The following is a 225749-nucleotide window of genomic DNA, read 5'->3' as shown; positions in this document are numbered from 1 at the left end:
TCAAAGCTGAGCCCCTTCTTCAGAAGATCACTCGTGGGCGCGAGTCGTCCCCACGCGACGCGCATGGTCGGCCCAAGCGGTGGCGCGACGGATCCAGCAACAGCCGCGAGAACGAGAAGCGTCGTGCCGTTTAGTTGATAAAGAGCTCACAGAGCGGTGGCGGCGAGCGTGGCACTGAAAAGCACGACCAACATCGCAAGGATGCGCCGGGCCCCGAAATGGTCGATGAACCACGCACGTACGGGGGCAAGGAAGCTCGCTCCCGCGCCGTACAAGCCGACGGCGATACCGGCCAGTCCCACTGAGCCGGTGGCGTCGGTGACCGCGTAGAGCAGTGGGAGGAAGACAAGAGCGTAGGCTCCTCTACCGATGAGGGCGGCCCCGAAGGTTCCGAGAACTCGAGGCAATCTGAGCACGTCGATATAACGTGCCGTCCGGGTGGACTGCATGATGGGTGACTCCAAGCCAAATAGCGCGCTGTCAGCGCGCTGAAGAGAAATGATCGGTTGGGAGAGCGACGTCAGAGGTCGCCATCACCGATCAGTCACGGGAAAGAAGCACGCGCTCACTCTATCGGTGGGCCATCGGCGCTCCAGAGTTCCGATGAAAAAACGATCGTTCTCGGTGCTCCAACAGCCGACCTGAAGGCGGCGTGACGCGCTGCTAGCGTCGATAGAGACCATCGGAGGGGCAATGGATCGCTTCACGCAGTTCAGCTTGCAGATCAACGACTTTGCACGGGAACGGGGTTGGGACGCGCTACACGACTCCAAGAGTCTCGCTCTGGCGCTCGTCGGTGAGGTCGGAGAGGTCGCTGAGGTCTTGCAATGGCTCACACCCGAGGAGCAGACCCACTTGCGGGACGATTCATCGAGCCACCGGCAACAACTCCGTGAGGAACTGGCTGACGTGCTGATCTATCTGATCGAGCTTGCCGCTCACGTCGAGATAGATCTGCTCGACGCCGCTGAGGCAAAGTTGCAGCTCAATGCAAGGAAGCATCCCCTGACTGCCGCCACGTCTAATGATCCGCGCGATGAATAGCCAGCACGGCGCCCAGACGATCACTTTCGTCCGTCACGCGCTCCCTGAGGTCGACCCGCAAGCACAACCCTCCGAGTGGGCGCTCACCCAGGCTGGTGTTGAGGCTGCCACGGCATTGAAGCTTGCTCGCAGCGCGCAGTTCGTCTCTAGTCCCGAACTCAAAGCCCTGCAAACGGTCGCATTGGCAACAGGTCTGTCAGAGGACGCCGTTCTCATCGATCCGGCTTTCCGTGAAGTGGATCGCATCGAGAACGTTCACGATGGGTATCGTGCGGCACGCCGTGCATGGGTTTCCGGAGAGCTTGACCGCCGACATGACGGCTGGGAATCGCTGGAATCTGCGGCGCACCGGCTCTCAGACGGGCTGCGACGCTACGACGCACCGCACGTGATCGTCGGCACCCACGGCATGGTCTTGACCGCATGGTTGGTGTCGGCCGGAGTTGTCATGCCCGGCGGCTCTGCCGTGGCATTCTGGGAGCAGTTGCCCTTCCCCGCAGTCGTCACCGTTGGGGTGCGAGTCTCGGGTCGGGTGTCATTGACCTCCTGACCTACAGGTCCACGGTTTCGGTTCAGGTTTGCGGCGGCATCCATACGCGCAGGGCTCCGGCCATCTGGCAACGATCGTTTGCGGCAGGCGCCGTGTGACTCGTCTACCTGATCGACGGCAGCGCCGTCAGACGGTCGAAAAAGTTGCCGACGTCAAGATCCCGCGCGCGAGGGTGACTGGCGTGGCGGGCCTTGATCTTTACGGAACCCACTCGGCGGACCGGTAGTCGACGACGAGGTTCAAGACACTGCCCGCTGGTCGCGCTGACACCCAAACGGTGCGAGGATCCCAGAAGGTGCCTGATACCGACATCTGCGGGGTTGCGCCCATCTCTTCCGCGAGGGCTTCCGGGGACTGCCCCGAGGGAGGACGCACGGTGAAGGTGACCGAGCAGCCTCCGCTTCCACAGCCGATGCTGTCACCCAGAATCTCCGCCCCCTCCGGTAGCGGGACCGAGGACGCCGGTGGGACGTCGCCCCCCGTTGCCATCATGGTCAGCCACGCGACGCGTCCACCGTAGAACAATGCCAGCAGCAAGGCCGTGATGATGAGCGCGGTCCATATTGCGCGTCGACGCTTGGCTGATCTCTGGTTCGCCACCCACGCGGCCTGGTCGAAGGGCGGAGCCGATTTCATTCCGTGAGCCTACTGGCTGAGCCGCTGGGCCGATCTCGGGAACGCCCCATTCTCCGACCGGTATGAGGGCTGGTTCACGTGTGATTCTCCCACCGCGACCAACGCCCCCGGACGTTTGAAACCAAGACGACACGAGCAGCGACTCTGAGGGGGCAGGCCGCCTCATGCAACACTCATCGGATGGCATCCGACGATCGCGTGGTTCTGGTCGACGGTGGGCACGCGGAGTGGGCAAGACGAGCAGCCCGGATGTCGCTGGAGATCCTCTCAGTTCTGCCTTCTGCCTCAGTCGAGCACATTGGATCGACGGCTGTTCCTGGGCTACCGGCGAAGCCCGTCGTTGATCTCGCGGTCGGCGTAAGTGCTCGCGAGGTATCGCGTTCCGCTCACCAACTGGCGCAGCACGGTTTTGATCTTGAAGGTGAGCGCAGCCACCACGCGTGGCTGAGTTTCCCGGTTCGCTCCGCTCGTGCCTACGTAGTCCACGTGCTCGAGTTTCGGGGCGAGGAATGGACCAAGCGGGTACGGTTCCGCGATATCTTGCTCGCAGACGAGATGAGCCGAGAGAGGTATCTCGCCGTCAAGCAGGAAGCCTCAGCGCGGGCGAAGGACTGGGGTGAGTACACCAGAGCGAAGGCTTCTGTCGTGTCCGAGATTCTGCAGCGTATCTAGATCGCCTGGGAAACAACGGTCTTCAGTTGACGGCGCCTGCAGTAGTTTCTACCGCCCTCGTAGACATCGCTGGCTCACCGGAGGAGAACCGGCATGGCTAGGCCACGCGTCAAGAATCGAGTGCGTCTGTCTTCGATCGATGGCCCGTTGCTGCTGTCGCAACGGCTCTTCACTATCACGCCGCCTGCGGGATCGACACTATGCGCGCTCATCGCGCGTGGCGGCTCATACGTTGGTCTTCAGCGCCACATTGACGACGAGTATCGTCGGGGCATGGTGCGTATCAAGCGGTTGGGCAACGAAGCCGCAACAACTGGACGTTCAGCGCTGCTACTCCCGGGAGCTGACTACCCTGCACAGGCACCGCTACTGTACTGGTCCGCGGCCGCACTCGCTTCCCACGGATGGTGCGTGTGCGTGGCGGAGTGGGAAGACGGTGATGGAGACTTCGCAAATCCGTATCAGTTGATCGATCGCGCTTTCGAGGTTCACGCGGCGGAGTCTTCCACCGGGATTGATCTGGTGGTCGCCAAGTCTCTTGGCACTCTCGCATTGCCGCGCTGCGTTGACGAGGGCATCGCTGGCGTGTGGTTGACGCCTCTGCTCAACAAGCCGGAGGTCGCCTCGGCGCTGCGTGCGGCGGACCACAGGCACCTCGCGATCGGCGGGACGAAGGATCGCCACTGGATACCGGAGGCTGCGCAAGGTACGAACGCCAAGATAATCGCACTCGACGACGTCGATCATGCGCTGCTCCATGACGATTGGCGGACGTCGATGAAGCTCGATTCCGATATCGCTGCGGAAGTTGACGCGCACGTTCAAGGGGTCTAACGGAAGGCCCCGAAGTCGACGGCGGTCGAGGCGATCTGGCGCTACCGGAAACGTAGCTCTTCACATTCTGAGGGTGTAGCAGAGGGGCGGCGGCTGGTTCGCGGATAGACGTCGAGGTCTTCCAGGATGGAAGTTCATGCACCACCCATCCGCCGGAAGACCCGGCGGGCGCTCGACGGTGCGAGTCTGCTCTGGCCCAGACGGCAGCCCGGTGACGCAACCCAAGAGCAGCGATGCCGCCACAACATTCGAAGACCACGGACGGAGCTCCTCTCTATGATCATCGCCATCAGCACCGCAATCCCTCTGCTCATCGCGGGGGTCATCATGGTGTGGACTGCCTATCGGGCTTACCGTCGCGCCCTCCCTATGAACTTCTGGACAGGCATCAGGACCACAACGACACTTCGCTCCGAGGACGCTTGGAGTCACGGACACGCCGCCGCCGCGGTTCCCATTGCGATAGGTGGGTTCGGCCTCATCGCCGCGGCCGCAACCGCTGTCTTCGTCGGTGAGGACTACGCCATCGGTGCGGCCGCCGTCGGCTGTGCCTGGATCGCGATCTGGCTCGTCATCGGATCAGTGGTGGCAGGAAAGGCCGCCCGTCAGGCAGAGAACTCTCCGAGCGATTGATCGACGCTCGGACTGTCCGAACAATGTCGGGCACGCTCGGTGGACGGCCTCGGCCGCGAACAGGAGACGGGTTGCGCGCGAGAAGCGCGCCGAAGCCGTCCCCATCGAGATCACCGACGCGACCTTGCTCACAGGTCGACAATCCCCACCTCGGAAGCTCCTGCAACGTTTGCACGAATCCCGGGCATGTATTGGTAGATGCTCTAGGAGGGGTCATGACTCGTACGAATCTGGACGAAGCGCTTGATGGCATGGCAACGAGCCTGTCTGGCTCGGTGGTGTCCGAGGCCGAACGTATCGCTGACGAGACGATGCCGAAGCGACTCAGCGCCGGCAGAAATGTGCGTGGCAGATGGCTACTTCCGGCGTGTCTCGCGGGCGGGGTTTTGCTAACCGCTGGTGCGAGTACCGGGGTGATTGCAATGTCGCACTGGGCAGGAGTGAGCATGCCGCTCGGAAACGTGCGCAACACGGCACCGATTCCGGTGACGTGGGTCACTGAAGACGGTCACACGGAGAACTGTCGGGTATGGATCGAGGTGCGCAATCCCCATCGAGGCGATGACGCGACTCTGGACGACGCGATCGTCTCGCACAACTGGACAGGACTGGGGCAGCACTTATACGACACAGAACCTCCTAGGGAGGGTGACAGCGATGGCGAAAGCCGCGTCGCCCTTGGCCTGGAGCCGATCCTCCGCGCATTCGTACAACAGGCTTTTGACGACATTCACTGGCTGAGCGAGGGCCACCGTGCAGGCCCCCTTCCAGATTCGGACGCCCGAACCGTGGACGCTATGGGCATGATCTGTGGTGCTGCGGGATGAGCACGAGCAAGTCTCGCGCCACGGCCGCGGTCCGCGCGCACGCGGCCGATGTGCTGGCCTACCTGACTCGGCGCGTCGACTCACCGGAGGATGCTGCAGATTTATTGTCCGAGGTGCTCCTGATCGTATGGAAGCGGATCACAGCGCTCCCCTCCGATGACTCCGAAGTTCGTCCATGGATGTTCGGGATCGCGCGGAAGGTTCTGCTTCGTCATCATCGAACCATGCAGCGCAAGCATGCTGTGGCTGATCGACTACGAAGCATATTGACCGTCGCAGAAAGTCCCGGCTTTTCGGATCGTGATGATCATGCAGACCTTCGAGACGCCCTAATACGTCTCGAACAGGTTGATCGCGACATCATCGGCCTCGTGCACTGGGAGGGCTTCTCGCTCAAGGATGTAGGGCGGATCATGCGCATGAAGGAGGGAACGGTCCGGAGTCGCTATCACCGCGCACGCGCATCGTTGAGAACCTACCTGGCGGAACGCCCCGAGGGCACCACCTCTCCAAACGACGAACCCACAGCCGCTGCCGCTGTCGTAGAGGACCGTTCACGACAGGACCTCGTCGACAGCTGAGGGCGCAATAGTTCAGGTGCCACGCGCTGTAGAGCAATCCTCGACAGCAGTTGCTCCATGAGCGGTAGCCACGTAATGAGATCCGAGTTCTCCGGGCTGCCGAGTAGCGTCATCCCATGCGGAAACCGTTCATGAATACACCGAGGCAGCTCGAGTCTCTCGATGGGCAGCAGTACCTCGTGCTCCGTCCTACCTCAAGGCTGGCGGATCGGTACGCAACGGAACAGGGCAAGGCGTTGGGGCTAGCGGGGCTTCCGCACCCGCACAGCGGCCATGTGACGCTACGAGGCTTCTACGAGCCATCGCGCCTCAAGGAACTCAGCGCGCTCGTGCACGCCTGGGCATGTGAGCAACAGCCAATCGAGATCATCGGCCAGGCAGTCGATGCGTTCCCGGCCCCTTGGCAGATCCTCATCCTTCGGCTCGCTCGTAGCAGTTCCCTCGTCTCCGCCTACGCGACATTGACCGACATGCTGGACGCCACTAGCTTTCGTCGACTTGGTGACCTGCCCCTGGCCGACTGGACCTTCCATATGTCCATCGTTTATGGCGAAACGCAGTCGCGTGAACGCTGGAAGGCAATCGAGTCCGCACGAGTTCACGAGTTCGAACAGCCGCTGCACGAGACGGTCACCGAGGTAGAGCTTGTCTCGTACGCTCGCGGTGAGGAACACAGCGAAGTCATCCAACTCGGCCGTTTAAGCGCTCGTCGCCAACGCGCGGTGCTCGGCGAACACCGACGTTATCTTGCCCAGAACGACGGTTTTGGCGGATGCCACCAGTCGGTCAGGCCGGAGGCTCTATATGGCCGAGATCGCATGGGCAGTCTTCCACGACGAGAACTCGAACCCGTTGGCGGTCGACTATTTCGATCGGCTCCGGCCCCGCGCTTCGTATTCGTCCTTCGCGGACTACCGCTCCGCTCGCCTCCGGCAGACACAGAACGGGTCGAGACGTTCGTATGGCGTGTGATCGGGCTGATTCTCGCTGGTCCGCCGTGTAGTGCGGTAGGACGTCTGCGCCGCCGAGTAAATCGAGCCCACTGGTGTCGGACAGGCCAACTTCATTCGGGTCGACAGCAAGCGCGATTCCGATATCAGCGCCGGACAAGTGAGCTTCCGGTCGCCGGTCGAGAGACGCAGGTCTGAGCCGGTCAGAGACCGGAAACGCACTCCGGCTTCATGCCGACGTGATCGGTGTGATGCGCTGCTGCGTACTCGTTCAGTGATTCTTCGAGGCGCCGGAGCGCCCGGGCGTAACGTGTTCGCGCTGTGGACTCGTTCAAAGCGAGAAGACGCGCGGCCTCCGCCAAGCTGAACCCGTCCCAGTGAACGAGCATCACCAGTTCTCGGTATCTCTCATCGAGTGCCAGAACTGCGGTTCTGACGGCGTGGGCGCGCATCTGAGCTTCCGCAGCAGTGTCCGCTGCGTTGTCCGGAATCGCGAGGTCGCGCAGATGATCTCTAAGATCGTCAGCCAGTGCGAGGCGCTTTTGGCTGTGCCGGTAGTGCTCGCGGAGGATGTTGCGGGCGATACCGAAACACCACATCCGCGCGTCCGGGTCGACGGTGGGCACTCTCGCGCCGCCTTCCCAGAGCGCAAGGAGCACACGACCGAGCAGATCGGCGGCGTCCTCCGGCGCGTCGACGCGACGGAGGAGATAGCGCAAGAGATCATCGGCGTTCTCTGCGACGACCAACTCGACCCATTCTCTGATCTCCGGGGCAAGCGAGCGATGCATCAGCGCAGCACCCCCGTGCAGTCGGAACTGCCTCCACCGTCCAGCCCGTCCTGGCGCATCTCGGCCGGTATCTCCTCCCAGATCAAGTCCATCGCCCGGGAGAACGAGAAGTCGTCACGAACCTCTTGGCTGTCGCCCTGAATGTCATCATCTGGGCCAGGGACGAACGGGTTCGACATCGCTTCGCGATAGATGCGTTGCCCGATCCCCGACCAGTCGTGGCCCTTCACAAACTCAGCGAGCTCTTCGTCGGCTGGTGTCCGCGCAAGCGGGTCTCCGAAGTAAAGGGCGAGCCGGCAGCTGACGTCGACGCCGGTGTCTGTCGTATAGATGATCGGGATCTCCATGTCGAAGCTCACCTGGGTGCCATTGACTGCCAAGTTGAGAGGGGCGAGAGCCGCTGCACCTGTAAGTGCCAGAGCGCTGGTGATGCCCAGGGGGATGATCGTGCGGCGGCGCTTCCACCACGGCGCTCGCTCAACCGCCACCGATGCTCGTTGGGCTTGCACGCTCAGTCGCCGCACCAACTCTCGTCGGGTGGGGTCCTCGTCCTCGCGCACGGGGTCGGCTTCCTCGATCGCTGACATCAACATCTTGCTCATGGTCGCTCCGTTCCTCATCCGCCTTCACAACAGACATGGCAGGAACACTCCGAACCGTCCCAAGCGACTCTCAACCACTCTCGCAAGTTTCCAATGGACGATTTCGCATCAGCTGGCCATGAACAAGGTAGACGACGAGAACAGCGGCGACGACGGAGAAATGGGCCGCGCCGGTAATGATCGTTATCAGCTCGAGCTGCGCTCGCTTCGTGGGGCGCACCGGAAACTATCGCCGCAGGTCGGCTTCGGCAGGGAATCCGGAAGCCAGCACTACCCTGGGCGGATGCGAGTGTATGTTCATGGCGCGGGTCGTCAAGGCCGCGACGCTTGGCCTTCGACCTCTGACCAGGGGTCGCGTTTTGCGAGTCTTGACTTCACCGGGCCGATGGACGCGAACGTTGCATCCCTCGCGGCGCTCACTCCGCGCAACTCGGTCGTGTTCGCACACTCGGCTGGCGCCGTGCCCGTGTTTCTGGCCGTACAGGCGCGTCAGATAGCCGCACGTGCCCTCGTTCTCGTAGAGCCTGCGCTGTACGACGTTGCGAGGGGCGTACCTGTGATCGAAGATCACATCGATGCGATCACGCGCGCCCGAGCTCTTTCTCGGGGTGGTGACCTGTTCGGCTACTGGTCGATCGTCCGCCCGCTCATGTTCGGAGGTCCCGCTGAGCGTTCTCGGTGGGACGAAGAGCGGGAGACCGCTGAAAGATTTGAGGCGAAGCAGCCGCCATGGGGATTCGGCGTGGCAAGCTCCGCGATTGTCGGGGTGCCAACGCTTGTCATCACGGGAGGGTGGAATGCGGAGTACGAGACGATAGCGGGTGTCTTGATAGAGGAAGGCGCGACTCACGTTCAGCTACGCGGCGCCAACCACAGACCACAGGATCATTCAGGCTTCGCTGACACGGTCGAGCGGTTCCTCGCCGGCGTCTGAGCGGCAGTCCTAGCCCGCTGTCAAGTCAGCCACATCGCTCAGCACGGCGTCACGCGAGCGCCCGTACCTGGCGAGCACGTCTTCGGGGGAACTGATGAGAGCCTTCCACAGCGCCCAGGCTGCACCTCGCAGCCAGGCACCCTCAGGCAGTGTCAGCCTGTCGCGCAGTTGATCACGTTCACCGGCACTGCAACTCAACCATGCGAAGGCCAGGTCGCAAGCAGGGTCTCCAATGCACGTCTGTCCGAAGTCGATGAGCGCCGCCAACTGACCTTTGCTGTCGAACAACATGTTGCCTGGCGCGACATCGCCGTGCACCCACACTGGCGTACCTGTCCACGCCGTGGCCACTGACGCATCCCAGAGTTTCCGGCATCCGTCTGCTTCACGTCCGTTCAGAAGCGGGAGCCAACCCTGCACGTCCTCACCGACGCTACTGACGTGACAGCCGCGGTAGGCAGATGCCCTTCCCGCCCACGGGCCTCCGCCCGTGTCACAGGCCTGCAACTTCGCCAAGGCGTCGCCCAAGCTATCGATGGCGCGCTCTCGGTCGGACGCGTCAACCGCAGCCAGAGTGTGTCCGTCAATCCACTCACGCACTGACCACGGCCGGTTGAACGCCGCCGAGGGAGCCCCGGTCGCTACGACGCGGGGGATCGCCACGCTGATCCGCGAGCCGAGGGTCGCGAGGGTTTGCTCCTCCCGAACCAGGCCGGCGACGTAGCCATCAGCGCTCGGGAGACGCACGGCCATGCGGTCGCCAAGCCGGAAAGTGCGGTTGTCCCACCCCTGAGCTTCGACCGGTCGGATCGGCAGCTGCGCCCACTGAGGGAACTGCTCCGACACGAGGGACTGGACCAACGCAGAAGTGATCTCTCCGGAAGCGGCGGTCATCGCGCCAGCCTAGTCGGCGACACTCCACTGACGAGGTAGCGTCTAGTCTCAGCGCTAGGGGGTGACAAGATGCTTCGATCACGAGACCTGTATGCCGAAAAGGACGTAGCGAAGTGACCTCCTGGCGCACGTCTGTCGCCGATCGCTGGCGACGATTCCGAACACGATTCCCGACAGCCGCGGGGTTCTCGGCCGCGCTGGGCCTTGTACCTCCGGCACTGTTCTTCCTCGCTTCGCAGGCCCCGACCGATCCGCTAAGCGCACTTCAACTCACCGCTGTCTGGGCTCTGACGGCAGGAACCGTGGGAGGCACGGCGATCGCCGTGCAGCACGCATTCCGCCAGCCACGCATCGTCGCCCCGCTCTTCGCCGCAGCGATCGTGCTACTCGGCGGTGCCTCACTCTGGACAGTGCTCGGTGTGGTCGCACCCGGGTCGCACGCGCTGTATGCCATTGCAGTGATGGGGCCGTTCGTGCTCGCATTCAGCTTCATCGTGACGTTGGCGGCTGTGCTGATTCCCGCACGTCACCGACGACGGGTAGGGGTCGGGGCCATCATCATCAGTGCCGCTCTCGCGGCGCTGAGCGTTCTCCTGTAGTTACGGCACCGCCGAACCCTCATCGCCGAAGGTGCGCGAACACGCGTCCGGCATCCGCCCACACCTCGACGCACTGTAGGCCGGCACGCCGGGCGTAGCCGGGCAGTGGACGACGCCCGACCTCGTGCCAGCGGAACGGCGCGCTGGTTCTGCCGTCGGTGTCGACCAGCCGCGCCGCGAACCCACGGTCGCGGCGGCTATCGGCGTGCAGTTCAGCCAGCACCGAGCCACCAGGAGCGAGCAGTTCGGCGCAGCGGGCGAGCAATGCCACGGGATCGCCGCCGATGCCGAGGTTGCCGTCGATCAGCAGCACGGTGTCCCACTCGCCCTCGCGGGGAACGGAGTCGAACACCGAGCGCCGCAGTGCGGGCAACCCCTGCGCTGTCGCGTGTTCGACGGCCGCCGCCGACACATCGAGCCCCAGACTCAGGTGTCCCGCGACGATCGACGCGCGCATCATCCGTCCCGGCCCGCACCCGACATCGAGCACCGTGCCGTGCGCCCGCGCGATCACCGCGGCATCCGCATGGTCGGCCGCCGAGAGAAACCGCCCGAGCTCGACCGGGCGCCCACCGTCCGCGGCACCGTGCTCGATGATCTGTAGCATCCCTCCCCCACCTCGCAACGCGAGCTCGTACGGGGCGTCACCCCCGGCGCCATAGTGGGCGTCGACCACCGTCTGCTCATCGACCGGAGCGACCACGCGGCGCATCACGCGACCTCCGCCCCACGTCGCGCGACGAGACCCCCGCGCGGCGCCACGACACCATCGAGCGCGCCCTCCCGACGCAACTCCCGCAGCACCGAAGCGACGCGGCCCGCCGGATCGACCTCGCGCGCGACCACCCGCAGCGACGCGATGTCATCAATGTCGCTCAGCTCGGGCGCATCACGCACCCGCAGTCCCGCCCGCACCAGCCGATCACGCGTGTTGCGCCCCGTATCGCTGCGCGACATCGGCACGCCGCGCACCAGATCCCCCCGGCTCCTGCCGGGCAGTTCCGACAGCCCCAGCAACCAGAAGCCCCCATCCGCGGCGGGCCCGAACCAGGCATCCACGTCGCGCGGCCACTCGTTGGCCAGGCGCTGCAGCAGCACCGGATCGACCTGCGGGGTGTCCATGCCGATCAACAGCACCGGCCCACGCACCTGGTCGAGCACAGCTCCGATCCGCTCGTCGAGATCGCCCGGCACCTGCGGCACCTGCGCGAATCCCGCGATCGGGGGCAGACTGCCCTGCAGGCACAGCACCCGGCGCTCACCCACCACACGGGTGCGGGCGACCGTATCGTCCAGACACGCCTGCGCGAGCCGCGCAGCATCCGCCAGACTCAACGGAGGGTGCAGACGCGTCTTCACCCGCCCGGGCATGCACTCCTTCGCCATCACGATCAGAGTGGTCATGCGTACCTCCGCAGCATCGTCGTCATATCGCGCACGGCCTGAACCGTGCCGCGCACCGTGCCCGTCACCTTCGAACGCCCCACCCTCGGCAGGTACGGCACCGGCACCTCATCGATGCGCCAGCCCGCACGGTGCGCCCGCAACAGCAGCTCGAGCGGATACCCGCTGCGCCGATCACGCAGATCGAGTCCGATCAGGTCGGTCCGGCGCCCGGCCCGCATCGGCCCCAGGTCATGCACGTCGACGCCCATCCGTCGACGCACCCACCACAGCAGCGCCGCATTCGCGACCCGCGCGTGGGGCGGCCACGCCCCCGGCCGCGCCGGAACCCGCCGCGCGAACACCAGATCGGCATCCCCCGACCGCACGGGTCCGACCACAGCCGCCAGCTGTGCCAGGTCGAACGAGCCGTCGGCATCGCTGAACGCGACGATCGGCGCGTTGGCCGCCATCAGTCCGGCATGCACGGCCGCGCCGTACCCCCGTTGCGCCGCATGCACGACCGTCGCACCGTGCTGCTCAGCCACCGCGGCCGACCCGTCGGTCGAACCGTTGTCGACGACGATGGCGCGCCACCCGGCGGGAAGCCCCGCCAGCACACCCGGCAGCGCCTCGGCCTCATCGAGACACGGGAGCACGACATCGACGGCGATTTCCATGTTCTGACCGTAGAAAGTTGCACCCCGGCGTGGTTGCTCCATTCCTTACGAAGTGAAGAAGGGTCGCTGCGCGGGGCGCGGATGCCCTCACCCGGCGCCCTCGGCGGCCTACTCTGAGGGCATGTCCCTCCTGTCCAATGGTGAACAGGGCGTCGATCTCACCGACCGGCGCGTTCTCGTCGTGGAGGACGACGCCACCGTCGCCGAAGTGGCCGTGACCTACCTGCGCACCGCCGGACTGCTCGCCGATGTGGCATCCGACAGCTTCTCGGCACTCGCGGCCGTCGAGCGCACCCCACCCGACCTGATCGTGCTCGATCGGATGCTACCGGGCATCGACGGCGCCGAGGTGTGCCGGCGCATCCGCGCCACCTCTGCGGTGCCGATCATCATGCTCACCGCACTGGGGTCGACCGAAGACCGCATCGCCGGACTCGAAGCCGGCGCCGACGACTACCTCACCAAACCGTTCTCACCCCGTGAACTGGTGTTGCGCGTGCAATCGGTGCTGCGGCGCAGTCTCGCCCCGCACACCCCTGAGGCACCCTTCGACATCGGCCCCTTCCACCTCGACGCCTCGGCCCGGCGCGTCAGCCGCGACGGCGCCGAACTGGTGCTGTCGGCGCGCGAGTTCGATCTGCTCGCCTTTCTGCTCAAGCATCCCCGCCAGACGTTCGACCGGCAGACGCTGCTGCGCAGCGTGTGGGGGTGGGAGTTCGGTGACCTCTCGACTGTGACCGTCACCACCCGCCGGCTGCGCGAGAAGATCGAGGCCGACCCGGCGCATCCGACGCTGCTGGTCACGGTCTGGGGCGTCGGCTACCGTCTGGACATCGAGGAGACCTGATGCCACTACCCGACCTGCTCGCCATCATCGGCCTCGCTCTCGGCGCCGCCCTGCTCGTCGGAGCGCTCGGCCTGGGAGCCCTCCACCTCGCGCGTCGACGCGGGCTGATCGTACAGCTGTGCGTCGTGGTTCTCGCCGAGGCGCTCACGCTCGCGGCGGGCGTGCTGGCCGTCGCCCAGGCCATGTACATCTCGGCCCACGACTTTCTCGTCGTCGTCGTGGTGACGGTGGTCTCGACACTGATGGCGGTCGCCATCGCCCTGGTACTCGGCCTGCGCCTCTCGCGCGCCGCACACACCCTGCAGACCCTGACGCACTCGGTCGGCGACGGCGAACTGGTCACCAGCGGGGCGGCGCTGGCCGCAGGCGGCGAGCTGCAGCAGGTAGCCGACGAACTGGCCGCCACCAGCGCCCGACTCGCCGAGGCCCGCGCTCAAGTGCAGGCGATCGACGAGTCGCGCCGCGAACTGATGACCTGGATCTCGCACGACCTGCGCTCTCCGCTCAGCGGCCTGCGCGCCATGACCGAGGCGCTCGAAGACGGCCTCGCCGACGACCCCGCGCGCTTCCACCGCCAGATGCGCCTGCAGGTCGACCACCTGACCTCGCTGGTCGACAACCTCTTCGAGCTGTCGAAGATCTCGTCGGGCACGCTCGTGCTGACGCTGGAACCGCTGTCGTTGCGCGACATCGTCAGCGATATCGCCGCCGAGCTCGGACCGGTCGCGCATGCCAAGCGCATCGAGCTGGTCGAGAGCACCAGCTCTGATCATGTCGTCGTCGGCGACCCCGCCGAACTGTCTCGGGTGGTCTCGAACCTGTTGATGAACGCGATCGAGCACACCCCGCAGGGCGGGGTGATCCGCATCAGCACGGCCCGCGAGTCTGATGCAGTCACCCTCTCGGTGCACGATTCGGGCGCCGGCATCGCCGACGAAGACCTGCATCGCGTCTTCGATCCGGGCTGGCGCGGCACGCATGCGCGCACCCCGCGGCCGCCCGGCAGCGGACACACCGGGGCGGGTCTGGGCCTGGCGATCGCCCAGGGCATCGTCGAAGCGCACAACGGGCGCATCACGGCCCGCAACGAAGACATCGGATGCCGGTTCGACGTGCACCTGCCCGCATAGGCCGGCGCTGTCGGCCCGTAGGATCGTGGGCATGCCCTCTGCCGACGAGGCCACGCGCCTGCTCCGTCTCGCCCACGATGCCCGCACCCGCGGCGACGCCCTACTGCACCTGCAGATCGACATCGCCCATCTGACCGGTCAGGCCTCGTCGTGGGGTTCGGCCGACAACCGCATGCAGCGCGACGACCACGTCGGCTACTTCCTCAGCGAGGTCGAGCGCGTCGGGTGGCGGCTGGAGCACACCGGCTACGCGTTCGTCGAGAGCGGCGCCACCACCTCATCACGCATATGGGGAACCGGCGAAGGCGTGGTCAACCACGGCGGCATCGAGGCGTTCTTCACCTTCCGCGCCGTCTGAGCGGCCCAACGAGCAGCACACCGATACCGGCGACGAACAGCACGACCGCCGCGATCCGCAGCGGCAGCAGGTCGGCCGTGTACCGCGAGGTGAACGAGATCAGCCCCAGAAAGAAGCCCGCGACGACCAGCACCGCTCCGGCGAGCGGCAGCAACAGCACGGGCATCCGCTGAGCCAGCGTTCCGGCCTTCGCCGGCGGGGCGGCCGCGGCCGGCTTCGACGGCCGCACGCGCCGGAACGCCCGCGCCGCGATCACCCCGATCAGGGCGATCACGATCACGATCACCACGGCCTTCAGCGCGAATCCGGACATCCCCCGACGGTACCAAGTGCGGATGCCCGCCGCGCACGCCCTACGGTTGAAGGATGACGATCACCGCCGCGGCAGACGGCTCCGCACTCGGCAACCCCGGCCCGAACGGCTGGGCCTGGTACATCGACGACGCACGATGGGCGGCGGGCGGATCGGCGCACGGCACGAACAACCAGGGCGAACTGCGCGCCGTGCTCGAACTGCTGCGCGCAACCGCCGGCACCGATGAAGCCCTCGTGATCGAGTGCGACAGCCGGTACGTGATCGACTCGGTCACCAAGTGGATGCCCGGGTGGAAGCGCCGCGGCTGGCGCAAGTCCGATGGCGGCGCGGTGCTGAACCGCGATCTGCTCGAGGGCATCGATGAGGCCATGCGCGGGCGCGACGTGACGTTCACCTGGGTGAAGGGGCATGCCGGGCATCCGCTCAACGAGGCCGCCGACGAGCGCGCCAACGCGGCGGCGCGCGCCTATCAGAAGGGCGAGGAACCGCGCACGGGGCCCGGCTTCGCCGGCGCCGTCCCCGAACCACCCGCACCGCAGCCGGTCGCGCCGCTGCCGCCCGCATCGCAGTTCTCGGCGCCGGTGTGGGCTGAGACGACCGACCTGTTCTCGGGTTTCGACGACCCCGAGGCATCCGCTCCCGCGCAGCTCACCGTCTCACTGACCGCCGCCGAGCACGCCCGGCTGCGCGACCGCGCCGACGCACAGGGCATCTCGCTCGAAGAGGCCCTGCGACGCCTGATCTGACGCCGCGGATCAGCTCTCGACCGACACGCGTGTGCGCGGCAGCGCCTCGGGGTGCTCCTGCTGAAGCCAGGTCACCATCTGCTCGCGCACCTGGCAGCGCAGCACCCACTGGTCGTCGGAGTCCTTCGCCGACATCACCAGTCGAACAGTCACGTGGCCGCCCTGCGAGTCGGTGACCCAGCAGCTCGACGAACGACGATCCCATTCCGGCAGCGACTCGATGATCTGCTCGAACTTCGCGCGCACGTCATCGATCGGCACGCGCCAGTCGAGATCGAGGAACACCGTGCCGAGGATGGCATCCGACTTGCGGGTCCACGTCTCGATCGGCTTGGTCGTGAAGTAGCTGCACGGCACGACCAGGCGCCGCTCGTCCCAGATGTAGACGACGACGTACGACAGGTTGATCTCGCCGATCGTGCCCCACTCGCCCTCGACGACCACGACGTCGCCGACGCGGATCGTGTCGGTGAAGGCGATCTGGATGCCCGCGATGAGGTTGCCGAAGATCGACTGCGCCGCGAGGCCCGCGATGACGCTGACGATACCCGCGGATGCCAGCAGGCTGGTGCCGACCACACGCAGCGCCGGGAAGGAGAAGAGCACCGCGCCGACGGCGATCACGCCGATGACGACGAGGGTCAGCCGGTGCAGAACAATCAGCTGAGTGCGGCGGCGGCGCAGGTCGGCGCCCGAGAAGCTGACCTGCTCGCGGGCGATCAGGCCTTCGAAGCCGAACGAGACCAGCGCGGCCAGTAGCCATCCGGCCGTGACCATCGCGGCGATGAACATCACATGCGAGGCCGACCCCCACCATTCCTGACGGCCCGGTGCGGTCACGGCGCCGGCGATCCAGATGGCCAGGACGATGCAGAATGTCACCCAGGCACGGCGCACGCGGTGATCGAGGTCGCGCATCCACGGCACCCGGCGACTCAGCAGCCGTGCCACGAGCCGCAGACCCAGCACGATGGCGAAGGCGACGACGAGGGCGATACCGATGGCGACGCCGGTTCCGGTCCAGGAGGTCCAATCGATCATCCGTCCACCCTAGGTGCCCCGTTCGCAACTCCGGAAATCTCGGGGATGCACACAAGAAACCGGCCAGTTCCGGGTGGAACCGGCCGGTTTCTCCGGAGTTGTGAACGTCAGCCCGCGAGCACCTCGCGCTCAAGACGCGCGAACGACTCCTCCATGCCGTCGGCCATGCCGGTGCCGAGGATCATGTCGCGGGTGTCCTTGTCGGGATACTCGATGAGCACCGTGATCAGCGTCGCGCCGTCCTCTTCGTAGAGGTTCAGATCGTTGAGCGTCTCGGGGGCGGGCATGCCCTGCATGCGCTCGGTGGTGACCGACCGGCGCGGCGCCTCGACCAGCAGCGTCTCGCCCTCGAAGCCGAAGGGCTCGCCCTCGGTGTCGCCGACGGGGGCCCACGAGTTGCGGTAGCTCTCGCCGGGGGCGTTGCCGACGATGCACTCGGTCATCTCCCACCCGTCGGGTCCGAGCATCCACTTGCGGATCAGTTCAGGCTCGGTGTGGGCACGCCAGACCAGTTCGCGCGGCCCGTCGACCAGGCGGGTGATGCGCACGTGGGTGTCGTCGAGCAGCTCGACGCGCGTGCCCTTGCCCTGGGCGTACTCGCGCAGGTCGTGCAGCACGGCGTCGATCTGCGACATCGCCATACGCGTGCCCTCGATGGCGCCCATCTCGACGATCTGCTCGAGTGCTTCCAGCGACGGGAAGTAACTGGTGTTGTGCATGCGGGTGCCCTCGGGGGTGGAAGTGAAGGAGAACTCCATGCGCATGGCCGGCAGATCAGCATTGGGCGTGCCGTGCTCGTCACTGAAGCCGTCGAGCACCTCGAAGCGGTGGGGCTGCTCGATGGCCAGGAACTCCCAGTACCCCGAAGATGCCTCTCCGCGCGGACCGCGCATGGTGTACGTCGCGCGCCCGCCGACGTGGTGTTCCCACGAGGTGAAGGTGGCGGGCCAGCCTGGAGGGCCCCAGAAACGCTCGAGTTGAACCGGGTCGCTGTAGACGCTCCAGACACGCTCGATGGGGGCGGCGAGGTCGGCGATGACGGTCATCGTCAGGTTCTCGCGGTCGGTGAGAATCTCGGTTACAGGCATTTCACTCTCCCTGGTGCTGCTCTGGTGGATTCGTCTCTGGCGCGGGCTGCGCCAGCAGGTCGTCGAGTCTGGCGATGCGCGCCCGCCAGAGTTCTTCATAGCGGGCCAGCAGAGCCCGCGCTTTCGCGATCATCTCGGGGTTGGCGCGCACGAGGCGCTCGCGTCCCTCGGCGCGTTTGACGATGAGGCCGGCGGCTTCGAGCACCGAGACGTGCTTCTGTACGGCAGCGAACGACATGTCATAGTCGCCGGCGAGTGCTGAGACCGACTGCTCGTGTTCGATGGTGCGGCGCAGGATGTCGCGCCGTGTCGACGCCGCCAGTGCGTGAAAGACACGGTCGACCTCCGTCTCGTCGAGCTCTCGTTGTGCAACCATTTGGTTGTACGTTATGCCTCGAGAAGGAGTCTGTCAAGAGGTGGGAGCCCACTTGACGGCAAGAACGCTGACGTGTTTTCATCGTTTCGAAGGGGAGTAATCCTCGCTTCGCATCGTCAGTACGCTCCCGAGTGGGATCCGGTGCGAAGAGCCCCCGGGCCGATGAGACCTTCACGATTCTCGTGGAGGTCTTTGTCATGTCTGTTCCCCTGTGGGCCTGGTTCGCCGTCTTCGGCGTGATCCTCGCCATGCTCGCGACCGATCTGGTCGCGCACCGCAAGGCGCACGTCATCGGCGTGCGCGAAGCCGCAGCCTGGTCGATCGTCTGGGTGACTCTGGGAGTGGGCTTCGGCGTCGTCGTATGGTCGCTGTGGGGTGCCGAGTTCGGTCAGCAGTACTTCGCCGGGTATCTGATCGAGAAGTCGCTCGCCGTCGACAACGTCTTCGTCTGGGCGATCATCTTCGCCGCCTTCGCTGTTCCTCGTGAGTATCAGCACCGGGTGCTGTTCTTGGGAGTACTGGGGGCCCTGGTCTTTCGCGGCATCTTCATCGCCGCGGGTGCCGCACTGATCGACAACTTCTCGTGGGTGCTGTACCTGTTCGCCGCGTTCTTGATCTACACCGGTTGGCACATGTTCCGCTCGCGCAACGAGCACATTCAGCCCGAGAAGTCGCGGATTCTGCGGGTGTTCCGCCGACTGGTTCCGATGACCGATGCGTACCACGGGCAGACATTCCTCATCCGCAGGGCGGGGGCCATCGTCGCCACTCCCCTCCTCGCCGTTCTGGTGCTCGTCGAGGTCACCGACATCATCTTCGCCGTCGACTCGATCCCCGCCATCTTCGGCGTCACCAACGAGCCCTTCCTCGTGTTCACCGCCAACGCCTTCGCGATCCTCGGCCTGCGGGCGATGTACTTTCTGCTGGCCGACCTCGTGCACCGTTTCGTCTACCTCAAGGCGGGGCTCTCGTTCGTGCTGGTCTGGGTCGGCATCAAGATGCTGCTGCTCGATGTCATCTACATCCCGACGACAGTCAGCCTCGTCGTGGTCGCCACGATCATCGCCGTCTCGATCATCGCCAGCCTGCGCGCGACGCGCGGGCAGGGCCGACACGAGGTGCAGACACAGGCGGCCGGTGTCTTCCGGGTCGCCACCGAAGATGAACTCGCGGCGACCGAACCACTGTTTCGGGCGCGCAGACGCCGCAACCGGCCCGCCTCAGTCGACCGAGCGGCGGCGGTAGAGCACAGCACCCGTGGTGATCAGCCCTCCGGCGAGCACGATCCCCAGCGGTAGCAGCCAGGCGGCCTGGCCCGTCGTGGCCAGGTCGCCCTCGGCGCCGGCATCCGATCCGTCGCCGCCGGCATCCGACCCGTCAGCGTCGCCGTCGGAACCGTTGCCCTCACCGTCGCCACCCGAGCCGTCGCCACCCGAGCCATCGCCCTCACCGCCCGAGCCGTCACCGTCGCCGCCCGAGCCGTCACCGTCGCCGCCGGAGCCGTCGCCCCCATCGCCACCACCGGCGCTGCCGTCGAGCATGGCGACATAGCGCTCCCCCTCTGCCGGGGTGCTGGCCAGCCAGTAGTTGAGCCCGGCGGGCAGCGCCGCACGGAAGGCCGCGGTACCCTCGGCGTCGGCGACCACCTCGGCGACGTAGGCGATGTCGCCCTGCGCCGGCGCGTGCGGATCGGCATCCGCGTCGAGTACGAGCACCGTCGTGGTGGCCCCGGCGAACTCCGTCCCGAAAGCGATCCGCACCTCGGCGACGCCCTCGCTGGTCGTCGCCTCGTGCTCGGTGGCGCCTGCCGCCTGTGCTCCGGCGAGCGCCAGCACGGCACCGAGAGCGAGTGCACCACCAGCGCGCATCATGGTGTTCTTGATGTTCATGAGTGTGTTCTCCTCGCCTCTGCGACGACTATCGGACGTTGACCAGTGCGGGGCGCTGCGTGTCGGCATCCCACCGCCAGGTGCCCTCGAAGTCCCAGCCGATTCCTTCGTAGGTGGCCTGCAACTGAGCTGCCTCGGCCGTTACCGTCTCACCGTTGCGGGTCTCGCGCCCCTCATCGGTGACGGTCTGCCCCGTGAGGGCGATCGTGTCGACGGCGAGGTTGTCGATGAACGTGGCCTTCTCGGTGCCGAGCTCGCGCGCAGCGATGCGTCCGGCGTGCGACGACGCCGTGATCGACGCGTTGAGGGCCACCGACTGAGCCACGGTGGTGGTGGCGTACGAGTACCCCACCAGACCACCGGCGTTCTGGTTCGCGACGACCTCGACGGCGCCGGTCGCATACACGCGCTGCGTCAGGCTGCCACGGCCCGCGATTCCTGCGATCCCGCCGGCCTGTCGCCCGGCATTCGCCGTCACGTCGGCCTGCGAGTACGTGTCGCGCACCGTTCCGAAGAGGTACCCGACGACACCGCCGACCGTGGATGCGCCCGTGATCGATCCGCTCGTGAGCGCCTCGGAGACGACGCCGCTCTCGGCTAGGCGATCGACCAGCAGGCCCACCTCGGCCGACGACGCTGAGACGGCGGCATCCGCCAGCGCCACCTTCTGCACCGTGCCGGTGACCTCGGCGAAGAGCCCACCCGCCGACGATGTGTAGCCGCTGAGCGTGTGACCGCCGCCATCGAATGTTCCCGAGAACGTCGCTGCGACGCGCACGTCGCTGCCGCTCAGGTCGATGTCGGCGACCAGCCGGTAGTGCTGTCCTGGATATGCGGCCATCTCGGCGAAGTCGGCCGCCGCGTCGATCAGGTACTCGCCCTGCTCGCCGGTCGGCAGGTTCGGCCCGGCCTCCCCTGGCTCTTGCTGGTCGCTGTCGTCGCGCCCACGGGCGTCACCGACCCCGATCAGCAGCGGTCGTTCGCGCTCGTTGCTCCACTGCCACACGTCGGCGCTGAAGCCCAGGGTCTCGCGATAGAAGCCGAAGCTCTCCAGCTGAGCGGTCGTGGCGGTTCCGCCGTGCAGGTTCGTCGTCGACGGCGCAGCCGTGTCGGTCTGAGTTGCCGCGGTGGTGGCATCCGATGCCCAGTTGTTCTCGAGTGTCGCGGTGTTGCCCGCCAACACCCGCCCCAGGACCCGGTGGGCCCACGACGGGGCCGTCACCGTCTGACCGAGAGAGAGGCTGTCGCGAATCGCCGTGCCAGTGTATGCGTATCCGAAGACGCCGCCGGTGTTGCGGCTTTCGGCAGCAACCGAACCGCTGGCGTACACCCGCTCGCTGAGCGAACCGGCCAGGGCGACGCCGATCGCACCGCCGACCTCAGTGGTCGTACCATGCACCGTCGCGGTCGTATAGGCGTCGCGCAGCTCTCCGCTGGAGTCACCCAGGATGCCACCGACGCGGCTGGGCGCGGTGATCTCTCCCGTGGTATACACCCGTTCGACGACGCCGGTGCTGACGTTGGCGAGGATGCCCGCCCGCGCCACCGAACCGCTCACCTGGGCGTCCTCGATGCCGAGGTCGTGGATGTAGCCGCCGTTCTTGTCGAACAGGCCGCCCGCCTGGGACCGCAGACCGGTGATGATGTGGCCTGCACCGTCGAGCTCGCCGGTGAACGGCACTCGTGCGGCAAGCGGCGCAAAGGACTCGTCGGTGAACGTGATGTCGTCGGTGAGCACGAAGCGCTCTTCCGGGAACTCCTCCATCATGCGCAGTTGCTCGCCATCGGCGACCTCAAAGAAGCCGTCTTCGTTGGTCGGCAGATCGGGTGCGGGCTTGACGTACTCTTCCGGGTTCGAGCGCAGCACCGGGCGCTCGGCGTCGGCGTTCCAGATCCAGACGTCATCCAGGTTCCACCCCAGGGTGGTGCCGAAGTGCTCGGGCGTGCCGGCAACGGCTGCGGAAACACGGGCACCCTTGAGGTTGTCGGCGGCCGGGGCGTCAGACAGCGATTCGGCCGAGACAAACGTCTCGTCAGAGGCGTGGTTGTTCTCCAGTGTCGCCTGGTGACCCGAGAGCACCCTGCCGAGCACGGCATGCGCGTAGCTGGGCGCGGTCACCGCGACGTTCAGCGACATCGCATTGCGGATGCTGGTCTCGTTGTAGCCGTATCCGACGACACCACCGGTGTTGCGGGTATCGGCCGAGACCGCGCCCGACGAGTAGACGTTCTCGGTGGTCGAGCCGGCCAGCGCCACTCCAATCAGTCCGCCCGATTCGGTGCGCGTGACGTGCACGTCGGCGGTGGAGTAGCTGTCGCGGATCTGCCCCGACGAGTCACCGACGAGACCACCGGCGCGCGACGGCGCCGTGATGGAACCGCTCGTCCACGACCTTTCGATGGTGCCGTTGTTGACATCGGCGAGAATGCCGACGGGGCCGATCGCCGACGAGGCATCCGCGCCGACGACTGCGAGATCACGGATCGTGCCGTCGTTGGTCTGGAACAGCCCGGCGCCGTTGAGTCCGGACGACACATAGCCGCTGACGGTGTGGCCGCGACCGTCGAAGACACCGTTGAAGGGTGTGGCACCCGAGCCGATCTGGGTGCGCTCCTCACCGTCGAGCTGCAGATCGTTCATCAGGGCGTAGTGGGCGTCGGGGGCGTGCACGATCTTCTCGACGTCGGTCCAGGTGCGCAGCTCGTACGGGCTCTCGGCGGTTCCCTCGCCGGGCATTCCCTCGCGTACGAGGATGCCCTCGGCGAGCTGCCGTCCGGTGTCGAGGCCGTCCCAGGCGAACAGGCGCACCGTGTTGTCGGAGCGCACGGGCAGCGGCGAGTCGAACGCGACGAGCTGCTCGGTGCCGCGGTGATCGAGCTCTACGGTGGCGGTGCGCACATCGAGCAGCGTCTCGCCGGTGAGGTCGTAGGCCGCAGCGATCAGGGTAGCGTCGTCGCGGGCGCCCTCAGTGCTGAGCACACCGATCTCTGCGAGCGAGCCATCGACGACGTCGTGCGAGGTGACGCGGAACTCCGCCTCGGGCTTGCTCACCGCGAACTCGTCGACCAGTTCGCCGTCGATCGTGTAGACCCGGGCCTGAAGTTCACCCTCAACGGCTTCGAGCACGAGGCCCGTCTGCGTGTCGACGTCGTACACGGTGTCGTCCCACCACTGCGCCTGGTTGTCGTAGAACTTGGGGCCGCTCGACCCCATCGTGACGAAGGTGGTGCCGCGGTCCTTGAGTGCGTCGTCGGTCACGAGCTCACCGTCAAGCATGGTGCTGCGCTTGTAAACGTGGTCATGACCGCCGATGTGCAGTCCGACGCCAAGCTGGTGCAGCGTCTGGGTGATCTTGGCGCGGGCCACCGACATGCCGGCATCGCCGCTGTGCCGGCCTCCGTAGTAGGGGAAGTGCCCCATCACGACGTTCCATTCGGCGTCGCTGGCGCGCACATCCTGTTCCAGCCAGGCGAGCTGGGTGTCGAGGTCGTAGTTCGAGTTCAGCACCGAGAAGTGGATGCTGCCCCGGTCGAACGAGTAGTTGCTCTCACCGATCTCGCTGCCGTTCTTGGGCAGGTCGAACATCGAGCTGAAGATGCGGCTGCGTTCGACCGACAGCGCTGCGCTGGTCTCGCGGTCGCCGTACGTCTCGTGGTTGCCGACCATGGGGGCGAACTGCAGGTCGAGGTCTTTCAGCGAATGGTCGAACGTACCCTGCCACTGTGCGGCGTTGCCGCCGTTGTCGACAAGGTCGCCGACCTGGATCACGGTGTCGCCGCCGGCGCGCTGCGCGCGCAGCTGGTCAAGCATCTGCGCCGGCAGTTCGAAGTCGGCCTGCGCGCCGCTGTTGACTTGAACATCACCGAGCACGTACACGGGTGCGTCTTCGGCACCACCGGCGACGAACTCTCCTCGCACGTCGGTCCACGGGCCATTCTCGGTGACGCCGAAGCGGTACTCGTAGCGGGCGCCGTCGTCGAGGCCGCTCAGGTCGAACTCGTGACTGCGCAGGGCATGGGCAGTGATGCTATCCAGGTAGGTGTCGGCCTCGGTGGCGATGGAGTTGACCTCGAAGACGCGGTCGTTGGACGATGCGACTGTCTCAGCCCCCAGGCCGAACAGTGCACCGACGGGCGCGATCTTGGCCCAGGCCTTCTCGACGGCGATGTCGGTGGCCACGCTCAGGCCGGCCTCGCCGGCCTCGGCGCCTACAGTGGCAACGGTGCCCAGGTGGCGGAAAACGGCCTCGGGATCGAGGTCGGTGGCCGCGACCTGGATGCGGTGCACCGTCGCCGCGGTGTTGCCCTTGTTGTCGGTGGCTTTGATCACGACGAAGTGGTCGTCGTAGCCCTCCACGGTGAACGAACCGTCGGTCACCGTGAGCCGGTGCTCGGAGTTGTAGACCTCGACCGTCGTGGCCGGGTCGGTGCCACTGTCGTCGGTGGCAGTGAAGGACGGAAGAGTGATGCGCTCGCCTTCTTCGGCATGCTCGGGTGCGGCGGCATCGACAATGATCTGCGGTGCGTAGTCGGCACCGCGCACCGTCTCGCCGACCCAGATCGGGGCCGAGACCAGCTGGGCGCCGTCGGCCTGTGTGGCCTTGACGAAGTAGTAGTCGCCGTCTGCGACGTCGAGGGTCACGTCGAGGTTCTGCACGGCACCGCTGAGGGCTCCGAAGTCGTGCGCCACGCGGCCGGCGTTGCTGATGATCTGCACCCGGGTGAACGAGTCATCGGCATCCGGATCGGCGACCTGCACGACCGCATCGATCCGGGCGGTGTCGGCGGGAAGGATCGACCCCATCATCTGGTCGTTCGCGCTGAACGCGAGAATCGCGTTCTCGTCGAGCGTCGAGTACATGCTGCGCTCGTTCATCGCCCGGTGCACGCCGTCGAGCGACTTCTCGTCTGCCCAGACACCCGTCAGTGCCGGGTTGGCGCTGACCCAGTTGGCGCTGTGCTCGTCGCCGTTGAAGACGGGTGCGATGTGCCATCCGTTGTCGAGGGCGAGCTGCCACTGGGCGTCATAGGCGGGACCCTTGTGCTCAAACAACGACATGCGCGCGTCAGCCTCTGGGGTGAGGTGCGCGAAGTGGTCGAAGTTGCCCTTGCCGGTGGGTGAGGGATGGTTGAACTGGCCGATGACCTCACCGTCGGCCGCGAGGCGCGCATAGAACGTGGGCAGGTCGTACATGAAGTCGCCGACCGGGAACGCGCCTCCCAGGTTGTCGCCCGACCCGCGCACGTAGCCGGGTGCGGTGACGAACCACTCGGCGTTGAACAGGTTGATGTGTCCGGTCGAGTCGTACCAGGTGACTTCTTCGCCGGGCACGGCCACCAGGTCGCTATTGCCCGAGGCGTTGTGGCGTTCCGCGCCGCTCTTGAGGTATTTCCACTCGTTCGAGTGCGCGTGCTCGTGATCGTCGACCCAGTCGTCTGCCGAGCGCACGTCCATCGTCACGTCGTGCTCGCTGGCCGAGAAGAAGTCGACGTCGGTGTTCTCGGCGACGTAGGTGTAGGCGTCCTCAGGCAGCTTCACCCCGTCGCTGATCGACGTGTGCGAGTGGAACTCTCCCGTGTAGTGGGTCTTGCCCAGGAACGTCGGATGCGCACTGGTGCCATCGATCGCGGCGTCGGCCGCGTGCGCCGTCGGGGCGGTCAGCAGCGTGGCCACCAGTCCGAGCGCGACCGAGCCGGCGACCATCGCCCCCGCGCGTCGCCCCGCGCGGACCCCGCGCGGCCGGTCGCGCTGAAAGGCACGACCACGAGTGACAGGAGCAGAGGCAGGGGTCAGTACGCGCACTCGCTCGACCGTAGGGTGAGCACACGAACCGGTTGCATCCGCCGCGCGAACGGCAGGTGAACCTCTGCCTCAGCCGAGCACCTCGACACCGAACCCCGCGACGACCGCTCGCACTTCGGCGAGGTAGCGCTGCGCCTGCTCGGTGAGCGGGATCGCGGCATGGTCGATCCAACCGATCTCGATGCTTTCGTCGACGTCGAGCGGGATGGCGACGATCGCGGGGTCGAGCTCGTCGCTGATGATGCCCGTCGAGATGGTGTACCCGCCGAGACCGATCATCAGGTTGAAGATCGTCGCCCGGTCGGACACGCGGATCTCCTGCTTGCTCGACAGCGTCGAGAGGATCTCTTCGGCGAAGTAGAACGAGTTGTTCACGCCCTGATCGAACGTGAGTCGGGGGAGCTCGGCGAGGTCGTCGAGCGTGACCCGCTCTTGCGCGGCCAGGGGGTTGCCCCGCGAGATGAAGATGTGCGGCTCGGCGAGGAAGAGCGGGTGGAACACGAGCCCCGAATCGCGCAGGAGCTTGTCGATGACCCGGCGGTTGAACTCGTTTCGGTACAGGATGCCGATCTCGCTGCGTAATGTGCGGACATCTTCGATGATGTCCCACGTGCGTGTTTCGCGCAGTGAGAACTCGTATTCGGCCGCGCCGCTGGCCTTCACCATCCGCACGAACGCGTCGACGGCGAACGAGTAGTGCTGGGTCGAGACGCCGAGCAGTCGCCGGGACGGCGCCCGACCGAGATAGCGCTGCTCCAGGAGCGCCACCTGCTCGACGACCTGCCGTGCGTAGCCCAGAAACTCAGCACCATCAGGCGTTAAGGTGACGCCGCGCGCAGAGCGGACGAGGAGTGCCCGGCCCACACGAGCCTCGAGTTCCTTCATCGCCGCCGACATCGTGGGCTGCGCGACGAAGAGAAGATCAGCCGCGGCAGAGATCGACCCCTCCGCTGCGACGTCGATGAAATAGCGCAGTTGCTGCAGCGTGAGACCACTCGATCCTTGTGCCATAGGCAAACTCTATGGCAACCCATACCCAAGTCGAGTTACCCGATATCCGAGTGCCTCACGCACGATGGATCAATCTTCTCCCGGAGGCCGCACCAGGCCCCCTCGACACCGGATTGGCCCCTCATGGCGGACGACTTCGCTTTCAGCATCACCACCACTCGCTTCGACGAGGACTACTCCCCCTCGCAGAGCTCGCGCGCGACGACGAACTTCGCCAACCTGGCCCGGGGCGAGCACCGTCAGGAGAACCTGCGCAATGCGCTGACCATGATCGACCGTCGCTTCAACGACCTCGCCGGCTGGGACAACCCGGACGGCGACCGCTACACACTAGAGCTCGACATCGTCTCGGCGCAGCTGGAGTTCACCGCAGCAGACGAAGACCGGGAGTTCCCGCTGCTCGAGGTGCTCGACATCTGGATCGTCGACCAGCACACCGGCGCCCGCCACCACGGCATCGTCGGCAACAACTTCTCGTCCTACGTGCGCGACTTCGACTTCAGCGTGCTGCTGCCCGCAATCAAGTCCGCCGACGCCGGCATCCCCGACGACTTCGGAGACCTTCACGGCAAGCTGTTCGCGCACTTCCTGGCATCCGACGCCTACCGGGAGCGCTTCGAGAAGCTGCCCGTGATCTGCATCAGCGTCTCGACGAGCCGCACGTACCGCCGCACCGGCAACCACCACCCCGTTCTCGGCGTCGAGTACGAGCAGGACGACTCGTCGCTCACCGATGACTACTTCGGCAAGATGGGGCTGCGGGTGCGGTACTTCATGCCCCGTGGCAGCGTCGCACCGCTCGCCTTCTACTTCCGTGGCGACCTGCTGGGCGACTACTCCGACCTGGAGCTCATCGGCACGATCAGCACCATGGAGACGTTCCAGAAGATCTACCGTCCCGAGATCTACAACGCCAACGCGGCTGCTCCGGCTGTGTACCGCCCGAGCCTGCAGCAGCAGGACTACTCGCAGACGCGGATCGCGTACGACCGGGTCGAGCGCAGCCAGCTCGCTGTCACCCAGGGCAAGTACACCGAAGAGCACTTCATCACCCCGCACAAGGATGTCCTTGAGCGGTGGGCCGCCGACTACCTCACCCCCGCCGCATGACCGGCCACGAGGCGTCGAGCGCGCACACGCTCCTGCCGACCTCCACCGTCGGCAGCCTGCCGAAACCGTCGTGGCTCGCGCAGCCCGAAACCCTCTGGTCGCCGTGGAAGCTGCAGGGCACCGAGCTGGCCGAGGGCAAGCAGGATGCTCTGCGCTCGGCCGTGCAGGAGCAGACGGCGCGCGGTATCGACATCGTCAGCGACGGCGAGCAGACCCGCCAACACTTCGTCACGACGTTCATCGAGCACCTCAGCGGCGTCGATTTCGAGCAGCGTGAGACCGTGCGCATCCGCGACCGCTACGACGCGAGCGTGCCCACCGTCGTCGGGGCGGTCACGCGCGAGCGGCCCGTGTTCGTCGACGACGCGAAGTTCTTGCGCGCCGCGACCGTCCGCCCCATCAAGTGGGCTCTGCCCGGCCCGATGACGATGGTCGACACCCTGCACGACGCGCACTACCGGAGCCGCGAGAAGCTGGCGTGGGAGTTCGCGACGATCCTCAACCAAGAGGCCAGAGAACTCGAAGCCGCCGGCGTCGACGTCATCCAGTTCGACGAGCCCGCCTTCAATGTCTTCTTCGATGACGTCAAGGACTGGGGTGTCGCGGCGCTGGAGCGCGCGGTAGAAGGGCTGCGCGCCGAAACGGTCGTGCATATCTGCTACGGCTACGGGATCACGGCCAACAACGAGTGGAAGACGACGCTCGGGTCGGAGTGGCGGCAGTACGAGGAGTCGTTCCCGTTGCTGCAGCGGTCGAGCATCGACACCATCTCGCTGGAGTCGCATCACTCTCGTGTGCCGACCGATCTGATCGAACTGCTGCGTGGCAAGAAGGTCATGCTCGGCGCCATCGACGTCGCGACCGAGCAGGTCGAGACCCCCGAAGAGGTCGCCGACACACTGCGAAAGGCGCTCGCGTTCGTCGATGCCGACAAGCTCGTCGCGAGCACGAACTGCGGCATGGCTCCGTTGCGTCGCGATGTCGCACTGGCGAAGCTCAGCGCGCTCAGCGCGGGCGCGAGCATCGTTCGCGAAGAACTCGCGGGTCGAGGAGTCTGACCGTGTTCCACGCGTATCCCGCCGCGGCGTGGGCCGAGGAGTCGGCGCACGGCTTCTCGGCCTCGCTCTCGGCTGACGAGTTCAAGGCACTGTTCCGCGGACACCCTGGTGGCGTCGCCGTCATCACCGCGGATGCCGGCGACGGGCCGGTCGCGCTGACCGCCACGTCGGTCGTGTCAGTCAGCGCCGAACCGCCGCTGCTGATCTTCTCGGTCTCGGCCCTGTCGTCAGCATCCGACGTTCTCTCACGCGCGGAGAGCGTGGTCGTTCACCTGCTCGACGCGCAGGATCTCGACCTCGCCAAGCTCGGCGCGACCGGTGGCATCGATCGCTTCGCTCAGACGCACCGCTGGTCGCGCCTGAGCACCGGCGAACCCGTGTACGCCGGAGTGCGCGCGTGGGTGCGGTGCGCCGTCATCAATCGCATGGATGCCGGAACCTCGACCGTCATCGCCGCTCATGCGCTCGAGTCGCACATCGAACGCGACGTCGATCCCGGTGCTCCGGGCGACGCACTGGTCTACCACAACCGCGGGTGGCACCGGCTGAGCGCGCAGTCGCGCATCGAGCGCTGACGCGCCCCGCCCTGACGCGCCCCGGGCTGCCCCATCCCGACCCGCAGAACCTACCGCCGCCCGAACACCGCGTGCAGGAGCGGCAGCACCGAAACGCTCATGAGCGTGACCCCGAGCCAGGTGACCGGCCCGAGCAGAAGCGCGCCCCCGATCAGCAGTCCGCCGAACAACACTGCCGACACGGCCCGCACCGCCACGCGGATGATCCGGTCGAGTCGGTGTTCCAGGCTGGAGATGTCGAAGGTGAGGGTGCCGGCGTCGAAGCGGTCGATGAGTCCGTCCACGCGTGCGGGCATGCGCCACAGCGCACCCATGTTCGCGGTCGACTGCGCGACGAGATCCTGCACCAGGTTTCCGCTCTCGTCGCGCAGCAGCTTGGTGGCATACGGCTCGACGGGCTCCCAGATGTTGAACGACGCATCCAGCGCGCTGCACATGCCCGAGGTCAGCGAGACGGCGCGCATGAGCAGCAGCAGCTTCTCGGGCAGTTGCACGGGCAGGCTGCGCACGGTGTCGCCGAACTCCATGCCGAACTGGCGCAGCTCGTCGGGGTCGACGTCGCGCAGCTCGCTGAAGCCCATCCCTCCGAAGCGGGCGAACAGCACGGTGAGAGCACGTTCGAGCTGAACCGTGTCGGCCGACGGCAGCAGCACGCCGATCTGCTGCGCGGCGCGCACGAGCCCCTGACTGTCGCGCGCGGCGACGGCGATCACGAGCGTGCGCAGCCCGGCGCGCAGGTCGTCGGGTACCTCGGCCATCATGCCGAAGTCGATGAACGTCAGCCGCCAGCCCCGCGCACTGGCGTCGAGCGGGGTGACGAAGATGTTTCCGGGGTGCGGGTCGGCATGCACGAACGAGTGGGTGAAGACCTGATCGAGCATGACGCCGGCGAACACTTGGGCGATGTCGGCCGGGTCGATGCCGGCGGCACGCAGCGCCACCGTGTCGTTGATCTTGATGGCCGTGACGTCTTCGAGGGTGAGCACCCGGCGCGTACTGCGCTCCCAGACGATCGCGGGCGCACCGACGCGGTCATCATCGATGAAGTCCTGCGCGAAGCGCTCAGCACTCACGGCCTCGTGCAGGTAGTCGATCTCTTCGTGGCAGGTCTGCGCGAACTCCTCGACGAGCGCGGGCGCATCGACGCGGTCCGAGACCATGCGCACCCGCTGGGCCCAGCGGGCGACCCGCCGCAGCGCCGCGAGGTCGACCTCGACGATCCGGTCGATGCCGGGACGCTGCACCTTGACGATCACCGCGTCCAGACCGGTCTCGGCCGCATCCGCGGGCAGCAGGGTGGCGCGGTGCGCCTGACCGAGGGATGCCGCGGCCACGGGCATCCGATCGAACGAGGCGAACGCCCGCTCGAGCGGCATGCCGAGTTCAGTGTCGGCCACCACGCGGATCTGATCGAACGGCACCGCGGGCACCTCGTCCTGCAATGCGGCAAGTTCGGCCGTGATCTCGGGCGGCAGCACGTCGAGCCTCGACGACATGAACTGGCCGATCTTGATCATCAGCCCGCCCAGCGCCACCGCGAGCGTGCGGAAGCGACGGGCGAGCGCCAGCATCCGATCGTCGCGCGTGCGTTCGGCGACATGCGCCATCCCCACCCGGGGCAGCACGAGTTCGAACCACCAGATCTGCACGAACGCGCGCGCCGCGAAGCGCAGGATGCGCCGGTAGCGGGCGCGTCCCGCGGCATCCCTGCCGGCGCGCGGTTCGGCGACGCGCGAGTCTCGGGCATCCGCCATCGACGCCCCCTCGTCGATCGTCACCCTTCGGCGAGAATCGCGTACAGCTTGCGGCGCGCGTCTTCGAGCACGGCGACGCCCTCGTCGACCTGTTCGGGGGTTCCGGTGCGGGCGAGCTGCGCGGTGGCGCTGGCGAGCTCCATGCCGGCCTTGGGAAGCAGGGCGAGGTGCCCGGGCGCGCGGTTGCCGGCGTTCTCCCACGGGGCGGGCTTGGCGGCGGCCTCTTCCGACTCGGCGATACCCGCTTCGGTGAGCGAGTAGGTCTTGCGGCCACCCTGCTCTTCGGCGGTGATCAGGCCCTCATCGGCGAGCAGCTGCAGCGTCGGGTAGACCGATCCGGCGCTCGGCTTCCAGGCGCCGCCCGAACGCTCGCCGATCTCGCTGATGATCTGGTAGCCGTGCATCGGCTTCTCGGCGAGCAGCGAGATGACGGCCGCACGTACGTCGCCGCGGGCCATGCGCGAGGTGCCGGGACGCTGCTCGAAGGTGCTGCGCAGCTGGTCCATCGCCTCCCACACACCCGCGAGCGGGTTTCCTGCGCCGTTGCTGGCTCCGAAGCCGAAGCCGCCACTGGGGAATGCGTTGCTCATGATGTCCTCCTCGAATTGGACGATGGTTAACGATATGTCGCTATGAATCGTTCGGCAAGGGCGGGTCGGCCTTTCGCCGTGCGGCTCACTCGACCTACCCTGTGTGCATGAGCGACCTGACCGCACCGACCGGCCGCGAACGCGAACTGCGCGCGGCGCCCCGCGATGACGGCACCGCACCGCGCGCGCTCGTCCTCGGCGCGACCGGGTACATCGGCGGGCGCCTCACACCCCGCCTTCTGAGCGCCGGCTACCGCGTGCGCGTGCTTGCGCGCGACGCGGCCCGCGCACGCTCGTTCGCGTGGGGCGACGACGTCGAGATCGTCGAGGGAGAGGCGCAGAACGCGGATGCCGTCACCCGGGCCATGCACGATGTGGACGTCGTCTACTACCTGGTGCACTCCATGGGCGGCGGCAAGGACTTCGACGCCCGCGATGCCGAGGCCGCGCACGCCGTAGCGGATGCCGCCGCGGCATCCGGGGTGCGTCGGATCGTCTATCTGGGCGGCCTGCACCCGGACGGCGCCGAGCTGTCGCCGCATTTGCGCTCGCGCGTGCAGGTGGGTGAGATCCTGCTCGCCTCGGGAGTGCCCACGCTGGTGCTGCAGGCCGGCGTGGTGATCGGCTCGGGATCGGCGTCGTTCGAGATGATCCGCCACCTCACCGAGGTGCTGCCGTACATGCCCGCCCCCAAGTGGGTGCGCAACCGCATTCAGCCGATCGCGATCCGCGACGTGCTGCACTACCTGCTGGGCGCGGCGCGGGTGGATGCCACGGTGAACGCCGCGGTCGACATCGGCGGCCCCGATGTGCTGCGCTACGGGCAGATGATGAACGGGTACGCGCTCGAAGCGGGACTGCCGCAGCGGGCGATCGCGGCTCTGCCGGTGCTGACCCCTCGCCTGGCGTCGCTGTGGGTCAACCTGGTGACGCCGGTGCCGCGGGCGATCGCGCGCCCGCTCGTGGAGTCGCTGCAGAACGAGTGCGTGATGAAGAACCGGGCGATCGACGACCTGATCCCCGGCCCCGAAGGCGGGCTGATGCCCTACCGGCGGGCGGTGTCGCTGGCGCTCGGCCGGGTCGACGCGGATGGCGTCGAGACGAGTTGGCAGGATGCCGAGGTGTCGGGCGCCCCGAGCGACCCGTTGCCGAGCGACCCGGACTGGGCGGGGCGGACCGTGTTCACCGATGAGCGCACCGTGCACACGAGCGCGCCCGTGGCAGAAGTCTGGCGGGTGATCGTGGGCATCGGCGGGCAGAACGGCTGGTACTCATCACGGTTCCTGTGGGCGCTGCGCGGCATCATGGATCGCGTGATCGGCGGTGTCGGTCTGCGACGCGGGCGGCGCAGCCGCACCCGCGTGCGCCCCGGAGACGCCGTGGACTTCTGGCGGGTCGAGGCGGTTCACGAACCGACCGCTGATGCAGAAGCGGGCGGCCTGCTGCGGTTGCGGGCCGAGATGAGAGTGCCCGGCGCCGCGTGGCTCGAGCTGAGAGCGGTGCCGGATGCCACGGGCACGCGCTACGAGCAGCGGGCCGTGTTCTTTCCTCGCGGGCTCACCGGACGGCTGTACTGGCTGGCCGTGCTGCCGTTCCACGGGTTCATCTTCGCCGGCATGGCGGCGCGCATCACGGCCGCGGCCGAGTCGGGTGCCGCCGGTTCGGCTGGGTGACACCCGCACCGAGTTGGAGTCACGTACGTTTGGCGGGGAATTGTACGGATGCCAGCGGCATACTCGGCGTGTCGCCCGCCAGACGTTCACACTCCCGCCAAACGTACGGCGGACCGCCGTCAGCGCCGATCGAGCAGTTCGCGCAGGCGCTGCTCTTCAGCATCCGCCATCGTGTACCCGTGCTCGGGCGCGGGGTAGGCACCCGACCGCACCTCGCGCGCGTAGGCAGCGACGCCGTCGATCGCGGCGTCGCGCAAGTGGGCGTAGCGCTTGACGAACCGGGCGGCGGGGCCGTCGTAGATGCCGAGCAGGTCGTGGAACACCAGCACCTGCCCGTCGGCGCTGGCACCGGCGCCGATGCCGATCACCGGGAAGTCGACGCGGTCGACGATCGCCGCCGTGACGGGCGAGGGAACGGCTTCGACGACCAGTAGCGAGCATCCGGCGTTCTGCAGTGCGATGGCGTCGTCGATCACGGCGATCGCCGCCTCGGCGGTGCGTCCCTGCGCGCGGTAGCCGCCGAGGGCGGCGACGCTCTGCGGGGTGAGTCCGACGTGGCCGACGACGGGGATGCCCGCGTCGACGAGGGCGCGGGCCCGGGCGACACTCGTGCCGCCGCGTTCGATCTTGACCAGGTCGACACCGGCCTCTTTCACGAAGCGCTGGGCGGTGGCGAGCGCGAGGGCGTCGGATGCCTCATACGAGCCGAACGGCAGATCCCCGACCAGCAGGGGCGCGTCGAGTCCGCGGCGCACAGCCCTGGTGAGCACGAGCATCTCGTCGACGGTGATCGGCACGGTGCTGTCGTAGCCGAGCACGGTCATCGCGGCCGAGTCGCCGACGAGGACGAGGTCGACGCCCGCTGCCTCGGCGATCTGCGCGCCGGGGTGGTCGTACGCGGTGACCATCACGAGTGGTTCGCCGGCGCGTTTCTTGGCGGCGAGGTCTGCGAGGGTGACGCGTCGGCGCGGGGCGGCGTGGGTGCTCATGACGGCTTCTTCGGCGAGGCGGTGAGGAGGTGGTTGTCGATCAGGCGGGCGTCGCCGACGCGCGCGGCGACCGCGAGCAGGGCGTCGTCGTCGACACGGGTGAGCGCGCGCAGGTCGGTCGCGTCGCGCAGTTCGAGGTACTCGGGGGTGATCCCTGCGGCGTCGAGCACCCATCGAGCGGCGGCCACGAGGGTGGCCGCGTCGCGTTCGCCCGAGCGGTGCAGGTCGGATGCCACCGTGAGCGCCCTGTTCAGTGCAGTCGCCCGGCGGCGGGCATCCGCATCGAGGTAGATGTTGCGCGAGCTCATGGCGAGCCCGTCGGGTTCGCGCACGGTGGGCAGCGCCTCGATGCGCACGTCGAGGTCGAGGTCGCGCGCGACGCGGCGGACGACGAGCACCTGCTGGGCGTCCTTCTGCCCGAAGTAGGCGGTGTCGGGCCGCACGATGCCGAGCAGTTTGGTGACGACCGTGGCGACCCCGTCGAAGTGGTGCGCACCGCGGGCGGCGCCGTCGAGCACGTCGGTGAGCCCCGAGACGTGGATGCTGGTCGCGAAGCCGTCGGGGTAGATCTCGGCCACATCGGGGGCGAAGAGCACGTCGGCGCCGGCCTGCTCGGCCAGGGCGGCATCGCGGTGCTCGTCGCGCGGGTAGCGGCTGAGGTCTTCGGCGGGGCCGAACTGGGTGGGGTTGACGAACAGCGAGACGACGACGAGGTCGTTGTGCTGCCGGGCGTGACGCATGAGCGAGAGGTGCCCGTCGTGGAAGGCGCCCATGGTGGGCACAAGGCCGATGCGCCCGCCACGACTGCGGGTGTCGCGCACGGCGGCGCGCACCTCGGCGATCGTGCGGACGATCTTCATGCGGCGGGTCTGTCGGTGAGTGCGCGGGTGCGATCGGCGAGTGCGTCGAAGAGCTCGTCGAGCCCGGCCGCCTCGGCGACCTGGCGCTGGCGGGCGACGGTGGCCTCATCTCCGCGGGCGATGGGGCCGGTGAGCACGGGGCCCGCCCCGGTGGCGACCCAGTTGTCGACGCTCTGCCGAATGAGTGGTGCCAGCAGCTCGCGCGCGTCGGCGGGCGGGATGTTCGCCCGCTCGGCGAGTTGCTCGGCGGCGTCGAGCACGGTGAGCACGAAGTTCGACGCGAACGAGGCCGCGGCGTGGTACTCGGCGCGGTGCACGTCATCGATCGCGATCGGGCGGGCTCCGAGGGCGCGCGCGATGCTGTCGGCTGCGGCGAGCGCGTCGGGAGTGCGTCCGGCGATGGCCGCGGTGATGCCGTGGAAGATCTCGGGCGGCTCGGTGCCGATGAAGGTCTGGAGCGGGTGGATGCTGAAGTCGACGTCGTCGAGGGGTGTCGCGCCCGAGGCGTGACCGATGAGGCGGGCGAACGGTCTGGTTGCGCGCGCGGTCTCGCTGATGGCGGCGTCGGGGACGCAGAGGAGGGCGATGTCGGCGCGGGGCGGGGTGCCCGGCCCGAGGGGGCCGAAGACGCGGAAGCGGGCGGCGCGGAGCGCACGAGCCAGTGTGGTGCCGAGGCGACCGGCGCCGATGATGGCGATGGTCGTGTCGCTCGGGGCGGGTGCGAAGGACGTCATTGTGATTCCCAAGAACAGGCTGATGGGGTGTCACGAGTATGCGCCCGCATGGGCTTGCTACCAAAATCTGGGAGCAAAAAGCGCAGCTCGCCACGCACGAGCATGCACTTACGCCACGAGAAGGGGCCCCACTCTTGCCTTTTCGCTCTGCCCGTCGCCGTTCGGGAGGGCGTTTACCCGGCGGAGACGGGCTCCCCCACGTGCGCGGCGAGGAACTGCGCCTGCGGCGCCCAGTGCACGCCGAGGCCGCCCTCGTGGTCATTGAACGGGTACTCGATGATCTCGGCGTCGGCCGCCCAAGCATTCTTGGCCGCGTACACCGTGGAGGGCGGACAGGTGGCATCCATCAGCGCGACCGAGAACAGCGCTGGCGCCGTCGCCCGGCGGGCGAAGGTGACGCCGTCGAAGTACGACAGGGTGTGGAAGACCGGCTCGACGGCGTCGCGGTGCACCGACAGGTAGCGGACGACCTCTTGGTAGGGGTCGCGGTCGGTCATGCCGATCGCGCGTTCGAAGTGGCACAGGAACGGCACCTCGGGCATCACGGCGATCAGCCCCTCGGTGAGGCCGGCGACGGCGATCGAGATGCCCCCGCCCTGGCTCGAGCCGACGACGGCGACACGGCTGGCGTCGACGCGGTCGAGCGAGCGCAGTGCGTCAACGGCGAGCACGCCGTCGGTGAACACGCGGCGGTAGTAGTAGTCGTGCGGGTCGAGGATGCCCCGGGTCATGAACCCGGGCGACGACGAACCGGTGCCGTGCGGATCGGCGGTCGAGCCGCCGTTGCCCCAGACGCTGCCCTGGCCACGGGTGTCCATGCGCAGGTACGCGTATCCGGACGATGCCCAGTGCAGTTGCTCGTGGGCGACACCGCGGCCGCCGCCGTACCCGACGTACTCGACGATGCCCGGCAACGGGCCGTCGATGTGCGCGGGCAGCACGAGCCAGGCGTGCACGGGATCACCGGCATAGCCGCTGAAGGTGACGTCGTAGACCTCGACCGTGCGCAGAGGAGAGTCGACCCGGCGCAGCACGGGCGGGGTCGCGACGGCGCGCGACTCGGCGAGGGTGCGCTGCCAGAACTCGTCGAAGTCGGCCGGTTCGGTCACGTCGGGCGAGTAGGTGCGCAGCTGCTCGGGCGGCAGGTCGAAACGCGGCATCGGGGCATCCTTCGAGTCGGGGTCGAAGGAAGTGTATCGAGCACCGCAGGTGGCGCGCGGCTCAGCGGCCGGCAGCTGCCAGATGCTCGGCCGCCTGCGTCAGCGCGTCGACAACGTCGGGCACCCGGGCATCCGTGATGCGGGCGGCGGGACCCGATACCGAGATCGCGGCGGGCTGACCCAGTCCGGGCACGGCGACGGCGATGCAGCGCACGCCGACCTCTTGTTCGCTGTCGTCGGCGGCGAACCCGCGGCTGCGCGATCGGCGCAGGTCGGCGATGAAGGCATCCGGGTCGGTGAGGGTCTGCGGGGTGAAGCACGGCAGCCCGGTACGGGCGATGAGTGCGCGAACGTGCGGTTCGGGCATGGTCGAGAGCATCGCCTTGCCGACGCCGGTCGAGTGCGGCAGCACGCGCCGTCCCACCTCGGTGAACATGCGCATGCGCTGACGCGAGGCCACCTGTCCGGCATACAGCACGAGGTCACCGTCGAGCACGGCGAGGTTGGCGGTCTCGTGAAAGGCGTCTTCGAGCTGCCGCAGTGCGGGTAGTGCGGCATCGGCCAGCGGCGGCACGGCCTGCTGCCCGAGGGCGATGAGCCCGGCGCCGAGGGCATAGCGGCGGTCTTCGAGCTGGCGCACGTAGCCGAGGCCGTGCAGTGTCTTGAGCAGGCGGTGCGCGGTCGGCACGGCGAGGCCGGTGGCGGCGGCGAGCGCGGCGAGCGCCTCTTCTCCCCCGGCGTCGGCGAGGGCTTCGAGCAGGGCGAAGGTGCGGGCGACGGACTGCACGCCGGCGGGTGCGGGAGAGCTGTCGGATGCTGTCACACGTTCCACGATATGAAATCGGCGCTCCGAAATCGAGCATCCTGCCTACCGTGGGAGTCAGCGCCGTCCGGGCGCCCGCAGGGAAGGACAAGGACTGTGACCACGTACCTCGACCGTGCCGGCCTGTCGGTCGCCGATCCGATCGCCGAGTTCGCCGAGACCGCCCTGGCCGATGCCGGGCTCGATGCGAGCGCCTTCTGGAGCGGCGTCGCCGAGATCATCCACGACCTCGCGCCGCGCAATGCCGAGCTGCTGCGCATCCGCGATGACCTGCAGCAGCGCATCGACGCGTTCCACCGGGCGTCCCCCGGGCGTCCCGACCCGGCGCAGTACCGGGCGCTGCTCACCGAGATCGGCTACCTCGTTCCCGAGCCGGCACCGTTCCGGATCACGACCGAGAACGTCGATCCCGAGATCGCGACGATGGCCGGCCCGCAGCTCGTGGTGCCGCTGCTGAACGCGCGCTTCGCGCTGAACGCCGCGAACGCCCGGTGGGGGTCGCTGTACGACGCGCTCTACGGCACCGATGCGATCGAGCAGACCGTCGAGCTCGCCCCCGGCCGCGAGTACAACGCCGCTCGCGGCGCCGAGGTGATTGCACGGGGTCGCGCGCTGCTCGACCAGGCGGCGCCGCTCACCGAGGGTTCGCACGCGGATGCCACCGGCTATCGGGTGGATGCCGAAGGCCTGGCCGTGGCGACGGCATCGGGCATCCGACGTCTGAGCGACCCGGCGACGTTCGTCGGCTTCGCGGGGCCGGCCGATGCTCCGACGTCGGTGCTGCTGCGCCATCACGGACTGCACGTCGAGATCGTCATCGATCGCGACGGCGCGATCGGGCGGACGGATGCTGCGGGCGTGCACGACGTCGTGCTGGAGTCGGCGACCACGACGATCATGGACCTGGAAGACTCGGTCGCCGCCGTCGACGCCGACGACAAGGCGCTCGGGTACCGCAACTGGCGCGGGTTGATGGATGGCACGCTGACCGAGACGGTGCGCAAGGGCGGGCAGTCGTTCACGCGCCGGCTGAACGATGACCGCCGGTACACGACGCCGTCGGGCGGTGAGTTGGTGCTGCCGGGCCGGTCGGTGCTGTTCGTGCGCAACGTCGGGCATCTGATGCGCACCGATGCCGTGCTCGATGCCGACGGCGATGAGGTGTTCGAAGGCATCCTCGATGCGATCATGACCGCGCTGGGTGCGCTGCCCGACCTGACGGGCGCGCGGCGCGGTGCGAACTCGCGCACCGGATCGATGTACATCGTCAAGCCGAAGATGCACGGTCCCGACGAGGTGGCGTTCGCCGTCGAGCTGTTCGGCCGAGTCGAAGCGCTGCTGGGGCTGCCCGAGCGCACGCTGAAGGTCGGGATCATGGATGAAGAGCGGCGCACGTCGGCGAATCTGGCGGCGTGCATCGCGGCAGCATCCGACCGGGTGGTGTTCATCAACACCGGGTTCCTCGATCGCACGGGCGATGAGATCCACACGTCGCTGCACGCCGGGCCGTTCCTGCCGAAGTCGGGCATCAAGGCGCAGCCGTTCATGCAGACCTACGAAGACCGCAATGTCGCGATCGGGCTGGCGTCGGGTCTTGGCGGGCGGGCGCAGATCGGCAAGGGCATGTGGGCGATGCCCGATCTGATGCACGACATGCTCGAGCAGAAGATCGCTCACGTGCGTTCGGGGGCGTCGACGGCGTGGGTGCCGTCGCCGACGGCGGCGACACTGCACGCTCTGCACTATCACCAGGTCGACCCGTTCGAGGTGCGTCAGACGCTGCCGGCATATGAGCCGTCATCGCTGGATGTGCTGCTGCAGCCGCCGCTCGCCGACGCGGGCGATCTGACGGCCGACGTCGTCGCGACCGAGCTCGATAACAACGTGCAGTCGATCTTGGGGTACGTGGTGCGGTGGATCGATCAGGGCGTCGGATGCTCGAAGGTGCCCGACATCCACGGCGTCGCCCTCATGGAAGACCGCGCGACGCTGCGCATCTCGAGCCAGCTGCTGGCGAACTGGCTGCAGCACGACGTGATCACCGAGGCCGACGTCGACGCTGCTCTGCAGCGCCTCGCGCCCGTCGTCGACGGGCAGAACGCATCGGATGCTACATACGAGCCCCTCTCTGGTGCTGGGCCGAGGATCGCGTACGCCGCCGCACGGCGACTGATTCTGGAAGGCGCCAGCCAGCCGAGCGGATACACCGAGCCGCTGCTGCACGGCATGCGACGGGAGAAGAAAGCGGTACTGGTGTAGGTGGGACGTGCGGATGCGCGCAAGCCATACAGGCGAATCACGCCGTGGCTTCAGCCGACCTCCGACCGGATCGCGCGACCAGGCAGTGCCTCAGGAAGAAGCGTGCCGTTCTGCACGACGAACTCGCCGTTGACGAGCACCTGTTCGACGCCTATCGACGGTTTCAGAGTCTCAAAGTCGGCGCGGTCACGGATGGTCTCGGGATCAAACACCACGATGTCCGCGTCGCAACCCACTTGGATCCGCCCCTTGGTGCGCATCGCCGGGACGAAACCCTCTAGCATCTTCGCCGGAAGATAACTGCAACGCGAGATCGCCTCGTTCAACGACATCAGCCCGAGCTCACGACTGATGTGTCCGAGTGTCCGCGAGAACGTCCCAGCAGTCCGCGGATGCGCGAAGACTCCCGGCGGCACAGGCCATCGGGTCTCGATGTCTGCGCCATTCCGGCGGCCGTTGAGTTGAAGCAGCATCGCGTCGGAGGCCACGACGGTTCCGGGGAAACTCACCATCTTGTGGAGCAATGCGATCTGTGCCGGATCATCGGGATCCAGGTAGTCCACGACAACGGTCCCTCCGGGGTCCTCGGATCTCAGCTGGGCGAGTCGCTGGAAGTCTGAAACCCGCTCGCCGGTCTTTAGGTAGCGGATACTCGTTGGCCGCTTTCCGCGGCTCGACATCTGCTCGGGCGAGAGAAAAGGTGCACCGATGACGGTAGAGGATGCGTGATATGGATATGCTTCCGTCGTCACCCGAATTCCGCTCTTCTGCGCTCCCTCAATGGCATCGAGGATGAGATCCGCCTGGAGAGAGTACGTCGAGTTGATGTGGCAGAGATGAATATGAGCGTCGGTCGCGGCGGCTAGAGCGATAAGCTCCAAGACACCCTCAATCCCGGAGAGCGGATCATCCGCTTCCTTGTATCGACCATGGACGAACAGCGGCACACCGAGAGCACTCGCGCGTCGCGCGAGTTTCAGCATTTCAACCCTTCCCGAGTCCGGTGCATAGCCAAGGAGAACTCCAACGCCAATGCCGCCCTCCGCAACCCCCGCCGCGACACGGTCGATGATCCTGTCTACGACGTCCGGCGTAGAGGGCCGGCGCCAGGCATCCCTGCCGAGCTTCGCACCCAGAACAGACGCGGAGCCGTTCTTCACGTTCCCGTTCGGCTCGAGAGCGATCCCTTCGATCTCGCTTACTCTCGCGGCAAGCCAGTTCGACGCATACCCGTAGTTGGTCGGCCGCCCTTGCGCCGCGACCTCCACGTGGGTCGCAGCGACTGGGCCAACCCCCGCTTCGAGATCGAGGCTGGTCGTCACACCGTCAAGCGCTTGAAGACGCAGGCCGTTCACCGTCTGAGCGTGGCTGTGAACATCGACGAACCCGGGAGCAATCACAGAGCCGGCGATATCCATCAATCGAGTCGCGTGCGGCGGAGGCTCACTAGCCGACTGAATGCTCACGATCTTGCTACCTCGGATGCCGACGTGTCGCAGTCCGTCGACGCCCGACTCGGGGTCAATCACCCGACCGTTCACCAGAACGACGTCCAACGAACGGTCTGCCGTGGGCGTCATTCGTGACTCTTCGTCACCGTTTGGGCCAAGCACAGTCTTTCCAGCTGGCGCGCGGTTCACGAGACAAGCTCCTCACTGATAGGGCCCGCGCCCAGGACGTGCTGATCGCAGAACGCCAGAACGACCTGAATCCAAGTCTTCGTATTCGACGGTCGAACGATTGCGTGGTTCTCGTTCGTCATTTGCAGAAAGCGGTGCGGCATTGTTTCCGGGGGCCCGTCCCAGCTCGACACAAGGTCCCACCACATGCGCAGTGACTCGCTGACGGGAACCCGATAATCTTGATCTCCGTGCGTGATCAGCATGGGAGTCACCACGCGAGACAGGTTGACGTTGGGTGAGAATGCACGATACCAATCGGCGTTGTCGGCCTCGTGCCCGTGAGCGCGCATCTTGTCAGTTGCCAGATCCGTCGTGCGGTGTTGCTGGTCCAGAGCCCAGAGCGACGCGTGGCTCACGATCGCATCGAACCGATCGGTCTGCCCAGCAATCCAGTTGGCCATGAAGCCGCCGAACGATCCTCCAAGCATCGCCGTGCGGGTGTGGTCGATCTCGTCGCGGCGAATGACCTGATCGAAGAGCGCCTCGCATTCCCGATACACCACGTCTGGCCGCCTCGGCCACCCGCGCTTCAGCCCGCTGTGCCCGTACCCCGTCGACATCGCGGGGTCCGGCATCAGTACTGCATACCCTCTAGCAACGGCCAGCCACGGGTTCCAGCGCCATCCCCACGCGTTGTACGAGCTGTGGGGCCCGCCGTGCACCCACAACATGGCTGGGGCGGGATGGGAAATTGTCGCGGAGTTCGGCGTGCACAGCCATCCGCCGACGCGGGTGCCGTCCACCTCCACCTCGACGCGCTCCAGCCGCCCGGGAAGAGCGCCGATGCGGCCGGGCGCGGGCAACGCAAAAGGCAGGTCCGGATGTCGCAGGCGAACGGGTTCAGACGGCGCGAGCAGGCTGTTGCGTAGGGCGAAGACATCTTCTCCAGCCGTGGTGGCCAACGAAGCGAAGACACCGCCAGTCACGATCGCGACAGAACGCCCATTCGCCGAGTCGATGGAGATAACCGCGCCAGACGAATGCAAGTCGCCCGTAGCCAGGAGATTCTCCTCAGCTTGCCAGGTGTACTCCTTGACCGTCATGTCTCCCACGTCGGCCACAACGGCGTCGGCGTCACCATCGAGGGTTCGGATCTCGAGGAACGCGTACTGCGGGTCGGTCGGAGTGGGGCGTGTCGTGCGGGTGACCGCGAGTCGCGCCCCGCTTGGCGAGAAGACAGGTGCGGTGAAATCGGCCCCGTCGGCACAGGACAGGTACGGCGTCTGCTCCAGAGTGTGCGTGTCGATGAGCATGAGGTTCGCACGCGTCGCAGCGCCGGTGAGTCGTTCTTTCCACGTCGTCACGACCCGCCGCCCGTCGGGCGAGATATCAGCGGTGACCCCGACCAGCGCGATCGCGTCGACGTCGGGAGTCAAGTCGACGACGCCGCCATCAGGTCGAACCAGGACGAGATGGGGGCAGGCCTCCCCCAACTCCCGGTCGTAGTGACGGATGGGCATCCCCGTGTGGAGAATAGTGCTCCTCTCGGACTCGCGACGTTCTTTGCGTCGCGTTGCGTCGTTGTCCAGATTGCTGCCCACGAGCACACTGGTGGACGCCAGAACGGTGCCGTCTTCGGCAATCCCGTGAACGGTGAGATCACCCGCAAAACCGGCAAGCCTGTGGGCCTCCCCGTGCTCAGGAAGCCGCCATAGCGACGTCTGGCGCGGTTCTCCCTCTCCCGCACCACCGTGCCGACGTGAGACGAAGATCAACGAACCGTCCGCACAGAATCGCGGCGCTCGCTCCCCCTCCTCCGAGAATGTGATGCGTCGCGCTCGCTTCTCGCCGTGAGGGTCAAGCTCCCAGAGCGACGATTTCAGCCGCGCGCCGGAGCTCACCGGCCAACGCACCTCCGCAACGACCCTTCCGGCTGCGGACGCCGCAATCGAGTCGATCCGGCATACCCGTGAGAAGGCTTCGATGTCACCGAAATCAGAGAAGACGTCGTCAGGATTCATTTTGCTCGCCTTCATAGGTACCTCGGTTCTGTGGAAGGCAGCGTGTCCCGAGGTAGACGCAACGTTCGCCGTCAACCTCGGTAAACGCAACTGGCGTGAAGCTCGAGAGCTCGTCTGCTCGCGCGAGGAACTGATACGCGATCCCCGTAGAACGCAGCATCATCTGCTGCGGTGCGGACGTTGCCATGGCTGAGCGACGTGTTCGAAGCCGGCTTCTATCGACGGTCACCGAGTATCCACCGTCAGCCGCGCGCGCCACCTTCAGCGTCGTCACCGCGTCATTGTAGGTGCCTAACCAGCTGTCCTCGATCTCGACCTTCGCGTTGGGGAGGGCGGCTGACCTGGGCGGCACCACAGCACCGACATAGGTTTCCGCGAGCGCGGCGCAGATCTCGTTTCCCGCGTCGGCCGCGAGACCACCGTTGCAGAGAACAGCGAAAACCGTTCCGTCGTCGGGGAGGACTCGGAACCATGCGTTGTTTCCCAGCTTGCTGCCCCCGTGGCCCACCACTCGATGAGAGCCCCACTGATCGTGCATCCACCCCAGCGTGCGCTGCGCCGACGTGGCGGCCGACAGGCGAGCGTCGAGATCCACCGCGGGTTTCCACATCTCCGCGACGGTTTCGGGCGACACGAGTCGTTGCCCGTTCCCTGCGTCCCCACCTCTCATGCAGGCGATCCCGAAGTCGAGCAGGCTGTCAACGTCGCTGATGACGATCCCGGCCGGGCTTCTGCCCTGATGCATGTCTGGGACCGGGACTGGCTTCCAGAGTCCTTGTCCGCCTTCGCGGACGTGCCCCACTAGGTAGCGATGAGCCATCACTTCTTCCGGCAGCGTGAAGAAGTTCTTGAGTCCGAGACGCTTTCTCACACGCTGGTCCAGTGATTCAGCCCATGGGCGCCCGTCGAGAACCTCCGTGACGCGTCCCGCGATCGTGAACCCCGCGTTGCAGTACGACCATCCTCGCCCCGGGGCGAAGATCGACCCAACCGATGCCAGTGAGCCGACGAACCTCTCGATGGCATCCTCGCCTCGTCCCGCATCGAAGAACACGTCACCGTTGATACCGGACGTGTGCGTGAGCAGGTGTCGGATAGTCACGTCTCGATAGAACTCACTGCTGAGCCGAAACTCGGGAAGGAAATCGATCACCCTGTCGTCAAGGTTGAGCTTTCCCTCTTCACGTAACTGCATGATCATCAGCGACGTGAAGAGTTTCGTCACGGACCCGATCTGGCCGACGGTGCTACGGTCGGTCGCAACTCGGGTTGTCAGCGACGTCAGGCCCGCACTAGCGACGAAGCGTTTCTGACGCCCCGTTCGGGTATCGATCTGTGCGACTCCGGCGAGAACTCCAGGCACGTGATATCTTCGCGCTACTTCCGCGAGATAGGACTCCCACGGCGTCGGGTCGAATGACGGGGACTTCAGAGTGTTTGTCATGTTCTTTCTTCCAACGAGTCGCTCTCCCTCCAACAACGGCACTACACCGACTGAACGCTCAAGGTGAGACAAGTCATCGGTAGCGCGTGGAGTGTGGGTCTACGATTGGCGCGGCGTCGAGAAGCTCGCGCGTGTAGTCGGTCTGCGGCGACGCGAAGATCTGGTTGACGGTTCCTCTCTCCACGACGCGTCCCGACTGCATCACGACAACGTCATCCGCGATGTTCTTGATGACCCCAAGGTCATGGGAGATGAAGACGTACGTGAGACCTAGGTCTCTCTGCAGCTCACCCAGAAGCTCAAGTATCGAGGCTTGGATGGACACGTCGAGCGCTGACACCGCCTCATCGCACACCACAAGCGCAGGATCGACGATGAGTGCGCGAGCGATGCATACGCGCTGTCGTTGGCCGCCACTGAATTGATGCGGGAACTTCGCGAAGTCCTCGGCGCTGAGCCCGACGCGTGCCAGAAAATCAAGCGCCTTTGCCCGCCGCTCTCTACGCGTCATGCGCGTCTGGATCTCCAGTGCCTCAGTCAGCGCATCTCCGACTCGCAAGCGCGGGTTGAGCGACTCGTACGGGTCCTGAAAAACGATCTGCAGCTGCTTCCGCATCTCCAGTGCTTCACGACGCCCTCCCCCTCTGAGTTCACGTCCCCTGAATCTCACGGAACCAGACGTTGGAGTCTCAAGATTGATCAACAGTCGTCCGAGCGTCGACTTACCGGAGCCGCTTTCCCCGACGATGCCAAGGGTCGCCCCTGCGCGCACCTGCAGCGAAACGTCCTGCAATGCATCAACGTTCCGTCGTTTCCCCTTTGACCAGGGACCTTTGTATGTTTTGACCAGCGACTCGCACTCGAGAATCGGATCCACCAAACTCACTCCATTTCCTCAATGCGCGATCACGAGGCGACAGCACGCGCCGCGGCTAGAAGGTTCCTCGTGTACTCCGTCGCCGGGTTTTCGAAGACCGTCACGACCGGCCCGGATTCAACAATCGAACCTGCCTTCATGACGATCACGCGATCCGCGATTTCAGCCACGACGCCCATATCATGAGTCACGAACAAGAGCCCTGTGCCGAAGCGTCTTCGCAGGTCCATCAGCAGGTGAAGGATCTGCGATTGCACGGTTACGTCAAGCGCCGTGGTCGGCTCGTCGGCGAGGAGAAGCCGCGGCTGGCAGGACATGGCCATCGCGATCATGACTCGCTGCCTCATGCCACCAGACAGCTGGTGAGGGTACTGCTTCACCCGCTGGTCGGGGTTCGGAATACCACATAGGCGAAGACTCTCGATTGCGGCCTTCAGCGCCTCAGCGCGGCTGAGTCCCTGGTGATACATCAGCGGCTCCACCAGTTGGAATCCAATCTCGAAGACAGGATTGAGTGCCGTCATCGGCTCCTGAAAGATCATCGAGATCTCGGAACCGCGCAGCCGAGACATATCCCGGCGCGAAAGCGAGTCGATTCGCCGACCGTCGAACATGATCTCTCCGGAGCGCCGCATTACCCCGGCCGGCAGTAGATCGATGATCGACAGCGAAGACATGCTCTTGCCAGAGCCCGACTCACCGACGATGCAGACTACCTCTCCTTCTTCGACCGTGAAGTCGATCCCTTTGACAAGGTCACGGTGCCCTGAGCGGGTCTCGGCCGAAACAGTTAGACCACGCACTTCAAGCAGCGATGCCACGGCAACTCTCCTCACAGTGATGAACCGAAGCCACGTCAGTTCGCTTCGTCAGCCGGAACGATGCGAACGTGACCGTCGCCTGTCGGCCCGAGACGAATCATCTCGGAGGTCTCCTCATCCATGGCCACGACGCTCATGTCGTGTCGCATCACAACCCACGGCATCTGCTCCATCGCAAACAGATTCGCCTCGGCGAGGATCGACGCGCGCTGTTCCGAATCAACTGTCGCGTTCGCCGTATCGATCATCGCGTCGAACTCCGAGTTCGAGAACCGAGCCATATTGCTCCCGTTGTCGATGCTCAGCGAGTGAAGCGTGTCGAACAGCATGCTGCTGCCACCAGACGCGAATCCTGCGATGAACATGTCGTGATCGCCGGCCCTGCCGCGCTCGAGGGCAGTCGGACCGTCATACAGCTGAATGTCGACGTCGAGACCCACATCTACCAGCGCGGCCTGGATCACCGTCGCCATGTCCACCGTGTCTTCGGCGTTGCTTGCGACCAGCTCGATGCTCTCACCGACCCAGCCGTTGTCTTCGATGATCTCGCGAGCACCATCGGGGTCGTATGCAACACCACGGTCATCGGACGAAGGGTCATAGCCGAAAGTGCCAGTACCTGCGTAGCTGTCCGTGCGCTGGCCCAGACCGCCGATGTGATCGATGTAGGCGTCCCGATCGATTGCCATTGAGATTGCGCGACGGAACTCGACGTTGTTCATCGGTTCCCGGTCCATGTTCATGCCCAGGTAACGAACGCCCGTTCCTCTGCTTTCATAGAGGTCCACGCCCTGCATCGACTCCACGCGTCCGGCCTGCTGCATCGGGATACCCCCGACGAAATCCGCCTCACCGGACTGCATCATCGACAACGCGGTGTTGTAGTCCGGCACCTGACGGATGATGTACTCATCCGCGACAGGACGGCCACGCCAGTAGTCCCCGTATGCTTTCAGTGTCAACCGGTCTCCCTGGACCCACTCGACAAACTCATACGGACCGGTTCCCACACCATGCAGGTTGAGGTCCGAGTTCTGATCGGCGTCCGGGCTGATGATGCGCATCTGCGGGCGCGAGAGAAGGTCGAGCAGCGGCCCGTACGGCTCCTTCGTCGTGATCTGCACCGTGAGGTCATCGAGCGCTGTCACGTCCGCAATCGGTTCCATCATCGACTTTCGGGACGCCCTGGGGTTGCTCTCCACCTGATCGAGACTGTAGACAACGGCGTCTGCGTTGAGTGACGTTCCGTCGTGGAACGTCACATCTTCCTCAAGGTGAAAGACCCAAGTCACGTCGTCGGTGAGCTCCCATGACTCCGCAAGACGCGGCGCGACCTCATTCGTTTCGAGATCTCTGGCGACAAGGCCCTCGTAGATCTGCAGCATCGCGTTGTTCGACGCCGAGTTGTTGTTCGCGTAGGGGGCGAGGCCTGAGATCTGGCCAGACTGCAGCTGAACAATCTTGCCCGTCCCCTCTCCGGCAGCGCCGCCGTCCTTGAGGTCTGCCGCGCTGCATCCCGTCATTACGAGGACGCCAGCAATCAGCAAAGCACCGGCGCCAAGAACCATCTTTCTTACAGTCATTGAATTTTGCCCTCCTCAGAGCATTTATGCTTTTGCCAGTTTGGGGTCAAGGCGATCACGCAATGCATCGCCGACGACATTGAAAGAGAATATTACGAGCGCTATTGCCACGCCAGGCACAATGATCAAGTGCGGCAGCGTAAACATATACTTTTGCCCCTCCGAGATCATGGCGCCCCACTCCGGCGTCGGAGGTTGGGCGCCAAGACCCAGGTAGCTGAGAGCCGCTGTAGACAGAATTGCGGACCCCAGACGCATCGTTGCAAACACGATTACCGGCGCCATAACGTTCGGCAAGATGTGCTTTACAGCGATGCGGAGGTCTGAACCGCCGAGTGCACGGATTGCGCCGACATAGTCCTTATCGCGCGCTTGGAGGACACTTCCCCTTACGACCCTCGCGCACGAAGGAATGGAACCAATGCTAATCGCGATGATGATGTTCGTGATGTTGGTGCCCAAGATTGACATGATCAGGAGCGCCAGCAGAATGTCCGGAAACGCGAACATAATATCCGCGCCTCGCATGATCACGGCGTCTAGACGCTTGTAGTAGCCAGCCAATATTCCGAAGAAAACCCCGAAAACCACGGTGATGATCACAACGGCGATCCCGACCCAAAGTGAGATGCGCGCACCGTAAAACAGACGTGTAGCCGTATCCCGTCCGTAGCTATCAGTTCCAAGCAGATGGCCTGGAGAGCCGGGCGAGAGACCCACCGCATTGGGGTCTTGAACGTTTGGCTCGTAAGGCGTCAACACGTTGGCACCGAGTGCGACCACTACGAAAATGACGATGATGACGGTACCGACCAAGGCCAGCACATTCTCCCGGAGCGTCCTGAACAGCGAAATGCGGCCCGTCACCCTGTTCACCGTAGCCTTCTCATTGAACAACATTGATCCTCGGATCCACTAGGGCGTAGACAACGTCTACCAAAAAGTTCACGAGCACAAATGTGGTCGCCATCATCAACGTCACGGCCTGGATGACGGGGAAGTCTCGGTTGGTCAACGCACTAACAGTGAGCTGCCCGATCCCATTGATTGCAAAGACCTGTTCCGTCACGATCGCCCCACTGAGAATGCCTCCAAAGCTGAGTCCGATGATCGTGATGATCGGGATCATTGCATTGCGCAACGCGTGTACCATGATCACCTGCTTTTCTGGCATTCCTTTGGATCTCGCGGTCCTCACGAAATCCGACTGGAGAACCTCCAACAGAGAAGACCTGGTCATGCGCGCCAGAAGCGCTGCCGTTGCGGTGCCCAACGTGATAGACGGGAGCACGAGTTCCAGCAGTCCCTCCCTCGTGAACCACGGATACTGCAAGCCGGCAACAGGGAAGATGGGCAGGACCACCGCAAACCCGAGGATCAGCATCGATCCGAGCCAGAAGTTCGGAATGGATACCCCGAGGAGAGCGGTGGACGACGCGAGGGTGTCCCAAACCGTCTTCCTCTTGACGGCTGCGATCACGCCGAGTGGAATACCAATAACAATTGCGAACACTAGGGACGAGACACCGAGGGTAATGGTGGCTGGCAGTCGCGCGGCAATCAGGTCGGCCACCGGTCGATTCGTCTGATACGAGTAGCCCAAGTCTCCCCGAAACAGGTTCATCATGTAGTCGAAATACTGAACAATCAAGCTTCGATCCAGGCCGAGGCTTTCGCGAACCGCCATCACGTCCGCCTCGGAAGAATCTTCACCTGCAATAATTCTCGCGGGGTCACCGGGAACAAGATGAACACTGAGAAATACGATAACCGAGACTGCAAGTAGCACGGCCACGAGCTGGCCGGTTTGTCTCAAAAGATGCATGCCCACTGAGGTTGCCTATCTCCTTTGATAATATTGAACGCGGGTTTCTTCTTTTGGTTACAGAAGAAGAACACTCATGAATTCGTGTGCACTACTCGCCCCCGTTGCAATACCACCTTGATGTGCCGAGGATCGGAAAGCGCGCTGATATCAGACTCAGGGTCGACGTCTGCGATCACGAGGTCGGCATCCTTGCCAACCTCGACCGAGCCAACCGTTTCGTCGATGCCGAGCAGCTCGGCTGCATGTGATGTGCCGGCCATAATGGCCTGCATCGGCGTCATACCGCACTCGACAAGATGAACGAGTTCTTGGAGATTGTTACCGTGGGGAACGACTCCCGAGTCGGTGCCCATGGCAATCTTCACGCCCGCGTCTACCGCCCGAGAAATGTTCTGCTTGAGCGCCTGCTGCAGTTTGACCTTCTTGGCGCGCGCGTAATCTGGTACGCCATCGCCCGTCGGCGGCGTCAACCCGGTAAGCAGCGTGGGCACCAGCCAAACGCCACCGGACCGCATGAGCTCAATAGCTTCGTCATCTATGGAGTACCCGTGCTCGATGCTCGTCACCCCCGCGCGGATCGAGTTCTTTATGCCGTTTATCCCCTGTGCATGAGCTGCCACCGGAAGCCCGCGATTGGTCGCTTCTGTGACGATCGCACTGAGCTCCTCAGGCGAGAATCCGTCGTGTTCCGGGGAGTCACGCGGGCTCCACACTCCGCCTGTTCCCATCACCTTGATGACACCTGCTCCTGCGCGATGGAGCTCACGGGTACGGAGGACGGCTTCCGTTGGGCCATCAGCGAGAGGGCTGATGCTCAGCCCCGGTGTATCGCGATCTTGCGCGAATCCGCCGAGCGTCCGGTAGTCTGTGTGGCCGCCGGTGGGACCGATCGCCTGCAGGGCGGGGACTATCCTGGGCCCGAGGATCTCGCCGTAGTCGACCGCCATCTTCGCTCCGTAGTCAATCCCGCCGAGATCACGCACGTAAGTGACTCCGGCCCGTAGCGTTGCGCGCATGTTCTTCGTCGCACGATAAAGCCTCAGCGTCGGCGGCTCATGAAGCGAAGTCGCGGGGTTGATTGGCGTACCAGGCAAGCGCAGATGTACGTGCGCGTCGATAAAGCCGGGCAGCAAGAAGCGTCCGGTGCCGTCGATCTCACGTACGTCCTCGGCTGGGCTGATTCGTGGCCTGACCGCAGTGATTCGTCCTTCCTCAATGAGGACGTCACGCGGGCTGGACGAGCGCCCGCCCTTCCCATCAAGAACGGTTACGCCGCGCACGATCAATGCGCTGCTCACCATATCTCCCGACTCCATCATCGACCTTTCCCGTCCGCCACCATCGGAACGCGGACGTCTGGTGTCCCCCAATTCACGTAGGGCTCCAGTTCGCGTGGGCCGACGTTGTTGATGACATCAGCGACGGTTTCGCCTTTGTGGACCACAAGATAGTCAAACGCGGACTCGGATCTTCCCGGATGGGAGGATTCACTTTCTTGAATGCGCCCATCGCGATACCCATAGATCGGGATGCGTGGCAGGAGGTTGTACGAATAAGGACTACTGAAGTAGTAGGCTCCGGTATCCGGTATCGCAATCAGGTCACCTGAATGCAACTCGGGGAGCTCCCGATCACTAGCGAGCAAGTCGCCCGAGAAGCAGGCCGGTCCCGCGACGTCGTGCGAGACGAGTGCGCGAGATACAATGGGTTGGCCCGAGGCATCGTAAGCCAGAATGCGCAGGGGCCAATCCTCCGGAGCATACGCAGTGCGCGTCGCGACCTGCACGCCGGCATGTGTGATCGCAACCCGCCGCTCCCCCATCGCTTTGGCGTACTCCACGCGAGTGAGAACAGTGCCGGCTTTCGCTGCAAGCGCTCGACCAAACTCTGTCACGATGTCGAACTCAAAAAGCTCAGGAACGACGTGCTCAAGTACGGCGCGATACTCCGCGAACGTGGGGACAGCGTCTTCTCCTTCGAAGTTCACCGGCAGGCCTCCCCCAATATCGATTCGAGAGACCTGCTGCCCTCGTCCGATTCTTTCCGTAAGCCGATTGATCTCCAATGCAAGATCCACTACGGCGCGAATCCCTCGGGCCGCGTGCAAGAGCGCTACTCCTTGGGATCCGGAATGCACGTGAAGCTGGGTGAGCCAAGGGCGCTCCAAGAAGGCCGCGATGATGGCCTCGCGAGCCCCCTCGTCGGCGAGGCCAACGCCGAACTTGGCGTTGGGGCTGGCTGTACTCAATGCCTCGATCGTCCCCGCGCCGGTCTGGGGATTCACACGCATCCCAAAAGTCGATGCCCGATCGGTGTCGCCCAACTCGGCGCGAAGCGCATCGATACGCGTCAACTCTGCGAAGTTGTCGATATTGATCACGACGCCGAGCGCAAGGGCACGCCGCAGTTGAGACTGCGTTTTCGCCGGGGAGTCAAACACGATGTTTTCCGGTGGGAATCCGGTCGCGACAGCGAGCTCCAGTTCGCCCTCACTTGCAACTTCGCACCCTGCGCCGAGCTGGGCATAAAGTCGAAGAATCGGCCGTAGCGGAACGGCTTTGCACGCGATGGCGTGAAGACTACGTGTCTCTCGCCGGCCATTGGCAAAGGCGTGGACGAGCTCGGCATACTGTTGCTCAATAAGGTCGATATCGATCAGACCGATAACCAAGTTCTCATCACTGAGAACGGGAACCGTGCTCAGCTCAACAGTCGGACAATCAGCGTTCGCGATTTCCGCAACAACGGCATCGCGCCGAAGTGCTGTGCCGATACTGGAAGAGCGCGCGAAAGTCATGTAGTCCTCACTATTGGGTGGCGTTCAGTGATCCAATAGTGAATGGTCGCCTATGACTGTCTCCATGCTAGAGGCCACCGCGGGGGGAACTACACCGTCAATCCACCGGAGTTTCTGCCGACCAACTGTGTGATCCTCACACTCACACGGACAGCGGTTTGGCTCTCGAACTCACGCGACGGGGCTTCGGGGCGAACGCTCGTACACGAGCAAGGACAGTTCGAGCCAACGCCGATCAGCACGAGAGAACGGGGACAACCCCGTCAGCTCCTCGATCCTCGCTAGGCGGTTTCGGAGCGAGTTCGCATGAACGTGCAGTCGGCGCGATGCTTCAGCTGAGTTCCCCACTGTCATGAAGTAGATTCGCAGTGTCTCGAACAACTGCCCCTGGCGCGCCTGATCGTGAGCAACGAGCACCTTCGCTGGACGGAGGATCTCAGGCAACGCGTCGCCCAGGGTGTCGGCCACCCGCAGTCCGAGAATCTCCGACTCAAGTTCCGTGGCAATCATCCCCCTTGAGCCCCGCCGCGCGAGTGGCGTCGCGACACGTGAAGCTACGCAGCGCCTTGACTCAGTTTCGGCAACCTTGGCCGCTTGGAGAGCGTATGCGGCCTCGTCCCACGAATCCTTCACCTGGTCAAGCCGCCCCACGACGCGGCCAACGCTGAACAACCAGCCATACTCCCCGTCCTCGGCGCGGTTCAAGATCCTTGCGATGCGGTCTCGGACTTCCTCGGGTGTGAGCGGTGACGAGGTTTGCACCAGAACCGCCATGCACCTGACATCCGGCATGGTCTGCCATGGGACCGGCGCCAGCGCCGCGTCCGCGAAAGCCGCACGGAGATGAAATCGCACGGCAGGCTCGTGCTGCGGTTGCACCCCTGCGATCGCGACAGCGACGTAGTGACTACGGAAGGGAAGCGCGAGCATCGCGGCGAGCGGGGCCAGGTTCCTGGCGCCGGTCAAGATAGACATAAGCGCCTCTCGACGGACCCGCTTTTCGAACGGCGACCGACGGAGAGTGCGCAGCATTACTGGACGCGCGGCACCTGCTGCCTCGCGCAGAACCTCCCGTACGCTTGCCGGATCGACTCCGTCGCCGTACGCCGCCCAGATCGTCCCGAGCAGTTCTCCACCGCTCCGAAGTGGCAACACTGACCTCGCCGGCTCACCGTCGCTAGCGCATCGCTCGACCACATCTGTCGCGGCGCGCACCGCCGGGAGAAAACCTGACTCCTCAAGTTGTGCGATCCGCCACTCCGGTATCGCGCCCGTCAGTATCGTCTCTTTCCGGATCTCATCGATTGATCCGTCGCGGTTTGCATGAGCGAGGACCCGTGACTGCGGATCCTCAATCGTGATCGATGCGCCTGTCATGTTGGCAATGACGGAGGCAAGTCCGGCAAGGTCGTCGATGTCGGGCCAAGCCAAAGCGCTCGTGGCTCCTTCTACAAGTTGCCGAAGATGTATAAGCACCTCGGCCCATGTGACACCGTCAGCGCACTCGAGAAGAAGAGGCCCAGAGGGCAGGCCCTCGTCCTCGGCTCGCATGCCATGTTCGTCCAGAAGTTCGTGTAGACCAGGCGCAGCGACCAGGGCCGTCGCCGCCGCGAAGCGCGTACAGATCTCTTCAAGTTCCACATGCGAGCTAGGCGATCGGGTGAGCAACACCACTGCGCCCGGCGCGCAGTCTTTGAGGTCGAGGTCGAAGTCAATGGTGCTGACAGTCGCATCTGCTGTGGGCTCCGAGAGCGGCAGCAGATACCCTTCCGTTTCGCGGAGCAGTCGGGCGAGGCTCAGGCTGCTCTCATCACTCATCACTCCATCAAACCAGACCTAGAGTTGGCCCCGATCACCCCGGCATCAGGCATCGTCGTGATCGCTACCTTCGCGGTGGGGACCCGGAAGACACAGGACATGACGGGATCGGCTTGTGCGACGTGACGGACGATGCAGGGTGGATGCCAAGGGATTCAGGCCCTTCGCCTACCCCTCGTCAACGAGGTACTTCGATCCGCGAGTGCAGGCTGTGCTGACCACTCGATCCGAGGCAAACGGGCACTCATTGCAGCCGCATCTCACGGCCACGCTGACCGAAATGACCTCGAATCCGACGCGTGTGGTTCGGGTCGCTCGCCTGACGGCAACCACAGAAACGTTGCCGTCAGCGCGTTCCGTCGCGCACTTCTGAAACGGATGCTGTTCCCGTGGCCTCAGCGGTGGAGAGGTCGAGCCCGAGGTCGACGAGCACGATGGGTCCGGAGTGCTGAGCGCCAGCATCCGAGGTCAGGCCGGCTTTGACCGCGCCGAAGGTGACGGTCGTCGCTGCGGTGAGCACGACGCCGTCGTTTTCACCGCTGTCGGGGTCGATTCCGCTGGGCAGATCGACGGCGACGACCAGCGCGGATGCCCGCTGAAGCCGCTCCACGACGTCGCGGGCGGTCGCGCGCAGTGCCCCACGGGCACCGATGCCGAGGATGCCGTCAACGATCACTTCGTAGGCATCCGGGTCGAAGGCGCCGAGGGCGATGGCCCTTGCCCCGGCACGAGTCGCCGCGGCGAGGGCCTCGTCGTGCACCCGGTCAGCGGTGCACAAGATGTCGACGTCCACGCCCTGCCCAGCGAGGACCGCGGCGGCGAACAGCGCATCACCGCCGTTGTCTCCGGCGCCGGCGAGCACCAGCATCCGCCGCGGATGCCCCTCGGCGATCACCGCGGCGAGCGCGGCTGCGGCCCGGCGCATCAGCGGCACTCCTGCAGCCAGCAGGGGCGCTTCGGCGGCCCGCACCTGCGCGGCGGTGTATGTGGGAACGGTGGCGGTCATGTGAGTCAGGGTAGCCACTCACGACGGCCGCGGGCAGCCCCGCCGCAACCGGCCACGAGCCGTTTTCCGCGCACTGCTATGGTGACCTGATCTGCCGATGAGGGAGGATGCCACGTGCTCGACGTGTCGGTGCTGGGCACCGTGAGGGCCAGCAGCAACGGGCGCGAGCACCGGCTCGGGGGCGCCCGACAGCGTGGCCTGCTCGCCCGCCTCGTCGTCTCGCAGGGGCGCACGGTGACGGCCGATCGGCTGATCGATGAACTGTGGGGCGATCAGGCTCCGCGCGATCCGGGGCACGCACTGCAGGCGCACGTGTCGCGACTGCGTTCGGCGATTCCGGTGCCGATCGTCTTCTCGCACGGCGGGTACCGCATCGACCCTGCCGGGGTGCGGACGGATGCTGCGCGCTTCGAGGATCTGGTGAGGCAGGGCGACTCCTCGATCGCCGATGGCGATCTGTCGCGCGCTGCGGATCTGATCGCCGGCGGGCTGGGGCTCTGGCAAGGAGAGGCCTACTCGGGCCTGTGGGATCTGACGGCGCTGCGGGCCGAGTCGGTGCGGCTTGAGAAGGTGCGATCGGCAGCGTTGGCCGACCGCATCGATCTTGACCTCGCCCTGGGGCGCAGCGCGGCGGTCACGTCAGAGCTGCACGCTCTTGTCGAGCAGGACCCGCTCTCAGAGCGCCACTGGGGCCAGTTGATCTCGGCGCTGTACTGCGACGGGCGCGCCAAAGAGGCGCTTGAGGTCTTTCAGCGGGCGCGGTCGATGTTCGCCGATCTGCTCGGCGCCGAACCGAGCACCGAGCTCAGCCGTCTGCATCTGGCGATCCTGCGCGAGCAGCCACCCGAGAGCTTGTTGCGCCTGTCGATGATGAATGACGCCGGCGGCAACCGGAACCCACCGGCGCCGGACACTTCGGTGCGCCACCTGACCTCGAACGAGCCGCACCTGCTCGCCGCGGCATTGCGCGAGGGGCATGCGACGCTGCTGACGGGCCCGTCCGGCATCGGCAAGACGCACCTGCTGCGCGCGATCCGTAGCCGGTACGCCAACGTGCGCGATGCCATCACCCTGCTGACGGCGACGCCGCTGAGCCGGTCGGTTCCGCTCGGTGTCTTCGCGGCGGTCGTGCCCGAGCAGACGCTGACCCCGACCGCGCTGGTCGACCACTTCACGCGTCACCGCACGACGGCGGCGCTACTGATCGACAACGTCGAACAGCTGGACGAGGCATCGCTGTTCGTGATCGGCCAACTCATCCGCAATGCGTCGGTGCCGGTCGTGCTCACCGCGACCGACCTCACCGCCGTGCCCGCTGAGATCGAGGCGCTCTACGACAGCGGCGAGCTCGCCGAGATCGGCGTCGTGCCCCTCTCGGATTCGGATGCCGACGAGCTCGTGCTGCACACGATCGGCGGCACGCTGACCCCGTCGGCGCGCCAGCAGATCGTTCCGCTGTCGGGCGGCAACCCGCTGCATCTGCGCGAGATTCTCACCGCGTCGGCCGAGCAAGAGCGCCTGCTGCGCACACCGCACGGGTGGGATCTGCAGGCGGCACCGGCATCGAGCGCGCGGCTCACACAGCTCGTCGGCGAACGCTTCACCGGGCTGGACGATGCGCTCATCGACGCGGCGACGATGGTCGGTATCGCCGGCGAGTACCCCGCCGGCGCGCTCACCACGGCAGAGCGTCGGATGCTGGCACGCGCCGATGTGGTGGGATACTCGGCGCCCGGGTGGCTGGTGCTGTCGCATCCGCTCGACCTCGTCTATCTGCGCGGGCGGTGCTCGGACGCCCTGTGGCGTGATCTGTCACTCGATGTGCTCACCGTGCTGCGCAGCGATGCGGCCCGGACGTCGCCGGCGGCGCGCCGTCGGGCGCACATCCTCGCGCTCGAGCTGGGCGAACAGATCGAGGTGCCGGCCACCGTCGAGCTCGCCGCGCACGCCCTGGCGGCGTTCGATGAACGGCTCGCGTTGCGGGCCGCCACGGCGGTCATCGAGCTCGACCCCGATAACGCGACGGCGCACCGGCTGGCCGGCTCGGCGGCATCCGTTCTCGGTGACCCCGACGGCGCTGCGACTCACTTCGAGAACGCGGCGGCGGCAGCGAGCACTCCGCGCGAGGGGGCGGCGGCCGCGCTGGCTCACGCCCGTCATCTGGGCCTGCGCCACTACGACGCGGGTGCCGCGCTCGACGTCATCGAGCGCGCGCTGCGCACCATCGATGACCCCGTCGAGGCCGCCCACCTGCAGCGCGATGCCCTGCGCTGGTCGACGGTCGCGGGGCATACCCGGGCGATCGCGGATGCCCCGGGCGACACCCGTGACGCAGTGGCGGTGGTCAGCCTCATCACTACGGCGCTGTCGGGCACGGTCACCGGTCCGCACGAGGGTGCCGTACGCACGTTGCGGCGCTTGCGCGGTGCCCCCGCCGAGGTCATCGCGGCCGTGCCGTCGGGCGCCGAGCTGATCGAACTGGCCGAGATCATGGCACTGTCGAACTCGGGCGATGTGCGGACCGCGCGGCGGCGTCTGCTGGCGGCGATCAACGAGGCGCACACGGATCGTCCTGCCGCGCTCGGCGCGTGGGAGTACGCCCTGGCGTTCACGGATCTGCTGTCGGGCGATGTCGCGCATGCGCACGAGGTCGCCGTTTCGGCCGTCTCCCATCTGCGTTGGCGTGACATCAGCGGGCTGCTGCCGGCGGCGCTCACCCTGGTCGACACCACCGCGCGCGTGATCGGGCAGCCCCTCGACACCGCCGGGATCGAGGACATCCCGCCCACGGCCGAGGGCGATCCGAAGGTGGCGATGCTGCGGGCCTGGTCGGCGGCGTGGGAGGCGAAGTGCGACGGCCGGCGTAGCGACGCCGCACGCTTGCTCCTCGACGCCGCCCAGGGGATGCTGGCGGCACAGCACACCTTCTTCGCGGGAATCCTCGCGCACTGTGCTATTCGGGCTGGGGCCGTTCGGGCAGAGGCAGTGCTGGTGACCGACGCCGTTCGGGTGCTGGAAGAGGCGCACGCGATCGGCGGCGGCGGGCTGCTGGCTTTGCTGTTGCGGCACGCCGTGGCGGTAGCATCCGATGATCTTGTGGCGCTCGGAACGATCGCCACCGAAGCCGACGCGCTCGGTCTCGCATCGACCGCGGCAGACACGCGGGCGATGCTGGCGCGCGGCCGTGCGCCGGCAGAGCCGGGCACGGCCGCACTGTGGGCCGTCGACGCGACGGAGGCTACTCCCCCGGAATGACGGTGTAGCCGACCGTCGCCTCTTCACCCTCGGACGGCGCGATGATCGACACGTTGACGGTCAGCGAGTCTCCCTTGCGGAAGTTGAAGCCGACCATCTCGCCCATGTCAGCCGTGCCCTGCTGCTCCCAGCCGGCGAAGTCGGACTTCACTTGGGCGACCAGTTCGTCCTTGCTGCGCGGGTCGGTGACGACGACGACCATGCCCTCATCCATGGTCATCGATTGGATGATGTTCTCTGACACGAGCGGAACCTCGGCGGGGAAGTTCTCTGGCAGGCTTCCGAAGTCGACGGATGCCTCACCGCCGCTCATGCCCTCGATGAGATCCTCGGCGACCTGTTCGGCGCCGCCCTGCGCCGCTTGGTCGACGAGCGCGTCGATCGGGTTGCCGAAGCACCCGGTCAGCGTCGCTGCGATCCCCATCGCAAGCGCGCCGGTCATGAGTCGAACCCGCATGGATCTTGCCATCATCTTCTCCCAGTCATCCCCGGTGGCGTCCGGTTGTTCGATCTCAGCATCCGGCGCTCACAGACCGCTCACATCGTTGTGCCTGGCCCATCGTCGCCCACGTTGTGAGTCGTCTGTGAGCGGCCGATGGTTGGGTGTCGACATGACGCACATCTGTCTGCGGGTGATGCGCATTCTGAGAGGGGAAGCAGATGGATACCTATACGGGAATTCTCGCGGCGTACCTGGCCGCGATGGTCGGAATGGTTGTCGTCGGCGTGATTGTCTACGTGGTCACGGCTTTCTTCATGGCGAAGGTGTTCGCCAAGGCGGGCGTGCAGGGCACGTGGCGGGCGTGGGTGCCCGTCTACAACTTCATGGTCTTCTTCAAGCTCGGTGACCTCAGCCCGTGGCTGGTGCTGTACTGCTTCGCCGGGGCCGTGGTGCTGAGTTGGGTGGGCATCGGGTTCATCTTCTCGCTGGCGTTGTTCGTCGGCGGCGGTGTGGCCGCGTACCGCGTCGGGCTCAAGACGGGCAAGGAGCCGGCGCTGGTCGCGCTCTGGTTGATTCCGACGGCGTGGTTCGGCGTCATCGGGCTGAGCAAGTCGACGTGGAACACCGCCGTGGCTCCGGCACAGTGGGCGGGCAACGGCTTTCTCGCCGACCGCACGGAGTGGCCGGGGGTTCCGGCACAGGCATCGGCTGTTGATGGGACGGCGCAGCCGGAGCGTCCTGCGGGAGCCGGTGCCTGAGTCGTTGCGCCGTTGACGGGGTGCCGTGCGTCAGGTGAACGCCACCGCGCGCACCGGTGCCCCGTCACCCTGCAGGTTCAGCGGGAAGAAACCTACCTGCACGCGCGCCGGCAGGTCGGTCAGGCCGCGGATGTTCTCGACGATGAGGCCGTCACCGCCGAGCACGATCTCGTGCACGGGGAACGAGGCGGTGGGGGCGCCGGTTGCGTCGGGGCTGAGTGTGTCGACGGCGAGCAGGCGCATGCCGCGCCGCCACAGTTCCGCGGCGGTCGCCGCGTCGAGAAGCGGATGCTGCAGAGCCGCCTGCTGGCCGAAGTAGCGCGCCCACCCGGTGTCGATGATCACGATCGCCGGCACGACGTCGGGGATGCCACCGGGCACGACGAGGTTGTCCCACCTGGATCGTGTCATCACGGGCGGTTTTCGCGGGTTGAGGCCTGTTGAGCCTTGATTTTCCGGGGTTCTTGGTGCGTGGACTGCGCACTAAATGGGCTCTTCAGAGTGGACTCACCCACCCCCACCTCAAATAGGAAGAGCCGCATATCTCCATCCTCGTTTCCAAGGTCAGGAGTCTCCAACAAACTCAGGGCGCTTCAAACTGACCCCCGCCGAGTTCGAGACCATAATGATGGAAGCCGTCACCCTGGCGGCATAACCCCGGACTCAATCAAAGCCTCAGCAGACCCAAGCGTCGTTCCGGATGGCGAAAACCGATCTGCGCGCTCGGCCGATGTTCCACCACGAGCGCGACTCCATCACCGCACACCTCACGATCGTGTTCTGCGACCTCGCCATCGCCCGCCACCTCCAAGAACGCACCGGGCTCGGCATCAAACGGATCGTCCGCGCACTGCGCCCACTCCGTGACGTGACCATCATCGTCCAGGGCCACCCGATCACCGCGACCACCCCACCCGAAGGCGACGCCGCCACCATCCTGAACGCACTCAAGTCAGGGCACTAAAACGGCACGAGTCAGGTCAGAGGAAGAGCGCCTCGCCTGCGGTAACCTGACGGTAGCTCCGCCGCCCTGAACATTCGCAGGTACTGCTCGACGCACACCGAAGGGAACCGCATGCCTCGACTGGTCATCTATACAATGGGACTGCTGGTTTCGACCGTCGTGATGACCATATCGAACGTCAACAGTATCCCGTTTGTAATATCAAGTGGCCTACTCATAGGTTTCGCGATTCCATTATTGGACGCCATTATCGCTAACCACCGCCATCTGCGCATCGCTTGGTACGGTCTACGAACTTGGCGACACCGTGTCCGAGTCTCTGTCTCCTACCTGTATCGCATTCGTGTTGACAATGAGTACTTACTGGTCAAGGGAAATAGATTCGAGCAATACCAGCCGGTAGGAGGCGTGTATAAATACCACCCTTCTTCCGCCGAAACGCGAAATGCACTCAGACTCCTAGATGACGACCTGCTGGTTCCCGACGACGTGAGCGAGGGTGACCTTAGAGTCCGCGTCCCAGGGCGCAAATTGGTCGCATTCGTACGCTGGTTCGAGAACGGTAGCGGAAGAGAGACTGATGGCTGGCGAGAGTTTTATGAGGAGACTATTGCAACCGAGATCCTACCAGGAGATCATTTCCGACATATTAAGTACGACCATCTTGAACGCATCTATCAGCCGCTGCGGTTCAGCCCATGGGCAGACAGCCGGAAGTCAAGCGGTGGATGCATCATGCGGTTAGGAGGAACTCGTTGAACGCTTGGGCGGGTGTTCTCAGCTCAAGGGTGGGGCGGGGTCTGGCGTTGAGTTTGTCGGCGACGTGGCGCAGGTCCTCGGCGGTCCAGGCGGATAGGTCGCTGCCCTTGGCGAACCAGTGCCGCAGGAGCCGGTTGGTGTTCTCGTTCGTGCCGCGCTGCCAGGGTGAGTGTGGGTCGCAGAAGTAGACGGGGGCTTGCAGATCGAGTTGAATGTCGACGTAGTCAGCCAGTTCGGTTCCTCGGTCCCAGGTGATCGATCGGCGCAGGTGGTCGGGGAGCTTGCTCATCTCGCGGATCATCGCCCCGGCGACTTCGGTTGCCGTGTGGCAGTTGGGCAGGTGCAGCAGGATCGTGAACCGGGTGGTCCGCTCCACCAGTGTCCCGATCGCTGACCGGTTCCCTGCGCCGAGGATCAGGTCCCCCTCCCAATGCCCAGGGACCGCACGGTCCTCGACCTCAGCAGGGCGTTGGCTGATCTTCAACGCGTCTTTGAACGGGCTCGGTGAACGCCTGCTCGCCCCTTCCCGGGACTTGCGGGCCGTGCGCCCGGTGGACAGCTGACGGGCCAGATCCTGGCGTAACTGGCCGCGCCCTTGGACATACAGGGCCTGATAGATCGTCTCGTGGCTCACCCGCCAAGTCTTGTCGTCCGGATGGTCGATTTCGAGGACCGTCGCGATCAGCTTCGGACTCCACCCATCGTCCATCCAGTCGGTGATCTGCGCGGCGAGGGATGGGTTCGTGTTGAGTTTGAACTCCTTCGGCCGTCGCCGGCCACGCTGCGCGGACAGCTCCGCGACCGCCGCGCAATACTGACCATCCACACCCCGGTGCCGAGCGAGTTCACGAGAGATCACCGACTGATCCCGGCCAATCCGCCAACCGATCTCGCGCTGAGACAGGCCCGCTCGCACGCCGGACTGGATCTCGATTCGCTCCTCCAACGTCAACCCCCGACCTGGCACCGAGTCCGGGCGTAGAGGGTCGGAAACAGGCTTCTGGCGACGAAACACTGGCATACCGACACTGTCCCGCCACCACATCCCGATCGTCTTGTCTGACACGCCAACGACCTGCGCAGCGCGCCCGAAAGAGAGCCCCTGACACACCGCCAACAGCGCCGCATCCCTGACCGCAACCGAATACGTCATCAACGACCTCCACATCAACCGATGCATCGACCATATGAATCCGCCCAGTCAGGAACTGCTAATCTCCGACATTCTGGATCTTCTACCCACTCCAGACCAGTTAGCGGCATTGCGCGAGCTCAAGGGCAAGGATGATGTGCGATTCATTTGGGCTTCAGAGAGCCAGATCCGACGACTGGGTGCCACCGAGGGTGCAGCGAGTCAGACCATTAAGATTGCGGAGACAGCACGCTGGACAATCGACGCATCGGGTTGAACCCTGGCACCGACAAAAACACCCTTAAGCAATACGAGTGTGCGGACCAGTTGCCGTAGCTCCGTGTGCACGCGACATCTTCCCACCAGCCTAGGACTCAGCCGGTGCCTCGTTCATGCCCACTCAGCCAGAAGACTTTCCGTTCTGTGGTCACGCAGGCGGTCCTCATTCGAAGTAAGCCGCGCCAGCCATCCCTGCACCTGCTTGGCCTGGAGCGCGCGAAGCTTGCCCGCGCGGTCGAGTAGTTGAAGCGATCGAGGTCGAACCAGGTCTCGCAGCGGGGCAAGCACGGCGACTGGAGTGAGCTGGCTACGAACGACGTTGACGGTTCGTGGGTCAGCAGCGTCGAACCGTCGAAAGAAGTCGGCTGCGATCGCTTCGTCAGGTCCGTATCGGGCCGGCGGGACTACCCTAGAGAGTTCGAGACTAGGGTCAACAGCGGCGGCCTGGACTAAGACCGTCGGCATGCTGTGCGCGCACCACTTGAGAGCATTATCAACAATCTGGCCCCGTTGCTGCTTGTTTGAATACTTGATGGCACTAACGAACCATGCCGAAGCAATGTTCGGGTCTCCGCCTGCCATTCTTGCATGCGATGCGAATCTCGACGCAGAGAACTCGGCGATCTCACTCCAGAGCGCGGGGTCGCTTGAGACCGGAGCCGTAGCCACCGATTCGGCGAACATGACCTCGACATCCGCATAAAGACCGAAGAATCCGTCGACGGACTCTCCAACCGCGGCAATACCAGCTCGCGTGAGCGGCCAAGATCGGAAATATTCGAAGTAGGTTGCGGCGCCCGATGGATCGGCGGCAAGATCGCCCGCCCATTCAGGCCCCCAGTCAAGAAGACCCAGCCGTCGGTGCAGAGTATAGAGGCGCCTTGTCACGCGAGACCAGCGATCAGGTCGTGGGGCGATCAGCCTGTGTGCAGTTGACAGAGTCTTAAGTTCCTGCGTGATCGCTGGAGGAACCGTCTCGACACGCTTTCCCCGTTTAAACAACGGCTCAATACGCTGATCGAAATCCGACAGCGCGGCATTGCTCGAGATCATGTAGGCATCGACGAATTCCGCCTTATCAAGGATTCGCGTCTTTGAGCCGTTTGGGTAAAGCCCAATCGTCTCGAGAGAGTTCTGAAACGTTGAGAGAATTCGATGCGCTTCCTCAATCGATGAAACACCCCAAATCACGTCATCCATGAAACGCGAGTATCGACCATCTGCCCCCAGCTGTGCGAACGCCTCATCAACGGGTTTGAGAAGCGCCTGGGCAATAACTCGCGAAGAGTTCTGCGCTTCTTGCGGCAGGCCGAGAAACGAATCATCAGCATAGGCAACGCGGGGGTGCACGGCACCAATGAGCTGACAGCACAGTCGAACAAGCGTTCTATCAAGGCTCGTGTTGTTTGCCAGGTGCTCACGGACCACCTCCAGCCTCACAGAAGGAAAGAAGTTTGAGATGTCCGACTGAACGACGTAGTGAATGTCTTCACGATCGAGCAAGTTCGGCAGCATGCCTTCGTGACGCATCCATCGTTCGAACCAATCGATACTCGCGGCGTCATCATCCGCAGAGTCCGACGCTTTGTCGACACGCTGGAACGCAACCCATGAAGGAACCCCCCGCAGGAGCTCGCTCTCTGCGAGCTTTACAAGGGCCCGGTAGACCAAGGCATCGCGTGGATGCAAGACGCACACTGGCCTGGACACGCCCAGCTTCTTGGCGGACCGAAGGATGACACCGCGGCGCGGCGCGTAGACACCCGACTTCAGGTCCCTCGACAGCTGGCCAATGAAATCATCGATGTTTCTCGCAACCACGGCCCCCTGTAGAGGGTCGACAACAAAGTTTTTGGAACTGAACTTTTGGTCCGAGAGGTGCTTGCTGATCTCGCGTGTCCAGATCCGACGCAGGTATTTCGGGTCGGCGAGATCGTCGAGCCCTTTCCATGAACGGCGATCCTCGGCGTTCGCTCTCGAAGAGCGCTCTTCGCTTTCGCCTTGGACCGTGGTTGAGGCGCTAGTGGGCGTCATGGCACTTCCGTTTGGTTTTCGTCCCGGATATAGGTAACTCCAAACGCCCGTACCTGGCGGAACTCTTGGCGGCTGGTACCGAGGTCGAACCATCCCCCATCGGACTTCTGAAAGATATCGAGACCCCGCCCGAGGTTGATGCGCCAACCTGTGTCGGTGCGGATCCAGCGGTCGTTAGGTTTGCCCCCTCCGTAGGGCTGGACTCGGCCATCAGGGAGACCTCACCCACGGTAAGGGTTGCTAGGCGCTGGAGCGTTTCCCGCACCAGTCTCACGTTCGTGGAAGTCGTCCGAGCTTGCAGGACGTTCTGTTCAACAAGCACACGGCGCACAGCGGTAGGGTCACCCAACTCCAGTATTAGCGGCACGACCAGCCCCGCCTCCCGAAGAAGCAACCCTCCGCTCGTGAATGAGAGCGCATAGCGCGTCATCCTGAACCTCCATGAACGCCCCGACCGAGTGTGGCAAGCCGAGCAGATTATCGCGTCCCCACGACATCCCGAGGCGCACTACCAACCGCAGGATATCGAACTCGACGATCTCCTGGCGGCACACGCAGTCGGGCGCCGAGGTGGCGAGCTTCACGATCGCGAGCACCCCGCGCACCTTCGACCGGCAGGCGAACGAGTGGAAGGACGGCGACGCGCTGTTCCTGCGCTGCACCGCCTGGCGCGAGCTCGCCACGAACATCACCGGCTCCCTCACGAAGGGCAGCCGCGTCATCGCCACCGGACGCCTGCAGCAGCGCAGCTACCAGGACCGCGACGGCAACAACCGCATCAGCCTCGAGCTGATCATCGACGAGATCGGCCCGTCGCTGCGCTACGCGACCGCGCAGGTCACGCGCGCCGAGCGGTCCGGCGGGCGGCCTGCGGGTCCTGTTGCGGCACCCGCGGCGGTCGGCGCATCGACGGACTCGTGGGCGGCGGCATCCGACGTGCCGTTCTGAGCGATCGGATGCTGTGCCTCGAGGGTTCGCGGCACAGCATCCGCCTCCGTCGCAGCGTGGTCGTGTGTGGCGGTACAAGCCGGTGAGCCTCGATAACCACGGCGAATCCCACCGCCCCGAGCGCTCCCCACCGCCTAGCCTGAGCGCAACCACTGTCACGCCCGAAGGAGCGCCATGACCACCCGCGAAGTGAAGATGATCGTCCTGTCGACCGAGAACCTCGACGAATCACTCGCGTTCTACACCGAGACGCTCGGATTCCCGCTGAAGTTCCGCGACGGCGACCACTTCGCCGCCGTCGACGGCGGCAACATCACCATCGCCCTCGCCACCGCGCTCGACCACCCGATCCCGGGGCAGGTCGTCGTCGGCATCAAGACGGACGACGTGGATGCTGATGCCGCAGCGACCGACGCCGCCGGCGGCGGCATCGCCAAGGCCGCCTACGACGACGCCCACGAGCGCCGCGCGGTCGCGTACGACAGCCAGGGCAACGGCATCGTCTTCTACTCGCCGCTCACGCGCTGAGCGACAGACGCGCCCAATCGCCCCACCGGGCAGGTCGCCTCAGCTGATCCGCCCGGTGCCGCCGGCATCCCCTTCACCACGTCCGAGTTCGCGGCGCGAGCTCGCCGATGCGATGCCCTGGAGCTCCTTCTCGTCACCGCGCCGCCGCACGGCTTTGCGGTAGGCGGTGCGGATCTCGGTCGCGACGAGCTCGGTGAGGTAGGCCCAAGGATCCTCGGTCACCATCAGCCAGGTGTGCTGCGGATCCCACGAGGAGTCCTTGGCGACCTCAAGGGTCACTGCGGCGACACCCTTCAGATCGACGACAGCACCGACCTCGGCGAGCACGCGCCGCTGCACCGCGGGGGCTACGCGCAGCATCGCCTGACGGTGGAACCCGTCGTTGTCGATCTCGTCCTCTCCGATGCTGAAGATGCTGCGATCACGGCAGGCGGTGAGGAAGCGGCGGAGCTCGTCGTTGCTCCAGAGCGATTCGGGCATGGTCGGTCCTGTCCTTTCGAAGGCGAATGAGACAAGAACGGGCCGACGTCGCGGCCTCAGCTACAGCTGTGCGTGCTCTTGTCTCGGTAGCCCCGGACGGATGCCGGCCACATTGAGCGCGCCACGATCGGCGCCGAGAAGGGCGCGGACGCGGATGCGGGTCACTGACACAAGATCTGAACGTATCCCCGCACATTCAGACATGTCAACAGCCCGCCGAGTGTCCCACCCCGGTGCGACACTTCTTGCATGAAGCTCTCTGAGCTCACCGAGACCACCGACGTCGTCGCGGCGACCTCCTCGCGGCTGGCGAAGATCGGCGCGCTCGCGCAGCTGCTCGAACGCGCCGAACCCGACGAGCTCCCGGCGCTCGTCGGCCTGCTGCTCGCCTCACCCCGGCAAGGACGCCTCGGAGTCGGGTGGCGCGGGCTCTCGACCCTCGACGTCATCCACGCCGACGAGTCGACGCTCACCATCGCCGACGTCGACACCTCCCTCGATGCCCTGGCCGCAGCATCCGGCGCCGGATCCAATGCCCAGCGCGCCGCACTGCTCGAAGATCTCGCCTCGCGCGCCACCGCTGCCGAGTGGGACTTCGTCGCCCGGGCGATGCTCGGCGAGCTGCGCACGGGCGCGCTCGGCGGCGTGCTGACCGACGCGATCGCGCGGGCATCCGGTCGTCCCGTCGCCGACGTGCGCCGCGCCGCCATGCTCACCGGCGACCTCGGCGAGACCGCGGTGCTCGCGCTGACCGGAACCGCCGACGACCTCAGCGCCGTCGGCCTGCGCGTCGGCCGCCCCGTGCTGCCCATGCTCGCCGCGACGGCAGCATCCGCCACCGCCGCCCTCGAGATCACCGGCCGCGCCTCGGTCGAGTACAAGCTCGACGGCGCGCGCATCCAGGTGCACCGGCACGGCGACGACGTCGCCGTCTACACCCGCAGTCTCGCCGACATCACCCACCGGGTACCCGAGATCGTCGACATCGTGCGCGCCCTGCCCGCCCGCGACCTGATCCTCGACGGCGAGACGCTCTCGCTCGACGAAGACGGCGGGCCGCGCCCGTTCCAGCAGACCATGTCGCGATTCGGCGCCGACGTCGCGCGCGACCTCGTGCTGCGCCCCTGGTTCTTCGACCTGCTGCACGTCGACGGCCGCGACCTGCTCGACGAACCGCTCTCGACCCGGCTCACCGAACTCGACCGCATCGCCGGCGAATGGCGGATGCCCGGCATCGTCACCGCAGAGTCGGATGCTGCCGAGCAGCTCTCTCGCGAAGCCCTCGCCGCGGGGCACGAGGGCGTGCTCGTCAAGGCGATCGACTCCCCCTACGCCGCCGGGCGCCGCGGCAAGTCGTGGGTGAAGGTCAAGCCCGTGCTCACCTTCGACCTGGTCGTGCTCGCCGCGGAGTGGGGTTCGGGGCGTCGGCGCGGGTGGCTGTCGAACCTGCACCTCGGCGCACTCGACCCCACCGGCGAGTTCGGCGAGCCCGGCGGCTTCGTCATGGTCGGCAAGACCTTCAAGGGCCTCACCGACGAGCTGCTGCACTGGCAGACCGAGACCTTTCCGCAGTACGAGTCGGCGCACAGTGCCCACGCCGTGCACCTGCGGCCCGCGCTCGTCGTCGAGATCGCCATCGACGGCGTGCAGCAGTCACCCCGATATCCCGGCGGCCTCGCCCTGCGATTCGCCCGGGTGAAGGGGTACCGGCCCGACAAGACACCCGCCGACGCCGACACGATCCAGACGCTGCGCGGACTGCTGCGGGGGTGAGCGCGGATCCGAGAAGTACACCCCTGCCAGCCTGCCTCGCATGCCGACACCCGAGACTCTCGCCGCCCTGCGCACCTTCGTCGATGAGCGCGACTGGGACCAGTTCCACTCGCCCGAGAACCTCGCCAAGTCGATCTCGATCGAAGCGGCCGAACTGCTCGAGCTCGCCAAGGGCCGCGTGACGAAGTACACCAAACTCGGCGGCTGACGCCGCGCGCCCGCCGAACCCGCCTACGCCTCGGCGACGATCGACGGTCCGCTCGGCGCGGCGGCCTCGGAAGCCGCGCCGCCGTGACCACCGCCGTGCGACACCGAAGACAGATTCAGCACGATGACACCGGCGATCACCAGTCCCAGCCCGACGAACTTCGGCCAGCTGGCGTTCTCGCCGAGAAACAGCATCCCGATGATCGCGATCGCCGCCGTGCCCACGGCCGACCAGATCGCGTAGGCGGTACCGATCTCGAGCCCCTTGACCGCCTGCGCGAGCATCGTGAACGACGCGCCGTATCCGAGCAGCACGAGCACCGTCGGCACGGGCCTGGTGAAGCCCTGCGTCGTGCCGATGAACGACGTCGCCGCGATCTCGAAGCAGATGGCGACCGCCAGGAACATCCAAGACATGAGTGCGCTTCCCGTCATGAAGAGAGTGGGGGGATGCCCGGGGGCAGCGCACCGCGGCGCGCAGGTTCAGCGTAATGAACGCCCACATGTTCAGTGCGCGGCGATCCCCCGCTTGACCATCCGCACGGTCTCGTCGATGCGCACCTCGGTCAGCGGCTGACCCAGCAGCGCCGCATAGCTCGTCAGCGCGATGAGCTGATCGGCGACGACGACGGCATTCACGTCGGCGCGCACTTCACAGGCATCCACCGCCACTGCCAGCCGCGTGTCGACCCACTCGCGGATCGGCGCCGCCAACGGCGGCGAGATACCCACCGACGCCGAAGACACCGGCTGGACCGAACGCATCACCCCCGCCCGCTTCGCCGGCAAGACCGTGATCGTCACCGGCGCAGCATCCGGAATCGGCCGGGCCACCGCCGCGCGCATCGCGCGCGAAGGCGGACGCGTGATCGCCTCAGACATCGCCGCCGACAAGCTCGACGCCCTCAAGAACGAACTGTCGGATGCTGACATCACCGTCATCGCCGGAGACCTCACCACCCAGCCCGCGATCGACGCCGTCGTCGCCGCAGCGGGCGACCGCATCGACGGCCTCGCGAACGTCGCCGGCATCAACGACGACTTCTCTCCAGCAGGCGAGACATCGGATGCCACCTGGGACCGCGTCATCGCGATCAACCTCACCGCTCCGTTCAAGCTCATGCGCGCCGTGCTGCCGCTCATGGAGCAGGCCGGCCGCGGGGCGATCCTCAACGTCTCCAGCGAAGCGGGACTGCGCGGCAACGCCTCGGGCAACGCCTACACCGCCAGCAAGCACGGCATCATCGGCGTCACCCGCTCAGCCGCCGTGATGTACGGGCCGAAGGGCATCCGCGTGAACTCGGTCGCACCCGGCGGCGCCGCCACGGGCATCCCGATGCCACCTCACATGTCCGAGTACGGGTCGGCGCGCCTCGCGCCGTTCCAGCAGGCGATCCCCTCGGTCGCGACCGCCGAACAGCTCGCCGCGTCGATCACCTTCCTGCTCAGCGACGACGCCGTCAACATCAACGGCGCCGTGCTGACCTCGGACGGCGGGTGGTCGGTGCAGTAAGCCCGCAACGGCAGCGCCCGCGGCGAGCGATCACTTCTCGCTTTCGGCCGCGTCTCGCAACATTCTCTGAACGTCTTCCACTCCCGGGAACCCTCCCGGCGTCCGCAGGGAAGTGTCGCCTGCTGACCCCGCCGGGTCAAGCAGTCGGCGCATTCCCACGCGCATGAGCGAGTCGTCCATATCGCTGATGCCACTCAACGCCACCACCGAGATGCCCTGGTTGAGAGCGACCATCAGGCGCGCGACATCACCTGTCGAGAGCATCTCGCCTTCGGCGCGTTGCTCCTCTGCGATGCGCTGATAGGCGTCGACCATGAGCTGATTGCGCGCGCGCAGTGCGGTGACGAGCTTCTCGTCACGCGCAGCGGACGCGATGAACTCCAGTGTGGCAAGAGCGAAGCCGCGAACCAGTGCCGATAGCTCCATCTCTGACGGCTCGTCAGCAGCATCCTCCCCCTGGCTGTGGTTGTCGAGTGGATCCCACCCATCACCTCGCACCATCGCGAGGTTGTTATCCATGACCGCGAGAAACAGATCGGCTTTGCCGTCAAAGTTCGAGTAGATCGCCCCCTTCGAGAACCCGGCGTCGTTGGCGATGCCTTCGAGGCTCGCTGCGTGATATCCGTCCCGCGCAAAGGCTGCGAGCGCCGCAAAGACCAGGGCGTTGCGGGTCTCCTGCTGACGTTGCGCATGAGCGCGCCGGGAGCCGGAATCTGCCATCCCCCGATCCTACTTCTTGACCCCCTCCGCAAATCTAGATACTGTCGGTATCTCAGATACCAACGGTATGCGAAAGGGGGCGGTTGCTGTGAGCGCCGTTCTGGAGGTGAGCGACCTCACCCGCACGTTCGGGAAAGTGGTCGCGAACGAGGACATTCATCTGCGCGTGCAACCCGGCGAAGTGGTCGGATTGCTCGGACACAACGGGGCAGGAAAGACGACACTCGTCTCGCAGCTTGTCGGGCTCCTGCGCCCCGACCATGGAGCCATCCGCGTAGCAGGCATCGACGCGATCAAGGATCCTGCGGCAGCGCGACGCGCCGTGGCGCTCCAACCGCAGGCGCAAGCGCCACTGGATGGACTCACCCCGAAAGAGGCGATCGAGATCGCCGCGCGCCTGCGCGGGCTATCGACCTCCGACGCCCGCGCGGCCGCGCTCCGGCTTGCCGACGACCTCGACATCGGCGAGTGGTTCACCCGGCGCGCAGTACCAGAGGGTGGGTTGTCCGGCGGGGCGCGTCGCCTCACGGCATTCGCCATGGCAGCAGTCGCCCCCGTTCCCCTCGTCGTCCTGGACGAACCGACGAACGACGTCGATGCCTCACGTCGCAGGCTCCTCTGGCAGACCGTACGCCGACTCGGCGACCAAGGCGCCGGCGTGCTTCTGGTCACGCACAACGTCCTCGAAGCCGAACGGGTCGTCGACTCGCTCGTGCTCCTCGACCGGGGGCGCGTCGTCGCCACGGGCACGCCCCGCGAGCTACGCGGCACCAGTGACAATGACCTCCATGTCGAGCTCTTCCGCACCGACGCCTTTGCGACAGAACCGATCTCCCCGCCGCTTCCGGTCGTACGCCAGGTGACCGCAGGAAGACGCACAATTCTCACCATCGCCGCCACTCACGCAGCTACCGCCGTCGCCTGGGCCGCGTCACTCCGCGACCGGGGAGAGGTCGAGAGCTACGCGATCACCCCGACGACTCTCGAAGACACGTACCTCTCCATCACCTCCGCAGGCGACGAACTCGCTGAAGCCACGAAAGAAGGCGTCTGATGGCCACGACCACCTCACCAACGGCCCAAACCGCCGCCCCTCTTCCTCACCCGGGGCTGGGCGTGACATTTCGCACTCTCCTGCGCTGGACGCTCACCCAGTCCGGCCCGATGCTGCCCTTCGTCATCGTCGTGCAGGTAGCGCTGGCCGCAGGGATCATCGTCGGCTTCGGCCTGCTGATCCCTGGTATCGACACCGCCTCAGCCCAGTTCATCTCTACCGGGGCACCGACAGTGCTGCTGATGATTGTCGGGCTCGCCATAGTCTCGGCGGGCGTCGCCCAATCCCGCACCACGGGCACCTTCACCTACCTTCGCGCGTTGCCCATTCCGCGCGCGCTGCTGCTCGTTGCCGATCTCACCGTGTGGCTTCTTGTCGCCTTGCCGGGCGTGGCTGTCGCCGTACTCGTGGCACACTGGCGCTACGGGTTCGACTACTCATTCGATTGGCCCCTGCTGATCGCCGCCTCCGCACTGACCGCCATCACCGCATCCGCAATGGGGTACGCGATCGCGGTGTCACTACCACCGATGGTGACGCAACTCGTAACGCAGGTCCTCGTCTTCTTCGTCATGCTGTTCTCGCCCATCACCTTCCCGACGAGCCAGCTGCCGGCGTGGTTTCAGATGGTGCACGATGTTCTGCCGTTCCGCCCGGCCGCGGATCTCATTCGGGCCGGCCTTCTCTCAGACGCATACACAGCAGAAGCGCGAGACCTGGTCACGCTGTCGCTCTGGTGCATCGTCGCGCTTGTTGTCAGCGTGCGCGCGTTGGTGCGGCGAGGATGATGCGACCGCAGTGAGCAAGCCCGCGGCGTGGGGGCCGGGGCACCGGGGCCGGGGCACCGGGGCCGGGGCACCGGTGCCGCGGCCCCCACGCGATTCACACGGCCAGTTTGACTAGTCAATACAACGCACGCCCCCTAGCATGGGGCGATGCGCACATATACGTCTCTGATGGTGCTCGGCGCTGTTCACCAGTTTCAGCCTGTTCACGGCTATTTTCTGCGCCGCGAGCTGTCGACGTGGCACGCCGATGAATGGGCCAACACACGGCCCGGTTCGATCTACAACGCGCTGAAGTCGCTCGTCAAAGACGGATACATCGAAGAAGACGGCACCTCTTCTGAGGGCAACTACCCCGCCCGCACGACCTACCGCATGTCATCGACCGGCGAGGTCGAGCTGCTGCGCATGGTGCGCGACGTGCTGTGGGACGTACAGACCTTCGACACCCGCAGCGCCCTGGCGCTGGTGTCGTTCATGTTCGTGCTCACCCGTGCCGAGGTGGTCGCCGGCATCGAACACCGCATCACCAAGATCGACGCGCTGATCACCACCAACACCTTCCACGTCGAAGACACCCTCAAGTCTGAGACGACGCCCACCTACGTGCGCGAGATCTTCGACCTCGCCTCGGCCCGCCTGCGCGCCGAGCAGACCTGGGCGCAGACCCTGCTCGAGCGCGTGCAGGCGGGCGAGTATCAGTTCGCGGGCGAGTAGACCCCCGCCACCAGACCGCGCACCGCCTCCGCGCTCAGCGCATCGGGCTGCGCTCCGCGATGCTGCGCCACGATCGCCCCGGCGGCGGCACCGTCGAACGTGGCAGAGCGGATGCTGTCACCCCGCGCCAACGCCGCGGCGAAGCCGCCGCAGAATGCATCCCCGGCCCCCGTGGTGTCGACCGGCGTGATCGGGAACGCCGGCACGTGGAAGGGCTCCTCGCCCCGGCCGAACACCGATACGCCCTCTGCCCCACGGGTCTGCACGACGGTCGTCCGCTCACGCAGGGCATCCAGTCCGCCGAGCGCGGCAGCCTCGGACTCGTTGACGATCAGCACGTCGACGAACGGCAGCATCTGCCACGTCGCGACGTGCGCCGGCGCGGCGTTGAGCACCGTCGTGACCCCATACGCCCGCGCCGCGCGCAGCGCCTCGGCGGCCACCTCGGTCTCGATCTCCAGCTGGGTCAGCAGCACGCGGGCGCCGCGCACCGCGGCCGCCGCATCCTCGCCGCGCACCCGTCCGTTCGCGCCCTGCGCCACCACGATGCTGTTCTCGGCACCCGGCAACGAGAACACATAGGCCACGCCGGTGACGGCATCGGTATCGACGACGCAGTCGCCGTCCACACCGCTGGCCGCCATCGCGTCCCGCAGCATCGCGCCATCGGCATCCGCCCCGACCGCACCGCACATGCGCACGGCAGCACCGCACCGCGCGGCCGATACCGCCTGGTTCAGTCCTTTACCGCCCGGATACGAGCCGAGCCCGGCGCCGAGCACGGTCTCGCCCGGCTGAGGCAGCCGGGCGAGACCGACATAGCGGTCTGCGTTGATGCTTCCGACGACGCAGACGGGGCCCGAATCCATCAGACCGCGCTCGCGACCCGCGCACGGTGCGCAGCAGCCGGGTGGTTCTCGGGGATCGTCGCCTCATCGGCACCGACCAGCCGCTCGCGCAGGGTGGCCCCCACGCTCTCACCCAGGGCCCCGCGCTCACGCAGGATCGGCAGCACCTGCTCGACGAAGTCGATCGTCGAACCGGGCTGGATCACCGGCGCCAACAGGAAGCCGTCCAGGTCGGCGCCCTCGGCGAGCTCGATGATGCGGTCGGCGACGTCTTCGGCGGTGCCGACGAACGCCTTCGACCCGGCACCGTGCTCGTGCCAGTCCTTGAGCACATCGCCCACGGTCTTGCCGGCGAAGCGCGATACCTGCGACTGCGACAGCTCGGTGTGCAGATCGGTCATCGGGGTCGCCGGGTCGTACGACGACAGGTCGAGCCCCGTGAACCACGCGTAAGACGCCACCGTGACCTCGGGGGTCTGCGAGTCGAGCACCTCCTGGTAGCGGCGCTGCGCGTCTTCACGCGTCTCACCGATCACGCAACGGAACTCGGCCATCACACGCACCGAATCGGCATCACGACCCGACTCGACCGCCGCGGCACGGATCGCACGGCTGTGCTCGGCCAGCTGCTCGACACTGCCACCGCCGACGAACATGCACTCACCGTGCTTGCCGCCGAATGCGCGACCGGCCGGCGAGGCCCCCGCCTGGAACAGCACCGGCGTGCCCTGCGGCGAGTACGCCGAGTTGCCGTAGCCCTCACTGCGGAAGTACGGGCCCTCGTGATGAATCTGGTGCACCTTGGCCGGGTCGGCGAAGTTGCCCTGCTTGTCTTTGGTGAGGGCATCCGGCTCCCACGCGCCCTCCCACAGCTTGTAGACGACCTCGACGAAGTCATCGGCCATGCGGTAGCGCTCGTCGTGCGCCACCATCGGCACGCCGAACGCCTTCACGGCGGTGTCGGCGGTGCCCGTGGTGACGATGTTCCAGCCCACCCGGCCCTTCGAGAGCTGGTCGAGGGTCGCCATCCGCCGCGCGAACGCGTACGGCTGCTCGAGCAGAGTCGACCCCGTCATCACGACGCCCAGCTTGTCGGTGTGGGCGAGAATCGCGGATGCCACGATGAACGGATCCAGTCGAGGCAGATCCAGCCCCTCGACCGACGCCACATCGGGACGCACCCCGTCGACCTCGGCCCAGCCCCAGGCATCGGCGAGGAACAGGAAGTCGAGCCCGCCCTCCTCAGCCACCTTGGCGACCTTGAGCCAATAGTCGAGAGTGTCGTACTGGTCGCGCTCGTTGTCGGGGTGGCGCCAGGTGGCGCGTCCGGTGTCGTTGGCCTGTGCGTTCTCGAACAGACCGAAGTGGAGTTTCCTCACGGTGCTTCCTTTCAGATCAAAGAGTTGTGTCGGTCACTGCGCGGTCGGTTCGCCGTCGCTCCACCACAGCACGCGCTTGCGCACGATGGCGAGGATGCTGATCAGCAGCACCCCCATCAGGCACAGCATGAAGATGCTGGCCCACGTGACCTCGAGGTTCGCCTGCGCCGCCGAGGTGGTCACGAGCGAACCGAGCCCGGCGGCGGTGCCCGCCGCCACGAACTCGGCGACCGCCGCGCCGACCACAGCCAACGGCAGGCTGATGCGCAGCCCGGCGAAGAAGTACGGCATCGACCCGGGGAACCGCAGGTCGCGGAAGATCTCCCACCGCGTCGCGTGCAGGGTGCGGAACACATCGCGCGCCCTGGGGTCGACGCTGCGCAGACCGGCCAGCGAGTTGACCAGCACCGGGAAGAAGACCACGATGCCGGTGATGATGTACTTCGGCAGCATCCCGAAGCCGAACGCGACCACCAGCGCCGGGGCGATGGCGATCACCGGGGTGACCATCACCAGCACGATCAGCGGCATCAGCGCGCGCTCGACGATCTCGAACTCGCTCATCACCACGGCGATCGCGTAGCCCAGGATGATCGCCGCGCCGGCGCCGACCGCGACCTCCTGCAGAGTGATGAAGAAGTTCTGCCAGTACATGCCCGGGTCGTCGAGCAGTGCCGCGGCAACCGCCCCGAGCGAGGGCAGAATGTACGGGTTCGTCAGCGCGACGAGCTCCCAGAGAGCCGCGACGATGACGAACACGACAGCCGTCGGCATCCACACCGCCGGGCGCAGCCACCGACGCAGCTGCGCCACGCCGCCCTCCGCGCCGCGGGCGCCCTGCGCCGCGATCACCTGGGTGTTGGAGATGTTCAGCGTGTCAGACATGAGCGCCCTCCTCCATCACCGCGGCCAGCCGATCGCGCACATACGCCTCGAGGTCGCGGAACTCGTCGCTGGCGTAGGCATCCTCATGCCGGGGCCGGGGCAGGTTCACGTCGATGATCTCGGCGATTCGCCCGGGCCGGGCGGCCATCAGCACGATCCGGTCCGAGAGCACGATGGCCTCGGGCACCGAGTGCGTCACGAACATCACCGACTTGCGGTTGGACTGCCAGAACTCCAGCAACCCCATCCGCTGCTGATCACGATTGATCTCATCCAACGCCGAGAACGGCTCGTCCATCAGCAGGATGTTCGGGTCGAACGCGAACGCCCGGGCGATCGCCACCCGCTGCTGCATGCCGCCCGAGAGCTGCTTCGGGTACTTGTCGAGCGCATGCCCGAGCCCGAACGATGTCAGCAGCTCATCAGGGTCGCGCAGCGAACGGCCGGCGTTCGCCCGTGGGTTGATGCGCACCGGCAGCTTGACGTTCTCGCGCACGGTGCGCCACGGCAGCAGCGCCGGCGCCTGCGGCACCAGACCGATCGTCTTGCGCTTGGTGGCCATGCGCACACTGTCGGATCCGATCATGACCGATCCGCCATCGGCATCCAGCAACCCGGCGACCACCTTGAGCAGCGTCGACTTGCCGCATCCGCTCGGACCGATCACCGACACGAACTCACCGGGAGCGACCGTCAGACTGACATCGTCGAGCGCGAGCATCTCGCGTCCGGGCTGGCCGAACTTCTTCACCAGGTGCGAGATCTGCACACCCTCACCGGCGGCATTGGTCGTCACTGCGCATCACCGGGCCAGATCAGGGCACCATCGGCGTCGTACAAGTCGGCGACGAGGTCGACGTCGATGACCGAGTCAACCGCCGGGATGTCCTTGACCGTGCCGTACTGCTGCACGATCTCGGCGGCGTGCTGCCACTCCTCGATCGCCTGCACGCCCGGCGCGCCTGCGGTGCTGTCGCGCACCCACTGCGACTCGACGGCCCAGGTGCGCTCCTGCTGCTCGAGCGGGAACGCCTTGGCCTGCCCGCCCTCTTCGGCGAGTGCCGTGATGCGCTGCATGCAGTCGGCCTCGTCATCCAGGCAGTGCTGCAGAGCCTTCAGGCTCGCGCGCATGAAGTCCGAGACGGCCTCGGGGTGCTTCGCCAGGAACTCGGAGTTGACCTCCATGACGTTGTAGGTGCCATCGACGCCGAGGTCCTCGGGCAGGAACTTCGAGTAGGCGGCATCCATCGCGTCGAGAGTGGCGCACTGGTTGGAGGCGTAGCCGACGACCGCGTCGACCTGACCGCGCAGCACGACGGTGGGGTCGTAGTTGGTCATCTTGATGAAGTCGACCTTCGACTCGTCGACATCCGCGGCATCCAGCATCGCCCCCGCCACCGGCGTGAGGTTGATGAAGTAGCCGAGCGTGCCGCCCTCGAGGTCCTTGAGCGACTTCACCTTCTCGTTCGCGAAGATGCAGAACGGAGAGGTCGTGCCGTACGTGGCGACGGCGGTGAGGTTCTTGCTGTTCGCGGCGGCCATCAGCACGTCCTCGGCCGAGCCGAGGGCGGTGAACTGCGCCTTGCCGGACGACACGAGCTGCTGGCCGTTGCCGCCGGCGGCATTGATCTCGACGTCGAGGCACAGGTCGTCGAAGTATCCGAGGTCGTCGGCCATGAACACATCGAGCTGTCCGGCGCTGGCCGAGTATCCATAGCCGGAGATGTAGGTGATGGTGCCGGCATCGGCGTTGCGCTGGCAGTCTTCCTGGCTGATCAGCGCGTCATTCGGGGTATCGCCGCTGTCTGCCGGTGAGCTGCTGCACGCCGCGAGCGTGAGCGCTCCGAGGAGGACCCCGCTCAGGATGACCGCTCGTCTTTCTCGGGTAATGAGGTTCATCAAACGCTGCCTTTCGTCATTGAGGGCTGGTTCGAGTGACTCTAGTCAAGTTTGAGTGATTCATGCAAGAGTGGATTCCGTGGCCACCCCGGGGCCGAGCGCCCCACAGGTCGCGACTTGCGCACGTCGAGGAATCGAGTGCTAGCGTGACTGAACAACTTTGACTAGTTCATTGGAGGATCAGTGTTGATCGAAACCACCCCGTCCGAGATGCCCCTCGCCCTGCGCCTGCGCCGCGCGTTCTCGTCGTTCCCCACCGGTGTCGTCGCCGTCTGCGCCCTGCCCGACGGCGAAGACTCCCCCGTGGGGATGGCGATGAACTCGTTCACGTCGATCTCGCTCGACCCGGCGCTGGTGGCCATCAGCGTCGCCAACACCTCACGCACCTGGCCCCGGCTCGCCGAAGCCACCTCGGTCGGCGTCAGCGTGCTGGGTCACGGGCAAGAGCACGCAAGCCGCAGCCTCTCGGCCCGCGAGGGCGACCGGTTCGAGAACGTCGACTGGGTCGCCGACGAGAGCGGAGCAGTGCACCTCGAAGGCGCGGCACTCTGGCTCACCTGCCACTTCCACCGCCTGGTCGAAGCCGGCGATCACACCATCGCCCTGCTGGGCATCGACGGCCTGCAGCACTTCGACGAGGTCGAGCCACTCGTGTTCCACCAAAGCCGCTATCGCTCGATCGTGGCCTGAACGTGCAGCCCACGACACTGGCCGGCACCGTCGTGCACGGCGACGGCCGTGGGCACGGACTCGGATTCCCGACCGCGAATCTGCACGTGCCGCACGTCGGCTGCCCCGACGGCGTCTACGCCGCCTGGGCGCGCGTCGCCGATGAGCCGCTCTGGCGCGAAGCGACCGTCAGCATCGGCGACAACCCGACGTTCGGCGACGTCACCGACACTCGCGTCGAATGCCACATCCATGATTTCAGCGGAGACCTGTACGGCACCCACGCCACCGTCGTGCTGGTCAGCCTGATCCGCGACATGCGATCATTCGAGGATGTCGCCGGACTCATCGAGAGAACCGCCGCAGACCTCGTCGTCTCCCGACGACTCCTCGCGGCGGCCCCGCCACCCGGCATCCACCACGCACCGGCAGACCCTCCCGGCATCGACTGAGACCATGCTCATCGCGACCGACCTCGACGGCACCCTCATCCCCAACGCCGGCACCACGGTGCGGGCGTTCACCGCGGGCGTGCTCGAACGCCTCGACCGGCAGGGCGTGCCCGTCGTGTTCGTCACCGGGCGCCCGCTGCGCTGGCTCGAAGGGCTCTGGCCGCACGTCGGCGCGCACGGCGTCGCGATCGCGTCCAACGGCGCAATCACCTTCAACGTGCCCGGTCGTGAAGTCACCCACCTGGCGGGCATCACCCCCGCCGACGGTCTCGAACTGTGCCGCCACATCGCCGACGAGATGACGGGCGCCCAGTTCGCCATCGAGTGCGTCGACGGCATCCGCCTCGATCCGACCTACCCGGCGAGCGCGCGCGGCGGCGCCGCACCGCGCCGGGCGGCGCTGCCCGACATCTGGGACGCCCCCGCCGCCAAGCTGCTGGTGCGCCACCCCGACCTCGCCGGCGACGAGTTCACCTCACGGCTGGCCGACGTCGTCGGCGACCGCGCGACAGTCACCTGGTCGGTACAGGGCCTCGCCGAGATCAGCGCCCCCGGCGTGACCAAGGCCAGCGCACTCGCCCGACTCTGCGATGACCTCGGCGTGCCGTCGGCACAGGTGCTCGCGTTCGGCGACATGCCCAACGACATCCCGATGCTGCAATGGGCCGGCACGGCCTACGCCGTCGCCGACGCACACCCCTCGGTGCAGGCCATCGCACACCGCATCGTGCCCACGTGCGCCGAAGAAGGCGTGGCGCAGACACTCGACCGGCTCATCCCGTAGCTAGGCTGTTGTCGTTCACACGGGAGCCCGGGTACGGGCTGAGAGGGCGCTGCCACCGCGCCGACCGTCTTACCTGATGCGGATCATGCCGCCGTAGGGAGTCGATATGTGGCGCACCGTCGCCGAGCCCACCCACACGCCCACCACCCGTCGCTCGCGGTCCCGTCCCGCCGTGCGCGCCGGCCTACTCGGCAACTTCGTCGACCAGTTCGACATCTTTCTGCCGATCATCGCACTCGCCCCCGTCGCCGCCCTCGTACTCGGGCCCGAGAGCGCGGCTGCCCAGACCGGACTCATCTTCGTCGCCACGCTCTTCGGACGCCCCCTCGGCGCCGCGATCTTCGGCAGCATCGCCGACCGCCACGGCCGCACCAGAACCACGAAGATCGCGATCGCCGGCATCGCCATCACCACGCTGATGATCGCGTTCATCCCCGGCCACGACATCGGCGGCATCTGGACACTGTGGACCTTCGTGGCCCTGCGCTTCGTCGGCGGCATCTTTCTCGGCGGCGAATACACCGCGGCGATCCCCCTCGCCATGGAATGGACCTCACCACGCCGCCGCGGCATGCTCAGCGGCGGCATCATGGCCATGTCACCCCTGGCCAACGCCACCATCGCCGCACTCACCCTGCTGCTCGTGCAGACCCTCGGCGTGCAGGACTACGCCGCCTGGGGATGGCGCCTGCCATTCATCGTCGGCGGCATCATGGCCGTCGGACTGCTCTGGTACTACTCCGCTCATGTCGTGGACGCGCCGGCGGCAGCATCCGCTCCCCGTCGCGCGCACCCGGTGCGCGACATCCTCGCCGGACCCTACCGCCATCAGCTCTGGCAGGTCTTCGTGCTGATGACCGGGCTGTGGCTGTTCACGCAGATGGCCATTCCGGTGCTCACCGGCATGCTGCGCGACGCCCCGCAGGTCGGGCCGTCAGAGGTCGCCTTCATCATGCTGATCGCCACGCTCGTCTCGGCCGTGAGCATGTTCACCGCCGGAGTGGCCTCGCAACGCCTCGGGCGCCGCCGGTTCTTCATCATCTTCGGCGCAGTCGCACTCATTGCCGCGCCGCTGGCCTTCGCCTGGGCGCTGGGCTCGCACGGAGCCGGCCTGATCGTCGCCGTCACCCTCGTGCAGGTCGTCACCGTCTCGGCCTACGGCCCCGTCGGCGCCTACCTCGCCGAACGCTTCACGACCGGGGTGCGCTCCAGCGGATACGGCGTCGGCTACTCGCTCTCGATCGTCGTGCCGGCGTTGTACCCGTACTGGCTGCCGGGCCTGCAGGCCGGCCTCGGGCCGGTGCTCGCCGTGTGCGCCGTGCTCGCTGTGGCATCCGCCCTGCTGGTCGCCGGGGCCGCGCTCGGCCCCGAACCCGCCCGCGACGCTCCGCTGGCGTAGCGCGCGCTGCGCCCGCCGCGCGCGCCGCTGCCCGCCGCGCGCGCCGCTGCCCGCCTGCCTGCCTGCCTGGCCTGCCTGCCCTGCGGCCACCCCCGCTGAGAAACCACTTCCCGTTTGAGAAACCACGTGGCTGGTGGTTTCTCAAACGGGAGATGGTTTCTCAGCGGATGGGAGTGGGCGCGAGCGCGGCGCGAGCGCGGGCGGGCGCGGCGCGAGCGCGGGCGAGCGCGCGCGGGCGCGAGCGAGCGGGTCAGGCGTGGTGCAGGTGAGGCTCCGACTCCCAGGGGAAGTCGAGGTCGCCATTGCCGGCGAGGATCGCGCGATAGGTCAGCTCGGCAGCGTTCTCAAGGTTCAGCGCGCGCCGCAGCGCCATGTCGCAGTCGTCGCCGACGGTCGTCGATCCGTGGTTGCCCATGATGACGCAGTTGTGCTCGGCGAGCTGCTCAGCGGCGGTGTCGGCGAGCTCATCCGACCCGTTCGGGTAGTACGGCGTGCGGCCGACCGATCCCACGTAGTACGCGTGGTCGAGAGTCACCAGACGGATGGGCCGGCGCAGCGCGTCGAGCAGGATCGCGTGAGCGGGATGCACGTGCACGACCGACCCGACGTCGGGGCGCGCACGATAGGCGCGCTGGTGCAGCTTCCACTCGCTCGAAGGCTTGGTCGCGCCGTCGACGACGTTGCCACCCAGGTCCATGACGGTGAACGAGGTCTCATCCAGGCGATTCAGCCAGGTACCCGACGCCGTCACCACGAAACGGTCGGCGTCAAGCCGGATCGACAGATTGCCGGCGCTGGCCAGAGCCAAGCCGGACTGCACGATCTCAGAGCCGGCGCGGATGAGCTGCTGCACGGCATCAGCAACGGATGTGGAGTGGTTCGTCATCGAGTCTGTCCCAATCGCTCAGAAGCTGTTGTCTGACAACACTACTGGACGAAAGTGACGACGAGAAGTCACGCGTGTCGAATGATCGAGAACGTGTAGCGCCCGTCGATGAAGTAGGTGCGCGAGTAGGCGACCGCACGCTCGGTCTGGTCGTAGTGCACCTGATCGAGCAGCAGCGCCAGGCCGTTGCGCCCCTGCGGGGCATCCCAGATCACATGGTCGGCGACGACGGGGTGGATCTCGGCGACCGCGCGCACCGGGATGATGCCGCGAGCCTCGCGCAGATACCCGAACACCGATCCGTCGAGCACCTCAGGGGACTCCCCCTCGGGGAAGACCCCGATCGGCAGCAGGTCGTACGAGTACGCGACGACCTCGTCGTCCGCGAGGATCACACGGCGCGTCTCGAGCGCGAGGTCGTTCGCCGTCAGCTCCAGCTTCGCCGCCTCTTCCGGAAGCAGCGGCCTGATCGTGCGGCTGCGGTAGCGCATGCCCGGCTCGCGCCCGGTGCGGCGGATCGACTCGGTGATGGATTCGAGGCGCTCCAGTCCCGCGGTGACGGCCGGCGGCTCGGACACGAAGGTGCCGACGCCGTGGCGCGTGTGCACGAGCCCGGCGGTCTTCAGCTCACTCAGCGCGGCGCGCACCGTCGGGCGCGAGACCTCGAACGACTCGCCGAGTTCCGACTCGGTCGGCAGGCGGTCACCCACCGGGTAGGTGCCGTCGCCGATGCCCGCGCGGATGCCCGCGACCACCGCATCGACGCGGGATGCCCTCCGTGCCATCGCGAACCCCTCCATCGCTCGGTCTGCCGTTGTCGACCCGGCCGCTCCAGTGCGGCCACGGGTCGTAGAGACATCATGTCAGATCGCCCAGTTGTTTGCTCTTGTTGACATGGTTGTCTGACAACTGCTAGCGTCCCGGCTGTACCCCGACGACGGAGTACGCGAAAGGAGAGACACGGTGGTTAAAGCGATCGAATGGATTGAGGATGCCGACGGCCCGGCCGTGCGGATCATCGACCAGACCGTGCTCCCGACCGTTGAGTCCTACCTCGACCTGCGCACCGTCGATCAGCTCGTCGACGCGATCGCGCGTCTCGCTGTTCGCGGAGCACCCGCACTCGGCGCGGCCGGCGGCTACGGTGTCGCCCTCGCCGAGCGCCAGGGCGGCGCAGAAGGATGGAGCGCCGATCGACTCGACGCAGAGATCGAGCGGGTGGCCCTGGCTCGTCCGACGGCCGTGAACCTCGAATGGGGCGCCCGCCGCGTGGACGCCGTGCGCCGCACCGGCTCGGGACAGGCTCTCGCTGAGGCACACCGCATCGCCGAAGAGGACGAGGCCGCGAACCGCGAACTCTCGCGGCTCGGCGCGGACTGGCTGCTCGAGCGCACCGGCAAGCGTCCGCTGCGTGCACTCACCCACTGCAACACCGGCGCCCTGGCGACGACGGCATGGGGCACCGCATACGGCGTGCTCAAGGAACTGCACGAGCGCGGCGCGCTCGAGCTCGTCTACGTCGACGAGACGCGTCCGCTGCTGCAGGGCACCCGCCTCACGAGCTGGGAGCTCGCGAAGGACGGCATCCCCCACGTCGTCGAGGTCGACGGCGCCGCCAGCAGCACCATCCTGCGCGGACTGGTCGACTTCGCCGTGATCGGCGCCGACCGCATCGCCGCCAACGGCGACACCGCCAACAAGATCGGCTCGGTCTCGGTGGCGTTGGCGGCGCACCGCGCCGGCATCCCCTTCCTGGTGGCGGCACCGATGTCGACCGTCGATGCCACCCTGGCCTCGGGCGACCTCATCGAGATCGAGGAGCGTGACGAGAACGAGGTGCTCGCCTTCGGCGGCACCACGATGTCGGCTCCGGGCGTGCGCGGATTCAACCCGGCCTTCGACGTCACCCCGTACGACCTGATCAGCGGCATCGTCACCGAGCACGGCGTGGTCGAGCCGACGGTCACCCAACCCGCTTTCGCCTGAACGCGATCAGCCGAAGCATCCAAGAAAGGAATCGCAATGAAGCGCATGTCATCCCGGAGCCTGCGGCGCAGGCTCGCCGCGACCGGAACGGTCGGACTGACCGCCGTACTGGCACTCACCGCCTGCAGCCAGGGCGCGCCGGCCACGCAGGAGTCCGCCGACTCCGGTGCTGTCAGCGAGGCGAGCAGCGAGATGCCCGCAGAGCTGGTCGGCGCCAAGGTCGCCATCGTTCAGCAGTCCGGCCAGGGCGACTACTTCCAGCAGTACCTCAACGGCACGCGCCAGCAGGCCGAAGCCCTCGGCTTCGAGCTTTCGGCCTATGACGCGCAGGGCGACAACGCCACCCAGGCCACTCAGCTCGAGCAGGCGATCTCGTCGGGCGTGGATGCGATCATCGTGCGCCACGGCTTCCCAGACACGCTGTGCCCCGGCGTCAACGACGCCATCAGCAAGGGCATCGCGGTCATCGCCTACGACGTCAACGTGTCCGAATGCGCCGACGGCGTGATCCAGACCCAGCAGTCCGACGAGATCATGGCCCAGCTCGTGCTCGACCGCATGCTCGAAGACGTCGGCGAAGGCACGGCCGTCGGCTACGTCAACGTCGAGGGCATCGCGCCGCTCGACCGCCGTGACGCCGTCTGGCGCCAGTTCGTCGCCGACAACGGCTGGGACCAGCTGTTCAAGACCGGCTCGTTCACCAGCTCGTCCGCCAGCGACAGCGCCCCGATGGTCGCGGCCGCAATGCAGGCCAACCCGTCCGTCACCGCGATCTACGCCCCCTACGACGAGTTCACCAAGGGCACGCTGACCGGCCTCGACCAGGTCAGCGGCAGCGACGACGTGCTCGTCTACGGCGCCGACATCTCGAACGCCGACATCGAGCTCATGCGCGCGGAAGGCAGCCGCTGGGTCGCTACCGGCGCGACCGACCCCAACGCGATCGGCGCCGCCGTGCTGCGCACTCTCGCGCTGTCGATGGCCGGTGAGCTCGATGCCGAGCTCGTCGAGTTCCCGCCGGTGCTCGTCACGCAGGAGATGCTGCGCGAGGACGACATCAAGAACATGGAAGACCTGCGCGCCGCCGTCTCTGAGTTGAACCTGTCGCAGGTGTCGACCGCAGACTGGATGTCGGTCGTCAGCTTCTGACGCATCCCACGGTGGGACGGCGCCCCGACGCCGTCCCACCGCCCCCATCGCACACACCCGCTCAGCGAGGAGCACCCACATCATGACCACGCCGCGCGACGCCCACCCGCCCGTTCTCGAGCTGCGCGACATCCGCAAGTCCTTCGGTGCGAACACCGTACTGAAGGGCGTGGATCTCACCCTTCGCCCCGGCCGCATCACCGCACTCCTTGGCGCGAACGGCGCCGGGAAGTCCACGCTCATCAAGGCCCTGTCGGGCGTGCACCAGCCCACCGGCGGCGACATCCTTCTCGACGGTGCCCCGGTGCAGCTGGAGAACCCGATGTCCGCATCCCGGCTGGGTGTGCGCACCGTTCACCAGCGGATCGACGACGCGATCATCCCCGGCCTCAGCGTCGCCGAGAACCTCGTCTTCGAGCAGATCGCCCTCGGCGAGACGCCTTCGATCTCGTCGCCGAAGTCGCTGCTGCCGCGTGCCCGCGAGGTCGCCGCGGCGCTCTCACTCGACTGGGACGACGCGTTCCTGCGCCAGGACGTCTTCGAACTCGGCATCGCCGACTGCCAGATGCTCCTGCTGGCGCGCGCTCTCGTCACCGACCCCAAGGTGCTCATCCTCGACGAGCCGACCTCGACCCTGTCGCAGTCCGAGGCCGAGCGGCTCTTCGAAACCATCCTCGCGCTGCGCGACCGGGGCGTCGCGATCCTGCACGTCTCGCACCGGCTCGCCGAGATCGACCAGCTCGCCGATGACATCGTGGTGCTGCGCGACGGCCGGATCACGGCGACGCAGGAGCGCCCGTTCGACTTCGCCGCCGCCGTCACCTCCATGCTGGGCGAAGGCGCTGAACGTGACATCGAGCAGCTGGTGCACCTGACCGGTGAGCAGGTCGCCCTCGAGATCGACGGCCTGCGCGTGTTCCCCGAATCGCCCGAGATGTCGGTGGCACTGCGCAGCGGAGAGGTCACCGGCGTGATCGGACTGATCGGCGCCGGAAAGACCGAGCTGGCCGAGTACGTGTTCGGCGAGTCCACGGCGTCCGGCACCGGCACGATGAAGCTCGACGGCAAGGCCTACGCACCCCGGCATCCGAAAGACGCGATCGCGCGCGGTGTCTTCCTCGTCCCCGAGGATCGCGCCGCCCAGGGCATGCTGCCCGGCTGGTCGATCGCGCGCACCTTCTCGCTCCCGTTCCTCTCACGCTTCGCCCGCGGCCCGCTGCTGCAGCAGGGTTCCGAGACGACCCGGGCGGCACAGGCGATCACCGACTTCGGGGTCGTCTCGACCGGCCCCGGGCAGTCGGTGGACGCCCTCTCGGGCGGCAACCAGCAGAAGGTCATGGTGGCGCGCTGGATGCAGACCCCGCCCGAGGTGCTGCTGCTCGATGAGCCGTTCCGCGGCGTCGACATCGGCGCCAGGCGCGAGATCGCCAAGCGCGCACGCGAGCAGGCGGCCGACGGCAGTTGCGTGGTGATGCTGTGCAGCGATGTCGACGAGCTGCGTGAGATCGCCGACCGCGTCCTCGTCCTCGTCGAGGGACGCATCACCCTCGACGCCCGTATCGACACAGTTTCCGACGATGAGATCGTCCAGAGCATGACGGAGGTGGCCTGACATGGCCGACACCACGACCCTTCGCGCACAGCAGCGCGAAACCCATCTGGGCGACGTCGTCCGCGACAGCGTGGTGAAGTACGGCTTCATCGCCGTGACGGTCATCGCGTTCGTCTTCTTCGCCTTCACCCAGCCCGCATTCGCAACGCCAGAATCGCTGTTCTCGATGCTGAAGTTCGCCTCGGTCACCGCGATCCTCGGGCTCGGCGTCATGTTCAGCATGATCGTCGGCGGCCTCGACCTGTCGATCGGCTCGGTCGCCGGACTGGCCGTGCAGCTGGTCGCCGTCACGATGGTGTTCTACAACCTCACCGGCGTCACCGCCGTGAGCGTCGCGCTGATCGCCGGTCTGCTGGTCGGCGTGCTCAACGCCTTCCTGATCGTGGTGTGCAAGATCCCCGACCTGCTCGCGACGCTGGGCGTGATGTTCGTGATCCAGGGTGTGAAGCTGATCCCCGTCGCCGGCCAGTCGGTGTCATCCGGAATGATCCTGCCCAACGGCTCGACCGCTCCCGGCAAGTTCGACCCGACCTTCCTGCTCATCGACCGCGGCACCATCGGTCCGGTGCCGATCCCCGTCGTCATCATGCTCGTGCTGGTCGTCGCATCCTGGTTCGTGCTCACCCGCACCACCTGGGGCCGTGTGCTCTACGCGGTCGGCGCGAACCCCGAGGCGGCTCGCCTCTCGGGCATCCGCGTGGGCATGTACCGCGGCAGCGCGTACGTCATCTCGGCACTGTTCGCGTCGGTCGCCGGCATCATCCTGGTCTCACGCATCGGACAGGGCGATGTGAACGCCGGTTCGTCGAGCCTGCTCGAAGCCGTCGCGGTCGCCCTGGTCGGCACCTCGGTGCTCGGCATGGGCAAGCCGAACGCCTGGGGCACGCTGCTCGGCGCCGTGCTCATCGCGATCGTGCTGACCGGTATGACGATGGCCGGATTCCAGTACTACTTCCAGGACACGGCGAAGGGTCTCGTGCTGATCGTGGCGCTGCTGTTCTCGTTCACCCTGTCGCGCCGCAAGTCGCGGTACTCGCCGGCAACATAGCCCGCGGCCGACCCCACCATCAGTCCCCCAACGAAGGAACGGACGAATGTCCCACGAGTACGAATTCCTCACCGAGGCGAACATCGGCGAGTACATCACCGCTCACCCCGAGCTTCAGCAGCGCATCGACGGCTCCGCCCTGGCTGAGATCCGCGAGATCGGCGACGGCAACCTCAACCTCGTCTTCCACGTGCGCGACGCGGCGGGTCGCTCGCTGATCCTGAAGCAGGCACTGCCGTACGTGCGGATGACGGGCGAGGGCTGGCCCATGACGCCCGATCGGGCCCGGCGCGAGGCCGAGTCGCTGGTGGCGCACCACGCCATCAGCCCCGACCTGGTGGTCGAGGTCGTCAAGTACGACCACGACCGGTACATCCTCGCGCTTGAAGACCTGTCGGACCACCGCGTGTGGCGCGGCGCGCTGAACGACGGCGAATGCCACGAGGGCGTCGCCGTCGAGCTCGGACGCTACGTCGCCGGCGTCGCGGTCGGCACCTCGGTGCTCGGACAGAGCCGTGGAGAGGTCGCCGACACCGCGGCACGTTCGCAGAACGCCGAACTGTGCGTCATCACCGAGGACCTCGTCTTCACCGAACCGGTTTTCGACATCGGTCGCAACGCGGTGCTCCCCGAGAACGAGGCGGATGCTGCCGCTCTCGCGGCGGATGCCACATTCGCGACGGCGATGAGCGAGGCGAAGTGGCGATTCATGACCCGCGCCGAGGCCCTGATCCACGGCGACCTGCACACCGGCTCGGTCATGGTGCGCGGCAGCGGCCGGCGCGGTGAGGCCACCGAGTCGGTGAAGGTGTTCGACTCGGAGTTCGCGTTCTACGGCCCCGTCGCCTTCGACATCGGTGCACTGTTCGCGAACTACGCCTTCGCCGCTGCCCGCGCCCGCGCCCAGGGCGATGACGAACGCGCCGCATGGGCACTGTCGCTGATCGAGGAGACCTGGGAGGGCTTCGAAGAGGCCTATCTCGCCGCTGCGGCGAACTGGCACGAGACGAAGCTCTTCGACGACGCGTTCGCGCGGCGCCGGGTGGCCGAGATCCTGCGGGAGTCGGCATTGTTCGCCGCGGCCAAGATGGCACGGCGCATCGTCGGGGCCGCGAAGGTCGCCGACATCGAGACGCTGGAGCCTGCGCTGCGCGCACCCGCGGCCCGTTCGGTGCTCCTGGCCGCCCGTGCACTGGCCGCCGAGTGGACCGACATCACGTCGATCTCGGGCATCCGCGCCACGCTCCGCACCCACCTGCTGCCCTGACGCGGCGCGCTGCGCTCGCCCGCCCGCGCCCGCCGCGCCCGCCGCGTACCCATCCGCTGAGAAACCACCTCCCGTGTGAGAAACCACGTGGGAGGTGGTTTCTCGTGCGGGAAGTGGTTTCTCAGCGGCGCACGGGCCGCGTGCTACGACGACCTACGGCAAGCCAGGCGATCGGGCCGAGCACCGGCACGAGCAGCACGATCAGCACCCAGATCAAGGCCTGCGGTGCGCTGAGCCTCTTCACCGAACGTGCGAGCGAGACCAATGCGACGACCGCCAGAACGACGACCGCTATCGCCAGCGCCGTCCACACGATGTCATAGCCGGCCGGAATCAACGGGTTGCTGGACGTCATGCTCCGAAGCTACCGCCCCCGCCCTCCCTCCGCCTGCCCCCTCGCCTGCCGTCTCACTCGTTGAGAAACCACTTCCCGTGTGAGAAACCACGCGGCAGGTGGTTTTTCGTACGGGAAGTGATTTCTCAGCGGAAGGGCACGCAGCAAGGGCGGGCAGGACGAGGGAGGGCGGAAGGGAACGCAACAAGGGCCGCAAGGCGGGCGGGGCGCGCCCCCAGTAGACTGATCCTGCCCCGCCTCCCTCTTCGCTTGGAGCCCGCGTGACCACCCCGAACACCACCACCACTCACGTTCCCGACTCTGTCGCGAACGCTGCCGCGACGCCTGAGAAGGAGCAGCCCTACGGCGCGCTCGGTCTCAAGGACGACGAGTACGCGCGCATCAGGGAGATCCTGGGCCGCCGCCCCACCTCGGGCGAGCTGGCGATGTACTCGGTGATGTGGTCGGAGCACTGCTCGTACAAGTCGTCCAAGAAGTACCTGCGCCGCTTCGGCGAGAAGGTCTCCGACGAGATGCGCGAGCGCCTGATGGTCGGCATGGGCCAGAACGCCGGTGTCGTCGACGTGGGCGAGGGCTGGGCCGTGACGTTCAAGGCCGAGTCGCACAACCACCCGAGCTTCATCGAGCCGTTCCAGGGCGCGGCGACCGGCGTCGGCGGCATCGTCCGCGACATCATCTCGATGGGCGCTCGTCCCGTCGCGGTCATGGATGCCCTGCGCTTCGGCGCCATCGACCACCCCGACACCCCGCGCGTGGTGCACGGCGTCACCAGCGGCATCAGCTTCTACGGCAACTGCCTGGGTCTGCCCAACATCGGTGGCGAGACCGTCTTCGACGGCGTCTACCAGGCCAACCCGCTCGTCAACGCCCTCGCCGTGGGTGTGCTGCGCCACGAGGACCTCAAGCTCGCCAACGCCACCGGCGTCGGCAACAAGGTCGTGCTGTTCGGCGCCCGCACGGGTGGCGACGGCATCGGCGGCGCCAGCATCCTGGCATCCGACTCGTTCGACGACGGTGGCCCCACCAAGCGTCCCGCTGTGCAGGTCGGCGACCCGTTCGCCGAGAAGGTGCTCATCGAGTGCTGCCTTGAGCTGTACCGCGAAGAGCTCGTCGAGGCCATCCAAGACCTCGGTGCCGCAGGCATCTCGTGCGCGACCAGCGAGCTCGCCGCCAACGGCAACTCGGGCATGCACGTCTCGCTCGACAACGTGCTGCTGCGCGACCCCACCCTGACCGCTGAGGAGATCCTCATGTCGGAGTCGCAGGAGCGCATGATGGCCATCGTCGCCCCCGAGAAGCTCGACGCGTTCCTCGCCGTCGTGAACAAGTGGGACGTCGAGACCAGCGTTCTCGGCGAGGTCACCGGAGACGGCCGTCTCATCATCGACTGGCAGGGTGAGCGCATCGTCGACGTCGACCCGTCGACGGTCGCCGTCGACGGCCCGGTCTACGACCGTCCCGTCGCGTACCCGACGTGGATCGACGCGTTGCAGGCGGATGCTGCCGAAGACCTGCCCCGCTCGAACGAGCCCGACGTGTTGCGGGCGCAGTTCCTCGCGATGCTCGGCTCGCCGAACCTGGCCGACACCAGCTGGATCACCAACCAGTACGACTACTACGTCGGTGGCAACACCGCCCTCGCCTTCCCCGACGACGCCGGCATGATCCGCGTCGACGAGGAGTCGGGTCTGGGCTTCGCGATCTCGACCGACGCCAACGGACGCTACTGCCAGCTCGACCCGTACGCGGGTGCGCAGCTGGCCCTGGCCGAGGCGTACCGCAACGTCGCCGTCACCGGCGCGACGCCGACGGCCATCACCGACTGCCTCAACTTCGGCAGCCCCGAGAACCCCGAGGTCATGTGGCAGTTCGGCCAGACCGTCGACGGTCTGGCCGACGGATGCTACGAGCTGGGCACCCCGGTGACCGGCGGAAACGTCTCGTTCTACAACCAGACCGGTGACGTGCCGATCCACCCGACTCCCCTGGTCGGTGTGATGGGCATCATCGACGACGTCTCGCGTCGCATCCCGTCGGGGTGGCAGGATGCGGGTGAGAACATCTACCTGCTCGGTGTCACCTCGACCGAGCTGTCGGGTTCGGCATGGGCCGACACGGTGCACGACCACCTCGGCGGTCTGCCGCCCAAGGTCGATCTGGCGGGCGAGCGTCGTCTGGCCGGTCTGCTGGGTGCTGCGCGCGAGGAGTGGCTGATCTCGTCGGCGCACGACCTGTCGGAGGGCGGCCTGGGTCAAGCTCTCGCCGAAGGCGTGATGCGCTTCGGCGTCGGCGCCCGCGTATGGCTGACCGAGCTGATGGAGCGCGACGGCGTGGATGCGGCATCCGCGCTCTTCTCGGAGTCGACCGGTCGCGTCATCGTCACTGTTCCCCGCGAGGACGACGTGAAGTTCCGCGGCCTGTGCGAGGGACGCGGCTACCCGGTGCTGCGCATCGGTGTCACCGACACCGAGCCGGCGCTCGAGGTGCAAGACGTCTTCACCGTCTCGGTCGACGAACTGCGTGAGACCTCGCGCGGCACGCTGCCGGCCGTGTTCGGGCCGACGATCGCCACCGACGCCTGAGGCGGGTTCCGCGGCCCGCCGCGGAACCTCCCCCGTGCGCCGCACGGGGGTTCGCTACCGTGGGGGAATGTCTCCTCCAGAGAACACACAACAGAAACCCGCGCCGAAGAAGCTGCTCAAAGACAAGAAGATCCTCAAAGAGGTGACGCACCCCGCGCTGATTCCTGGAATCGGCGTCGAGGACACGCCTCGCATCTTCAACACCAACTGGTTCGTCTTCGGCGTCGCCGGCATTCTGGTGCTCGCGGTGGTGGTCTGGGGTTTCGCCGCACCCGATAACCTCAGCGCCACCGGGTCGACCTCGCTGACGTGGGTCACCGCGAACTTCGGCTGGTTGTTCTCGCTCCTGGCCATCCTGGTCTTCGCGTTCATGCTCGTCGTCGGCTACGGGCGCACTGGCGCGGTGCGCCTGGGAGCGGATGACGAAGAGCCCGAGTTCTCGACGGTGTCGTGGATCGCGATGCTGTTCTCGGCGGGTATGGGCATCGGGCTGCTGTTCTTCGGCCCGGCTGAACCGCTCGGCTACTTCAACGCCGTGCCGCCAGGGTTCGACTCCGAGGCGGGCACCCCGCACGCGATGCTCGACGCTCTTGCCCAGTCGATCCTGCACTGGGGTCCGATGGCGTGGGCGTTCTACGCGCTCGTCGGTGGGGCGATCGCCTATGCCGCCTATCGCCGCGGCCGCGCTCCGCTGATCTCGGCCATCTTCTACCCGATCTTCGGGCAGCGCACCGAGGGCTGGCTCGGCGCCATCATCGATGTGTTCGCCATCATCGTCACCCTGTTCGGTACGGCTGTCACCCTCGGTATCGGCACGCTGCAGATCACCAGCGGCGTCGAGTTCGTCGCGGGCATCGGACCGCTCGGCAACGGCGCGCTGATCATCGTCGTCACCGTGCTGACCGCGGCGTTCGTGGTCTCGGCGGTGTCGGGCATCAAGCGCGGCATCCGCGCCCTGTCGAACATCAACATGGTGCTCGCGGGCACCATCGGCATCGTCGTGTTCATCGCGGGCCCGACCCTGTTCCTGCTGAACATGATCCCCGCCAGCGTCTCGACGTTCCTCGGCGAGCTGTGGGTGATGCTCTCGCGCAACGCCGGTCAGGGCGAGGCCGAGGCCGCGTTCATGTCGTCGTGGACCAACTACTACTGGGCCTGGTGGATCTCGTGGACGCCCTTCGTGGGCATGTTCATCGCCAAGATCTCGCGCGGCCGTACCCTGCGTGAGTTCGTCACCGTGGTGATCATGGTGCCCTCGTCGGTCTGCATCGTCTGGTTCGGCGTACTCGGCGGCGCCGCGATGTACTTCGACAGCCAGAACGGTGAGCTGAGCGAGGTCGGTTCGTCGGAGGGCGTGCTGTTCGCGCTGTTCGACCAGCTGCCGTTCGGTGTCGTGCTGTCGGTGATCGCGATGGTCTCGATCGTGCTGTTCTTCATCACCTCGGCCGACTCGGCCGCCATCGTGATGGGCTCGATGAGCCAGCGCGGCCGGCCCGAGCCGGCCACGTGGGTCACACTCGCCTGGGGCGTCCTGCTCGGAGCCGCAGCTCTCGCGCTGCTGCTCGCCGGTGGCGAGACGGCCCTGTCGGGTCTGCAGTCGATGATGGTCGTCACGGCACTGCCCTTCGCGTTCATCGTGATCGGCATCATGATCTCGTGGGCGAAGGAACTGGCCACCGACCCGTACATGCTGCGTCAGCGCTACGCGAAGGCCGCCATCGCGCAGGGTGTGCGCCGCGGTATCGCCGAGCACGGCGACGACTTCGTGTTCGGTGCGACCGAGGTCGCGGCCGAAGAGGGCGCGGGAGCATCCATCGACTCGGACGACCCCGCGCTCACCGAATGGTACGAGACGGCTACCGGTCAGATCCCGATGGTCACCGCCGAAGACATCAACCGCACGCTCACTCCCGGACGCATCCAGCACAAGGGTCCCGACGACCCAACGCACACGGCATCCGGCGACGCGTCGCTCACCGTCGGCGAGAACCGTCGCGAGCTGCGCCGCCAGCGTCGCGAGCAGGCTCAGCGGCAGGGCGACGAGCAGCCCTCCGAGGCAGACCCGAGCGACGGCGAGAAGTAGGTTTCGGTTTCCTCCGGATGCCCTTCGGCAGGCACCGGAGGGAACCGACGCGATACGCTTTCGTGCAGTGCCCTCGCCGCAACACACCCCGAGAAGAGTCCGATGAACGCCCACCATGAAGAAGCCGAAGACCTCTCCGTCTACAGCGAGGGGCGCCAGCGCCGCATCCGCGTCGTCGCGTGGATCACGATCGTCTCGCTGATCCTCGTCGGCGGCGGCGCTACCGTGCTGACCCTGCTGCTCGGCTGATCGGTGGGCGGCGAACGCGACCGGTTGCGCGATGCCCTGGCGTCGAAGACACCCCTCACCTGGGTACTGACCGGCGACTCGATCACGCACGGCCTGCTGCACACCCGCGGCGACCGCAACTACGTCGACCACCTGCATGAGCTGATCCGCGGGGATATGGGTCGCGTGCAGGATGCCCTGATCAACACCGCCATCAGCGGTTGGCGCGTCACGCAGCTGCTCAAGGACTTCGACCGGCGCGTCGCGCACTGGCATCCGAACATCGTCACCCTCATGATCGGAACCAACGACTGCTCGACGACCGCCAAGGCGGGCGTCGTCGCGCCGCACGAGTTCGCGGCATCGGTGACGGAGTTCGTGCAGCGCGTGCGCAAGGTCGGCGCGATCCCGGTGCTGCAGACGCCGCCGACGATCGACGTCGCCCATGCCCCCGAGCGCGCACGCATCGCCGAGTTCGCCCAGGCGACCCGCGATGTCGCCGCGCGGCAGGACGTCATCCTCATCGACCAGTTCGCCCGGTTCACCGAACTCGGGGCGGGCGGGGTAGCCCACCGCCTGCTGAACGACCCGTTCCATCCCGGAGCAACCGGCCACGCCGTGCTCGCCCTGGAGATCGCCCGCGTACTCGGGCTGCAGGCGCCACCGGCATCCGATCGCGTGCTGCCGTACCTCGCGCAGCGCGTCGCCGACGCCGGCTGACACGCGTACGTTCGGCGGGACTCTGTACGTTTGGCGGGCGGTTTCGCGGCAAACCGGCGTGCATCTGTACGGACTCCCGCCAAACGTACGGGACGTGGACCGGGTATCGGTGCGGGAACGAGCCGCGTGTCAGGCGAGCGTCAGGAACAGCTTCTCGAGCTCGGCGACGGTGGGGGCGTCGTCCTCACGGACGGTGCCCTGCTCGGCGTCGGTCACGCAGCTGCGCAGCGCGGTGCTGATCACCGAGAAGCCGGCGCGGTCGATGGCCTTGCCGACGGCGGCGAGCTGGATGACGACGTCACGGCAGTCGGCCTCGTCTTCCATCGCGTCGATGACGGCGGTCAGCTGGCCGCGGGCCCGCTTGAGACGGTTGACGACCTTGCGGATCTCTTCATCGGATGCCTGAGGGCTCATGCGTACTCCTTCACAGTCGTGCGGGTGTCGGCGTGCATCCGCGTTCCGGCCACCCAGGTGAGGTAGCCGCCGTCGAGGTTGCGCACGCGACGGTCGTGCTGGCGCAGCAGGCGCGTGGCGGTGTGCCCGCGCTGGCCGACCTGGCAGTGCACGATCAGTTCACCGTCGGGCAGCTCGCCGAGTCGGGCGCGCAGCTCATCGAGCGGAACGTTGATGCTGCCCGGGATGGCGCCGCCCGCATGCTCGGTCTCGCTGCGCACATCGATCAGGGTCGCGCCGGCCGCCACGGCGGCGTCGAGCTCGTGCCACTGGATGCTGCCGGTGAGGTCGGTCGCGGCGTTGTCGGCGATGTAGCCGAGCATGTTGACCGGGTCTTTCGCCGAACCGTACTGCGGTGCGTAGGCGAGCTCGAGGCGGCTGAGCTGCGTGGCGGTGAGCCCCGCCTGCATCGCGGTGGCGATGATGTCGATGCGTTTGTCGGCACCGCTGCGGCCGATCACCTGGGCGCCCAGGATCAGATCGGTGCCGGGGTCGACCAGCAGCTTCATGGTGAGCCGCTCGGCACCGGGGTAGTAGCCGGCGTGGTCGGCGGGGTGCGCGTGGATGACGCGGTGCGCGCGTCCGGCATCCGCCAGGCGTCGCTCGCTCCACCCGACCATCGCGACGGCGAGGCCGAACACGCCGACGATCGCCGTGCCGACCGCCGGAAGGGCGTCGGCGGGGCGCTCGTCGAGCAGTCCGTGTTCCCAGGCGATGACGTCGGCCGCGGTACGGCCGTGCCGATTCGCCAGGCCCGCCATCGTGACCAGGGTCGGCTCGGCCGAGATCGCATCGATCTTCAGCGCGGCGTCGCCGACGGCGAAGATGCGCGGGTCGCTGGTGCGCTGCAGGGCGTCGACCTCGATGCCGCCGCTGGGCGCGGTCGCGAGACCCGCGGTCGTGACGATGGATGCCGCCGGGCGCACGCCACGGGCGTCGATCAGCAGGTCGGCGGCGACGGTGGTGCCGTCGTCGAGGTGCACGCCGTCGGCATCCACCGAGGCGACCGAGGTGCGCATGCGCAGGTCGACGCCGCGAGCGGCGAGTTCATCGACGACGAGAGCGGCCATCTCGGAGTCGAGGGGGCTCAGCGGATGGGCGCCGTTCTGCACGAGCGTGACGTCGAGTCCGCGGTGCACGAGGTTCTCGACGGCTTCGAGACCGATGAAGCCGCCGCCGGCGACGACCGCGCGTCCCGCGCGCGGTGCCTCATCGAGGGCCAGTTCTTCGAGAGCGAGGGTGATGCGATCGACGTCGTCGACGGTGCGCAGGGTCGAGACCGTCGGGCCGCCGTCGATCTGGTCGAACGCGTCGCGTGGAGTGGCGCCGACGGCGAGAATCAGGTGGTCGTACGCCTCGTCGATCACGGCGCCGGTGCGCGCATCGCGGATGCTGACGGTCTGGGCCTCACGGTTGATCGCGACCGCCTCGTGGCGGGTGCGCACGTCGAGCTCGAAGCGCGCGCGCAGCGATTCGGGGGTCTGCAGCAGCAGTGCCTGCCGCTCGGGGATGACCCCGCCGACGTAGTACGGCAGGCCGCAGTTGGCGAAGCTGACGTAGTCGCCCTGCTCGATCACGATGATCTCGGCCGACTCGTCGAGGCGCCGCAGACGTGTGGCGGCGGACATACCGCCGGCGACGCCCCCGATGATGATCACGCGCATCTACTGACTCCCCTTGCGCTCAAAGATACCCCCTAGGGTATCATGCGCGCTGGGTGCCGGGGATGGCGGCGATGAGCTCCCTCGTGTAATCGTGCGCCGGCTCGGCGAAGACGCGCTCGGCATCGCCGCTCTCGACGACGCGACCCTTCTGCATCACGACGATGCGGTCGGAGATCTGACTCACCACGCCCAGATCGTGCGAGATGAACAGATAGCTCAGACCGAACTCGGCCTGCAGGTCGACGAGCAGCTGCAGGATCTGCTCCTGCACCGACACGTCGAGCGCCGACACCGGCTCGTCGAGGATCATCAGCTCGGGCCCGATGGCCAGCGCCCGGGCGATGGCCACGCGCTGGCGTTGTCCGCCCGAGAGCTCGAGCGGACGACGGTCGGCCAGTTCGGGCGCCAGCCGCACGCGCTCCAGCAGATCGCGCACCAGGCTCGCCTGCGACGCGCGATCACCGATGCGGAACGACCGCAGCGGTTCCGACACGATGCGCTCCACGGTCATGCGCGGATCGAGTGATCCGAACGGGTTCTGATACACCACCTGCATCCGCCGGCGCAGCTGACGCAGCTCCTCACCCCGGGCGTGGGTGATGTCGGTGCCGTCGAGCAGCACGGCGCCGGAGTCGGCCGACACGAGCCGAGCCGCGATCCGCGCACTGGTCGTCTTGCCCGACCCCGACTCGCCGACGATCGACAGCGTCTTGCCGCGCGGCACCGCGAACGAGACGTCGTCAGCCGCGAGGAACGACCCGCCGCGTACGCCGTACGTCTTGCTCAGCGAACGCACCTCGAGAATGCTCTCGTGCGCCTGTTCCCGCACGCCCCGGTCGCGGAACGCGGTGAACACGGCGCTCTCGACAGCATCCGGCGCCTGGGGCGTCAGGCGCCCCTGACGCAGCCCCGGCGCGGCAGCCACCAGGCGACGGGTGTACTCGTGACTCGGTGCGCTGAGCACGTCGGCCGTGGCACCGCGCTCGACGATCTCACCGCGGTACATCACGATGATCTCGTCGGCCCGGTCAGCGGCGACCGCGAGGTCGTGCGTGATCAGCAGCACCGCGGTACCGTGGTCGGCCACGAGCTGGTCGAGCTGGTCGAGCACGTGCCGCTGAACCGTGACATCGAGGGCGCTCGTGGGCTCGTCTGCGATGACCAACTGCGGCCCGCACGCCCAGGCGATGCCGATCAGGGCCCGCTGACGCAGACCGCCCGACAGCTCGTGCGGATACTGCGTCGCCCGCAGCGCCGGCTCGGGAATGCCGACCTCATCGAGGATCTGCACCGCACGCGCGGCGGCCGCGGCACGCGGCATCCGCCGGTGGATCCGCAGCGTCTCGGCGATCTGCTCACCGACCCGCATCAGCGGGTTGAGCGACGAACCGGGGTCCTGCGGGACGAAGCCGATCTGCGCACCGCGCACCTTGCGCAGCATCCGCTCGGGAAGACGCGCGAGGTCCTCACCGGCGAAGCGGATCGCGCCCGCGCTGACGCGGCCGTTCTCGGGAAGACGCCGGATCAGCGCCTGGGAGACCGTCGACTTGCCCGAGCCCGATTCACCGACCAGCGCGACGACCTTGCCGGCGTGCACCTCGAAGGACACACCGTGCACGACCTCGGCGCTCCGGCCACGTGTGGCGTACTCGACCCGCAGATCTTCGACCTTGAGCAGCGGCGCAGTCATCGCTCACCTCCGATTGCGCGCGCCACCCGGTTCACGGACAGCACGACCACCAGGATCACCAGGCCGGGGATGATGCTCAGCCACGGCTGCGTCGCGATGAAGTCGCGTCCGGCCGACGACAGTGCGCCCCACTCCGGCGCGGGCGGTGGCGCGCCGAATCCGAGGAACGTGAGTGCGGAGACGCCAAGAATCGCGGTGCCAAGTTCGAGGGCGGCGACCGCGATCACCGGGCGGGCAGCGTTGGGCAAAACATGGCGGAAGAGGATCGCCGGCGTGCGCGCGCCGAGCGTGCGCGCTGCCTCGACGTACTCCTCGTTGCGCACCCTCAGCACCTGCGCGCGCATCACGCGCGCGAAGCTCCCGGCGGCTCCCAGACCGACGCCCAGACCGATCGAGATCGGCCCGAATCCCAGCGTGGCCACGACGATGAGGGCGAGAAGGATGCCCGGGATCGCGACGAGCACGTCGACCACGCGCATGATCGCGAAGTCGACCGGACCCCCGAGAAAGCTCGAGGCGAGACCGATCAGCCCGCCGACCACGACACCGACGACGACGGCGAGTGCCGCCGACACGATCGACAGCGCTGTGCCGTGCACGACTCGGGAGTACAGGTCGCGGCCGAGGTTATCGGTGCCGAACAGGTGCTCGGGGCTGGGCGGCAGCAACCGATCCTTCGGCACCGAGAGGTAGGGATCGTGCGTGGCGAGCAGCGACGGGGCGACGATCGCCACGGCGACGGTGATCAGCACCAGCACGCTGAGCGTGAATCCGGGTTGACGCAGCAGTCTCATGCCGACGCCTCCTTCTGCGACGTCTCCGGTTGAGTGCCGCGTGCCGCCGAACGTCCCGAGCGGCGCGTGCGCGGGTCGATCACGCCGTACGCCAGGTCGACGATGAGGTTGACCGTGGCATAGACGGCGGCGACCATGAGCACGATGCCCTGAATGACATTGACATCCCTGGCCAGCACGGCGTTCACGGTCATCCGGCCGATGCCGTCACGTGAGAAGACCGTCTCGACCACGGCCGTGCCCGCCGCGAGGTAGCCGATCGTCAATCCCAGCACGGTGATCGTCGGCAGCAGCGCGTTGCGCAGCAGGTGCGCGGTGAAGATGCGGCGGGGCGGTACGCCCTTGGCCACCGCGGTGAACACGTGCTGGCTGGCCTGGGCCTCCAGCACGGCCGCAGAGAACACCTGGAACAGGATCGCCCCGACCGGCAGGGCAAGGGTGATCGCGGGCAGGATCGCGCTGCCCGGCTGGCGACTGCCCGATGACGGCAGCCAGCCCAGTGTGAACGAGAAGAAGCTGATCAGCAGCAGGCCCGTGAGGAACGCGGGGATCGCCACACCGAAGGGAGGGATCTGCAGCAGCAGGTTGCGCAGCCAGCGCGTCGGCGCCAGGAAAGCGAGGAACGTGAAGACCACGGCGATGATGATCGCGATCACCAGGGCGATCGCGGCGATCTCGACGGAGTTCGGCAGCGCGCGGGCGATCATGGTCGCGACTGGCTGGCCGGTGGCGATCGAGATCCCGAGGTCGCCCTGAGCCAGCATCCCGAGGCGGTGCCAGTATTGCTCCCACGGGGTGCCCGCCAGACCGTACTGCTCGCGCATCCGCTCGAGCGTCTCGGGATCGACGACGGTGTCGCCGCCGCTCTTACTCGCGATCGCGGCGAGCAGCGGGTCGCCGGGCAGGAAGGTGACCAGGAGGAATACGACGGTGTACGTCGCCAGCACCACGAACAGGAACTGCGCCAGTTTCGGTGCGATGTAGCGCAGCGCATTCAGTGTCGCGTTCATGAGGTCGTGCCTGTCATCTCCTGATCACCTTCCTACCGAATCCGGCTCAGCGCTGGACGGTGACGTCGTACAGGTTGACCCGCGACGACGAGTCGAACGCAACGCCCGAGACGCCCTTCTGCGAGGCGTGCACCTGCGCGACCTCGAGCAGCGGCACCAGATAGGCCTGCTCGACGATGCGCTGCTGCGCCTCTGCGAGGATCGCGGTGCGCTCGACCGGGTCGGCCGTCGCGGCCTGCGCGGTCAGCTGCGCTTCGAGCTCGGCGTCGTCGATCACAGCCCAGTGCGCCTCGGATGCCGGCGAGAGCATGACGCGCAGTGCGTCGGGGTCGGTGCGGGTCAGGCCCGCCGACAGGAAGTCGAAGTCCTTCGACGCGACAGCACCGAAGAAGTCGCCCGCGGTGACCATGTTGATCTTCAGGTCGATTCCCGCCTTGGCCAGCTGCACCTGCGTCGCCTCAAGCACGTCCTGCCCGTAGAACGCCGTCACCGACACCGTCAGGGGCGTGCCGTCCTTCTCGCGGGTGCCCTCTGCGCCGACCTTCCAACCGGCGTCGTCGAGCAGCTGCTCGGCGGCGTCGAGGTCGAAGGTGAGCGCGTCGGCCTGGTCGAGGAACGACGGCGTGGCCGAGCTGAGCACGCCGGCGACCGGCTGCACCATGCTCGAGCCGGTCAGCTCGGCGATCTCGGTGCGGTCGGTGGCAAGGATCATCGCCTGGCGCACGACCGGGTCCGAGACGATCGGTCGCTCGGTGTTGGGCACGAGCGAGGTCGGGATGCCCGGGTTCGCCCGCGCGTAGATCTCGTAGTCACCCGTGCTGAACCGCTGCTCGTCGATCGCGGGCAGATCGAAGATCATGTCGAACTCGCCGGTCTGCAGACCACCCGTGCGCACGCCGGGCTCCGGCGTGATCGCGAACGTGATGCTCTTGATCGCCGCGTCGCCGCTGCTCGCACGCAGCGACGAGCCCCACCCGTAGCCCTCACGGGCCGAGAGGACGACCGCGTCGTTCGCGGTGTACTCGTCGAGCACGAACGCGCCCGAGCCGACGGGCGCCAGGCAGCGCTCCTCGGCGGTCAGCGCGGCGGTCTCATCGGAGAGCATGCCCAGGGTGATGGTGCTCGCGCCCTGCAGGAACTGCGCGTTGGGCTCGGCGAAGGTGACCTTCACCGTCGACTCGTCGACGACCTCGGTCGCCTGGTAGCCGGCGAGATACTGCGAGGCCAGCGGTGCGGTGCTGCCGAGCGCGGCCAGCGCATCGAAGTTGGCCTTGACCGTCTCGGGCGTCAGCTCCGAGCCGTCGCTGAAGGTGACACCGTCACGCAGGGTGAACGTGAACTCCTTCAATGTGTCGCTCGCGACGAATGCGTCTGCGAGCCACGGGACGATCTCGCCGGTCTCGGGATCCTGGTCGACGAGCGAGTCCACCAGCTGGCGGCTGATGTTCAGCGCCGTGGTCAGCGTGACCTGCTGCGGGTCGAGGCACACCGGGTCGTCCTGGACGGCGATGTAGAGCTCGTCACTCGTCTCGCCACCGTCGGTGGTGGCGGGGGTGCAGCCGGCGAGCAGACCGGCTCCGAGTGCAGCCGCGCCGAAGGCGGCGATCCAGCGTGTGGATGCGTGTCGTACGGGGGTGTTCACGATCGTCCTCTCTCAGGGTCCAGCGGGTCGGGTAGGCGGTCAGGCCGCGGTGGGCAGGGCGCCGTGCACGAGGCGGCCTCGTGAGACGACGGCGACGATGTTCTCGACGCGCAGGTCGGCGATGTTCTCCCAGGGGCGGCCGCGCAGCACGACGAAGTCGGCGCCGTAGCCCTCCGCGAGGGTGCCGACGCGCTTGGTCAGGCCGACGACGTCAGCAGCATCCGACGTCGCGGCGCGCAGCGCGCGCTCCGCGTCCCAGCCGAACATGTCGGCCATCAGGCGCACTTCCTCCATCTGGTCGCCGAACTGCACGAAGATGCCGTTGGCGTCGGTGCCGAGCACGAAGCGGATGCCCGCGCGACCGGCGTCACCGAAGAGCGAGTCGCGGTAGGCCACGACGTCCTTCGCCTTGTCGCGGGCATCGTCGGTGACGGCGACGCGACCATCGGCGATGGCGTCGTTGATGAGCAGGGTCGGCGCGACGGGGATGTTGCCGGCGACGAGGCGCTCCCACTGGTCGGCTTCGAGGCCCGTGCCGTGCTCGAGCGAGTCGGCGCCGACCGAGAGGGCGATCTCGTTGCCCTCGGCGGAGTGGCTGTGAGCGGCGACGGGCATGCTGAGGGCGTGGGCCTCGTCGATCGTGGCGCGGATCTCATCGAGTGTCTGGTTGCGCCAGCCGACCTTGTCGCCCATCGACAGCACGCCGCCGCTGACGAAGATCTTGATGCCGTCGGCGCCCATGCGGGCGTACTCGCGCACGAGCTTACGGCACTCGTCGGGGCTGTCGGCCGTGCGGCCACGGTGGGGGTAGTGCGGCGGGATGAAGAGGTCGCCGTGACCGGCCGTCATGCCGACGGCGCCGTGGACGAGCACGCGCGGCCCCGGCTGGATGCCCTCGTCGAACGCGCGCTTGACGGCCAACTGCCGTTCGTCGCCCGACAGGTCGCGCAGAGTGGTGACGCCCGCGCGCGCGGCCTTCTGGGCGTTGTTGGCGATGTGGAAGACCTGCTCTTCCCACGGGGTGATCAGCGGCCATGACGACCAGTCGGCATGCCCGGTTCCCGAGTAGGCGCCCAGGTGCACGTGCGTATCGACGAGGCCGGGGATGACGCAGAGCTCGTCGAGCGTCCCCTCATCGGACTGCACCGCATCGATGCGGTCGCCGGTCCAGTCGATGCGGCTCGTGCCGCGATAGGCACTGCCGTCCCAGAGGTGGATTCCCCGGATGCTCTCCGTCGTCGTCACTGCTCACTCCTTTGTAGGGATCGACTGACGCTAACAGACTCACCCGCACTTGTTGATAGGTTATTTCCATCATCGCCCAACTTGTTGACTTGTTGTGATGATTGTGACGACGCCTATGCTGTCCAAGGCGGGGGGACGCAGATGACCGATGGCACGATGAGCGCGTGGAGCGAGCGAAGGCCGCGCACGCCGCTCACCGAAGACGAGCGCATCCTCAGCGGAGTTCTGCGCCACGTCCGCGAATCCGCCGCCGCCGGAACAAGCCTCCCCGGCGAGCATCGGCTCGCCGAACTGCTCGACTGCACCCGCCAGCAGGTGCGCCACGCCCTTGCCGAGCTCGGCAACCTCGGGATCGTCACCCGGCGTCAGGGCGCGGCGACCACGATCGATCCACTTGCCCTGCGACTGAGCGCACGGTTCGAGGCCTGCGTCGAGTACGGCGATGTGCTGGCGCGCATGGGGTACACCCCCTCGGTCGAGGTACTGTCGGCCTCGTTCGAACCCACCCCCGCCGACATCGCGCCGCTGCTGCACCCCGACGTCGAACCGGTCTCGGCCCGCATCGTGCTGCGCTGGTTCGCCGATGACCAGCCGGCCATGGTCGGCACGTACATCCTGCCTCTGCCCGCCGGCACCGAGCGCCCCTTCATCGACCCCACCCGTTCGGTGTTCGACATCGCCGCGGACCTGTGGTCGGAGCGCATCGTGTGGGAGGTCGTGTCGGCCGGCGTGACGGCCCTCACCGCCGAGGAGGCCACGCAGCTGGAGCAGCCCGAGGGCGAAGTGGCCAAGATGTGGACCACGGTCGGCGTCACCGTGAGCGGAAAGCACATCTACCACGCCCGCGAGGTGCACCACCGCGACCTGGTGACGTACTCGTTCATCCGCACGGTCAAGGAGCCGTGGCGGGTCGGACCCCGCTGAGTGCGGCGGCGACGCGCAGTAGGCTGAGCGCATCATGGATGTGTTCTTCCAGGACTTCTGGGACTTCGCCCGCGACTACTGGTGGCTGATCTTCCCGATCATGGGCATGGCCGGCGGAGCCGGCAAGGCGTGGGAGCGCGCCGCCAAACGGCGCCACGAACGCCGCCTCGAAACCCTGCGGGTGAAGGGTGAGATCAAGGCCGCTCAGCTCGCCGCGCGCGGCATCGTCCCGACCCGCGAGCAGAAGCGTCGCGCCGACGACGACGACGAACGCGCCGCGAGCCGCCAGATGCTCGAGAAGCTGTTCGCTGAGCACGACGAGATCACTGCGCGCTGGCTCGACTATGAGCTCGACGTCGCCAAGCTCATCGCGTTCCCCGCGATGAGCGACGGCCGCCAGCCGCTGACGGCCGCCTTCCTGCGCGCCAAGAAGACCGCCGACGCCCTGCGCCCGGAATCATCGGATGCCACCGTGAGCGAGTCCGAGATCGCCGAGTACCTCGAAGCAGTGGGCAACTACGCCGTGGCGTTCGACGTCGCGGAACGCGACGCCCGCCGGGTGCGCGACTCGGGCTTCAGCGAAGACGAGCGCAAGCGCCTGGACCGCGCCCAGCACATGCTCGCCGTCGCCCTCGACGACGCGGCAACCCAGGCCGAGCGCAACGTCGCCTACAAGCGCGTGCGCGAAGAGCTCGACGGGCTGATCCTGCTCTCTGACGAGGCCGTCGACGCGCTCAAGAAGCAGGTCGCCGGCGAGCTGGCGGCTCCAAAGCAGGCTCCCCTGCCGCCAAGAACTCAGGACGATTCCACTTTTTCAGGATGATCCAGCCCCCGGCATCCTGAGAAGTTGCGATCGTCCTGCAGAAATGCCGGGCGCGACGCGCGCCCCGGCGCGTAGGCTCGGAAAATGGCTGACAGAGACACCGTGCGGGTCGGGATCGTCGGCGCCGGGGCGATCGCCCCGTCGCACATCGAGGCGTGGCAGGCGTTGGGCGCCGAGGTCAGCATCCTGCATCGCACGGGCGCACGCCAGCTCGGCGAGCGGTACGGCATCCGCGTGATCGACGACCTCGACGACCTGATCGCCGCGGTGGGGATCGTCGACATCATCAGCCCCACCAGCACCCATCTCGACATCGCGCGCCGCGCGTTCGCCGCGCGGCGGCACGTGGTCTGCGAGAAGCCGTTGGCGGTCACCGAGTCGGATGCCGTCGCGTTGGCAGCGGCGGCATCGGATGCCGGCATGCGCCTCTTCCCGGCCCATGTCGTGCGCTACTTCTCGGGCTACCACGCGCTGAAGCAGCGGATCGAGGCGATCGGCACCCTGGTCGAGCTGACCCTGCGGCGCACCGGGGTGGCGCCGGACGCCGCCTGGTTCTTTTCGGAGGACGCCGGCGGCGGGCTCATCCGCGACCTGATGATCCACGATCTTGACCAGGCCCGGTGGCTCGCCGGCCCCGTCATCGAGGTGACGGCCACGCAGGATCCCCCGGCCGTCGACGGACACATCCAGCCTCCGGTGTCGGCGCACGTCACGCTCACGCACACCAACGGCGCGATCAGCCACGTACGCGGCGACTGGGTCGGCCCTGAGTCCACCTTCCGGTCGGTAGCCGAGGTCATCGGCACCGACGGCACCCTGCGCGTCGACACCGCGGATGCCACTGCCTTCTCCGCAGGAGAGATCGACGCCGCAGAGGCCGCGGCACCGGCATCCGATCCGTATCGGGAGCAGCTCGCCGATTTCGTCGACGCGATCCGCACCGGGCGTGAGGCGCGCGTCACTCCCGCCGACGGCATCGCCGCGGTACGCCTGGTGGATGCCGCCTACGAGTCGCTGCGCACCGGGCGCACGGTGCGCCTGCCGCACTGACCCGCTGGCGACATCACCTCTCCAGGCCCAGCGGCCGCACGAGCACGTGCCGCCGATCACGCACCCACACGGCCCTGGTCTCGCGATGCTCGGCACGGGTCGTGAACCGGTAGCGGTACGAGACCACCCGCACCCAGCGCGGCGGCGTGCCGCCGAACGGGTCATGACGCAGCAGCCGCAGCGTTGAGGCGTCGGCCTCCAGCAGCCGCACCAGCAGCGCCGAGAACCAGTCGTCGACGGCGTGCCCGAGCGGCAGGAACCACATCAGCCAGTCCAGACGCAGATGGTACGGGGCGAACAGACGGGGCACCCGGTTCACATCACCCGGTTTGCCGCGAAACTCGTACTCCGACCAGCGGGCCGTCTCGGGGTCGGCATCCGCGGTGCCCTCGACGATCCACTCGATGCGCTCCTTCGTCACCGTGCCGAACGCGCCGTAGGCGTTGGCAAGCTGCCAACGGTTGAAGCTCGCGTTCATCAGCTGGCGATGGGCGAAAAGGTTGCGCAACGCCGGCCAGCTGAGCGCGACGTAGAGCGCACCGACGGCGGAGGTCACGACGATCCAGTAGAGCGGGATCGTCGCCTGCGGCGCCGGGTTGCGGATGCCCGCGAGCATGCCCGCAGCAACACCGAGCCCCGAGAAGGCGAGCACGATCGTCGCCCAGTTGAGCCACGCGAAGTTGCCGGTGACCACGAGCCACAGCTGGGTCAGGATGATGACGGTCGCGGCGGCGGCACCGATGAGCGTCGGCACCGGTCCGGCGATCCACAGCCCCAGCAACGGCGTGAACAGCAGGAATGGCACGACGAGTTGAGCGAAGTGATTGCCGAGCACCTCAGCGCGGTGGAACCAGCGGGGCAGCAGATGCGCCTGACGGCTGAGCGGGCCCGGCATCGGCTGGGTCTCATGGTGGTACATCAGCGCCGTCAGGTCGCGCCATTCCCGCCCGCCGCGGATCTTGATCATGCCCGCGCCGAACTCGAGGCGAAACAGCAGCCACCACAGCAACACGATCGTCACCGTCGGCGGCGGGTGTTCGGCCGACCCGAGAAAAGCCGCGAGAAACCCCGCCTCGAGCAGCAGCATCTCCCACCCGAACGCGTAGAACGTCTGGCCGATGCTGACGATCGACATGTACCCGCCCCACAGCAGCAAGAAGCAGACCATCGGCACCCAGGGCGGGCCCCACTGCGGAACGCCCACCACCAGCAAAGCAGCCAGGCCGATGCCGGCCCAGCACAGCGCGGCAAGCCGCCGATCCGTGTAGCGCAGTCGCGAGAAGAGCGTCGGCCGTAGCATCCGCCGCCTTCTCGGCGACTCGGCCACCCACGCGAGCAGGTCCGGCGCCGGCAGCAGGCCGCGCTCTCCGAGCAGCGGCCGGAACTGATTCAGCGACGAGACGAACGCCACCAGGTAGAGCGCAGCGATGCCGCGCTGCAGCACCTCACGCGCGAAGCCGAAGTCGACGGCGGCGAACCCGTCCATGTGCACAGGCTACGCCGCCCGCAACGCACCGAGGCCCCCTCCTGTGCGACAGGAGAGGGCCTCGGTGGAATGCGTTGGTCTTACTCGGTGATGAGCCAGTCGACCTGGTCGCCGAACTCGGCGATCCACGCGTCGACGGCCTCAGCCGACTTGTCCTTGTACTCGTCCGAGGTGACGAGGCTCTCGAGCGCACCGTACTGCTCGTCGGTCAGGGTGACGTCGCCGATGAAGTCAGCGGCCTCGGGGAACTCCTCGGCGAAGCCGAGCTTGCCCAGGAAGTGCAGACCCTCGGTGGCACCCATGGCGCCGTTGGGGTCTTCGAGGTCCTTCATCGGGTAGGCGCTGTTGGCCCAGAATGGACGCCACAGCGTGACGACGATCGGGTCTTCGGCGGCCACAGCCGTGTCGAGCGTGGCGAGCATGCCACCGGTCGACGACGTCAGCAGCTCGTACTCGCCGTCCAGACCGTACTCGGGCATCGCGCTCTCCTGCACGGCCTTGGTGAGTCCCGCGCCGGGCTCGATGCCGATGATCTTGCCGTCGAACATGTCGGCGTTGCCCTTGAGGTCGGCGATCGAGTTGATGTCGTCCAGGTAGTCCGGAACGGCCATCGTGAGCGCCGCGCCCTCGTAGTAGGTGCCGAGGTCTTCGATCTTGTCGCCGTACTCCTCCATGTACGAGGCGTGCGTCACCTCGGACCACGCCGACGGGTACATGTCGATGTCACCCTGCGACAGGGCGGTGTACAGCGGGCCGGCGTCGACGACGTCTTCCATCTCGATCTCGTAGCCGAGCTTCTCGAGCTGGTCGGCGAGCAGGTACGCCGTGCTCAGACCGTCGGTCCATGCGGGCAGGAACCCCATCGAGATGGTGCCCATCTCGTCGCCGGCGGGTGCGCCTGCGTCGCCCGAGTCGCCGGAGTCGCCACCGGCGCAACCGGTGAGGACGAGTGATGCCGCCGCGCCGAGCGCGACGATGCTGGTCAGGTGCCTCTTGTTCATGGTGCTTCCTTCTTTCTTCACGTATGTCTCACGCGTTCCGTATGTAGTGCTGTGTGGAAGGGACGTTCTGTGGGTCAGGCTGCGGCCGCCGAGTCGACCGTCTGCGCCGCGGATGCTGCCGACGCGCGGCGCATCTCGTCACGGCGCCGCTGCATCATGCCCATCAGCGACGAGCGGTTGCCGCCGGGGTTGCCGAGTGCCGCCGTGACGCGGTCGAGGTAGACGGCGATGAACACCACGCCGAGGCCGGCCTCGATGCCCTGGGCGACGTTGATCGTCGCGAGCGCGGCGACCACTTCCTTGCCCAGGCCGGGTGCGCCGGCCATACCGGCGATGACGGCCATCGACAGGGCGAGCATGATCACCTGGTTGACGCCGGCCATGATGGTCGGCATCGCGAGTGGCAGCTGAATGCCGCGCAGGATCTGCCCGGGCGTCGCGCCGAAGGCGTGACCGGCTTCGACCGTCTCGGAGTCGACGCCGCGGATGCCCAGCTCGGTCAGACGCACACCGGGCGGCAGCGAGAAGATCACCGTGGCGATGACGCCGGGCACGAAGCCGAGGCTGAAGAAGATGATCACGGGGATCAGGTACACCAGCGACGGCATGGTCTGCATCAGGTCGAGCACCGGCTTGATGACGGCACTGACGGTGTCGTTGCGGGCCGCCCAGATGCCCAGCGGCACGGCGATCGCGACGGTGACGAGCGTGGCGATCAGCACCAGCGCCAGCGTCTGCATCGCGTTGTCCCACTGGTCGACGCCGAGGATGACGACGAACATCACCACGGTGCCGATCGCGAGCTTCCACGAGCGCACCAGCCAGGCGATCAGCGCGAAGATGATGATCATCACCGGGGCCGCGGGTGCCATCAGCATGTTGGCGAGGCCCTCGGCGAGGAAGCCGACGAAGGCGGCGATGGCGTCGGTCAGCCAGTCCAGATCATCGCGGACCCAGTCCACGACGCTCTTTCCCCATTCACCGATCGGAATGTTGAAGCCGTCCATCAGCGCACCTCCTCTGCCTGCTCGTTCTTGTTGCCTGTACTGCCCGGAGTGCCTGCGGCGGCCGCGGTCGCCTCCTCGAGCACCTCATCGATCATGGTCGCCGACATCGGCTGAAGCGGGATCGTCAGCTCACCTGTGGCACCGCTCCCGGGGCCCAGCGCCGCCAGCAGCGTCACGCGGGGGATCACACCGGTCAGGCGTCCCTCGGTGTCCGTCACGGCGAGCGGCAGTGGCGACTCGACCGACGGGATGAACAGATTCATCAGAATCTCGTTCTCGTCGATGCTCTGCGGCACCGGCTTCACCACAGTGGCCAGCGAGGTCTCGCCCTTGCGCACGAGCTTCACGGCGTCGCGATCGGTGACGATTCCAACGAGATGGCGGTCGCGGCCGACGACGTAAGCCGCCGACATGTAGGCGTCGCGCATCTGCTTCAGCGCCGTGCGCGGGCCGGACGTCTCGGTGACCACCGGACGCGGCGTCTCCATGACATTGGCGGCGGTGAGCACGCGGGCGCGGTCCACGTCCTGCACGAACTGCTCGACGTAGTCGTTGGCCGGGTCGGTGAGGATGTCCTCAGGCGTACCGATCTGCACGATGCGACCATCGCGCATCACCGCGATGCGGTCACCGAGGAACATCGCCTCGTTCAGATCGTGAGTGATGAAGATGATGGTCTTCTGCAGCTTCTGCTGCAGTTCGACCAGCTGCTCCTGCATCTCGCGACGGATCAGCGGGTCGAGCGCACTGAACGCCTCATCCATGAGCAGGATGTCGCCATCTGCGGCGAGCGCACGGGCGATGCCCACGCGCTGCTGCATGCCACCGGAGAGCTCGCTGGGCAGCTTGTCGCCCCAGCCGTCCAGGCCCACCATGGCCAGGATCTCGCCGGCCTTCTTCAGCCGGGTGGCCTTGTCGACGCCCTTCAGCTCCAACGGGTAGGCGACGTTCGCGGCCACCGTGCGGTGCGGAAGCAGCGCGAAGTGCTGGAACACCATCGACACGTGGTCGCGGCGCACCTCGCGCAGGCGGGATCCCGAAATGCCGGTGATCTCGCTGCCTTCGATGGTGATGGTGCCGTCGGTCACATCGTGCAGGCCGTTCAGCATGCGGATCAGTGTGGACTTACCGGAACCCGACAGCCCCATGATCACGAAGATCTCACCGCGTTTGACGGTGAAACTCGCGTCGATCACTGCGGCTGTGCCGACGTCGAGTACGTCGGTACGGGACTCGCCCGCCTTCAGCCGCTTGACTGCCTGCTGTGGATTTCGGCCGAATACCTTGTACAGATTGCGCGCTTCAAGAGCGGTTTCGGACACGTTTCCCCCGTGACTCACCGGCTCCAGGGTCGGCGGTGAGTCCGTCTGGTTACGTCCGGGTCATGATCACAGGGCCGCTCGTTCATTGCCGTGCGCGGCGCGGACGCGGAGCTTCGGGCTCCACGCAGAGATCACCGACCATACGCCCGCACCCTCGGTGACATGCACAGCGTGAGGACGCGACCGCGGACTGGTCTTGGCCATCATGGCCACATTCCACCGTAACGAATGGCTGATCGGGTGGCAAATCCCGTTATCGTTTCGTGCCCTCACCGGGGATTCGCGCACGTCGCGTCGAGCGCGTCACCGTGAACTTCGGCGTGCGAGAGACCTGTTCGGTGGGGCCAACCACGCGCGTCAGAGCGCGGCGGTGGTCGAGATGCGAGTTGAACACCGTCCACACTTCACCGCCCGGCCGGACGAGCCGCGCAGCAGCCTCGATGAGCCGCCGACCCGCCCCTTCGTGCACGCTCGCACCGAGGTGGAAGGGTGGGTTGAGCAGGATCACGTCGGCGCTAGCATCGGGCAGGTCCGACCCGGCATCGTCGAGTGTGACGGTGATGCGGTCATCCAGGCCGTTCGCCGAGACCGTCGCCCGCGCCGAGCGCACGGCAGCAGCGGAGCGGTCCGTCGCAACGATCGTCGCGGTCGGGTGCTGCAGCGCGAACGCCACGGCCAGAGCCCCGGTGCCACAGCCGAGGTCGATCACCCGCATCCCCTCGTTCGCAACTCCGGAGATCTGGTCGCTAGCCCCCCCGTTTGAGGCGTTCTGCCCCGCTGCGGCCTCGTTTTTCCGGAGTTGCGAACGGCCGACCGTGCTGCCCTGCGCGCGGTAGCCCGCGCTGAGCGCCGGCATCGCGTCGAGCAGCGCCCGCGTCCCGATGTCGAGCTTGCTCCCCGCGAAGGCCCCGCCATGCGCGCAGAGCGTGAACTCCACCGGTGAGAAACCATCTGCCGTATGAGAAACCACGTGCGTGGTGGTTTCTAGAACGGGAAGTGGTTTCTCAGCGGGAGGGGACGGAGGGGAGGTACGGGAGGGAGGGGACGGAGGGGAGGAGGGGGATGGAGGGGAGGAGGGGGATGATGCCACCAGAAGGCGGGACTTGCGGGTGGCGCGTTGAGGATGCACGGACGTGAAATGACGAGCAAGCACATCGTTCTGCGTGAGCGTCATGTGCTTGACGCGGCCGCCGGCGACCAGCACGACCTCGGGGGTAGCCCAGCGCGCGACAGCATCCGCGATCTCATCCAGCGCCGCGAGCGACTTCGGCAACTGCATCAGCACCAGCTGCGCACCGCGCAGCAGTGTCTCGTCGAGCTCGTGCGTCGTGAATGCGTCCGGATCCGATCCCAGCGCGCGGGCGTTGTTCGCCAGCGCCCGGCGGCCCGTCACGAGATCCTGATGCACGCGGATGCCACGCAATCCGGCATCCGTCAGAGCGAGCGTGATCGCACCGTACTCGTCGCCGATCACGGCGATGCTGTCGCCCGCGATCCCGGCCGCACGGGCCCAGTCGACGAGCAGTTCGTCGGTGGCATCCCACGCCTGCAGGTTCGGCGCCTCGACATCGGGAAATCGCCGCAGCCTGCTGTAGTCGTACACCTGCTCACGATACCCACCGTTCGCGATAGCGTGAGCATCACCATGACTGCAACGCTGCATCTCACCACGGTCGCCCTGCCCTCCGCCCCTGTCGGACCGACCAACCCGCTGCCGCCCGTGGGCGCCATGCCCGAAGCGCCCTATGAGGCCTCGACCGCGAATCTGCCCGACGAGATCGCGGCGAACATCGCGTACGGTCGGGTCACCAGCATCCATCCGTATCTACTTCAGGACGCGTACTCGCGCGAGCGATCCCCCGCACCGATGCGGCTGGCGGTGCTGGAGAACGCGCACCTGCGCGCGGAGTTCGCGCTCGATCTCGGAGGCCGCCTCGTGCGGCTGCTCGACAAGGCCACCGGACGCGATCTGGTCTACCGCAACGCGATGTTCCAGCCTGCGAACCTGGGGCTGCGCAACGCCTGGTTCTCGGGCGGCGCCGAGTGGAACATCGGCATGCGGGGGCACTGGCCGCTGACCGCCTCACCGCTCTACGCGGCCGAGATCACGGCACCGGACGGCGCGCCGGTGCTGCGCATGTGGGAGTACGAGCGCAAGCGCGGACTGATCGTTCAGCTCGATGCCACCCTCGACGACAACGCCCCGGCGCTGCACGTGCGCGTGCGGGTGCGCAATCCGCATCCCCGCGAGACGGGCATGTACTGGTGGACGAACATCGCGGTCGCTCAGACGCCGGGATCGCGGGTGTTCGCCCCGGCGACGCACGCGTACCAGACGCAGTACGACGGTTCGCTCGGGTACGTCGACATCGCAGACCCCGACGTGAGTCGGCCGGCGAGCGCTCCGGCCGCCGCCGACTGGTTCTACGACCTGAACCGCGACCGCACGCCGTGGATCGCCGCTCTCGAGCCCGACGGTTCGGGCCTCGCGCACGTGTCGTCGCCGCGACTGCGTGCCCGCAAGCTGTTCGCGTGGGGAGACACCACCGGGGGCCGCCACTGGTGCGACTGGCTCGGCGGCGAGACGGGGGCGTACTTCGAGATCCAGGCAGGCCTGGCCACCACGCAGTACGAGCACCTGCCGATGCCGGGTGGCGCGACGTGGGAGTGGCACGAGACCTTCGTGCCGCTGCAGGTCGACGATGAGGCGCGGCATGGCGACTGGGAGAGCGCGGTCCCGGTGGTGGAGGCGGCGGTGCTGCGGGCATCCGAGGCGACGGACGCGTCGCGTCTCGAGGCGGTCGCCGACGTCACCCCGGAACGGATGCTGAACATCGGCGCCCCGTGGGGCGCGCTCGAAGCAGAGCTGGCCGCGCGCGTCGGCGAGTCGTTCGCGAGCCTTCCGGGTGTGCGCTTCGACCGGGATGCCGGTGAGGAGGGCGCCTACTGGGCGGCGCTGCTCGACGGCGAGGGCGATGCGGATGCCGCACCGCTGGATGCCCCTGCGTCGTACGTCGACGGCGAGCGCTGGGATCAGCTGTTGGCCGGCGCCGCGGCGACCTGGCTGACCCACTACCACCGAGCGGTCATCGCGCATGCGGCCGGCGAGCTGCCGCGCGCGGCGTCGCTGTACGAGGCGTCGTTGCGGCAGCGCCGCTCGCCCTGGGCGTTGCGTGGACTCGCACAGGCGCGAATCGCGCAGGGCGACACGGATGCCGGAATCACCCTGCTGACCGACGCGCTCTCGCTCGCTGCGGATGTCGTGCCCCTGGCTCTGGAACTCGGCGCGGAGTTGCTTCGCGCGGGCCGCGCCGACGAGGTGCGCGGGTTGGTGGCATCCCTCCCCGCTGAGGTGCGAGCTCTGGGCCGGGTGCGGATGCTGGATGTGCGCGCCGCACTCGCCACGGGCGACCGCGAGGCCGCGGGCGCTCTGCTTGAGGAGCGGTTCGAGGTGCCTGACATCCGCGAGGGCGAGCTGAGCATGTCGGCGCTGTGGCGGGAGGCGTTCCCCGACCGACCCGTGCCGGAGTGGTACGACTTCTCGATGAGCTGAGGCGCGGCACGGCTTCGCCCGCCCCGCCTGTCTGTTCAGATGGTCTCGTCGGCCGCGACGATGTCGATGTTCCAGAACAGGGAGTCGGGGTCGTCGCGGTCGTGCGCCTGCTCGGCCTCACGGAAGACCTGCTCGATCTTCTCCAGCGCGTTCACGAGTTCGACACGGGTCAACCGCGCCGAACGTTGAACGAACGTGCCGCGAATGACGGGATCGCGCCCCTGGGTGTATTCGGGCGCCCAGGTGACCACGCGACGCACGAGTTCGTGATGCTCGTCGGCGATGAGCGCCACGAAAGCGGCCGCCGCAGCTGCGTCGGCGACGGGCTGTTCGGGGGTACCCAGTTCGAGCGCGTGCAACTCGACGGGCTTCCAGACCCGGTCGCGCCGGTCGCGGGCTCGGTCGGGGTCCTCTTCGACGAGGCCCGCCTCGGCGAGCACCCGCAGGTGAAAGCTGAGCGAGTTCGCGGGCACCTCCAGTGCGGCCGACAGGTCGGCCGCACGAGCGTACTCGCGCCGGACGAGCTCGTTGATGATGCGGCGGCGCAACGGATTAGCGAGCGCCTTGAGCATCGCCGAGGTCATCACGGCGGCGCCGCTTCTGCCTTCCGCCGAGCCGCTTCCCATCCCCGCAGTCTAGTCATCAAAACTTGCGCAATTCTAGTTGCGCAAGTTTTCTTGCGCGGTTACTCTGGCGACATGACGATCGAAGCGCCCCCTGTTCGGCTCTGGAGCAACCGCCGCTACCTGCTCTGGCTCACCAGCGACACCGGCAAGGGCCTGGGCACCACACTGTTCAGCTTCGCGATCCCGCTCGTCGCACTCTTCGTCACCAATGACCCGGCCCAGGCCGGCATCATCGGCGGGGTCGGCATGGCGACGCGATTGGTCACGACACTCATCGGCGGCGCACTCGCCGACCGCCACAACCGCATCGCGATGATGCTCGTCGGCGCGCTGATCGCGACGTTCGTCGGCGCGGCCTTCACGGCGCTGGCGTTCTTCGAATCGCTGACCTTTCTCACCCTGCTCCTGCTCGAGGTCGCCCTGTGCGTGCGCGCCGGACTATTCGAGCCGGCGAGCGAAAGCGCGCTGAAGCAGGTCGTGCCCGACGAGGCGATGGGCCGGGCGCAGGCCGCCAACCAGGGGCGCGACGCCGCACTGCAGCTCGCGGGCGGCCCGCTCGGCGGTGCGCTGCTCGCCGCCGGCGCCTGGGTGGTCGGCGCGGTCATGACGGCCGCGTACGCGTTCGCCGCCGCGACCGCGTGGGTGCTGGGCCGCGCCGAGCGGCGCGATCCCGGGCATCCGATCCCTGACGAGAGCACCACGGATGCCGCAGATCCTCAGCCTGCCCGGGGAATGCTGCGCGAGATCCGCGAGGGCTTCCGCTGGTTGTTCTCGCGCCCCGACCTCAGCAGCGCGTTGGTCGTGATCACGATCGTCAATCTGGGTTTGACATCGGCCGTGACCAGTGTGATCTACGCACTGCAGCAAGCCGGACACTCCGAGATCACCATCGGCACACTCTCGGCCGTGATCGGTGTCGCCATGCTCGCCGGTGCACTTGTCGCCCCGCTGCTCGTACCGCGCGTCAAGACCGGTTCGCTCGTACTCGTCGGGCTGACGACGATCACTCTCGGTGCGTGCATTGTGAGTCTCGTCGACTCCCCGATCGGCATCGGCATCGTCTTCGGCGGCGCGGTTCTGCCGCTGCCGGCGCTCAACGCGGCGTTGATGGGGTACTTCATGGTCGCCACGCCATCGCGCCTGCTTGGGCGTGCGAACAGCGCCGCCGGCGTGCTCGGCATGGGCGCGATGCCCTTTGCCCCGCTGATCGCCGGCTTCGGGTTGGCCTGGGCCGGCCGCACCTCGACGCTCATCCTCTGCGCAGTCCTGTGCGCTCTCGCCGCGCTGCTCGCGCTGTTCAACCGACCGTTGCGCTCTCTGCCCACCGAGTCGGGGTGGTCTGCGCACGCCCGGCAGTTCGCGTAGGGGCGAGCGAGCGTTCACCCAAAGGGATCACTCGTTCACGCCCTCTGTACAGGAAGCCAGAAAGCGTTTACCGTAGGTGTCTCCGCCGATTCCCCAGGAGGCCGAAGATGTCCATCCCCACCGTGAACCGCCGCGCGTTCCTCGCCCTGCTCGGCGCGGGCGCACTGGTCACCATGACCGCCCAGCCCGCGAACGCCGCATCCGCCCGTATCGCAGCCTCAGCATCCGCCGATCCCCTCGCCGCACTCATCGAACGACGGCGAGTGATGCTCGTCGGCGACGGCAGCGCCGCCTCCGTACCTGAACTGGCCGACGTGCTGCGCCAGATGAGCGAGGCCGCCTCCGACTCATGGGGCGCCATGGTGCGCCCGGTCGCCGCGCCCGGCGTGTGGGCAGACCTGCCCCTCGCCGGCGTCAGCGGCTCAACCCTCTCAGGCAACATGGGCGTCACCTTCAACCGGCTGTTCAGCCTGGCCCTGGCCTACTCGACCGCAGGCTGCGCCCAGTACCAGGACCCGGCGCTGGCATCCGACCTCACCGCCGCACTCACCTACCTCAGCACCGACGTCTATGTCGCCGGACGGCCGCGCGTCGGCAACTGGTGGTTCTGGGAGATCGGCGTACCCCGCAAGGCCGCCGACACGCTCGTACTGCTGCACGAGGTCGTGCCCGCCGACGTGCGCACCACACTGCTCGGCGCCGTGCGCCACTTCGCGCCCAACCCCAACTGGCGCGGAAGCGGCACCAGCTTCGCCGAGACCGGCGCCAACCGCACCGACAAGGCGCTTTCGTGCGCGCTGCGCGGCATCCTCGACAACCGCCCCGATGAGATCGCGACGGCCCGCGACGCCCTCAGCGACACCGTGGCCGGCGGACGCAACAGCGTCTTCGGGTACGTCACGCGGGGCGACGGTTTCTACACCGACGGCTCATTCGTGCAGCACGGCCGCCTGCCCTACGTCGGCACGTACGGCGTGGTCACTCTTGGCGGCCTGGCCGAGATCCTCGGCCTGCTCGGTGGCAGCACGTGGGACGTCGTCGACCCGAACAAGTCGGTGATCCTGGATGCTGTCGAAGCCGCCTACGCACCGTTCATCTGGAACGGTCGCATGATGGACACCGTGCGCGGGCGCGCCGTCTCGCGGCAGAAGGCGCCCGACTACGTCGACGGCGCCGGCGCCATGACCGCCATTCTGCTGCTCGCCCCCGGCGCCGGCGAGCCGTACCGCAGCCGCTACCTGTCGCTGGTGAAGGGATGGCTGCAACGCAGCACCGAGCAGCAGTACGGCCTGCCCTCGCAGACCGTCGCGAAGTCGCTGCTGGTCACCTCGGTCCTCGGCGACGACTCAGTGGTTCCGGCGCCGGCGCCGGTGTACACCAAGGCCTTCGGCGACCAGGACCGGCTCGTGCACCACCGACCCGACTTCAGCGCCGTCGTCAACGTGTCATCGAACCGCATCGGCCGCTACGAATGGGGCAACCGCGAGAACAACGTCGGCTGGTACCAGGGCGACGGCCTGACGTTCATCTACTCCCCCACCGACCCCGGGCAGTTCGCCGACGACTTCTGGCCGACCATCGACCCGTACCGCCTGCCCGGCACGACGGTCACGGCAGAACCGCGCCAGAACGGCGCGACCGACGGCACGGGCATCCCCCGCGCGTACCAGCCGTTCGCGGGCGGTCTCGCTCTCGATGACCGTTGGGGCATTCAGGGCATGGACCACCTGAACCACAACAAGACCCTGAGCGCCCGCAAGTCGTGGTTCTTCCTCGATGACAAGGTGGTCTGCCTGGGTGCGGGGGTCACGTCGGCATCCGGCTTCGACGTGTTCACCACGATCGAGAACCGATCGTTCCCCGCAGGCGACGTGCCGCGCATCCGCACCGACAACCGCAACCGCGCGATGACCGCCGGTGACGCGGCCGTGACCGTCTCGCGCAACGTGCACATCGCCGGGCACGGCGGATACGTGCTGCTCGATGGCGAGAACGTCAGCGGCGACATCGATGTGCAGGTCGTGCGGCGCACGGGCGACTGGCGCACGATCAACTCGGGCTCCGACACGGGCGGCTCCGACGAGGTCAAGACCCGCGACTACGTCACGATCACCCACCACCACGGCACCGACCCGTCGGGCGGCGGATACGCCTACCTGATGATGCCGAACGTCGCGCACAGCGCGACCTTCGCCGAGTCGGGCCGGCCGAGCGTCGCCGTCGTCGCGAACAACGCCGTGGCGCAGATGGTGCGTGCCGCGCGCGACGGACTCACCCTCGCGAACTTCTTCGCCGAGGGATCGGCGGGCGGATACGAGACCACCGGACCCTGCTCGCTCGCCGTGCGCGAGCACGACGGGCGCACGACGATCGCCCTGGCGGACCCCAGCCGCACCCAGGACGTGGCGCGCGTTACCCTGCCGACGGGCACCGGGACGACCGTCGTCGAGGCGGATGCCGGAGTGCGGGTCGTATCGACGTCGCCGCTCACCGTCGAGTTCGCGCTCGACGGCCATGGCCACGCGGGACGCATCGTGCTGGGATAGTCGTCGGGGCCCCTGGCCAGGTCAGCCGCGGCCGGGCCAGGGGCACGGATCGGACTTGACCCTGACACTGTGGCAGGCAGGAGAACGGATAGATGCTGTCCATCGGAGCGTTCGCGCAGATCGGCCAGGTGACCCATCGGATGCTGCGGCACTGGGACACCTCCGGACTGCTCGTTCCCGCGCACGTCGATGCGTTCAGCGGCTACCGCTCGTACGATCCGTCGCAGCTGCACCGGCTGCATCGCATCGTCGCGTTGCGTCAGCTCGGGTTCGGGCTCGACGACATCGCCTCGATGCTCGACGACGGGATCGACGGTGAGCGCCTGACCTTGTTGCTGAACCAGCGACGCGAAGAGGTCGAGCACGAGCATCGAGTGGCGGCCGCGAGACTCGTCGATGTGGAGCGGCGCCTCCAGCACATCGCCAAGGAGAACCACATGCCCCGTATCGAGATCATCGACAAGCCCCTGCCCGCCGTCCGTCTGGCGGCACGCACGGCGTCGGTCGCCGAGCAGGCCGAGGTCGCCGCGGTCGTCGGCCCCGCGTTTGACGCGATCGCCGAGGTACTCGACACCGTCGGCGCATCGCGCGCCACCCCGATTGCGCAGTACGACACAGGCGACGACGGAATGCAGATCACCGTCGGGTACGAGTACTCGGGGCCTGCGCTCGACGGGGTGGAGATCGTCGAGCTGCCCGCCGCGCCGACCGCGATCTGCGGCGTGCACCTCGGTGGCATGGACCGGATCGCCGACAGCTGGATGGCCATCCACGAAGAGATCCTCGCCCGCGGTCTCGTACCCGCGGGCCCATGCCGGGAACTCTACGTCCGGGCCGTGTCTGACGACCAGACCGACTGGGTCACCGAACTGCAGCAGCCGGTCTCCCGCTCCTGACGCTCTCGTCACGTTCTGGGCGCGCCTGATGCGCGCCCAGAACGTGACGCTCAGCGCAGCGGGTCGAAGGGCTTGATGATGGGGTCGACGCGGCCCGTGACGATCTGCTCGGCGAGCAGCTTGCCGGTCGCCGGCCCCAGCACGATGCCCCACATGCCGTGACCGCCCGCGACGTACACGTTGGGCGCCTGGGTCTCACCGACCAGCGGCAGGCCGTCCGGGGTGACCGGTCGCGAGCCGACCCACTCGTCCTGGCGATCATCGAGGTCGATGCCGGTGAACATCTCACGAGCCTGCGCGATGATCGCCTGCACTCGGCTCGGCTGGAAGGGCTCGTCAGGTCGGCGGAACTCCATGGTGCCGGCGATGCGGAACCGTCCCTCGTAGGGCGTGCACGCGATGCGCTGGAACGGCAGGTACACCGGGTGCTCCTGCGGAACCTCGGTCGCGACGCTGAACGAGTATCCGCGACCGGCCTGCACGCGGGTGCGCACACCGAGCTTGCGGGCCAGCGCGGGCATCCACGCCCCCGTCGCGATGACGACGGAATCGGCCTCGCGACGCTCGCCGTTCGACATCGTCACCACGGGACGACGCGTCGACGAGACATCGACGACGTCGTAGCCGGTGAGCAGTTCGCCGCCGCGGTCGATGAACGCCTGGCCGAGCGCCTCCATGAAGGGTCCGGGCTCGAAGAACCGCTGGCCGTCGAGCCGGTACGCGTGACGGACAGCATCCGACAGCACCGGCGCGAGCTCACGCGGGTTCTCGAGCTTCTCGAAGGGCACGTCCTGCCCGTGGCGGATGACGCCGTCGATCTCATGCAGGAAGCCCTTGGAGTGGGCCTCTTCCTTGAAGCCGATCACGAACGGTCCCTCGCGGGTCCACGACTGCACGCCGCCGTCGATCAACTCGTCGAAGCACTCCAGAGCGATCCGGTCGATCGGTGTGAGGTCGGCCATGGTGCGGTCCCAGGCGCGGTGGGTGCCGTGCGCTGCGAACTGGGCGAGGAACGCCCACAGGCCCGGGTCGACCCGGAACGGCACGTGCAGGGCCGCGGCGGGGTCGAGCAGGGCCTTGGGTCCGTACGTCCACAGGCCGGTGTCGGCGAGCGGGATGGTCTTGCCGGGCGTCAGCCAGCCGGCGTTGCCCCAGGACGACCCGGCGGCGACGCCGACGCGGTCGATGACCGTGACCTCGACGCCGCGTTCCTGCAGGTGCCATGCCGTGGCGAGACCGACCATTCCGGCTCCGACGACGATCGTGCGCGTCATTGCGTCCTCCTGAGACTGCTGCGGTGTGCTTCGCGCGGGCGCGACGAGATGCCCGCTACCTGCGATTATGCAGATCTCGACGATGCGCTGGGGGAAAGTTCGAAGATTCTGCGTACATTGGTGCAGGAACAGTCGGATTATTGCCCCAGCGGGGAAGAAGTGAGTCTCATGGCATCCGAATCTTCGGCCACGCCCCAGCCCGGCCTGGATGCCGTCGACCGCACCCTGCTGTCCGAGCTGAGCCGCAACGGCCGCATCTCGAACACCGAGCTGGCCCGCATCGCCGGAATCGCCGAGTCGACGTGCCTGAAGAGGGTGCGCGCCCTGCAGGCAGGTGGCGTGATCGTCGGCTTCCACGCCGAGATCGCCCCGGCCGCGATCGGACTACACCTCGAGGCGCTGATCACCATCCGACTGCACGCTCATGCCCGCGGCGACCTGCGCCGATTCCAGAGCTATCTCGAGGATCTGCCCGCGACCCAGCGGGTGTACTTCCTGGCCGGAGACCGGGACTTCCTCGTACACGTGGCGGTGTCGGATGCTGCCGCGCTGCGCGAGCTGGTGTCGGACACCCTCAGCCTGCGCCCCGAGGTCGCCTCGACCAGCACCAGCCTGATCTTCGCGCAGGCAGCGGGCTCTCGCGGGCTCTGATCGGAGTCAGCCGGCGCGCACCTCATACCCGGCATCCGCCAGCGCCGAGCGCTGCGCCGGGGTAGCGCCAGCGTCCGTCAGCACCACCGGGAACAGCTCCGGCCCGCCCACATGCGCGAAGGCCTCGGTTCCGAGCTTCGAGGCGTCGGCCACGGCATAGGCCGCACCGGCCCGCTGCGCCATCAGGCGGTTCACCGCGGCCTCGGCCTCATCGTGCGTGCTGGCACCCGACGGCGCCGAGAGCCCGTTGACGCCGATGAAGGCGACATCGAGGCGGATGCCCGAGAGCAGCTGTTCGACGAACGGGCCGACCAGCTCGAAGCTGCGCGGGTGGATTGCTCCTCCGGTGACGACGACCTTGAACTCGGGGCGCATCGCGAGCTGAGCGGCGATGTTGACCGCGTTCGTGACGACCGTGAGTCCCAGCTCTGCGAGATCGTCGCGCGCGGCGAGTGCCGTCGCGATGGCGTTGGTGGTGGTGCCACCCGAGAGCCCGACGACCTGCCCGGGCACCACCAGCGCCGCTGCGGTCGCCGCGATCTGCTCCTTCGCGCCACCCTGGTGCCCGCGATACCGGATCGGCAGCTCGTACGCCACGGACTGCGCCACGGCCCCGCCGTGAGTGCGCGTGAGCAGCCGCCGGTCGGCAAGACTGTCAAGGTCGCGCCGGGTTGTCGCCGCGGATGCCCCGAACCGATCCACCAGCTGATCAACGCTCACCTCACCCTGCGCCGCGAGCAGGTCGAGGATGGCATTCAGGCGTGCGGCGCGGTTCATGGTGGTCCTGGGGTGGTGTGCGCGGCTCAGTCGGAGACCAGGGCGAACAGCCGCAGCATCCGCGCCGCTTCTTCGGCAACGGCCTCGCGTGCGGGCCGCAGGTACTTGCGCGAGTCTACGAGGTTCTCGTCCGCGGCGAGCGTCTCGCGCACCGCGCGCGTGAAGAACCCGTTGAGGTGGGTCGACACGTTGATCTTGGTCATACCGGCGTGCACGGCCTGCACGATCACGTCGTCCGAGACGCCCGATGAGCCGTGCAGCACCAGCGGCACGTCCGCACCGTCGCGGCCCGCGCCGCGCAGAGCGGCGCGCAGGCGCCCGATCAGGTCGATGTCGAGCGCGGCTGAGCGGTCGAGCATGGCGTGCGACGAGCCGACCGCGACGGCCAGCGAGTCGACACCGGTCGCCTCGACGAAGGCACGTGCCTCGTCGGGGTCGGTGCGCACACCGGGGGCGTGGGCGCCGTCCTTGCCGCCGACCTCACCGAGCTCGGCCTCGATGTAGACGCCGGCGGCGCGGGCACGGGCGGCGACGTCGGCGGTGACGGCGACGTTCTCGTCGTAGTCGAGCTTGCCGCCGTCGAACATCACCGATCCGAAGCCGAGTTCGATGGCCTCGTCGACGAGTTCGGGGCGCTCGGCGTGATCGAGGTGCACGGCGACGGGCGTCTCGGCGCGGCGGGCGATGGCGAGCGTGGCCCACCCGATCGGCTCAAGACCGCCGTGGTAGTCGGCACAGTTCTGCGAGATCTGCAGGATCACCGGCAGCGAGGCGCGCTCGGAGGCCGCCACCAGGGCTTCGGCGGTCTCGAGGTGGATGACGTTGAAGGCGCCGAGTCCGGTGCCGACGGCGGCGGATGCGCGCATGAGGTCGCGGGCTGAGACGAGGGTCATCGGGTCTCCTTCGGGGTGAGGATCAGGGCGCTCTCCAGCTCGGTCCACGTGGGGTGGATCTCTCCGGCGAGGGGCATGAGCACGGCGGCCGCCGACCACGCGGTCGCGCGACGCAGAATCTGCGCGGGGTCGTGGATGCCGGCATCCATCAGCACGGCGCACGCGGCGACGGCCGCGTCGCCGGCACCCGTCGGATTGCCGGCGAGAGCCGTGCCGAGTCGGGCGTGCAGGATGTTCACCGGCGGGTGCGCACGATACGTTCCGGGGGCCGACACGCCAGATGTCGGACCGGATGCCGGGGATCGTCCGACATGTGGTGAGTCGGCCCCCCGTTCGTATGCGTCCGGTGTGACCGCGAGCATCCCGTCGGCACCGCGCGACAGCAGCACCAGTTCGGCGCCCCGGCGCAGCAGCTCTCGGGCGCCGTCGATCGGGTCGACGAGGCCGGTCGCCTCAGCTAGCTCGTGCTCGTTCGGCTTGAGCACCGATGCACCGGCATCCGCCGCGGCGAGCAGCGACGGACCGGACGTGTCGACGATCACGGTCGCGCCGGCTGCTCGGCCGAGGCCGATCAGCGTGGGCAGCACGTCGTCGGGCGTCGCGGGCGGGAAGCTGCCCGAGATGACGAGTACGGCGGGACCGGCGGCGAGCGCCATCGCGACCTTGTCTCGCAGGGCGTCCCATTCGACGGCGGTCGGCGCGATGCCGCGTTCGTTGACGATGGTCGTGTCGCCGAGTGCCTCATCCACGAGGGCGATGCTGCGCCGGGTGGCGGCTGTCACCGGCACGAGCACGTGCGGCACACCGGCCGCCTCAAGCTCCGCCGCGAACTCGGCCCCGGTTGCGCCTCCGGTGGTGGTGATCGCGAGCGCCGCGGCTCCCTGCGCGTGGGCGACGCGGGCGACGTTGAGGCCCTTGCCGCCGGCGCGCGCGGCACCGGCATCCGCGCGGTGGGTGCCGCCGGCGACGATCTTCTCGACGTGCCAGGTGAGGTCGAGGGCGGGGTTCGCGGTGACGGTGACGATCATGCGGTGCTCCCGGCAGCGGATGCCGCTTCGCGGGCGTGCAGGGCCGACCCGAGGATGCCGGCATTGCCAGACAGTTCGGCGGGCACGAGCTTCGGGATGCGGTGGAAGCTGAGCCGGTCACGCAGGCGCAGGTTCAGCTGGTCGAACAGGGCGCCGCCGGCGCGCGAGAGCCCGCCGCCGATGACGACGGCCTCGGGGGCGATCACGGCGGTGAGCTGCGCGATCGAGAACGCCAGGGCGTCGAGCGCCTCGTTCCAGATCCGGTCGGCGGTCGCATCGCCGGCTGCGGCCAGCGCGATGACTTCCTTGGCCCCGCCGAGGTCGGTGCCCGAGGCCTCGGCGTAGCGGCGCGAGATGGCTCCGGCCGAGGCGATGGCTTCGAGGCATCCACGCGCTCCGCACGGGCAGGGCCATTCGCCGATCGGCGAGTGCCCGATCTCACCGGCATAGCCGCCTGCGGTGTGCGGGCGGCCGTCGATGAGGATGGCGCCGGCGATGCCGGTGCCGATGATCAGCACGACCGAGTTGCGGTACGAGCGGGCGCCACCGAGCACGTGCTCGGCCCAGCTGGCCGCGCGCACGTCGTGGTCGAACGCGACGGGCAGCCCGAAGCGCTCGGCGGCGAGGTCGCGGATCGGCGCGTCGCGCCATCCGAGGTTGCTGCTGAACACCCCGACGCCGGCCTGCTCGTCGACGATTCCGGGGACGACGAGGCCTACGGCCTGCGGCACGACGTCGGGGTGCTGTGCGCGCAGTTCATCGGCCAGCTCGGCGAGCCGGTCGATGAGGCGCTGAGGGGCGCCTGCGCCGCCCGCCGGGGTGGGCGTGCGGCGCAGGCCGAGAGCGGTCCCGTCGCCGTCGAACAGTGCCGACTTGATGTCGGTGCCGCCGACGTCGAATGCGAGGACGGGGGCGCCGTGTCCGATGGACGCGGCGCGCGCGAGCTTCTCTCCCGAGGCGTCGATGGGAACGTCCGGGATGCCGGTGGGGTCAGTGGCTGAGGTGCTCACGTGCTCTCTCGTCGGGTGGTCGGGGCTCAGTCGTCGAGGATGACCGAGCGGGTCAGGTTGCGGGGCTGGTCGGGGTCGAGACCCTTGCCGACGGCGCGGTCGAGTGCGACGCGGTGCAGGCGCACCAGGTCGGCCATCGGGTCGACGGCGTGCTGCACGAAGCGGGCGCCGGTGGCTTCGACCTGTGCCTGCAGGCCGTCGGGGGCCGTGCCGAACTGCCAGGTGATGCGGCCGGGGGCGGCGATGGCGATGGGGCCGTGGCGGTACTCCATGGCCGAGTACGACTCGGTCCACGACTGCGACGACTCGCGCATCTTCAGTGCGGCTTCGTGGGCGAGGCCGATCGTCCACCCCAGGCCGAGGAAGCTGTACTGCTCTGCGGCGCCGAGCTCGGCGTCGTCGGTGCTGTCGAGCACGGCCTGCGCGTCGGCGATCACCGGGTCGAGGTCTTCACCGAGCGATGCGCGGAACAGTGCCAGCGCGGTGGTCGCGAAGCGGGTCTGCACGACCGACTGCTCGTCGGCGAACGGCATCGCGATGACGGTGTCGGCGAGGTCGACCAGGGGCGAGGTGTCGTCACCGACGACGGCGATGACGGGGGTCTTGCCCTTGACGCGCTCGGTCAGTTCGAGCACCTCGGTGGTGGTGCCCGAGCGGGTCAGCGCGACGATCGCGTCGTAGCCGCGATCGGTGGGGACCTCGGATGCCGTGAAGGCGTCGGATTCGCCGAGCCCGGCATTCTCGCGCAGGGCAGCGTACGACTGCGCCATGAACCACGAGGTGCCGCAGCCGACGACGGCGATGCGGGCACCGGATGCCGGCAGCAGCGCCTGCTCGGTGCGCATGCCTGCTGCACGCGCCCAGGTCTCGGGCTGCGATGCGAGTTCTGCGCGCATGTGCGCGCCGGCGGTCGTGTCTGTCATGTCTGACTCCTCGGCTCGGGCCACCCGACGCTCGCGGGTGTAAGTTTTTGATTGTTTGAGCGGCTTAACGCTCACAATACCTCATTAAACCGACGAGTGGGAGGGTTCACCGAGGTGCGGATGCCCTCAACTGCCCCGCGCACCATCGCACCCCCAACGCCGAGCCGAGCGCCAACTGCGCCGCTCCCACGTGCCCGCCGACGCCCGAGGTCGCCACGCGTACCGGCACCGTGACAGCGCCCGTCGGCGCGACGCCGGCCTGCGCCCGGACCTGCGCGAAGAAGTCCTCTCCGAGCCCCGCGATGGCGCCGCCGATCACAACCTCGGCCGGATCCAGCATCGCCGCGAGCATCGTGATCACACGTCCCAGTGCGACCGCCCCCGCGGTGAGCCGCTCAGGATCAGCGGCCGCGACCAGCGCGTCGAAGGCGGCAGCATCCATCCCCTCGACGAATCCGTCACCCAGCATCGCCGTCATCGAGGCGGCCGATTCCAGGCATCCGCGGCGCCCGCACTCGCAATCGTGGGCGTCGTCACCGAACACCACCGGCACATGACCGATCTCACCGACCCGGGCGGACGGCCCCGGCGCCAGTTCACCGTCCAACGTGATCGCGGCCCCGATGCCGATACCGAGATGCACGAACAGACGGCGACCGGATGTGTCGGCGGCGACCGTCATCTCGGCGACGGCCTCGGCGTCGACGTCGTTGACCAGCAGGGTCGGCACGCCGAGCTCATCCGCGATCTGGGCTGCCAGGGGCACATCCACCCACCCGAGCTGCACACTCTGCAGCACGCGCTGACCGTCGGTGGCGCCGGGCAGCTGCACCGCGGCGGCGAGCAGACGCGAGGAGTAGCGTCGCCCGACACGTGAGATCACCCCGCGAATCCGCTCATCGCGATCCACCGGAGTGAACGACTCACGCTCGTCGTGCACCACTGCACCGTCGAGCGCGACCAGAGTGACCTGCACATCACTGAACCGGATGACCGTCACCAGAAGCAGGTGATGCGATCCATCAACGGCCAGCGTCGTCGCCCGCTTTCCACCGGTGCTCGCCGCGGGGCCGACCTCGACGACGAGCCGGCGCGTAATCAGCTCGGCGACCAGCGAAGAAGCCGTCGCGGCCGTGAGCCCGGTCGCCCTGGCGATCCCCGCGCGGGTCTCGCGACCCGAGCCATCGAAGACCAGCTGCAGCGCGCGGCGCAGATTGAGGCGCCGCACAAGGGCCTGACCGTCGAGGTCCACGTCGAGCATCCGCGGTCCTTTCTGCGATAGGGCGTCGAGACGATCTTTGACATCCGTCGGCGCCGAGCATACGCTCGAACAGTAAGTTTAGTCATTGAACTAAGTAATCCCGGCGACGCCCGACCCGAAGGAGCACGATGGCCGAGACCGTATCGCTCTCGGCGCGGGCCACCGCGCAGCAGCTTCCGGTGCACGGCACCCGGCGGCACAACCGCGCCGTCGTGCTGCAGACCCTGCTCCGCGAAGAGACCGCGAGCCGTGCCGACCTGGCGCGCATGACCGGCCTGGCGCGCCCGACCATCACCGAGGTGATCCGCGAACTGCTCGCAACGGGGATCGTGATCGAGACCGGGCAGAGCCAAGAGGTGCGCGTCGGCAAGCCATCGGTGATGCTCGAGATCGACCGGCGGGCCGTGCAGTCGATCGCCATCGACCTCACCGGACCAGACTGGATCGTCGGAGCGGTCTGCGCGCCCGACGGCAGCATCCTGCTACGCAGCGAGGTCGCCCGCGATCCCGATGCCGACGTCGCCGCGTCCGTCGCCGCGATCGCGGCGCGACTCGTCGAGCAGTCCGACGCCGCGGTGCTCGGCATCGGACTGGGCATCGGACTCGGCCAGCGGCATGAGGCCACGGCATGCAACGCGGCTCTGGCCGCTCAGCCGACCACCGCGTCGTTGACCGTGCACACCGGCCTCGAAGCCGACGTCGTCGCCCGCGCCGAGGCGGGGCACGGCACCGACGAGTTCCTGCTCGTGCGTCTCGGTGCGGTCACCAGCACCGCGATCATCACCGCGTACACCGCCGACGCTTCCACCGCCCGCGAGCTCGCCCACCTGGATGTCGGCGGCGACGCGGGTCGGGAGTGCGTCTGCGGCAGCCGAACGTGCGTGCACGTGTGGCTTACCGTGCTCGCTGAGCGCTGCGAGAGCGCTCCTGACGAGACAGCGCGAGACGCGGTGCGAGACGAGGCCGGTGCCCGGCTCGGAGCCCCGCTGGCCGCGATCGTCTCGGCGCTGGATCTGCCCCAGGTGGTACTGAGCGGAGACACCGCACTGCTGGGCGAACGGCTGTGTCACGCGGCCGAGACCGCGCTGATGTCGGCGCGCCTGCCAGGCGCGCACGTCGAGGTGCGCTGCAGCGCGGTGCGCGATGCGGTGCTGCACGGCGTCGCCGCGCAAGTGCTGGCCTACGAACTGGCCTGACCACGCCGAACGGTCAAGGCCCGCAGACGGTCAGCGCCCCTCGGCCGCCTCGGTGTGATGGCGGATGACCTCGGCGACGACGAAGTTAAACCACTTCTCGGCGAACTCGGGGTCGAGGTGCGCCTCTTCTGCCAGCGCACGCAGACGGGCGGTCTGCTGCTCCTCACGCGCGGGGTCGGACGGCGGCATGCTGTGCATCGCCTTGAGCGTGCCGACCTGCTGCGTGCAGCGAAAGCGCTCAGCGAGCATGAACACCAGTGCGGCGTCGATGTTGTCGATGCTGGCGCGCAGGCGCAGCAGCTCGGCAGCAGCCTGTTCGGCGACCTGGTCAGCGGCGTCAGACATGATCCTCCCGGTGTTCGCTCTCCCACGATAGCCAGCCACCGAGCGCGATTCGCGCACGATGTCGAGAATTCTGCGCGCAGCGGGCGAGTATCGACAGTGCGCGGACCGGGTCGCGCCCTAGAGTGTCGTCATGAGCTCAGCAGAGAACACGGAGTCCGAGCCGGCGGCGACGCCGCCGAGCGATGTCGCGACCGCGCGCACGGACCAGAAGGCGGATGCTGCGCGCCCAGGGGTCGACGCTCCGGCACCGAGCCGTTCGTTCTGGACCCGCATCGACAAGCCGTTCGTCTTCGGCTTTCTCGTCACGCTGGGCGGGCTGACCGCGTTCCTGCTCTCACTCACCCTGGCGAACCTGTCGACGGTGCTGATTTACATCGCCTTCGCACTGTTCGCGGCGCTGGGCCTCGACCCGGCGGTGCGGTTCCTCGAACGCCGTGGGCTCTCGCGCGGCATCGGCGTACTCATCGTGCTGCTGGGTCTGATCGGCGTGCTCGCCCTCGTGCTGCTGATGATCATCCCGGTCGTCGTCGAGCAGATCGCCCAGTTCGTTCGCTCCGTTCCCGGCCTTGTCTCGGACTTCATGCGCAGCGACGCGTACGCCTGGTTGCAGGGGCAGTTCGGCGATCAGTTCGCGCAATTCGTGCAGGACGCTCAGAAGTTCCTCACCAGCGGTGAGACCTGGCAGGCGATCGGCGGTGGTGCTCTCCAGGTCGGCACCTCGATCGCCACTGGCATCTCGGGCATCATCGTCGTGCTCGTGCTGACCCTCTACTTCGTCGCCGGCCTGCCCTCGATCAAGACGTCGCTGCTGCGCCTGGCCCCGGCCCGCGACCGTGCACGCGCCAGCGACCTCACCGACCAGATCACCGACTCGGTCGGCGGCTACGTGCAGGGCATGGTCGTGCTGGCCTTCATGAACGCCACCTTCGTGCTGATCATGTACCTGGTGCTCGGGCTGCCGTTCCCGCCGCTGATGGCCACCATCGCCTTCCTGATCACCCTGATCCCGCTGGTGGGTTCGGTGCTGTTCTGGGTGATCGGCTCGTCGATCGCCCTGTTCTCAGACCCGTGGCAGGCGCTCATCTTCGCCATCGCGTACCTGATCTACATGCAGATCGAGGCGTACGTGCTCACCCCTCGCATCATGAACAAGGCCGTGTCGGTGCCGGGATCGCTGGTGGTCATCGGCGCCCTCGCGGGCGGCACGCTGCTGGGTCTGCTGGGTGCACTGGTCGCGGTACCCGTGACCGCGTCGATCCTGATCATCATCAAGCAGGTCTGGATCCCGCGTCAGGACTCGCGCGTCTGATCTCTCGCAAACGCAGAACGCCGGCTGAAGAACGATTCCTCAGCCGGCGTTCTGCGTTTCGGGCTCAGATCAGCCCGGCCTCTTGCAGCCACTGCGTCGCGATCTCGGGCGACGACATCTGGTCGACGGTGCTCTGCACGTTCAGGGCGACGAGGTCATCGGCCCCGAGCTCGGCGCTGACGGCATTGATGACCTCGCTGATGGCGTCGGCGACGTCGGCCGAGGCGATCGGCACGACGTTTGAGGCCAGGATCATGCTCTCGGGGTCCTCGAGCGCCACGATGTCCTCGGTCTGGAACGCAGGGTCGGCGGTGTAGATATCGGCGACCTGGATCTCGCCCGCCAGCAGCGCGTCGAGCGTGCCGGGGCCGGTCGCCGAGAACGTCACGTCGACACCGTAGACGTCCTTCGCCCCGGTGGGGCCGTACGGTCGCTGCTCGAACTCGGGGGCCGCACCGATCGTGGCCGGCTCGCTGAGGTTCGCCAGGTCGGCGATGGTGGTCAGGTCGTTCTCCTCGGCGAACGAGGTCAGCACCGTGTACGTGTCCTGGTCGCTGGCCTCGGCGTAGTCGAGTGCTGTCAGCCCCTCGGGCAGCGCCTGCTGCAGCGCGGCGTACACGTCTTCGGCACTGGTGGCCGTCGCGCTGTCGTCGAGGTACTCCAGCAGGTTGCCGGTGTACTCGGGGAACAGCATGATCCGGCCCGACTCGATCTCGGGCATGTAGGCGTCGCGCTGACCGATGTTGAACTGGCGGTCGACGGTAAAGCCGGCGTTCTCGAGCGCCTGCGCGTAGATCTCGGCGACGATCTCGTTCGAGTAGTAGGCCTGCGATCCGACGACGATCGTGTCGCCGTCGGCGCTGGTGTCGTCGGTGGGCTCGTCGAGCGGGTTGCCGCCCGTTCCACATCCGGTCAGCGCGATTCCGGCGATCAGGACGACCCCCGCGGCGAGCGCGGTGCGGGTCTTGCGAGAGGTGAACATTTCGGATGCCTTTCGGTTGGGGTCAGGCGGAGGATTGGTCGGCGGGGTCGGCGTTGTCAGGCCGGGGCGGATGCTACGCGCCCGGCGCGCCGGGAAGCCGGCGCTCCGGACTGCTGCACGCGGACGCCGTGGGGCACGGCGGCGCGCTGTGCAACGGCGAGCAGCAGGTCGGCGATCAGCGCGAGCGCGGCGACGAGGATCGCACCGCCCAGCACCTGGTCGAAACGGCGCAGCGGGATGCCCTGGATGATGGGCCAGCCGAGACCGCCGAGGTTGACGTACGCGGCGATGGTGACGGTGGCGATGACCTGCAGTACGGCCGCGCGCAGACCGCCGACCAGGAGCGGCAGACCGAGAGGCAGCTCGACCTTTGTGAAGATCTGCCACTCGGTCATGCCCATGGCGCGGGCCGCGTCGATCTCGCGTCGGTCGATGGCCTCGAGGCCGGTGTACGCGCCGGCCAGCAGTGACGGGATCGCCAGCAGCACGAAGGTGATCACGGCGGCGAGCGGAGTGCGCACGACGCCCAGCACGAGCACCAGCAGCACCAGCAGACCGAATGAGGGCACGGCACGGGCGGCGCCCGAGATGGCCACGGCGATCTCGCGCCCCTTGCCGGTGTGACCGATCAGCCAGCCGATCGGCAGGGCGATCGCGGCGGCGACAGCGACCGAAACGACCGTGTAGAACAGATGCTGTCCGAGCAGGGTCTGCAGCGCGTACGGGCCCTGCAGCCGCTCGGGTGAGAACAGCCACGCGAAGGCATCGGCGAAGAGGTTCATGACGCACCTCCGACGGCCTGAACGGTTCTGGACCACGGCATGAGCACGCGACCGAGCAGACGCAGCAGCAGGTCGACGAGCAGCGCGATGATCACCACGGCGACCACGCCCGCGAGCACCTCGGCCACCAGGCGGCGCTGCTGCCCGTTGGTGAACAGGTAGCCCAGGTTGGTCACCCCGATCAGAATCCCCACGGTCGCCAACGAGATGGTCGACACGGCCGTCACCCGCAGCCCGGCGAGGATGACGGGACCCGCCAACGGCAGTTCCACACCCCAGAATCGGCGCGGCGCCGCGTATCCCATCGCGGTCGCCGACTGACGCACGCCCGGGTCGACCGAGTCGAGCCCGTCGGCCACGGCGCGCACAAGGATCGCGACGGCGTAGATCGTCAGCGCCGCGACGAGGTTGGCTTCACTGATGACCGAGTAGCCGAGCGCGGCGGGCATCAGGATCAGCAGGGCCAGCGACGGGATCGTGTAGAGCAGGCCGGTGAGCACGATAACCGGGCCGCGCACCAGCCGGAATCGCCAGGCCACCCAGCCGAGCGGAATCGAGAGCACCAGGCCGAGCACGATCGCGATCATGCTCTGGCGCAGATGCACCAGAGTCAGCTCGAAGATCAGCCCGAGGTTGTCGACGACCCAGCTCATGGCGTCGCAGAGCTCGCATCCGCAGCATCCGCGAGCAGGCGTCCCTGGGTGCGCCCCTCGGAGTCGACGACGACAGCACCGCGCGCGGTCTGCTTCACCCGCAGCGCGCGGCGGCCGCGCTCTGCCCCGATGAACGCCGCGACGAAGTCGTCGGCGGGGTTCTCGATGATCTCGCTGGGGCTGCCGACCTGCACCACGCGCGCGCCCTTGTCGAGAATGACGACCTGGTCACCGAGCAGGAACGCCTCGTCGATGTCGTGCGTGACGAACACGACGGTCTTGTCGAGCTCGCTCTGCAGACGGATGAGCTCTTGCTGCAGATCTGCGCGCACAATCGGATCGACGGCCCCGAAGGGTTCGTCCATGAGCAGGATGTTCGGGTCGGCGGCAAGGCCGCGGGCAACGCCGACGCGTTGCTGCTGCCCGCCCGAGAGCTGGCTGGGGTAGCGATCGGCGAGAGCCTGATCGAGGCCGACGGTGTCGAGCATGACGCGGGCGCGCTCGTGCGCCTGCCGACGCCCGGCACCGGTCAGGCGCAGCACCGTGGCGACGTTGTCGAGCACGGTGAAGTGCGGCATCAGGCCGGAGTTCTGCATGACGTAGCCGATGCTGCGGCGCAGCGCGACCGGATCGGCGCCAAGCACGCTTTCGCCGTCGATCTGCACATCGCCCGTCGTGGGCTCGACCATGCGGTTGATCATGCGCAGCAGGGTGGTCTTGCCGCACCCCGACGAACCGACGAACACAGTCGTCTTTCGCGAGGGCAGCACCAGGCTGAAGTCATCGACGGCACGGGTGCCGTCGGGAAAGGTCTTGGTGACGGAGCGGAACTCGATCATCGTGCGGTGCCGCCTACCGGCGGGATCCTTCGGGTCGTGCCTTCATGGGGTCGTGCCTCCTCGATCGCCTCTCGAGCGTAGGGGACACCGCCGACGTCAGGGGCGGATCTCAGGCGATTCGCCGTATTCATGCGCCGCGTTCAGGCCGATGACCGCCCATAGGCCTCCAGCAGGCGCAGCCAGATCTCGCCCATCGTCGGGTACGCGGGCACGGCGTGCCACAGCCTGCTGATCGGCACGTCACCGGCCACGGCGATCGTCGCCGCCGGCAGTATCTCAGCCACGTCGTCGCCCACGAACGTGACACCCAACACGACGTCCCGCTCGGTGTCGACGATCATGCGGGCCAGACCCGCATAGCCGTCGGCGTGCAGTGCGGCTCCCGCCACGGCGCCGAGGTCCTGATCGACGACCTCGATGCGATGGCCGGCCGCGCGGGCGGCATCCGCGGTCATCCCGACCGATGCGACCTCAGGTCGCGAGAAGACCACGTGCGGCACGGCGGAGTGATCGGCGGATGCCACATGCCGGCCCCACGGCTGATCGGCCACGACCTCGCCGCGCGAGCGGGCCACGATCACATCACCCGCAGCGCGGGCCTGATACTTGCCCTGGTGGGTGAGCATCGCGCGGGCGTTGATGTCGCCGACGGCATACAGCCAATCGGTTCCGGGCACCAGCATCGTGTCGTCGACGGGCACCGCCGCACCGGCTTCGAGCCCCACGAACTCGACGCCGATGTCGGTGCTGCGGGGCCGTCGCCCGGTGGCGACGAGCACTTCGGCGGCGGTGATCTGCGCGCCGCCGGCCGTGACGCGCACCCGCGCTCCCTGGCGACGCACCTCGGTGGTCTCGGTGTTCAGACGCACATCGACGCCCATCTCGAGCAGACCCGTGGCCACCCGCTCACCGGCGAACGGCTCCATGCCGCCGAGCAGCCCGGTGCGTGCCAGCAGCGTCACCCGCGATCCGAGTCCGGCGAATGCCGTCGCCATCTCGACGGCCACCACCCCGCCGCCGATGATCACCAGCGACTCGGGCACCTCCTGCGCGCTCGTGGCCTCACGGCTCGTCCAGGGCTCCGCCTCGGCAAGACCCGGGATGCCGGGGATCACAGCCTCCGAGCCGGTGGCGATCGCCACCGCGTGGCGAGCGCGCAGCATCCGCTCTCCGTCGTCGGTGACGACGGTCACCTCGCGCTCGGCACTGAGCCGACCACGACCGCGGACGAGGTCGATGCCGGAGTCGCGCAACCAGTCGACCTGTCCGGCATCCGACCAGTGCGCCGCGAACGCGTCTCGGCGGGCCAGCACCTCGCGGGGGTCGAGCGAGGCGCCGGAGACACCGCGCACCCGCTCAGCGGCGTGCGCCGCGTGGATCGGGCGCAGCAGCGCCTTCGAGGGCATGCACGCCCAGTACGAGCATTCGCCGCCCACCAACTCGTTCTCGACGATGACGGCGGTGAGTCCGCCCTGCACGGCGCGATCGGCGATGTTCTCTCCCACCGGCCCGCCGCCCAACACGATCAGGTCGTACTCATCGGTCATGGTGGCCTCCGCCCCCAGTCTTGCCGCTACGCGCGCGGATGTCACGGGGTTGGCTCAGAGAACGAGTTGTTCACAACTCCGGAGATTCTGGCCGTGCAGGCGCGCAGAACCCCGCGCAAGGGGTGTCGTCAGTAAGAACTCCGGAGTTGTGAACAGCGCCGCAGCGCTCAGCGCGCGGGCAGCACGTGCGACGGCGTGGGTGCGGCCGTGACGTGACGCACGTCGCGCGGTGCGCCGGTGCGCTCGTCGAGATCGACGACGCTGATCGTGTTCGACCGCTGCCCCGATACGAGCAGCGTGCCGTCGTGTACGAGGTGGTGGCGCGGCCAATCCACCCCCGATTCGGCGAGCGCGAGCGGTTCGAGTGACTCGCCGCCGCCGCGCACGCGCAGCGCGGCGAGCGTGTTGCTGCCGCGCAGGGCCGTGTAGAGCGTGTGCCCGTCGCGCGAGGCGGCGAGTTCGGCGGGAAAGTCGAAACCCGGCTGCGCGATCGGCGACGCCGTGGTGGCCGAGACCAGACCCCACGTCCCGGCCCGATCGGATGCCAGCGTGAACACCTCACACGAGTACTCGGTCACCACGTGCAGGTGCCCACTGGGATGCATCACGAGGTGCCGGGGCCCGGTGCCGCGAGGCAGCACGACCTCGTGGTCGAGGTCGAGCGCGCCCGAGGTGGCGCGCCAGATCCGCACCAGGTCGAACCCGAGGTCGGTGGTGGCGATGCGCCCGTCGGGCAAGAAGACCGCCGCGTGCGCGTGCGATTTCCGGGGATCCTCCCCCGCCGGAAGGGGATGGGGGTCGGATGCCGCATGCCGGCGCTCCTCGGTGGACTGATCGCCGCCGAGGAGGGCGGCCCGCAGCGCAGCAGCCTTATCGGTCACCGGTTCGACGAGTCGGCCGTCGTCGGCGAGGCCGAAGCTGATGACGCGCCCGTCGCCGTAGCAGCTGGCGATCAGCATCCGCCCTCCGGGTGACACCGCGAGGTGGCACACGCCCTCCCCTGCCGCGACGGGCGGGGCGAGCGGACGCAGGGTCGTCTCGCCGTCGCGGGCGAACGCCTGTACCTTGCCGGCGCCCTCCAGTGCGGCGTAGACGACGTCGAGCGTCGGGTGCGCGACGAGCCATGAGGGTGAGGCGGCCCGGGCCGCCGTGCCGCGGTGCCGCAACGTCGATGGCCCGCGTCCTTCGTCGACCGACAGGATCCCGATCCCGTCGCCGTCGCCGTCCATGTCGGGCCCGTAGCCCCCCGTCCAGAACCGCGTCATGCTCTCCCCTGTCTCTCCGGCCCTGCGCCTGCGCCCTGCACCCGTCTATTTGTCGCAAACCCGCGCTATCGCACCCGGATAGCGCGGGTTTGTGACAGATAGAGGGAGGATGCGGTCAGTCGACGAGGTCGTGGCGAACGATGACCTGGTCGCGCGCCGGGCCGACGCCGATGACCGAGATGCGCGTGTTGCTCATCGCCTCCAGCGCGAGCACGTAGTCCTGCGCGTTCTGCGGCAGGTCCTCGAACGTGCGGGCCGTCGAGATGTCTTCTTTCCACCCGGGGAAGTTCTGGTAGACCGGCTTCGCGTGGTGGAAGTCGGTCTGGTTCACCGGCACGTCATCGAAGCGCACGCCGTCGACGTCGTAGGCCACGCACACCGGGATCTCATCCAGGCCGGTGAGCACGTCGAGCTTGGTGAGCACGATGTCGGTGATGCCGTTCACGCGCGTGGCGTAGCGGGTGATCGGCGCGTCATACCAGCCGGTACGGCGCTCACGACCCGTGGTCGTGCCGAACTCGCCGCCGGTCTGGCGCAGCCACTCGCCCATCTCATCGTCGAGCTCGGTCGGGAACGGGCCCGAGCCGACACGCGTCGTGTACGCCTTGACGATGCCGACGATGCGGTCGAGACGACCGGGGCCGACGCCCGAGCCCGTCGCCGCGCCACCGGCCGTGGCCGACGACGACGTGACGAACGGGTAGGTGCCGTGGTCGACGTCGAGCATGGTGGCCTGGCCGGCCTCGAACACGACGACCTCGCCGCGCTCCAGCGCCTCGTCGAGCAGGTGGCCGGTGTCGGCGACCATCGGGCGCAGCCGCTCGGTGTACGACAGCAGGTCGTCGACGATCTCGTCGACCGTGATCGAACGACGGTTGAAGACCTTCACCAGCAGGTGGTTCTTCTGGTCGAGGGCGCCCTCGACCTTCTGACGCAGGATGTTCTCGTCGAACAGATCCTGCACGCGGATGCCGACGCGGTTGATCTTGTCGGCATAGGCCGGCCCGATACCGCGGCCCGTGGTGCCGATGCGGCGCTGGCCGAGGAAGCGCTCGGTGACCTTGTCGAGCGTGCGGTGGTACGCCGTGATGATGTGCGCGTTGGCGCTGACCCGCAGGCGCGAGGTGTCGACTCCACGCGCGTTGAGCGCGTCGAGCTCTTCGAAGAGCACCTCGAGGTCGACGACGACGCCGTTGCCGATGACCGGGTTCACCCCGGGGCTGAGGATGCCGGAGGGCAGAAGGTGCAGGGCGTACTTCTCGTCGCCGATGACGACGGTGTGTCCGGCGTTGTTGCCGCCGTTGAACTTGACGACCCAGTCGGTGCGCTCTCCGAGCAGGTCTGTCGCCTTGCCCTTGCCCTCATCGCCCCACTGGACGCCGACGATCACGATTCCTGGCATGGGTGTACCCCCTGGTACTGCACGCTGTTCGCCGGGTTTGCACCGGCAGATGAGCTGGCCCGAACGGGCGAGACCATCCTAGCGAAGCCCACGGGATCGCTAGAGTTCACCCATGACAGTCTGGTGGCCCTTCGCTCGACTAGCGGCAGCACTGCTCGGGATCGCGGCGATTGTAGCGCAGCTCTCGCTGACGTTGCAGATCGCGCTGGAGGCCACGACACCGTGGGGCGGTCACCTGCCCACGGTCGCGGTGAACTTCTTCAGCTTCTTCACGATTCTCTCGAATGTCTCGGCTGCGATCGCCCTGATCATCGCGGCGGCGTGGGCACTGGGGCAGAGGGATCCGGCGCGTCCGGAGCCGCGCTGGCTGTCGGTACTGCTGGTGTGCGTCAGCACGTACATGATCGTGACCGGCGTGGTCTACAACCTGCTGCTGCGCGGCATCGAACTGCCGCAGGGCGTGACGGTGCCGTGGTCGAACGAGGTGCTGCACGTCGTATTCCCGTTGTTCCTGCTGCTCGACGTGCTCGTCGCGCCGCGCCGGCGGGCGCTGCCGTGGTCGACCGTCCTGGTGGTCGCCGTGTTCCCTGTCGTGTGGGTCGCGTACACGCTGATCCGCGCGAACCTGGTCATCGCTCCCGCGACGGGCGCACCCTGGTGGTACCCGTACCCGTTCCTCGACCCGCACCTGCAGGGCGGATACGGCGGCGTGCTGGTCTACGTCATCGGCATCGCCGTCGCGATCATCCTCATCGCGACGGTCGTGGTGTGGATCGGGCGGCGCCGCGGCACCGCCCGATCCGAGGTTCACGCGACCAGCGACTCCGCCGGCGTCTCGTCGAGGTAGCGCTCGAGTGAGTCGTCGAGCTCCTGCAGCCACGGCGTGTGGTGCACGACGGCGATCGTGCCGGTCATCACCGACTGGTACACCCGATCGCGGTAGCCCATGATGTCGTTCTTCTTGTCGCGCTTCCACTCCAGGAAGATCTCGACGACCCGGTCGATGTCGAACTCGGGATAGTCGGTCTGCTGCAGCAGGTCGCGGATGTAGTCGGCCTGGAAGCGGATCTCATCGGCCGCCGAGCCGATCGCCTCGAACCGGGCACGCCATTCGGCGATCGATGCGGCGCGCTCATCGTCCGCGGGCAGCTCCTGGCGCCCCAGGATGAGGTCGCGCACGTACCAGGCCTGCGCGTCGAACATGTTGAACGTGAACCACTGGTCCTGCGCTCCGAGGTAGGCGAGCCGGGGGTTACCCTGCCAGATCACGCCGCGGTACAGACCGTCGGGGTAGACGTTGTTCGGCGACGACAGTGCGAGGTCGTCGGGCAGGAACGGGTACTTGTGCAGGTATCCGGTGCATAGGATCACCGCGTCGATGCGCTTGGACGATCCATCAGCGAAGTGCACGGTGTTGCCCTCGAAGCGCTCGACGACCGGGCGCTCCTCGAAGCCATCCGGCCAGTCGTAGCCCATCGGTGCCGAGCGGAAGCTCGCGGTGACCGACCGGGCGCCCATCTTGAACGCCTGGCTTCCGATGTCTTCAGCCGAGTAGCTGCCGCCGATGACCAGCACGTCCTGGTCGGCGAAGCCCTCCGCACCGCGGAAGTCGTGCGCGTGGCTGATGTACCCGGGGAACGTCTCAATACCCGGGAACTCGGGCACGTTCGGGAAGGAGAAGTGGCCGCTGGCGACGATGACCCGGTCGAACTCCTCGGTCGTGGACGCGCCGCTGGGCAGATCCTCGCTGGTGAGCGTGAAGATCTCGCGCTCGGCGTCGTAGTCGACCCAGCGCACCACGGTCTGGAAGCGGATCTGATCGCGCACGTCGGTCTTCTCGAGGCGTCCCGCGATGTAGTCCCACAGCACGGGACGCGGCGGGTACGACGAGATCGGACGGCCGAAGTGCTCGTCGAAGGTGTAATCGGCGAACTCCAGGGCTTCCTTGGGGCCGTTCGACCACAGGTTTCGGTACATGCTGGAGTGCACGGGCTCGCCGAACTCGTCCAGTCCGGTGCGCCAGGTGAAGTTCCACTGCCCACCCCAGTCGGCCTGCTTCTCGAAGCACACCACTTCGGGAACCTCAGCCCCCGCACGTGCTGCGGACTCGAAGGCCCGCAACTGCGCCATGCCCGAGGGCCCGGCGCCGATGATCGCTACTCGTTCTCTGCTGGTCACGTATGCATCCTCTGATTCGGTTATGTATGGGTCGCACCCGCATCCGTCACAGGGACAGGGCTTCCCGACGGGAGCGGTGTGGCTCAACCATCCAGGGATGCGGCTGCCCTTTCGACGTTAGCAGGGTCGGTGACGGGCCCTCTGTGCGGGCACACTCGACGCAGTCGTTTCTTTGCCCTCACCAGCGGTTGTGCACCTCTTCGGCCCAGCCGAAGATGCCGGCGAAGGCGATCTGCTCGCCGTCCGCGGTCGTGAATACGCCCGACCAATCGCCGAAGCACTGATCGGTCGATCCGGCGACGACGCCGAGGTTCGTGCGCGTCACCTTGTCATAGACCGGGGTGAAGGTGGCATCCAATCCCCCGCCGGTGACCCGCCAGGGTGTGCGCCACTGCGCCAGGTCGTACTGCCAGTCCAGTTCGGCGCTGATCTTGTGCAGATGCCCATCGACGACGAACGCGTTCTCGGTCGATCCGGTGCCCGCCGTCCATCTGCCGCCGACCTGCACGCCGATCGTGTGGCCGCCGGATCGGCCCGACCCGGCGCCCCAGTTCCAGCGGATGTCGTACGGCCAGCGCCCGCGACCGTGATCGAGAACCGCCCACGACTCCCCCGCGGGGAGCGCGTGGGCGACGCCGTCGAGGGTGAGGATGCCGGATGCCGGCCGCGCGACGTCTTTGACCGTGTACTGGAACCGCGTGCTGCTCCACGGCACGACGACAGCCAGGCGCTCATGGCCGGCCGGTAGCTCCGCGATCACATCGACGGTGACGCCGGGCATCCGCGCGCGCAGGCGAGTGCCTTCGGGCAGTTCGTCGATGTCGATCTCGAAGTCCTTCGCCCTGGCGCGGCTGGGACCGGCCTCGGCCCGCGCGGGCAGCACGACTCCTCGGGTGGGGATGAGTGTCGGTGTGCCGTGCCAGGTGCGTTCGGTCGCGCGATCCAGCACCCACAGTTCGAGCACGGCGGCGTAGTCGATCGACGACACGGTCATGCCGACAACATGGGTGGGGGTGGTGATGCCCCAATACTCCCAGCGCTTGTTGCGGCCGCGCCCGCGCCCGATCCCCGCGGTGTCGACCAGCGGCGAGCGCGCCCAGCCCACGGCATCCGGGTTCAGTCTGCCGTTCGGCAGCGTGAGCGAGACGTCGGTGGTGAGTTCTCGTTCGCTCATCACGAGGCGGTGAACCGGATCGGGAATCGCACGGGACCGGTGTTGCCCGATACCGGAAGCCATTCGCCGGGGCCGTCGGGCACGGCGTCGGGCATGCGTCGGGCGAGCAACGGCAGGGCGACCGACATGTCGGTGCGGGCGACGAAGTGCCCGAGACAGTGGTGGATGCCGCCGCCGAAGCCCGAATGCAGCGGGCGATCCGTGACGCTGATGTCGAAGCCGGGTGCGTCGCCCATCCGTGCGGGATCCGTGCCGATCGCATGGGAGAGCACCTGCACGATGCCGCCCTTGGGCACGTGCAGTCCGTTCAGATCGACGTCTTCGATCGCTTCGCGGGTGACCCAGGTGACCGTGGGGTTGACGCGCATGACCTCTTCGACGGCCGCGGCGCCCAGCTCGGGGCGCTCCGCGAGCAGCTTCCACTGCTCGGGGTGGGCCAGGAAGGTCTGCAGGGCGAGGCCGAGCTGATTGCGGGTGGTCTCCATCCCTGCGAACGCCAGGAACACCAGCGCGACACTGAGCTCGCGGCGATCGAGTGCGTCGCCGTCCTCGTGCGCCAGCACCAGTGTGGTCACCAGATCTTCGCGGGGCGTGCGCATGCGGTCTTCGATCACCTCCTCGATGTATCCGGTGAGACCTTCGAGTGCCGCCTCGATGCGCGGCAGGTCGTGGCGGACGTTGATGCCGAAGGATTTTCCGAGGTCGTCGGCCCAGCGGGCCACCTGCGGCCACTGGTCGTCGGGCAGGCCGAGCAGGTAGCAGAGGATGCGAGACGCGTACGGTTCGGCGAACTCCGAGACGAACTCGACGCGACCGCGCGAGGCGAACGCGTCGATGAGTTCGCCCGCGAGCGCCTGGAATCGTGGGCGCATCGCCTCGATCGTCTTGTTGCGGAACGCCGGTCCCAGCAAGCGGCGCATGCGCAGATGGTCGGCCCCCTCGATGCTGAGCAGGGTCTCGGCCCACCACTGCTGCCATGGCCCCTCATGGATGCCGTTCTGCGCGGGCCAACGGGCGTTGCCCTGCTGGAACCGCTTGTCCTTGAGCAGCGCTGTGCCCTCGTCGTACCGCAGCACCGCCCAGCCGTACGGGGTCTCGGTGTACCACCCGGTGGCTCGGGCGTCGTGGACGACCTCGGAGGTCACGTCGAAGGAGGGGTCGGCGAGATCGAGGAACGGCACTGTTCGGCTCATAGCCGGAGCCTAGCTGTACTTCCCCGTGAGGTTGTGAACGCGGGCGGAGGGGACTTGGCCGCCGATGCCGGTGTGTGGTCTGTGGTGGTTGTAGTGATGTAGCCAGGTTTCGTAGGCGGCGGTGCGTTCGGCTTCGCTGGTGTAGGGCTTCGCGTAGGCCCATTCCGTGGCGAGGGTGCGGTTGAATCGTTCGACTTTCCCGTTGGTCTGCGGCCGGTAGGGCTTGGTCCACTTGTGCTTCACTGTGTCGCCCAGCGCTTCGGCGAATGCGTGTGATCGGTAGCACGCGCCGTTGTCCGTCATCACGGCGGTGACGGTTACGCCGATACCGGCGAAGAACGCGTTCGCGCGAGTCCAGAACCCGGCCGCAGTCTCTTTGCGTTCGTCGTCGAGGATCTCCGAGTACGCCACCCGTGAGTGGTCGTCGACGGCGTGGTGCAGGTACCGGTAGCCGCGGGAGCCCGTCGCGCCGGCGCGTGCCGCTCGTCCTCTTACGACGCCGGCAGCTCGGTCGTGCATCGACCCTCTCCCGTGGATACGCCAGCCGCCACCGTCCGGGATCCGGCCCTGCTTCTTGATGTCCACATGCACCAACTGCCCCGGTTTGCTGAGTTCGTACCGCTTCGGCTGGGGCTTGCGTACCGGCAACCCGGTGGACTGATCGATGGCGGTCAGCTTCGGCATCCCATACCGGGCCAGTACCCGTCCGACCGTCGAGCGATGCAACCGCAGGTGATATGCGATCCGATGCGGCCCCCACCGACGCGTGAACCGCAACGCGACGATGCGCCGCTCCGTCTTGCGCGGCAACTGATTCGGGGACCTCCACGGCTTCGAACTGCGGTCCGTCAGCGGCAACCCAGCCCGACACCGATCCACCCACCGCTTCGCCGTCGCCGGCGAGCACTGAAACCGCTCCGCAGCGCGCCGAAGCGACCACCCATCACGAGTTATCAACAGGGCAAGACGCCGGCGCCCCTCAGGCGTCAACGGAGCATTAGCGTGAGTCATGGAGACCTCCGGTTTAGAGATGCGAGTGTGGTAACCCACATCCTTGCCGGAGGTCTTCCCTATGTCACGCGTTCACAACCTCCCGAGGAACTACACCTAGCCCGCTTCGCGGGTGATGCCATCACTCGGCCCGCTCAGCTGCGGGCGGATTACCCTGTACGGGTGACAGACATGCCAGGGCCCTCTCCGCTCACGCCGCCGCCCCCGCCGCCTCCGGCGATGGGGGCCGCTCCCCCGGCATCCGCGCCGGCCGACGGCACCACCGCGGCACTGACGGCCGATGACCTCGGCCGGGCGCAGCGCACGCTGCGGATCATCAGCGATTCGTACGCGACGAAGATGGTGGGGCAGGAGCGGCTGCGCACCAGCCTGCTGGTGGCGCTGGTGGCGGGCGGGCACATCCTACTCGAGTCGGTGCCGGGGCTCGCCAAGACCACCGCGGCAAGCACTCTCGCCGACACGGTGAAGGCGCGCTTCAAGCGCATCCAGTGCACTCCCGACCTGTTGCCCAGCGACATCACCGGCAGTCAGATCTACGACGCGGCCACCGGGACGTTCCGTACGGTGCTCGGACCGGTGCACGCGAACTTCGTGTTGCTCGACGAGATCAACCGATCCAGCGCCAAGACCCAGTCGGCGATGCTGGAGGCGATGCAGGAGCGCCAGACCACCATCGGTGGCGAGGTGCATCACCTGCCCAAGCCATTTCTCGTGATCGCCACGCAGAACCCCATCGAGCAGGAGGGTACGTACGAACTGCCCGAGGCGCAGATGGACCGGTTCCTGCTCAAGGAGATCGTGGAGTACCCGAGTCCCGCCGAGGAGTTCGAGATCCTCGGCCGCATCGACTCGGGCGTGCTCGACCCGGATCGGCATGTTCCCGGCGCCGTCAGCCTCGACGATGTGCACGAGCTGCAGCAGATCGCCTCGCGTGTGTACGTCGACCCGGCGATCCGCAATTACATCGTGCAGCTGGCCTATGTCACCCGCAATCCCGCGCCCTACATCGGCGACGAGCGGGCACGCTTCATCAAGTACGGCGCCAGCCCCCGCGCGAGCATCGCGTTCCTGCAGGCCTCGCGTGCCCTGGCGCTGCTGAACGGCCGCACACATGTGCTGCCCGAGGACGTGCGTGCCCTGCGTCACCTCGTGCTGCGCCACCGGGTGCTGCTCACCTTCGAAGCCCACGCCGAGGGCATCCGCAGCGAAGAGATCATCGATCAGATCTTCGCGGCCGTACCCACCCCCTGACCCGCCCGATGCCCAGCCTCGTCACCCAGGTGAAGAGCCGACTCTTCATCCACTCGTCGCAGAAGTCGATGCACGCGCTCGACGGTGCGTACGCGTCGCTGCTGCGCGGGCGCAGCCTGGACTTCGAGGATCTGCGACCCTACGAGTACGGCGACCACGTGCGCGATATCGACTGGCGGGCCACGGCCCGGCATGGGGAACCCCTGATCAAGCGCACCAAGGCCACTCGCAAGCACACCGTGCTCTTTCTGGTGGATTCCGGTCGGGGCATGAACGCGCTGGCCGAGGATGAGGGGTCGAAGCGCGAGCTGCTGGTGCTGCTGACCGGTGCGCTCGGATTCTTGACCGTGCGTCACGGCGACGACTTCTCGGTCGTGTACGGCGATGCCGATCGGGTGCGCCGACTCGCCCCGGGCGGCAGTGAGGCCGCACTCGAACGGGCCCTGCGCACGATCGATCGCGCCGCCACCGAGAGCACGGCACCGAACGACCGTCGCGCCCTGCTGTCATATGCCGCTCGCAACATATCCAAGCGGATGATCGTCGTGATCGTGACGGATGAGGCGCCCGTGGCCGACGAGACCGAGCGGCAGCTGCGTCGGCTCTCGGTGCAGCACGACGTGCTGTGGCTGACCGTGCGCGATGCCGATCCGGTGGCGGCAGTCCGCGCGCACCGCCGCGACGTCGACACCGGTTGGGCGGTGCCCGACTTCGTGCACGGGGATGCCGCTGTGCTGAGCGAGCTCGCCGCGCAGGAGGCCGCCGATACCGCCCGCCGCCACGAGATGCTGCGTCGGTTGGAGATCACGCACGCCGAGTTCGGGGCGCGCGACACGGCCGTGCCCGCCCTGTTGGCGATGCTGGATCGGAGGTCGCATGCTCGCCTCTGACGAGCTCTATCCTCCGGTGCAGTACGGCTGGGGATGGCTGCTGCTGACCCTCGGCGTCCTCGCCGTGCTCGCGCTGGGCGCCTGGCTGCTGCTGTTCCTGACCCGGCCGCGACGCAGCATCACGGTTCCGGGCGCCGCTCCCTACCGGCCGCCGACCTCGGCGGTACTCGCCCGCCTGCGCACCGACTACCTCGCCGAGGTGGACCGCATCGAGACCGCGTACCGATCCGGAAACGCGGATGCCCGCAGAGCGAACCTCGAGCTCAGCCGCTGCGTCCGCTCATTCGTCAACGAGTACTCGGGGCTCGAAGCGCCGGTGCTCGCCCTGGACGACCTGGTCGCCCGCGGCGTGCAGCCCGCACTGCTCGACGCGCTGCGTCGCCACTACTACCCCAGCATCTTCCAGCGCGGACCCGCGATCGATCCGATCGCCGGCGCCGAGGCCGCCCGCACGGTGGTGACGACGTGGCACTGAACACGAGCTGGGTCATCCTGATCGCCGCGGCAGTAGTGCTGATCGCGATCGTGGTCGGCGTCGCCCTCGGTCTGCGTTCTCGCGCCACGCGCGATGCGGCGCCGGCGGCGCTGGTCTCACGCGCCGAGCGACTGCGCACTCTTCCGGCCTTCCGCGCATCGGTGGGTCGCCGCATGGCGGCGCTATCGGGCATCCTCACCCTCGGCGTGATCGCGACGCTGCTCGCCGGGGTCGTCGCCGCGCGGCCGATGTCGGCGCAGACCGTGCAGCCGGTCAACACCAGTCGCGACATCATGCTGTGCCTGGATGTCTCGGGATCGATGACCGAGGTCGACGTCGAGGTGCTCACCGTGTTCGATGAGCTGCTCGACAGCTTCGAGGGCGAGCGCATCGGTCTGACGATCTTCAACAGTTCGCCGGTGCAGATCTTCCCCCTCACCGACGATTACGCGTTCGTCCGTGATCAGTTGCAGCGCATGCGCGAGAGCTTCGACTACCTCGACGAGACGCCCGAGCACTGGGTCGGCACTCTCAACGGGCCCGGCGCTTCGCTGATCGGCGATGGCCTCGCGGCCTGCACGATGCGCTTCGACCACCTGGACGACGAGCGCAGCCGCTCGGTGATCCTCGCGACCGACAATGAGCTCGCCGGCGCGTCGATCCTCACCGTCGAGGAGGCCGCGCAGTACGCCAGGGCGCAACAGGTGCGGGTGTTCGCGCTCAATCCCGTGCAGGGCAAGGACGCCGAGGTGAGCGCGCAGCTGTCGCAGGCCGCCGCCATCACCGGCGGGCAGTCCTACGCGCTGAGAGACACCACCACGGTCGCCGACATCGTCGCTCAGATCCAGAAGCAGGAGGCCCGCGCCTTGCAGGGGCAAGCGCAGGTGATCTGGGTCGACACACCGAACCTGTGGATGGCGCTGATGCTGGTCGCGATCCTCGGCTTCGTCGTTCTGCTGTGGGTGGTGAGACTGTGATCTTCACGCCCGTGCTGCATCCGTTGCTGCTGATTCTGCTGTGCACGCCGTTGGCGGCCCTCGCCGTGTTCGCCCTCGCCAAGGGACGGAAGGGCGATCATGCCGGTCGCAGCATATGGCTGCTGAGGCTCGGCATGATCGTCGTCGTGTTCGTGATGCTGTTGCGTCCCGGCATCCCGGGTGGTTCATCGCAGACCCTCGCGACCGACACCGACATCGTGCTCGTCGTCGATACGACGGCGAGCATCGTCGCCGAGGACTGGGCCGACGGCGCACCCCGCCTCGACGGCGTCCGCGACGACGTGCAGACGATCGTCGACGAGTACCCGGGCGCGCGGTTCGCACTGATCAGCTTCGACGCGGCGGCGCAGCTGCGCCTGCCGCTGACCACGGATGCCACGGCGCTGATGTCATCGCTGGAAGTGATGAGTCCCGAGGTCACCGACCAGTCGCGGGGGTCATCGATCGGCATCGCGAGTCGGATGCTGGCAGACACCCTCTCCTCGGCAGCCGAGGCTGCGCCCGATCGCAGCCGCATGGTGTTCTACCTGGGCGACGGCGAGCAGACCGCGTCGGGCCCGCCCGAGTCGTTCGCCTCGGCCGCGAAGTACGTCGACGGCGGGGCGGTGCTCGGGTACGGCACCGCCGAGGGCGGCCCGATGCGCATCACCACCGGCACCGCCGCCCAGGGCGAGTACATCCAGTACCGGGGCGAGCCGGCGTTGTCGAAGCGCGACGACGATCATCTGCAGCAGGTCGCCGAGCAACTCGGCATCGAGTACCAGCCCCGCGCGGCGGATGTGCCCCTGGTGCTGCCCCCGGCCCCCACGAGCACCGTCGACTACGCGTCGTCGGGCGAGGTGGGCAACGTGATCGAGCTGTACTGGATCTTCGCCCTGGTGCTCGTGCTGCTGCTGGGTGTCGAGCTGGCGCGCGCGACGATGCAGGTCACGCGCCTGCGCGGCGCTCTCGCCCCGGCCGACCACCCGATCGACCGTGCCGCCCCAGCGCCTGAGGACAGGAGTGCACGATGACGCCGTCGCAGCATCCGACGCCTCCCGCCACGCGGGCCGACGCGGCGGCGCTGTTGCTCGCCGCCAACCGTCGCCGTCGGCGCATCCGATGGTGGGTCGCGGTCGCGACCCTGCCCCTCACGCTCGCCGGCCTGCTGCTGGTCGGCAAGGTGTTGAGCATGTACGCGTTCGCGCATCAGTCGATCAGCTCGTTCGTCACCGGGTCGTACGCCGAATCCGAGTCGGCAGCACGCGGGCAGACCTGGCTCAACGGCTTCGAGCAGTTCAAGGCGCCGTACAACATCGGCACAGCTCAGGCCGGCGCCGAACAGCTCGCCGAGGCACGCGACCACCTCGAGACGGCACTCCCCCTGGCGACCGGTCTGGACGTCTGCTACGTGCGCATCAACCTGTCGCTGGTGATCGAACGGCAGGGTGACGCGGCCCAGGCCGGCGGCGATGCCGTATCGGCCGCCGAGTTCTACGGGCAGGCGCTGCAGATCACCGTCGAGACACCCGACGAGTGCCGCAGCGACGAGGCACAGAACCAGTCGCCCGATCCAAGCCGCGACATGAGTGACACCCTCGACGAGAACCAGCAGCGTCAGCAGCAGAAGCAACAGCAGAACCCCGAGCAGGGCGGGCAGCCGTCCGAGCAGGGCGAACAGGAGCAGCCGTCGCAGAGTGATCTCGATGACATCGAGAGCCGACTCGATCAGGGTGCGCAGGAACGCGAGGACCAGCTGGGCGAGGACGGCGGCAGCGGCGGAACGGAGCGGCCGTGGTAGACCAGCGTCGCAGCAGATACGTCGGCGGCGCCGAGGGTGCGCCGCCTCTTCCCCCGCCCGGCGGCTATCAGCGCCCGGGGCGCGCCTCGGCCGGACTCGATGCCGCGGCCGGCCTGCCTCCGGCATCCGCCGACCTCGTCTACACCGCGCCCGACGCACCCAAACGCACCAGTGCACTCGGTGTCGCCGCCGTCGTCGCGGCGGCGCTGTTCGCGGTCACCCTGCTGGTGCTTCTGATGACGGGCGGAACAGATGCCATCTACGGCATATCTCTGCTGGTCGTGCAGCTGCTCGTCATCGGAGTGATCGTCGCGGCGCTGCTCACGCGACGCGGGCGGATGCTGGGAGCGATCGCCCTCGTCGTCATGCTCGTGTTCAACGTGGCGACGGTCGGCGCGATGAGTGCGCTGCGCTCGGCGGCGACGCAGGCCTACGACGGCACGAAGTCCGAGCAGCAGCGGCACGAAGAGGCGTATCCTGGCGTCCGCGAGCACTCGAACTACGACGTGCTCAACGGCCCCTCGTTCGAACAGGTGCAGCGGCAGGGCGACGAGCTGATGGCGGCGGTGCGCGAACGGCTCACGGAACGCCTCGGCTACACCTGGGTGCAGGCCGGCGCGGTCGACGTCAGCCCGGAACGCAACGGCTATGGCGGTGAGTCGATGCTCAAGAGATACGTCTCGCCGACCTGGACGACCGCAGAGCCCGTGCACGACAACCAGCGCAAGCGCGAGATCATGATCATCATCGATCAGGTGCTGATGGAGCACGACATGTGGGGGCTCTACCCGCTGAACGTGCCCGCCAGCGGCCTCTCAGACGACATGGTCGCGAAGCTCTACGGGTCGGCGGATGTCGAGCGTCAGCACACGTGGGAGTACTACGCCGATACCTATCCCGACCCGTTGCGGTTCTATGTCACGACCTACGACCTCTCGAAGGACGCCACGGGCGAGTTCCGCACGCAGCGAGAGGCGATCGCCCAGCAGACCGGCGAACCTGTCGAGGGCGTGCAGTTGATGATCATCGCCCGAAACCTGCTGCCCGAACAGGACCGCGCCGAGTTCGAAGAGCGCCTGCGCGAGTACCCGGACTTCTGACCGGCGGGCGGGCGCGAGACGTGTCTTACGCTTGCATCTGGCCGCGAACCCGTCGCCGCCACACCAACCGAGAGGGCACGACGTGTCTGAGCACCACCCGCAGTATCCGCTGCTCGCCGTCGACGCGGGCCAGACCGGCATCAAGACCCGGTTGCTGAGCGCCGATGGCGCCGTGCAGGAGTGGCTGTTCCCCGGAGTGTTCACCAACCAGCCGCTGCTTCCGCAGCTCGCGGCGGTGGTCGCCGAAGTGATCCGGGTGACCGGCTCGGCACCGCACACCGTCTCGCTGGGGGTGTCGGGACTGACAGATGCCGATGCCGAAGCAGAAGCGCTGCTGCAGCATCCGGATCTCACCGACGTGCGACGCGTGGTCGCCACGCACGACTCGGTCACCTCGTACTTGGGCGTGCTCGGCGACCAGTACGGAACCGTCGTCGCAGCCGGCACCGGCGTGGTCACGCTCGGCGTCGGCCCGCAGCACTCCGCGCGCGTCGACGGCTGGGGTCACATCATGGGCGATGCGGGCAGCGGCTTCTGGATCGGACGCGAGGCGCTGGATGCCGTCATGCGCGCCCACGACGGACGCGGCCCCGCGACCTCTCTGACCGCGCCGATGCAGGAGCGCTGGCCCGACCTCGAGACCGCTTACGTGCACCTACAGGCGGCGCACGATCGCGTACGCACCGTGGCATCGTTCGCAGCGCAGGTGGCCGAGGCCGCCGCGGCCGGCGATGCCGTCGCGCAGCGCATCTGCCGCGACGCGGCCGCTGAGCTGGCGCTGGCCGCCACCGCCGCGCTGCGTGTCGTCGACGCTCCCGCCGACGCCGCCGTGGGCGCGGCCGGCGGGGTGTTCGGATCGGATGCTATCCGCGGCGCCTTCATCGATGCGGTGCGCGCCGAGCGACCGGATGCCCGGTTCGTGCCGCCCCGGGGATCTGGGCTGGACGGATGCGTGGCCCTCGCCGGGTTGGGGCAGGATCACCCGCTGCGCGAGCGCTTCGCGGACGTCACCCGCGGCTGATCACAGCGTGGCCGGGTGCGTGCTCTGCGCGCCTGGTGCGCGCTCTACCTGCCTGGTACAGAGCCCGCTCGCCCTCGTTCCGAAACGCTGCGGGGGTCGACACGCCGTTCGGCGTGCCGACCCCCGAGGTCAGCGCGTGAGCGCGTCGCCTATGCGCTGCGGCGGCGGTGCAGCACGAGCATCAGGATTCCGACGCCCATCAGCAGCACGGCCAGCACCACGACGGACAGCGTGATCGCCGGCCCGCCGGTCACGGCGAGGTCGGGCAGCTTCTCGATGTCGTTCGAAACCGTGATCGTCGCGGGTGCCGTGCCGTCGCCGACCACGATGATCGTGACCTCGTCACCTTCGGCGTCGTCGAATGCGACGTTCACGTCGTCACTCGACCACGTCGCGCCGTGCCAGCGCGCGTTGACCGGCAGCTCGGTGGAGTGCTCGGTGAGCGTCACCTCGGTGCCCAGCGGCAGATCCGCGATCACCGTCGTCTCGCCGGAACGCACCTCGAGGTCGAGCTGCTGCGGCTCGCCGAGCAGATCGGTCCAGGTCGCCGTCACCGGGAAGGCGGTGTCTTCGACGAGGCTCGCGCCGCTGCCGGTGAGCTCCTTCGTGACGGTCAGGCTGCCGAGCTTCGGCGTCACGGCATTGGTGACGACGACCTGGGCATCCTGCGCCGCTCCGATCGTGAGCGCGGCGGTGCCGTCCTCGTTTCCGACGATGTCATCGCCGGCCCACTGCGGGGTGTTCCAGGCGAAGGCGAGGCCCTCGTCGTTGGGCAACTCCGCGAGTGTGACGAGGGTGCCGTGGGGCAGGTCCTGGCCGAAGGGAACGACGGTGCCATCGGTGGGCAGTGCCACCTCGGCCTGGCGTGGCTCGTCACCGTCGAGCCACGAGGCGGTCACGGTGACGACCTCGGGAACGTCCGGGTTATCGAGCAGAATGCCGTCGACCTGCTTGGACAGGGTGAAGGTTCCCGGCGCCCAGGTGGCCTCGTTGACCACCGTCACCAGGGTGCTGTCGCCCTGCTGATCCGAGACGACGATCTCGGCCGACCCGTCACCGTTGTCTGTCACATCGGCACCGCTGATCGTGACCGATTCCCAGACGACGGTGTCGAACGCGGGGCGCTCACCCTCGGTGATCGTCACAACGGTTCCGGCGGGCAGGTCGACCCCCAGCGGGGTCGGCTCGACGGTGTTGATGGTGAGCTGCGTCGACTGCTCGGCGCCCTCGGCGTCGGTCCACGTCGCCGTGACGGGGAACTCGGTGTCGGGGGCGACCTCACCGATCGCGTCACCGGCGAGGCCCTTGATCAGGCTGATGCCGGCGACCGAGGTGGCCGCGTGATTCTGCAGCTGCACCTGTGCCTCAGCATCGCGGGTGATCGAGACGACGGCCGATTCGCCGTCAACAGTCACTCCGGTACCGCTCCACACCGGCGCGCCCCAGGCGATGCTGGATCCGTCGACGAGCGGCGTCTCGGTGAGCGTCACCTCGGTGCCGATCAGCAGGTTCTCACCGAGCTCGACGGGGGTGCCGTCGGTCGGGAGGGTCAGCGTCTTCTCTGCGTCAACGCCGTCCTGCGTCCACGATGCGGTGACAGTCACCTCGTCGGGAACGGCCGGGTTGTCGGCCTGTTCTCCCGTGACGGTCTTGGCGATCGAGAACGTCCCGACCGTGCGGTCGACCGTGTTCGTCACGGTCACAGCCGCCGGTTCGACGACGTGATCGGCCTCGATGGTGATCGGGTTCGGCGAGATCACCGGCGTCGACCACGTCAATACATCGTCGTCGCCGGGCTTCGCCTCAGAGAACGTCACCACAGCGCCGACCGGCAGGTTCTCCATCGTGACGGTCTCACCGGCGGTGATGTCGAGAACACGGTCCGGCTGTGCGGGCACGTTGTCACCGAGTGCGCTCGTGTCGATCGTCGCGGTGACCCGGTAGCTCTGCTTCGGGTCGACGAGCTCGCGGGCGGCGTCCGGTCCGGCGAGGGCCTTGGTGGCCGTGGCGCTACCGAGCAGTGCGGTGTTCTGCAGCGTCACCGAGATGTTCGTGCCCGGGGCGAGCGTGGCGACGGCGGTGGTGCCGTCATCGCCCGGGATGAGCCCCTCGGTGGGCAGGAACTTCGGAGCACCCCAGGTGATACCGGAAACGGTCGGGAACCTCGGCTCAGACAGCTCGACGGTCCAGCCGGTACCACGGGCGTTGAGCCCGCCGACCGGGTCGCCGTTGAGCGGGACCTCGAGGTCGTACGCGTTCTGGGTCGCACCCTTCGGGTCGATCTCCTTCACGTGCACGGTGAAGGACGTGTCGGCCGGAACGAGCGCGGCGCCCGGGGTGTCGGCGAGCTTCTTGTCGAGCGCCACCGATCCGCGAGTGACACCGGTTCCGGTACCCGAACCGCTGTACTTCTGGGTGACGGACGACGAGAACTCGATGCCCGAACCGGCAATCGCATTGCCGTACTCGGTGCCCGGCGCATCCATACCGCCGCTGGTGGTGCACGTGGTGTAGCTCAGCGTGTACTGGTACTCACGGGTGAATCCGTCGCTCGTGCCCCCCTGCGGCATGGGCAGCGACGGTTCGGCGATCTCGAAGGTGACCTGCTGACCGTCGACCGTCACCGTCGTGGCGTCGGTGAGGTCGACACTCTTCAGGCCGCCATTCTTGATCTGATCGTGGGCCGTGACTGCGAGGTTCATACGCGCGGCGAGGCCATCGCTCGAGTCACCCGCGGCGCAGACCGTCTGCGTCGAGGACAGCGTGTCGGTCAGCGTCAGCGGCCCGGTGATGCCGTCGACCTTCTCACCCGGAATCGTGACGGTCCAGTCGAGGGTCGTCTGCGGCATGTGCTCGACACCGTCGATCGTGACTGTCGCTCCGTTGATCTTGCCCTTCTTACCCTGCGAGCGTCCGGGAACCTTCGCCTCGCCGCCCGTGGCGTCGCCGTCGATCGAGACGGTGTTCGCGTAGACCGTGCCCGCCTCGGGGAGATCGGCCGAGGTGACGCACGTGTCATAGCTCACGAGATAGCGGTAGTCGGAGCGCTTGAACGCGAAGTCGGAATCGTCGATCGTGTAGACACCGCTGAAGGCCTGCGCCGATGAGGTCTGGTTCGACACGGCGAGCAGATTCGTGATGTCACGATCGCGCTGCCCGCTGGGGCCATAGCGCTCGAAGACGCGCAATCCTGAAACGGTGTCGGTGCAGAGTTGGTGCCCCTCGCCGAGCGTCTCGGTCAAGGTGAAGCTGTTCTTGCCGAACAGCTGATCGCCGGGGACGACGACCATCCAGGCGATCCGACCGTTGCGGTCGGCCTTCCCGAGCACGGTGCCGGACTTGGTCAGTCCCAGGTGCCAGGGGCGGTTGGTGACTGTGCCGATGCCCTGACCGGCCTCACCCCAGCCCTCGATCTGCATCGAGTTCTCGTAGGTGGTGCCAGAAGGGTCGATCTGTCCGTCCGGCGTGCACGTCTCGTAGGTGAGGCGGTACGTCACATCGGCGTTGAAACCGCCGCGGGGAGCGTTCAGCGCGATACGGAATCCTGCCTCGCCGGCAACGGGTGCCGACTCGACGAGATCGGTCACGTCGACCACGGTGTCACCGCGGACGGTCTGCACACGGAACCCGGTCGGGTCGCACAGCACGTGGCCGGCACCGAAGGTGTCGGTGATGTGTGCGACGTCTCCGCCCGCGGCGACGAGGTTCGCCCCGGGGATGTCGATGGTCCATGTCATCGACCAGTTGTTGCTGTTCATCTGACCGGCCTTCGAGACCTCGCCGGGCAGTTCGATGCCGTCATCGATCCCGCCGCCTCCGGGCAGCGGGACCGACACCGGCGTGCCGTTCAGGTCGAACACGACCTCGGTCTCGGTGGTCGTCTGGATGGCCTCGACCTGGAACTGCCAGGTTCCCGAGACCTGCTCGGGCCGCTCGGTAACGGCGTCGGTGAGTGTGCACTCGGCGATTCCGGTGGACGGATCGGTGAGGCAGTTCCCCCACACCACGCCCTCGGGGCCGTTCAGTGCGAACGGCACGGCGGCGGGGAACTCGAAGACGTCCGGCAGCCCGATCGTGAAGGTGTCACCGGGCTGAGGATCAGCCGCGGAGGCGTCCCAGGTGCCCGACACCGTGACGGAGTCGCCGATGGTCAGCTTCGCGTCGGCCGGTTCGATGGTGACGGCGCCGATGGCGATGGCGGCGTTGGTCGCGGCGACCGCCGCAGCGGGTGCTGCGACGAGGCCGATGATCGCCAGCAGCCCCACGGTGAACGCAGAGATGACGCGGCGGAACGCGCTCGGGCGCGCCAGATGATCGCGCCGTTTGGGCGCGCGAAAATGCAGCATGTGCTCTCCCCTAGCATTGGCGCGTCCGCCCCGTGCGCCCCCCACGCAGGCGAACGTCCCTCAGACGGACACGCATCGATGACCAGGACAGTTCTCCCAGCCGGCCCGTCGTCGGGCATCACCTGCGACCGTATCGTTTTGGCAACCTTCTGTGCAAATTTCTCGGATCGTCTCCGGGCAGGCCGACACGCCGCGCGCCGATAGACTTGGGCGCATGTCCAAGGTGCTTCAGTCCCTCCCCGTCGGCGAAAAGGTCGGCATCGCGTTCTCCGGTGGTCTCGACACGTCTGTCGCCGTCGCGTGGATGCGAGAGAAGGGGTCGATCCCCTTCACCTACACCGGCGACCTCGGCCAGTACGACGAGGATGACATCGCGTCGATCCCCGGTCGCGCCCTGGAGTACGGCGCTGAGGCGTCGCGTCTGGTGGATGCCAAGACGGCGCTCGTCGAAGAGGGCTTTGTCGCTCTGCAGTGCGGTGCCTTCCACATCCGCTCGGGCGGCAAGACGTACTTCAACACGACTCCCCTGGGCCGCGCCGTCACCGGCACGATGCTGGTGCGCGCGATGCGCGAGGACGGCGTCGACATCTGGGGTGACGGCTCGACCTACAAGGGCAACGACATCGAGCGCTTCTACCGCTACGGGCTGCTCGCCAACCCGCGTCTGCGCATCTACAAGCCGTGGCTCGATGCCGACTTCGTCACCGAGCTCGGCGGTCGCCAAGAGATGAGCGAGTGGCTCGTCGAGCGCGGATTCCCGTACCGCGACTCGGCCGAGAAGGCGTACTCGACGGATGCCAACATCTGGGGTGCCACCCACGAGGCCAAGACGCTCGAGCACCTCGACGTGTCGCTCGAGACGGTCGACCCGATCATGGGCGTGAAGTTCTGGGACCCGTCGGTCGCGATCGAGACCGAGGACGTCACGGTGACCTTCGAAGGTGGCCGGCCGGTCGCCATCAACGGTGTCGAGTACACCGACCCGGTCGCGCTGGTCATGCAGGCCAACACCATCGGCGGCCGTCACGGTCTGGGCATGAGCGACCAGATCGAGAACCGCATCATCGAGGCGAAGTCGCGCGGCATCTACGAAGCCCCCGGCATGGCACTGCTGTTCATCGCGTACGAGCGCCTGGTCAACGGCATCCTCAACGAAGACACCCTCGCGACGTACCACGAGCAGGGTCGCCGCCTCGGCCGCCTGATGTACGAAGGCCGCTGGCTCGAGCCGCAGTCGCTCATGCTGCGCGAGTCGATCCAGCGCTGGGTCGGCCTCACGATCTCGGGTACCGTCACCATCCGCCTGCGCCGCGGTGACGACTGGACGATCCTCGACACCGTCTCGCCGAACCTGTCGTACGGCCCCGAGAAGCTGTCGATGGAGCGCGTCGGCGACGCCGCCTTCGGCCCCGTCGACCGCATCGGTCAGCTGACCATGCGCAACCTCGACATCGCCGACTCGCGCTCGCGCCTGGAGCAGTACGCCGGGCTGGGCCTCGTGGGCGGCGCGACCGGCGAGCTCGTCGGCCGCGTCACCGCGGGCGAAGCCGGCGACATCACCGGACTCGTGGAGGGCTCGGTCTCGCAGGTCGACGGTGAGCTGACGGATGCTGTCGATGCAGCATCCGAGGGCGCAGCCTTCGATTTCGGTACCGACTGACCGCCGTACGATTTTCGACGCCCCGCGTGGGTCGCCCGTTCGGGTGACCCACGCGGGGCGTCTGCGTTCTGAGCGGTAGTGACGCATGGGCTGTGAATCCCCTGCGTTATCTTGCACAGTGATGTGCAAGATACTTACACTCGATGCATGTCCTCCGCCCGCACTCCGCGCTCGGATGCTCTCGCGAACCGTGCCGGAATCATCGCCGCGGCCCGCACCGCCCTCGCATCCGACCCGCACGCCTCGGTCGACGCGATCGCGCGTACCGCCGGCGTCTCGCGCCGCACCATCTACGGGCACTTCGCCGACCGCGACGCGCTGATCCGCGAGCTCATCGCGTCCGGCGCCCGGCGCTTCAACGCGCTGGCGACCTCGGTGGACGACGATGATCCTCAGGTCGCGCTCGCGCGCCTCGCCGCACTGATGTGGCACGAGGCGGCGCACGTGCGCATCACGGCGGCGCTCGCGCTCGACGACGCGCACCTCGCCGAGACCGCCGCGGCGCTGGCCCCGCTACGTCGCGTGCTCGCCGACATCGTGCGGCGGGGCCGACGCGGCGAGCGCATGCGCATCGACATCGACGCAGGCATGCTCGCCCGCCTGATCGAGGAGGTGGCGCGCACGGTCGTCTCCCGCAACCTCGCGGACGAGACAGGCGCAGAACCCGCCGCAGCAGCCGATGCGGTCGTGCGGATCGTGCTCAGCATCGCCGGGCTGTCGTGGCGCGACGCGGACGCCCTGCTTCGCGATCACCCCGACGTCCTCGTCCCCACTCAGAGCGCCGAGTGAAGGCATCCGCCGCATGAGGGTCGCACTGCAGAGCATCACGAAGGGGCGTCGCGGCCAGGTGCTGCCGACCATGGACATCGTGTTCGAGTGCGGGCACGCCCGCTTCATCCGTGCCGAGACCGAGCAGCGCCCGACCGTGCTCGGCCTCATCGCCTCGGGGCGGATGCGCCCCGACTCCGGAACGGTCACGATCGACGGCGTCGCCGACGCGGGCGCGCTGCGGCGACGGGTGGCGCTGGTCGATGCCCCGGCCGTCAGCGACCCACCCCCCGACGTTGCCGTCGGCGCAGTGGTGGGCGAAGAGCTCATGTTCGCCGGACGCCCCGCCACACCCCGTCACGCACGTCGCTGGTTGCGGATGCTGGGGTTCGACGATCTGATCAGAACACCGATCGGCGTCATCGACCCGGCGGCGCGCGTGCGCATCCTGTGCGAACTGGCCGTGCTCCGCGCCGAGGTCGAGGCGCTGGTGCTGGTGGCCCCCGACCGCCACGGCGGACGGCCCGATGGCTGGTGGCGCATCGCGTCGGAGTTCGCCGACCGCGGGTACGCGGTGCTCGTGATCGTGGGTGGCGCAGCCGCCGCCGTCATCTCGACCATGCCCGAGACCGTGCACGCCGAGCATCTGTCAGATGCCGGCGCTGCCGCACAGATCACCCCCGCCGCAGAGGAGGACGCCCGATGAAGGTCCCCTCGATGATCGCCGCCGAACTGCGGCGACTGGTGGCCAGCCCCATGGCCGTAGTGGCGCTGATCGCGCTGCTGGCCGTTCCCGTGCTCTACGGCGGGCTGTACCTGTGGGCGAACCAAGACCCCTATGGCAAGTTCACCGAGGTCCCCGTCGCACTGGTTGTCGACGACACCGGCACCGGTGACGCCGAGAACCCGCAGAACTACGGATCGGACGTCGCCGAGCAACTGCTGAGCGACGGCTCCTTCGACTGGAGGGTGATGACGGCATCCGAAGCCGGCGCAGCGCTCTCGGACGGCACGGTCGATTTCACCGTGACCATCCCCCGCGACTTCTCGGATGCACTCGCCTCGGCCTCCGGCGACCACCCCCGCCAGGCGCGCATCGAGCTCGAGACGAACGATGCGAACAACTATCTGGCCTCATCCATCGGCACGCAGGCGGTCGAACGCATCCGGCGTTCCGTCGCCGAGATGGTCGGCTCGGAAGCGGCCGGTCAGCTCCTGACCGGCCTCAGCGATGTGCGCGCGAACCTCGCCGACGCCGTCGACGGCACCGGACAGCTGCTCGATGGCGCCCACTCGGCGAAGGACGGATCGTCAGCCCTCACCACCGGGCTGGGAACCCTCGCCGACGGGACCGATGCGCTCGCCCTCGGGGCCCGCTCGCTCGCCGACGGTGCCGCACAGGTCAGCGCCGGAAACCGCAAGCTGGCCGACGCAGCCGATGACGCCGCCGTCCACGCCCAACAGGCGGCCGATGCGCTGCCCGGCGTGCGCGCGGATCTCGCCGCGGGCATGGCCGAACACGGACTGACCGCCGAGCAGATCGACGCCGTGCTCACCGACCTCGATCCGCTGGCCGCCCGCCTTCAGGACGGCAACACCGCCGCACAACGCGCCGTCGACCAGGTCGATGAACTCGCCGCGGGCGCGCAGCGGCTCTCCGAGGGCGCCGCACGACTGTCCACCGGCACTCGGGATGCCGCCGATGGTGCAGCATCCGCCCGCGACGGTGCCGCCCGTCTCGACGACGGCCTCGGTGCTCTCGGCGACGGAATCGGGTCCCTGCGCGACGGCCTGGCCTCCGGAGTGGCGGCGATACCGGCATCCACCCCCGAGCTGCGCGCCGCGCAGGCCGACACCATCGCCGACCCCGTGCACGTCTCCAGCGACAAGGTCGCGGCCGCGCGCGACTACGGTCAGGGCCTCGCGCCGTTCTTCGCCGCGCTGGCCGGGTGGATCGGCATCTACGCCCTTTTCCTGATCGTCAAACCGATCTCACGGCGGGCAGTGACCGCGCTGCACTCACCGCTGCGGATCACGCTGGCGGGATGGCTGACACCGGCGATGCTCGGCGCCCTGCAGATGGTGGGCCTGATCGGTGTGCTCGGCTACATGCTCGGCTTCGACTTCTCACACCCGTGGGGATCACTGGGCGTCATGGTGATGGCCTCGGCGACGTATGCGGCGATCATTCTGGCGCTCAACGTCTGGTTGGGTTCCGTCGGCCAGTTCATGGGCCTCGTCCTGATGGTGCTGCAGCTGGTGACCGCGGGTGGCACGTTCCCCTGGCAGACGCTACCTGAGCCGCTCGCCGGACTGCATCACGTGCTGCCGATGGGATACGTCGTCGATGCGCTGCGCCAGTTGATGTACGGCGGTGATCTCACCCGAGCCCTCTACGACCTGGCGATCCTCGCCGCATGGCTCATCGGCGCCCTCGCACTGGCGGCCGTCGGAGTGACCCGGATGACCCACCGGCGCACCCTGCGCGACCTGCAGCCCAGCCTGATCGGGTGATCCTCGGCAGCGCGAGCGGGAATCGGTAGTATGCGAGGACGCGCGCGACCCGAGACGCGTGCGCGGCCTCCGTGACACGGAGTCCCACGTACTACCCAAGGGCCTTCACCGATGATGAGCACAACCAGCGACCCGAACCGACGCTCCCTCGCGGGACGCCTCGGCCGTATCGCCTTCGTCGTGGTCGCCGTACTGATCACGATCGCCACCGCCGCCGCGTTCTTCCTCACCTGGACCATCCAGCGCTCGTTCCCCCAGACCTCAGGCGAGATTCAGCTCAACGAACTGGACGCCACGGTGACGGTGCAGCGAGACGACCGCGGCATCCCCACGATCACCGCCTCGACCACGCACGATCTGTTCTACGCGCAGGGGTTCACGCACGCGCAGGACCGGTTCTTCGAGATGGACTTCCGGCGGCACGTGACCTCGGGCCGCGTCGCCGAGATGTTCGGTGAATCCCAGGTCGCGACCGACAAGTTCCTGCGTACGCTCGGGTGGCGCGCCGTCGCCGAAGAGGAGGTCGCGAACCTCGACGAGACGACGCTCGGCTACTACGAGGCCTACGCCGACGGGGTGAACGCCTATCTGGACTCCCGCTCCGGCGCCCAGCTCTCACTGGAATATGCCGTTCTAGGCATACAGAACCCGGACTACGAGCCCGAGCCCTGGGAGCCGGCAGACTCGGTCGCCTGGCTGAAGGCGATGGCCTGGGATCTGCGCACCAACGTCGAGGACGAGACCGACCGTGCGCTGCTCGCGGCCCAGCTGCAGGCATCCGGAGCGTCGGATGCTGAGAACACGGCCGTCATCGAAACGGCCTACCCGCCGTACCCGTTCGCACAGAACCCGGTGATCGTGCCCACGATCTCGGCGGTCGAACCCGTACAAGCCGATGCTGAGCCGGCGGCCTTCGGTGGCGCGGGCGATGCCGGGGTCACCGACGCCCTCGCCACGGTCGAGTGGCAGGAGGCCGAGAGCGTGCTCGCCGCGGCGAGCATGATGATCGGCGGGGTCGGCGAGGGCATCGGGTCGAACTCCTGGGTCGTCTCGGGTGACCTCACCGAGAGCGGGATGCCACTGCTGGCCAACGACCCGCACCTGGGCGCCTCGTTGCCCTCGGTCTGGTACCAGATCCAGCTCAAGTGCGAAGCCGTCGGCGAGCAGTGCCCCTTCGACGTGGCCGGGTTCTCGTTCTCGGGAATGCCGGGCGTCGTCATCGGACACAACCAGACCGTCGCCTGGGGCTTCACCAATCTCACCACCGACGTCACGGATCTATACATCGAGAAGCTCGACGGTGACCAGTACTGGCGCGACGGTGCGCTGACGCCGCTCGAGATCGAGCAGGATGTCATCAAGGTCGCCGGCGGCGACGACGTGCCGCTGACCATCCGCCGCACGGTGCACGGTCCGATCATCTCGGGCCTCACCGACGACTTCACGTCGATCGCGGAGTCCCCCGTCGTCAGCGCAGGCGATGCGGTGCTCCCGCTGGAGGGCGCGCCCGAGATCCCCGACGGTGAGAGCGCGGTAAGCCTGCGCTGGACGGCTCTCGAGCCCGGCACCACCGCCAGCGCCCTGTTCGCGCTCAACACCGCCCAGAACTTCCAGGAGTTCCGGCGGGCAGCATCCCTCTTCGACGTCCCGGCGCAGAACCTCGTCTACGCCGACGTCGAGGGCAACATCGGATATCAGGCGCCCGGGCGGCTGCCGATCCGCGGCGCCGGCGACGGCTGGCTGCCGCAGGCCGGCTGGGACAGCGCCTACGACTGGGAGGGGTTCATCCCCTTCGAAGAACTCCCGGTGTCGTACAACCCGCCGCAGGGGTACATCGTCACGGCGAACAACGCGATCGTCGATGACGACTACGAGCACTTCCTATCCCGCGACTGGGACTACGGCTACCGCGCCGCGCGCATCGAGCACCTGATCGAACGCAAAGCGGCAGCCGGACCGATCACCGCCGCCGACATGCGCGACATCCAGATGGATGAAGAGATGTGGATCGGCAAGCAGCTCGCCGTGGTCATGGACCGCGTCGCTGTCGAAGGCGAGGGGCCGCAGGCGGCCATCGAGCTGTTGCGCACCTGGGATGCCCAGAACGATCCAGACTCGGCAGCCGCGGCCTTCGCCAACGTGCTGTGGTCGAACCTGGCACAGAACGTCTTCGTCGAACGCGAGGTTCCGCTTCCGGTCGGCGACCAGGGCCGCCTCTTCACCGTCGTCGGCACGATGCTCGACGACGCCGTCGACCCGATGTGGACCAACGAGCGCCTCGGCACCACCGACATGTACTCAATGCTGGCGCTCTCGGCCGAGCAGGCCTATGCCGAACTCGCCGAGCTGCAGGGCGAAGACGTCACCCGCTGGAGCTGGGGGTCGCTGCACGCGCTGCCACTCACCCACGACACGCTGGGCACGTCAGGTATCGCGCCGATCGAGATGCTGTTCAACCGCGGGCCGTACCCCGTCGGCGGCGGCTCATCGGTCGTCAACGCCACCGGATGGGTGCTCGGCGAGTCGTACGCCACCGCGACCGTCCCGTCGATGCGCATGGTGATCGACCTGGCAGACTTCGACGCGTCGACATGGAACCACCTCACCGGGGCCAGCGGGCATGCCTTCCACCCGCACTACACCGATCAGACAGCGGACTGGGCGAAGGGCATCCAGACCCCCTGGGCCTTCACCCCGAAGGCGGTGAAGGCCGCGGCCGTCGACACGCTGACGCTGACCCCGGCCGGCTAGCCCCTGCCCCTGGCATCCGCACCCCCGTCCCTGGCATCCGCACCCCCCGCCCCTGTTCGCAACTCCGGAGATTCTCGGGTTTTCCGGGCTACCCGCGGTCAAGCCCCGCCGGAAGTCAAGCGGTGGATGCATCATGCGGTTAGGAGGAACTCGTTGAACGCTTGGGCGGGTGTTCTCAGCTCAAGGGTGGGGCGGGGTCTGGCGTTGAGTTTGTCGGCGACGTGGCGCAGGTCCTCGGCGGTCCAGGCGGATAGGTCGCTGCCCTTGGCGAACCAGTGCCGCAGGAGCCGGTTGGTGTTCTCGTTCGTGCCGCGCTGCCAGGGTGAGTGTGGGTCGCAGAAGTAGACGGGGGCTTGCAGATCGAGTTGAATGTCGACGTAGTCAGCCAGTTCGGTTCCTCGGTCCCAGGTGATCGATCGGCGCAGGTGGTCGGGGAGCTTGCTCATCTCGCGGATCATCGCCCCGGCGACTTCGGTTGCCGTGTGGCAGTTGGGCAGGTGCAGCAGGATCGTGAACCGGGTGGTCCGCTCCACCAGTGTCCCGATCGCTGACCGGTTCCCTGCGCCGAGGATCAGGTCCCCCTCCCAATGCCCAGGGACCGCACGGTCCTCGACCTCAGCAGGGCGTTGGCTGATCTTCAACGCGTCTTTGAACGGGCTCGGTGAACGCCTGCTCGCCCCTTCCCGGGACTTGCGGGCCGTGCGCCCGGTGGACAGCTGACGGGCCAGATCCTGGCGTAACTGGCCGCGCCCTTGGACATACAGGGCCTGATAGATCGTCTCGTGGCTCACCCGCCAAGTCTTGTCGTCCGGATGGTCGATTTCGAGGACCGTCGCGATCAGCTTCGGACTCCACCCATCGTCCATCCAGTCGGTGATCTGCGCGGCGAGGGATGGGTTCGTGTTGAGTTTGAACTCCTTCGGCCGTCGCCGGCCACGCTGCGCGGACAGCTCCGCGACCGCCGCGCAATACTGACCATCCACACCCCGGTGCCGAGCGAGTTCACGAGAGATCACCGACTGATCCCGGCCAATCCGCCAACCGATCTCGCGCTGAGACAGGCCCGCTCGCACGCCGGACTGGATCTCGATTCGCTCCTCCAACGTCAACCCCCGACCTGGCACCGAGTCCGGGCGTAGAGGGTCGGAAACAGGCTTCTGGCGACGAAACACTGGCATACCGACACTGTCCCGCCACCACATCCCGATCGTCTTGTCTGACACGCCAACGACCTGCGCAGCGCGCCCGAAAGAGAGCCCCTGACACACCGCCAACAGCGCCGCATCCCTGACCGCAACCGAATACGTCATCAACGACCTCCACATCAACCGATGCATCGACCATATGAATCCGCCACGAGTGAAGTGCACACAACTCCGGAGAAACACCTGCGAGTAGACGTCAAATGACGAAAACGGGCGGGTTGCCGCAGGTTCTTCCGGAGTTGCGACCGTGAGAGCGTCGGATGCCCGGGCCGGGCCTCCTGTGAGTCAGCCCGCTGCCGTGGAGTCAGCCCGCAGCCGGTGATTCAGCCCGCGGCCGGCGGGGTGCGCTTCGACTCGGCGTACTCGTCGACGACCAGGTCACGCGATTGAATGGTGCCGTTGCGATAGGCCTGGCGCCCGACCATGTGCGCAGACAGCGGTGCGGTGACGAACTGCAGCAGGATCACCGGGGTGCTGATGACCAGGCCAAGCAGGATCGCGCCGACCGTCCGCTGCGAAACGGCGATCGCCAGACAGATCAGAAGCAGTCCCAGCACCTGCGGCTTGGTCGCCGCGTGGAGCCGGGACGGCACATCGCGGAAGTGCAGCAGACCGACCGCGGCTGAGAGGCACAGGATCGCACCGATCAGCACGAGCACGAGCACGATCGTGTCGGCAACGACCTCTGGCAGTTCGAGTTCCAGCACGTTCATGATGTCGTGTTGTCCCTTCGCGCCACATAACGCGCGACGGCAATCGACCCGAAAACTCCAACGGCGGCGATGATGAGCAGCACCGGCACGTTGCGGGTATGACCGTTGATCGCCATCTCAGCGCCCAACACGCACATCACGAGCGTCAGCAGCACATCCGACGCCACAGCGCGGTCGAGGATCGATGGCCCGCTGACGATCCGCACCACGCACAGCAGCGCGGCCACGGCGAAGACCACCAGGATTGTCACCATCAGAAAGCTCATCGTGCACCTCCGGCACGGGCACGGGACTCATCGGCCTTGAGAGCACGATACTGCTCCGGCGATCCGACGGCGCGAACGATGCGCTTCTCCCACCGCAGCACGCCGTCGCGAAAAGCATCGACGTCGGCGCGGTTACGGACCCCGATGACGTGCAGGTACAGGATGCGACGGTCACGGTCGCTCTCTGCGACGAGTGATCCGGGGATGAGCGAGGCGGTGACGGCCACGTGGGTCATAACGATGTCGTCTGCGTATCGGAGCGGGATCTCGATGATGGCAGCCCCGGGCTGACGGCGGAAGTCGAACACCTGAATCGCCACGCTGATCGCACCGGCGACGACGGCGCCCAGGAACAGCACGACGAACACCAGGACGTACCAGAGGTTCACCCGTCCGACCAGCTCGACGGTGGGCAGGCGGAAGACCCGGGTGACGAAGATCGCGACGATCAGCCCGCTGACCAGGGCGAGCGGCGTGAACTGGTGCCACAGCAGCATCCACAGCACGACCAGCCAGAGCAGGAATGGCAGCTGCAGCAGCAGGTCGCGCACGGCGCCGCGCTTCGATTCGGGGCTCATCGACCGGCCTCCTCATCGATCTGCGTGAGCGTGACCGGCTGCAGCAGACCGGTACCGATGCTGTCGCAGAGAGCGTAGAGCGGTCCGGCGAACACGGTCAGCGCGAGCGTCACCGCGACCATGCCGCCGGTCGCGATCTTCATGATCGCGGGGATGGCACGCGTCTCCTGTTGGACATCCGCCGCCGGCGCGTTCCCGAGGTGCGCCAGACGCCCGGTAGAGGTGGCGATCTCGGCGCCCTCTTCGTCCTCGCGCCAGAACGCCAGGTTCCACGCCCGCATCAGCGCGTAGAGGGTGAGGAGCGAGGTCAGGATGCCCCCGAAGATCAGGACGATCATCAGCGGCGTTCCCACCGAGGCCGCGGCCTCGAAGAGTCCGATCTTGCCGATGAATCCCGAGAACGGGGGCAGGCCTCCGAGGTTGATGGCGGGTACGAAGTACAGCACGGCCAGCAATGGTGCGGCCTTCATCAGGCCGCTGACTCTCAGGATCGAGGTGCTGCCCGCCTGGCGTTCGATCAGGCCGACCGCGAGGAACAGCGTCGTCTGCACGACGATGTGGTGAACGATGTAGTAGACGGTCGCCCCGATGGCCGCCTCGGTGGCGATCGCGAGGCCGAAGATCATGTAGCCCACGTGGCTGACGAGCGTGAACGACAGGATGCGCTTCAGCTCGGCCTGCGCGACCGCGCCGAGCACCCCGACGATCATCGTCGCCAGCGCCACGATCATCAGCAGATCATCGACGCTGTTCGATGCGAACAGCTGCGTCTCTGTGCGGATCAGCGCGTAGACACCGACCTTGGTCAGCAACCCGGCGAACACCGCTGTGACCGGTGCGGGCGCGGTGGGATACGAGTCGGGGAGCCAGAACGACACGGGGAACACGGCCGCCTTGATTCCGAAGGCCACCAGCAGCAGCAGATGCAGCACCAGCTGCGTCTCCTGCGGCAGTTGGGCGACCCGTTCGGCGATCTGCGCCATGTTGACTGTGCCGACGGCTCCGTAGATCATCGCGATCGCGGCCAGGAACAGGATCGATGACACGAGCGACACGACGATGTACACCGCTCCGGTGCGGATGCGCGACTCGGTGCTGCCCAGGGTGATCAGCACGTACGACGCCACGAGCAGGATCTCGAAGCCGACGTAGAGGTTGAACAGGTCGCCGGCGATGAATGCATCGAAGATGCCGGCGGCGAGGATGAGGTACGTCGGGTTGAAGATCGAGATCGGCGTCTCGCCGTCGCCGTCGGCAGATCCCTGACCGATCGAGAACAACAGCACCGCCAGCAGCACGATGCTCGAGACGAGCACGAGCAGGGCCGCGAACCGGTCGACGTACAGGATGATGCCGAACGGCACGGGCCATCCCCCGACCGACACAGCAAAGGGTTGGTCGGCGGCATGCACGGCGGCCAACAGCACAGCGGCGATGATCGACACCGCCGCGAGTGTGCCCGTCGTCACGATGATCTGCAGGCGCGGATTGCGGCCGAAGATGAGCGCGACAGCCGCGCCCAGCAGCGGCAGCATCACGATGAGGGGGACGAGTGCGCTCATGCGTTCGGCTCCCGTTCGTCGGATGCCCCGCGTGGGGCGTCGGATGCCCGCGGAGCCATGGGTGTGTCGATCGGGGCGTCGTCCCGAATCGACGGGTGATCGCGCATGTTCAGCACGGTGATGGGCGAGGTGACGACATCGACGAAGTCGGTGGTGGCGTCGTCGTCGCCGGTCTCCGCTTCATCGTCGAACAGCTCCTCTTCGGCATCCGTGCGCTCGCGGAGCGCGATGTCGACCTCGTCGTCCTCGACCGTGTCGGCCTGTCCGAGTTGCCACGAGCGGTAGATCAGGGCGAGCAGGAACGCCGAGACGGCGAACGTGATGACGATCGCGGTCAGCGTCAACGCCTGCGGCAGCGGGTCGCTGACCGGTCCTTCCGCACCGTAGAACGGCGCGCTTCCCGGCACCCCCATGACGATCAGCAGCAGCAGATTGGTCGCGTTGCCGAGCAGCAGGAAGCCGATCAGCACGCGGGTGAGGCTGCGTTCGAGCATCGCGTAGACACCGGCGGCGAACAGCACGGCCATGATGACGATGAGGGTGAGCGACACATCCATCAGCTGCTTCTCCCCCCGGTGCGCGGTGGTGCCGCCGTGAACTCGCGCTCGGGATGCCGCAGCTGGGCGGTCTGCCGGTCGACCTCGGCACCGAGGCTGCGTAGCACGTCGAGCACCAGGCCGATCACGACCAGGTAGACGCCGATGTCGAAGATCGTCGACGACACGAGCTCGAGATGACCGAGAACGGGAACCTCCCATTCCCACACCGCGCTCTGCAGGGGTGCCATGCCGAAGAAGAGTGGCATCAGGGCTGCGCCGACGGCGAGGGCGAGGCCGGCTCCGAGCAGGCGCCCGGCGTCGGTCGGCGCGGCTGCGCCGAGTTCCCAGCGCCCTCCGGCGATGTAGCGCATCACCATGGCCATGCCGGCCACGAGGCCACCGGCGAAGCCGCCGCCCGGCAGGTTGTGCCCGGCGAACAGCAGGTAGATCGACACCACGATGATGGTGTGGAACAGCACCCGCACGATCACTTCGAGCAGGATCGAACGGTCTTCGGCTTTGATCTGCTGCCCGCTGACCAGCCAGGCGCGCGGCGCACCCTGGTTCTCGGAGGTCTGGAACCGCAGTCCCTGATCGGTCTCGACCAGGGGGCGTCGTTCCCGGCGACGGCGGCCGGTCGCCGGGAGGTCGCGTGTGGCCGAGAGCAGGTCGGCGCGATGCGAGACGAAGACGAGGGATGCCACTCCGGTGGCCGCCAGCACGAGTACGCTGAGCTCACCCATGGTGTCCCACCCGCGCAGGTCGACCAGTGCGACGTTGACGACGTTCTTGCCGTGCCCGAGGTTGTACGCGAGGTCGCTGAAATCGGTCGAGATCGGCTCGAAGATGCGTGCCTGGGTCGCGACGATCGCGACGAACGCCATCGTGACACCGACGCCGATGGCCAGCACCGCTCTGGGTAGCCTGCCCACCGAGGCGTTGTGCTCTCCCATCCGTGCTGGCAGCCGCCGCAGCACCAGCGCGAAGGTGACCATCGTCACCGTCTCGACGAGGATCTGCGTGAGTGCGAGGTCGGGCGCACCGCTGGTCGCGAACAGCACCACCATGCCGAGTCCGGTGACCGAGACCAGCACGACGCCCGTGTAGCGCTTGCGCGCTCGCACTGCGATCACGCCGGCGATCGCCATGACGGGGGCGACGACGATCTGCGCCGGCGTGTGCCACGCCGACAGTTCGAGCCGTTCGGGGGCGGCGGCCACGAGTGCGGTCGCCTCGGCGGCGAGCAGCACGATGAAGATGGTGCCGACGTAGAGAGGCAGCGAGCCGCGCTGAGTGAGTCCGGTCGTGAAGACCGAGACGCGGTCGATGCCGCGCATGACCGCGTAGTACGCGTCGGCCGCCGTGAACCGAAGCAGCTTGCGCCGCCGGTCCCAACCGGATCGGATGCTGAGGATGAACAGTCCGATGCCGGCAGCGATCGCTCCGAGCGACAGGAAGAGCGCCGGTTCGAGCCCGTGCCAGAGCGCCAGGTGACCGGGTTCGGGCGAGGCCGCCGAACCCGCAGGCAGCGCCGTGATGGCGTACCCCTGCAGGGCGGTGTCGACCGTCGGTGCGCCCAGTCCTGCCGCGACCGTGACGCCGGCCAGGATGATCGGGGCAGACAGGAAGCCCACCGGCGGATCTGGCCATTCCGTGTCAGGCATATAAGCGCCCGTGGCGTCCTTCTTGCGCCAGAATGCACCCCAGAGGAATCGCGCACTGTATGCGGCGGTCAGCATGGATCCGATGACGACACCGATGAGCGCGACCCACCCCCAGATCGAGCCGTGCTCGGCGTCTTCCAGCAGTGCGGTGAGCGCGGATTCCTTCGCGACGAAGCCGAGCGTGGGGGCGAGGCCCATCATGGATGCGGCCGAGATGAATGCCGCTGTCGCCAGTACCGGGGCTTGCCGACCCACGCCCGACAGCTCGTCGATGTCGCGTGTAGAGAGCTGCCGGTCGATGATGCCGACGATGAGGAACAGTGCTGACTTGAACAGGGCGTGTCCGAGCACCAGGGCCAGGCCCGCCAGCGCGGCGGCCGGCGTGCCGTAGCCGATCACGACCGACAGGAAGCCCAGCTGACTGACGGTGCCGAACGCGAGGATGCGCTTGAGGTCGGTCTCGCGCAGCGCCTGGATACCGCCGAGCAGCATGGTGAACACGCCCAGGCCGATGACGATCGGTCGCCAGGGGTCGGCGAGGGCGAAGACGGGCGCGAACCGTGCGATGAGGTAGATACCGGCCTTCACCATCGCGGCGGCATGCAGATATGCGCTGACCGGGGTCGGCGCGGCCATCGCACCGGGCAACCAGAAGTGGAACGGGAAGAGGGCGGACTTGCTCACCGCACCGATCAGCAGCATCACCACGGCGGCGTCGATGAGGGGTCCGGTGGGCGCGATCTCGATCAGCTCGCGAATGCTGGAGGTACCGGTGTCGACGACCAGGAGGATCGCACCGACGAACAGCACGAGTCCGCCGAGAGTGGTCACCAGCAGTGCCTGCAGCGCAGCACGCCGGCTCGAAGCGCGCCGCCGGTAGTGGCCGATGAGCAGATACGAGAGGATGCTGGTGAGCTCCCAGAACATGACCATGACGATCAGGTCATCGGTGAGCACCAGTCCGTACATCGCTCCGGCGAATCCGAGGAGCACGCCGGCGAACTGCCCGACGTCGGCGGCGTCATCATGGAAGTACCACCGGCAGTAGAGCAGCACGAGCGCGCCGACACCGGTGACGATGAGCGTCATCACCCACCCGAGCACGTCCATCCGCATCGAGAGGTTCAGCCCGAGCTGCGGGATCCAGCTGTACGACTCGAAGGGCACCGTTTCGGACGACAGCACGGCGGGTGTCTGCGTGAGCGCATGCACGAAGGCGGCGCCGGGCACCAGGGCCCCGAGCACGAACGCCTGCGCTCCCAGCCAGCGCACCAGGAACGGGAGCAGCAGAGCTCCCGCGAGGAACACGGCAAGGAGCAACAGCATAAGCGGCTCCTCGGGGTCGTCGGGGCCTTCCGGCGCGGAGGGAGGTTTCGCCTCTCAGTCTACGGGGTGGCCTTCTCGCGCCATTCCTGTTGCAGCACGTTCCAGTGCGCATCGGTCATCAACGAAGCGGGTGTCACCGACACGGAGCGGATGCCGAAGTCGCTCGCCACCGCCAGTTCTTTGCGAAGCACGTCTGGCGAGATCGCGCCACCGCCGAGCCACAGCCCGATCTCGAGCGAGTATCTCTCGGGAGCCGGACCGAACAGCACGGAGGCGTAGTCATTCGCGTCGAGCACCCCGATCCACTGGTTGACCCCGGGGAAGTCCCAGACGTTCAGGCGATCGGCGTGCTCGAGCATGCGGGGGTAGTCCTGTCCGATGTCGGCGCGCGTGGGCGTGTGCACGTCGAGCGGGCCACGCACGTCGGCGGTCAGTTCGACACCGTGCGGGGTGAGCACCTGATCGAGCTGGGCGAGCACCCCTGTCAGGGCGTCGGTCTTCCATGCGGTCACCGCCGGGTGATGTGCGTCGACGCCGCCATCGTCGCGTCGCGGCCAGTCGTTCATCCCGCTGACGCTGCGGAAGTCGACCAGATCGGCCGGCCCGTACACGGTGGTGTCGAAGAAGAGCTCGGTGATGTTGATGGCATCGGGCTGGTAGCGCACTGCCAGCTCTTCGGCGAGCGCGATCAGGCGGCTGCTCAGTTCATCGCTCTTCCAGGCGCTCAGGCTCGCGAATAGGTCGGATGACCATCCCCCCACCGTCTGCCCGGCCGGTACCGTGCCGCGCTGGATGTCGCGCCCGAACAACGTGTCGATGCCGAGGATGACGGTACGGCTGGTGCCGTCCGGCGCGCAGCGGAAGACGTTCACGGCTTCGCCGACGTAGTCGCGACCGGTCTTGATGACATCCGACGACTGGTTGCGTTCGTTGCCGGCCCAGGGGAACTCGATCCAGTCGAGTCGCCCGACCGAGATCGAGACAGTGTTGGCGCCGACCTGGTCGAGTCTCTCGGCGAGCGCCTCCAGGTGGCCGGGGCGTTCGTCGACGAGGTCCTCGACGCCGAAGTTGACCGCCCGGTGGGCGGGAATGTCGGATGCCGGTGGCGGGGCCGTCTCGGATGGGCACGTCGTCGTGATGGGCTCGGGCGTCGGTGTCGGCGCGGCCGCTGCGGTGCGTGCCGGCTCCGACGATGGCGACGACGGCACGGGCGTCGGGCTCGCGGCGGGCGCACCCCGTGTGGCGAGCACGGCGGTGGCGGCGATGGCTCCCACCAGAACGACGAGCGCCAGCGTGCCGAGGAGAGACCGACGCCAGGAGTGCAGCGGGGACGCCTCTGGCATCAGGCGGCTTTCCCGACCGGGACCATGCCCGCAACCGCACCGCCGGTGACCACACCGGTGCGCTGCAGCTTGTTCCAGCGGGCCGGGGCACCGCGCACCTCTTGCACGAGCGCGGTGACCATGGTCAGCCCCATCGCCATCGAGTAGATCGGCCAGAACGGCAGCGTCCACAGGTAGCGCAGGTCGCGCCAGGCCGCGTTCAACACGATCGCGAGCAGCACCAGTGCCAGGCTGAGAAAGACCCCTAGCCACGACAGCACGGCCATCACCTCGGGAGCGGCGGGCTGTGGCTCGAGTAGAAGGGCCCCGCCAAGCGCGATCAGCACGACCATCTGTGAGGGGGGCGCGATGATCATCGCGAAGGTGTTCAGAGCCAGGAAGCTACCGAACACCCCGTGGTTCGGATTGCCGATCAGGCGCCAGTGGATGCGTGTCGTCTGCAGCAGTCCGCGCGACCAGCGCACCCGCTGACGCCAGAGTCCGCGCATGGTCGAGGGCGATTCGGCGTAGACGATGGCGCGGGGCTGGAAGACCACGCGGTAGCCCGCGGCGTACACCCGCCAGGTGAGTTCGAGGTCCTCGCCGATGGTGTCTTCGCGGAAACCGCCGATCTCGCGCACGAGCGATGCGCGGAAGGCACCGATGTTGCCCGAGACGATCGGTAGGCAGTGCAGCAGCGAGAGGGCGCGGCGGACCAGCCCGGTACCGACGTGGCTCATCACCGAGAGCATCTGGGTGAGCGGCCGGTCGGGGTTCGCCGGCCGATCGTCGCCGCAGACCGCGCCGACGTCCGGTGATGAGAGCCCCACCAGCAACCAGTCGATCGTGCGTGGCGTGAACAGGCCGTCAGCGTCGACGAACAGCAGCACGTCACCGCTCGCCTCGGCGATCCCCCGGTTGAGAGCGGCCCCCTTGCCCGCATTGGCCTGATGGATGGCGCGGACGCTCGGATGCCGGTGGACGATGTCTGCCATGACGTCGCCGGTGTCGTCGGTGGAGCCATCGTTGACGATGATCACCTCGACATGCGGATAGTCGCTGCGCATCACCGAGTCAACGCAATTGCGCAGCACGATGCCCTCGTTGTACGCCGGGATGATGACCGACACCGTGGTGCCGTCCAGGTACCGCAGGTGTCGTGAGCTGCGCCGTCGCGCGGACCTTCCCGCGAACCCGCGCACTCCTGGGCCAGGCCCCGCTTTCAGGCGCGCACGGCGCCACGGGGTCGTGCGCAGACGCGCCTCGAACCACAGCGCCAGCGGCACGAAGACGAGTTTGACCACACTCACCGCGAACAGCAGGATCGCAATGGTCTGAACGACCTGCATCAGACTCATACGCGGGCGGCCGCGGTACGTTCCGACAGAGACGCGAGCGCGGCATCGAGCAGCTCCGGGGCATGAGCGCTGTTCGCTCCGAAGCGGGCGTTGATCTCGAGCACCACCGGCATCCCGTCCGCGCGGCGACGCACGTCGATGTCGATCGGACCGTGCAGATCAAGCGCTTCGGCGGCGGCGCGAGCGACCGATCTCACGTCGTCATCTTCTGTGCCCTCGACGCGCACAACCGAGACCGCGTTGCCGACGGCGCCGTCTTTCAACGCCGTCTTGCGCAGGACCGTGCAGACCGGGAACGCGCCGTCGATGTCGCGGAAGAGCACCGGCGCGTACTCCGCGCCGGGTGCGAACTCCTGCACGATGCTCCCCTCGTCGAGATCGGCCCAGTAGCCCTCGGCGATGGGCCCGGCGGATTCGTACACGTCGAGCAGTCGTACCCCACGTCCTCCCCGCCCCACGCGCGGCTTGACGATCACCGGTCCCCCAAGGGCGCTCACGGCGTCCGCGGCAGACGGGAAGTCCGCGGGGCCGGCGAATCGCGGCACGGGAACCCCCGCTTGCTGCAATCGCTGCGCGGTGAGCAGCTTGTCGTCGGCCGTCCCGACGGCATCGGGCGAGCCGATCAGGACCGGCACCGGAAGGAGCGCGTGCTGGCCGGCGAGTAGGGGCAGTTCCTCGCTGATGCTCGGGATGACAGCATCCACGCTCCACTCCCCCACGAGTTCGTGGAGGGTCGGCAGGTACGCGGGGTCCGACACGGCGCACACCCGACGGAACGCATCCACCTCAGCACCGGTGTCGCGCAGGTCGGTTCCGGCAACCCAGTGGCCGCGCGCTGAGAGCTGCCGGGCGAGCGAGCGCCCGGCAGGGCCTCCGACGCCCGTGAGCAGAACGCGCATCAGAATTCGCCGATCGCCGACGCCTCGAGGCGCACGACCTCGAACCCCTCGGCGAAGCCGACCCTGGCCTGGCCCCCGCGGAACGCGGCGGTCGCGCGCGCACGCGCGCCGGTCATGTATGGCTTGTTCCGCTGGTCGCGGTGCAGTTCAATGGCGCGCACCTTGACGTCGACGTGGGTCGAGACGTCGACGAAGAACTCCGGCGAGAACGAGCGGGTCACCGACGGGCTCTCGTAGCAGAGGATCGATGGGCACTGTCGCGCGGCGCGCATGGTCGCCTGGTGGACGGCGTGGTGGTCCTGGTGCTGATCATGCGCCGAGTGGGTGAGCACGACATCCGGGCGTACGTCGCGGATCGCACGCTCGATCGCGGCGATCATGCCCTGCTCGTGCTCACGCAACGCGGTGTCCTCGAAGTCGAGCACATTGACGGTCGTGGCTCGAAGGTACAGCGACCCGTTGCGCGCCTCCAATGCGCGCGTGTGCTCGTCGCCGCCCGACGCGCCGTGGCTCATCACGACGGTGTGCACCTCGTGCCCCTGGTCGACGAGCTTCGCGAGGGTCGCACCGCAGGCGAGCTCCAGGTCGTCCGGGTGCGCCCCGATCGCGAGGATGCGACGCGGCCGCAGCGTCACCGACACCGTTCGGCGCAGGTACGGCGCGATGAACAGCACACCGACGAGCAGCAGGCTGGCGCAGCAGGCGAACAGGCCCGCGATATCGTGCGCGTGCCCGGTGGTGAGCACGATGGCCATCGCGCTGGTCGCGAGCGCGATGCCGATCGCCGCAACGACGGTGCGAAGCACTCGGCCATAGCGGAACTCGCGGTCGATCCAGCGAGCAGTGCGGTGCATGGTCGCACCAGCGGCCACGGCGGCGCCTGCCAAGACGGCAGCCGACAACAGAACATGCAACATGGTTGATCCCCCAGCGATCACGACGCGTCGCCCTAACGAAGTCGCCCGGAGGTCCCCACCTCACGTCGCAACCGTGCACCCCCACAGTGCTGGCGGCGCGTCAAGCGTCAAGTATGCACAAACTGTGGACCGCTGTCGAGCCTCTAAATCCTGCGGAATAGCAGGGTTTGTAAGTCGTCCTAGCAATATGCTGGCATGACACCGACGCGTCATGCACGCGGGGCGGCCGAGGTCCCCCCGACGCGCAGAACGCACGTGAAGTGCACCGACTCTCCCGGCTCCCCGGCCAGCATCCGCGAGATCTGGGTGCCCGCCGCACGCCCCTTCTCGAGCGCAGGCTGCGTGATGGTGGTCAGGCGTCGCGACCCCAGCCCGTCAGCCGAGATGCCGTCGAAGCCGACGACGCTGAGGTCGTCCGGTACACGCAGACCGAGCTCCTCGGCGGCGCGGATCGCGCCGACGGCCAGAAGATCGCTCTGTGCGACGATCGCTGTCGGCCGGTCGTCTCGTAGCCGCCCGTCCGGATCGGCGAGCAGCATCCGCGCGCCATGGTTGCCCTCGTCGACCAGGCTTCCGGCCGCCGAGACGCCACCGCCCTGCGGGTACACCTCACGGAAACCGGCGAGTCGATCCAACGTGACGTCCACCGTGGCGGCCGCCTCGCGCTCGGGCGTCAGCGCGCTTCGCGAACGTGCCGCATCCAGGGGCAGCGTGATGGTCTCCACCCGTCTATGCCCCAAGTGGAATAGATGACGCGCGATCTCGGCACTAGCCTCGCGGTTATTCAGGGTGATCTGGGGAACATCTGGTCCGGCGTCGCCTTCTATCACCACGGCGGGCAAACCGCGCTGGCGCACCGTGTCCAGTGCCGAACGCGTCCGGGCCGAGCAGCCGATCAGCACGACCGCGTCCACCGGCGCCTCTCCGATCGGCGGTGCCTCCGCACCACGAGGGTCATCGCGCAGCAACAGCAGACCTACGCTGTCCGCGGCCATCGCCTCGGTCAGGCCGTCCATCATCACCGTCGTGACCGGGTCGAGGAAGGCATGGCGCAGATCACCGCCGAGCAGCACACCGACGATGCCACTGCGGCCCGTGCGCAGCGACGCGGCGCGCGGATCCGGGCCGGCGTAGCCCAGCGCGTCGGCCGCGGCGAGCACGCGCTCGCGCGTCGCCTCGGCGACATTGACCTTGCCGCTGAAGACCACGGATGCCGTCGATGTCGACACCCCGGCCTCACGCGCCACGTCCGCGATGGTCGCGCGACGGCCGCTGCTGCTCATCCTCCGAGGATATCCCGCTTGCGCACACGACATCGAAACGTTTCGATTACGATGGCGGAATGGACACCGCCCTCACTCGTTCGCAGTTCGTGCGCTGGCGCACCGCGATCTTCGTGATCTTCCTCGCCAGCGGTCTGTCGATCGCGACCTGGGCCTCGCGCGTGCCCAGCATCGCCGAGGCACTCGGCATCGACAAGGCACAGATCGGTCTGCTGCTGCTGGGAATGGGCATCTCGTCGATCGTCGGCATCTCGACCGGTCCGCTCGTGATGGCACGTACCGGCGCTAGAGCGGGCATGCTCATCATGATGCTGGTCTTCGGCGCAGGCGTGCTGCTGATCGGCCTGGGCACCGACGTGTTCGGTGCGCTACCGGTCGTCGTGCTCGGCATGATGCTGTTCGGCTATGGCAACGGTTCCGTCGACGTGATGATGAACGTCGAGGCGACGGCCATCGAGCAGCAGATGGGCAAGACGATCCTGCCCGTGTTCCACGCCTTCTTCAGCTTCGGCACAGTGATCGGTGCCGGCATCGGCGCCCTCGCCGCACTCCTGGGGCTGAACGTCGCCGCGCACAGCGCGCTGATCAGTGCGCTGATCCTCGTCGCGGCAATCGGGTGCTATACCCAGGTTCCCGTGCGCGAGGCCGCTCTCGACCCGGCCCCCGAAGAGAAGCCGCACTGGCGAGAACGCGTGCACACCGCATTCGAGGCGTGGCGCGAGCCGCGCATCTACGCGCTCGGCGTCGTCATGCTGGGCATGTCGTTCGCCGAAGGTGGGGCGAACGACTGGATCGCGCTCGGTGTCGTCGAGGGTCACCATCAAGAACCCGGCATGGGCGCGCTCGCCCTCGCCGTCTTCTCGGTCGGCATGACGGTGGTGCGACTGCTCGGCGGACCACTGGTCGATCGCTTCGGTCGTGTGGCCGTGCTGCGGGTACTCGCGGCGACGGCCGCGGCGGGCATCCTGCTCTTCATCCTCGGCCCCACCCTGCCGCTCGTGCTGCTGGGCGCCGCGCTGTGGGGTATCGGTGCCTCGCTGGGATTCCCGCTGGGCATGTCGGCCGCCGCCGACGATCCGGCCAAAGCCGCGGCCCGCGTCAGCGCCGCGGCGACCATCGGGTACGTCGCGTTCCTCGGCGGGCCCCCGCTGCTGGGCTTGATCAGCGAGCAGATCGGCCTGCTCAACACGCTGTACATCCTGGTCGTGCTCGTCGTGCTGTCGGGCCTGTTCTCGGCGGCCGCGCGTCCGCTGCGTGCCGACGAGAAGACACCCGTCGCATGACAGCCGAAGCCCGCGACGACGCACCCGAACGCCTGGCCGGCGGGTAGGCTCGTCGGGTGCGTCTCGTCATCGCCCGTTGCTCCGTCGACTACTCCGGTCGCCTCAATGCCCACCTGCCCCTGGCCACGCGCCTGCTGGTGCACAAGGGCGACGGCAGCCTGCTCGTGCACTCCGACGGCGGCAGCTACAAGCCGCTGAACTGGATGAGTCCGCCCTGCTCACTGGCATCTGAGGAACCCGGCGACGAAGAGGCCGGCGCGGGTGTCGTCGAGGTGTGGCGCGTCACGCACAAGAAGACCGGTGATGCGCTCCGCGTGCAGATCTACGAGATCCTGCACGACTCCGCGCACGACCTCGGCATCGATCCCGGGCTGCAGAAGGACGGTGTCGAGGCCGACCTGCAGCGACTGCTCGCCGAGCAGGTCGACCTCATCAGCGAGGGCGCCACGCTGGTGCGCCGCGAGTACCCGACGGCGATCGGCCCGGTCGACCTGATGGTGCGCGATGCCCACGGCGCCGCGATCGCGGTCGAGGTGAAGCGGCGCGGCGACATCGACGGCGTCGAGCAGCTCACCCGCTATCTCGAACTACTCGGCCGCGACCCGCATCTCGCCCCGGTCACCGGCGTCTTCGCCGCTCAGGAGATCAAGCCACAGGCCCGGGTGCTCGCCGAGGACCGCGGCATCCGCTGCGTCGTACTCGATTACGAGGACATGAAGGGCATCGAGTCGGGTGTCCCCCGGCTGTTCTGAGTCACAGCGCGCCGTCACGGGCCCCGTCACGGGCCGGCGGCGCCGCTCATAGGGCCGCCGCCTAGAGTGGGGCTCATGTCCCCCTCGCCCTACACCTGCATCCTCTGGGACGTCGACGGCACGATCGCCGACGCCTCTGCCGGCATTCTTCCCCGTCTGCGTCTGGTGTTGGAGTCCTACGACCGTCCGCAGCCCGACCCCGCGGCGCTGGCACTCTGGATCGGACCGCCGATGCTGGAGTCGTTCCAGCGACTGGCCGGCATGGACCGCGAACAGGCCGAGGAGGCCGTCCAGCGGTACCGCGCCCTGGCCGCAGCCGACGGGTACGCGGCATCCGTCGACATCTATCCGGGCGTCGAAGACGTGCTGCACGCCGTGCATGCGGCGGGCATTCCGCAGGCGACGGCCAGCACCAAGCCCGAGAACCAGGTGCGCGCGATCCTGGACCACTACACCCTGACGCCGTTGTTCACCGCGATCTCCGGAGCTCGGGTCGGCCAGGTCGGCAACGATGACGGCAAGGCATTCGTCATCGCGCAGGCGCTGGAGCGTCTCTCGGCCGCCGGGGTGGACGTCTCTCGGCCGGTACTGATCGGCGACCGCCATCACGATGTCGACGGGGCCGCCGAACACGGCATCCCGGTGATCTTCTCGGCATGGGGCTTCGGCGACGCTGCCGAAGCGGAAGGCGCGATCGCGATCGCCGCGACGGCCGCCGATCTGCGGCCCCTGCTTCTGGGGTAGCGTTCCGAAAACACAGAACTCCCCGGCGGATGCTGGGTCAGCGTCCGCCGGGGAGTTCGATCACGCCTCAGAGAGGGCGGATGTTCTCAGCCTGCAGGCCCTTGGGGCCCTGCGCCACATCGAACTCAACGCGCTGGTTCTCGTCGAGCGAGCGGTAGCCGGAAGACTGGATGGCGGAGTAGTGCGCGAAAACGTCGGCGCCTCCGTCGTCGGGGGAGATGAAGCCGAAGCCCTTCTCCGAGTTGAACCACTTGACCGTGCCCTGGGTGCTCATTTACTGCCGTTCTGCTTGTTGCTATGCCGACGCAGGATGCACCGACTGCGCTAACGCTATCCCAGGCGACCCGCCCGACAACAGCACTCAGCAGATGGTGACCTAAACGTTGCATCCGGATTCGAAGCCACACACGTCCGAGACGGCGACGCACGTCCCAAGAAAAGTGATGGCCCTCATCGCGGGGGGAGCGATGAGGGCCGAAGACGACCGGAGGGTGCGTCGAGATCAGCATACACAGTTTCGACGAAATTTGTCCCCCAAAAGGGGGACAAATCGGCGCATCGGTGAGAGGATGATCGCGGTTGATCTCCCACGCTCTCTGGGGGCGCTACTGGGGAAGAGACCAAGCCGCATGCACTGATCTTCGGATACTGGGGAGTTTCCTTCGCTGACGGGGATCGGCGAGAACGACAGGGCATGCTCCTTCACATTGAGGGAGGGAACCCGCGGAGCCAACGGACTCCGCTCCCTCCCGTGAAGGACCACATGGGGTTGCTGCAGGCTCGGAGGGAGATGTACCGCAACGGTCTCCCTCCGAGCCGCGCAGGAACACCCCTCATAACGCGCACCTCTCTGTGTGTCAATCCCGTTGAGCACCCGTCTCACCGATGAGACGCTGACGACGTCAGATCACGCCGGGCGGCGACCCCGCCCACGATGAAGGGAGCCCGACATGGGAGCCATGGACGACGCCAAGCACAACGCCGAGAAGCTCGTCGGCAAGGCGAAGGAGAGCATCGGCGACGCGACCGACAACGACAAGCTCAAGGCCGAGGGAAAGCTCGACCAGGCCAAGGCGGATGCCAAGAAGGTCGGCGATGACATCAAGGACGCCTTCAACAAGTAGGCCGCCTGCACCCGCCGCAGCGCGGAAGACGATCCCTCCGGACGCCTAGGCGCCCGGGGGGATCTCCGCGTCGGGCATACGACGGGCATCCGCCGCATGACGAGCCTCCAGTTCGGCCGCGGAACCCTCTTCCGACCGCCGTGCGGCGGCGCGCAGCCGCAGCGCACCAATCAGGCCGAGCACCAGGAACATCGCCGCGAACAGCATCGACCAGCGTGTGGCATCCGCGAATCCGCTCGCCAGCGCCTCGACAGCGCTCGATGTCCGCTCGCCGAGCGGACCGGCCCCGCCCTGCGCGCGCAGCTGCGCGATCGTGGTCCCGGCCGACTCCCGCGTGGCATCCGCGAGCCTTTCCGCCTCTGCGCCACCGATGCCGGCGGCGCTCAGCGACGCGGGTAGCGTGACCGCCAGCGCGGTCGCGAGTGCGGCGCCCGAGAACGCCGTACCGAGCGCCGAGCCGATCTGCCGCACGGTGCTCTGCGTCGCCGAGGCCTGCCCCGACACTCCGACGGGGATGTCGCGCAGCACCGTTCCGGTCAGCTGCGCCGAGGCGAGACCCAGCCCGAGTCCGTAGGCGACCAGGGGCAGCGCGATCGCCCACCCGGCGGTGTCGGAATGGATCACGACCGCGAGCACCAGGATGCCGGTGACCTCCAGTCCCAGTCCGATCAGCACCACCCCCGGGGCACCGAACCGCACGGCGAGGTGGCGCGCAGCCGCTCCCGAGAGGAAAGCCCCGAGCGCCATGGCCGCCAGGACGATACCTGCCCCCATCACATCGAGGCCCACAGCGTTGATCAGGTACAGCGGCAGCACGAACAGCAGCGCGAACTCACCGATCGCCACCATGGCGGCGGTGACGTTGCCCCACGAGAAGGTCGCGAACGTGAACAGTCGCAGATCGAGTAGCGCCGAGCGTTGCACACGCTCACGGTGGCGTTCCCAGATCACGAACAGCGTCAGCGCGACCACCGCGACAGCGAGCGCGATCGGAACGATCGAGACCGGCGCATCCGACGGCCAGCGCCATCCGAAGAGCGTGAACTCGCCCCGCGGCGTCCACCACCCCAGTTGCGGGCCCTCGATCACCGCGAACACGAGGGCACCGAAGCCGATTCCGCTCAGCAGTGCGCCGTCGACATCGGCACCCGGTCGCGGTGTGCCGCCACGCGTCTGGGGAACCGCGAACACGGCCGCGATGAAGACGATCGCGCCCAGCGGCAGGTTCACCAAGAAGATCCAGTGCCACGTCGTCCACTGGGTCAGTGCACCGCCGGCGAGCGGCCCGATCGCCGCGGCGCCCGAGATGACGGCGCCCCAGACGCCGAAGGCCGCGGCGCGGTACCTGCCGCGGAAGACCGCGTTGACGGTCGACAGCGTCGACGGCATGATCAGCGCGGCCCCGATGGCCTGCACCGCCCGCGCGCCGATCAACGGGCCGGCCGAGGTCGACAGCGCCGCGAGCAGACTGCCCCCCATGAAGATGGCGAGTCCGGCCAGGAAGAGCCGTTTGCGGCCCCAGCGGTCGGCGAGCTTGCCGGTCGACAGCAGCAGCGCAGCCAGCACGACGGCATACAGGCTGTTGACCCACTGCGCGTCGGCGAGGGCGAGGCCCAGCTCGCTGATCATCGCCGGCAGGGCGACACCGACGATCGTGCCGTCGAGCACGATCAGCCCGAGGCCGACAGCGAGTACGCCGAGGCCGACCCATTCCCGCCGTGTGGGTGCGTCACTCATGCTCAGATCAACCCCGTCTCGCGTGCCACGTGCACGGCCCGCGAACGACTATCGACGCCGAGCTTGGTGAAGATGTGCGCGAGATGACTCTTCACCGTCGCCTCGGTGACGAAGAGCTCGCGCGCGATCTCTTTGTTCGCCGCCCCCTGGGCGAGCTGGCGCAGCACCTCGATCTCACGGTCGGTGAGCCGCGGGAGCGGGTTGCGCATGCCGCGCAGCACACGGCCCGCCAGCGCGGGGGAGAGCACGGTCTCTCCGGCGGCGGCGCGGCGGATGCCCTCGGCGATGTCCTCGGGGGCGGCGTCCTTGAGCAGATACCCGGCGGCTCCCGCCTCGATCGCGCCGAGGATCTCGGCATCGCGCTCGAACGTGGTGAGGATGACGACGACAGGTGCGGGGGAGAGCGCGCGCAGCGCGACGGTGGTGCGGATGCCGTCCATCCCTGCGCCCAGGCGCAGATCGCACAGGACGACATCGGGCGTCAGCGTCGTGGCCAGCGTCACGGCTTCTTCCCCCGTCGCAGCCTCACCGACGACGCGCAACGCGTCGCCGTCGAGCACGGCGCGCAGGCCGCTGCGGACGACCGGGTGGTCGTCGACGAGAAGCACGGTGATCGTCATGGGGTCTCCTCCTGGCTTCGACTCTCATGATTGCGCGTCGAGGTCGACACGGGCAGGTGCGCCGAGATCGCGGTGCCCTCTCCGGGCGTGCTCTCGATGTCGAGCCCTCCGCCCAGCTCGCGCAAGCGGGCGCGCATGAAACGCAGTCCGTAGCTGGATGCCCCGGCGTCAGCATCCGCCTCCCACGCGACGAGATCGAAGCCGGTGCCATCGTCGATGATGTCCAGGCGCACGGCATCTTCGGCGTCGATCAGGCTCATCACCACCCGGGTCGCGTGCGAATGCAGCCGCACGTTGGCCAGCCCCGACTGCGCGACCCGCAACAGCGCCACCTCGGCCTCAGTCGGCAGCACCGGAAGCGTGTCGTCCACGTGCAGATCCGTCTGCAGGCCGGTCTCGGCGTGCATGCGATCCAGCATCCGCCGCAGCGCAGCAGCGAGCGCGTCGTCATCGAGTTCGGCGGGCGCGAGCGCCTCGACGATACGGCGGATGTCGGACTGGCTCTCGCCGGCGAGCTGTTCGATCTGCGCGAGAGCGCGGATCGCGTCCGGATCGTCGCTGCGTTCCATCGCCGCATGGGCGAGTAGTCGAATCGACGAGATCTCTTGAGCGACGGTGTCATGGATATCGCGCGAGATGCGGGTGCGCTCGGCGATCGCCCCCGACGTGCGCTGCGCGTCGGCGAGCTCGTCCTGCAGTTCGGCCATCTCGTGCTGGGCTCGGGTGAGCGAGGCGACCAGGCGCTCGCGCTCGGCGGCGTCCTTGAGCAGCTGCAGATAGCCCCGAGAGATCCCGAACGCGAACACCCCACCGATCAGCGGCCCGAAGACGGTGGCGTAGGTCGTGGTGCCGTGGTGCAGGATCGGGGCGACGACGACGACGGACAGGACCACGCCCGAGAACACGAGACCCCACCGCAACGAGAGCAGGTGACCGGCCAGCAGCCACAGCAGGAACGCCAGCCAGACGAACTCGGCGGACACCGCCACGGCCCCGATCCACACGGCGGCAAGGCCCAGCAGCCACCCGATCGACAGCGCCCGCGACGGTGCCCGTGCGAGCAGAACAGCCCCGGCGACGTGCCAGGCGATGATCGCGGCACCCGTGATGATCGCCACCGCTACCGCAACTCCGTCGCCGACCGCCCGCGCGACGCCGATGACCGTCAGCAGCAGCACCATCAGGTACTGTCCGATCTCCATGGCCCGCACCGCCGCACCCGTGCCCGGTGCGGCGGTGTGCGTTGCACCGGGCGGGTCAGGACGGTTCAGCGATGCGCTCACGACGCTCATGGGTCGATTCTGCCTCTCCATCGAGCCGTTCCGCAGGCGCCGAGGCGGAGTCTGCGGACACCGCGATGGTGCGGGAGGCGCCGGCTGGTCGCGCCCCCGGCCACCAGATGCGGTCGCCGAGTGCGCTGAACAGCGCCGGAATGATCACGGTGCGCACGACGAGCGTGTCGACCACCACACCGACACCGACGATGAGACCGAGCTGCCCCAGAGTGACCAACGGAAGCACACCGAGCGCGGCGAACACGGCGGCGAGCACGATACCCGCACTGGTGATGACGCCACCCGTATGCGTGACGGCCTCGATCATGCCCTGCCGGGTGCCCCGGCTCGCGCTCTCGGAACGCGCCCGGTGCACCAAGAAGATCGTGTAGTCGATACCCAGGGCGACCAGGAAGAGGAACGACAGCAGCGGCACCTGCAGGTCGAGCGACTGCTGATCGAACAGAACGCGGCTCAGCCAGGCGCCCGCGCCGATCGCTGCGAGGGCACTGGCCACGTTCACCGCGATGAGCAGCAGAGGAGCCATCACCGCGCGCAGCAAGACCAGCAGCACGACGAGACTGACGACCAGCACCAGGGGAGCGATGACCCACAGATCCTGTGTGTTGCCGGCGCGGGCATCGACATCGGTGGCGACAGCGCCGCCCACGACTGCATCCGCTCCCGGCACGGCGTGCACCGCCGCGCGCAGCTCACCGATCTGCTCGAGGCTCTGCGGCGTGCTCGGCGCGTACTGGCTCGTCACCATGATCTTGGTCAGGGTGGCATCCTCAGTCGATGCGACCGGATGCGCGCGCACGACACCCGGCACGGCGGCCGCGACATCGACGACGTCATCGGCCTGCTCGGCGTCGGCGACCACCCAGATCGGTTGCGCCTCACCTCCGGCGAAGTGGGCTGAGACGACCTCGAGACCTGCGGCCGACTCCGACTGCACACGGAACTTCTCGATCTGGTCCAGCCCGACGCTGGTGCCCCACAGCCCTGCCGACATCACGGCGAGCAGTGCCAGACCCGCCAGCAGGCTGCGGGCCGGCCGACGCACGACGTGCGTCGCCACCGAACGCCACGCGCGTCCCTGAGAGCGTTCGACCCCGGGCCGGGGGACGAAGGGCCAGAACATGCCTCGTCCGCAGATCGCCAGCGCCGGCGGCAGCACCAGCAACACGGCGGCCAGTGCGATGAGCAGACCGATCGCCGAGGTGATGCCCAGCCCGTGCGTTCCCGGGATGACCGCGAGCACGAGCGTGAGCAAGGCGAGCACGACCGTGACATTGGATGCCAGGATGGCCGGCGCCGTCCGGCGCCAGGCAACACTGAGGGCCCGGCAATGATCATCAGCGGTGAGCAGCTCTTCGCGATAGCGCGAGATCAACAGCAGGGCGTAATTGGTTCCGGCGCCGAACACCAGCACGCTGACGATGCCGGCGTCGAACTGCAACTCCCACAAAGACGCGGCAGCGGCGGTGACCCGGCCGGCGAGGCCGTCGGCGAGCGCGATGACAATGAGGGGCACGAGCCACAGCACCGGCGAGCGGTAGGTGATGATCAACAGCACCGCGACGATCAGCACGGTCACCAGCAGCAGGGTGATGTTGGCGCCGTCGAACGCCGCGGCGATGTCGGCGCCGAATGCGGGTCCGCCGGTGACGAGAAGACTCATGCCCGTCGGGGAATGTTCGCGGATGCTATCGCGCAGCCCGTCGATGGTCGTCGCGTTCTCGGTGTTGCTCTCGCCCACCGCGATCGGCGCAACCAGCAGTGCGGCATGACCGTCGTCGCTGATCATCGGACCCGACGATGGTGCCTCGGTGTGCTCATCGAGCGCCGGCAGCACGGCCTCGAGGTCGGCGATATCAGCATCCGACAGCTCTGCACCGTCGTCGCGCGACGCGACGACCAGCACCGACTGGCGGTCCGCGTTCGGGAACTGCGCCATCAGGTCGGCGGTCTGCGCCGACTCCGAGTCCTGCGGCGCCTGCGCGTTGCCGGACGGCGCTGTCGCGCCGCTGAACGCGCCGAACAGGAGCGTCAGCACGAGCAGGGCAAGACCGAGCGCGAGCCAAGCGCCGCGTCGCGACGTGAGCCGGTCGGAGAAGCGGGGGCGATACGAAGAGGACGGCATGTCAACGATTCCACTCCGATCGGCCGCCGGAATCATCGGGCGACCGGTCGAATCCGGCCTCCACCTTTTGAGGGATGTCGTGTGGCTGCGATTGGGAGCCGATTCATACCCCCGAGGGGTATGCTCAGCGGCGTGAGGGCTCCCGTCCGAATCCGCCTCAGGGCACCGCGCGGTGCCCTGGCAGTCGTGCTCGCCCTCCTCGTAGCCGCGGGGCTGTTGTCGATGCACTCACTGGCGGGGGCCGCACCGGCGCACGCCTCCGGTTCCATCTCGAGCACCGCCTCGGTCGAGCACGCACCCGAAGACAGGGCGCACACGCCGATGCCGTGCCCGACGGACGACGGCGATGAGGGCACGCCGTGCCTGTCGGCGCCGGCAGGTCCCGCCGCGCCGACCGCGGTCGACCCGCCCCTGTCCGCGGTGCCGCGGCTCTCACCGCACACCATCACCGCAGACGTCGTCGCGCATTCCGCGCCCCGCCGCACCGCACTGTCACCACAAGAACTGTCGATCAGTCGCACGTGAGTCGATTCTGCGCGGGCTCGCCCCGTGCGCTCGTCACTCTCTCACCGACACGAAAGATCCTTGTCATGGCTTCCCCACTCGACCGCAGACACTTCCTCGCATTGGGTGCTCTCACCCTGGCCACGGCCGGCCTCGCCGCCTGCACGCCGCGCCCGTCGGCATCCGCGTTCATCCCTCCCACCGGCGCTCCCGTGACCGAAGCCGAGGCCGCGCGGCGCGTCACCGGCACCGTCGTGCGCCGCACGCTCACCGCGACCCCCATGACCCTCGACCTCGGGGGCACCACGGCTGACACCTGGGCCTACCGGGGCGCCTCGGCCACCGAGCCGATCCGCGCCACGGTCGGCGATCGCCTGCAGGTGACGCTGACCAACGACCTGCCCGATTCGACGACCGCGCACTGGCACGGTCTCGCGCTGCGCAACGACATGGACGGTGTGCCGTACCTCACCCAGCAGCCGATCGCCCCGGGCGAGACGTTCACGTACGATTTCGCCCTCTCACATCCGGGCACGTACTGGTTCCACCCGCACTCGGGGACCCAGTTCGATCGGGGCCTGTATGCGCCTCTGATCATCGATGACCCGGCCGAGCCCGGTGACTACGACCACGAGTGGATCATCGTGCTCGATGACTGGCTCGACGGCGTCACGTCCACACCCGACGAGGTGCTGGCCGAGCTCTCGCAGGGTATGGGCGCGGGGATGGATCACGGCGCGATGGGTCACGGCGGCATAGACGACGATGACGACGAGCCGCAGCGGCAGGGGCACATGCTCATGGGCGCCGGATCGGATCTGCTCGGCGGGGACGCCGGAGACGTCTACTACCCCCTCTACCTGATCAACGGACGCGGTCCCCAGGATCCCGAGACGTTCACGGCGACGCCGGGGCAGCGCATCCGCCTGCGCGTCATCAACGCCGGCGGCGACACCGCCTTCCGATTCGGCATCGTCGGGCATCCGCTCACCCTCACCCACACCGATGGATTCCCCATCGAGCCGTTCACCGCCGAAAGCGTCGTGCTCGGCATGGGAGAACGCTACGACGCCGTGATCACAGCCGCCGACGGCGCGTTCGCGGTGATCGCGGAGGCGCTCGGCAAAGGACAGCAGGCGCGTGCTGTCCTGCGCACAGGACCCGGGGCCGTGCCGAGCGCCGAAGACCGCCTGCCGCGCACCCGTCCACCGGCGACCGCGGCAGATCTGCGGGCCGTTGAAGCCGTTCGGCTTGCCGAGCGCGCCGTCGACCGTACGATCGAGCTTCGACTCACCGGCGGGATGATGAGCTACAACTGGGGGATCAACGGCCGTCGCATGGACATGGATCAGCCCATGCGCGATGCGATCGGCGTCGCGGCCGGCGAGCGGGTCGCCCTCGATTTCGTCAACACGACGATGATGTGGCATCCGATGCACCTGCACGGTCACACCTACCAGCACAGCGGCGGCGGACCCCGCAAAGACACCTCGATCGTGCTGCCCGGGCAGCGGCTGCGCGTCGAGTTCGATGCCGACAACCCGGGGCGCTGGATGACCCACTGCCACAACGTCTATCACGGCGAATCGGGCATGATGCGCGCCATCGCGTACCAGCAGAACTGAGCCCTGCTGCTCCCGCTAGGGTGGGCGGAGCGAACTCCGCCCACCGGGCGGGCGCACAGCACCGAGAAGGGGGAGCGCTTCGTGCCTTCCGTCGTCCCGCATCCGATCTCGACCGATGTTCCGATGGGGGAGGTGACGGGATGCTGCTGAGCGAACGCCTGGCAAGTGAGGGGCTCGTGCGCGTGTACCGCGGCGTCTCGGTGATCGACGGCACGGGTGCCGAGCGCTACGTCGCCGACGTCGCGGTCGAGGGTGCGCGCGTGGCCGCCATCTCTCGGACGGATGCCACGGATGCGTTCGACGTGCCGACCGGCGCCGTCGAGATCGACGGCACCGCTCTCGTGCTGGCACCGGGCCTGATTGCTGAGGATGCTGCCGGTGGGTCACCGCTGGTGGGTGTGACCACCGTGTCGGGCGTACATGCCGCCGGCGTGATGAACGTCGCCGCGAGCGGATCTGCGCACGGATCTGCGCAGGCTTCCGACGCGAGTGCCGCGGCTCCGCGCTGCGGTCTTTCGCTGGAACATGCCGTGCGCCTGGCGTCCGCAGAGCCCGCCGCGCGTCTGGGGCTCGACCTCGGCGATGCGCCGCGCGGCGTCATCCGTGCCGGAGCGATCGCCGACCTGGTGCTCTTCGATGCCACCGACCTCGCACCCGAGCGACTGCGCACCGACCTCGCGCCCGTCGAGGTGCTCGTCGCCGGTGTACCGGTCGTCGCAGGCGGGGCTCTCACCGGCTCCCAGCCGGGACGGATGCTACGGGCGTCGTTGCCCCCCTACCTGGCGACGGTTCCCGCGGTGCAGCGCGAAGTCTATTCCGATCACGGAATGTTCACGCTGCGCGCCGACACACCTATCGTCGCGGACGCCGAACTGACGGGTATCGCCCGACAGCTCGGCGACTGGCTGCAGGTCGGCACCGAAGGTTCCGATGCGTCACATCGGCCGTCGATCACCCTGCGGGTCACCGACGACGTCAGCGACGACCGCGAAGGATTCCGCATCACCGTCTCGCCGACTCTCGTCGAGGTCGCCGGGGCGACGCCCGAGGGGGTCTTCCGCGGTGCGGTGACCCTACGCCAGCTCTGCACGCCGGAGAGCCCCGTGGGCTCCGAGCTGCCGGCGGGCACGTGGACGGGGGCGCCGGCCTTCGGTTGGCGCGGGGCGATGCTCGACGTGGCGCGGCACTTCCGTCCGGTCGACGACGTGCGCCGCCTGATCGACCTGCTCGCCGCGCACCACCTGAACGTGCTGCACCTGCATCTCACCGACGATCAGGGGTGGCGGTTCGAGGTGCCCGGCTACCCCCGATTGACCGAGATCGGTGCGGTGCGCGAGGCGACGCAGCTCGGCCACGGCCCACAGGCCACCGTGCAGCCCGGGCGACACGAAGGCTTCTACACCGCGGACGAGCTGCGTGGGCTGGTCGCCTATGCGGCCGAGCGGTTCGTCACGCTCGTACCCGAAGTCGAGCTGCCCGGGCACGTGCAGGCCGCGCTGGCCGCGTACCCCGAGCTCGGCAATACCGACGTCTCCGAACCGGCAACCAGCGCGTGGGAGCGCTTCGGGATCAACCACCGTACGCTCGCACCCACCGAGGCGGCGCTCGATTTCGGCTACGCGGCAATCGATGCCCTCTGCGGCATATTCGACTGTGAGTGGATTGGAATCGGCGGCGACGAGGTGTCGACGCAGGAGTGGGCCGCCAGCGCGGCCGCCCAAGAGCGGATGCTGCAGCTGGGCCTCACGTCCGTGCACGAGGTGCAGCCCTGGTTCACGCGCGCGTTCGTCGCCCACGTGCGCTCACGCGGACGCACCGCTCTCGCCTGGGATGAGGTGCTCGAAGGCGATGTGCCGGACGGTGTGCGGCTGCTCGCCTGGCGCGGTCCGGTTGCGATGGCTGAGGCGCTGCGCCGTGGCATCCCGGTGATCGGATGCCCCGATCTCGAGGCGTACCTCGACTACCCGCAGGCCGATACCGTCGATGAGCCGATCAGAGTGGGTCCACCGCTCCCGATCGAACGCGCCTACACGCTGCGCATCCCCGACGGGGCGGTTGGCGGCCAGGCCAACGTGTGGACCGAGCATCTGCCCACCCGCGACCGGGTCGACTTCGCGATGTTCCCCCGACTCTCGGCGATCGCCGAGCGGTTGTGGCTCGGCGGAGAGCCGGGATCGTTCGACGACTTCGCGGACCGCCTCGACGTGCACCTGCGCCGACTCGCCGCCGCCGGTGTGCAGTACCGACCACTCGACGGACCGCGTCCCGACCAGCGCCGACCGGGTGTGCCCGGCAAGCCAATGAGCATCGAGCAGCGCACGGCGATCGTCGACGAGCTGGTGGCGGGGCTGCGGCGCTAGCAGAGCGCATCTATGCGTCGCGCGCGCTGTGCCCCTTCGGGATGGTCGTGTGCGCGCGACGCAGACGCAGGTAGCGGATGCGCCGCGTCCACGCACTGGCACTGGCACTGGCAGACGACAGTGCCAGCAGAACGAGGATGTCCAGCGGCAGCCCGAGCAGATTGGCGCGCAGGCTCACCGGCGGACCGCCGTTGAAGTAGTCGATGGCCGAGACGACGACCGAGATGACACTCAGCGTCATCGCCAGGATACGGGCCCAGTTGCTGCCGCGATCGATCAGGCCGATGAGTGCGAACTGCGCGATGACACCGATCGTGGCCAGCAGGATCACGACGATCGCCGCGGTCTGCGCGACGACCTGTGCGTCCAGGTCGGCATCGTCGACATCGACCACCAACGAGGCGACGAAGGCATCCCAGCCGATGACGATGGAGGCGATGAACAGGAGCCCGGCGACGGCCCGCAACGCGAGTAGCAGCACGCCGAGCGTGATCGCGACGGGACGTCGATCAGCGGCCTCCTCGACCACGTCACCGGCCGCCTCGTACTCGGGGCGCGCCGGCACGTTCCGCAGGTCGACGATGGGCAGATCACCGTCGGTCGTGATCGTGTCGCCACCGCCGTTGCGGGAGTGGTACCCGGTGGAGAAGTCGCGGATGACGTCGACCTGCGCATCGGGGCACGCCGTCGCGAGCGTGGAGACGATGTGGTCGCGCTCCACATCGGTGTCGCGGTCGATCTTGTGGGTGATCTGCAGCGTGAACAGCGAGAAGCCCACGGCGCGGTCGAACGTACCCGCGCCCAGCCAATCGGCCTCGCCTCCACCCGGCAGCCGCCACCCTTCCGGGCAGCGCCAGAAGCGCACATGGTGACGCTTGGCCGGGTTTCCCTCGACCTCCTGCTGGTAAGCGAGGTCCTGTACCCGCCCGAACAGCAGCAGCGGGCTGACCGGCGCCTCGTCGTAGCTGCGTCTCGTCAGCGTCGACGTGACGATACGCATGCTGGTGCGCGCGGTGACCGGGTCGGCGCGCGTCCATCCGGCATCCGCCATCGCTGACTCAAGCTGCGCCTGGCTGCCACGGATCGCGAGGTTGATGGGGTCGCCGAGCAGTCCGTCGCTCGTCCGCGCACGCCCGATGAAGTACCCGGGCACGTAGATGCGGGTGAGGATGCTGTGCAGCCTCGGCAGCAGCAGGTAGGCGAGCAACGCCCAGAAGAGCACGAAGAAGAGGAACAGCCACCAGCCCCAGCTGAGGCTCTCGCGGGCGAGCAACCAGGCCAGCCAGATCGCGGCGAGAGTGGCGACGACGAAGTAGACGTCGTCGACGATCCGCCCGCGCCGCACGTGCAACGGGCGGGCCGCACGTTTGCCCGGGTCGCCGGGCACTCCGCTGTTCGCATCGCCGAAGCCGGCGGCTCGACCCTCTGCGCGGGACATACCGTCATAGTAGGTCGTCAGCGCGGTCGTCAAGCACCGACGTGCGACGGCACCTTCGGGGTCAGTACTCGTCTTCGGTGGGGCGCGGCCCGTTGGCGTCCTGACTCGCGAGCACGAGCGCGGTGATGGTGAGGGCGATCATGATGATCCCCGCCGGGTTGGCGACGCCGACGGCGACGTCGAGGGCGGGTTGGCGGGTGCCGCTGATGATGGTCTGCAGTCCGTCGGGTGTGATGTCGGGGATCGTGAGACCGAGAAGGATGCCGCATGCCCAGGCGCCGATGAGAGTGCTGCGCGTCGAGGGGCGCAGCGTGAACCCGCGGTCGGCCGTGCGGGCGATGGCCCGGGCGATGAAGATGTGCAGCACGATGACCACGACGCCGATCATCAGGTACGCGGTGACGAGTTCACCCCCGGCGCCGAACAGGAAGCGTCCGAGCACGATCCACAGGGCGAGCGCCGTGCCGGCGACGAGAACGACGATGCCGCGGGACGTACCCGTCCGCGAGGACTGCTCAACAGACTCCATGCTTCGAGCCTAGGAGGCCCGCGTAAGAGTGCCTGCGCGGTTGCGGGGCCGACTGGTGCGCGGAAACACGAGAGGCCCGGATCCTGAGATCCGGGCCTCTTTTCCGTGGTGCGCGAGGGGGGACTTGAACCCCCACGCCCTTGCAGGCACTGGCACCTGAAGCCAGCGCGTCTACCTATTCCGCCACTCGCGCATGTTGTCTTCCGCAGAAGCCAACCTCCCAAAGATATCACGGTTCTCCCCCTGCTTTTGCACACCCCCTGTCACCCCCCCCGTCGCCCCGTCCACCCCCGCTGAGAAACCACTTCCCGTCTGAAACACCACGTGCGGGGTGGTTTCTCATACGGGAAGTGGTTTCTCACGGGGAGGAGAGCGTGACGCGGGCGGGCGAGATTCACGACTGCGCAACGTCGGGGGCGCGTTTTCAGGCCGCACCGATACGATGACGTGACCGATCAGCATGCCAAAGGAACCCCGTGGGACTACTCGACAGCTTTGAGAAGGGTCTGGAACGCGCCGTCAACGGTGCCTTCGCCAAGACCTTCCGCAGCGGCATCCAGCCGGTCGAGATCGCCTCCGCCCTGCGCCGCGAGGCCGACACGAAGGCCGCGGTGGTCAGCCGCGATCGGATCATCACCCCCAGCGACTACCTGGTGCGCCTGAGCCCCGAAGACGATGAGCGGATGCGATCCCTCGGCCGCGCACTGCATGACGAGCTCTACACTCTGCTGACCAAGCACGCCCGCACGCAGGGATACAGTTTCGCCGGCCCGCTCTCGATCGCCATCGAGGCCGATGACCGCATCGCGACCGGCACCGTCCGCGTGAACTCCAGCTCCGTCGAGAGCCGCGTCAGCTGGCAGGGTGTCGTCGAGATCGACGGGCGACAGCATCCTCTCGCCGGCGCGCGCACCGTGATCGGGCGCGGCAGCGACGCCGACCTGACCATCGCCGACGCGGGCTCCAGCCGGCGCCACGCAGAGATCCTCTGGGACGGCGAACGCGCCCTGCTGCGCGATCTGGGCTCCACCAACGGCACCAAGCTCGAGGGGCAGAAGGTGCGCGAAGCCGCCCTGACGCCCGATGCGACCTTCACCATCGGTCGCACCGAGCTGACCTTCCGTGTCGTCCCGCTCACGAGCAAGGAGGGCACCCGATGAGTGAACTGATGCTGCTAGTGCTGCGCATCGGCTTCCTGGTGATGCTGTGGTTCTTCGTCTTCGGCGTCGTCTACTCGCTGCGTTCCGACCTGTTCGGCGTGCGCGTGCGCAAGATGCCGGCCGGTGAAGCGGGTGCGGCGCCCGTGGCATCCGCGCGCGCCGCCGCACCGCGCCCGACCGCATCATCGGCGCAGGTCGCGACGCGGCTGGTGATCACCTCGGGACCGAAGGTGGGGCTCGAAGTCCCCCTCGGCGCCGCTGACTCGATGACCATCGGCCGGTCCAGCGAATCAGGCCTGGTCATCCGAGACGACTACACCTCCAGCCACCACGCTCGCCTCTCGAAGCGGGGCGACATCTGGACCCTGCAGGACCTCGGCTCGACCAACGGCACCTTCCTCGCCGGCCAGCGTCTCGGCGATACCCCCACGCAGGTCGCCCTCGGCACCCCCATCAAGGTGGGCGCCACAACGTTCGAGCTGCGAGCGTAAGGGCGCGCACCACGATGGTCTTCGAGGGCTCGAGCGCCGCGATCTCCCACACCGGGAAGGTCCGCTCCAACAACCAGGACTCCGGCTACTCCGGCGCGAACCTGTTCGTCGTCGCCGACGGCATGGGCGGGCATGCCGGAGGCGACGTCGCCTCGAGCATGGCCATCGCCCGCATGGAGGGCCTCGACCAGGCCTACGCGAGCACCGACGACGCCCAGGCCTCGTTGCAGGCCGCGGCCACCAGCGCGGCATCCGACCTCGTGCGCGCGTCGAAGGAGCGCCCTGAGCTCGCCGGCCTCGGCACCACGCTCAGCGCCATCGTCATGGTCGACGACTACGCCGTGATCGGGCATATCGGCGACTCGCGCATCTACCTGTACCGCGACGACGCGCTCACCCAGATCACCACCGACCACACGTTCGTCCAGCGCCTGGTCGACTCGGGGCGCATCACCGTCGAAGAAGCGCGCTACCACCCGCGCCGTTCGGTGCTGATGCGCGTACTCAGCGACATGGACATCGCGCCCGACCTCGACATGTTCGTCATGCCGACTCGGCCGGGCGATCGCTGGTTGCTGTGCTCGGACGGCCTGTCCGGTGTCGTCGACGACGAGCACATCGCCAAGGCGATGGGGCTGGGCCTCGCCCCGGGCCGCACGGCCGACAACCTGCTCAAGCAGGCGCTCGACGGCGGCGCCCCCGACAACGTCACGGTCGTCCTCGTCGACGTCGGTGGCGCGCATCCGCTCTCTTCCGGCACACCCACCATCGTCGGAGCGGCGTCCACCCCGTCGGATCTGCCGATGCCGACCGTGCGCCCCTCGCTCAGCAGCTGGCTGCACCCGGTGCGGCAGGCCGCCAACGAGCCCAGCCACTTCGAGCCCGACTCCGACTACTTCGAGGAGATCATTGAAGAGGATCGCCGCCGCGCGCGTCGTCGACGCGCGGCATGGCTGGTGGCGCTGTTCCTCGCGATCGCCGCGCTCGTCGGCGCTGGGATGCTGGCGTACAACTGGACGCAGACGCGCTACTTCGTCGGCGCCGATGACGACAGCGTCGTGATCTTCCGCGGTGTGCAGCAGAACCTCGGCCCGCTCTCGCTGTCGACCGAGGTGCACGACACCGGCATCCTGCTCGCCGATCTTCCCTCGTACCAGCGCGCCTCGGTCGAGCGCACGATCAACGCCCGTTCGTACACCGACGCGCTGGCGATCACCGAGCGACTGCGGGCCAGCGAGCTGGCCCCGGTTCCCGAGGCGACCCCGGTTCCTGAGATCTCGCCGACGGCGACGCCCCTGCCCACGGAGGTGCCGACACCATGACCGCCGTGAGTGCCGACACCAGCGTCGTGAAGGCGCTGAAGAAGCTTCGGATGCCGCAGAAGCAGCGCAACCGTGAGTTCTGGCTGCTGCTGTTCGCGATCGCGATCGCCGGCTCGGCCCTGACCCTGGTGCAGCTGGGCGCCCTAGGCGTCGTCGATCCGATGATCCTGGCGATCGGCGGCGGACTGGCCGTACTGGTCTTCGCGCTGCACATCGTGCTGCGCTTCGTCGCATCCGATGCCGATCCGTTCGTGCTGCCGATCGCGACGGTGCTCACCGGCCTGGGCATCGCGATGATCTACCGCATCGACATCGCCCAGAACAACACCGGCTGGGAAGCGTTCTCGACCAAACAGCTGGCCTGGACCGCGATCTCGATCGCCGGGGCGATCGCCCTGGTCGTACTGCTGCGCAATTACCGGGTGCTGTACCGGTACACGTACATTTCGGGCCTGGCCGGCATCGTGCTGCTGATCCTGCCGTTCATCCCCGGGCTCGGCGCGACGGGCGCGAACGCCGATGTGTGGGTATCGATCGGTGGCCTGTTCTCGTTCCAGCCGGGTGAGCTCGCAAAGATCTGTCTGGCGATCTTCTTCGCCGGTTACCTCGTGCGCACCCGCGAGAGCCTCAGCTCGGTGGGCAAGAAGTTCCTCGGCATCACCTGGCCGCGCATGCGCGAGCTCGGGCCGGTGCTGGTGGTCTGGCTGATCTCGCTGCTGATCATCGTCACCCAGCGCGACCTTGGCACCGGGATGCTGATCTTCGGCATGTTCATCGCCATGCTGTACGTCGCGACCGGCAAGACCAGCTGGGTGCTGATCGGCCTTGCGGGTGTCGCCGTCGGCGTGTTCTTCGCCACGCGGGTGCTTGCCTACGTGCAGGGTCGCTTCACGAACTGGCTCGACGCGTTCAACCCCGACGTGATCGCCGCCGACGGTGGCAGCTACCAGCTCGTCGAGGGCATCTTCGGCCTCGCGCACGGCGGGCTCATCGGCACGGGTTGGGGACAGGGCCGGCCGCACATCACGCCCCTGTCGCACAGCGACTACATCATCCCGAGTCTCGGCGAAGAGCTTGGCATCGTCGGGCTGTTCGCCATCCTGTGCCTCTACATGGTCTTCGTCAGCCGCGGCCTGCGCATCGGGCTGGCCGGCCAGGACGACTTCGGAAAGCTGCTCGCTACCGGCCTGTCGTTCACGATCGCGCTGCAGGTGTTCATCATGGTCGGCGGTGTCACCCGGGTGATCCCGCTGACGGGTCTGACGACGCCGTTCCTCGCTGCCGGTGGCTCGTCGCTCGTGGCGAACTGGTTGATCGTGGCGCTGCTGCTGCGCATCAGCGATGCCGTGCGTCGTCAGCCCAGGGTCGTGATCGGATGAGAGAGGTGGTGAACGGATGACGAAAGAGCTGCGCCGCCTGAGCTTCGTCGTGCTGGCGATGTTCCTGTCGCTGTTCCTGGCCACGAGCTGGATCCAGGTCGTCGACGCCGACAACCTCGCCCAGAACCCGGCGAACACCCGCACGCGTCTGGACAGTTTCGAGATCCAGCGCGGATCGATCATCGTCGACGGGGCGGCGATCGCGTCATCGGTGCCGTCGGATGACCGCTACCAGTACCAGCGCGTCTACACCGACCCGATGATGTGGGCGCCGGTCACCGGCTACGTCAACCCCGCACTGAACTCGGCAACCGGCATTGAGAGCGCCTTCAACGCCGATCTCTCGGGCACCGGGTCGAACCGGTTCTTCAGCGAGATCGAGCGGATCCTGTCGGGTCAGCCCCAACAGGGTCTCAGCGTCGAGCTGACGCTGGATGCCCGCGCGCAGCGCGCGGCCTACGAGGCCCTGGACGGGCTGCAGGGAGCCGTCGTCGCCATCGAGCCCGCCACCGGTCGCGTGCTCGCGATGGCATCCACCCCCGGGTACGACACGAACACGCTCGCGGCGCACGACCCCGCGGCGGTCAATGCCGCGCACGACGAACTCGCCGCAGATCCCACCAAGCCGCTCTACAACCGCGGCATCGCCGGCAAGCTGAACCCGCCGGGTTCGACGTTCAAGGTCGTCGTGGTCGCCGCTGCACTGGCATCCGGTGACTGGACCATGGAGTCGACGCTCCCGAACCCCGCGCGCTACACCCTGCCGGGTACCTCGACGCAGATCTCGAACGCATGGGGTGGCACCTGCGGCCCGGGGGAGACCGCAACCATCGCCGAGGCACTCAAGCTGAGCTGCAACATCCCCATGGCACAGTTGGCGGTCGCGCTCGGCGACGAGGCCATCCGCGAGACCGCCGAGAGGTTCGGGTTCAACACCGAGTTCGAGATCCCGCTGCAAGTCACCGAATCGAGCTACCCGCGCGGACTGAACGACCCCGAGACGGCGCTCACCGGTTTCGGACAGGGGCAGGTCACGGCGACGCCGCTGCAGATGGCGATGGTCTCGGCCGGGGTCGGCAATGCAGGAACGGTCATGAAGCCGCGCATGGCGGATGCCGTCATCGGTGACGACTTCGCTGTGCACCAGCAGTTCACCGACGAGGCGTTCGATCAGGTGCTCGACGCCGAGGATGCCGCCGCGCTGACTGCCGTGATGGTCGCGGGCGTCGAGTCGGGAGCCGCGACGGGTGCAAGAATAGATGGCGTCGATGTCGCCGGAAAAACAGGCACAGCGCAGAACGGTGAAGACGCACCGTACACGCTGTGGTTCACAGGTTTTGCGCCCGCGGATGATCCGCAGGTCGCAGTGGCGGTCCTCGTCGAAGACGGCGGTGGAAAGGGTCAGTCGGGAACGGGCAATGAGCTCGCCGCCCCGATTGCGAAGAAGGTCATAGAGGCGGTGCTGGGCAGATGAGGCCGACGCAGGGTGTGTCGTTCGGAGGACGCTACGAGCTGCTGTCGCGTATCGCGATCGGCGGCATGGGCGAGGTGTGGGAGGCGACGGATCACGTCATCGGCCGCACCGTCGCCATCAAGATCCTCAAAGACGAGTACATGGGCGACCCCGGGTTCCTCGAGCGCTTCCGCGCCGAGGCCCGTCACGCCGCACTGGTCAACCACGAAGGCATCGCCAGCGTCTTCGATTACGGCGAGGAGAACGGCTCGGCCTACCTCGTCATGGAGCTCGTGCCCGGTGAGGCGCTGTCGACGATCCTCGAGCGTGACGGTGCGCTGAGCGCCGACAAGACGCTCGACATCGTCGCGCAGACCGCAGCCGCGTTGCAGGCCGCGCACGCGGCCGGGCTGGTGCACCGCGACATCAAGCCGGGAAACCTGCTGATCACCCCCGACGGCCGCGTCAAGATCACCGACTTCGGCATCGCACGCATCGCCGACCAGGTGCCGCTGACGGCCACCGGTCAGGTCATGGGCACAGTGCAGTACCTGTCGCCCGAGCAGGCGTCGGGGCACCCGGCGTCGCCCGCGACCGACATTTATTCGCTCGGTATCGTCGCGTACGAGAGCCTTGCCGGCAAGCGCCCGTTCACGGGTGAGTCGCAGGTCGCGATCGCGATGGCGCAGATCAACGAGCAGGCGCCTCCGCTGCCGGCGACCGTGCCGCAGCCGGTGCAGAACCTCGTGATGGCGATGATCGCCAAGAAGCCCGCCGACCGGCCGTCTTCGGCCGCGACCGTCGCCAGAGCCGCGCAGGCGCTGCGCCGCGGCGATCTGAACTCGGCCGCGATCGCCGTTCCCGCCATCGCGGCGGCCGCCGGTGCGGCCATGCTCGACGACGCCACGCGGGTGCTCACCGGTGCAGACGATGCCACGCGCATCATGCCGACCACGGCGCAGCTTCCCACTGAGGGAGCCGCGGAGGGCGAAGAGACCGAGAAGAAGAAGCGCAGCCCCTGGACCTGGCCGCTGATCGCGCTGATCGTGCTGCTGGTGCTCGTGCTGGGCGGCACGCTATTGGCGCTGCTGGGCAACCCGCAGGACCGCGACGAGGTCCCGACAACGCCGCCGACCTCGCAGTCCGAGACACCCACCGAAGAGCCCACACCGTCTGATACGCCCACGGCGGCGCTGGTCAATGTGGGCGATCTGAACCTGGTCGGCATGGCCTGCCCGGATGCGGTGACGATCCTCGAGCAGAACGGGCTTGTCGGCGAGTGCGTCGCCGGGAACACCCCGGCCCCCTCTGCGGATCAGCAGAACCGGGTGCAGAGCGTCAGCAACACGGGCAATGTTCCCGAGGGCACCACGATCACACTCACGACGTACGCGGCTCCCGTCGAGATCCCGCAGCCCAGCTCGGCGCCGACGCTCAGCGGCGACGCCGTCGAGGGCGAGCCGGTGACGCTCAACTGGACCAACTTCGAATGCCCGAACGGTGTGCCCGCGCTCTCGGCGTACTCGGTCAAGCTGACGAACGCGGTCTTCAGCGACACGAACAACGCCGAGCAGAGTTTCGGCCCCAACCAGCGCACCGCGGAGATCACGATCAACGACGGCACCGCCGGGCAGCAGGTCACCGCATCATATGTGGCGTACTGCGGAGACGAGCGCCCCTCGCCCCGTTCACCCCAGATGGAGGTGCTGATCGTTCAGGCGACGCCGGACGGCGGCAACGGCGGCGGAAACGAACAGGGCTCCGGCGACGTGGTTCCGCCCGTCGGCGGGTAGCCTGTTAGCGAATCAGACAGCACCGAGAGAGGGTCATCTGTGTCGACAGAGCCGCGCATCATCGCGGGCCGCTACCGAGTGGACGAGGTCATCGGCCAGGGCGGCATGGCGAAGGTTCATCGTGGCTACGACCTGACCCTCGGGCGCGATGTCGCGATCAAGATCCTCGACCCCGATCTCGCTCGTGACGCCGCGTTCCGCACACGGTTCCGTCTTGAAGCGCAGGCGGCGTCGCGCATGTCGCATCCGTCTATCGTGCGCGTGTACGACGCCGGTGACCCGGGCGCCCAGGCAGAGCCGTACATCGTCATGGAGCTCGTGCACGGCACGTTGCTGAAGGATCTGATCGCGGACGGACCGGTGCCCGTCGCCGACGCCATCCGGTACACCGACGGCATCCTCGAGGCTCTCGACTACTCGCACCGCGCCGGCGTCGTGCACCGCGACATCAAACCGGGCAACGTGATGGTGACGACCACCGGTGCCGTGAAGGTGATGGACTTCGGCATCGCGCGTGCCGTGTCGGACTCGTCGTCGACGGTCGCCGAGACCACGCAGATCATCGGCACGGCAGCGTACTTCTCGCCGGAGCAGGCCAAGGGCGAGTCGGTCGATGCGCGCACCGACCTGTACTCCGCTGGCGTGGTGCTCTACGAGCTGCTCACCGGGCGTCAGCCGTTCCGCGGCGACTCGCCGGTGGCGGTCGCCTATCAGCACGTCAGTGAGACGCCCGAGCCACCGAGTGAGCTGAACGAGGCGTTGCCCCGGGTATTGGATGCCATCGTGCTGCGCGCTCTGGCGAAGGATCCGTACCAGCGCTTTCCCGACGCGGGCTCGTTCCGGGCCGCGCTGAAGGAGGTCGCCGCCGGCTACGCACCCACCAAGAAGGACATCGGGGCGCTGACCAGCGAGCTGTACGGCCCCAGCCCGCGCCAGGCCCAGGAGACCGCGCGGTCGCTGCGTCAGCTGAGCACCGATGCCACCATGACCCGCACGCAGTCCGGCCCGCCGGTCGCGTGGATCTGGGCCGGCGTCGCTCTGCTGGCCGTGCTGCTGATCTCGGTGCTGTTCTGGGTGATCAGCCTGGCGAGTGCTCCGACGGAGGTGCCGACCACTACGGTGACCGTGCCGAGCGTGGCGAACCTGACCTCGAGCGAGGCTGAAGAAGCGCTCACGGACGAGGGTCTGGTCGCCGACCTGCGTGATGAGGCGAGCACCGACGTCGACGAGGGCAATGTGATCCGCACGCAGCCCGCCAGCGGCGAGAAGGTCGACGAGGGCACCACGGTGATCGTCTACGTCTCCACCGGTGCCGACACCGTGACGATGCCGAGCATCGAGGGACTCACGCAAGACGCCGCGACCAAGGCGCTCACCGATGCCGGCCTCACCCTGGGCACGGTACGGCAGCAGAACGACCCCGACACCGGGGCAGGAATCGTGCTGAGCGCGAGCGTCGAGCCCGAAGCAGAGGTGGCTCCTGACACCGTCGTCGATCTCGTGGTCGCCAATGGCCGGGTCACCATCGAAGACATGACCGGCTGGTCGCTGGATGCCGCCACCCGCCAGCTCGAGAAGCTCGGCCTGACGGCTGCGCCCGTCGAGTTGGGCACGTGCTCGGACGGTCAGGTCCCGGGTGTGGTGGTCTCGATGTCAGAGGCCCCGGGCGAGGTGCCGATCAACTCGACCGTCGAGCTGCGTCACTGCGTCGCCGGCGAGTGAGTCGGCGCGGCGACCCCTGACAGCCAGTTCTGCAGCATCCGATGCCCGCTTTCGGTGAGCACGCTCTCGGGGTGGAACTGCACGCCGACGATCGGTAGCTCCTCGTGAGCGACGGCCATCACGGTGCCGTGCTCGGCGCGCGCGGTGACGCGCAGCGTCGCCGGCAGATCCGCGAGAGCGAGCGAGTGGTAGCGTCCGGCGTCGAAGGGCGATCGGATGCCCGTGAACAGCGCCGAACCGTCGTGGGTGACGTGCGACACCATCCCGTGCATCAGTTCGGGGGCGCGTGCCACGGTTCCACCGAATGCTTCGCCGATCGCCTGGTGTCCGAGGCAGACGCCGAGCAGGGGCATCCGTCGGTCTGCCGCCAGCCTTACGACGGCGACGGATGCACCGGCGTCGGCGGGTGTGCCGGGCCCGGGTGAGATCATCACCGCATCGTGCGCACCGAGCAGCGCCGGCCAGTCGGCGTCGGACGCATCGGCCTCGACCATCGTGACGTCCGCGCCGAGTTCGCGCAGGTATCCGATGAGGGTGTGCACGAAGCTGTCGTGGTTGTCGACGACCAGCACGCGCACGCTCATGCCAGGTCGACCTCTTCGGGCAGGATGTACGGGCTCACCCACGGGAAGACGTGGAAGAACAGGGCGTACAGCACGGCGGCGAGCACGATCAGCACGATCAGCAGCCGCACCCACCACGGGCCGGGCAGCAGGCGCCACAGGGCGGCGTACATCAGCGGACTCCTTCGGACGGTGCGGCTCCGGCAGACGGCGTCGCCGCCTCGACCGATGCCAGTGATGCCGGCGGGCCCTCGGCCCGCGGCTGGAACGACTCGAACACGCCGTAGGCGACGATGCGCTCGGCGAGCGAGTACAGCGGTGAGCACGCGGTGAGGGTGATGTAGCGCTCGTCGGTGTCGAGCTCGGGCATCTGGGGCACGTCCAGCAGCACATCCACCTGGGTGGGCGTGACGTACTGGAGAGTGCGGAAACGGTACGTGAACCAGCCCTCGGGCGTCTCGACCACGATCGCGTCGTCCAGCTTGAGCTTGTCGACCTTGTTGAACGGCATGCCCCACGTGGTGCGATGACCGGCCAGTGAGAAGTTGCCCACCTCACCGGGCATCTTCGACTGTTCGTAGAGCCCGATGCCGATCGTGTCGAGGGTGCGGGCGCGGCTGGTGCCGCCGGCGATGTGCACGTTGTAGTCGTCGCCGAACCGGGGGATGAGCATGTTCGCGAAGATCTCGGCGTCGTCCGGGTGGGGCAGCACGGGCGGCTCGTAGACGAGCTCGCCGTCCTGCTCGATGGCGGGCGGCGGCTCAGGGGCGGGAACGGCCGCCCATTCCTGCGACAGCTCGGCGCCCTTGGCGTTGTTCTCGGCGCCGATGATGATGTCGCCGATCCACATCTGCCAGGCGACGAACAGCAGCACGAGCGTGCCGGCCGTCAGCAGCAGCTCACCGAGGACGCTCGTGAAGGTCGCCCTCGGGCGCGATCGGCGCGCTGCGCGGCGCGATCGGCGCGAGGAGCCGTGTTCGTGCATAGGGAAAGTCTATTCACCCGGGCTAGACTGACTCGCATGGCACGATCCCGCGTACCCGAAGAGCCCGTCGACCGCCCCGAGGGCACCGATGAGGCCCCCAACGCTGTCTGGTTCAAGCCCGTCATGGTCGGCTTCATGCTGCTCGGGCTCATCTGGATCCTGGTGTACTACATCTCAGGTTCGCGCTTTCCGATCCCTGGCCTCGACGCCTGGAACCTCGGCATCGGTCTGGGCATCGCGCTGATCGGCTTCCTGATGACCACACGCTGGCGCTGACCAGCATCCGTTTCTTCACACGAGGCCCCCTCACGAACGTGAGGGGGCCTCGTGCTATCCCCAGAAAGTTGTTAACAGCGGGGGAGAACTGTGAATAACACCGGTGTAATTCTCCCCATCTGTGGAGAGTCCTGTGGATAACTCCGTGTAAAACCTGCGGATGCCGCGCAGGACTCAGCCGAAGACGCCCGCGGCGATCAACGCCGGCGGCACGAACGCGGTGAGCCCGATCAGCACGACGACCAGCGCCACCAGCAGCCAGATCTGTGCGGTGCGCTGCTTCCGCTGCCGTGTGCGCGTGAAGATGTAGGCCACGGCGGCACCGACGAGGGCACCACCCAGGTGTGCCTGCCACGAGATGCGCTCAACGAACAGCCCGAACGCGAAGTTGATGCCGAGCACGACGAGGATGCCCGTGACGTTGGCACCGATGTGGCGGCCGATGATCAGCAGCGCGGCCATCAGACCGAAGACGCCACCCGATGCACCGACGGTGAGCGTGTTGGGCGCCAGACATGCGACGGCGACAGAGCCACCGAACCCGCTGATGAGGTACAGGCTCAAGAAGCGCCAGCGCCCCAGCATCGGTTCGAGCGACCGCCCCAGCATCCACAGCGCGAGCATGTTCAGACCGAGGTGGATGAAGCCGCCGTGCAGCAGCATCGCGGTGAGCATGCGCCACGGCTCGAACGGGGCACCCGACAGGTCGGGGTAGAGAAAGGCCGGCGCAAAGATGAGCGCGCGTTGGATGTAGCCGCCGATGACCGGAACCATCTGCAGCAGGCTGACCGCCGCGGTGACGGCGATGATCGCGTAGGTGACCAGCGGACGCCCGTCAGCGGCGATTGATCCGCCCCAGCGGCGCTGCGCCCGACGCTGGGCGGGCGTGCGCGCCTTGCGCTCGGCCTTCATGCATTCCGGACAGATCACACCGACCGGTGCCTGGGTCTGGCACTCGGGGCAGATCGTGCGCATGCATCGCTGACAGAGCACGAAGCTCTGCCGATCCGGATGCCGGTAGCAGAAGTTCTCGCGGTTCTGCGTGAGGTCTGGCGAGGTCATCCGGATCGGCTCGTGCTCTCGTCAGGCCGCGACGATGTCGATCGACTGCAGCACGACCGGCTCGACCGGGCGGTCGCCGGCACCGGTGGGAACGGCCGAGATCGCGTCGACGACGGCCTTCGAAGCGTCATCGGCGACCTCGCCGAAGATGGTGTGCTTCCCCATCAGCCACGGGGTCGGGTCGGTGGTGATGAAGAACTGCGAGCCGTTGGTGCCCTCGGCCTGACCGGTGATCGCGTTGCGACGCTGACCGGCGTTGGCCATGGCGAGGATGTACGGCGCGTTGAAGTTCAACTCGGGGTGGATCTCGTCGTTGAAGTTGTAGCCGGGGCCACCGATGCCCTGACCGAGCGGGTCGCCGCCCTGAATCATGAAGTTCGGGATGATGCGGTGGAAGATGACGTCCTTGTACAGGGGGCCTTCACCGGGCTTGCCCGTGGCGGGGTCGGTCCAGTCCTTCGACCCGTCGGCGAGGCCGACGAAGTTCGCGACCGTGTTGGGCGCGTGGTCGCCGAACAGGTTGATGACGATGTCACCGTGGTTGGTGTGCAGGGTTGCGACGTGAGAAGCGTGAGCCATGGCTCCATTGTCTCAGAGCGACTCTTGAACAAGCCGCGTATCGTGTACGCCTACAGCACATCGACAAGACTGTGCTGTCGTTCAGTCTGTTCTGGTTAGATGAGTGCTGAACGGACTCCGACCGACGGGAGAGCAACGTGAACCTCAGCCGTAAGCGCAAGAAGGAACTGCGCCAGCTTCAAAAGAACGCCGGCCGACTCTGGGAATCGCAGCAGGTTCTCGTGGCCGATGCCGCAGAGATCGCACGCGAGGCCGGACGCCAGCTCGGCAACTTCAACCGTGAGCAGGTCGTGCCCGCGATGCATGACTCCTACGAGCGCCACGTCGCTCCGACGGTGAACCGCGGCAAGAAGGTCGTCGATGAGCGGGTCGTCCCGATCGTCGGCGGCGTCGTCGGCACCGCCCTGTCGGCATGGGATGTCGCGAATCAGAAGCGGCACGTGCTGACCGGTCGGCCCGTCCCCGTGGCCGTGCCCGAGAAGAAGGGCCTGGGCCTCGGTTCGGTCATCGCCATCGTGCTCGGTGCCGCTGCCGCCGTGGGCGTTGTCGTCGCCGCATGGCAGGCGCTGCGTGCCGATGATGAGCTGTGGGTCGCTGACGACCCGCTGTCGCCGCCCAACGTGTGACATCCGATCCGCACCGCAGGGTGCGCGACGCTGCGACCGCTCGCGGTCTCGAGATCGAGATCCGCGAGCGGCCTGACGCGCGCAGTCTGCACGAGGCCGCTGAACTGCTCGGGCTCACGCCGTCCGACATCGTGAAGACCCTGGTGGTCAAGAAGTCGGATGACACGTACTTGTTCGCGTTGGTGCCCGGCGGCCGATCGATCTCGTGGCCGAAGCTGCGCGCCGTCGTCGGCGTCAACCGGCTTCGGCTGCCGGAACCCGACCTCGCACTGGCCGCGACCGGATATGAACGCGGCACGATCGTCCCGATCGGCAGCACGGTTGACTGGCCCGTGTACGTCGACGAGACGGTGCTCGGCCGACGGGTCGCGATGGGCGCCGGAAGTCACGGCTTCAGCCTGTTCGTCGACGCGGATGCCCTCGTGCGCGCCTACGACGCGACGATCGCCGACATCTCCGTCCCGGAGTGATCTCGGTCGTCAGCCGTGCAGTACACGCCCGGCGCCGATGACGATCTCGCGCGGAACAACGCGCACCAGGGCATCCATCGGATTCTCGGCGTCGACCAGAACCACATCCGCGCGCGATCCCGGCGTGAGATCAGCGCGCTCCACGCCCGCGAACGGGGCGGCGGCCGACGTCGCCCGTTCGACCACGCGCCGTAGGTCCTCATCACGCACGATGCCTCCACCGCGCGCGTGCTGCCACGCAATGCCCATCACGTCCCCCGTTCCGTACGGGCTCCACAGATCGCGGATGCCGTCGGTGCCGAGTCCGTAGCGCACGCCGGCGTCATCGAACTCGTGCACGCTCAGCTGCGGCATCCGCACCGGTGCGACGGTCGTCATCGTCACGTCGAGCTCGGCCATGGTGTGCAGCAGATCGCGGCGGCGCACAGCATCCACCTCGACGATGGCGAAGCCGTGCGCGATGTTGACCCTGCCCTGCAGACCGAGGCGCTGCGTCCGATCCAGAATCAGGTCGAACTGGAACGCCCCGAGCGATCCACCGTCGTGCAGGTGGATGTCCAGGCCACACCCGTGCTCAGCCGCCAGCGCGAAGATCGCATCGATCTGCCCCACCGGGTCACGGTCGATGCCCGCCGGATCGAGGCCACCGATGTGCTCCACGCCGGCGCGCGCGGCGTCGGCGAGCAGCTCGAGCACTCCCGGCCTGCGCAGCACACCGTCCTGCGGAAACGCGACGATCTCGCACGCCAACGCCCCCTGGTAAGCCGCTACAGCCTCGCGCACGGCGTCGATGCCGCGCAGACCGATGCCCGTGTCGACGTCGACGTGCGTGCGCATCGCGGTGGTGCCGTGCCGCACGAACTGTTCGAGCACCTGGGCGGTGGTCTCGACGCTGGGAATGCCCAACTCGTCGCGGCGGGCGCGCTCATGGCGGATCCGTCCGTCGGTGCCCGGCTCGCCACCGTAGGACTGCCACGGGTGGCCCCACCACGACTTGTCGACGTGGGCGTGCGCGTTCACGAGCCCGGGCAGGGCGAGCATGCCCCGGCCGTCGATCTCTCCGTGCGCAGGCGCGCGATCTTCGGCGGGAACGACGGCGGTGATCAGGCCGTTCTCGATGAGGATGTCGCTTCGGTCACCGCCCCACGGGCGGATGTTGCGGACGGCGGATACGGCGAGCAACGACGAGTGCATCCCACCATCTTGCGGCACGGCGGGCGCGGGAGTCGCTTCAGAGGATCTGCGCCATCCGCAGCGCCGTGTCGACGAGCCGGACGCGCTGCAGTTCGGCGACCTCGTCGAGAGTGAACCAGGCCGCCATATCGGTCGAGCCGTTCTTCTCGAAGCGCAGGGTGCCTCCGATGATCCTGGCGCGGTAGACGATGCGCAGGGTGTGCAGCGGCGTGTCCATGTCGTCTCGGCGCACACGCCGTGACGCGGGAATCACCCGGGAGTGGATGCCGAGCAGTTCGGTCGGCTCGATATCGAAACCGGTCTCTTCGCGCAGTTCCCGGCGCACGGCGAGTTCGGGATCCTCGCCCGCCTCGAGGCCTCCGCCGGGCATCGTCCATGCGACGCGACGGCCCTCGACCCACCGCGCCAGCAGGACGCGACCGGCATCGTCCGTGACGACGCCGTACGCCGCTACCCGCAGATCCATCTGTTCACAGTAGTGCGCGGATCGATCACCTGTCGATCAGCGATCAGCGCACGACGGCGGTCACCGTCGCGAGTCGCTGCAGCACCTCGTGGCTGATCGAGCCCAGCAGGAAGCGACGCACGGCACCGTGACCGCGGCTGCCGACGACCGTGAGGTGCGCGCTCTCGGCGAGCTCGTTGATGATCACCGACGGGAAGCCCTCAGCGACGGCCTCTTCGATCTCGAGACCCGGGTACTGCGAACGCAGGCCGGCCAACGAGAGCGACAGCGCCTCACGGGCGCTCTGCTCCATGCCCTCACGGTAGGCCTGCGGCATCACCATCAGCGCGTTGCGGGGTACCGCGATGGGCGTCCATACGATCAGCGCGGTGAGCGGCTCGCCGAGTCGGTCGGCCTCGGCGGCGGCGAAGGCGATGGCCGATTCCGAGACGGGGGAGCCGTCGACCGCGACGACGACACCGGAGCGCTCCCCGGTGATGTCGAAGTCGGGGACGACGACGACCGGGCTCGACGACGCGGCCGCGATGCGGATACCGTGCGAACCACGGGCAGGACCCTGTCCCGGCCCCTGGTAGTCGCTGCCGATCACGAGCAGGGCGGCGTCCTTGGACGCGTCGATGAGCGTGTGAACCGGGTCGCCGGTCTCGATGCGCGTGGTGACGGTGAGACCATCGGATGCGATCCGCTCGGCCTCTTCGCGGAGCAGTTCGTCCGCGGCCTCTCTGGCGGCCTGCAGCACGGCTCCTTCACCGATCATGCCGACGGCACCACCGACGACGTTGATCAGTTCGAGCTGCTGCTTGCGTGCCACTGCACGTGCCGCGGCCCAATCGACAGCACGGCGGCTGCCTGAGGCCCCAGTGACTCCGACGACGATCTTCTCGGTCATTTCCGTCTCCATCCGCGAGGACTTCCACTCTATTGATTCCGCGGGGATTCCGGGCGCCGTACGCCCGTGGATATCAGGCGATCAGTTAGCGGCGAGATACTCGGCGCCGGGTTCTTCGACCGTCTGCCTCGGGTGTGGGACGGGCGTCGTAAACGAAGAAACCCCCGTGCAAAGCACGGGGGTTTTTACTGTGGAGCCTAGGAGATTCGAACTCCTGACATCTGCCTTGCAAAGGCAGCGCTCTACCAACTGAGCTAAGGCCCCGTGCGGCACGGTCACCGTGGGGATTCCGCGAACGGAGTGGGGCTACCAGGACTTGAACCTGGGACCTCTTCATTATCAGTGAAGCGCTCTAACCGCCTGAGCTATAGCCCCGTCAACCTTGAAGACTTTACCCGAAGAACACGGGAGAAATCCAATCGGGCGCCGAGAGGGTGAATCCCGGGCGCGCCGCCGGTCGAAACCCGCGGCGCGCCCGTCACTGATCACCCCTCGTGGAGGTTCACCGAACCCGCCGAAATCGAGACCCGCACCCGGTTCGTGCTGTCCGGGTCCTGACGCAGTTCACTGCTCAGGTCTCCCGCCGACACGTCCTGGCGGACGTCGTAGTCGCCGCGCGGAAGCGTCAGCGTCACATCGCCCGCCGACACATCGATCGTCACCTCGGAAGGTGCGGTGCCGGTCAACTCGGCATCGATCCGCCCTGCAGCCACGTGGAAGCCCGCCTCATCGACACCCTCGAGCTCGACACTACCGGCACCGGCGTTCAGCGCGAGGTCCACCGAATCGGCCGAACCGAGCAGTTCCATACGTCCCGCATTGACCTGCGCCTCGATCTCATCGAAGTCCCCATTGGCGAACAGCGCACCGGCGTTGAGTGTGAGATCGGCGTCGATGCCCTTCAGCGTCTCCGGCAACAGCAGGGTCACCTGGTCACCACCGTCAAACCAATCGCCGCGCAACCAGTCGGGCGAGAGCCACCCGAGCCACGACGGTTGTGGGGTGCGCACCACGAGCTCTTCGCCGCGCGTGCGCAGCGTCCACCCATCCGTGGATCCCTCATCCGCACGCAAACGTGCGTCGTCGCCGTCGTAGAACTCGATGGTCAGGCCAGCCGCATCGACCGTGGCATCCAGTCCCTGTACTCCGCTGATGTCGACGTCCCTGACCTCCGACACCGGTGCCATGGCACCCACCGCGGCGACTGCCGCCATGGTCCCCCCGCTGATCAGCACCACTCCACCGACCACGGCCAGCACAATCGTCACCGCTTTGCTCGCCATCACTGGCCTCCCTGTTCTTTGCCATTGTTCGTGTTGTCGATGTGCGCGAGCGCCGCCAGCACTCGGCGATTGCCGTCCGCCGGATCGAGCCCGAGCTTCTGAAAGATCGACGTGATGTGCTTCTCGACGCTCGCCTCACTGAGGAACAGCAATCCGGCGATCGCACCGTTCGACTTGCCCTCGGCGATGAGCGCAAGCACCGTGCGCTCCCGTTCGGTGAGCCGCAGCATCCGCTCGTCGCGATTGCGACGCGTCAGCAGCTGCGCGACCACCTCGGGATCCAGCTCGGTTGCGCCCGCCGCGATCCGCTCCACCGATCCCACGAAGTCACCGACGTCGGCGACACGATCCTTGAGCAGGTACCCGAGCGCGCCACCCTGCGCGGCGATCAGCTCGCTCGCGTACCGCTCCTCGACATACTGCGAGAGCACGAGCAAGGGGAGTGTCGGATGCCCGGCGCGCAGCGCCAGAGCCGCACGGATGCCCTCGTCGGTGAACGACGGCGGCAGGCGCACATCGAGAATGCACAGATCGGGTGCGGTCTCGACAACGGCATCCATCAGCCCGTCCGTGTCGGGCAGGGCCGCGACCACCTCGTGACCGGCGTCTTCGAGCAGACGTACCAGCCCCTCACGCAACAGCACGGAGTCCTCGCAGATCAGGATGCGCATGGCACCGTCACCTCCAAGCTCGTCGGACCGCCCGCGGGGCTCTCCAGGCGGAACGTTCCGCCGGCCGCCAGCACCCGGTTGGTGATGCCGTCGAGGCCACCACCGGGCTGCACCTGGGCACCACCCAGTCCGTTGTCCTCGACACGGGCCCACAGACCGTTGTCTCGACTACGCACCACGACCCGGCACTCGCTGGCGCGCGAATGCTTGGCGGCGTTGGTCAACGACTCGGCGATCGCGAAGTACACGGCCGCCTCGGCGTCCCGGCATCCGCCCACCGCACCCGGCTCGATACGCACGTCGAGATGCACGGGGATGTGTGAGCGCCCCGCCAGCGCCGACAGCGCCGCGTCGAGTCCGCGATCGTCCAGCACTGAGGTGTGGATGCCACGGGCCAGCTGCCGCAGTTCAGTGATCGCCGCCTTCGTCGAGGTGTGTGCCTCGCCGATCAGCTCCTTGGCCGCGGCGGGATCATTGTCGATCTTCTGCTGCGCCAGGCCGAGGGTCATGCCCACCGATACGAGCCGGGGCTGGACGCCATCATGCAGGTCACGTTCGATGCGGGTGCGTTCCACTTCGGCGGCGCGCACCGCGCCCGCGCGCTGCGCGCTGGACGTGCGCACCTGCGCGGTCAGCTCGGCCTCACGGTTGGGAACCACCAGAGCACGGCTGATGACGCGATGCAGCAACGCGAGGCCGACGATCGCGGCGCCCGCCGCAAGTACACCGAGGATGCCGACGAACGGCGCCCATGCGGAGTGGATCACGGCACCGAACGGCCCCGGGGTGGTGTCCTGTCCGGTCAAGGGCGACAACGCGAAGAACGCTGACCAGATCATTCCCCCGAACAGGCGGATCACCAGCGAGCCGGCGATGCAGGCGAGTGTGAAGTTCGCGACCGCGCGCCACATCGGGCCGCTGATCGACTGCCGTGCGAGAGATCCGAGCCAGCCGCTGAAGCCGGGCTTGCTGGGGGCGCGCCATCTCAGATCAGGCAGGTCGATGTCGTACAGCGTGCTCACGCGACGCACTTCGAACCAGGCGACGCCGAACAGGCCGTACACCACACCCACGAGAACGATCGCTCCGATACCGAACGCGAACAACAGCCCGACACCGAGGCCGAGAGCGCCCGCCAGCACACTGATGACCCCGGTGCCGATGGCACCGAGAGCGGCCAGCTCAAGGATGGTGAGCAGAATGCGCAACGGTGGTGTGTTGCCGTCCTTGGCCTGGGCATCGGCCACGGGCGGTGCGGGTGCCGGGGGAACCGGCGGCACCGGTGGCGGCGGGGGAGACGGATTCGTGGTCATGTCGACAACGCTACGGTCGTTCGTCGTTTCCCGACACGGGGCCAGCCCGAGAGCCCCATTCGGGTTTTCCCTACCCTTCGGGCTGTGATCGGGGCCGAACTCGGCCATCATGGGGGCATGAGCGCTACGCATCCCGCCGAGCCACACGGAGCAGGTCTCGGTCAGAAACTGAACTGGTTGCGCGCCGGAGTGCTCGGCGCGAACGACGGCATCGTCTCGGTGGCATCCCTCGTGGTCGGTGTCGCCGGCGCGTCGACGGACTCGGCGCCGCTGTTGATCGCGGGTATCGCCGGCCTGGTCGGTGGAGCCATCTCGATGGCCCTCGGCGAGTACGTGTCGGTCAGCAGCCAGCGCGACAGCGAGCGTGCACTGATCGCCAAGGAGCGTGAAGAGCTGCGCACGATGCCCGAGCAGGAACTCGATGAGCTCACCGAGCTGTACCGCCAGCGCGGTCTCAGCGAGAGCACGGCCCGTCAGGTGGCCACCGAGCTCACCGAGCACGATGCTCTCGCGGCGCACCTCGACATCGAACTGGGTATCGATCAGCATGATCTGGTGAACCCGTGGCACGCGGCGATCTCGTCAGCCATCTCGTTCACCATCGGCGCGCTGCTGCCGCTGCTGGCGATCCTGCTTCCGCCGCCCGAGCTGCGCGTGCCCGTGACCTTCGTCGCGGTGTTGCTCGCCCTCGCGTTCACCGGAGTGATCTCGGCGAAGGTGGGTGGCGCCTCACCGGTGCGAGCAACCGTGCGCCTTGTGCTCGGAGGCGCATTGGCGCTGCTGGTCACCTGGGTCATCGGTACCCTGCTGGGTACGACCGGAGTCGTCTGACCCCCGAGGTCGCCGGCTCGGCGGGTTTACTGACGCGGCGGGGTCCAACCCCGCTGCGTCAGTTCGACATGAAGCCGACGAGCAAACCGCCGGTCACCTTGACCGCGAGGTTGTAGATACCGGCGATGACAGCGCCCAGCACCGTGAACACGATCAGGTTCAGGATCGACACGACCGCGCCGAAGGCCATCACCTGCGGCAGACCCAGCAGGCTCTCGAGGTCGACGCTGCCGTCGGTGAGTGTCGTGAGGATCTCACCCGCCTGCGCGATGACATTCGTCGCCTGCAGCACCATGAAGATCAAGAAGAACGACACCATGGTCACGATCGCCAGGGCGACCGCCCCGAGGAACGACAGCTTCACGGCAGACCAGAAGTCCACGTAGACCAGGCGCAGGCGAACCTGCTTGCCGGCGGTCTTGCGGGTGGACTTCTTCGCCAGCTTGTCCGCGACTGTGCTCATGTGTCGTTGCTCTCTTCAGATCAGGCTTCGGGGGTCTCGGGGCTCGGGGCTTCGGGTGCCTCGCCCTCGATGTCGTCTTCGGCGACCACCCGCTCGCTGTTGCGGGCGACGGCGAGGATGCGATCCCCGTTCGTCATGCGGGCGAACACCACTCCCATGGTGTCGCGACCCTTGGCGGGCACCTCGGCCACGGCAGAGCGTACCACCTTGCCGCTGGACAGAACCACCAAGACCTCGTCGTCCTCAGAGACGATCAGACCACCCGCGAGTTCGCCCCGCTCGTCGCTCAGCTTGGCGACCTTGATGCCGGTTCCGCCGCGTTTTTGCACCTTGTACTCCGAGACCGAGGTGCGCTTGGCGTAGCCACCGTCGGTGACGGTGAACACGTACGAGTCCTCGTCGACGATGGATGCTGACAGCAGGTGATCCTGGTCGTCCTTGAACTTCATACCCCGCACACCCTCGGTCGCGCGGCCCATCGGGCGCAGCGCATCGTCGGTGGCGTGGAAACGCACCGACATGCCCTTGGCGCTGATCAGCAGGATGTCCTCGTCGGCGTCGACCAGCTTGGCGCTGACCAGCTCGTCGTTCTCGCGCAGGCGAATGGCGATGACGCCGCCCTGGCGGTTGGTGTCGTAGTCGCTGAGGCGCGTCTTCTTCACCAGACCGTCGTGGGTGGCGAGCACCAGGTATTCCTTGGCCTCGTAGTCGCGCACGGCGAGCACCTGGGCGATCTTCTCGTCCGGCTGCAGCGCGAGCAGGTTCGCCACGTGCTGGCCCTTCGCGTCGCGGCCGGCCTCGGGCACCTCGTAGGTCTTCGTGCGGTACACGCGGCCCTTGTCGGTGAAGAACAGCAGCCAGTGGTGCGTGGTGGTGACGAAGAAGTGCTCGACCAGGTCGTCGGCGCGCAGCTGCGCACCCTTCACGCCCTTGCCACCGCGGTGCTGCGACCGGTAGTTGTCGCTGCGCGTGCGCTTGATGTAGCCCTCGCGGGTGACGGTGACGACCATCTCTTCCACGGGGATGAGGTCTTCCATCGACATGTCGCCGTCGAAGCCGTGCAGGATATGCGTGCGGCGCTCGTCGCCGAAACGGTCGACGATCTCGGTGAGCTCGGTGCGCACGATGTCGCGCTGGCGGGCCTCGGTGGCGATGATGTCCTTGTAGTCGACGATCTTCGTCTCGAGCTCGGTGGCCTCGTCGATGATCTTCTGGCGCTCCATCGCCGCGAGACGACGCAGCTGCATCAGCAGAATGGCATCCGCCTGCTTCTCGTCGATGGTCAGCAGCTCGCGCAGCCCCTCGTTCGCCTCGGCGACCGTGGGCGAGCGACGGATGAGTGCGATGACCTCGTCGAGCGCGTCGAGCGCCTTCAGGAATGCCTGCAGGATGTGCATGCGCTCTTCCGCCTTGCGTAGGCGGTACATCGTGCGGCGCACGATCACGTCGAGCTGGTGGTCGAGCCAGTGCGTGATGAAGCCGTCGAGGGCCAGCGTGCGCGGGACGCCGTCGACGATCGCCAGCATGTTGGCGCCGAAATTGTCCTGCAGCGGGGTGTGCTTGTACAGGTTGTTCAGCACGACCTTCGCGACCGCGTCGCGCTTGAGCACGACGACCAGGCGTTGTCCGGTGCGGTCCGAGGACTCGTCGCGGATATCGGCGATGCCGGTGATCTTGCCGTCGCGAGCCAGCTCACCGATCTTCACCGCGAGGTTGTCGGGGTTGACCTGGTAGGGCAGCTCGGTGATGACGAGGCACGTGCGCCCCTGGATCTCTTCGATCTCGACGACGGCGCGCATCGTGATCGACCCGCGTCCGGTGCGGTACGCCTCGTGGATGCCCTTGGTTCCGAGGATCTGCGCGCCGGTCGGGAAGTCGGGGCCGGGAATGCGCTGGATCAGGCCCTCGAGCAACTCCTCGCGGCTGATTCCGGCGTTGTCGAGCGCCCACAGCGCGGCGGCCGAGACCTCACGCAGGTTGTGCGGCGGGATGTTGGTCGCCATGCCGACCGCGATACCGATCGAGCCGTTGACCAGCAGGTTCGGGAACCGCGCCGGCAGCACGTCGGGCTCCTGCGTCTGCCCGTCGTAGTTCGGCGAGAAGTCGACGGTCTCCTCTTCGATGTCTCGCACCATCTCGAGCGCGAGCGGAGCCATCTTGGTCTCGGTGTACCGGGGCGCGGCCGCGCCCATGTTGCCGGGGGAGCCGAAGTTTCCCTGGCCGAGCGCCAGCGGGTAGCGCAGCGACCACGGCTGCACCAGACGCACGAGGGTGTCGTAGATCGCCGAGTCACCGTGCGGGTGATACTGACCCATCACTTCGCCGACGACTCGCGCGCACTTCGAGAACGACTTGTCGGGGCGGAATCCGCCGTCGTACATGCCGTAGATCACGCGGCGGTGCACGGGCTTGAGCCCGTCGCGCACGTCGGGCAGCGCACGACCGACAATGACAGCCATGGCGTAGTCGAGATAGCTGCGCTGCATCTCGGCCTGCAGGTCGACCTGGTTGATGCGGCCGTGCTCGTGGGCCGGCTCGGGGCGTTCTTCGTCAGTCATGAGTGTCTTTCAGTTCCGGTCGTTCACGTACGAGGCGACGCGCTCAGATGTCGAGGAAGCGGACATCCTTGGCGTTGCGCTGGATGAATGTGCGTCGAGACTCGACGTCCTCACCCATCAGCACGCTGAAGATCTCATCGGCCGTGGCCGCGTCGTCGATGGACACCTGACGCAGCGTGCGCGTGGTGTGGTCCATCGTGGTCTCCCAGAGTTCCTTGGCATTCATCTCGCCGAGACCCTTGTAGCGCTGGATACCGGCATCCTTCGGCAGGCGCTTGCCGTTCTCCTGCCCGTAGGCCATCAGCGCATCGCGCTCCTCATCCGAGTACACGTACTCGTGGGGCGAGTTGGTCCATTTCAGGCGGTACAGCGGCGGCATCGCGAGATACACGAAGCCCGCCTCGATGAGCCCGCGCATGTAGCGGAACAGCATCGTCAGCAGCAGCGTCGTGATGTGCTGGCCGTCCACGTCAGCATCCGCCATCAGGACGATCTTGTGGTACCGGGCCTTCTCGATGTCGAAGTCCTCACCGATGCCCGTGCCGAAGGCCTGGATCATCGCCTGGACTTCTTTGTTGGCCAGCGCCTTGTCGAGTCGCGCGCGCTCGACGTTCAGGATCTTGCCTCGCAGCGCCAGAATCGCCTGCGTGTGCGGGTCGCGACCCTGCACGGCCGAACCGCCTGCCGAGTCACCCTCGACGAGGAAGATCTCGCTGATCGACGGGTCCTTGCTGGTGCAGTCCTTGAGCTTGTCGGGCATCGCCGCCGACTCGAACACGCTCTTGCGGCGTGCGGTCTCGCGCGCCTTGCGTGCCGCGAGGCGCGCCGTCGCCGCATCGATCGCCTTGCGAATGACATTCTTGGCCTGCGCAGGGTTGCGGTCGAGCCAGTCGCCGAGCTGCTCGTTGACGATCTTCTGCACGAACGTCTTCGCCTCGGTGTTGCCGAGCTTGGTCTTGGTCTGCCCCTCGAACTGCGGCTCGCCGAGCTTGATCGAGATGACCGCCGTCAGTCCCTCGCGCACGTCATCACCCGAGAGGTTGTCGTCCTTCTCTTTGAGCAGGTTGTTCGCCCGCGCGTAGCGGTTGACCAGGCTCGTGAGCGCAGCGCGGAATCCCTCTTCGTGGGTTCCACCCTCGTGCGTGTTGATCGTGTTGGCGTACGTGAAGACGTTCTCGTTGTACGAGGTCGTCCACTGCATGGCGACCTCGAGCGAGATCTTGCGCTCGGTGTCCTCAGCCTCGAAGTCGATGATCTCTTCGCTGACCGGCTCGGCCTTGCGCACCTTGTTCAGGTACTCGACGTAGTCGACCAGACCGCGCTCGTAGAGGAAGTCATCGGACGGCTGCTTGCTGATGAGCGCGCCCTCTTCCTCGACCTCGTAGGCGGATGCCGGACGCTCGTCGCTCAGCGAGATGCGCAGCCCCTTGTTGAGGAACGCCATCTGCTGGAAGCGCGTGCGCAGCGTGTCGTAGTCGAACTCGACCGTTTCGGTGAAGATCTCAGCATCCGGCCAGAACGTGATCGTGGTTCCGGTCTCGTCCGTCGCCTCGCCCTGTTCGAGCGACTGCTGCGGGGTGCCGCCATCGGCGAAGCTGTGCCGCCAGACGTAGCCCTTCTGCTTGACCTCGACCTCGAAACGGGTCGAGAGCGCGTTCACGACCGACGACCCGACACCGTGCAGACCACCCGACACGGCGTAGGCGCCGCCACCGAACTTGCCGCCGGCGTGCAGGATCGTGAGCACGACCTCGACGGTCGACTTCGTCGGGTCAGAGGAGTGCGGATCGACGGGAATACCGCGACCGTTGTCGACCACACGCACGCCACCGTCGGGGAGCAGGGTGACACGGATGCGATCGGCATAGCCCGCCAGCGCCTCATCGACCGAGTTGTCGACGATCTCGTACACCAGATGGTGCAGGCCTCGAGGACCCGTCGAACCGATGTACATTCCGGGACGCTTGCGGACGGCCTCCAGCCCCTCGAGGATCTGGATCGAATCCGCGCCGTAGTCGCTGGGCGCCTGCCCGTTCGCGGTCTCGGGGTTCGTCGAGCGCTCGTTGTCGTCGGCAGGTGTTTCAGACGTCATCAGAGGTAGATCTCCACACTTCGAAAGGTCGCTGCCATTCTAGCGGGTTTCGAGCATCGAGATGCGGCTCTAAGGCCGTGTGGGGCGTTCTGAGCGCTTGAGGGTGCGCGCGTGATGCCCTACCCGTAGGTGTCCCGTGGGCCGCGTCCGGGCACCACCCGCGGTCCCCACTTCCACGACGGAACGTCCGGTCCGATGAACCGCAGGTTCTGCACACCGGCATCCGGATACCGATTCGTGATCTCGGTCATGATGACTGCGCGCATGAACTGCAGGTTCTTCGCCCACGCCGTCGAATCGCACTTCACCGTGAGCACGCCGCGCTCGAGCGACACCGGTTCGGAGTGCTTGGCGGTGCCTGCCCCGGCCAGTTCGGCCCACTGGCGTACGAGATCCTCGGCGGCGAGCGTCTTCTCCCAACCCGAATCGCGCGTGAGCTTGGCCAGAACGTCGCCGAGCGTTCCCGGATCCCGCCCCTTCGTGAACGGGGCATTGTCATCATCGACGACGAGACGCTTCTTGCGCTTCCAGTTCGTCGAACTCGGCTTGAGTCCGCGCAGGCGCAGGTAGGTGGCGACCGTCTCCGGGGGTTGCGGATCAGTCATCGGCATCCTCCCTCTCGTCTGTGTCCCTCTCATCGGTGATCGTGCCGGCGCTGATCCGCACCACGTGACGGTGCAACATCTCGGGAATGTCGGCCTCGACCGCGGCGGTGACGATCACCTGCTCGTACCCGGCGGTCAACGTCGCCAGGCGACGCCTGCGGTCGGCATCGAGCTCGGCGAAGACATCATCGAGGATCAGCACCGGATCGCCGGCCGGGGACTCGGAACGCAGCAGTTCCGCCGAGGAGAGCCGCAGGGCGAGCGCCACCGACCACGATTCGCCGTGCGAGGCGTACCCCTTCACCGGCAGATCGCGTACACGCAGCAGCAGGTCATCACGGTGTGGGCCGACGAGGGTGAGACCCCGCTCGATCTCTTTCGCGCGGCGCTGCTGCAGCGCGACGCGGAACATGGTCGGGATGTCGCCCTCATCGGATGCCGGTGCATCGGCCGCGGAATCGTCAGCATCCGGATCCGCGCCGCGCACCGACAGCGCCCACTCGAGCTCGGGCTGGTGGTCGGCCCCGGCGATGGCCGCATACGCCTCGGCCAATGGACCGCGCAGATCTGCAGCGAGGCGCAGCCGCGCATGGATGATCTCGGAGCCCAGCGCGACCAGTTTGTCGTCCCACACGTCGAGGGTGCTCAGCCCTTCGCCACGCACACCGCGCGCGCGAGCGGATTTCAACAGCGCCGTTCGCTGGCGCAGCACCCGGTCGTAGTCGGCGATCACACCGGCCATGCGCGGGGTGCGCTGGATCAGCAACTGATCGGCGAAGCGTCGACGGGACGACGGGTCACCGCGCACGATCTGCAGATCTTCCGGGGCGAACAGCACGACGTGCGCGTAGCGCGGCAGCTCATTGGTCTTCGACGGCGAGCCGTTGATGCGAGCCCGGTTGGATCCCTGTCGATTGATCTGCACTTCGACAAGGACGGTGCGCTTTCCATGCGCCAACCTGGCGCGCACAACGGCGAAATCCTTGTCATCTCGCACCATCGGCGCATCCGACGACACCCGGTGGGATCCGAGCGTCGCGAGAAAGACGATCGCTTCGGCGAGGTTGGTCTTGCCCTGCCCGTTGCTGCCGACGAGCACGTTCGGGCCGCGATGCAGAGTGAGGTCGGCGGTCGCATAATTGCGGAAATCGACCAGGTTCAGGTGCTCCACAATCACCGCATCAGCCTACCTTCGGTGACCGACATCGGCCCGGCGGGATCGTTAGGTGGGCTCGAGGCCTCAGCGCAGCAGCAGGTTCGGCTGCAGCAAGTACTTGAACGAGTCAAGACCCGCCTGGTCGACCGAGGTCTGGCTGGTGACCAGCACAGGGCTGAGCTTGTTGGCGTTGTCGCTCGAGGTGAACGTCACGCGCGTGAACTCGCTCTTGACGGCGCCGAGCGCCTCGAGGAGGTACTGCGGGTTCAGACCGAGCGTGACTTCGTCGCCGCCGTTGAGGTGCGCGTCAACCGATTCGGATGCCCGTGCCTGCTCACTGCCCGAGGCATCCATCGTCACGCTGTCGCTGCTGAAGGTGAAACGCAGCGGAGCGGACCGATCGAGCACGAGGGCAACACGGCGGACGGCCTCAACGAGGTCGGCGGTGTTGATCACGGCGTAGTGGTCGGTCTGCTCGGGGAACAGTCGCCGTACCGGCGGGAAGTTGCCCTTGATCAGCAACGAAGTGACGGTCTTGTTGCCCGCCGTGAACGCGATGATCTCGCGGTCGCCGCCGCCCGAGAACGAGATCTCGATGGTGCCGGCGTGCGCAAAGGTCTTGCCGACCTCGGTCAGGGTACGCGCCGGAACGAGCGCGGTCTGCTCTGCCTCGGCGCCGTCCCACGGGACGTCGCGCAGCGAGACGCGGTAGCGGTCGGTCGCGACCAGGCTGAGCGTCTGTCCGGAGACCTCGAGCTGCACACCGGTGAGCACGGGGGTGACATCGTCACGCGATGCGGCGAAAGCGACCTGAGCGATCGCGGTGCCGAATTCTTCGGCGGGAACCACACCCGTTGCTCCAGCGACCTCGGGGATCGAGGGATATTCCTCGACCGGCATGGACGCCAGGGTGAAGCGTGCAGACCCGCAGGTGACGGCGATGCCGCCATCTTCTTCGACAGCGATCTGGATCGGAGCGTTCGGAAGCCGGCTCGCGATGTCGGAGAGCAGGCGCCCGTGCACGAGGATCGTGCCCGGCTCATCGACTGTCGCCTCGATCGTTGTGCGTGCGGATGCCTCGTAGTCGAAGGCCGAGAGCGTGAGTCCGTTCTCGTTGGCCTCGATCAACACTCCCGCGAGGATCGGTTGCGGATTGCGCTGCGGAAGCAGCTTGACGACGAAGGACACAGCCTCGCTGAACACATCGCGGTTGACCTGAAACCTCACGGGCGCTCCCTCGTTGCACATCTGGCGCTTGTGGTGGGCCCACCACAAGCCATCCCATGCTAGCCGCACGCCGTTGGCGTGCTGCTACCGATCTGCGAGCGGTTCGAGCGATCTGTCCACATCCGTCCGGTGATCGAATCACCTGAAATCACTGAAGATCTCTTAACGGTGTTAACAACTGTGGATTCTGTGGATAACTCGGTGGATAGCGCTCGAGAGTAGGAAACTACAGCCGTGTGACTTGTGGAAACGCTGAGGAATCCGCGGGATTCGGGGGAGTCCGGTCTGGGGCCTCGAGCTCGAGTTATCCACAGCGCGTTGCAAAACGGGCATCCGAACCTCGAGTTCTGCACAAGTTATCCACACCCATTGCGGATAACTACACGTTAACCGCGTGCGGACAGGTGTTTCGCGGGATCAGCGGCGGCTGATCTGGGTGGTGATGTCGGTCACCTGGTTGTAGATCGAACGACGCTCCTTCATGAGCTCGCTGATCTTCTTGCACGCGTACATGACGGTGGTGTGATCGCGGTTGCCGAACAGCTGACCGATCTTCGGCAACGACAGGCTCGTGCGCTCACGGCACAGGTACATCGCGATCTGCCGGGCGGTCGCGATCTGCTGCGAGCGGCTCGAGCCGTACAGATCATCGACCGTGAGCTTGAAGTACGCCGCCGTCGCAGTGATGATGTCGGTCGGCGAGATCACGTTGTCTTCGGTGGTGTCGACGATGTCGCGCAACACCGTTTGGGCCAAGGCGATATCGAGCGAGGACCGGTTGAGGCTGGCGAACGCCGAGACGCGGATGAGTGCGCCCTCGAGCTCTCGGATGTTCGACGAGACGACGTTGGCGATGTACTCCAGTACCTCGTCGGGGATGTGCAGCGACTCGCTCTGCGCTTTCTTGCGCAGGATGGCGATGCGCGTCTCGAGGTCGGGTGCCTGAACGTCGGTGATCAGACCCCACTCGAACCGGCTACGCATGCGGTCCTCGAACCCGGTCAGCAGTTTCGGCGCGACATCGCTGGTGATCACGACCTGCTTGTTGTGGTCGTGCAACTGGTTGAACGTGTGGAAGAACGCCTCTTGCGTCTCGGCGCGACCCTGCAGGAACTGGATGTCGTCGATGAGCAGAATGTCGACCTCGCGGTACCTGCTCTGGAACGCGGCACCCCGGTTGTTCGCGATCGAGTTGATGAAGTCGTTCGTGAACTCTTCGCTCGAGACGTACCTGACCTTCACACCGGCGTACAGCGACTGCGCGTAGTCGCCAATCGCGTGCAGCAGGTGAGTCTTGCCCAGTCCGGAGTCACCGTAGATGAACAGGGGGTTGTAGGCCTTGGCCGGCGCTTCGGCGACCGCGACTGCGGCCGCGTGCGCGAATCGGTTCGACTGACCGATGACGAAATTGTCGAAGGTGTACTTCGGATTGAGTCGCGACTCGTGCCGCGTAGGGGTCGGATGCTGTTCGATCGGCGACTCGACGCGGAGCGGCTCGGGCGTGGTGAAGTCGGGAACGCTGATCGGCGCCGTGGGCTGGTCAGCGAGCTCATGGTTCACGACCGTGCGGTACGAGGTGACCTCGTTTCCGCTCGCTGAGAGAGCCTCCATCAGCGGAGCGCGCAGACGCTTGTTGATCTGCGCCGCCGTCAGATCGTTCGGCACATCGAGGTAGAGAACGCCGCCCATGACGCCGGCCGGAACGACCAGGCTCAGGAAGCCGTGCAACTGCGGGCTGACCCGTTCATCGGCGGTCAGCTTCTCGAGCACCGTCGACCAGATCGGTACATCGGGCTGTTCTGCTGCGCTCAT

At 67.5% G+C, this 225749-nt stretch carries 207 protein-coding genes, 3 tRNA genes, 4 pseudogenes and 1 riboswitch (1 of these 215 running past the window's edge); of the genes and pseudogenes, 88 read left to right on the top strand and 126 right to left on the bottom strand.

What is annotated here, in order from left to right; genetic code table 11:
* Positions 1-110: pseudogene (locus tag PTQ19_RS01055) on the bottom strand (MFS transporter); its annotated part reaches 763 nt to the left of the window's first position; the annotation flags it as partial.
* A 36-nt stretch (positions 111-146) separates the two neighbouring features.
* A complete protein-coding gene (locus PTQ19_RS01050; RefSeq protein WP_274368116.1) occupies positions 147-449 on the bottom strand; it encodes a hypothetical protein in 303 nt (100 codons plus the stop codon).
* Between the two features lie 244 nt (positions 450-693).
* Here PTQ19_RS01050 and PTQ19_RS01045 point away from each other — a divergent pair, with 244 nt between their 5' ends.
* Together PTQ19_RS01045 and PTQ19_RS01040 are read left to right on the top strand one after the other, a co-directional pair.
* A complete protein-coding gene (locus PTQ19_RS01045) occupies positions 694-1044 on the top strand; it encodes a nucleotide pyrophosphohydrolase (protein ID WP_206821261.1) in 351 nt (116 codons plus the stop codon).
* On the top strand, positions 1025-1594 hold the full coding sequence (locus PTQ19_RS01040) for a histidine phosphatase family protein (protein ID WP_274368115.1): 570 nt from the start codon (positions 1025-1027) through the stop codon (positions 1592-1594). The genes PTQ19_RS01045 and PTQ19_RS01040 overlap by 20 nt, the downstream gene beginning before the upstream one ends.
* 198 nt (positions 1595-1792) lie before the next feature.
* Here PTQ19_RS01040 and PTQ19_RS01035 read toward each other — a convergent pair whose 3' ends face one another.
* On the bottom strand, positions 1793-2230 hold the full coding sequence (locus PTQ19_RS01035; protein ID WP_206821263.1) for a hypothetical protein: 438 nt from the start codon (positions 2228-2230) through the stop codon (positions 1793-1795).
* A gap of 180 nt (positions 2231-2410) precedes the next feature.
* On the opposite strand from PTQ19_RS01035, the gene PTQ19_RS01030 reads away from it, so the two are divergent.
* The 6 genes from PTQ19_RS01030 (at position 2411) to PTQ19_RS01005 (ending at position 6925) form a co-directional block, all read left to right on the top strand.
* On the top strand, positions 2411-2902 hold the full coding sequence (locus tag PTQ19_RS01030) for a GrpB family protein (protein WP_274368114.1): 492 nt from the start codon (positions 2411-2413) through the stop codon (positions 2900-2902).
* Between the two features lie 273 nt (positions 2903-3175).
* The gene (locus tag PTQ19_RS01025; RefSeq protein ID WP_274368113.1) at positions 3176-3736 is read left to right on the top strand and encodes a hypothetical protein; all 561 of its coding nucleotides are present in this window, start codon (positions 3176-3178) and stop codon (positions 3734-3736) included.
* 276 nt (positions 3737-4012) lie between these two features.
* Entirely contained in the window at positions 4013-4369 is a 357-nt protein-coding gene (locus tag PTQ19_RS01020) for an SdpI family protein (RefSeq protein WP_274368112.1), read from the top strand.
* Between the two features lie 215 nt (positions 4370-4584).
* Complete coding sequence (locus tag PTQ19_RS01015; RefSeq protein WP_274368111.1) at positions 4585-5196, top strand: hypothetical protein; 612 nt, start codon at positions 4585-4587, stop codon at positions 5194-5196.
* A complete protein-coding gene (locus tag PTQ19_RS01010; RefSeq protein WP_274368110.1) occupies positions 5193-5777 on the top strand; it encodes an RNA polymerase sigma factor in 585 nt (194 codons plus the stop codon). The genes PTQ19_RS01015 and PTQ19_RS01010 overlap by 4 nt, the downstream gene beginning before the upstream one ends.
* A 116-nt stretch (positions 5778-5893) precedes the next feature.
* Positions 5894-6925 (top strand): 2'-5' RNA ligase family protein, encoded by a 1032-nt coding sequence (locus PTQ19_RS01005; protein ID WP_338000578.1) that lies wholly within the window; start codon positions 5894-5896, stop codon positions 6923-6925.
* Between the two features lie 5 nt (positions 6926-6930).
* Here PTQ19_RS01005 and PTQ19_RS01000 read toward each other — a convergent pair whose 3' ends face one another.
* Both PTQ19_RS01000 and PTQ19_RS00995 read right to left on the bottom strand, forming a co-directional pair.
* Entirely contained in the window at positions 6931-7476 is a 546-nt protein-coding gene (locus PTQ19_RS01000; RefSeq protein WP_274368109.1) for an RNA polymerase sigma factor, read from the bottom strand.
* Between the two features lie 41 nt (positions 7477-7517).
* Entirely contained in the window at positions 7518-8120 is a 603-nt protein-coding gene (locus PTQ19_RS00995) for a hypothetical protein (RefSeq protein ID WP_274368108.1), read from the bottom strand.
* On the opposite strand from PTQ19_RS00995, the gene PTQ19_RS00990 reads away from it, so the two are divergent.
* A complete protein-coding gene (locus PTQ19_RS00990) occupies positions 8119-9054 on the top strand; it encodes an alpha/beta hydrolase (RefSeq protein ID WP_274368107.1) in 936 nt (311 codons plus the stop codon). The genes PTQ19_RS00995 and PTQ19_RS00990 overlap by 2 nt on opposite strands.
* Before the next feature lie 9 nt (positions 9055-9063).
* On the opposite strand, the gene PTQ19_RS00985 is transcribed toward PTQ19_RS00990, so the two are convergent.
* The gene (locus tag PTQ19_RS00985) at positions 9064-9948 is read right to left on the bottom strand and encodes an aminoglycoside phosphotransferase family protein (protein ID WP_274368106.1); all 885 of its coding nucleotides are present in this window, start codon (positions 9946-9948) and stop codon (positions 9064-9066) included.
* Positions 9949-10061: 113 nt separating this feature from the next.
* On the opposite strand from PTQ19_RS00985, the gene PTQ19_RS00980 reads away from it, so the two are divergent.
* Positions 10062-10547 (top strand): hypothetical protein, encoded by a 486-nt coding sequence (locus PTQ19_RS00980; RefSeq protein ID WP_274368105.1) that lies wholly within the window; start codon positions 10062-10064, stop codon positions 10545-10547.
* A gap of 19 nt (positions 10548-10566) precedes the next feature.
* On the opposite strand, the gene PTQ19_RS00975 is transcribed toward PTQ19_RS00980, so the two are convergent.
* The 3 genes from PTQ19_RS00975 to PTQ19_RS00965 are packed head-to-tail and all read right to left on the bottom strand — an operon-like array spanning position 10567 to position 12610.
* Positions 10567-11259: a class I SAM-dependent methyltransferase gene (locus tag PTQ19_RS00975; RefSeq protein WP_274368104.1), complete on the bottom strand. Its 693-nt coding sequence runs from the start codon at positions 11257-11259 to the stop codon at positions 10567-10569.
* Positions 11259-11951: a TIGR04282 family arsenosugar biosynthesis glycosyltransferase gene (locus PTQ19_RS00970; protein WP_274368103.1), complete on the bottom strand. Its 693-nt coding sequence runs from the start codon at positions 11949-11951 to the stop codon at positions 11259-11261. The genes PTQ19_RS00975 and PTQ19_RS00970 overlap by 1 nt, the downstream gene beginning before the upstream one ends.
* Positions 11948-12610, bottom strand: coding sequence for a glycosyltransferase family 2 protein (locus PTQ19_RS00965; protein WP_274368102.1), 663 nt, complete (start codon positions 12608-12610; stop codon positions 11948-11950). The genes PTQ19_RS00970 and PTQ19_RS00965 overlap by 4 nt, the downstream gene beginning before the upstream one ends.
* Positions 12611-12731: 121 nt before the next feature.
* On the opposite strand from PTQ19_RS00965, the gene PTQ19_RS00960 reads away from it, so the two are divergent.
* From PTQ19_RS00960 to PTQ19_RS00950, 3 genes are read left to right on the top strand one after another with little or no spacing between them, the layout of a single operon-like run.
* On the top strand, positions 12732-13457 hold the full coding sequence (locus PTQ19_RS00960; protein ID WP_274368101.1) for a response regulator transcription factor: 726 nt from the start codon (positions 12732-12734) through the stop codon (positions 13455-13457).
* Complete coding sequence (locus PTQ19_RS00955) at positions 13457-14587, top strand: sensor histidine kinase (protein ID WP_241263494.1); 1131 nt, start codon at positions 13457-13459, stop codon at positions 14585-14587. Before PTQ19_RS00960 ends, PTQ19_RS00955 begins: the two co-directional genes overlap by 1 nt.
* A 31-nt stretch (positions 14588-14618) precedes the next feature.
* Positions 14619-14945, top strand: a complete 327-nt coding sequence (locus tag PTQ19_RS00950; RefSeq protein WP_206821275.1) for a hypothetical protein — start codon at positions 14619-14621, stop codon at positions 14943-14945.
* Here the strand turns inward: PTQ19_RS00950 and PTQ19_RS00945 are convergent.
* Entirely contained in the window at positions 14926-15258 is a 333-nt protein-coding gene (locus tag PTQ19_RS00945) for a hypothetical protein (protein WP_179409382.1), read from the bottom strand. The two genes, PTQ19_RS00950 and PTQ19_RS00945, sit on opposite strands and share 20 nt — an antisense overlap.
* Positions 15259-15311: 53 nt before the next feature.
* Between PTQ19_RS00945 and PTQ19_RS00940 the strand changes: the two genes are divergently transcribed.
* Positions 15312-16007, top strand: coding sequence for a ribonuclease H (locus PTQ19_RS00940; RefSeq protein ID WP_338000577.1), 696 nt, complete (start codon positions 15312-15314; stop codon positions 16005-16007).
* A 9-nt stretch (positions 16008-16016) separates the two neighbouring features.
* Here PTQ19_RS00940 and PTQ19_RS00935 read toward each other — a convergent pair whose 3' ends face one another.
* The 3 genes from PTQ19_RS00935 to PTQ19_RS00925 all read right to left on the bottom strand — a co-directional run bounded on the left by PTQ19_RS00935 (position 16017) and on the right by PTQ19_RS00925 (position 18512).
* The gene (locus PTQ19_RS00935; RefSeq protein ID WP_274368100.1) at positions 16017-17048 is read right to left on the bottom strand and encodes a mechanosensitive ion channel family protein; all 1032 of its coding nucleotides are present in this window, start codon (positions 17046-17048) and stop codon (positions 16017-16019) included.
* 107 nt (positions 17049-17155) lie between these two features.
* Entirely contained in the window at positions 17156-18136 is a 981-nt protein-coding gene (locus PTQ19_RS00930) for an SRPBCC family protein (protein WP_274368099.1), read from the bottom strand.
* A gap of 1 nt (position 18137) precedes the next feature.
* Positions 18138-18512 (bottom strand): ArsR/SmtB family transcription factor, encoded by a 375-nt coding sequence (locus PTQ19_RS00925; RefSeq protein WP_274368098.1) that lies wholly within the window; start codon positions 18510-18512, stop codon positions 18138-18140.
* Positions 18513-18709: 197 nt separating this feature from the next.
* On the opposite strand from PTQ19_RS00925, the gene PTQ19_RS00920 reads away from it, so the two are divergent.
* The gene (locus tag PTQ19_RS00920) at positions 18710-19810 is read left to right on the top strand and encodes a TerC family protein (RefSeq protein WP_274368097.1); all 1101 of its coding nucleotides are present in this window, start codon (positions 18710-18712) and stop codon (positions 19808-19810) included.
* Here PTQ19_RS00920 and PTQ19_RS00915 read toward each other — a convergent pair.
* From PTQ19_RS00915 to PTQ19_RS00905, 3 genes are all read right to left on the bottom strand, one after another.
* A complete protein-coding gene (locus tag PTQ19_RS00915) occupies positions 19733-20401 on the bottom strand; it encodes a hypothetical protein (protein WP_274368096.1) in 669 nt (222 codons plus the stop codon). The two genes, PTQ19_RS00920 and PTQ19_RS00915, sit on opposite strands and share 78 nt — an antisense overlap.
* Before the next feature lie 28 nt (positions 20402-20429).
* The gene (locus tag PTQ19_RS00910) at positions 20430-26105 is read right to left on the bottom strand and encodes a metallophosphoesterase (protein ID WP_274368095.1); all 5676 of its coding nucleotides are present in this window, start codon (positions 26103-26105) and stop codon (positions 20430-20432) included.
* Between the two features lie 168 nt (positions 26106-26273).
* Positions 26274-27215: a LysR family transcriptional regulator gene (locus PTQ19_RS00905; protein WP_274368094.1), complete on the bottom strand. Its 942-nt coding sequence runs from the start codon at positions 27213-27215 to the stop codon at positions 26274-26276.
* Positions 27216-27338: 123 nt separating this feature from the next.
* Between PTQ19_RS00905 and PTQ19_RS00900 the strand changes: the two genes are divergently transcribed.
* Genes PTQ19_RS00900 through PTQ19_RS00890 form a run of 3 tightly spaced genes read left to right on the top strand, consistent with a single transcriptional unit; the run spans position 27339 to position 29958 of the window.
* Positions 27339-28325 carry a DUF1852 domain-containing protein gene (locus PTQ19_RS00900; RefSeq protein ID WP_274368093.1) on the top strand — a complete coding sequence of 329 codons (987 nt, stop codon included), beginning with the start codon at positions 27339-27341 and terminating at the stop codon, positions 28323-28325.
* Positions 28322-29383, top strand: a complete 1062-nt coding sequence (locus tag PTQ19_RS00895; protein WP_274368092.1) for a methionine synthase — start codon at positions 28322-28324, stop codon at positions 29381-29383. The genes PTQ19_RS00900 and PTQ19_RS00895 overlap by 4 nt, the downstream gene beginning before the upstream one ends.
* A gap of 2 nt (positions 29384-29385) precedes the next feature.
* Positions 29386-29958: a flavin reductase family protein gene (locus tag PTQ19_RS00890; RefSeq protein WP_274368091.1), complete on the top strand. Its 573-nt coding sequence runs from the start codon at positions 29386-29388 to the stop codon at positions 29956-29958.
* A gap of 50 nt (positions 29959-30008) precedes the next feature.
* Here the strand turns inward: PTQ19_RS00890 and PTQ19_RS00885 are convergent, their stop codons facing one another.
* Positions 30009-31712, bottom strand: coding sequence for an ABC1 kinase family protein (locus PTQ19_RS00885; RefSeq protein WP_274369008.1), 1704 nt, complete (start codon positions 31710-31712; stop codon positions 30009-30011).
* A gap of 20 nt (positions 31713-31732) precedes the next feature.
* Positions 31733-32302 (bottom strand): PadR family transcriptional regulator, encoded by a 570-nt coding sequence (locus PTQ19_RS00880; RefSeq protein ID WP_206822669.1) that lies wholly within the window; start codon positions 32300-32302, stop codon positions 31733-31735.
* A 107-nt stretch (positions 32303-32409) separates the two neighbouring features.
* On the opposite strand from PTQ19_RS00880, the gene PTQ19_RS00875 reads away from it, so the two are divergent.
* On the top strand, positions 32410-33975 hold the full coding sequence (locus tag PTQ19_RS00875; protein ID WP_274368090.1) for an SDR family oxidoreductase: 1566 nt from the start codon (positions 32410-32412) through the stop codon (positions 33973-33975).
* Between the two features lie 119 nt (positions 33976-34094).
* Here PTQ19_RS00875 and panB read toward each other — a convergent pair whose 3' ends face one another.
* The 5 genes from panB to PTQ19_RS00850 form a co-directional block, all read right to left on the bottom strand.
* Complete coding sequence (gene panB / locus PTQ19_RS00870) at positions 34095-34964, bottom strand: 3-methyl-2-oxobutanoate hydroxymethyltransferase (protein WP_274368089.1); 870 nt, start codon at positions 34962-34964, stop codon at positions 34095-34097.
* Positions 34961-35824, bottom strand: a complete 864-nt coding sequence (gene panC, locus PTQ19_RS00865; RefSeq protein ID WP_274368088.1) for a pantoate--beta-alanine ligase — start codon at positions 35822-35824, stop codon at positions 34961-34963. Before panC ends, panB begins: the two co-directional genes overlap by 4 nt.
* Positions 35821-36558: a DUF2520 domain-containing protein gene (locus PTQ19_RS00860; protein ID WP_206550739.1), complete on the bottom strand. Its 738-nt coding sequence runs from the start codon at positions 36556-36558 to the stop codon at positions 35821-35823. Before PTQ19_RS00860 ends, panC begins: the two co-directional genes overlap by 4 nt.
* A gap of 173 nt (positions 36559-36731) precedes the next feature.
* Positions 36732-37718, bottom strand: a complete 987-nt coding sequence (locus PTQ19_RS00855) for an acetylxylan esterase (protein WP_274368087.1) — start codon at positions 37716-37718, stop codon at positions 36732-36734.
* 61 nt (positions 37719-37779) lie between these two features.
* The gene (locus PTQ19_RS00850; protein WP_274368086.1) at positions 37780-38541 is read right to left on the bottom strand and encodes an IclR family transcriptional regulator; all 762 of its coding nucleotides are present in this window, start codon (positions 38539-38541) and stop codon (positions 37780-37782) included.
* Positions 38542-38637: 96 nt separating this feature from the next.
* Here PTQ19_RS00850 and PTQ19_RS00845 point away from each other — a divergent pair, with 96 nt between their 5' ends.
* Positions 38638-40800 (top strand): malate synthase G, encoded by a 2163-nt coding sequence (locus PTQ19_RS00845; RefSeq protein WP_274368085.1) that lies wholly within the window; start codon positions 38638-38640, stop codon positions 40798-40800.
* A gap of 50 nt (positions 40801-40850) precedes the next feature.
* Here the strand turns inward: PTQ19_RS00845 and PTQ19_RS00840 are convergent, their stop codons facing one another.
* From PTQ19_RS00840 to PTQ19_RS00785, 12 genes are all read right to left on the bottom strand, one after another.
* On the bottom strand, positions 40851-42380 hold the full coding sequence (locus PTQ19_RS00840) for an amidohydrolase family protein (protein WP_206822661.1): 1530 nt from the start codon (positions 42378-42380) through the stop codon (positions 40851-40853).
* 56 nt (positions 42381-42436) lie between these two features.
* Complete coding sequence (locus PTQ19_RS00835) at positions 42437-44443, bottom strand: alpha/beta hydrolase family protein (protein ID WP_274368084.1); 2007 nt, start codon at positions 44441-44443, stop codon at positions 42437-42439.
* Positions 44433-45887, bottom strand: a complete 1455-nt coding sequence (locus PTQ19_RS00830) for a serine hydrolase domain-containing protein (protein WP_206822659.1) — start codon at positions 45885-45887, stop codon at positions 44433-44435. Before PTQ19_RS00830 ends, PTQ19_RS00835 begins: the two co-directional genes overlap by 11 nt.
* 73 nt (positions 45888-45960) lie before the next feature.
* Complete coding sequence (locus PTQ19_RS00825; RefSeq protein ID WP_274368083.1) at positions 45961-46773, bottom strand: ATP-binding cassette domain-containing protein; 813 nt, start codon at positions 46771-46773, stop codon at positions 45961-45963.
* Between the two features lie 20 nt (positions 46774-46793).
* The gene (locus PTQ19_RS00820) at positions 46794-47585 is read right to left on the bottom strand and encodes an ABC transporter ATP-binding protein (protein WP_274368082.1); all 792 of its coding nucleotides are present in this window, start codon (positions 47583-47585) and stop codon (positions 46794-46796) included.
* A 35-nt stretch (positions 47586-47620) separates the two neighbouring features.
* Positions 47621-49153, bottom strand: coding sequence for an ABC transporter substrate-binding protein (locus PTQ19_RS00815; RefSeq protein WP_206833838.1), 1533 nt, complete (start codon positions 49151-49153; stop codon positions 47621-47623).
* 39 nt (positions 49154-49192) lie between these two features.
* On the bottom strand, positions 49193-50044 hold the full coding sequence (locus PTQ19_RS00810) for an ABC transporter permease (protein WP_206822655.1): 852 nt from the start codon (positions 50042-50044) through the stop codon (positions 49193-49195).
* Between the two features lie 10 nt (positions 50045-50054).
* Positions 50055-50993 (bottom strand): ABC transporter permease, encoded by a 939-nt coding sequence (locus PTQ19_RS00805; RefSeq protein WP_242519509.1) that lies wholly within the window; start codon positions 50991-50993, stop codon positions 50055-50057.
* Positions 50994-51067: 74 nt separating this feature from the next.
* Positions 51068-52297, bottom strand: a complete 1230-nt coding sequence (locus PTQ19_RS00800) for a metal-dependent hydrolase family protein (RefSeq protein WP_274368081.1) — start codon at positions 52295-52297, stop codon at positions 51068-51070.
* 14 nt (positions 52298-52311) lie between these two features.
* The gene (locus PTQ19_RS00795; RefSeq protein ID WP_274368080.1) at positions 52312-53793 is read right to left on the bottom strand and encodes a diaminopimelate decarboxylase; all 1482 of its coding nucleotides are present in this window, start codon (positions 53791-53793) and stop codon (positions 52312-52314) included.
* Between the two features lie 171 nt (positions 53794-53964).
* Complete coding sequence (locus PTQ19_RS00790) at positions 53965-55611, bottom strand: PucR family transcriptional regulator (protein ID WP_274368079.1); 1647 nt, start codon at positions 55609-55611, stop codon at positions 53965-53967.
* Between the two features lie 346 nt (positions 55612-55957).
* Positions 55958-56617, bottom strand: coding sequence for an NAD(P)H-hydrate epimerase (locus tag PTQ19_RS00785; protein ID WP_274368078.1), 660 nt, complete (start codon positions 56615-56617; stop codon positions 55958-55960).
* A gap of 114 nt (positions 56618-56731) precedes the next feature.
* Between PTQ19_RS00785 and PTQ19_RS00780 the strand changes: the two genes are divergently transcribed.
* The gene (locus PTQ19_RS00780) at positions 56732-59872 is read left to right on the top strand and encodes a transcriptional regulator (RefSeq protein WP_274368077.1); all 3141 of its coding nucleotides are present in this window, start codon (positions 56732-56734) and stop codon (positions 59870-59872) included.
* Here PTQ19_RS00780 and PTQ19_RS00775 read toward each other — a convergent pair.
* Positions 59856-60314: a hypothetical protein gene (locus PTQ19_RS00775; RefSeq protein WP_274368076.1), complete on the bottom strand. Its 459-nt coding sequence runs from the start codon at positions 60312-60314 to the stop codon at positions 59856-59858. The genes PTQ19_RS00780 and PTQ19_RS00775 overlap by 17 nt on opposite strands.
* Positions 60315-60532: 218 nt before the next feature.
* On the opposite strand from PTQ19_RS00775, the gene PTQ19_RS00770 reads away from it, so the two are divergent.
* Positions 60533-61072, top strand: coding sequence for a large exoprotein (locus PTQ19_RS00770; protein WP_274368075.1), 540 nt, complete (start codon positions 60533-60535; stop codon positions 61070-61072).
* Between the two features lie 30 nt (positions 61073-61102).
* Here PTQ19_RS00770 and PTQ19_RS00765 read toward each other — a convergent pair whose 3' ends face one another.
* Positions 61103-61483 (bottom strand): cyclase family protein, encoded by a 381-nt coding sequence (locus tag PTQ19_RS00765; protein WP_274368074.1) that lies wholly within the window; start codon positions 61481-61483, stop codon positions 61103-61105.
* 268 nt (positions 61484-61751) lie between these two features.
* Between PTQ19_RS00765 and PTQ19_RS00760 the strand changes: the two are divergent.
* Positions 61752-62036 (top strand): annotated as a pseudogene (locus PTQ19_RS00760) (IS1634 family transposase); the annotation flags it as partial.
* Between the two features lie 111 nt (positions 62037-62147).
* Positions 62148-62795, top strand: coding sequence for a hypothetical protein (locus PTQ19_RS15350; RefSeq protein WP_425313163.1), 648 nt, complete (start codon positions 62148-62150; stop codon positions 62793-62795).
* Here PTQ19_RS15350 and PTQ19_RS00755 read toward each other — a convergent pair.
* Positions 62770-63948 (bottom strand): IS30 family transposase, encoded by a 1179-nt coding sequence (locus PTQ19_RS00755; RefSeq protein WP_425313158.1) that lies wholly within the window; start codon positions 63946-63948, stop codon positions 62770-62772. The two genes, PTQ19_RS15350 and PTQ19_RS00755, sit on opposite strands and share 26 nt — an antisense overlap.
* Between PTQ19_RS00755 and PTQ19_RS15345 the strand changes: the two genes are divergently transcribed.
* A complete protein-coding gene (locus PTQ19_RS15345; protein ID WP_425313200.1) occupies positions 63926-64204 on the top strand; it encodes a hypothetical protein in 279 nt (92 codons plus the stop codon). The two genes, PTQ19_RS00755 and PTQ19_RS15345, sit on opposite strands and share 23 nt — an antisense overlap.
* A 113-nt stretch (positions 64205-64317) precedes the next feature.
* Here the strand turns inward: PTQ19_RS15345 and PTQ19_RS00750 are convergent, their stop codons facing one another.
* From PTQ19_RS00750 to PTQ19_RS15340, 3 genes and pseudogenes are all read right to left on the bottom strand, one after another.
* On the bottom strand, positions 64318-66240 hold the full coding sequence (locus PTQ19_RS00750) for an RNA-directed DNA polymerase (RefSeq protein WP_274368072.1): 1923 nt from the start codon (positions 66238-66240) through the stop codon (positions 64318-64320).
* Entirely contained in the window at positions 66237-66404 is a 168-nt protein-coding gene (locus tag PTQ19_RS00745; protein WP_274369007.1) for an MIT C-terminal domain-containing protein, read from the bottom strand. The genes PTQ19_RS00750 and PTQ19_RS00745 overlap by 4 nt, the downstream gene beginning before the upstream one ends.
* A gap of 74 nt (positions 66405-66478) precedes the next feature.
* Positions 66479-66670: pseudogene (locus PTQ19_RS15340) on the bottom strand (BrxA family protein); the annotation flags it as partial.
* Between the two features lie 11 nt (positions 66671-66681).
* Here PTQ19_RS15340 and ssb point away from each other — a divergent pair.
* Positions 66682-67188, top strand: a complete 507-nt coding sequence (ssb, locus tag PTQ19_RS00740; RefSeq protein WP_274368071.1) for a single-stranded DNA-binding protein — start codon at positions 66682-66684, stop codon at positions 67186-67188.
* A gap of 174 nt (positions 67189-67362) precedes the next feature.
* Positions 67363-67716: a VOC family protein gene (locus PTQ19_RS00735; protein ID WP_274368070.1), complete on the top strand. Its 354-nt coding sequence runs from the start codon at positions 67363-67365 to the stop codon at positions 67714-67716.
* A 39-nt stretch (positions 67717-67755) separates the two neighbouring features.
* Here the strand turns inward: PTQ19_RS00735 and PTQ19_RS00730 are convergent, their stop codons facing one another.
* Complete coding sequence (locus tag PTQ19_RS00730) at positions 67756-68196, bottom strand: hypothetical protein (protein WP_274368069.1); 441 nt, start codon at positions 68194-68196, stop codon at positions 67756-67758.
* 249 nt (positions 68197-68445) lie between these two features.
* Between PTQ19_RS00730 and PTQ19_RS00725 the strand changes: the two genes are divergently transcribed.
* Together PTQ19_RS00725 and PTQ19_RS00720 are read left to right on the top strand one after the other, a co-directional pair.
* On the top strand, positions 68446-69969 hold the full coding sequence (locus PTQ19_RS00725; RefSeq protein ID WP_274368068.1) for an ATP-dependent DNA ligase: 1524 nt from the start codon (positions 68446-68448) through the stop codon (positions 69967-69969).
* Positions 69970-70009: 40 nt separating this feature from the next.
* Positions 70010-70132, top strand: a pseudogene (locus PTQ19_RS00720) (nucleotide pyrophosphohydrolase); the annotation flags it as partial.
* Positions 70133-70200: 68 nt separating this feature from the next.
* Here the strand turns inward: PTQ19_RS00720 and PTQ19_RS00715 are convergent.
* Together PTQ19_RS00715 and PTQ19_RS00710 are read right to left on the bottom strand one after the other, a co-directional pair.
* The gene (locus PTQ19_RS00715; RefSeq protein WP_274368067.1) at positions 70201-70593 is read right to left on the bottom strand and encodes a DMT family transporter; all 393 of its coding nucleotides are present in this window, start codon (positions 70591-70593) and stop codon (positions 70201-70203) included.
* Positions 70594-70683: 90 nt separating this feature from the next.
* A complete protein-coding gene (locus tag PTQ19_RS00710; RefSeq protein WP_274368066.1) occupies positions 70684-70842 on the bottom strand; it encodes a hypothetical protein in 159 nt (52 codons plus the stop codon).
* Positions 70843-70858: 16 nt separating this feature from the next.
* On the opposite strand from PTQ19_RS00710, the gene PTQ19_RS00705 reads away from it, so the two are divergent.
* The gene (locus PTQ19_RS00705; RefSeq protein WP_274368065.1) at positions 70859-71689 is read left to right on the top strand and encodes an SDR family NAD(P)-dependent oxidoreductase; all 831 of its coding nucleotides are present in this window, start codon (positions 70859-70861) and stop codon (positions 71687-71689) included.
* A 30-nt stretch (positions 71690-71719) separates the two neighbouring features.
* On the opposite strand, the gene PTQ19_RS00700 is transcribed toward PTQ19_RS00705, so the two are convergent.
* Positions 71720-72409 carry a TetR/AcrR family transcriptional regulator gene (locus PTQ19_RS00700; protein ID WP_274368064.1) on the bottom strand — a complete coding sequence of 230 codons (690 nt, stop codon included), beginning with the start codon at positions 72407-72409 and terminating at the stop codon, positions 71720-71722.
* Positions 72410-72497: 88 nt separating this feature from the next.
* Between PTQ19_RS00700 and PTQ19_RS00695 the strand changes: the two genes are divergently transcribed.
* The 3 genes from PTQ19_RS00695 to PTQ19_RS00685 all read left to right on the top strand — a co-directional run bounded on the left by PTQ19_RS00695 (position 72498) and on the right by PTQ19_RS00685 (position 74965).
* Positions 72498-73463 carry an ABC transporter ATP-binding protein gene (locus tag PTQ19_RS00695; RefSeq protein ID WP_274368063.1) on the top strand — a complete coding sequence of 322 codons (966 nt, stop codon included), beginning with the start codon at positions 72498-72500 and terminating at the stop codon, positions 73461-73463.
* A 62-nt stretch (positions 73464-73525) separates the two neighbouring features.
* The gene (locus tag PTQ19_RS00690) at positions 73526-74251 is read left to right on the top strand and encodes an ABC transporter permease (protein WP_274368062.1); all 726 of its coding nucleotides are present in this window, start codon (positions 73526-73528) and stop codon (positions 74249-74251) included.
* A gap of 147 nt (positions 74252-74398) precedes the next feature.
* Positions 74399-74965, top strand: a complete 567-nt coding sequence (locus tag PTQ19_RS00685) for a PadR family transcriptional regulator (RefSeq protein WP_179409414.1) — start codon at positions 74399-74401, stop codon at positions 74963-74965.
* Here the strand turns inward: PTQ19_RS00685 and PTQ19_RS00680 are convergent.
* The 5 genes from PTQ19_RS00680 to PTQ19_RS00660 are packed head-to-tail and all read right to left on the bottom strand — an operon-like array spanning position 74947 to position 79976.
* Entirely contained in the window at positions 74947-75834 is an 888-nt protein-coding gene (locus PTQ19_RS00680; RefSeq protein WP_274368061.1) for a ribokinase, read from the bottom strand. The two genes, PTQ19_RS00685 and PTQ19_RS00680, sit on opposite strands and share 19 nt — an antisense overlap.
* Positions 75834-77192, bottom strand: coding sequence for an NtaA/DmoA family FMN-dependent monooxygenase (locus tag PTQ19_RS00675; protein ID WP_179409416.1), 1359 nt, complete (start codon positions 77190-77192; stop codon positions 75834-75836). The genes PTQ19_RS00680 and PTQ19_RS00675 overlap by 1 nt, the downstream gene beginning before the upstream one ends.
* A gap of 33 nt (positions 77193-77225) precedes the next feature.
* Entirely contained in the window at positions 77226-78077 is an 852-nt protein-coding gene (locus tag PTQ19_RS00670) for an ABC transporter permease (protein WP_206822638.1), read from the bottom strand.
* Entirely contained in the window at positions 78070-78873 is an 804-nt protein-coding gene (locus PTQ19_RS00665; protein WP_274368060.1) for an ABC transporter ATP-binding protein, read from the bottom strand. Before PTQ19_RS00665 ends, PTQ19_RS00670 begins: the two co-directional genes overlap by 8 nt.
* Complete coding sequence (locus PTQ19_RS00660; protein ID WP_206821311.1) at positions 78870-79976, bottom strand: ABC transporter substrate-binding protein; 1107 nt, start codon at positions 79974-79976, stop codon at positions 78870-78872. The genes PTQ19_RS00665 and PTQ19_RS00660 overlap by 4 nt, the downstream gene beginning before the upstream one ends.
* A 183-nt stretch (positions 79977-80159) precedes the next feature.
* Between PTQ19_RS00660 and PTQ19_RS00655 the strand changes: the two genes are divergently transcribed.
* The 4 genes from PTQ19_RS00655 (at position 80160) to PTQ19_RS00640 (ending at position 83280) form a co-directional block, all read left to right on the top strand.
* Positions 80160-80666 (top strand): flavin reductase family protein, encoded by a 507-nt coding sequence (locus PTQ19_RS00655; protein ID WP_410340484.1) that lies wholly within the window; start codon positions 80160-80162, stop codon positions 80664-80666.
* Positions 80667-80668: 2 nt separating this feature from the next.
* Positions 80669-81097, top strand: coding sequence for a riboflavin kinase (locus PTQ19_RS00650; protein WP_274368059.1), 429 nt, complete (start codon positions 80669-80671; stop codon positions 81095-81097).
* A gap of 4 nt (positions 81098-81101) precedes the next feature.
* Complete coding sequence (locus PTQ19_RS00645) at positions 81102-81881, top strand: HAD family hydrolase (RefSeq protein WP_179409419.1); 780 nt, start codon at positions 81102-81104, stop codon at positions 81879-81881.
* A gap of 9 nt (positions 81882-81890) precedes the next feature.
* A riboswitch (TPP riboswitch) is annotated at positions 81891-81998 on the top strand.
* On the top strand, positions 81988-83280 hold the full coding sequence (locus PTQ19_RS00640; protein WP_274368058.1) for an MFS transporter: 1293 nt from the start codon (positions 81988-81990) through the stop codon (positions 83278-83280). Its footprint overlaps the riboswitch before it by 11 nt.
* 250 nt (positions 83281-83530) lie before the next feature.
* On the opposite strand, the gene PTQ19_RS00635 is transcribed toward PTQ19_RS00640, so the two are convergent.
* Both PTQ19_RS00635 and PTQ19_RS00630 read right to left on the bottom strand, forming a co-directional pair.
* Positions 83531-84166 (bottom strand): class II aldolase/adducin family protein, encoded by a 636-nt coding sequence (locus PTQ19_RS00635; protein ID WP_206822635.1) that lies wholly within the window; start codon positions 84164-84166, stop codon positions 83531-83533.
* Positions 84167-84234: 68 nt separating this feature from the next.
* Entirely contained in the window at positions 84235-84951 is a 717-nt protein-coding gene (locus PTQ19_RS00630) for a GntR family transcriptional regulator (protein WP_179409422.1), read from the bottom strand.
* 178 nt (positions 84952-85129) lie between these two features.
* On the opposite strand from PTQ19_RS00630, the gene mtnA reads away from it, so the two are divergent.
* The 5 genes from mtnA to mtnK all read left to right on the top strand — a co-directional run bounded on the left by mtnA (position 85130) and on the right by mtnK (position 91228).
* Positions 85130-86152 (top strand): S-methyl-5-thioribose-1-phosphate isomerase, encoded by a 1023-nt coding sequence (mtnA, locus tag PTQ19_RS00625; protein ID WP_274368057.1) that lies wholly within the window; start codon positions 85130-85132, stop codon positions 86150-86152.
* Positions 86153-86188: 36 nt separating this feature from the next.
* Positions 86189-87301: a substrate-binding domain-containing protein gene (locus PTQ19_RS00620; protein ID WP_274368056.1), complete on the top strand. Its 1113-nt coding sequence runs from the start codon at positions 86189-86191 to the stop codon at positions 87299-87301.
* Between the two features lie 82 nt (positions 87302-87383).
* Positions 87384-88913 (top strand): sugar ABC transporter ATP-binding protein, encoded by a 1530-nt coding sequence (locus PTQ19_RS00615; protein ID WP_274368055.1) that lies wholly within the window; start codon positions 87384-87386, stop codon positions 88911-88913.
* A 1-nt stretch (position 88914) separates the two neighbouring features.
* Entirely contained in the window at positions 88915-89961 is a 1047-nt protein-coding gene (locus PTQ19_RS00610) for an ABC transporter permease (RefSeq protein ID WP_206550767.1), read from the top strand.
* A gap of 46 nt (positions 89962-90007) precedes the next feature.
* Positions 90008-91228 (top strand): S-methyl-5-thioribose kinase, encoded by a 1221-nt coding sequence (gene mtnK, locus PTQ19_RS00605; protein WP_274368054.1) that lies wholly within the window; start codon positions 90008-90010, stop codon positions 91226-91228.
* A gap of 121 nt (positions 91229-91349) precedes the next feature.
* Here the strand turns inward: mtnK and PTQ19_RS00600 are convergent, their stop codons facing one another.
* Positions 91350-91583 (bottom strand): PLDc N-terminal domain-containing protein, encoded by a 234-nt coding sequence (locus PTQ19_RS00600; RefSeq protein ID WP_274368053.1) that lies wholly within the window; start codon positions 91581-91583, stop codon positions 91350-91352.
* Between the two features lie 260 nt (positions 91584-91843).
* On the opposite strand from PTQ19_RS00600, the gene purL reads away from it, so the two are divergent.
* The 4 genes from purL to PTQ19_RS00580 all read left to right on the top strand — a co-directional run bounded on the left by purL (position 91844) and on the right by PTQ19_RS00580 (position 97196).
* Positions 91844-94165 (top strand): phosphoribosylformylglycinamidine synthase subunit PurL, encoded by a 2322-nt coding sequence (purL, locus tag PTQ19_RS00595; RefSeq protein WP_274368052.1) that lies wholly within the window; start codon positions 91844-91846, stop codon positions 94163-94165.
* Between the two features lie 67 nt (positions 94166-94232).
* Positions 94233-96248, top strand: coding sequence for a BCCT family transporter (locus PTQ19_RS00590; RefSeq protein ID WP_274368051.1), 2016 nt, complete (start codon positions 94233-94235; stop codon positions 96246-96248).
* A gap of 102 nt (positions 96249-96350) precedes the next feature.
* Complete coding sequence (locus PTQ19_RS00585; RefSeq protein ID WP_274368050.1) at positions 96351-96497, top strand: hypothetical protein; 147 nt, start codon at positions 96351-96353, stop codon at positions 96495-96497.
* A gap of 3 nt (positions 96498-96500) precedes the next feature.
* On the top strand, positions 96501-97196 hold the full coding sequence (locus PTQ19_RS00580) for an SGNH/GDSL hydrolase family protein (RefSeq protein WP_274368049.1): 696 nt from the start codon (positions 96501-96503) through the stop codon (positions 97194-97196).
* A gap of 129 nt (positions 97197-97325) precedes the next feature.
* Here PTQ19_RS00580 and PTQ19_RS00575 read toward each other — a convergent pair whose 3' ends face one another.
* From PTQ19_RS00575 to PTQ19_RS00545, 7 genes are read right to left on the bottom strand one after another with little or no spacing between them, the layout of a single operon-like run.
* Positions 97326-97610 carry a metal-sensitive transcriptional regulator gene (locus PTQ19_RS00575; protein WP_274368048.1) on the bottom strand — a complete coding sequence of 95 codons (285 nt, stop codon included), beginning with the start codon at positions 97608-97610 and terminating at the stop codon, positions 97326-97328.
* The gene (locus tag PTQ19_RS00570; protein WP_274368047.1) at positions 97607-99313 is read right to left on the bottom strand and encodes an FAD-dependent oxidoreductase; all 1707 of its coding nucleotides are present in this window, start codon (positions 99311-99313) and stop codon (positions 97607-97609) included. Before PTQ19_RS00570 ends, PTQ19_RS00575 begins: the two co-directional genes overlap by 4 nt.
* 40 nt (positions 99314-99353) lie before the next feature.
* Entirely contained in the window at positions 99354-101003 is a 1650-nt protein-coding gene (locus PTQ19_RS00565; RefSeq protein ID WP_274368046.1) for a dipeptide ABC transporter ATP-binding protein, read from the bottom strand.
* Positions 101000-101797: an ABC transporter permease gene (locus PTQ19_RS00560; RefSeq protein ID WP_179409436.1), complete on the bottom strand. Its 798-nt coding sequence runs from the start codon at positions 101795-101797 to the stop codon at positions 101000-101002. Before PTQ19_RS00560 ends, PTQ19_RS00565 begins: the two co-directional genes overlap by 4 nt.
* Positions 101794-102807, bottom strand: a complete 1014-nt coding sequence (locus PTQ19_RS00555) for an ABC transporter permease (protein WP_224818525.1) — start codon at positions 102805-102807, stop codon at positions 101794-101796. Before PTQ19_RS00555 ends, PTQ19_RS00560 begins: the two co-directional genes overlap by 4 nt.
* A 46-nt stretch (positions 102808-102853) precedes the next feature.
* Positions 102854-104449, bottom strand: a complete 1596-nt coding sequence (locus PTQ19_RS00550) for an ABC transporter substrate-binding protein (RefSeq protein WP_274368045.1) — start codon at positions 104447-104449, stop codon at positions 102854-102856.
* Positions 104450-104488: 39 nt separating this feature from the next.
* Entirely contained in the window at positions 104489-105694 is a 1206-nt protein-coding gene (locus PTQ19_RS00545; RefSeq protein WP_206550781.1) for an amidohydrolase family protein, read from the bottom strand.
* A 141-nt stretch (positions 105695-105835) separates the two neighbouring features.
* Between PTQ19_RS00545 and PTQ19_RS00540 the strand changes: the two genes are divergently transcribed.
* The 3 genes from PTQ19_RS00540 (at position 105836) to PTQ19_RS00530 (ending at position 108491) form a co-directional block, all read left to right on the top strand.
* Positions 105836-106618 (top strand): GntR family transcriptional regulator, encoded by a 783-nt coding sequence (locus PTQ19_RS00540; protein WP_179409440.1) that lies wholly within the window; start codon positions 105836-105838, stop codon positions 106616-106618.
* Positions 106619-106652: 34 nt separating this feature from the next.
* A complete protein-coding gene (locus PTQ19_RS00535) occupies positions 106653-107441 on the top strand; it encodes a hypothetical protein (protein WP_274368044.1) in 789 nt (262 codons plus the stop codon).
* Positions 107442-107525: 84 nt separating this feature from the next.
* Entirely contained in the window at positions 107526-108491 is a 966-nt protein-coding gene (locus PTQ19_RS00530; protein WP_274368043.1) for a Gfo/Idh/MocA family protein, read from the top strand.
* 13 nt (positions 108492-108504) lie between these two features.
* Here PTQ19_RS00530 and PTQ19_RS00525 read toward each other — a convergent pair whose 3' ends face one another.
* From PTQ19_RS00525 to PTQ19_RS00505, 5 genes are all read right to left on the bottom strand, one after another.
* A complete protein-coding gene (locus tag PTQ19_RS00525) occupies positions 108505-109977 on the bottom strand; it encodes a lipase maturation factor family protein (protein ID WP_274368042.1) in 1473 nt (490 codons plus the stop codon).
* Positions 109978-110057: 80 nt separating this feature from the next.
* Positions 110058-110978 carry a glycine betaine ABC transporter substrate-binding protein gene (locus tag PTQ19_RS00520; protein WP_206821332.1) on the bottom strand — a complete coding sequence of 307 codons (921 nt, stop codon included), beginning with the start codon at positions 110976-110978 and terminating at the stop codon, positions 110058-110060.
* 74 nt (positions 110979-111052) lie between these two features.
* Entirely contained in the window at positions 111053-111985 is a 933-nt protein-coding gene (locus tag PTQ19_RS00515) for an ABC transporter permease (protein ID WP_274368041.1), read from the bottom strand.
* Positions 111985-113307 carry a quaternary amine ABC transporter ATP-binding protein gene (locus PTQ19_RS00510; RefSeq protein ID WP_274368040.1) on the bottom strand — a complete coding sequence of 441 codons (1323 nt, stop codon included), beginning with the start codon at positions 113305-113307 and terminating at the stop codon, positions 111985-111987. Before PTQ19_RS00510 ends, PTQ19_RS00515 begins: the two co-directional genes overlap by 1 nt.
* A 253-nt stretch (positions 113308-113560) precedes the next feature.
* Entirely contained in the window at positions 113561-114910 is a 1350-nt protein-coding gene (locus PTQ19_RS00505; RefSeq protein WP_274368039.1) for a class I SAM-dependent methyltransferase, read from the bottom strand.
* Positions 114911-114952: 42 nt separating this feature from the next.
* On the opposite strand from PTQ19_RS00505, the gene PTQ19_RS00500 reads away from it, so the two are divergent.
* Positions 114953-116860 (top strand): DUF5107 domain-containing protein, encoded by a 1908-nt coding sequence (locus tag PTQ19_RS00500; RefSeq protein WP_274368038.1) that lies wholly within the window; start codon positions 114953-114955, stop codon positions 116858-116860.
* Positions 116861-116895: 35 nt separating this feature from the next.
* Here the strand turns inward: PTQ19_RS00500 and PTQ19_RS00495 are convergent, their stop codons facing one another.
* Positions 116896-117486 (bottom strand): ArsR/SmtB family transcription factor, encoded by a 591-nt coding sequence (locus tag PTQ19_RS00495; protein ID WP_206821338.1) that lies wholly within the window; start codon positions 117484-117486, stop codon positions 116896-116898.
* Between the two features lie 72 nt (positions 117487-117558).
* Here PTQ19_RS00495 and PTQ19_RS00490 point away from each other — a divergent pair, with 72 nt between their 5' ends.
* From PTQ19_RS00490 to PTQ19_RS00480, 3 genes are all read left to right on the top strand, one after another.
* Positions 117559-118851, top strand: coding sequence for an MFS transporter (locus PTQ19_RS00490; RefSeq protein WP_274368037.1), 1293 nt, complete (start codon positions 117559-117561; stop codon positions 118849-118851).
* Between the two features lie 107 nt (positions 118852-118958).
* Positions 118959-121397, top strand: coding sequence for a polysaccharide lyase 8 family protein (locus PTQ19_RS00485; protein WP_274368036.1), 2439 nt, complete (start codon positions 118959-118961; stop codon positions 121395-121397).
* A 92-nt stretch (positions 121398-121489) separates the two neighbouring features.
* On the top strand, positions 121490-122293 hold the full coding sequence (locus tag PTQ19_RS00480; RefSeq protein WP_274368035.1) for a MerR family transcriptional regulator: 804 nt from the start codon (positions 121490-121492) through the stop codon (positions 122291-122293).
* A gap of 50 nt (positions 122294-122343) precedes the next feature.
* Here the strand turns inward: PTQ19_RS00480 and PTQ19_RS00475 are convergent, their stop codons facing one another.
* A complete protein-coding gene (locus PTQ19_RS00475; protein WP_274368034.1) occupies positions 122344-123567 on the bottom strand; it encodes an NAD(P)/FAD-dependent oxidoreductase in 1224 nt (407 codons plus the stop codon).
* A 168-nt stretch (positions 123568-123735) separates the two neighbouring features.
* On the opposite strand from PTQ19_RS00475, the gene PTQ19_RS00470 reads away from it, so the two are divergent.
* Positions 123736-124218, top strand: coding sequence for an Lrp/AsnC family transcriptional regulator (locus tag PTQ19_RS00470; protein ID WP_274368033.1), 483 nt, complete (start codon positions 123736-123738; stop codon positions 124216-124218).
* Between the two features lie 6 nt (positions 124219-124224).
* Here the strand turns inward: PTQ19_RS00470 and PTQ19_RS00465 are convergent, their stop codons facing one another.
* The 6 genes from PTQ19_RS00465 to PTQ19_RS00440 all read right to left on the bottom strand — a co-directional run bounded on the left by PTQ19_RS00465 (position 124225) and on the right by PTQ19_RS00440 (position 130110).
* Entirely contained in the window at positions 124225-124995 is a 771-nt protein-coding gene (locus PTQ19_RS00465) for a DeoR/GlpR family DNA-binding transcription regulator (protein ID WP_274368032.1), read from the bottom strand.
* A gap of 26 nt (positions 124996-125021) precedes the next feature.
* Positions 125022-125888: a class II fructose-bisphosphate aldolase gene (locus PTQ19_RS00460; RefSeq protein ID WP_179409480.1), complete on the bottom strand. Its 867-nt coding sequence runs from the start codon at positions 125886-125888 to the stop codon at positions 125022-125024.
* Positions 125885-126916 carry a 1-phosphofructokinase family hexose kinase gene (locus tag PTQ19_RS00455; protein WP_274368031.1) on the bottom strand — a complete coding sequence of 344 codons (1032 nt, stop codon included), beginning with the start codon at positions 126914-126916 and terminating at the stop codon, positions 125885-125887. The genes PTQ19_RS00460 and PTQ19_RS00455 overlap by 4 nt, the downstream gene beginning before the upstream one ends.
* Entirely contained in the window at positions 126913-127926 is a 1014-nt protein-coding gene (locus tag PTQ19_RS00450) for an ROK family protein (protein WP_274368030.1), read from the bottom strand. Before PTQ19_RS00450 ends, PTQ19_RS00455 begins: the two co-directional genes overlap by 4 nt.
* Before the next feature lie 26 nt (positions 127927-127952).
* Positions 127953-128849 (bottom strand): SIS domain-containing protein, encoded by an 897-nt coding sequence (locus PTQ19_RS00445; RefSeq protein WP_274368029.1) that lies wholly within the window; start codon positions 128847-128849, stop codon positions 127953-127955.
* 106 nt (positions 128850-128955) lie between these two features.
* Positions 128956-130110: an ROK family protein gene (locus PTQ19_RS00440; protein ID WP_274368028.1), complete on the bottom strand. Its 1155-nt coding sequence runs from the start codon at positions 130108-130110 to the stop codon at positions 128956-128958.
* Between the two features lie 128 nt (positions 130111-130238).
* Here PTQ19_RS00440 and PTQ19_RS00435 point away from each other — a divergent pair, with 128 nt between their 5' ends.
* Positions 130239-131306, top strand: coding sequence for a winged helix-turn-helix domain-containing protein (locus PTQ19_RS00435; protein WP_274368027.1), 1068 nt, complete (start codon positions 130239-130241; stop codon positions 131304-131306).
* A gap of 30 nt (positions 131307-131336) precedes the next feature.
* On the opposite strand, the gene PTQ19_RS00430 is transcribed toward PTQ19_RS00435, so the two are convergent.
* Complete coding sequence (locus PTQ19_RS00430) at positions 131337-131651, bottom strand: chorismate mutase (RefSeq protein WP_274368026.1); 315 nt, start codon at positions 131649-131651, stop codon at positions 131337-131339.
* A gap of 130 nt (positions 131652-131781) precedes the next feature.
* Here PTQ19_RS00430 and PTQ19_RS00425 point away from each other — a divergent pair, with 130 nt between their 5' ends.
* Positions 131782-132960 carry an AI-2E family transporter gene (locus tag PTQ19_RS00425; RefSeq protein ID WP_274368025.1) on the top strand — a complete coding sequence of 393 codons (1179 nt, stop codon included), beginning with the start codon at positions 131782-131784 and terminating at the stop codon, positions 132958-132960.
* Positions 132961-133024: 64 nt separating this feature from the next.
* Here PTQ19_RS00425 and PTQ19_RS00420 read toward each other — a convergent pair whose 3' ends face one another.
* The 7 genes from PTQ19_RS00420 to PTQ19_RS00390 form a co-directional block, all read right to left on the bottom strand.
* A complete protein-coding gene (locus PTQ19_RS00420; protein WP_179409487.1) occupies positions 133025-133942 on the bottom strand; it encodes an ABC transporter substrate-binding protein in 918 nt (305 codons plus the stop codon).
* Positions 133943-133998: 56 nt separating this feature from the next.
* The gene (locus PTQ19_RS00415; protein ID WP_206550817.1) at positions 133999-134724 is read right to left on the bottom strand and encodes an ABC transporter permease; all 726 of its coding nucleotides are present in this window, start codon (positions 134722-134724) and stop codon (positions 133999-134001) included.
* Complete coding sequence (locus PTQ19_RS00410) at positions 134721-135377, bottom strand: ABC transporter permease (protein ID WP_274368024.1); 657 nt, start codon at positions 135375-135377, stop codon at positions 134721-134723. Before PTQ19_RS00410 ends, PTQ19_RS00415 begins: the two co-directional genes overlap by 4 nt.
* The gene (locus PTQ19_RS00405; RefSeq protein WP_274368023.1) at positions 135374-136216 is read right to left on the bottom strand and encodes an ABC transporter ATP-binding protein; all 843 of its coding nucleotides are present in this window, start codon (positions 136214-136216) and stop codon (positions 135374-135376) included. Before PTQ19_RS00405 ends, PTQ19_RS00410 begins: the two co-directional genes overlap by 4 nt.
* 140 nt (positions 136217-136356) lie before the next feature.
* On the bottom strand, positions 136357-137763 hold the full coding sequence (locus PTQ19_RS00400; RefSeq protein ID WP_274368022.1) for a dihydrolipoyl dehydrogenase family protein: 1407 nt from the start codon (positions 137761-137763) through the stop codon (positions 136357-136359).
* A 167-nt stretch (positions 137764-137930) separates the two neighbouring features.
* The gene (locus tag PTQ19_RS00395; protein WP_274368021.1) at positions 137931-139028 is read right to left on the bottom strand and encodes a lactonase family protein; all 1098 of its coding nucleotides are present in this window, start codon (positions 139026-139028) and stop codon (positions 137931-137933) included.
* Between the two features lie 115 nt (positions 139029-139143).
* The gene (locus PTQ19_RS00390; protein ID WP_179409495.1) at positions 139144-140430 is read right to left on the bottom strand and encodes an adenylosuccinate synthase; all 1287 of its coding nucleotides are present in this window, start codon (positions 140428-140430) and stop codon (positions 139144-139146) included.
* A 112-nt stretch (positions 140431-140542) separates the two neighbouring features.
* Here PTQ19_RS00390 and PTQ19_RS00385 point away from each other — a divergent pair, with 112 nt between their 5' ends.
* Entirely contained in the window at positions 140543-141277 is a 735-nt protein-coding gene (locus tag PTQ19_RS00385; protein ID WP_274368020.1) for a Pr6Pr family membrane protein, read from the top strand.
* Here PTQ19_RS00385 and PTQ19_RS00380 read toward each other — a convergent pair.
* From PTQ19_RS00380 to PTQ19_RS00365, 4 genes are all read right to left on the bottom strand, one after another.
* Positions 141238-142608 (bottom strand): NAD(P)-binding domain-containing protein, encoded by a 1371-nt coding sequence (locus tag PTQ19_RS00380; protein ID WP_274368019.1) that lies wholly within the window; start codon positions 142606-142608, stop codon positions 141238-141240. The genes PTQ19_RS00385 and PTQ19_RS00380 overlap by 40 nt on opposite strands.
* 178 nt (positions 142609-142786) lie before the next feature.
* Positions 142787-143782: a DUF2804 domain-containing protein gene (locus PTQ19_RS00375; protein WP_274368018.1), complete on the bottom strand. Its 996-nt coding sequence runs from the start codon at positions 143780-143782 to the stop codon at positions 142787-142789.
* Complete coding sequence (locus PTQ19_RS00370) at positions 143782-144975, bottom strand: cytochrome P450 (RefSeq protein ID WP_274368017.1); 1194 nt, start codon at positions 144973-144975, stop codon at positions 143782-143784. Before PTQ19_RS00370 ends, PTQ19_RS00375 begins: the two co-directional genes overlap by 1 nt.
* A gap of 9 nt (positions 144976-144984) precedes the next feature.
* Positions 144985-145986 (bottom strand): IS481 family transposase, encoded by a 1002-nt coding sequence (locus PTQ19_RS00365; RefSeq protein WP_274369091.1) that lies wholly within the window; start codon positions 145984-145986, stop codon positions 144985-144987.
* Between the two features lie 219 nt (positions 145987-146205).
* Here PTQ19_RS00365 and PTQ19_RS00360 point away from each other — a divergent pair, with 219 nt between their 5' ends.
* The 8 genes from PTQ19_RS00360 (at position 146206) to PTQ19_RS00325 (ending at position 153501) form a co-directional block, all read left to right on the top strand.
* Positions 146206-147237 carry an AAA family ATPase gene (locus PTQ19_RS00360; RefSeq protein ID WP_274369090.1) on the top strand — a complete coding sequence of 344 codons (1032 nt, stop codon included), beginning with the start codon at positions 146206-146208 and terminating at the stop codon, positions 147235-147237.
* 8 nt (positions 147238-147245) lie between these two features.
* The gene (locus tag PTQ19_RS00355) at positions 147246-148127 is read left to right on the top strand and encodes a DUF58 domain-containing protein (protein WP_274368016.1); all 882 of its coding nucleotides are present in this window, start codon (positions 147246-147248) and stop codon (positions 148125-148127) included.
* The gene (locus PTQ19_RS00350) at positions 148114-148602 is read left to right on the top strand and encodes a hypothetical protein (RefSeq protein ID WP_274368015.1); all 489 of its coding nucleotides are present in this window, start codon (positions 148114-148116) and stop codon (positions 148600-148602) included. Before PTQ19_RS00355 ends, PTQ19_RS00350 begins: the two co-directional genes overlap by 14 nt.
* Positions 148593-149579, top strand: coding sequence for a VWA domain-containing protein (locus PTQ19_RS00345; RefSeq protein WP_274368014.1), 987 nt, complete (start codon positions 148593-148595; stop codon positions 149577-149579). The genes PTQ19_RS00350 and PTQ19_RS00345 overlap by 10 nt, the downstream gene beginning before the upstream one ends.
* Positions 149576-150613, top strand: coding sequence for a VWA domain-containing protein (locus PTQ19_RS00340; RefSeq protein ID WP_274368013.1), 1038 nt, complete (start codon positions 149576-149578; stop codon positions 150611-150613). The genes PTQ19_RS00345 and PTQ19_RS00340 overlap by 4 nt, the downstream gene beginning before the upstream one ends.
* Positions 150610-151380, top strand: a complete 771-nt coding sequence (locus PTQ19_RS00335) for a hypothetical protein (RefSeq protein WP_274368012.1) — start codon at positions 150610-150612, stop codon at positions 151378-151380. Before PTQ19_RS00340 ends, PTQ19_RS00335 begins: the two co-directional genes overlap by 4 nt.
* Positions 151374-152480: a hypothetical protein gene (locus PTQ19_RS00330; protein ID WP_274368011.1), complete on the top strand. Its 1107-nt coding sequence runs from the start codon at positions 151374-151376 to the stop codon at positions 152478-152480. Before PTQ19_RS00335 ends, PTQ19_RS00330 begins: the two co-directional genes overlap by 7 nt.
* A gap of 82 nt (positions 152481-152562) precedes the next feature.
* The gene (locus PTQ19_RS00325; RefSeq protein ID WP_274368010.1) at positions 152563-153501 is read left to right on the top strand and encodes an N-acetylglucosamine kinase; all 939 of its coding nucleotides are present in this window, start codon (positions 152563-152565) and stop codon (positions 153499-153501) included.
* A gap of 149 nt (positions 153502-153650) precedes the next feature.
* On the opposite strand, the gene PTQ19_RS00320 is transcribed toward PTQ19_RS00325, so the two are convergent.
* Positions 153651-157847, bottom strand: a complete 4197-nt coding sequence (locus tag PTQ19_RS00320) for a DUF5979 domain-containing protein (protein ID WP_274368009.1) — start codon at positions 157845-157847, stop codon at positions 153651-153653.
* 214 nt (positions 157848-158061) lie between these two features.
* On the opposite strand from PTQ19_RS00320, the gene argG reads away from it, so the two are divergent.
* The 5 genes from argG (at position 158062) to PTQ19_RS00295 (ending at position 165540) form a co-directional block, all read left to right on the top strand.
* Positions 158062-159507, top strand: coding sequence for an argininosuccinate synthase (gene argG, locus PTQ19_RS00315; RefSeq protein WP_206821363.1), 1446 nt, complete (start codon positions 158062-158064; stop codon positions 159505-159507).
* A 147-nt stretch (positions 159508-159654) separates the two neighbouring features.
* Positions 159655-160296, top strand: a complete 642-nt coding sequence (locus PTQ19_RS00310; RefSeq protein ID WP_274368008.1) for a TetR/AcrR family transcriptional regulator — start codon at positions 159655-159657, stop codon at positions 160294-160296.
* 13 nt (positions 160297-160309) lie between these two features.
* Positions 160310-160981 (top strand): hypothetical protein, encoded by a 672-nt coding sequence (locus PTQ19_RS00305; protein ID WP_274368007.1) that lies wholly within the window; start codon positions 160310-160312, stop codon positions 160979-160981.
* Positions 160978-162789 carry a YhgE/Pip domain-containing protein gene (locus PTQ19_RS00300; RefSeq protein ID WP_274368006.1) on the top strand — a complete coding sequence of 604 codons (1812 nt, stop codon included), beginning with the start codon at positions 160978-160980 and terminating at the stop codon, positions 162787-162789. The genes PTQ19_RS00305 and PTQ19_RS00300 overlap by 4 nt, the downstream gene beginning before the upstream one ends.
* A 111-nt stretch (positions 162790-162900) precedes the next feature.
* Positions 162901-165540: a penicillin acylase family protein gene (locus PTQ19_RS00295; protein WP_274368005.1), complete on the top strand. Its 2640-nt coding sequence runs from the start codon at positions 162901-162903 to the stop codon at positions 165538-165540.
* 131 nt (positions 165541-165671) lie between these two features.
* Here the strand turns inward: PTQ19_RS00295 and PTQ19_RS00290 are convergent, their stop codons facing one another.
* From PTQ19_RS00290 to PTQ19_RS00235, 12 genes are all read right to left on the bottom strand, one after another.
* Positions 165672-166850: an IS30 family transposase gene (locus PTQ19_RS00290; RefSeq protein ID WP_425313158.1), complete on the bottom strand. Its 1179-nt coding sequence runs from the start codon at positions 166848-166850 to the stop codon at positions 165672-165674.
* A gap of 218 nt (positions 166851-167068) precedes the next feature.
* A complete protein-coding gene (gene mnhG, locus PTQ19_RS00285) occupies positions 167069-167458 on the bottom strand; it encodes a monovalent cation/H(+) antiporter subunit G (protein WP_274368004.1) in 390 nt (129 codons plus the stop codon).
* Positions 167455-167724, bottom strand: a complete 270-nt coding sequence (locus PTQ19_RS00280) for a monovalent cation/H+ antiporter complex subunit F (RefSeq protein WP_274368003.1) — start codon at positions 167722-167724, stop codon at positions 167455-167457. The genes mnhG and PTQ19_RS00280 overlap by 4 nt, the downstream gene beginning before the upstream one ends.
* On the bottom strand, positions 167721-168302 hold the full coding sequence (locus PTQ19_RS00275; protein ID WP_206550840.1) for a Na+/H+ antiporter subunit E: 582 nt from the start codon (positions 168300-168302) through the stop codon (positions 167721-167723). Before PTQ19_RS00275 ends, PTQ19_RS00280 begins: the two co-directional genes overlap by 4 nt.
* Positions 168299-169864 carry a Na+/H+ antiporter subunit D gene (locus tag PTQ19_RS00270; protein ID WP_206822588.1) on the bottom strand — a complete coding sequence of 522 codons (1566 nt, stop codon included), beginning with the start codon at positions 169862-169864 and terminating at the stop codon, positions 168299-168301. Before PTQ19_RS00270 ends, PTQ19_RS00275 begins: the two co-directional genes overlap by 4 nt.
* On the bottom strand, positions 169861-170421 hold the full coding sequence (locus PTQ19_RS00265) for a Na(+)/H(+) antiporter subunit C (protein WP_274368002.1): 561 nt from the start codon (positions 170419-170421) through the stop codon (positions 169861-169863). Before PTQ19_RS00265 ends, PTQ19_RS00270 begins: the two co-directional genes overlap by 4 nt.
* Positions 170421-173393: a Na+/H+ antiporter subunit A gene (locus tag PTQ19_RS00260; RefSeq protein ID WP_274368001.1), complete on the bottom strand. Its 2973-nt coding sequence runs from the start codon at positions 173391-173393 to the stop codon at positions 170421-170423. Before PTQ19_RS00260 ends, PTQ19_RS00265 begins: the two co-directional genes overlap by 1 nt.
* A gap of 59 nt (positions 173394-173452) precedes the next feature.
* On the bottom strand, positions 173453-174736 hold the full coding sequence (locus PTQ19_RS00255) for a hypothetical protein (RefSeq protein ID WP_274368000.1): 1284 nt from the start codon (positions 174734-174736) through the stop codon (positions 173453-173455).
* Complete coding sequence (locus tag PTQ19_RS00250) at positions 174736-176064, bottom strand: glycosyltransferase (RefSeq protein WP_274367999.1); 1329 nt, start codon at positions 176062-176064, stop codon at positions 174736-174738. Before PTQ19_RS00250 ends, PTQ19_RS00255 begins: the two co-directional genes overlap by 1 nt.
* Before the next feature lie 5 nt (positions 176065-176069).
* A complete protein-coding gene (locus PTQ19_RS00245; RefSeq protein ID WP_274367998.1) occupies positions 176070-176972 on the bottom strand; it encodes an ATP-grasp domain-containing protein in 903 nt (300 codons plus the stop codon).
* Positions 176972-177889 (bottom strand): PIG-L deacetylase family protein, encoded by a 918-nt coding sequence (locus tag PTQ19_RS00240; protein WP_274367997.1) that lies wholly within the window; start codon positions 177887-177889, stop codon positions 176972-176974. Before PTQ19_RS00240 ends, PTQ19_RS00245 begins: the two co-directional genes overlap by 1 nt.
* Before the next feature lie 209 nt (positions 177890-178098).
* Positions 178099-179172, bottom strand: coding sequence for a LacI family DNA-binding transcriptional regulator (locus PTQ19_RS00235; RefSeq protein ID WP_274367996.1), 1074 nt, complete (start codon positions 179170-179172; stop codon positions 178099-178101).
* A gap of 59 nt (positions 179173-179231) precedes the next feature.
* Between PTQ19_RS00235 and PTQ19_RS00230 the strand changes: the two genes are divergently transcribed.
* The 3 genes from PTQ19_RS00230 (at position 179232) to PTQ19_RS00220 (ending at position 181951) form a co-directional block, all read left to right on the top strand.
* On the top strand, positions 179232-180455 hold the full coding sequence (locus PTQ19_RS00230; protein ID WP_274367995.1) for an MFS transporter: 1224 nt from the start codon (positions 179232-179234) through the stop codon (positions 180453-180455).
* A 56-nt stretch (positions 180456-180511) separates the two neighbouring features.
* The gene (gene nucS, locus PTQ19_RS00225) at positions 180512-181207 is read left to right on the top strand and encodes an endonuclease NucS (protein ID WP_179409523.1); all 696 of its coding nucleotides are present in this window, start codon (positions 180512-180514) and stop codon (positions 181205-181207) included.
* Positions 181208-181282: 75 nt separating this feature from the next.
* Entirely contained in the window at positions 181283-181951 is a 669-nt protein-coding gene (locus PTQ19_RS00220; protein WP_274367994.1) for an HAD hydrolase-like protein, read from the top strand.
* Between the two features lie 67 nt (positions 181952-182018).
* Here PTQ19_RS00220 and PTQ19_RS00215 read toward each other — a convergent pair whose 3' ends face one another.
* The gene (locus tag PTQ19_RS00215) at positions 182019-182225 is read right to left on the bottom strand and encodes a cold-shock protein (protein WP_136034351.1); all 207 of its coding nucleotides are present in this window, start codon (positions 182223-182225) and stop codon (positions 182019-182021) included.
* 676 nt (positions 182226-182901) lie between these two features.
* Here PTQ19_RS00215 and PTQ19_RS00210 point away from each other — a divergent pair.
* Positions 182902-183075, top strand: a complete 174-nt coding sequence (locus PTQ19_RS00210) for a CsbD family protein (protein ID WP_179409525.1) — start codon at positions 182902-182904, stop codon at positions 183073-183075.
* A 45-nt stretch (positions 183076-183120) separates the two neighbouring features.
* Here PTQ19_RS00210 and PTQ19_RS00205 read toward each other — a convergent pair whose 3' ends face one another.
* The 4 genes from PTQ19_RS00205 to PTQ19_RS00190 are packed head-to-tail and all read right to left on the bottom strand — an operon-like array spanning position 183121 to position 188852.
* A complete protein-coding gene (locus PTQ19_RS00205) occupies positions 183121-184812 on the bottom strand; it encodes an MFS transporter (RefSeq protein WP_274367993.1) in 1692 nt (563 codons plus the stop codon).
* A gap of 2 nt (positions 184813-184814) precedes the next feature.
* Positions 184815-185432, bottom strand: a complete 618-nt coding sequence (locus PTQ19_RS00200) for a response regulator (RefSeq protein WP_206821376.1) — start codon at positions 185430-185432, stop codon at positions 184815-184817.
* The gene (locus PTQ19_RS00195; protein ID WP_274367992.1) at positions 185429-186724 is read right to left on the bottom strand and encodes a sensor histidine kinase; all 1296 of its coding nucleotides are present in this window, start codon (positions 186722-186724) and stop codon (positions 185429-185431) included. Before PTQ19_RS00195 ends, PTQ19_RS00200 begins: the two co-directional genes overlap by 4 nt.
* Positions 186690-188852: an MMPL family transporter gene (locus PTQ19_RS00190; protein WP_274367991.1), complete on the bottom strand. Its 2163-nt coding sequence runs from the start codon at positions 188850-188852 to the stop codon at positions 186690-186692. The genes PTQ19_RS00195 and PTQ19_RS00190 overlap by 35 nt, the downstream gene beginning before the upstream one ends.
* 132 nt (positions 188853-188984) lie before the next feature.
* On the opposite strand from PTQ19_RS00190, the gene PTQ19_RS00185 reads away from it, so the two are divergent.
* The 3 genes from PTQ19_RS00185 to PTQ19_RS00175 all read left to right on the top strand — a co-directional run bounded on the left by PTQ19_RS00185 (position 188985) and on the right by PTQ19_RS00175 (position 193341).
* Positions 188985-189377, top strand: coding sequence for a hypothetical protein (locus PTQ19_RS00185; RefSeq protein WP_274367990.1), 393 nt, complete (start codon positions 188985-188987; stop codon positions 189375-189377).
* Between the two features lie 65 nt (positions 189378-189442).
* Positions 189443-190981, top strand: coding sequence for a multicopper oxidase family protein (locus PTQ19_RS00180; protein ID WP_274367989.1), 1539 nt, complete (start codon positions 189443-189445; stop codon positions 190979-190981).
* A gap of 140 nt (positions 190982-191121) precedes the next feature.
* Positions 191122-193341 carry a beta-N-acetylhexosaminidase gene (locus PTQ19_RS00175; RefSeq protein WP_274367988.1) on the top strand — a complete coding sequence of 740 codons (2220 nt, stop codon included), beginning with the start codon at positions 191122-191124 and terminating at the stop codon, positions 193339-193341.
* A 10-nt stretch (positions 193342-193351) separates the two neighbouring features.
* On the opposite strand, the gene PTQ19_RS00170 is transcribed toward PTQ19_RS00175, so the two are convergent.
* The 3 genes from PTQ19_RS00170 to PTQ19_RS00160 form a co-directional block, all read right to left on the bottom strand.
* Complete coding sequence (locus tag PTQ19_RS00170) at positions 193352-194779, bottom strand: LssY C-terminal domain-containing protein (RefSeq protein ID WP_274367987.1); 1428 nt, start codon at positions 194777-194779, stop codon at positions 193352-193354.
* 61 nt (positions 194780-194840) lie between these two features.
* Positions 194841-195308 carry a hypothetical protein gene (locus tag PTQ19_RS00165; RefSeq protein ID WP_274367986.1) on the bottom strand — a complete coding sequence of 156 codons (468 nt, stop codon included), beginning with the start codon at positions 195306-195308 and terminating at the stop codon, positions 194841-194843.
* A 106-nt stretch (positions 195309-195414) separates the two neighbouring features.
* Positions 195415-195501, bottom strand: a tRNA-Leu gene (locus tag PTQ19_RS00160).
* 283 nt (positions 195502-195784) lie between these two features.
* Here PTQ19_RS00160 and PTQ19_RS00155 point away from each other — a divergent pair.
* From PTQ19_RS00155 to pknB, 7 genes are read left to right on the top strand one after another with little or no spacing between them, the layout of a single operon-like run.
* Positions 195785-196468: an FhaA domain-containing protein gene (locus PTQ19_RS00155; protein WP_274367985.1), complete on the top strand. Its 684-nt coding sequence runs from the start codon at positions 195785-195787 to the stop codon at positions 196466-196468.
* Positions 196465-196959, top strand: a complete 495-nt coding sequence (locus tag PTQ19_RS00150) for an FHA domain-containing protein FhaB/FipA (RefSeq protein WP_206821384.1) — start codon at positions 196465-196467, stop codon at positions 196957-196959. The genes PTQ19_RS00155 and PTQ19_RS00150 overlap by 4 nt, the downstream gene beginning before the upstream one ends.
* A gap of 14 nt (positions 196960-196973) precedes the next feature.
* Positions 196974-198281 (top strand): PP2C family protein-serine/threonine phosphatase, encoded by a 1308-nt coding sequence (locus PTQ19_RS00145; protein ID WP_274367984.1) that lies wholly within the window; start codon positions 196974-196976, stop codon positions 198279-198281.
* On the top strand, positions 198278-199660 hold the full coding sequence (locus tag PTQ19_RS00140) for an FtsW/RodA/SpoVE family cell cycle protein (RefSeq protein ID WP_179409538.1): 1383 nt from the start codon (positions 198278-198280) through the stop codon (positions 199658-199660). The genes PTQ19_RS00145 and PTQ19_RS00140 overlap by 4 nt, the downstream gene beginning before the upstream one ends.
* 16 nt (positions 199661-199676) lie before the next feature.
* Positions 199677-201134, top strand: coding sequence for a peptidoglycan D,D-transpeptidase FtsI family protein (locus PTQ19_RS00135; RefSeq protein ID WP_206822576.1), 1458 nt, complete (start codon positions 199677-199679; stop codon positions 201132-201134).
* Positions 201131-202906, top strand: a complete 1776-nt coding sequence (locus PTQ19_RS00130; RefSeq protein WP_274367983.1) for a serine/threonine-protein kinase — start codon at positions 201131-201133, stop codon at positions 202904-202906. Before PTQ19_RS00135 ends, PTQ19_RS00130 begins: the two co-directional genes overlap by 4 nt.
* A gap of 39 nt (positions 202907-202945) precedes the next feature.
* The gene (pknB, locus tag PTQ19_RS00125; protein ID WP_274367982.1) at positions 202946-204628 is read left to right on the top strand and encodes a Stk1 family PASTA domain-containing Ser/Thr kinase; all 1683 of its coding nucleotides are present in this window, start codon (positions 202946-202948) and stop codon (positions 204626-204628) included.
* Here the strand turns inward: pknB and PTQ19_RS00120 are convergent.
* Genes PTQ19_RS00120 through PTQ19_RS00110 form a run of 3 tightly spaced genes read right to left on the bottom strand, consistent with a single transcriptional unit; the run spans position 204607 to position 206176 of the window.
* Positions 204607-205212 carry an anthranilate synthase component II gene (locus PTQ19_RS00120; protein ID WP_274367981.1) on the bottom strand — a complete coding sequence of 202 codons (606 nt, stop codon included), beginning with the start codon at positions 205210-205212 and terminating at the stop codon, positions 204607-204609. The two genes, pknB and PTQ19_RS00120, sit on opposite strands and share 22 nt — an antisense overlap.
* The gene (locus PTQ19_RS00115) at positions 205209-205364 is read right to left on the bottom strand and encodes a hypothetical protein (protein ID WP_179409543.1); all 156 of its coding nucleotides are present in this window, start codon (positions 205362-205364) and stop codon (positions 205209-205211) included. The genes PTQ19_RS00120 and PTQ19_RS00115 overlap by 4 nt, the downstream gene beginning before the upstream one ends.
* Positions 205364-206176 carry a class E sortase gene (locus PTQ19_RS00110; RefSeq protein ID WP_179409544.1) on the bottom strand — a complete coding sequence of 271 codons (813 nt, stop codon included), beginning with the start codon at positions 206174-206176 and terminating at the stop codon, positions 205364-205366. The genes PTQ19_RS00115 and PTQ19_RS00110 overlap by 1 nt, the downstream gene beginning before the upstream one ends.
* A 36-nt stretch (positions 206177-206212) precedes the next feature.
* On the opposite strand from PTQ19_RS00110, the gene PTQ19_RS00105 reads away from it, so the two are divergent.
* Positions 206213-206452 (top strand): cell division protein CrgA, encoded by a 240-nt coding sequence (locus PTQ19_RS00105; protein WP_179409545.1) that lies wholly within the window; start codon positions 206213-206215, stop codon positions 206450-206452.
* 174 nt (positions 206453-206626) lie between these two features.
* Here PTQ19_RS00105 and PTQ19_RS00100 read toward each other — a convergent pair whose 3' ends face one another.
* Complete coding sequence (locus tag PTQ19_RS00100; protein ID WP_274367980.1) at positions 206627-207514, bottom strand: rhomboid family intramembrane serine protease; 888 nt, start codon at positions 207512-207514, stop codon at positions 206627-206629.
* A gap of 21 nt (positions 207515-207535) precedes the next feature.
* Positions 207536-208093, bottom strand: a complete 558-nt coding sequence (locus PTQ19_RS00095; protein ID WP_274367979.1) for a peptidylprolyl isomerase — start codon at positions 208091-208093, stop codon at positions 207536-207538.
* A 137-nt stretch (positions 208094-208230) separates the two neighbouring features.
* Between PTQ19_RS00095 and PTQ19_RS00090 the strand changes: the two genes are divergently transcribed.
* Positions 208231-208719 (top strand): DNA helicase, encoded by a 489-nt coding sequence (locus PTQ19_RS00090; RefSeq protein ID WP_274367978.1) that lies wholly within the window; start codon positions 208231-208233, stop codon positions 208717-208719.
* Positions 208720-208739: 20 nt separating this feature from the next.
* The gene (locus PTQ19_RS00085; protein WP_224818449.1) at positions 208740-209189 is read left to right on the top strand and encodes an aminoacyl-tRNA deacylase; all 450 of its coding nucleotides are present in this window, start codon (positions 208740-208742) and stop codon (positions 209187-209189) included.
* A 9-nt stretch (positions 209190-209198) separates the two neighbouring features.
* Here PTQ19_RS00085 and PTQ19_RS00080 read toward each other — a convergent pair whose 3' ends face one another.
* The 8 genes from PTQ19_RS00080 to PTQ19_RS00045 form a co-directional block, all read right to left on the bottom strand.
* Entirely contained in the window at positions 209199-210383 is a 1185-nt protein-coding gene (locus tag PTQ19_RS00080) for an amidohydrolase family protein (RefSeq protein ID WP_274367977.1), read from the bottom strand.
* Positions 210384-210420: 37 nt separating this feature from the next.
* Positions 210421-210849, bottom strand: coding sequence for an NUDIX hydrolase (locus PTQ19_RS00075; protein ID WP_206821390.1), 429 nt, complete (start codon positions 210847-210849; stop codon positions 210421-210423).
* Between the two features lie 43 nt (positions 210850-210892).
* Positions 210893-211738, bottom strand: coding sequence for a universal stress protein (locus tag PTQ19_RS00070; RefSeq protein ID WP_206821391.1), 846 nt, complete (start codon positions 211736-211738; stop codon positions 210893-210895).
* Positions 211739-211929: 191 nt separating this feature from the next.
* Positions 211930-212002: transfer RNA gene (locus tag PTQ19_RS00065), tRNA-Ala, on the bottom strand.
* Between the two features lie 37 nt (positions 212003-212039).
* Positions 212040-212113 (bottom strand) — tRNA-Ile (locus PTQ19_RS00060).
* Positions 212114-212223: 110 nt separating this feature from the next.
* Positions 212224-213021 (bottom strand): hypothetical protein, encoded by a 798-nt coding sequence (locus PTQ19_RS00055; RefSeq protein WP_274367976.1) that lies wholly within the window; start codon positions 213019-213021, stop codon positions 212224-212226.
* Positions 213021-213692 carry a response regulator gene (locus tag PTQ19_RS00050; protein WP_179409566.1) on the bottom strand — a complete coding sequence of 224 codons (672 nt, stop codon included), beginning with the start codon at positions 213690-213692 and terminating at the stop codon, positions 213021-213023. Before PTQ19_RS00050 ends, PTQ19_RS00055 begins: the two co-directional genes overlap by 1 nt.
* Positions 213680-215005, bottom strand: coding sequence for a sensor histidine kinase (locus PTQ19_RS00045; protein WP_274367975.1), 1326 nt, complete (start codon positions 215003-215005; stop codon positions 213680-213682). The genes PTQ19_RS00050 and PTQ19_RS00045 overlap by 13 nt, the downstream gene beginning before the upstream one ends.
* A gap of 117 nt (positions 215006-215122) precedes the next feature.
* Between PTQ19_RS00045 and PTQ19_RS00040 the strand changes: the two genes are divergently transcribed.
* Positions 215123-215836, top strand: a complete 714-nt coding sequence (locus PTQ19_RS00040) for a VIT1/CCC1 transporter family protein (protein ID WP_274367974.1) — start codon at positions 215123-215125, stop codon at positions 215834-215836.
* Between the two features lie 58 nt (positions 215837-215894).
* Here the strand turns inward: PTQ19_RS00040 and PTQ19_RS00035 are convergent, their stop codons facing one another.
* From PTQ19_RS00035 to dnaA, 7 genes are all read right to left on the bottom strand, one after another.
* On the bottom strand, positions 215895-216299 hold the full coding sequence (locus PTQ19_RS00035; protein WP_179409569.1) for a DUF3566 domain-containing protein: 405 nt from the start codon (positions 216297-216299) through the stop codon (positions 215895-215897).
* A 20-nt stretch (positions 216300-216319) separates the two neighbouring features.
* The gene (gene gyrA / locus PTQ19_RS00030) at positions 216320-218857 is read right to left on the bottom strand and encodes a DNA gyrase subunit A (protein WP_274367973.1); all 2538 of its coding nucleotides are present in this window, start codon (positions 218855-218857) and stop codon (positions 216320-216322) included.
* 43 nt (positions 218858-218900) lie between these two features.
* Entirely contained in the window at positions 218901-220949 is a 2049-nt protein-coding gene (gene gyrB / locus PTQ19_RS00025) for a DNA topoisomerase (ATP-hydrolyzing) subunit B (RefSeq protein WP_222446570.1), read from the bottom strand.
* A 119-nt stretch (positions 220950-221068) separates the two neighbouring features.
* Positions 221069-221560: a DUF721 domain-containing protein gene (locus tag PTQ19_RS00020; protein WP_425313156.1), complete on the bottom strand. Its 492-nt coding sequence runs from the start codon at positions 221558-221560 to the stop codon at positions 221069-221071.
* On the bottom strand, positions 221547-222731 hold the full coding sequence (recF, locus tag PTQ19_RS00015; protein WP_274367971.1) for a DNA replication/repair protein RecF: 1185 nt from the start codon (positions 222729-222731) through the stop codon (positions 221547-221549). The genes PTQ19_RS00020 and recF overlap by 14 nt, the downstream gene beginning before the upstream one ends.
* 63 nt (positions 222732-222794) lie before the next feature.
* Positions 222795-223937: a DNA polymerase III subunit beta gene (gene dnaN / locus PTQ19_RS00010; RefSeq protein ID WP_179409574.1), complete on the bottom strand. Its 1143-nt coding sequence runs from the start codon at positions 223935-223937 to the stop codon at positions 222795-222797.
* Positions 223938-224354: 417 nt separating this feature from the next.
* Entirely contained in the window at positions 224355-225749 is a 1395-nt protein-coding gene (gene dnaA / locus PTQ19_RS00005) for a chromosomal replication initiator protein DnaA (protein ID WP_274367970.1), read from the bottom strand.

This window comes from Microbacterium esteraromaticum, assembly GCF_028747645.1.
Lineage (GTDB): Bacteria > Actinomycetota > Actinomycetes > Actinomycetales > Microbacteriaceae > Microbacterium > Microbacterium esteraromaticum_C.
Note: the sequence above shows the minus strand (reverse complement) of the source record. Positions and strands in the feature narration are given on the sequence as shown.

Bases quoted from the DNA above. Each gene is read 5' to 3' on its own strand.
- gyrB (WP_222446570.1), bottom strand. From the start codon at position 220,949: ATGACGTCTGAAACACCTGCCGACGACAACGAGCGCTCGACGAACCCC.
- PTQ19_RS00130 (WP_274367983.1), top strand. From the start codon at position 201,131: ATGAGGCCGACGCAGGGTGTGTCGTTCGGAGGACGCTACGAGCTGCTG.
- PTQ19_RS00755 (WP_425313158.1), bottom strand. From the start codon at position 63,948: ATGACGTATTCGGTTGCGGTCAGGGATGCGGCGCTGTTGGCGGTGTGT.
- PTQ19_RS00105 (WP_179409545.1), top strand. From the start codon at position 206,213: ATGGCACGATCCCGCGTACCCGAAGAGCCCGTCGACCGCCCCGAGGGC.
- PTQ19_RS00305 (WP_274368007.1), top strand. From the start codon at position 160,310: ATGAGGGTCGCACTGCAGAGCATCACGAAGGGGCGTCGCGGCCAGGTG.
- PTQ19_RS00210 (WP_179409525.1), top strand. From the start codon at position 182,902: ATGGGAGCCATGGACGACGCCAAGCACAACGCCGAGAAGCTCGTCGGC.
- PTQ19_RS00840 (WP_206822661.1), bottom strand. From the start codon at position 42,380: ATGACGCCCACGGCAGACCGTTCGTTGGACGTCGTTCTGGTGAACGGT.
- PTQ19_RS15350 (WP_425313163.1), top strand. From the start codon at position 62,148: ATGCCTCGACTGGTCATCTATACAATGGGACTGCTGGTTTCGACCGTC.
- dnaA (WP_274367970.1), bottom strand. From the start codon at position 225,749: ATGAGCGCAGCAGAACAGCCCGATGTACCGATCTGGTCGACGGTGCTC.
- PTQ19_RS00245 (WP_274367998.1), bottom strand. From the start codon at position 176,972: ATGCGCGTTCTGCTCACGGGCGTCGGAGGCCCTGCCGGGCGCTCGCTC.
- PTQ19_RS00490 (WP_274368037.1), top strand. From the start codon at position 117,559: ATGACGATCGAAGCGCCCCCTGTTCGGCTCTGGAGCAACCGCCGCTAC.
- mtnK (WP_274368054.1), top strand. From the start codon at position 90,008: ATGTCCCACGAGTACGAATTCCTCACCGAGGCGAACATCGGCGAGTAC.
- PTQ19_RS00215 (WP_136034351.1), bottom strand. From the start codon at position 182,225: ATGAGCACCCAGGGCACGGTCAAGTGGTTCAACTCGGAGAAGGGCTTC.
- PTQ19_RS00295 (WP_274368005.1), top strand. From the start codon at position 162,901: ATGATGAGCACAACCAGCGACCCGAACCGACGCTCCCTCGCGGGACGC.
- PTQ19_RS01020 (WP_274368112.1), top strand. From the start codon at position 4,013: ATGATCATCGCCATCAGCACCGCAATCCCTCTGCTCATCGCGGGGGTC.
- PTQ19_RS00455 (WP_274368031.1), bottom strand. From the start codon at position 126,916: ATGATCGTCACCGTCACCGCGAACCCCGCCCTCGACCTCACCTGGCAC.
- PTQ19_RS00965 (WP_274368102.1), bottom strand. From the start codon at position 12,610: ATGGAAATCGCCGTCGATGTCGTGCTCCCGTGTCTCGATGAGGCCGAG.
- PTQ19_RS00770 (WP_274368075.1), top strand. From the start codon at position 60,533: ATGGATACCTATACGGGAATTCTCGCGGCGTACCTGGCCGCGATGGTC.
- PTQ19_RS00500 (WP_274368038.1), top strand. From the start codon at position 114,953: ATGACTGCAACGCTGCATCTCACCACGGTCGCCCTGCCCTCCGCCCCT.
- PTQ19_RS00940 (WP_338000577.1), top strand. From the start codon at position 15,312: ATGACGATCACCGCCGCGGCAGACGGCTCCGCACTCGGCAACCCCGGC.
- PTQ19_RS00175 (WP_274367988.1), top strand. From the start codon at position 191,122: ATGCTGCTGAGCGAACGCCTGGCAAGTGAGGGGCTCGTGCGCGTGTAC.
- PTQ19_RS00520 (WP_206821332.1), bottom strand. From the start codon at position 110,978: ATGAACAAGAGGCACCTGACCAGCATCGTCGCGCTCGGCGCGGCGGCA.
- PTQ19_RS00165 (WP_274367986.1), bottom strand. From the start codon at position 195,308: ATGGAGTCTGTTGAGCAGTCCTCGCGGACGGGTACGTCCCGCGGCATC.
- PTQ19_RS00525 (WP_274368042.1), bottom strand. From the start codon at position 109,977: ATGGACGGGTTCGCCGCCGTCGACTTCGGCTTCGCGCGTGAGGTGCTG.
- PTQ19_RS00725 (WP_274368068.1), top strand. From the start codon at position 68,446: ATGAAGCTCTCTGAGCTCACCGAGACCACCGACGTCGTCGCGGCGACC.
- PTQ19_RS00075 (WP_206821390.1), bottom strand. From the start codon at position 210,849: ATGGATCTGCGGGTAGCGGCGTACGGCGTCGTCACGGACGATGCCGGT.
- PTQ19_RS00055 (WP_274367976.1), bottom strand. From the start codon at position 213,021: ATGGCGAGCAAAGCGGTGACGATTGTGCTGGCCGTGGTCGGTGGAGTG.
- PTQ19_RS00045 (WP_274367975.1), bottom strand. From the start codon at position 215,005: ATGACCACGAATCCGTCTCCCCCGCCGCCACCGGTGCCGCCGGTTCCC.
- PTQ19_RS00610 (WP_206550767.1), top strand. From the start codon at position 88,915: ATGGCCGACACCACGACCCTTCGCGCACAGCAGCGCGAAACCCATCTG.
- PTQ19_RS00410 (WP_274368024.1), bottom strand. From the start codon at position 135,377: ATGAGCTGGGTCGTCGACAACCTCGGGCTGATCTTCGAGCTGACTCTG.
- PTQ19_RS00290 (WP_425313158.1), bottom strand. From the start codon at position 166,850: ATGACGTATTCGGTTGCGGTCAGGGATGCGGCGCTGTTGGCGGTGTGT.
- PTQ19_RS00640 (WP_274368058.1), top strand. From the start codon at position 81,988: ATGTGGCGCACCGTCGCCGAGCCCACCCACACGCCCACCACCCGTCGC.
- PTQ19_RS00190 (WP_274367991.1), bottom strand. From the start codon at position 188,852: ATGCCGTCCTCTTCGTATCGCCCCCGCTTCTCCGACCGGCTCACGTCG.
- PTQ19_RS00220 (WP_274367994.1), top strand. From the start codon at position 181,283: ATGTCCCCCTCGCCCTACACCTGCATCCTCTGGGACGTCGACGGCACG.
- PTQ19_RS00985 (WP_274368106.1), bottom strand. From the start codon at position 9,948: ATGACCGCCGCTTCCGGAGAGATCACTTCTGCGTTGGTCCAGTCCCTC.
- PTQ19_RS00785 (WP_274368078.1), bottom strand. From the start codon at position 56,617: ATGACCGCCACCGTTCCCACATACACCGCCGCGCAGGTGCGGGCCGCC.
- PTQ19_RS00635 (WP_206822635.1), bottom strand. From the start codon at position 84,166: ATGACGAACCACTCCACATCCGTTGCTGATGCCGTGCAGCAGCTCATC.
- PTQ19_RS00260 (WP_274368001.1), bottom strand. From the start codon at position 173,393: ATGCTGTTGCTCCTTGCCGTGTTCCTCGCGGGAGCTCTGCTGCTCCCG.
- PTQ19_RS00070 (WP_206821391.1), bottom strand. From the start codon at position 211,738: ATGACCGAGAAGATCGTCGTCGGAGTCACTGGGGCCTCAGGCAGCCGC.
- PTQ19_RS00515 (WP_274368041.1), bottom strand. From the start codon at position 111,985: ATGGACGGCTTCAACATTCCGATCGGTGAATGGGGAAAGAGCGTCGTG.
- PTQ19_RS00730 (WP_274368069.1), bottom strand. From the start codon at position 68,196: ATGCCCGAATCGCTCTGGAGCAACGACGAGCTCCGCCGCTTCCTCACC.
- PTQ19_RS00350 (WP_274368015.1), top strand. From the start codon at position 148,114: ATGCTCGCCTCTGACGAGCTCTATCCTCCGGTGCAGTACGGCTGGGGA.
- PTQ19_RS00955 (WP_241263494.1), top strand. From the start codon at position 13,457: ATGCCACTACCCGACCTGCTCGCCATCATCGGCCTCGCTCTCGGCGCC.
- PTQ19_RS00475 (WP_274368034.1), bottom strand. From the start codon at position 123,567: ATGACGCGCACGATCGTCGTCGGAGCCGGAATGGTCGGTCTCGCCACG.
- PTQ19_RS00670 (WP_206822638.1), bottom strand. From the start codon at position 78,077: ATGTCTGACACGCTGAACATCTCCAACACCCAGGTGATCGCGGCGCAG.
- PTQ19_RS00905 (WP_274368094.1), bottom strand. From the start codon at position 27,215: ATGGCACAAGGATCGAGTGGTCTCACGCTGCAGCAACTGCGCTATTTC.
- PTQ19_RS00795 (WP_274368080.1), bottom strand. From the start codon at position 53,793: ATGACTTTCGCGCGCTCTTCCAGTATCGGCACAGCACTTCGGCGCGAT.
- PTQ19_RS00800 (WP_274368081.1), bottom strand. From the start codon at position 52,297: ATGGTGAGCAGCGCATTGATCGTGCGCGGCGTAACCGTTCTTGATGGG.
- PTQ19_RS00395 (WP_274368021.1), bottom strand. From the start codon at position 139,028: ATGACGCGGTTCTGGACGGGGGGCTACGGGCCCGACATGGACGGCGAC.
- PTQ19_RS00590 (WP_274368051.1), top strand. From the start codon at position 94,233: ATGTCTCCTCCAGAGAACACACAACAGAAACCCGCGCCGAAGAAGCTG.
- PTQ19_RS00235 (WP_274367996.1), bottom strand. From the start codon at position 179,172: ATGAGCAGCAGCGGCCGTCGCGCGACCATCGCGGACGTGGCGCGTGAG.
- PTQ19_RS00405 (WP_274368023.1), bottom strand. From the start codon at position 136,216: ATGATCGAGTTCCGCTCCGTCACCAAGACCTTTCCCGACGGCACCCGT.
- PTQ19_RS00900 (WP_274368093.1), top strand. From the start codon at position 27,339: ATGGCGGACGACTTCGCTTTCAGCATCACCACCACTCGCTTCGACGAG.
- PTQ19_RS00200 (WP_206821376.1), bottom strand. From the start codon at position 185,432: ATGACGATCACCGTGCTTCTCGTCGACGACCACCCGGTCGTCCGCAGC.
- PTQ19_RS00440 (WP_274368028.1), bottom strand. From the start codon at position 130,110: ATGCTCGACGTGGACCTCGACGGTCAGGCCCTTGTGCGGCGCCTCAAT.
- PTQ19_RS00050 (WP_179409566.1), bottom strand. From the start codon at position 213,692: ATGCGCATCCTGATCTGCGAGGACTCCGTGCTGTTGCGTGAGGGGCTG.
- PTQ19_RS00250 (WP_274367999.1), bottom strand. From the start codon at position 176,064: ATGCAGGTCGTTCAGACCATTGCGATCCTGCTGTTCGCGGTGAGTGTG.
- PTQ19_RS00495 (WP_206821338.1), bottom strand. From the start codon at position 117,486: ATGGGAAGCGGCTCGGCGGAAGGCAGAAGCGGCGCCGCCGTGATGACC.
- PTQ19_RS00100 (WP_274367980.1), bottom strand. From the start codon at position 207,514: ATGACCTCGCCAGACCTCACGCAGAACCGCGAGAACTTCTGCTACCGG.
- ssb (WP_274368071.1), top strand. From the start codon at position 66,682: ATGAACGCCCCGACCGAGTGTGGCAAGCCGAGCAGATTATCGCGTCCC.
- PTQ19_RS00320 (WP_274368009.1), bottom strand. From the start codon at position 157,847: ATGCTGCATTTTCGCGCGCCCAAACGGCGCGATCATCTGGCGCGCCCG.
- PTQ19_RS00620 (WP_274368056.1), top strand. From the start codon at position 86,189: ATGAAGCGCATGTCATCCCGGAGCCTGCGGCGCAGGCTCGCCGCGACC.
- PTQ19_RS00585 (WP_274368050.1), top strand. From the start codon at position 96,351: ATGAACGCCCACCATGAAGAAGCCGAAGACCTCTCCGTCTACAGCGAG.
- PTQ19_RS00925 (WP_274368098.1), bottom strand. From the start codon at position 18,512: ATGGTTGCACAACGAGAGCTCGACGAGACGGAGGTCGACCGTGTCTTT.
- PTQ19_RS01015 (WP_274368111.1), top strand. From the start codon at position 4,585: ATGACTCGTACGAATCTGGACGAAGCGCTTGATGGCATGGCAACGAGC.
- argG (WP_206821363.1), top strand. From the start codon at position 158,062: ATGTCCAAGGTGCTTCAGTCCCTCCCCGTCGGCGAAAAGGTCGGCATC.
- PTQ19_RS00335 (WP_274368012.1), top strand. From the start codon at position 150,610: ATGACGCCGTCGCAGCATCCGACGCCTCCCGCCACGCGGGCCGACGCG.
- PTQ19_RS00095 (WP_274367979.1), bottom strand. From the start codon at position 208,093: ATGGCTCACGCTTCTCACGTCGCAACCCTGCACACCAACCACGGTGAC.
- PTQ19_RS00600 (WP_274368053.1), bottom strand. From the start codon at position 91,583: ATGACGTCCAGCAACCCGTTGATTCCGGCCGGCTATGACATCGTGTGG.
- PTQ19_RS00855 (WP_274368087.1), bottom strand. From the start codon at position 37,718: ATGCCGCGTTTCGACCTGCCGCCCGAGCAGCTGCGCACCTACTCGCCC.
- PTQ19_RS00040 (WP_274367974.1), top strand. From the start codon at position 215,123: ATGAGCGCTACGCATCCCGCCGAGCCACACGGAGCAGGTCTCGGTCAG.
- PTQ19_RS00995 (WP_274368108.1), bottom strand. From the start codon at position 8,120: ATGAGCAAGATGTTGATGTCAGCGATCGAGGAAGCCGACCCCGTGCGC.
- PTQ19_RS00275 (WP_206550840.1), bottom strand. From the start codon at position 168,302: ATGAGCCCCGAATCGAAGCGCGGCGCCGTGCGCGACCTGCTGCTGCAG.
- PTQ19_RS00445 (WP_274368029.1), bottom strand. From the start codon at position 128,849: ATGACAGACACGACCGCCGGCGCGCACATGCGCGCAGAACTCGCATCG.
- PTQ19_RS00460 (WP_179409480.1), bottom strand. From the start codon at position 125,888: ATGACCCTCGTCTCAGCCCGCGACCTCATGCGCGCATCCGCCGCCGTC.
- PTQ19_RS00310 (WP_274368008.1), top strand. From the start codon at position 159,655: ATGTCCTCCGCCCGCACTCCGCGCTCGGATGCTCTCGCGAACCGTGCC.
- PTQ19_RS00790 (WP_274368079.1), bottom strand. From the start codon at position 55,611: ATGAGTGATGAGAGCAGCCTGAGCCTCGCCCGACTGCTCCGCGAAACG.
- PTQ19_RS00815 (WP_206833838.1), bottom strand. From the start codon at position 49,153: ATGGTTCTTGGCGCCGGTGCTTTGCTGATTGCTGGCGTCCTCGTAATG.
- mnhG (WP_274368004.1), bottom strand. From the start codon at position 167,458: ATGAACGTGCTGGAACTCGAACTGCCAGAGGTCGTTGCCGACACGATC.
- PTQ19_RS00950 (WP_206821275.1), top strand. From the start codon at position 14,619: ATGCCCTCTGCCGACGAGGCCACGCGCCTGCTCCGTCTCGCCCACGAT.
- PTQ19_RS00205 (WP_274367993.1), bottom strand. From the start codon at position 184,812: ATGAGTGACGCACCCACACGGCGGGAATGGGTCGGCCTCGGCGTACTC.
- PTQ19_RS01040 (WP_274368115.1), top strand. From the start codon at position 1,025: ATGATCCGCGCGATGAATAGCCAGCACGGCGCCCAGACGATCACTTTC.
- PTQ19_RS00120 (WP_274367981.1), bottom strand. From the start codon at position 205,212: ATGAGCGTGCGCGTGCTGGTCGTCGACAACCACGACAGCTTCGTGCAC.
- PTQ19_RS00035 (WP_179409569.1), bottom strand. From the start codon at position 216,299: ATGAGCACAGTCGCGGACAAGCTGGCGAAGAAGTCCACCCGCAAGACC.
- PTQ19_RS00020 (WP_425313156.1), bottom strand. From the start codon at position 221,560: ATGCCGATGACTGATCCGCAACCCCCGGAGACGGTCGCCACCTACCTG.
- PTQ19_RS01035 (WP_206821263.1), bottom strand. From the start codon at position 2,230: ATGAAATCGGCTCCGCCCTTCGACCAGGCCGCGTGGGTGGCGAACCAG.
- PTQ19_RS00970 (WP_274368103.1), bottom strand. From the start codon at position 11,951: ATGACCACTCTGATCGTGATGGCGAAGGAGTGCATGCCCGGGCGGGTG.
- PTQ19_RS00360 (WP_274369090.1), top strand. From the start codon at position 146,206: ATGGGGGCCGCTCCCCCGGCATCCGCGCCGGCCGACGGCACCACCGCG.
- PTQ19_RS00300 (WP_274368006.1), top strand. From the start codon at position 160,978: ATGAAGGTCCCCTCGATGATCGCCGCCGAACTGCGGCGACTGGTGGCC.
- PTQ19_RS00750 (WP_274368072.1), bottom strand. From the start codon at position 66,240: ATGACGCCCACTAGCGCCTCAACCACGGTCCAAGGCGAAAGCGAAGAG.
- PTQ19_RS00685 (WP_179409414.1), top strand. From the start codon at position 74,399: ATGCGCACATATACGTCTCTGATGGTGCTCGGCGCTGTTCACCAGTTT.
- PTQ19_RS00480 (WP_274368035.1), top strand. From the start codon at position 121,490: ATGCTGTCCATCGGAGCGTTCGCGCAGATCGGCCAGGTGACCCATCGG.
- PTQ19_RS00935 (WP_274368100.1), bottom strand. From the start codon at position 17,048: ATGATCGATTGGACCTCCTGGACCGGAACCGGCGTCGCCATCGGTATC.
- PTQ19_RS00135 (WP_206822576.1), top strand. From the start codon at position 199,677: ATGACGAAAGAGCTGCGCCGCCTGAGCTTCGTCGTGCTGGCGATGTTC.
- PTQ19_RS00195 (WP_274367992.1), bottom strand. From the start codon at position 186,724: ATGAGCGTCGTGAGCGCATCGCTGAACCGTCCTGACCCGCCCGGTGCA.
- PTQ19_RS00110 (WP_179409544.1), bottom strand. From the start codon at position 206,176: ATGCACGAACACGGCTCCTCGCGCCGATCGCGCCGCGCAGCGCGCCGA.
- PTQ19_RS00420 (WP_179409487.1), bottom strand. From the start codon at position 133,942: ATGTTCACCTCTCGCAAGACCCGCACCGCGCTCGCCGCGGGGGTCGTC.
- PTQ19_RS00645 (WP_179409419.1), top strand. From the start codon at position 81,102: ATGCTCATCGCGACCGACCTCGACGGCACCCTCATCCCCAACGCCGGC.
- PTQ19_RS00775 (WP_274368076.1), bottom strand. From the start codon at position 60,314: ATGACCGGCGCGCTTGCGATGGGGATCGCAGCGACGCTGACCGGGTGC.
- PTQ19_RS00265 (WP_274368002.1), bottom strand. From the start codon at position 170,421: ATGGATGTGTCGCTCACCCTCATCGTCATCATGGCCGTGCTGTTCGCC.
- PTQ19_RS00960 (WP_274368101.1), top strand. From the start codon at position 12,732: ATGTCCCTCCTGTCCAATGGTGAACAGGGCGTCGATCTCACCGACCGG.
- PTQ19_RS00280 (WP_274368003.1), bottom strand. From the start codon at position 167,724: ATGAGCTTTCTGATGGTGACAATCCTGGTGGTCTTCGCCGTGGCCGCG.
- PTQ19_RS00830 (WP_206822659.1), bottom strand. From the start codon at position 45,887: ATGACAAACACTCTGAAGTCCCCGTCATTCGACCCGACGCCGTGGGAG.
- PTQ19_RS00390 (WP_179409495.1), bottom strand. From the start codon at position 140,430: ATGCCAGGAATCGTGATCGTCGGCGTCCAGTGGGGCGATGAGGGCAAG.
- PTQ19_RS00875 (WP_274368090.1), top strand. From the start codon at position 32,410: ATGAGCGACCTGACCGCACCGACCGGCCGCGAACGCGAACTGCGCGCG.
- PTQ19_RS00230 (WP_274367995.1), top strand. From the start codon at position 179,232: ATGGACACCGCCCTCACTCGTTCGCAGTTCGTGCGCTGGCGCACCGCG.
- PTQ19_RS00860 (WP_206550739.1), bottom strand. From the start codon at position 36,558: ATGACGTCCTTCGCACCCGCCCCGAGCGACACGACCATCGCCATCATC.
- PTQ19_RS00530 (WP_274368043.1), top strand. From the start codon at position 107,526: ATGGCTGACAGAGACACCGTGCGGGTCGGGATCGTCGGCGCCGGGGCG.
- PTQ19_RS00880 (WP_206822669.1), bottom strand. From the start codon at position 32,302: ATGAGCAACGCATTCCCCAGTGGCGGCTTCGGCTTCGGAGCCAGCAAC.
- panB (WP_274368089.1), bottom strand. From the start codon at position 34,964: ATGAGCACCCACGCCGCCCCGCGCCGACGCGTCACCCTCGCAGACCTC.
- PTQ19_RS00375 (WP_274368018.1), bottom strand. From the start codon at position 143,782: ATGAGCGAACGAGAACTCACCACCGACGTCTCGCTCACGCTGCCGAAC.
- PTQ19_RS00080 (WP_274367977.1), bottom strand. From the start codon at position 210,383: ATGCACTCGTCGTTGCTCGCCGTATCCGCCGTCCGCAACATCCGCCCG.
- PTQ19_RS00895 (WP_274368092.1), top strand. From the start codon at position 28,322: ATGACCGGCCACGAGGCGTCGAGCGCGCACACGCTCCTGCCGACCTCC.
- PTQ19_RS00630 (WP_179409422.1), bottom strand. From the start codon at position 84,951: ATGGCACGGAGGGCATCCCGCGTCGATGCGGTGGTCGCGGGCATCCGC.
- PTQ19_RS00700 (WP_274368064.1), bottom strand. From the start codon at position 72,409: ATGGCAGATTCCGGCTCCCGGCGCGCTCATGCGCAACGTCAGCAGGAG.
- PTQ19_RS00945 (WP_179409382.1), bottom strand. From the start codon at position 15,258: ATGTCCGGATTCGCGCTGAAGGCCGTGGTGATCGTGATCGTGATCGCC.
- PTQ19_RS00565 (WP_274368046.1), bottom strand. From the start codon at position 101,003: ATGACTGCGCCGCTGCTCAAGGTCGAAGATCTGCGGGTCGAGTACGCC.
- PTQ19_RS00735 (WP_274368070.1), top strand. From the start codon at position 67,363: ATGACCACCCGCGAAGTGAAGATGATCGTCCTGTCGACCGAGAACCTC.
- PTQ19_RS00715 (WP_274368067.1), bottom strand. From the start codon at position 70,593: ATGTCTTGGATGTTCCTGGCGGTCGCCATCTGCTTCGAGATCGCGGCG.
- PTQ19_RS00560 (WP_179409436.1), bottom strand. From the start codon at position 101,797: ATGAGACTGCTGCGTCAACCCGGATTCACGCTCAGCGTGCTGGTGCTG.
- PTQ19_RS00270 (WP_206822588.1), bottom strand. From the start codon at position 169,864: ATGAGCGCACTCGTCCCCCTCATCGTGATGCTGCCGCTGCTGGGCGCG.
- PTQ19_RS00385 (WP_274368020.1), top strand. From the start codon at position 140,543: ATGACAGTCTGGTGGCCCTTCGCTCGACTAGCGGCAGCACTGCTCGGG.
- PTQ19_RS00805 (WP_242519509.1), bottom strand. From the start codon at position 50,993: ATGCATCTTTTGAGACAAACCGGCCAGCTCGTGGCCGTGCTACTTGCA.
- PTQ19_RS00920 (WP_274368097.1), top strand. From the start codon at position 18,710: ATGTCTGTTCCCCTGTGGGCCTGGTTCGCCGTCTTCGGCGTGATCCTC.
- PTQ19_RS00575 (WP_274368048.1), bottom strand. From the start codon at position 97,610: ATGAGCCCTCAGGCATCCGATGAAGAGATCCGCAAGGTCGTCAACCGT.
- PTQ19_RS00990 (WP_274368107.1), top strand. From the start codon at position 8,119: ATGGTCGCTCCGTTCCTCATCCGCCTTCACAACAGACATGGCAGGAAC.
- PTQ19_RS00425 (WP_274368025.1), top strand. From the start codon at position 131,782: ATGAGCTCAGCAGAGAACACGGAGTCCGAGCCGGCGGCGACGCCGCCG.
- PTQ19_RS00835 (WP_274368084.1), bottom strand. From the start codon at position 44,443: ATGAATCCTGACGACGTCTTCTCTGATTTCGGTGACATCGAAGCCTTC.
- PTQ19_RS00535 (WP_274368044.1), top strand. From the start codon at position 106,653: ATGGATGTGTTCTTCCAGGACTTCTGGGACTTCGCCCGCGACTACTGG.
- PTQ19_RS00415 (WP_206550817.1), bottom strand. From the start codon at position 134,724: ATGAACCTCTTCGCCGATGCCTTCGCGTGGCTGTTCTCACCCGAGCGG.
- PTQ19_RS01005 (WP_338000578.1), top strand. From the start codon at position 5,894: ATGCGGAAACCGTTCATGAATACACCGAGGCAGCTCGAGTCTCTCGAT.
- PTQ19_RS00555 (WP_224818525.1), bottom strand. From the start codon at position 102,807: ATGAACGCGACACTGAATGCGCTGCGCTACATCGCACCGAAACTGGCG.
- PTQ19_RS00430 (WP_274368026.1), bottom strand. From the start codon at position 131,651: ATGTCTGACGCCGCTGACCAGGTCGCCGAACAGGCTGCTGCCGAGCTG.
- PTQ19_RS00765 (WP_274368074.1), bottom strand. From the start codon at position 61,483: ATGACACGATCCAGGTGGGACAACCTCGTCGTGCCCGGTGGCATCCCC.
- PTQ19_RS01045 (WP_206821261.1), top strand. From the start codon at position 694: ATGGATCGCTTCACGCAGTTCAGCTTGCAGATCAACGACTTTGCACGG.
- PTQ19_RS01050 (WP_274368116.1), bottom strand. From the start codon at position 449: ATGCAGTCCACCCGGACGGCACGTTATATCGACGTGCTCAGATTGCCT.
- PTQ19_RS00170 (WP_274367987.1), bottom strand. From the start codon at position 194,779: ATGTCCCGCGCAGAGGGTCGAGCCGCCGGCTTCGGCGATGCGAACAGC.
- PTQ19_RS00150 (WP_206821384.1), top strand. From the start codon at position 196,465: ATGAGTGAACTGATGCTGCTAGTGCTGCGCATCGGCTTCCTGGTGATG.
- PTQ19_RS00145 (WP_274367984.1), top strand. From the start codon at position 196,974: ATGGTCTTCGAGGGCTCGAGCGCCGCGATCTCCCACACCGGGAAGGTC.
- PTQ19_RS00400 (WP_274368022.1), bottom strand. From the start codon at position 137,763: ATGACCGATGAGTACGACCTGATCGTGTTGGGCGGCGGGCCGGTGGGA.
- PTQ19_RS00975 (WP_274368104.1), bottom strand. From the start codon at position 11,259: ATGCGCCGCGTGGTCGCTCCGGTCGATGAGCAGACGGTGGTCGACGCC.
- panC (WP_274368088.1), bottom strand. From the start codon at position 35,824: ATGAAGATCGTCCGCACGATCGCCGAGGTGCGCGCCGCCGTGCGCGAC.
- PTQ19_RS00680 (WP_274368061.1), bottom strand. From the start codon at position 75,834: ATGGATTCGGGCCCCGTCTGCGTCGTCGGAAGCATCAACGCAGACCGC.
- PTQ19_RS00180 (WP_274367989.1), top strand. From the start codon at position 189,443: ATGGCTTCCCCACTCGACCGCAGACACTTCCTCGCATTGGGTGCTCTC.
- PTQ19_RS01010 (WP_274368110.1), top strand. From the start codon at position 5,193: ATGAGCACGAGCAAGTCTCGCGCCACGGCCGCGGTCCGCGCGCACGCG.
- PTQ19_RS00370 (WP_274368017.1), bottom strand. From the start codon at position 144,975: ATGAGCCGAACAGTGCCGTTCCTCGATCTCGCCGACCCCTCCTTCGAC.
- PTQ19_RS00540 (WP_179409440.1), top strand. From the start codon at position 105,836: ATGACCGATGGCACGATGAGCGCGTGGAGCGAGCGAAGGCCGCGCACG.
- PTQ19_RS00465 (WP_274368032.1), bottom strand. From the start codon at position 124,995: ATGAACCGCGCCGCACGCCTGAATGCCATCCTCGACCTGCTCGCGGCG.
- PTQ19_RS00615 (WP_274368055.1), top strand. From the start codon at position 87,384: ATGACCACGCCGCGCGACGCCCACCCGCCCGTTCTCGAGCTGCGCGAC.
- PTQ19_RS00930 (WP_274368099.1), bottom strand. From the start codon at position 18,136: ATGCCTGTAACCGAGATTCTCACCGACCGCGAGAACCTGACGATGACC.
- gyrA (WP_274367973.1), bottom strand. From the start codon at position 218,857: ATGACTGACGAAGAACGCCCCGAGCCGGCCCACGAGCACGGCCGCATC.
- PTQ19_RS00355 (WP_274368016.1), top strand. From the start codon at position 147,246: ATGCCCAGCCTCGTCACCCAGGTGAAGAGCCGACTCTTCATCCACTCG.
- PTQ19_RS00255 (WP_274368000.1), bottom strand. From the start codon at position 174,736: ATGCCAGAGGCGTCCCCGCTGCACTCCTGGCGTCGGTCTCTCCTCGGC.
- PTQ19_RS00570 (WP_274368047.1), bottom strand. From the start codon at position 99,313: ATGCGCGTGATCATCATCGGGGGCGTCGCCGGCGGTATGTCCGCCGCC.
- PTQ19_RS01030 (WP_274368114.1), top strand. From the start codon at position 2,411: ATGGCATCCGACGATCGCGTGGTTCTGGTCGACGGTGGGCACGCGGAG.
- PTQ19_RS00910 (WP_274368095.1), bottom strand. From the start codon at position 26,105: ATGGTCGCCGGCTCGGTCGCGCTCGGACTGGTGGCCACGCTGCTGACC.
- PTQ19_RS00240 (WP_274367997.1), bottom strand. From the start codon at position 177,889: ATGTTGCATGTTCTGTTGTCGGCTGCCGTCTTGGCAGGCGCCGCCGTG.
- PTQ19_RS00435 (WP_274368027.1), top strand. From the start codon at position 130,239: ATGGCCGAGACCGTATCGCTCTCGGCGCGGGCCACCGCGCAGCAGCTT.
- PTQ19_RS00485 (WP_274368036.1), top strand. From the start codon at position 118,959: ATGTCCATCCCCACCGTGAACCGCCGCGCGTTCCTCGCCCTGCTCGGC.
- PTQ19_RS00470 (WP_274368033.1), top strand. From the start codon at position 123,736: ATGGCATCCGAATCTTCGGCCACGCCCCAGCCCGGCCTGGATGCCGTC.
- PTQ19_RS00660 (WP_206821311.1), bottom strand. From the start codon at position 79,976: ATGAACCTCATTACCCGAGAAAGACGAGCGGTCATCCTGAGCGGGGTC.
- PTQ19_RS01025 (WP_274368113.1), top strand. From the start codon at position 3,176: ATGGTGCGTATCAAGCGGTTGGGCAACGAAGCCGCAACAACTGGACGT.
- PTQ19_RS00115 (WP_179409543.1), bottom strand. From the start codon at position 205,364: ATGTACGCCGCCCTGTGGCGCCTGCTGCCCGGCCCGTGGTGGGTGCGG.
- PTQ19_RS00140 (WP_179409538.1), top strand. From the start codon at position 198,278: ATGACCGCCGTGAGTGCCGACACCAGCGTCGTGAAGGCGCTGAAGAAG.
- PTQ19_RS00915 (WP_274368096.1), bottom strand. From the start codon at position 20,401: ATGAACATCAAGAACACCATGATGCGCGCTGGTGGTGCACTCGCTCTC.
- PTQ19_RS00885 (WP_274369008.1), bottom strand. From the start codon at position 31,712: ATGGCGGATGCCCGAGACTCGCGCGTCGCCGAACCGCGCGCCGGCAGG.
- PTQ19_RS00365 (WP_274369091.1), bottom strand. From the start codon at position 145,986: ATGACTCACGCTAATGCTCCGTTGACGCCTGAGGGGCGCCGGCGTCTT.